Here is a 230,686-nt window from a genome sequence, read left to right on the forward strand (position 1 = left end):
AAGTTGAGGTTAGTAAAGGCGCATTGGCAAGCTGCGATACAGTCACTACTGGATTTAGTCAGGGATCCACAAGCATGCTATTAAATTCGTGGGGATCCCACAGACTCTGACCCGAATTATTACCCGAATTATTACCCGAATTATTCATCATCACAGATTGCGGTAGCTTATTATCGGCTGCCAGGGCGAAACGCTCATCTATTCGCTCTTTGTTGAGCATGATATCCGAGCCCGGGAAGTGGTTGAGTAGCCACTGTCTGAAGCCATCTTTAAGTCACTTCTCGTAGAGAATGACATCTGAGTGTTAGTGGAACTAATATGGAATGTATATTGGGTTTTGCTAATTGACAGGGAATCAACTAAGACCTAGGCTAAAATCTAGCCACAATAATACAAGGATGTATTTATGCTTAGAATAATAGCTCTGTTAACTGCCATTTTGTTTCCTGCCTATGTACTTGCAAACGCCGATTTTCCTTCACATGTTGGAAAATCGCCATTTAGTTTTGACAAAACTAATATTCCTTCAAATACTTTTGTCGTCTCGGATAAAGGCCAAGACAATGATGTTTACCTTAAGCGAGATGACTCAAAAACATTTGATTATCAATTTAGTTTGAAAATAGATCGTTATGTTGGGGATATAACCAAGCTAAAAGAGAATAAGTTGATATCAGAGAAGTTCGTAATATCAATGCCGGTGTTTGATGTTGACAACGAATCAGCTTTGGAAGACTGCGATTATGACGGTGAGCCTGATCAGTTAACTCCCGAAATCGATGAGGTGTACTTTAACGGCGAGAAAATTGGAGTGTTATCGGGTTCTAATGAGTTATGGGTACAAAATAGATTCGAACTGGACATTTCTAAACTAAACCTTCCTACCTCTCAAGGTGAAGTTAGTGAAAACGTAGTCCAGATAAGAATTGATGCAGGCAATGAATTTGTGGAGCTCAGCTCTGGAAAAGTTGGCTGTCAGAAATGGGCGGTTGAAATTGATTATGTGACTCTGGAGTATGAAGTAGTAGACCCGGTTTTATTGATTGTCGGGCTTGGCGGTGATCCTACCGTCATGACAAATGTAAAGAGCGATTATGTAAGGTTAATGAATAATTTAGGTCTCCCATACCAAATTGTCTCTCATAACTCCTCAGCTCAAATTGATAGCTGTATAGCTGGGGGAACTCCATCTATTATTGAACATGGGCGAAACATTCGTAATGTAGCAGTTGAATTTTCAGATACATTAAAAACTAACAAATTTAATTTGATTGCCCACTCTAAAGGGGGACTTGATTCAAGGTGGTTTATCAATAATATTAATGCTGAGCCTTTACCTGTTTCAGCGGGGTTGATGGATAACAGTGTTGTGAAAAATACCTTGGCTGTTAATTCACTCGTTACTCATAGCACTCCTAATTATGGCACTGTGGTTGCGGATGCAATCGATTATAATCAAATATTCCATGAATTTGTAAATATCGCTGTGAAAGCTATTCTTACAGACATTTGTGACTTAAAAACGGATACGGCGACAGAATTTTCTAGACGCCATCAAATACCCAAAGGAATAAAATACCTCGCCATCGGTGCAAATATAGATGCTGATCTGGATGGTCGAGTTGACAGCGTGGAAAATCGGCACAATCAAATTCCTTCAACAATACTGTCGACGAAAACTTTTCTAAAGATTAGAGACGTTAAAGAATACATTGTTGAGGAAAAATATGCCGTTCTCTATTGGCCTCAACAAAATCCTCCCTTAACAATACCTGTCTACATCCCCGTGGCTAACGATGAACCACAACTTAATGACTCTCTAGTAAGCTTAAAAAGTGCTACGCCTGGTGGCGCAAAAAAAGCAATCATAACCGTTGGCAATCATGCTACGGTGCTTTATCCAAACCCTTATGGAGATATATGGACTGGGGCACAAGAGATTGTCAAAAAAGAAGCGTTAACTGGGATGCTGAAATGGAGTGTTGGCAATGAAAATCACTAATTATATATTGTTAGCAATATTGATTTTATTGCCTTTACTATCTGAAGCCGCGACGCCGTTGCAACAGTTGCGTATAAACAAAGACGCGACGGTGCTAAATGGCGAGTTCAGTACCTCATTTGATGTACCTAAAAGCGAAAGCATTACTGTGATCATTCCCAATGTTGAGGGCTTTCAAACCAGCGCTATTAGCCTTATTAGACCTGATAATGAAGTGATCACTGAAAATAATGCCGCTTTATATGGTGTCGATATAATAGAGTTCGCACCGGTAACCAGTGAAGAACATTTTATCGCGTTAACCAACAGTTGGATTGTTGAAATAACAGATGCCAAGGCGGGTCAATATACCATAAAAGGCTTGACCACATCCGCACAACCAAAAATACCGGTAAGCGTTCAGGTTAATGATTCGAATATATTGTTTCATTTAACGATAGGCGAGTCTTCAGTTAATCCAATGGTTAACCGCTTTATGCCGATTTCAGTTTTTTTAGCTGAAAGTGGATTTCCCCATACTCAAGGAAGGGTGACTATTGAGGTCTCGAAGGATGGAGTTATCCTTCAGCAAGTGACAACTCATGATGACGGTACCGCCTCGGACTATTCGGCGAATGATGGTTTGTACTCGACGTTATTTAAACCTTTATCCACGGGTATATATAATTTGTCTGTGCATATTACAGGAATCAATAGAAATGGAGAGAAATTTGAGGCTAGCGTTGCATCTAGGTTCAAAGTAAATATTGAAAATATCTACATCACCGACACATATTCTGAATATGTGTCAGATAAAGATGGTGATGGATATAGTGATGCGTTGATTTTAAACTTTGAAACAGGGGGAGAGTTTCCAGCTACCGGTCGTTTCACTTATAGCGTTACGTTGGGGCTTGGTGATGAAGGTAATTTAGTTCATTACGGCAGTATTGATGCGTCAGAAAAGAAAATTTATGCCAAAATTGATGGAAAAAAAATTCGGAGCTTTAATTACTCTGGAAAGTTTAAAATTAAAAATTTGGCAATCGAATATGGTGACCAGTATATTCAATGGAGTGGCTCGCGAGCTAATACCGCATTTTATGATAATGACTCTTGGGAACGTGATGATTTACTCTATCTAGGCAATGTGACTTTCGACCCCATCGACAGCGCAGATAATCGTTTCATTGATATGATAGACGTGTCCTTTAATGTTGATTCACTGCCGGCTGAAAAATTTGGATACTCTGCAATAGTCACTACGGTGAGCGGTGAACATGTCGGTGCCTACGGAGAACCAAGCATTGATTTAAGCCAAGGGATTAACACTGTAACATTTTCTATCCCAGCATCTGATTTTTCAAAACTACAATCAAATACAGCATTAAAGATAAAAAATTTATTGATGTACCCCCTGATAAAGGGGGGCAATGTCATATCGAAAAAGAATGTGGCCACCAGTTTGTCATATTCATGTTGGGATTTTTCAGGTTGCTCAGCGGCTGACAATGCGATTCCGGTTGCAGTAGACGATGAAGTTACTTCTCTTGGAAAGGCGATGTACATAAATGTTGCTCAAAATGACCTTGATGATGACGGTGATCTGCTCAAGGTCAATTCAGTCACTTCCGCTCAACATGGGGTCGCTGAAGTCGTGGGTAATGCCATTCAATATACACCAACGATAGATTTTGAAGGTGAAGATGTTTTCCAATATGAGCTAATTGACCTTCATCCAAAAAATAATATTTGGAAGGGCGGTTCAGCACTAGGTACGGTACGCGTATTAGTGAAACCCAACCATGAACCCGTCGCGAATGCAGATGCTTATCATGTTCCTGAAGGCATCACGACCTATTTTAAAGTCTTGGACAATGATTTAGACATAGATGGAGACGGATTATATATTTCATCTTACTCTGAGGCTATGCACGGAACCATTACCAATTATGGTAATCAATTGGGGTATACACCAGTTCAGGGCTATGTTGGTGCTGATAGCTTTACATATACAATTATGGACTTTGATGTTGCTACTAATGTGACTAAAGGTGGATCGGCGACTTCGCAGGTATCTATTGAGGTTGGAAATCTTATTAATGATGATCCTATTGCGATGAATGATAGCTATTCATTAACACCAGGCACCCAATCCACACTAGATGTATTGCAGAATGATTCGGATTTGGACAATGATTCTCTGAGAATAAGCGGTTACTCCTTACCCGCTAAAGGGACAATAGATGTTACCGATAAACTCATTACCTATAATGCCAATATTGATGCCAATGGCACTGATTCGTTCGCCTATTCTATTACGGACGGTAAAGGAGGGAGTGCGACTGCTATTGTTACGATTACCTTTGTTCTCGAAAATAATCCTGCTGTAGCCGTTAATGATAATGTTGAGGTACCAAAGAATACTTCACTAGCTATCAATGTTTTTAGTAATGATTACGACGTAGAGGGCGATAGTTACAGCATCGTCCGTTTCACCCAGCCTTTCAACGGTTCAGTCGTCAGAGGTTTAGGAGATGAGCTGATCTACACACCGGAGACTGACTTCATTGGAGATGAGGATTTTAGCTATACTATCCAAGACGTTCAGGGAAACCTTTCGACTGCCCTAGTGCACTTAACCGTTTTAAATGATGAACCACTCGTCATCGCTAATGACGACACAGTGAAATTGTTTATTAACACATCCGTTGAAATTGATGTGTTGAGTAACGATACTATCGAGTCTACGGGGTCGTTAAGCATTGCTAGCTTTTCACAGCCCGAAAATGGATTAGTAAATCTGTCAAATGGTAAGTTCACCTATATTCCTAACACTGATTTTCATGGTACAGATGAGTTTACTTATTCGATTACCGACAATTTGGGAAACTTGGATGTAGCTGCTGTATTTATCTCTGTCGACACAGTTAACTCTTCACCAACAGCCGTTAAGGATGTTGCATTTACACAGCTAAATGTTGGTGTGAGCATCGATGTGTTGTCAAATGACTATGATGTGGATAATGAATTTATTGAATTAATTAGTTTTGAGCAGGGACAATACGGTAGCACAGAGTTGTCTGGGAACAATATCGTCTATCAACCCAAAGATGATTTTGTTGGTGAGGATGCATTTACTTATCTAATTTCCGATCCATCAGGTGCGGAGTCGGAAGGATTTGTGACTGTAAGTGTCCTTGATAATAATGAAGCTCCTTTAGCCCAAGATGATTCTACTGAGGTGTACCAAGGTAGGAGCATTATTGTCGATGTCCTTTTGAATGATGTTGACCCAAATGATGATCTTTTGTTTATCACTTCAATTTCTGAGCCTTCAAATGGTAGTGCCGTAATTGAGAACAATAAAATAAAATATACGGCTCCTTTTTATTTTGAAGAAAATGTTGAGGTTATATATATAGTTTCAGATGGGAAATTGACCTCGTCAGCCAGTCTAATGATTTCGGTGCAGCCTACTGTCAACACTGCACCAAGTGTTGACATTGTGAATCCGGTAGATGAACAACGTTTTACATTTGGTTCTTTAATTCACCTTACCGGTAAAGCATGGGATGAAGAGGATGGCGAGCTAAGCGATAAAATTTCATGGGGTTCGAATATCGATGGAGAGTTAGGCGTAGGCGGGGAAAAAGATGTGTTACTGTCACCTGGCCAACATACAATAACAGCGACCATAATTGACAACCAGCAGAATACATCTTCCACGTCGGTGACTATTTTTATAGAGGAGTTATCCGGACAAACATATTCCAACAATACTGAATACAACATACCAGATAATAGAGGTTATGGTGTGACGTCGAACATTACAGTACCCGTTGATATATATTCAACAACCATCACTGTCACAGCTAGGATATCACATCCAATGTTAGCTGATATTGCGGTTCAATTAATATCACCAACAGGTAAGCATTATAATTTGGTGAACCCGGGCAAGTATATATTTAATGAGAATTGGCATATAGACTTAAGACAAGTTGAAACAGCTAAAGGCGTTTGGGCGCTCAAGATCAGCGATCAAAAAAGAGATAATATTGGCACATTAAAACAATGGAGGATTCAGTTTGATTAAGTTCAGGATATTGGAGGTGCTGTTCTCGCTGTTATTTGGTGCCGCACTGTTTTATTGTGCTGCACCCGCAGATAAAGGTAATTCTTTCTTCCCGATTTTATTAGAACTTAAGCCGCTCTTGATATGTTTTGGTATCTGGTTGGTGTTATCCGGTTTAATTGCATCACATTTTGTGTTGGCTAAATGGTCGTGGATGTTGTTTTTTGGGTTCATCGGTATGTTGATTGTAGTGAGTCTTTTCCCTATCAGAACAAGGTTATACTACCCTCCTCAAAAGGTGGTTACTGCGGCGACAGAATATTTGGACGGCAATAATTATCTATATACCGAGATTGAAGCAATCCGAAGGGAAAGAGAATTATTTGATCCTTTTAGGCCTCATTATTGGCGTTTTGTAGTGCGTGGCGAGAGGTTACCCAGTGAAATAAGGCCTGAGATTTTATTGGATCAAAGAAAGCTTGGGGATTTTTATGTGTATGTTAGAGAATCCTTCTGGGGAACTCTGGATATTAAAAGGGGGAGGCGTACGTGGGAGCCAGAATCTCTTTGGTGAATGAAAAAGCCGCAACTTCCTTAAAGGGAGTTGCGGCTTAGTATCTTTATCAGAGCAGGGCTAAGTACTAATACTGCGAGCTTAGTCAGCCCAGCTTAGTCGGCAATCAACTGATATTCATTGCGCAGAATATCGATGATCTCCTGCTTAGGGTTTTCGCTGATAGTCAGCTTCTCACCAATGATCTTCTCGGCAATGCCCACATAGGTGTTAGAGATATCCATCATGACCGATTGCGGTAGCTTGTTATCCGCTGCCAGGGCGAAACGCTCAGGCATGCGCTCTTTGTTAAGCAGGATATCTGAGTCCGGGAAGTGGTTGAGTAGCCACTGTCTGAAGCCCTCTTTAGACTTCTCGATTATCTGACCGTCGCGGTGAGCCGGACCATCCCAGATACGTGAGCTGTCTGGCGTACCCACTTCATCCATATAGATAAGCTTTTCTTTGCCATCGGCACCATTGACGTAGCCAAATTCAAACTTGGTATCGATGAAGATCTGATCTTGCTCGGCCAGTGCATCACTGATAACGGCGAAACCTTCTTTGAGTAGCTTCTCGTAGAGATCGATGTCTGAGTGGCTGTGGAAGTTAAAGCCTTCCAGATGACGTTCGATATCGGCTCGCGATACGTTAACATCGTCCGCTTCCGGTACGCCTTCGAGACCTGTCAGAACACCTTTAGTCGATGGTGTGATAAGCAGCTCGGGTAGCTTTTGATCTTTTTCTAACCCTTCAGGCAGGGTGATGCCACAAAACTCACGTTCGCCTTTAGTGTAAGCGCGCCACATTGAGCCGGTTATGTACTGTCTTGCAATCGCTTCAACCAAGACAGGTTGCGCTTTTTGTACTATCCAGACAAACGGGTGTGGCACATCGAGGATATGACTGTCGGCTAAGCCTTTCTCTTTAAACAGCTTAAACCAATGATTTGAGATGGCATTTAACGCCGCGCCTTTACCGGGAACACCGTTGAGGCCATCTTCACCTTGCCAGATACAATCGAAGGCAGAGATCCTGTCGCTGATCACCATGATGGCAAGTGGTGTATTAGCCGGGACGTCATAACCTTTGTCTTTAATCAGACGTGCGCTGTCTTGCTCTGTAAGCCAGTAAACGCTGCGAACTTTACCTGAATGAACGGCCTTATCTGTGCGGATAGGAAGATCATCATTAACTGCTAGAACTTTATTTGAGAGATTCATAGGGTACTATTTTTTTATTGGATGATTTCGGCGGGAATTGTAGCAGAACTTATATTTGCCAACACTATGTTAATCGGTGAATTGTCTGTTCTTATATGTGTCTAAACGGAGAGTTGAATGACGGATATTGCTGTCGAGCTTCATCAGAGCCGGTTCGTCATAGCGCTCACGCTTTTCACAGACTATCTTTACTGTGTAGAGCGATATCTGACGAGTCATAATTTGTTGATAATTGGCGGGATAGGGACGAGGGTTAAGCGTGTTCATCAGTTCTTTTTTATTGAGTTTGGTGCCAACACGTTGACAATTGAGTCATGATGACATCTGTTAAGTACCTTTTATTATTCATAACTTTATGTCTGGGAGTTTGCCCGGGCCTAAAGGTGTGGGCGGTCGTTAGTGAGCCTGACAGTTCATCGTCGCTGGTTTTTGTGACCAGCCCCTATGAGCCTTATGTTATCGACGATGAGGGCAGGGCGAGCGGTATATTTCCCGATATTATTCGTGCCGCTTTCAGAGGAAGTTATATTCGCCCCGAATTTGATTTTCTGCCTTGGTTGAGGGGGGAACATGAGGTTCAGGCCGGAAAGGCGTTTGCTACGTTCCCCTATCTGAAGACAAAAGCCCGAGTCGAGACTTTCGGGTTTTCGGGGCCGATTATCTATTTCTTTCCGAAATTTTTCTATAACCGTTCGCGTTTCCCCGATGGATTCGAGTGGCAGACACTGGCAGATTTCAAGGGATATAAAATCGGTGGCGTGCGGGGCTATTGGTATGAACAAGATTTTAAAGATGCCGGTTTAACCACGAGTTACGTCACCTCAGACAGGCAAAATATCGAGATGTTACGCATTAAACGTATCGATTTTACCCTTATTGATGAACTCGTCGGCTGGAACCTGATTAGAAGAACGGCACCGTCCTACCTCGGTACTTATGCAGTGGCTACTAAGGCCGAAAGTAGCGCCGCCTTTCATATTATGATCTCACCCGATTACCCTGAAGGAGATAAGTTCACCGAGCAGTTAAATATGGGGTTCAAGCGAATACAGCAAAACGGAGAATACCAGGAGATATTAGAGCGGTATCACGTTCCCGCCGACTACTCTGTTACTCAAACCTCAACAGGTCATTAATAGCTCACTAATTGTTAGACAATTGCTCTTAGAGAAAGACTGACTCTTCCTATTCACCTATGTATGAACGTATGATCTCATCAATTCTATGGCTCTGTTTCAGTTGTAACACTTGCTGGTCGACCTGCTCGATAAGCTTTTCGGGCACGGCGTCACTGAAAGAGAGGTGTATCGGATAGGGAGCGATAACCTTGGCGAAGTCGACTAAGGTAAAGTCATTGCGATTTAGCTCTGTGTCCCTGATGGTATAGAGGGCGCGGGTCTTCATGGCGACAAAGCCTATACCGCGGCCGGTTTCTACTGCCTTGAGTGCACTTTCGTGGCTGTTGACTTCAACTTTGAATATCAGGCCTGCCTTGATATATCTGTCGAGTCCGGGGTAGGTGAAGCCCTTAAGGGTAATGATGGTTTTGCCAAACAGATCATCAACTCGGTTGACGGTGAATGCCGAATCCTTTTTTGTAACCAGCACATGAGATACATCGAACAGTTTGTTTTTCGACAGACGTCTGTTTTGTGCCTCTTCACCATGAGTCGTTAGCCAGGCAGGTGAGCCATAGCTTATCCATCTGGGCGTATGCTGTGGCGCCATCATCAGGATGAAGCGCTTAAAAGGGTAGGTAAGAGTGGTGACTTCGACGTCGCTCTCTTTAAGTGATGCGTATACGATGTCACTAATGATCCCTTGATGAACCGGAACATTCTGATCCACTTTTTGATTAACTATCTGGAATGGTTCTGCTTGGTGGGATATGACCAGATAGGTTAGCTTATCAGCGCAACCTTGTTTGCTCGGTACTAAGCTTAATATGAGAAGCGTGAGCAGCAAAGGCCAGCTTGTTTTAAGGGACATAATAAGCCAATTCCTTTTATGGTTGTGTTCTTCATTCAGGGTTCAACCAGCGATCTGTCTATGCGATTCGTTCAAATGGATCGATTCTGTTGGCGTTAGATTTTTAATTGTATTACATGGGACTTATCGATTCACGGTTTAATTAGATGGCAGAAATAAAAAGGGCAACTGAGGTGCCCTTATTGCGATTGATATTACTGTCCAGCGTTGAAACATCTGTTCAAACATTCGGGCGTCAGGCTCAGCTCCCGCTCGCCTCGCTATGACGTTTGAGTAAGTTTTTGGTGATATCAGCTAACTCTAAATCCTGATCTTCCAGCAATACCAACAGGTGGTAGATGAGGTCGGAGGCTTCATCTATCAGCTCCGGCTTATCATTTGTCGCCGCGGCCAAGGCCGTTTCCAGCCCCTCTTCACCGACTTTTTGAGCGATACGCTTAGTACCTCTCTCAAACAGGTGGGCGGTGTAACTCGACTCTGGGTCTTGCCCTTTGCGCGAGGCGATTAACTGTGACAGGTTATCGATAAAGGTATGGGCATTACCGTCCGGCCAACAGCTTTCGGTCTGCAGGTGGCAAGTTGGGCCATTTGGGATCACCTGTACAAGCAGGCTATCGTTGTCGCAGTCTTTATCGATGGCGATAAGCTCAAGGGTATTGCCTGAGGTTTCGCCTTTGGTCCATAACCGCTCCTTGCTGCGGCTGAAGAAGGTGACGCTTTTTGTCTCTATGGTTTTGGCCAGAGCGGCCCTGTCCATATAGCCCAGCATAAGGACTTTCCCCGTGAGGTGGTTTTGTACCACTGCAGGGATCAGTCCCGCTTGTTTTTCCCAATCGAGTTGGCTGGATAGTTGTTCTGCAGTCACTGTCATTTCCGGTTTCCTATACTTTTCTCATGGGTGATAATTCACTCATGAGAAAGGTGTGATTTGGGTTAGCGCCTGATGGCGATATTATTTTCAAACAGGTAGCTTTTAAGTTCACCTATGTCGATGATGCCCTTATGAAACACGCTGGCAGCCAGCGCTGCATCGACTTTCGCGATGGCGAACACATCTTTAAAGTGTTCCATGGTGCCCGCACCGCCTGAGGCGATAAGGGGCACATCACAGATCTCGCGGACGATAGAGAGCTGCTTGAGGTCGTAGCCCTGACGCACGCCATCCTGGTTCATCACGTTGAGGACTATCTCACCACAGCCGCGCTTCTGAACCTCCTGGACCCAGTCCTGGGTGTACCATTGGGTATCTTTAGTCGCCGCCTCATCGCCGGTAAACTGCTTGACCTTATAGCTGTCGGTGTCTGAGTCGTAGTAGGAGTCGATACCTATGACAATACACTGGCGACCAAACTCGTCCTGCAGGCGTTCGATAAGGCTGGGGTCGGTCAGAGCCGGAGAGTTAACCGATATCTTATCGGCACCGAAGGCCAGTTTCTCCCGCGCCTGAGCGATGGTTTTTATTCCTCCGGCGACGCAGAAGGGGATATCGATACGCTCTGCAACCCGACTTACCCAAGATCTGTCTATTACCCTGTCATGGGCACTGGCGGTAATATCATAAAACACCAGCTCATCGGCACCCTCTTCGGCATATCTTGCGGCTAACGGCACGATATCACCGACAATTTCATGATTGCGAAATTGTACTCCTTTGACAACTTTGCCCCCTTTAACGTCCAGGCAGGGAACGATGCGTTTAGCTAGCATTGAGCTTCTCCTAACCTTGTCATGTGCGAAAACAGCGGGCATAGCATTATTGTGGATTTGGCCAGCATTGGATCGCCTCCTCGACGGTAAAGTTTTCGATTAACAGCGCTTTACCTATGATAATGCCATCGGCGCCGCTATCTCTGACCGCCGCCACATCATCGAGTGTGGCGATGCCGCCCGAGGCTTGCCAGTTAATCTCCGGGTAGGCCGTGACTATTTCTCGATACAAGTCAGTATTGGCACCTTTCAGGGTACCGTCGCGGCTGATATCAGTCACTAACGCGTGTTTCAGACCGTAGGGTTTAAAGGCGTCGACCAGAGATTCTAAGCTCTTGCCACCACCCGATTGCCAGCCCGATACCGCAACGATTTTTTCGCCCTGTTCGTTAATATTCACATCCAGAGCCAGACAGATTGCATCGGCGCCATACTTTTCAAACCAGCTCTGCACCAGGGCGGTCTCCTTAACGGCCAGAGAGCCGATAACCACACGTTTTACACCAATTTCCAGCAGCTCGGCGACCTGGGCTTCTGTGCGAATGCCGCCCCCCACCTGAATGTTGGCATTAAGACCGGAAACTAAGTCGGCGATTAAGCGGGTCTGACGAGCATTGGGATCTTTAGCACCGGTCAGGTCGACAATATGCAGCCAGTTAGCCCCTTGTGTCTCATAGGATTTGAGTTGAGACAGGGGAGAGAGGTCGAAGGTGGTCTTCTGAGCGTAATCGCCCTGATATAGACGTACCACCTGACCCTCGATGAGATCGATTGCTGGAATAATCATAACTTCGCCTCCTGAGTTGCAGCGTCAAGCTTTGTTTGGTCTAACGCTAAGAAATTGCTTAATATTTTTGAGCCGATAGCCGCGCTTTTTTCCGGGTGAAACTGTACGCCCATAAAGTTATCTTTGGCGATGGCGGCGCTGAACGTCTCTCCATATTCACAGCTTGCGATGGTGTACTCGCTCAGCGGTACCCGGAAGCTATGAACGAAGTAGAGATAGCTGCCAGCGGGGATGCCTACAAATAACGGATGCGTTGTGGGCGTGATCTGATTCCAGCCCATGTGGGGCAGAGGTTGCCCCTGGCTGTCCAGCTCCTCAACATCGGTCGGGATAAGGCCCAGACATTCACAGTCTACCTCTCGTCCGCCATGCTCTTTCGATACTTGGGTCATCATCTGCATGCCTAAGCAGACACCGAGCACAGGTTGGGTTAAGCCCTGAATTAATTCGACGAGTCGCTTGTCTTTCAACGAGGCCATTGCCGCACCGGCGGTGCCCACGCCGGGCAGTACCACACGGGTTGCAGCTTTTATCACTGTATGATCGTCGCTGACGAGGACATCACTGCAAATGCGCTCGAAGGCATAACGCACCGAACTTAAATTGGCACAACCTGTGTCTATGATAACGGTAGAACTGTCTGACTGATCCCTGTCTGCCTGGTTCATAAGACACCTTTACTCGAGGGCAGTAAATCGCCTTCAACCTTAACGGCCTGACGCAGGGTGCGACCTAAGACTTTATAGAGGCTTTCGACCTTGTGGTGATCGTTATCGCCCAGAGTCTTGAGGTGCAATGTGCAGCGCAGGCCGTCGGCGAAGGAGCGGAAGAAGTGGGGCACCATCTCGGTTGCCATCTCACCGACCATCTCACGCTCAAATTCGCCATCAAATTTGATGAAGGGGCGACCGGAGAGATCCAGCAGACATTCGGCGCTTGCTTCATCCATGGGGATGCTGAAGCCAAATCGGGCGATACCGCGCTTATCGCCGAGGGCCTCTCTAAGCGCTTCGCCGATCGCCAGCGCCGTATCTTCGACGCTGTGATGATCGTCTATCTCAAGATCGCCATCGACCTTCACGTCCATCTTGAAGCTACCGTGGGTGGAGATCTGATCCAGCATGTGATCGAAGAAGCCTATGCCTGTCGTTACCTTGCCTTTCTCTTGAGAGTCGAGATCGATAGTGACCCGAATGTCGGTTTCTTTGGTGGTTCTGACCACGGTTGCTGTGCGGTTGCGGTTGAGCAGTGTGTCGGCAATGGCATTCCAGTTGAAGCTCTCAGGATCATATTGCAGTCCCTGAATTCCCATGGCATCGGCGAGTCCCATGTCAGTTTCACGATCGCCAATCACGGCAGATTGAGTGAAGTCGACCTTACCGAGCGTCAGGTAATCTTTGACCAGACCCAGTTTAGGTTTGCGGCAACTGCAGTTTTCATCGTTAAAGTGTGGGCATATAAGTACGTCATCGAAAATAATCCCCTGACTGGTCAGGATCTGCATCATCATATCCTGGGGCGCATCGAAGTCATCTTTTGGAAAAGAGGGGGTACCTAAGCCATCTTGATTGCTCACCATCACCAGACGATAACCGGCATTTTGTAATTTCAGCAGGGCGGGGATCACATTGGGTTCGAAAACCAGTTTAGCCAGGCTGTCCACCTGCTTGTCGGTGACGGGCTCTTCGATGATGGTGCCATCGCGGTCGATAAATAATATTTTCTGCTTCATGAACTCTCTACCTTCAATTTGGTTAAATGCTTTTTGTTCTTGTCATTGAAAAAGTTATTGCCATAGCTATTGCGACAGTTGTTCGATGAGATAGTCGGTCTCTTCCTGGTTGCTAAAGCTGAAACGAATGCTGTTGCTCAGGCGTGGGTCTGCATAGGTTCTGGCTACCACGCCGGCTCGACTAAGCTTAGAGGCCGCGGCTTGGGGAACATTAAACTGGGCCAGTACAAAATTACCGTTTGCCGGTAATACCTTGGCCCCAAAATCACCCAAGGCATCGCTTAAGCGGGCGCCATTGGCCTTTAAATTGGCGACCTGTTCACGCATTAAGGCAACTCCACTATCGCTGAGCGCGGCGCACGCCATTTCTGATACCGGCAGGGGCACCGGATAGGGGGCTATTACGCGCATCACCATCTCACAGATCTGTGGGTTAGCCAGCATAAAGCCACAGCGGGCCCCGGCGAGAGCAAAAGCCTTAGACAGGGTACGAAGTACAACTAAGTTATCATATTTTTCAATAAGATCGGCGACGGAATAATCGGGACAAAATTCGATATAGGCCTCATCGACCACTACTAACCTGTCTGGCATGCTGGCTATTACAGCTTCGATGTCAGACTTCTCTATCACTGTGCCTGTGGGGTTATTAGGGTTACAGATAAACACCAGTTTTGCATCGCTGACCTGAGCCACTATCTCTGTGGGCAGCTGGTAGTTATCTGTCAGGCTTAGCGCATTGACGCCGACATTAAAGGTCTTGGCGCTGATGGCATACATGCCATAAGTGGGGCCAAAGCAGGCGATGGAATCGATGCCGGGAACACAAAAGGTGCGAATGAGCAGCTCTATCGCCTCATCGGCGCCGCGCCCTGCGATGATGCTGTCTGTAGCAACACCCGAGTAACGGCTATAGGCCGAGATAAGCTCAGGTGGCTGGCACTCAGGGTATCGATTGAGCTTGTCGAGTTCACTGTTATTAAAGGGCGATTCGTTGGCATTGATCCAGATATCGCCGCGCCCCCCAATACGTCTTGCAGATTGATAGGGTTGGAGTTCGAGTAGCTCAGGTCTGGCTAACCGCTGTGCCAGATTTAATTCTGTGGGATTTAATTGAGCTGGGTTTAATTGAGTAGGAGTATTCACTGTCATCTCAAACTCCTTTGGCATCGGGTGTTGCTGCAGAGCTCAGGCTGGCAATTCGAACGGCTACGGCATTTTTGTGCGCGTCCAGCTGCTCGGCCGCGGCGAGGGTCATAACGGTTTGGCTGAGTCCTACTAATCCCTCGGCGCTAAGCTCCTGTACGGTGAAACGGCGGCTAAAATCGGCCAGAGATAAACTGGATACCGCGCGGCTATAACCATAGGTTGGCAGCACGTGGTTAGTGCCACTGGCATAATCACCGACAGATTCTGGCGTATAGGCGCCTAAGAAGACAGAGCCGGCGGCGCGGATTTGCTTCAGAACTTCACGGGGATCCCCGGTTTGTATAATAAGGTGCTCGGGTCCATAGAGGTTTGATACCTTTGCGGCCTGGTCCATATTGTCGACAAGCAAGGTGCGACTGGACTCGAGTGCAACCTGAGCAATATCGACTCTCGGCAGTAGCTCCAGTTGGCGAGCTAGTGCCAGATTAACCTCGTCTGCCAGCTCCGCACTGTCCGTGACCAGCATTACCTGCGAGTCCGGACCGTGTTCCGCCTGTGACAGGAGATCGGCAGCAATAAACTCGGCATTGGCCTCATTGTCTGCTATCAATAGCACCTCAGATGGGCCTGCCGGCATATCTATGCTCACCACACAGCGACTGTCCTGAGAGACGATTCGCTTAGCTTCGGTGACGTAGCGGTTACCGGGACCAAAAATCTTATCGACGGCGGGAACGGTTTCGGTACCGAAGGCAAGGGCGGCAATGGCCTGGGCGCCGCCGACCTGAAATATCTCTGTGATACCACAGGCATTGGCTGCATAGACGATGGCGTCGTTGATAGGCGGCGGGCTGACCAGGACTCTTTGCTCACATCCGGCAATCTTGGCTGGCAGGGCCAACATGAGTACCGTTGAGATCAGCGGTGCGCTGCCACCGGGAATGTATAAGCCGACTTTTTCGATAGGCTCTGAGCGAAGTTCACAACGGATCCCTTTTTGAGTATCGACGCTCACAGGCTCAAACTTTTGCGCCTGGTGAAAGGTGTCGATATTGGTTATCGCCTGACTCACGGCGAGTTTAATCTCCTCATCGACTCGGGCACATGCCAGATTGATCTCTGCTTCAGATAGCTTTATCTCTTTGACGGCGGTGCCATCAAATCTTTGGCTGAAATCTTTGAGCGCCGCATCTTTACCTGTCTGTACTTCATTGACGATAGCGATCACATCTTGCTCCAGACTCGCGTCACCAACCAGAGGTGAGCGAGAAAGTGCCGCTTTGCGGTCGGTGTCACTTAATGATGCCCAATTGAGGATCTGCATTGTACTACCCCATCATCTTTTCGATTGGCATAACCAGGATGGAGCTTGCCCCTAACTTAGTCAGCTCTTCCATGGTGTCCCAGAACAGGTCTTCGCTGCTGACGGCGTGGATAGCCACACGGTTGGTATCGTCGTTGAGAGGCAGAACCGTTGGGTTTTCGGCGCCGGGAAGTAGAGCAACAATCTGCTCCAGTGTCTCTGTCGGTGCGTGTAGCAAGATGTACTTGCTCTCTTTAGCGCGCACCACACCATTGATACGGGATAAGATTTTATCGATCAGCGCTTGTTTAGCCGGTATTTGAGTCTCTGATGACTGGATGATGCAGGCGTTGGAGCGGTAGATAACCTCTGTTTCATATAAGCCATTGGCTTCTAATGTCGCACCGGTCGACACTAAGTCACAAATGGCATCGGCAAGACCCGCACGCGGAGCCACCTCTACCGAGCCCTTGAGCATACAGTCGTTGTAGGTGATCCCTTTGTTCTGCATGTAACGGCGAAGCAGGTTAGGGTAAGACGTTGCGATTCTCAGCCCTTCAAGGGAGGCGGCATCTTCATAGTTGAATTCGTTTGGGACGGCAAGAGATAGGCGGCAGGCACCGAAGTCTAGTTCGCGTAGCTTGATACAGCTAGAAGGCTTATCGAGTCTTTCGCGTTCTATCTGCTCCTCTTCGAGTACATTCTCTCCGATGATCCCCATGTCGACCACGCCATCCATGACAAGGCCCGGTATATCATCATCACGTACTCGAAGTAGATCGATAGGCATGTTGTCAGAGTGGGCAATAAGGCGTTGTTCGTTGATGTTAAATTTAACGCCGCAGCTCTTTAGCAGCTTCATAGACTCGATTGAAAGGCGACCCGACTTCTGAATGGCGATTCTTAATCTTTTGGATTCTGGCATCTTCTATTTCCTGTAAGTTGATTCAATATCTGTTTAATTTTTTAAATTGTTTTAGTTGGTACTTATAAATTCTTATAAAACTTCTTTAAAAACTTATTTAAAAACAATTTATTAGCCTAAAACGTAAAAACCCCCGGAATTCCTTCCAGGGGTTTTTGATATTCTTGAATCAACCGCCGGAAGGAAATAGTCCTTCGGCAGTGAGCTTCCGAAGGCTACCGCGTATGATGGTGGTGATGGATAGTGTTCGTAAGCTGTATCATGTTTGTGTCTCTTATCGTAAAAATCTAATATCTGAAAATTAAGCCTGTTGGCTAATATCTAAAAAGTAAGCTTATTCATTAAGCTCTGTATTTAAACTAATCATTTTCTGAATCGATTGCAACCCCTTATTTCGCCCTATGAATATTCTTCATCTATAGGATGTTTGCTCGTTTTTATTACCGTTGCTCATGCGTGTTGTTCACTTGTGCGTACAATCAGGTTTGGTCATATCTTCAGGGGGCTGTTGCTTGTCTGAACCGTGAATAAGATAGCGGTCGGATGTTGAATGGTTTGTTCTCACGGTATTTATAGCGGTTTTCAATTTGTTGGCGTTGATGAAATTCATCAGTCAAGGCTTAAATTTATTATATGTCGAGAATATTTTACTTAGTCTGACAAAACGATTTACGAGGTGTGTTCTTTAGGCGGGACAATTGTTGGGGTCACTTTTTAGCGGTCAGGAATCATTATGTGGCAAGCCGTTTTAGCTTCATTTGTGATGATTGGTGAGAGAAGTGCGAGAAAAAGTAAGGGAGGTGTGGTCACCTGCTTTGGAACATAACAGCCGATTGCGGGGCAAAAGGTGAGCAGGATATCTATAATCAGTTGAGGCAGAGTATTAACCCTTTGGGTTGATTTTTGCCCTTTCGATAGCAGGAGGTGGGGTTAATGATAAGGGGAGCTTTACCCCTATTGGCATTAGTGCTGGGACTAATCGTGATCTCTGATTCAGCAAATGGGGCTGAATCAATTTTTGATCTCTCCTTAGAAGAGCTCGGAGAGGTAAGTGTATCGGTATCTTCAAAAGTCGACTTGCCAATGAGCCTATCCCCTGCATCTGTGAGTGTGTTCGACCATCGACAGCTTTACCAATCAGGAATTCATCAACTTGCTGATCTAGCCGACATCACACCAGCCTACGCCAGCTATAGCATTTTTGGTGAGCGGGTACTTGAAACCCGAGGACAGAAGGCGGGGAGTTTCGAGAACAATAAACATCTGGTGCTACTCGATGGTATTCGGTTAAATCACGCCAGAGCCAATAAGGCGCCTATCGAAAATGAGCTGCCGCTTTGGGCTATGGACAAACTACAAATATTACGCGGCCCTGCCTCGGCTCTGTACGGTCAAAGTGCATTTTATGGTGTAGTGAGCGTAGACTCGATGTTTTCTGAGACCGATGATCTGTCCGGTGAAGTGACCTACAGTCCTCAAAACGAGGGAGCGAGGTTGAATCTGATGGGGAACCTTCATACCGCTCTGGGACATTCATATCTGGTTTATTCTCAATTTGATAAAGAGAGCAATAATGCCTTCGTGGGACCGGAATTCAGTATTTACCAGCAATATTATGACGTTCAAGATGCTAACTTTGTCTATGCAAGACAGTACTTTAACCATGATCACTTAGGCGCATTTAGTCTCGGCTACATTGAGCTGGAGAGGCAAAGTGGTCTCGGGGAGCATTGGGTTGGAGATTTTTCAACGCCCGAAAATAATATCCTCTGGAGCACAGAAGTTATCTATCTTCAGTGGAATAAAAAGTGGAACGCACGATGGAATAGTTCACTGAAGTGGGTCAATAATAATTCAGTCGAACAGGGAACGGCGACTAACTCTAACCGGGAGCAGGCAATCGATGGCGAGCCAATTACATTTAATCAATATCGTGTCGATGTTAGATCTCAGTTAATTGAGGCTGAGTTGAGCTGGCAGATGGGAGAGCGAGAGTCCCTGATTGCGGGGTTATCGGTTGAGCAACGTCAGGACTTAGGTGGCTTTTTTGTCGCTGATCTTAGTGTCGACCAGCTTGCGGGCAATGGCAGCCATCGAGCGGATAGTGAGAGAGCGAAGTCTGATAAAGTATTGTATCAAGGGGCATACCTACAATATTACTCCCTGCTGTCATTCTGGGAGAACTTACACCTCACGGCCGGATTACGCTATGACAAGGGAGAATATCTTGATGATGATTTCTCTCAGTGGTCGCCGCGTATTGCCTTGGTGAAACAGTTCAATCCAAACTGGACCGCGAAGGCCTCATACAGCTCGGCCTTTCGATCGCCCGGACTGAAAGAGTATCTGTTAAATGCCGAGACCAAGGGCTACATTGCAGATCATGCGTTATCTGTAGACATTGCCTTAGGGAAAGTTTCTGAATCGCTAAATGCCGAGACCTTTGAGTCCACAGAGCTCTCATTCGTGTATCAAGATTCGCCTGTGATTGTGAAACTTAATGGGTTTTATAATCAAACTAAAAATGCACTCGATGGCCAAACCATAATGTTTATCGATAAACAAGGAGACCTGGTCAGTAAGAATAGCTTTTCAAATTCGTCGCAGGACTATTCGGTCTATGGCGCCGAAATTGAACTCGAGTGGCGATTATCGCCACTTTGGCACCTTACGGGTTTTATCAGTCAGGCGTTTAGCTACGATGATTCAAAGCTGGCGACCATGGATGTGGCGAAGTTCAAGAGTAACTTGTCACTTACCGGTGATCTGTCTTGGGCTACTCTAAACTTTAATCAAAGGTATCATGGTGATATCGATGGCGATGTAGATAATATCTCTACATTTGACACCACACTATCCGATCAGAGATCCGCATTGAATTGGTATATTAAGGTGGCGAACCTGTTCAATGAACAAAATTACTATCCTGTGAATGGGGCGGTGGGGAACCCAATGCCGGAAAGAACCTTTGAATTTGGTTTAGCCTATAAATTTAAATAGTATTATAGGCTTGATTCAGAGGTTGGCATTAGCGTCTAGTGCTAAAGGCTTGCTGGGAAGCTCATTTTGAATTGTGCGCCGGTTTGGCTGTCGATGCACTGAATATCCCCATTGAGTTTTTGAGTGACTAAGTTATAGCAGATATGCATACCAAGTCCGCTGCCGCCGCCACTTCGGTTGGTGGTAAAAAATGGGTCAAATACCTTCTCCTGTTCCTCCTTTTTGATCCCTTTGCCATTATCTGAATAATCGATGTTGAGTATCTCCTTTTCCTGCATAACCTTAATGCGGATCTTTCCGTTTTCTCGGTCGCCAAATCCATGAATGACAGAGTTGATAATCAGGTTGGTAAAAATTTGCGCCAATGCACCAGGTTCTCCTGTAAAAGTGAGCGACTCATCACACTCAATCTCAACCAGGTGATGCTTTTGCTTTAGTTTATGATGCAGGTTCTGGCAGATCTCCGTCAGGTACTCGTGAAAATTTATGGTGCGTGTCTCCTCGTGACTTTGATCTACAGATACTTGCTTAAAGCTCTGTATCAGGCTGCTGGCCCGTGCCAGGTTTCTGCTGATTAAGTCTCCTCCCAGCTGAATATCGCTTAGCATGTTTTCCAAATCCTCTTCAGAAACATTGCCTTGGTCATATTGCTGCTTGAAATGAGTAACGACTTCGTTGAGGTGACTGGAGGAGGTGATGCACACCCCTATCGGTGTATTAATCTCGTGGGCAATACCTGCAACCAGCCCACCGAGTGCTGCCATTTTTTCTGATTTAACGAGTTGATTTTGTGTACTCACTAACCTGGTATTCGTCTCCTCTAATAGGTTATTTTTTTCGGATAGCTGTAGGTTTATGCGCTTTTTTATCACGAAGCCTCTATAGATTAATACCAGTGAAATAATGACCGACAACATCAGGGCTATCGAGACATATAATGCGGTCATCTGTGTCTTAATTCGGCTGTTCTGCTTCTCTAGGGTATCGGTTTTTTGCTTGAGGGAGAGAGCGTGCTCCTCTATGTTTTTCCGGGATTCAGACAGTTGTGACTGCTGTTCAAGCAATAGTTGTTTGTTACGGTCGATCTGCGTCGATAGACGGGTTATTTCAACCGACTTACCTGCTAAGTCGGCCTGTTTTTCGCTAAGCATCCTATTGTTATTGTTTAACCTTTCTTTACTCTTCGATAAATTTGATTTGAGTAACTCAAAGTCAGTTTCTAACTGTTTGTTAGCCCTGAGTTGTTGTTGAATATGCGATTCCTGCTGGGCGATTAACTGCTTTTGATTTAATTGCTGTTTGGAGAGAGTGTCTAGTTTTTGTTGTTTTTCGATGACGTATGCTTCTAACTCACTGAGTCGTTTACGGTTACTCTCCTGGCTGGCTTCCATCTCCTTGACCATTGAGGCTATTTCTATTTCTGTTCCACCTAGGATGACAATATCTTTGGATGCTGTCAGCTGGTGGTAAATCAGGTTATAGCGGTTAATTTCAAACCCTATAGTCTTACCTTTATTGATGAAGTTAATGCCGAGTAGTTGTTTCTCTATTGCGTTATCGGCGATAACAAGCACCGGTCTGCTCTTGATAAATGAGTTGATCACACTTAATTGAGGTTCAAATTTTTTAGTGACCAGAACGATATCAATATTGCTTAAGTTATTGATGTTTCTTGTCGGTATCACTTCGATAGATAGGCTGCGAATAGACTGTTTCTCAAGTGTTTTAAGTACGTTTAGCAACACCTTGTCGTCACCGTAGTAAGCGAGCTTTAGGGATTGTTTATCTCCTTCATTTGGCCATCTTATATACTTTATGAAATTATAGATGTAAGCAGTTTTGATCTGCTGTGGAGAGAGCTCAGCCGAATGGCCCGGCTGAGGAGCGATAAACAAAAGTGTCAGGCTTATAAGGGCGATATATACATATTTTGAATCTGGCATGATATGAGTCGATGCTGTGCATTCCCGTTTGAGCTATCTATGACTGGGTACCTATCTATTAGGAGTAGCTATCTATGATCTGGTACATAGTTTGTTATAAATGGTTTCGTATCATTCTTTTCTTATAAATAGTTTGTCTCAATGGCTTGTATGAATGTTTTTGGTAAACAAGCTGTCTAAAAGCCGAAGCACAATAAAGTCTATTAGATAAAGAATAGGAGATATCACACTGATTTCCACCCATTCAGCAGGTGGCTGAACTACTGTGTCAAATTAGATGAGTCATCTGCTTCTTTGCCCATGAAAGTTTGCCCATGGGTGTTTGTCGATGAAAGTTTGCTGTCACCCACCTCTACAGTTCTGTGGCTAAGGCTTTGGTTCGATGACGCCTTCGAGCTGACTAAAGTGTTTCCACAGGTAAGAACTGATATCTATAAAGCCTTTCTATTACCAATCGGTATAACTATAAGTGCTATAGGATAGAAAGGCGGTACTTGTGTGAATAACAAATTAGCTCAACATGTGCTGGAAAAGGATCAGGGAGGCAATGCCACTTAACACAACCCAGATTAGGTTAAAGCGCAGACTAACTAAAGTACAGACTATGGCTGCACCTATGGTGGTCGCATAAACCTCATCGGTTAGACCTTAGATAATTAGGTTGCTATGATTCAAATCTATTTGAGCGAAATCGATTCGCAAGTAAATTTGCAAGTAAGGTTGGCTTGGAACAGGTTATGAATCATTAAGTCTTCAGTGGTGGCTAGTGAATGAGGCGCTCTATGTGGCGTGAGTGTTCCGTACTTTTACTTGTGTGGGAATGATTGTTTAGATGTGTACCATTTTGAGGTTGAATCTCTTCTTGCAAAAATTCTTGCGCAATTATTTTTGAGTGGTTAAGCTTGTCTCAAGTTAAATAATCAGGAGTAATCATGAAAAAAATCATTACATCAGACAAAGCCCCCGAAGCCATTGGTCCTTATTCACATGGTAATGCCTACGGAAACCTCATTTTCACTTCTGGCCAGTTACCTATATGTAAGAAAGAAGGTGGTGTTGTCGAAGGGGGAATTTCGGCGCAATCTCGTCAATCTCTGGAAAACCTGAAATCTGTTCTTGAGGCCGGAGGAGGGGATATGGAAACGGTACTGAAGACCACATGTTATCTTTCGGATATTCAAGATTTCGCCGCATTCAATCAGGTGTATCAGGAGTTTTTCGAACATGACTGCCCGGCACGCAGCTGTTTTGCGGTGAAAGACTTGCCTCTTGGTGTCAAAGTTGAAATTGAAGCTATCGCATTTGCTAGATAATGTTCTACATATCAGATAGTTAAAGTAATCTAACAGTGAGGGAGTCCTTTGAAACATCAATGGCAGCAATACCAAGCAATTCTTAATGCCGTCGTTAAGCCCGCATTAGGCTGTACCGAGCCAATTTGTGCGGCCTACGCCTCAGCGGTTGCGGCAGCAATGCTGGCGTCAAAGCCGGAGAGTATCTCTGTTCATGTTTCCGATAATCTGTACAAAAATTCCATGGGCGTTTTTGTTCCGGGCACAGGGAAAATAGGACTCGCTATCGCTGCTGCTGTCGGTGCAATCGGCGGTGACTCTGATGCAGGCCTTGAAGTGCTGGCATCAATTACACCTGACCAGGTGGAGCGGGCGCAATTGATGATAGACGATGGTCACGTTTCGGTGAACAGAACTCAAACAGATGAATTTATTTACTGTTATGTTAAGGCACGCTGTGGTGACGATGTTGTGACAGTCAAGATCTCTGGTGGTCATACGCAAGTGATCGAAAAAACGTTAAATGGTGAGCTTGTGTTTACCAAAGAGGTTAGTGCTTCTGCATCGACGGCGGGGGTTTGCGATGGTGTCGAAATCAGCATTGCCGGAATTTATGATTACGCCACTCAGGTTAACTTTGAAGATATCAAATTTATCCTGGATGCGTCAGAACTTAATACTAAGTTATCTGCCGAAGGACTGGCCAATGAGTATGGTTTACAAGTTGGCAGAACCATAGATAAAAGTATTCAGGATGGCTTTATGTCTTCGGATTTTGCCAATAATATCCTTATGCATACTGCGGCAGCATCTGATGCAAGAATGGGAGGAGCAAGCCTTCCGGCTATGAGTAATTACGGTAGTGGCAATCAAGGGATAGCGGCAACATTACCCGTAGTTATGACGGCAAAACACTATCAAGCCAGTGATGAGTTGCTCGCAAGGGCATTGATCATGAGCCATCTTGGGGCTATCTATATTAAGTCTCATTATCCACCCTTGTCGGCATTTTGTGGTAACACAGTGACAAGTGCTGCGGCGGCAATGGCTATGGTATACCTTGCCGGTGGCAGTTATCAGCAATCATGCTTCGCGATTCAAAATGTCATGAGTGATTGCTCTGGCATGGTGTGTGATGGGGCTAAGTCAACTTGTGCAATGAAGGTCAAGACCTCAACTGGAAGCGCGGTTAATGCATTTATGTTGGCGATTCAAAGTACTGCAGCTCAAGATCAGGGGATCGTCGCTGAAGATGTTGAGCACACAATCCGCAATATTGGTCAGTTGGTTACCTTAGGTATGAGTAACACAGACACCACAATCATTGATATAATGTCAGCTTGAGTATCGATTGAAACGTCATATTACTGAGTGGCGTTTTTTTGAAGGGAGATCGTGAGTGCGACAATTAACGATAGGCGATCATGCCATATTGAAAGCTTGTGAAAACATTATCGATGGCATCGCCGCCATGTATGGTGAGCATACCGAGGTATTGTTACATAGTCTGGATGCAAACAATCCATCTATCACTAAGATTGCCAATGGTCATATCACGGGTCGAACTGTAGGAGCACCTATCACTAACCTTGCGTTGATGAAGCTAAATGAAGGGCAAGATGTTTCTGACTCATATATGACCCGGAGTCCGGATGGTAAAACATTAAGGTCCATCACCATAGTGATCCGTAATGAAGAGCAAGATGCTATCGGTTTACTCTGTATCAACTCAGATCTCGACGCGCCGTTTCAGTCTGTTATGCGAACCTTGTTACCGGGTCTTGCCCCCAAAGTCGATTCAGGCTTTACACCGGAAACCTTCGCCAGAAGCAATGATGAGATGATGCTGAGTTCAATCGAGAGCGTGCGAACTCAGGTGATGGCTGATGATACCCTCTCGCCGTCGAAGAAAAATCGAGAGATAGTTATCCGGCTCAATGATCTGGGCATCTTCGATCTTAAAGACAGTGCTCAGATCGCTGCCAAGGGCTTAGATATCTCTATACACACTATCTATCGCTATCTACGAGAGTTGAAGACCGCATAATTACGTTTTACTGATCCTACGAGTCTATGTTCTTATAGACTCATTGTTTCGATTTCAGTGCAGAAACCTCTCCTCTATGAGCTGGCATATCTATCGATACTAGCTCTGGTGTACCTTTGTTCTTGATAAATCTGATAACGAGACTTGAAGCACTATGATAATCAGGGATAATAGCCGGGCTATTATTTTTTGACTTACCCGCCTGAGAAAACGACGCCTTGACTAACACAACGACAAGCAGATTAACAAAAGAGATCGCACTGGCGTTCGGAAGCGATGGCATGCTTGCCCGCCACATTCAAGGCTATAGCGCACGTGATGTGCAGATTCAGATGGCCGAAGCCGTTTGTGATGCCATCGTTAACAAGAGCGACCTGGTGGTTGAAGCGGGCACGGGGGTAGGTAAAACATTTGCCTATCTTATTCCAGCATTGCTCAGTGGCAAGCAGGTGATTATCAGCACCGGCAGTAAAAACCTCCAGGAACAGCTGTTTTATAAAGATTTGCCCAGTTTACTCTCCATGTTGGAGATATCCCCTAAGGTCGCATTATTGAAAGGACGCAATAACTACTTGTGTCAGGATTTGATGGAGAAGCAGCTTAATGGTTGTGATTCATTAGATCCCAAAGTGTTAGATGACCTGTTACGCATCAATCAATGGGCGGGGCAGACCAGTGACGGCGATCTTGGCGGCTTAACCTCGATTTCTGAAAATGCCGATGTGTTGCCGCTTATTGCCAGCAGTCGAGAAAAGTGTACCGGCAAACGATGCGACCACTACGAGGCGTGCTTCACCCGTAAGGCAAGAAGTCGAGCTATGGATGCCAAGGTTATCGTGGTCAACCATCATCTGTTTTTTGCCGACAGGGTGTTGAAAGAGACGGGGTTTGCCGAGCTGCTACCCGACTCCGATGTGGTGGTATTCGATGAGGCACACTTGCTCAGTGATATTGCAGTGACCTATTTCGGTCAACAAACCTCCACACGAAGTCTGACCGACCTGCTTAATCATATTATTGAGGTATACCGCGGAGAGTTGAGAGACTCGCCGCAGATAGAAGCCCTAACGTCACGCTGCATTACTCAGTTAAACGATTGGCATCAACAGATGTTTGATCGCTATGATTCTGATTGGCGTCACTTGATGGGGGACAGGGAACTGGCTGCCAGTTCATGGGGGCTATTGAAAGAACTTCAGTTGCTCGAGACCCTGTTACAATCGCATGTGGGACGGAGTGAAGAGCTGGATGATGGCCTTGAAAAACTTAACGGGTTCATCAGTAAGTTAACCGTATTTTTTCAATGTGAAAATAATCAGGCCGCATACAGTGTCGAGTACGGCCACAGATATCTGACTTTGCGTATTGCCCCGATCAATGTCGCTCGTGAGTGTGAGAAGCTATTCGATGCCCAGACCAGCTGGGTGTTTACCTCTGCAACCCTGCAGATAAACAGAGATCTGACTCTGTTTACCAAGGGGCTCGGGATCACAAAAGCCAGGCAGCTGATCTTAGAGAGTCCCTTCGATTACCCAAATAATGCGCTTCTGTGTGTGCCAAGGCATCTTTCTAAGGTGAGCAATCAAGGCGCAGCGGTCAAAGAGTTAGTCGATATCGCATCTCAGGCTATCAATGCTGCGCAGGGACGTACCTTCATCCTGTTTACCAGTCATCGTATGATGAATGCCTGTGCGAGCGTACTGCAAAGCCGGGTTGCCTATCCCCTGTTAGTACAGGGGCAGGGGAGCAAACAGAGTCTGCTCAAAAAATTTCGTCAACTCGGTAATGGCGTGCTACTCGGAACCGGCGCTTTCTGGGAGGGGGTCGATGTGCGGGGCAAACTCCTGAGCTGTGTGATCATAGATAAACTGCCCTTTGTATCGCCTGATGACACGCTTTATCAGGCCAGAGCCGATAGTATCTCCCGTGAGGGGAAAGATCCCTTCTCGACTATCTCATTGCCCCAGGCGGTGATATCACTCAATCAGGGAATGGGTCGATTGATACGTGACGAGAAAGACAAAGGGGTATTGATCCTCTGTGATAACCGTATCGTTAACCGTGCATACGGTCAGGCCTTCCTGAACTCGCTGCCGCCCATGGCAAGAACCCGGGATATGGGCAGGGTGGTGAATTTCTTGAAACAGATAAAATAGACACATAAGGAAATAGACCTTGAAGGTTTTAGTGACAGGCAGTGCCGGCAGAGTCGGGCGCGCCATCTATATCCAGTTGATGCAGCAGCATCATGTGGTCGGTATCGATACAACGCCGTGTTCAACGGCCGATTTTGTTGGCGATATCCGTGATGTTGACCTACTCAACAAGGCGTTAGATGGCGTCGATGTTATTGTGCACTGCGCGGCGCTACATGCCCCTCATGTGGGATTACTGACGGATAGCGAATTTGAAGATATCAATGTGAAAGCGACTGAGTTGCTGGCGTTAGAGGGGCTGAAACACGGAATTAAGCAGTTCATCTTTACCAGCACCACGGCCCTCTATGGACACGCCTCAACGCCAACCGGCACTGCCGGGTGGGTTAATGAACAAGTAAAGCCACAGCCTAAAACGGTTTATCACAGATCTAAGATAGAAGCGGAGCTGTTACTGGAGAAGATCTCTCATCTGTTTAACCTACCGCTGACGGTACTGCAGATGTCCCGTTGCTTTCCCGAGAGAGCCGATCTGATGGCCGTTTACCGGTTAAGTCGTGGCATAGACTTTCGTGATGTCGCCAGTGCTCATGCTTGCGCGATAGACAAGCGTCTGCCCGGTTTCAGACGTTATATCATCTCCGGCCGGACGCCATTCGATCCATCCATGTGTGAACGTCTCTATCTCGATGCCGGGACAGTGATAAGAGAGACTGTGCCCACTCTTGCTCAGGAGTTTATGCAACGTGGGTGGCGCTTACCTGATTCTCTCGACAGGGTGTATGATTCGACACTTGCGCAAAAAGAGCTGGATTGGCAGCCCAAATATGGCTTCGAGGCAGTGCTCAATATGCTCGATAGTGAACTGCCTGAGGTGCTGCCTGTACCAGGTGTTCGTTACTAGCAGCAGTGCAATTTATTATTCTGCGGTGTTAAGGCAATCACAGTGATTTAATAGTAATCGTTATTATCATGGTATTGAGCAAGGCCAATCATAGAAATGCTTGGTAGCATCATTAATCTAGTTCAAATTGAGATCATTGGAGGAAGAACATTTTGATTAAAAGTGCTGTATTGTCTGACTGTCGAGATTATAGGTACTCTCTATGGAGAACCTGGGACGAAGATAAGCCATATGCTTTATTCATTGGCCTTAACCCTTCTACTGCTGATGAAGTTGAGGATGACCCAACTATTAGAAGGTGTGTCAATTTTGCTCGTGATTGGGGCTATGGTGGGTTATGTATGGCTAATCTATTTGCCTTTAGAGCAACTGAGCCCAATGTAATGAAATCTGCTCCAGATCCTATTGGTGAAGCTAATGACACATGGCTTGTACAATTAGCTGATGGTGCAGGTGTTGTGATTGCTGCTTGGGGAAATGATGGTACTTTTTTAGGGCGGTCTAGAACAGTACTTGAATTAATCGATGGTGTTAAGTGTTTAAAATTGAACAAGTCTGGTGAACCTGCACACCCACTGTATCAGCCAAAAAACTCAAAGCCGATTGAACTCGTGAGATCATAAGAGGGGGGGGGCATGGATAACTTTAAATCGTCAGTGATGACGGGAGAGATAGCCTCAGCGATGAAGCTATGCTCATACGTGAAATGGTTTAAGGTCATACTGGCTGTAGTCGTTTCCATTGCGTATCTGGTAGGGAGTGCTTGGCTTGCGGAGATCCTGATAGTAGCGGTTGTTACCTCATTAATTTTACCACTAGGTTTCTTTGATGTTTTTATTCAAAAACTGCTGGAATACAACACGCAACTCCTTGAGGAGCGCATACATTTGAATACCAATGAGCCGAATGTTCACTTAAATAGCAAAATTCGCTGACAGAGGTTTTTGAACGCTCTCGATTTCGGCTGAAAGGTGAAGTCTGAGGAAGAGAGCGAAAACTTGACTGCTCTTGTTGTTGCTCAGTCGCCTGATGATATGTAATACAGAATCGAACCCGCGATACATAATAATCCGATAATAATTGCCAAAATCAGGCCGAGATCTATGTGCTCCATGCTATCCCTTAACGATCCTTGTTAATGATGCGGAAAGTATAGCAGTGGCAGTAACTTAATGGTAACGACAATTATCATGGTATTGGCGTAACTCGTTTCTGCCCCTTTCCTTGTTAGAGCGTTTGCTTATTCATATCCTGTTCATTGAAATTTGACATACATTTACTCATGTTACTGGTGATACACCATAGCACCATCACAGGGGGCATTTCCGTTAATGCTTGGTTATAGATGCATGCCTATTTTAAGAGAGGGTTACAATTTTCCGTATCTTTTCCAAAATTAGTTAGCCATATTACAGACCACAGCAACTCAATATTTTATTACTAAAACCCTTAGTAAATATGTCCTAGTTTTAACTCAAACTGTCGCTATTAATACTGATTTTTAAAGCCCATCGACTGCATAATTTCTGTTTCAAGGGATTCCATTTTTTCCGCTTCCTCATCCTCGATATGGTCATAACCTAATAGATGTGGTGAGCCATGTACAACCATATGCGCCCAACGGGCTTTAAGTTCTTTACGCAGTTCCCCGGCCTCCTTTTAACCACTTGCTTGCTAATTATGATGTCACCCAACAAATTTATCTCAATACCTTCCAGTACCTCAAACGGGAAGGACAGGACGTTGGTTGGCTGATCTATGCTGCGGTATTTGTAGTTAAGGTGGTGGATCTCTTCTTCGTCAACCAGACGAATGGTTACTTTAGCGTCTGGCTTAAACAAAGAAACAGTGGATGTAAGCCAGTACTGAAAATCTGCCGTTACTGGCAGATTTTCAGTACTTTCGACAACAATTTGCAGGTCTAATTCAATACTCATCTATTCATCTATTCATCTTCTTTGCGTGTTTTTCCATATTTCACTTGGTGTAGAGACAACAATAAGAGTCATCTCTTTTTCAATACTTGGATAGCTGCTGTCGCAATACATATCAGAATGAGATGCAATTTAAATTTTCAGTTAAAACTCAAGACTAAAGTGCTATCTTGCTTTATTGGTTATTGTGTCATTTAGCTGCTTTGGAGTCTTACCAGTAAAGTCTATCCAAGCATTGGTGCCTAATAGTTCAGCGCCTTTAACACTTGGCTCATCGTAACGCATTACAAAGTTCTTCGGTCCATGAGCATAAGCAACTGATACACCATACCTTGCATCTAAAAACCCACCGTGTGGTACCAAGCCAGGATAACTAATACGCAAGCCGTTACCATTGAGTCCGACTATGCCAATGCTCAGTTTCGCGATAACATTATCCGGCAATACAAAAAACCATGTCCATGGTCCGCCAGACAGCAATGTGGCCACTTCGTCTATACCCATGCCACTGTCATCGCTATTCACATGGAGTTTGCCATATTTCTTGTTGGCGAAAGTCATAATATCCGCCGTCAAAGTGCGCAAATCATAAACTTTCGGATAGGGTTCTCCACCAACTTCTGAGCTTGATACAAAACCGCCACGGTGTGCTTCGGGTTTGCGGCCAGCAAGCTCAATTTGCTCGAGTAACTCCCCTCGGTGCAAAGCAAAAATATCTAACAGCATCGTTTTTTCATCTGCATTTAACGGTCGGCTGTTTGATACTTTCAGGATAGGCAATGCTGTTTCAGGCAAAGGTAAGCGGCTTACTCGTACGCCAATAGATCTAAGTACTTTGTTGACTGCTTTTACGCCATGGGTCGCATTCCTACCATCGCTGTATGAAAGCTTTATTGTTTCCTGGGGGTTATCTTGTTGTGCAAAACTGACCTCAGGAAGCACTATCAACAAAAAAGATAGCAATAATTTGGGCAACATTTTCATTGAAACACTCCAATATGGTGACAAAGCAAAGATATTCAACTTGGCAGCTATGATTTGAATTTTCACGGTTTATATAATTAGTGCCAGAATCACACCTGAAGATAACCATGAGTCAGCCAAGCTGAACGTCTTTATCTGAGAATCGAACTTAATCGAGTAGCTTAGGAGTTTTGCCTGTTAGGTCTATCCATGAATTAGTACCCAATAGCTCGGCACCTTCTACGCTTGGCTCTTCATAACGCATGACAAAGTTTTTCGGTCCATGGGCATAAGCAACAACTAAACCATACTCAGGATCGAGGAAACCACCATGTGGTACTAATCCAGGATAACTGATGCGCCATGCCTGGCCGTCAATACTCACATGACCCAAGGTTAGTTTACCAATAACATTATCCGGTAATAAGAAGAACCAGGTCCATGGCCCACCTGACACAATTGTCATTACCTCATCAATACCCATGCCACTATCATCGCTGTTGACATGAAGCTTGCCAAATTTTTCTTGCAGAAAAGCGATAACTTCGGCCGTCATTGCGTTCATATCGTAGACTTTCGGATAAGGTGCCATTCCGTCCTCACCTGTTGTAAGAAATCCGCCTCGATGAGCTTCAGGCTTACGACCGGCCTTGCTAATTTGGTCTAATAACTGTCCTCGATGTAAAGAAAAATGGGATATTAGTTTTGTGCTTTCCTCTTGAGTAATGGCTCTTGTTTTAGATGCTTCGAGTATTGGGGTTGCTTCTTCCGGCAATGGCAAGGTACTGACTCTAACCCCAACGGTATGCAATACGGCATTAACATTGTCTACGCCTTTCGTAGCCGTTCGGCCGTCACTATATGAAAGTGTTAATTGACCTTCTGTTTCAGCTGGAGTGGCAATTACACTTGTTGCTGATAGTGCTAAAACACCTGATAACAATAATAAACTTAATTCTTTTTTCATGGGTTGGTGCTCCTCATGTGTCTGAATGATGAAATAATTTACAACTTCAGTTTAGTAAGAGTTGCTACTTAGAAAAACCTGATCACAGTGAACTGACTATCTACCAAGAGTAAACAATGAGTTCTTATGTCAGTAGAAAAGGTTGAAAGTGGAAACATTAAATGGTGACTATGGGGGCGTCCAGTGTATTAGCCACGGCTATTAAATCGGCGCCATATTTCGATGGAGTTGTGAAAGCCAGTCTGTCGCTCCCCAGCTTCTTTGATAATTTTGATAGCGAAAAACAGATGCTAAAACATGAAGAGCTAGATGAACAGCTCAGGGATGCAATCAGTCACTTAAATAATTTAAAGTAAAGACAGTTACCAAGGCTAGCCAGTTGAACAAACGCTAACCTTATAGATCGAGTGTAATGCAAATAAGAAAAGTCAGTACGGTTTAGCGGCCTATTTCGAAAAATACGCTACGAGATAATCTATAAAGGAGCGAACTTTTTGTGATTGCTCTTTATGATAAGGATAAATGGCATAAAGAGCGTGTTTTTCGGCTTCCCATGCAGGTAATAACTTGGTGAGCTCTCCTGATTTTATTTCTTTATCTACAAATATCTCTGGCGTAAGCACGATGCCAAGTCCAGCTAAAGTGGCTTGTTTTAAAGCTAAACCATTATTAACCGCATATGATCCAGGCGACAAATCTATTGCTTTGATTTTATCCTGCTGGCGAAACACCCAATGTCTAGGTGATGATGATAAGCTATAGATAAGACAGTTATGTGAAACTAGGTCATCTGGAGTCACTAGCTTATCCGCATGCTGGATATATTCTGGCGATGCGCACAGAACCCGTTTCAACTCTAATAGCTTTCGGGATTTAAGGCTGGAGTTTTTTAGTTCTCCACCACCTCTAATTGCAACATCTAAGCCTTGCTCAACCAGATCCACATATTGATCACTTAGGGTGAGCTCGACAGATATTTCCGGATGTAGGCGCATAAACTCACATATGGCAGGGTTTATTTGTAATATTCCCATCGACATGGGGACGCTAACTTTAATCAATCCTCTAAGGTAATGAGATGACTCTATTATCGATAGGTCTGCATTTGTTAGTTCATCTAAGATATTACTTATATGGTTGTAATATCTTTGCCCACTTTCAGTAATGTGCATTTTTCTGGTGGTGCGGTTAATCAGTGGAGTTTTAAGGTAATCCTCGAGTTCATTGATATTCTTGCTTATCGCAGCTTTTGACAAGCCCAAGTCTTCGGCAGCAGCCTTAAAACTGCCTAACTCGATGACACGTCTGAATACGGTGATAGCGCGTAACTTGTCCATCAATTTCCTTTGAATTTAAAAATAGTTCACCCTCAGTAAATTATCATATCACTAAACCTATGTTTATCCACTAAAACAAGGCGGATATATTTGTCGTCAGTTACAAACACCAGCCTAGTGTAATGAAATTAACACTGGCATACCGTTAAGGAAAAGCTAATGAAAAAGATACTCGCATTCTCAGGTAGTAATCATAGCCAATCGATTCACAATGTGTTGATTCAATCACTGGCGGAAAAGGCCAAAATTGCACAGGTAACAACTCTTGACCTGACAGAGTTTGAGTTACCTATGTACGGCATTGATGTCGAATCTGAAGGTATGCCTGCTATGGCTATTAAGCTGAAAGAAGTCATGAGTGAGCATGATGCATTAATTATTGCCTCCCCTGAACACAACGGTTCGATGCCAGCATTTTTAAAAAATGTCATCGACTGGCTCTCTCGTATTGCAGAACCAGGTCAGTCTTTCTTTGGCAGCAGTAAAAAGCCTGTTCTATTGGTTAGCGCATCTCCGGGCGAAAATGGGGGAGCAACAAACTTGAAAAACATGGCTGAACTGATGCCTTGGTGGGGTGGTGATGTTAAAGGCATCTATAGCCTGGGGAATTATCAAGACCAAGTTCAAAGCGGAGAGTTTAACGCTGAGACACATGAAGAATTAAAAGCGCTAATGACCTCCTTTGAAAAATCGTTACAGGAGAAATCTGATGAAAGTTGATATCGGTATTAACGAGCAAGACCGCATTGAAATCGCTCAAGGGCTAAAACTGCTCCTAGCGGATTCCTACACCTTGTATCTGCAAACACATAATTTTCATTGGAATGTAACTGGGCCACAGTTTCGCGAGTTACACCTGATGTTTGAAGAACATTACACTGAACTGGCTACGGCGGTTGATGAAATAGCCGAACGGATTAGAACTTTGGGGGAAATAGCTCCAGGTACGTACAAGGTGTTTTCTGAACTCAGCTCGATCTCTGAGGTGGAAGGGGTCCCAGCTGCAAAAGAGATGATAGAGATTTTAGTACGTTCTCATGAGCAAGTCGTCAAAACCAGTCGAGAAGTGTTAAAGCTAGCGCAAGAAGCTGAAGATGAGTCAACAGCATCCTTGGTATCTGACCGAATGCGTGAGCATGAAAAGACAGCTTGGATGTTACGTTCTACGCTTTAGGTCCAATCACACGGTTTCAATGTTAGCGGTGCCGCATTTCGACGAAAGCTAATACCGCTAACAAATTTTCCAGATTATAAGGAGCAATTCATGGCCGTTTTAGATAAAGGGGTATGGTATCCGAATAAAGATGTACACGAACTATCGCACGAAGACAGCTTTCATCTTCCAGAAGCGCTTCAAGCAGGACGATATCACTTATATATGTCACTTGCCTGCCCCTTTGCCCATCGCCCTTATCTGGTGATCAGTTACCTAGGTTTGCAACATGCGATTACTGTTTCTTCAGTTGCTGCAAAACGTTATTCCGATGGCTGGGTATTTGACGATGAAAATCCAGATGAAGTCAATCGAATACAGAGTTTGGTTTCGTTATATCAAAAAGCAAACCCCACTTACTCAGGAAGAGTCACAGTGCCAGTTCTTTGGGATAAAGAGCAAAATATAATCGTAGGTGATGACTCATCCTCTATGGCGATGGACTTAGCAACTAAGTGGTTGCCTTTAGCGACAAATCAGGTTGAACTCGCCCCAAAATATCTAAGAGAAGAGATCGCGTTTTTTAATGATTGGCTGCATCAACACGTTAACAGAAAGGTCTACCATGTGGGTTTCGCTCCAGATCAGGCTAGCTATGACACTGCCAGTGAAGTGTTATTTTCTGCTTTAGAGCAACTTAATACTCGCCTAAGTAAGTCTCGCTATTTGCTCGGAGACGAGATCACTTTATCCGACCTATTTTTAATCCCTACGCTAGTTCGTTTCGAAGCCGTTTACGAAGTGCATTTTAAGGCAAATAAGAAGCAGCTTAAATCATTTGAACACCTGTATAAGTACATGCTGGATTTACTTCGCATTTCTAGTATCAGAAAAACGATCGATATCGATTATATGAAGCTCCATTATTATTTTTCTCATAAGCACATTAATCCGACAGGCATAGTCCCCGCAGGCCCTGAAATACCTTGGTAATTTGACGTTTCGTCGTGTGCATTTAAATTGAATTATTTTGAATAGGAAATAGTTATGCAAAAAAAACTTAGAGTGGATTTTTTCCACGATGTGATCTGTGGCTGGTGTTATGTGTTGTCACCTCGCTTGCGCCAACTCGCATCTGAACTGGATTTGGATGTTCATCATCATGCCTTTGCTTTATCCGCATCCAAAGAGGAAATGGTTGCTAAGTTTGGCGGTTCTATGACGCAAGCTAAAAAAATCATTTTAGGTCACTGGGAACAATGTGCACTTGCGGATGATCAAAAGCGTGTCAATGTCGAGGGTATGCGAAAGCAGAGTTTCGAATATCCAACATCCTTACCCGGTTTGCTCGCTTGTAAAGCCGCTAAGATACAGGGAGGTGAACAAAAATATTGGGATTATTTTGATGCCGTACAGCATGCTCACATGAGTGAAAATCGTAACATTGCGGACATGGATGTGCTTGCTGATATTGCTGCTGATTTAGGACTGGATAAAAACACATTTCAACAAGACTATAAGTCTCAAGAAGTGCTGGAAGAGGTCAATCAAGACAGGCAATTGGCTCAACAATTGAGTATACAATCGGTGCCCTCGCTGGTGATAAATGAACAATGGTTAATATCGGGAGCACAACCTTTGGATGAGTTGCGTCAGCAATTAAAACAAATGCAAGAAAGTTATAATTGAAGCTACAATTAACTAAGTCATTAAGGGATTAAAGTCGGTAAGTGTTGTAGGATTATAAATCATAATAGAGAGAAAACTATGAAATGTTATGTGATTACAAATTACAGTGTCGATCAAAACAAATTAGATGAGTATTTAGAGTATACGAAAAAAGCGACAGAGATAACGACTAAGTTTGGGGGACGCTTACTTGTGGCTTCACAAGAAAATCAAGTTGTTGAAGGCCACCCTGAAAATATAATCGCCGTCATTGAGTTTGACTCCAAAGAACAAGCTCAAATGTGGTACACATCAGAGGAGTATACTGCGATTAAGGACTTAAGAACGAAAGTGACTATAGCGGGATGGTTGATTTTTTCTGATGAGTTTAAACTTTAATAAAAAAGCAGGTGACATAGTTAATTTCAGCTCTATTAATAAGTTGAATATCAGATTTTATATTATGCAAACTTATTATCATTTTCTGAGTGTTAAACTACGCCTTTAATTATTTTAAGTTAGTTGGTGTTTGGTTTGTTTGCATGTGTTTTATTTGTCTGATTTGTATTTAAACTCAACGAGTTGATTTCAGTATGTGAGATGAGCAATTTTACATAGTAACATCACGTTAATTACATAAGACATTCTTCGTCACAAGTTTGTAATGAACATGTGTCTGTTTAAACTTGCTGCTTTATTATTTGATTGCTGTAAGTGCAGCTAACAAAATAATAATGGTGTGTAATGATGAATATAAAGAAAATGTCTTTATTAGCGTGGGCAATCGCCGGTTCGCTTAGTCTAAGTGCATGTGGTGGTGACGATGGAACTAATGGAGTTGATGGTGCTGATGGTATTACCGGTCTTCCTGGTACTCCAGGTCTTTCTGCTGGTGATTTTTCTTCTACAGTAGAAAATGCCGCTGATTTAATGATGACTCTTGAACCAGCGGATATTGTCGTAACCGGTTCAGAGCCTTTCAGAGTGAGGTTTTCGGCAAAGGCAAAGAACAGCAAAGGTGAAATGGTTCCCTATCTCGGCTTGGATAAAATCTCGCTTCTTGTGATGAATCAAGCGGAGAATATTACGGATACAGGGGCTCCCTATCTTTGGTACAACCATGCAATGACAAATGACTCTGGTTATTACATGTATTGCACCCTTGACGGTAAAGCGACGGGCTATGGCGGTGCAGAAGTTGAGGCTTGTACGTTAACCGAGGATACAGAAAATCTTGGTACCTATTTCGGCAGTTGGGAACACGACGGCAATGCGCCCATTGTACTTGCCGATGGTGATGCCAATAATCTGCACCGGGTCATTATCCGCTCCTATCATGTGGCCAACGCCCAGGGCGTAGACCTAAGTGCAAGTGGCAATATCATGTCTACGCCATTTGACTTTATTCCTGCAACCGGTGAGTTTGCCACATCTGTTAAGGATACGGTGTCCAATGAAGCCTGTATTCAATGCCACGGTGAATTGGAAGGCTTTACCGAAGATGATTCACGTATAGGCAATATAAAAAGACATCATAATTTTCAAAATGTTGAAAGTTGCGTCGTCTGTCATAATCCTGCACTTGGTGGAGGACAAAATAATCGTGAAAAAGGTTTCAACGCCAACTTCGCGCCCATGGTGCACACCATTCATGCTGGTCATCATATCGAAGGAGACTTAACCGGCCAAGCGAAGGAAAAATTTGGTGAAATAGGCTTCCCAAGCAAGCTTTCTGAGTGTACGACCTGCCACGAAGGAACGACGAGTTGGAATGACAATATCTATGCCGAAGCCTGTGTGGGTTGTCACGTCACCGTAAACTTCGAGACCGGAGAAGGTCACTCTGAGTTTAATCTGGCTCAGGCCGATGATAGCCAGTGTACCTCTTGCCATGGTGTTGACAACTTAAGCCCAATGAAAGCTCATAGCGTAGGTGTTAGCAAGATGGTTTCCCAGTCTGTTGAGGCTGCTTTAAATTCGGTTACTTATACAGAAGGTGTTAGTGATGATTTAACAGTAACGCTGGATGTGAAGTTCAATGGTTTGCCTGTTGTCGATGGATTCGACTTCGGTGACTTTGCCGTATATTCAAGTGTAAATGTCGGTATTGTCGACGCAAATGGCACTGTCACTAAAAAATCCGCTGTTGATTTTGCAGGTGCCAAAGCGGTAGCAGGTAAGATTACGGCAAGCTTGACCGGTGATTTAAATTTTGAAAAACAGAGTATTTACCTGGCTTCTCGTTTATCGCTTTGTGCTGATAAGACTGGTGAGCTGGCTGATTGTGCCAAAGCTGATTTATCTCCTCTTCCCGTTACGATGCAGACTGCTTACTGGAATCTTGCCAAAGCTGATGGTAGCGATGCTAATGTAGCTCGATTCAGTCAAACTAAGCGTATAACGGCAGATGAAGCTAAGTGTAATACCTGTCATGACTCACTGGCCTACGTCGAACATGCCGGTGCCCTTGAGTTTGACCAGTGCATGAATTGCCATAACGAAACTTGGGCAGGCTCTTATCACCCTGATGTAGAACAAAAACAGATCGATGAGGTTGGAAATACTGTAGTCGATACCGACGGTAAGCCAATCTTCGTCGCCGTAGAAGGTCTACATTACTATACTCGTGATCTGTTTGCTGTGGCGCATCGTTTCCATAGCGGTCAATGGGACGACAATAGAGGCTTCCCTCCTGTTCATCGAAATACTGATAACGGGCTCGAAGGCTTCCCAGCTATTGAAACCCAGTGTGCAGCATGCCACAAGGATGGTGTGAAGCTATTTGCCGCCGATGGTGGCCTGACTTCAGGCAAACGTGCACTGGCTGTCACAGACGACAACCCATTCGCTGCCAGAGTCACTGTCGATAAGTTTATCTCGCCTGTGGCGGAGGCCTGTCGTACTTGTCATGCTCACTCGGATGAAGCTGCTTATGCTCACTTCATAAGCAATGGAGCAACCGTGATAGAAGATGGAGCAACTACGGCTAACTTGCCTGTTGAGTCTTGTGCTACCTGTCATGCTGAAGGCAAAACCTATGGCATAGATAAGGTACATGCAGGAGGCGCACACTAAGTGCTAGTAGTAATGAGTTTACCCTGCAAGGACTCATAACTCTTCTGCAATTATTTTGGGGGATCCAAGGTCCCCCTTTTATATTTTTAAATTTATACTCAGAGTCGAAATTGAATGATAACTTTAATTTAATCCGGACGAATAGCAGGTTGGATTACTACGTGAGATTGTTTTTAACGAAGATCAATGAAAGTGAGTACATAATTTACTTAGTCATAAATATTGATTTAACAAAGTGATATCAGAGATTTGATTATTGGCATTGTACTCGCCATATCTATTTCGTAATAAATCAACAGTTCATATTAATGAGAAAAAATGGCAAATTTAAATAAACTGGATTTTTTTGCACTTACTGTTCTGGTTGAACTCTATGAACATAAAAGTGGCCTCGTCGCCGCGAAACGTCTTAATACTAATCAATCAAAAGTTAGTCGAGTATTAGGCTGTTTGCGAAATGAACTTGAGGATGAGCTGTTTATTCGAAATCAATACTGTATGGAGCCGACTAGACGAGCAGAAAAGCTTTACCCGCTTGCCAAAGCTATAGTCACTCAATACCAGCTCCTGCACTCAGAACTAGAGAAGTCCCATAGAGAAAGATATGTTATTCATATTTGCGCTCAGGAACATATGTGCCGATTATTAATGACAAACTTGCAGAGCATTCAGGCTGAACTCGATGTTAATTATGCCTTTAATCTTCAGCCTTGGACACAGAATGCCACTAGGCAGCTGAATCAGTCTCAGTCAGATTACTCGATTTCTGTTAATCCACTATCTACCGACAATACCCTCATCGATGCTATAGGAGATGTACGACACACTTTCATGGTGGCACGTGCAGAACATCCTATCTTCAAAGGCGAACTAAGTTTACAGACACTTACCCAATTTCCCATAGCTGTGTTCAACTACTCTCATGATAATTATAAAGAGCATCCGATAGAGATATTGGCCGAGAAGCATGAGCTGTTACTTAATATAGGGCTTCAGACCTCTTCGGTATCAACCTTATTGGAGCATTTGGAGCATAGCGATAGCATTAGTTTGGTATCTGGATTGCCTATTCTCAGTTGTATAGAAGACCGTGAAGCACTTGAGGTTAGATGTATTGATATTTTTTGGGGAAATCATGTAAACGACTCTAACGATGCTATAGCGTTCAGCTATTACCTTCAGAGTAATAAGGCCGCAGACAGACAACTTACAAAAATACTGCTCTCACATTTGAGCTGTTCCCTTGATGGATTAGAACAAAAATTCAGTTTGTCGAGGCATAGTTAATTTGGCCACTTAACTATTAATCAATTTCATGCTGCTCGTTAAACGATAGGTTAGTGTGGAGCAGTTGCGAGATGAGCGCGTCAGAAAGATTCAAAAGACATGTCATCGACAAGTAAGCAGAGCTTTTATGCGGTATTGGTGAGGGCCTCAAATAAACTGCTTGCCACTATCAACAAGAAGCAGGTCTGCAAAACTTAATTGAGCTCAAGGCAATCGAAGGTTTATTTATAGTAATGCGAACTAGTGGCTATGGAGTGAATACTCTAACTGATTTTTGTCCAGAAATGTGTTGCGATTATGAAATCTAAGCTTTGCCTATAGCTAGTGGGTCTAGCTTTACGCCAACTTAACGGTAACAGTAATTATCATGGTATTGATCTATCTCACTTAAATTTGGTGCCGACATATTTAGCGATGTGGTATTGTCGATGACTTGAGTAGTAGTCAAGTTGTAAAGCAAGGAATGCGAATGAAAGATAAGGAAAAAATTGCTCTTTTTATCGATGCGGATAATGCACCAGCAGCAAAAATAGATGTGATCCTCTCTGAGTTAGCCAAGTATGGTGTCGTGAATATCCGTAGGGCTTACGGTAACTGGAAAAGCCCTAACATCAAACCATGGGAAGATGTTTTGCATGAGTACGCCATACAGCCCATCCAGCAGTTCGATCTCACTAAAGGCAAGAATGCTACAGACATAGCTTTGGTTATCGATGCTATGGATACCCTCTACACTAAAGATGTCGATATCATATGTTTGGTGTCATCTGATTGCGATTTTACTCCCCTAGTAACGAGAGCACTTGCAGATGGAAAATTCTTGATTGGATTTGGTGAGCGTAAGGCACCGACCGCGTTTGTAAATAGCTGTTCACGCTTCTTGTATCTGGATGGATATGAACAGGGTGACGAAGAATTACCTAAGCCTGTTAAAAATATTAAAAGTGATACTAAGCTCATTAACCTTCTAAGGCAGGCTATTGAAGCCGTTGAAGAGGATGATGGCTGGGCGATGCTTGGCCCTATTGGTAAGCATATTTCTAATCAAGCATCTTTTGACCAGCGAAACTACGGCTATAAAAAGCTAAGTGAGCTCTTTGCTGCGATTGATCTGTTTGAGTCTAAAGTGACTCATGGTTCAGTGATTTGGATACGTGACATAAAGAGGGCAAAGCAGCAAGCTAAGAGACTGTCATCATGATAATCATTATGCTCGTTATTGACCACGACATAGTGGCATTAGCCTCAGAGCTCTTGGTTCACCCGATTGAACCAGATTTTATACCTATCGTGTAGTGGTTGTAACTTACGACTAACGATAATAGTTATTAACGTGGTGTTGGTTGTGCTCGTAGTCGCCAATTAATTGTTGATAGCCACAATATTTAGTGGCATTAACATCTAGTTCGGCCATTCTAAGCAATATAAAGGTAACTTGGATAAAAATGGAAGTAAAATACTGGGAAGGCGGGTTAACGCTGCACGAAATCGATGCTATTGAGAAAATGTCTGAGGTTTTTGGTGTTAAGAAGGTTGAACAAAAAAGTGCGGTCGGTAGTAAACCAATAAAGTTTGGTTCATTTGAACAGCTTAAACAGTTAAAGCCAGAAACCAGCTCTCTGTGGCCTTGGAAAGGTTACGCAGGTTTCCGTTTGATTGGCGGCCGTAATAATGAAGGTGAGTTTGATTTAATCATTGTTACCCATTTTAGCGTCATCATTATTGAGCTTAAACATTGGAATGGCGAGTTAACTGCCAATGGTGATCAATGGTATCAAAATGGAGAGCATAGAGGCCGTTCAGCTGTAAGTATTACTCAAGACAAGCAGTACATGCTTCGTGAAAAGTTGAGAAGCTCTGGACGAAAATTCCCTAGCTTTGAGGGGAATAAGTTTAATTCTCCCAGAGTTGATTTTTTTGTTGTACTAACAGGAACTGCCAATGGTAGTAAGCTTCCAGAAAAAGACAGGAAGCATGTACTTAATCTCAATGAATTTTTAGCACTTGCTGATGAAAAAATCTTCGAGGAGATGTTTCTTCCTCCTAATGTACCTAAACGTGCCCTCAACTTACGACTCAATGAAGACTTTGATGTGTTTGATAGCATCTTCAATGATGGGCAAACTAAACCAAAAAGTTTGCTGGTTAATGGTTATGAAGCTGAAGAGAAAATTTATCCTCCAGAAGGTGTTGAATCGGTTTATACAGAATTCCAAGCTAAATCAAAGCAAAGAAAGGATGATAAAGCGCTTTTAAGACGTTGGGATTTTTCTAAATTCAACGACCGTGAGCTGAAAACAACCGAGGGGCGCTATAAGGTTGTTTCTCATGAGAAGGAAGTTCTTACCCATATTCGTCAATATGATGACGAACTCTATAAGTCTTGCCTGACTTCTTTAACTAATATTGATCCTTCTCAAATAACTCAAGAGTTCTATGAGTTATACGAGCTACCTTATGGGCATAGTCGATTCAATGATTATGTGGCTGATCATGCCGACAAATTAAATGATGAACAACGTTTGAGCTTGGTGAAAGTGCTTCTTCATCATTTCTCCTCATTGCATGGGATTAATATCGCGCATCGAGATATTGGCGATCATAGCTTATGGTTGTCGCCCGGCAATAAAGTTGCTCTTTCCAGCTTTATGTCTTCGTACCATCAGCCTGCTGGCACTGTTGGGCCTAGAAGGAAGGCTATTAGTACCGGAGTTATTAGTCCTCCAGAAGACCGGTCAGAAAGTTTAGATCATAGAGCTACTGAGTATCACCGTGATGTGTATGCGCTGGGGGTTCTGTGTTTCCTATTGCTTTCAGGTAAACGTTTATCTATCAAGTCTGTAGAGGCTGCCTTACAGGGTATTGCAGAGAACGCTGAGTGGTACGGAGACGTTCTACGAAAAGCTGTTTCTGATATTCCGTCAGAGCGATTTAATAATGCTGATGCTATGCAGGCGGCTTTGATTGGCGCTCAACCTGCTCAGGAAGCTATTGAGCTGTTTGATGATTCATTATTAGATAAATACCGTAAAAAAATAAATCTTTACAAGGTATATTGTGAAGATGAAGAAATTTCTAGTGATGAGTTGAAAGAGATTTATCGCTCTGATGATCAGTTGGTAAAGATTTGGAATAATGTAAATGCTGGTAATGATCAGGCTGGTGTGTATCAGTGCATGAACTTCTTTGATCAAATAGAGAGGATTGGAGCGGTCTCGCCTGCTTACCTAAGTACTATTAGGGATTATGGCATTACGCATAAGTCTGAACTGTTTCTTGTTCAAGATTATATCGATGGAGAATCTTGGGATGATTGGTCTAAGAAAGATCATCCTATAGATACATGTCTGGCAGCCATTCAGGCCTTAATACGTAATATTGAGCATTTAGAAGGTATTGGCTTGAGCCATGGCGATCTTCATCCGGGTAACTTACTTGTTCAGGAATATGGTGATGACTTACGTGTTGTACTGATCGATATTCCTGACTTCACCGGCTCTAGTGAAACGGCTCGAAATCACAGGTATAGCCCAGAGTATATTGAATCCGCTACGACAAGTGAGCGTGATAATTTTGCAGTTATGCGTATTTCAGCCGAGCTGCTTGCTCTCGACTGGGATAACCTTCAGGCCGAGACTGAATATTCAGTTGTTGCAGAGTCATTGAAGGAAGAGACTAGTGACAGTAATGGCTTCTTGTCTTTGGATCGATTCAAAGCTGCTTTAGTGGAACAGTTTGATCCTGTAGATGATTCGATCAGCAAAGTTAGTGTGAGTTTGAATCGACGTGACTTCGAAGAAGCAGTTACTATTTTGCCTGATAACGGTGAGCTATATGTGTATATAGAAAAATCTCGCCAAAAAGACAACTCTGTTAAAGTTTCATTCTACGGTGTTAATGCTTTTCTGGATGTGTTCTTTAATACAGAAGGCGTGCTGATTGAAAATGCACTAGTTCCTAGGGCGATTGATGGTGTTCCTGGATGGGTCAAGAGTAAAAGTCAGTTGGTACTTAATCTGAGTATAGAAATCCTTACTGGATATAACGACTTATCTGCTTTGGATAATCACTTATTGGAGCAAGATACCTTTTTACCCGATTGTAAAAATATAGCGAATCCAATTGAAGATGATAAGGATATTCACGAAATCAAAAAACTGATGGAGCAAGTCGCTTCACCAGCCCCACAAGATGTAGATGCTAGTACGGATAATTTTATTAGCTCTGGACTTGATTCAATTCCTCGATCAATCGATGAAAAGTTGACCACTAGAAATATCTGGAAGGCTATCATTGAGGCGGAAACTGAAGCATTGCCAAGTATTGAAGTTGGCGATGACCCTCAGCCTGATTTGAAACGAAATGAACTGATTATCCCTTACGATTCTGATTCTGAAATTCTTGATAGCTTTAATCGCGATGACGAGGTCTTTGCCATCAAGAAGGTAGGTGATAGAGAATTCAATCTTGGAAAGATTATTCTTGAAAAATCTACCAGCTCAGAAGTCAGGCTGCCTTTAACCAATAAGAAAGGCCCGGAGCTTGGTGATATTTTGTATCTTAGAACCAAGAAAGATCGGGCATCTTATACTCGTCGTAAAAAAGCGATGGAGAGAGTATTAAATCAGTCTTCTGTAGTGCCTGATATGGTGAGTTATTTTGATCCTCTACAGGACATGAAGCCTGTTCATTTTCATGATGGCCCGACTGATGATCAATTGTCTCGTTATGATAGAGAAGATAAAGATAAAAAAATTAGTTTGAATGAAGCTCAACGCAGTGCATTCCGCATGTTATTCAGTAAGGGGCCTTTATCATTATTACAAGGTCCTCCTGGAACGGGTAAAACAGAATTTATAGCAGCCTTTGTTCACTATTTGTTAGAACAGGACCATGCAAGCCATATTTTATTGGTGAGTCAGTCCCACGAGGCCGTTAATACAGCTGTTGATCGAATTCGATCACATTGTGTTCGCTTTGAAACTCCTATTGATATTGTTAGATTCAGTAATCGTGAATCTTCAGTGTCCGATGGGTTAAAGGATGTATATTCGAGGAATATTATTGAGTCTACTAGGCAATCCTTCATTGCTGAATTGAAAGAACGGATATTACATCTTCAGCCCGCTCTAAGGTTGGATTCAGATTACTTAGAGGCTTTGCTAGGTGTTGAATTTGGCATCAAGAAAAAGATCAAGAACCTGATAAGGCTTCAAAGCGATGCAAAAGACGGAGAGGATGAATCTTATGTCAAGAGTGTTACCCAAACTATTGCATCTCTAGAAAGCCAGTTGAAGAATGAGTTAACAGAGCAATATGATATTTTGAGCTTTGATCTCAGTAATGTGGCGGACAAAGTTGATGAAAAGATCAATCAGCTTTATGGCATTGGTCCTCATGAATATCGCCGAGTGAAAGCTTTGATACAAATCATCGATGATTATAAAGAGCGTTTGGCTACTAACCCTGGAAGTTACGAAGAATTCCTGGCTAGGTCTCGCACGCTTGTTTGTGGCACCTGCGTAGGTATGGGGCTTGGTCATTTGGGCATCAACACAGTGCAGTATGACTGGGTGATTATTGATGAAGCAGCCCGTTCTATATCCTCTGAGCTGGCAATTGCTATGCAGTCTGCCAAGCGAGTTTTACTGGTTGGTGACCACAAGCAGTTACCACCTCTGTACCAAGATGAGCATAAGAATGTGATTCTTCGTAACCTCGGTGTTCCTAAGGTTGAGCCAGCACTGTCTCACGTCTTTATGAGTGATTTTGAAAAGGCTTTTGAGTCTTCTTATGGTCAACATGTTGGCAGTAGTTTATTGACTCAATATCGCATGGCAGAGCCTATTGGTAATTTGGTGTCACATACTTTCTATGATAAGAAGTTGCAAACTGGGGAACGGAATATACCTGATTTTTATCGTAATGGTCCTGAGGCATTAAGATCAACGGTAACGTGGCTGGATACCAGTTCTAGAGGGAAAAAGTCTTATGATAGGCAGGACGGAACAAGTTTAATCAACCCTGAAGAAGTTGATCAAATTATTCATATTCTTAAGGAAGTTGAGCAAGATTTCGACTATTGCCAAAAACTTTCAGATCTAGTCAAAGAAGGTGAGCCCCCTATAGGTGTTATCTGTATGTATGCGGCTCAAAAGCGTGTACTGAGGAAGAAGTTTAATGAAAGTAATTGGAGTGATGGTTTTAAGTCTTTAGTTAAGATTGACACTGTTGATAGCTATCAAGGCAAGGAAAATCGTGTGGTTATTGTTTCTATCACTCGTAATGCCGAAGATAGAAAGCCTCGTTTCTTAAAACAACCGAACCGAATTAACGTGGCAATGTCTCGCTCAATGGACAGGCTTATTGTGGTTGGCTCAATTTCTATGTGGAATAAGGAAAATGCAGAATTGCCTTTAGGCAAAGTGGCATCATTTATACAAGAGCGACAAGGAGAGGATTACAGGATTTTGAAGGCTAGAGATGTTTCTAATAGGAGGGCTGCTAAATGACTAGCCATCACATGAGAACAGTGCAAGAAATCGACATCGCAGTGCCTGTTCAGGCGTTTCGCTTTGAATATATGGTCGTTGGCCGAAGTGAGCTGTCATTCATCAGAGAGTTTGTTCTACGCTTGTTGAAAGTGGGCGAGATGACAGCAGATCAAGTGGCTAAGTTTCTCGGTCTATCAGAAAAAGATATACGGGTAGCAATATCTCAATTGAGCTCTATGAAAGAGGTGGCGATCGGTAATGATGGTCGTTTGAGTTTAACCGCCGAGTCTTTGAAGTACTTTAATGGTGAAGATACAAGGCCTAAAGTACGCTCAACTTTTGAGCGTACTCATACCTTTAAGTTCGACCTATTCAATTTTGATCATATTCATTCTTCTCAAAATACTGGGAACCCGCTTAGGGCCATAAAATTGATACCTGACCCTGCAATTTCCAGTGAGAGTACTTCTCATGCTAAGCAGGCTTTTCTTCGGTCCTATTTGGATGTGTTTGAAAAAGAATTAATAAAGTTTGATGGAATCAATAATTTGCATGATGTTGAGTTGTATAAGCTTAGCGACATCAGAAAGAGTAAAGATCATCATGTCAGAATTACTCTCAGATTCAATCTTGATGTTGAGAGAAATACGATTGAGCGTAGCTGTAAGCATAAGCTCTACGATAGTTTCGCTATTCCTAGTACGGTAAATGAGTATCTTTCTGTGGCTTCCGAGGCTGATAATATTCAAAGTATCGCAAAGGCGATGGATTTATTTGAAGATGGATTCTCTTTAGACTGTTTAATCCCTGATGGTTTTGATGGGACTGGATATGATCTAAAATTGCGTAGTGAGTCTTCTGCGAAGAGCCGGACTGAGCATTTTATTGGCGCATCAACACTCAGTGATAATTGGGAAAAGATATATAAACCTATTAAGTCTTTGGTTGACAAAGCCTCTTCTGGTAAAGGTGATGCACCTCAGGTTATTTGGGTGGCCCCATCTGATAGACATTGGCTTCAATCAGAGACCATGTTTAATCGCATGAGAAGTCTAAATAACTTAGTGAAAGATAAGCATTTTTCACTAATGATTCCTGTCGATGGTACGGATGATCGAGACGGGGTTCGTAATTGGCGTTCTCAATTAGGTGAGCTTAAAGAGCAATCTGAAAAATTCTGCTCAGGGTTTCTTGATGGTGTTGTCGAGCTTATTATTGTGCCGGAACAACTAGCTGTGGTTGTTTACCATCTACAGCGACCAAATGAGGCGATGACTATCCCATTAGGTTTTATAACTGAAGACCGATCCTTGGTTAAAAAAATTAAAGAAAGTTATGAGGCATACTTGGATGGTTATTCTGGGGACTTAGAGAGAAGAATGCTAGGGTGTTTGTAGTTAGAGTTCCCTACCTTAGACACCAACGCAGCTGGGTTGCGTTGGTGTTTTGCCTCTATTTTGGTTGAAAAGCACACAGGGTGATAAGGGTATGCCTGACCTTAACTATAAAAAGCTCTCATTGTAAGAGTCTCGAAAAATTAGTCATCTAATCCATCTAAAAATTTCAATACTTGTGCGCACTTGGAAGATCCCTTACGAGTTCCGTCAGAAACTGCAGATTGGCAAAATCTAACACCTTTAATGAATCCTAACTGCTCACCTTGGGTTAAACCCGCTGCCATACCTTGCTGTTTTCCTTGTTCAAGTCCAACATTATAGCCTGCTGCAAGCCCCTGATTTACTGAGGTTTGAATAAGAGCCTTAATTTCTTCGTTAGTCATGTTCTTAATCCTATTCCTGTGTTTGGAGGCGGCTACCATTTTTTTGTAACCATGATATTAATTTGTCTTGCTCCCACCTAGGACTTCTACCTATTTGTAAGTCAGGTTCTGGGAACGCTAGTGGAGCAAGATTACTAAATATATTAAGCGTATTCGAACTCTCAGTAAGGTTACTCCCTATTCCGGGTTTAACCTTTCTCATTCTTTCTAGAGTGCGTCGACTTATACTCAACATTTCGCAAACATCATCAATGGTTAGATATTTCAATACAACTCCTGCTGCTTTTAGTGTTCTATTTGTGCCCCTAGTCGTATTTAGTCGCACGGAGTCTGGTAAGGTTAGATGAGTAATGAAGTAATTGTCAAGAGAATTATGCACAAAGATGGCTTGTAAAAAAGGATGATGGCTTGGCGATGCTTGGTCTAATCGGGGAACAGATATCTAATCAAGCATCTTTTGACCAGCGAAACTACGGCTATAAAAAGCTAAGCGATCTTTTTACTGCTATCGATCTGTTTAAATCGAAGATGACTCAAGGCTTAGTGATTTGGGTACGCGATATCAAGAGAGCGAAGCAGCAAGCAAAGTGACTATCATCATGAGACTTCATGATAATCATTATGCTCATACTTGACCGTCATATAGTGGCATTAGCCTAATAGCTCTTGGTTCACCCGATTGGGCCTATTTTGCGCCTGTTGTGAAGTGGTTGTAACTTACGGTTAACGTGAAGTTAAGCCAGATTAAGTCGATAAATGTAAAGTTTACCAATGGCTTGCCAACTTAATGATAATAATCATTATAGTTAAGTTGACTCAAAATATATGTGTTTATCCTACGTGAGTGTATATACGGTAAATTTCAACAAGCTTGTTGCTTATGTGCGTGATTTAAGTCTCTTTTTTGCTCGATGTTAAAGAGGGTTGTTGAAGTGTAGGTCGCAATATTGTAACTTCTTGGTGTTGAAGTTACTTTTTCAAGAATGGCCACTAAGATTAGACCAAGGATTTGGTTTGAAAACCAAGCCTCTATCAAGGATTGAATATGAGAGTCAGTGCAGCTGCGCTTTGCGTTATCAGCTTTTTCAGTAGTCAGGCATTCGCCAGTACGGATAAATTCATCTATCAAGATCTCGGTAAGCCCAATATTTGCGGTCAATCATCTGCGACTGTTTGGGATGTTAATGGTGGTGAGCTTATTGTTGATGGGGTACCAGAGGTATATCAAGGCGCATATGTAAAAGAGAAAAATGTCACAAGAGATGTTTCAACTATCGCCATTCTCAACGGTGAAAATCCGGAAGTTGTTAATCAGCTTAGAATGGTGGCTAATCCTGCTTGCGGAACAGAACCTACATTTGAGCGAATTAACCTATTAGCACAATACTATCGCCAGCAGTCAACTAACATTGACCCTTCATTAGTGCCTGCCGAGATATCGCCACCTGATTTACCATTACCGCCAGTGATTGAAAAAGATCAGTTTGAAACCAAAGTACAGTTTCAAGCAAGGGTTAACCTTGCCATGGCAGAAAGAGACAAGTTGATCGCCTCTGCTCAGCAAAAATATCGTTCAGATGTCACCGCTAGAAATAACTTACTTGAAGAATTAACTCGTCGTCAGAGCCATTTAGTCGGCGCCGCAACAGACAATCCTATTTATTTCTATGGCCAGGCTTTCCAAGCGGTTATGGGTAAGCCTGTTTTTACGCCAAAAAGTTATGATGCCGAGCGACAAGTGATGTTTTTCGATTTTAAAGCGGAAACCGCTGATTACAAGCACTCTGTCGCAGTTAATGTACCGCAGCAACAGGCTAAGGCTGTTTTTAATGCTGCCGAGCTTTACGAACCTCAACTTCACTATGAAATGGAAGGGGACTCATTGAAGCTCACTGCTGTATCTTTAAAAGTGGGTGAAGAGACTTTCAAAGGCTCACAGACAGATGAATCTTTTCAAGCTGAGTCGATTTCGGTGGCACTCGTAGATGATAAGAAAATTGACACAGATGGTATTCAATTGAAGCTCCAGAATCCTAATCTAGTCGATAAATTTCAACTTAAAGCCGTAATGCAGCAATCTGAAACAGAGCTAGGTGACGAATTGTTGACTCAATTGAGCTCAGTTGATGCCATTGCGGAAGATAAAACTAAATGGTTGTTCAATATCGCGATTGAAAAATATGACAATACTGACGATGTTATCTATTCAAGACGCAGTGGTGAGGCCGTTAGTTTAGCGGCTAATAAATTACTTGGTGTACCGCAGCGTCATATATATGCCTTGTATGACGAACAAGCCACCAGTGGCGCTATTAAAGATAAATTGAAGCTCATGCTTAGCCATGTAAAGCCTCAAGATACCGTGTACTTTTATTATAATGGGCACGGTATCCCTGCGCTGCCAGATAATGACCCTTATATTTTGCCGCACGATAAAATCCCTGACTTTATAAAAGATGATAGCTATTTCAGACTTAATAACATCTATCAGTTGTTATCAAAATCCAACGCAAAATCTGTGGTGGCCTTCGTCGATAGTTGTTTCAGCGGCGCCACCGATGGGGTATCTGTTATTAAAGGGGTTGCTGCTAGCCGTTTAGTGCCTAAAAAGGTGGGCATAGATGATACGAAAATGGCGGTGTTAACGGCCGGGAGAAATAAAGAGTACTCTAATATGTACGCTGACAAGGGTCATCGCCTATTTAGCTACTACTTGGTACAAGAATGGCTAAATGGTACGCGTCAGTTAACTGAACTTCATAATGTAGTTTCTGGAAAAGTACAAGCTCGTTCATTTGAAATGGGCGATTTAAAACAACAGCATCCAGAAATGTATGGCAATCCAAATATTACACTTTAAATTAAAGGGACTTAACATGAGAATTAAAACTCTATTGGCAACGGCATTATTTTCCACATTCGCAATGGCGGCTAATGTGGACGGCACCAATCTATCGGTGCACATGGAATCGGCGCACTTTTCTGGAGCGGGTAATACTGTCGCGATTTCGCGATTACCTATCACCAACCAAGATACAGGTAAAGTGAGCTATTATGATATTACTGCGCGATTTAGCGTTAATGCCAGCGGCGAGTTAGTATTTGATAAAGTGGCATCTATGTCAGCGGTTTCTTTTGCCAATGCACAAATGTTGATTGCTGGTGATTATATTCAAGAGGGTGGCTGTGAATGGAGTGTCTCTCAACCATCTAAAGATGGTAATGGCTACCTCATTTGGGCTTTAGAGAAAAAGGGTGGTAAAGACTTTAAAGGAAAGACGTGTAACACATATAGTTTTCGTGTCTCAGATGCTCCAGTCGATTTGAATCAAACATTTGGCGGTGCTCAATGGTGTCAATCTGCCGTTAAAGAGCAGAAATTAGATTCAGGTTTAACAGGCGCTCAAGACCAAATTACCTACAGTGGGGGCTTAGCGATGGTGACTCAAAGTGGAGTTTCAATTGGTATAAACCTCGCAAAATGTGATAACAAAACAAATGAAGCTGGTGTTAGATATGGCTCACTTAGAGATTATAGCACTATGAATTTAAGGCCTAAGACCTAAGCAAATGGCACATTTTTTTATTAAAGCTTGTTTAGTAGTAGGCTTAACTTTCATTGTCAATGCTGTTTCAGCAACACCTTTATGGCTTTCAGACCTTCCGTTTGAAGCATGCCAACAAGATGCTTATCTGTGCGGTGTTGGACAGGGTGACACGTTAGCTGAGGCGAAATCTTCAGCTAAGGCTGATATTGCTAAGCAACTGAGCAGTCATGTTGAATCGCAAACTGAAATTAATAGCCATTTACAAGATGGTAAGGTGACTCGAGCCGCGAATACTAAGGTGACTGAATACAGCGAACTTACCTTGACGAGTCCGCTTATTTTATTACAGTCTGAACAGATTGATGGCGTTTGGTCTGTGGCAATTGCTTATGATCGTCGCTCAAGTGAAAGTAAGCTGAATTTGTGGTTAGCGAAGGCGCCTTGTGAGCACGGGAAAAATGTGTTCTTAGCTAAAACTGTATTATTGGCTTCAGGGCTAGAGGCACTGTCATGTCAGCCTAAATTATATTTAACTCAGGCAGGACATCTATGGTCTTTGAGCCATAGTCAGGGCAGTTTTTCGCTAGAACCCAGTGACTATGAGAGCTTATTTTCCAGTATAGATAATCCATTATTAGAGCTATCCGTTAGTGCAAACAGGCTTACTCCCTCTCAGTACTACCATGTCAGTGTTATTAGCGAAGAACAAGGTTATCTTAGTCTTTTTCAGGTGTTGGAATCAGGCCAAGTAAGTGTGTGGTTAGAGAACCAAAAGGTCATCGCCAATAAGAAACTAACCTTCCCAGATTTGAGCCTGTATGAAGGTTTAGCGTCAGAGATCCCAGAAGGAAAGGATCGGACCTTCGATATGAATGTAGCACTTCTATGTAGTAAGCCATTCGATAGCTCTGTGTACGAACAAATATCAGTCCAACATCTTACTGATCAAAGTAGCCGTTTAAATCCGTTACTGAAGATTATGGAGCGGTGTGAATTTGCAACTCAACGTATTAATACAAGGTATTAACTATGAGACTAGCGTTATTGCTATTCGCATCTAGCGTGTTATGTATTGGTTTTTCGGTTCAGGCTGAGAATATTACTCATAAGTGTAATATCAAAGTCAATCAGCAATGCGCAAGTGCGAAAAGTTACTCTGAACAGCATTTTGTTGTAGAGCCTGGTTTTGCCAGCAAAAAGTTTTGCAAACAAGCTTCACAGCGAATTTATACTCTCGAGAAAAATTGTCGATACGACAGTTATGTAACTGCTGCAAATACTGCCATGGCAGACTATAAAGCTAAAGTGTTTGCAGTTTGGGGAGATGAGAAAGTCTCTGATGTGCACTCTTGGGTAAGCTACAGTGACGAGCTAAATCAACGTAGCGAAATAGATTATCAGACTGGCACAATTGAAGTCAGCAGTATTGGTACACATAACCATGCCGATATGCTTAAAATAGCCGAACAAGAGTTAAATCGTGTTTTGACTTTAACAAAGTCAGAAGCTGAAAAAGCAGATCCTTTTGTTAGCGTCATTATAAAAAATACAAGTGAGAAAAGGACTTCGTTAGTTGAAACTCCAGAAAGTAAAGTCAATGAGTTTAAGTTAAACGACTCTATGGCAGCGCCTAAAGGTAGTAATGTTGCTAAGCCTTTGATGGCATCAGTAATGGCTCCAGTAGATATTGATAAGTTAGTTGGTAAAGCTAAAGTTGTACAAGTATCAAAAAGTGAAACGACTAAAAAAGTTGTACCCACTCGAACAGTCATAACCGTTAACTTTCCCAATGACTGGGTCTATAAACGTGCTCAAGAATTGAAACCTTTGTTTGTTTCCACTACGAGAGAGTGGCAAATCGAGCCAGCTTTGGGCTTAGCTATGATGTTCACTGAGAGTAGCTTTAATCCTATGGCTCGTTCGCCAATACCTGCATATGGCCTGATGCAAGTAGTGCCCACCTCGGCTGGCTTAGATGTTAACCACCTTATATTTTCAAAAAAGAAAAGCCCAACTCCAAGGCAACTTTATATAGAGCAAGAAAACCTAAAATTTGGTGGAGGGTATTTAAAGCTTTTAAGAGATCGATACTTTAAGAAGATTCGAGATCCTTTATCGAAAAAGTACTGCATGATAGCAGCTTATAATACAGGACCTGGAAATGTGGCAAAAACATTTACTGGTAGGGTCAGATTACAACCTGCAATTGATGAAATAAACAGGCTGTCACCAGAACAGGTTAAGCAAAGGCTTATTACCAAACTACCCTATGAAGAAACTCGACTATACCTGCAAAAGGTTCTGAAAGAAGAACAACGTTTTTCAAGTATTTAAGGAAAGAATAAATGAAAATTAAAATAATATTGTGTTGTGTTTGTTTCTCACTGCCAGCCCTTGCTGATGGTTACCCTGCTTGGGTAATGAACCCATCAGTGGAAGTAAAAGACGATAAAGTTGCAGCTAGTGCATGTACAGTAACTACAGGCGATCTTTCAATGGATCGAACACTGGCAAGTACAGATGCTCGTGCAGAACTTGTTAAGCAATTTGAGATAGCACTTCAGAATGAATCTGAAATCACTAAAAATAGTGAAGCGGTAGCCTCTAATAAAGCTGGTAAGGTGACCCGTAAGTCTAAAACAACCATTAGCGTTAATGATACAACCGAAGCAATTGCACAAGCGGTGTTAAAGAATAGTAAAATTATTAAAGCTGAGTATCATACAGTCAATGCTCAATCTAACTTTTGTACTTTAGTATCAGTCACTAAATCCTCAATTGGGCAGTAGTTATGATTGAACCTGATGTACATCAGCAACGTTTAGATAAATTTAAAGGTTGGCTACCTTCGTGGTTAGTCACTTTCACACTCTTGTTTATTGCATTAGGGCAGTTTAGTGATTCTATTGAGTTAATTTCTCAAGCTAAAGAAGCAATAGTTAAAAACTTCACCTACGAGCCTTATTATAAGAAAATTAAGGGTGTTCATGTAAATAGTACATACTCACACATTCAAAAGTTACTTGGCGCAGCACCAATTTCAAAACAATTAGATGAAGATATTTCTATAGATTTTTATATTGAAAAAAGTCATGTGATAGGTATCGCTCATGATGAGAAGCGGGTTAAAGGATTCTATGTTCAAGCTTTAGTTGATGACTTTTCACCAACATTTATGATTCCAAGTCAAATTGAACTTCGTTTGGGTGAGAATGATTTTTCAGTGATGGGTGAGCAGATATCGCTGTTCAGTTTAGATTCATCTAGAAATCAAAACTTTTATGTTGAGTCCTTCGACCTCGGTCAATCTGGTCTGTCTTTTTCATTTATTCAGGCTTACTCCGGTAATCAAGCTGAAAATGTAGATATGATAAAAGACCTATATGATAAAGAGTTATTAGGGGAAGATAGTCAGGAAGCACTGAGTTTACTAAGAGGTAAGGTTAAACCTAATATCTATGGTTTTGGAAAGCTAAGCTTATCAAATATAAACTTGGTTTTTCTTACTGAAAGTGAGTTAAAGGTATTTGCGAGTGAATAACTTATGATATAAGCATCGTAAGTTTAATTTGGACAGCCTCGAGTATTATTTTACACCTCACCTGAATTTGAGCAGGTTCACCTAACTTCCTTTGTTAGATGAACCAGTTTTATGTTGTCGACCAGAAACTTTTGTAAAATAACTTAATACCACAAGGTCATGTCATGTCATGTCAAGTGAGTGGGCTAAGGTGTTTTTATTTTATAGTTTTTGTATGTGTCTTATGTATTTGTTTATTTCTTCTGTTTTTTTGTCTTTGTTCGTAAAGTTGAGTGATGCCATAGACTTTATTGCTGCTTGGTAACTTTTTATCGCTAACTTTTTACTTTGTTGAGATGTTTGATTATTGCTAGGTTTGATTTCTTTGGCAATTTTAAACATAGGGTTGGTTTTTGCATTAGTGACTATGTTCTCTCCATAAAGATTAAAGCCTTGGCCAATATATGTAATTGCCCTTAATAAGCTAATAGTAAAAGCAACTCCTTCACTATCACCCTTGTGAAAATTAGCCGATATCGCTTCTTGAATAAAGTTGAAGGATTTGTGCTCAATCGCTAAGGCAAGTGGAGTATAACCTGATTTAGATTTTGCTTGGCTATCAAACCCAAACTTTATTAATGGAATAATAAGGTCATTTCGATCAAAAATTGCTGCAACATGTAACGCAGTATATTCTCCACGATCTAAGTTGTCTCGTGCTTGTTCTGCTTTTAGAAAGCTAATTAACGAAATATTATAGCTATGAGATAGGTCAAACATACCTGAAGGATTGGGGCCAGCGATTTCATTTGGGTATAATTTATGCCTGCCATTTATCCAGTTTTCCATATACAATCGACTGTAGTTTGTTTTTTGATCTGCATCAAACTCAAAGATATTAAGCATGCGAATAAAACGTTGGCTATCTAAACCTACCCCAACTAGACAGGTCGCAACATCCAGATTGTTTGAGATATAAAAAAATCTCAATTGCTTTTTATTGAGATGATCTTGTGGACCTAGTGTTTGACTGATACCCAAACAGTCTGGATAGTTTGATATAGGCATGCCTATATCAAACCCTATATTTTTAAAAAGCCTCATGGCACCTTCGACTTTATCGTTTGGTAACTTAAACATGCTCTCGATGAAGCCTGTTTGACTAAAGTCGCTAACACCATACTCTGAAATAAGCTTTTCATGAGCAGTTCTATTTGTATTCTTAGTGATTGTGTTCAACTTATCATTTTGCTTTTTATCGTTTATAAGTAATAATTCAGTATTGTTTTTAATGCGATTCAAAATGGCATTTAATTCATCATTAGCTATAGTGGTTAGTTGTTTTTTATGTAAGTTGAATTTTGATTTTGGCATTTTGACTTTAGCCCACATTAAACAGTTTTCTTTATCTGAATAATATTTATCAATCTGTGCATTTGACAAGTATAGGCTGCTTTTAGTTTTTATTGTTGCATGCATATCAGACTGGATTTGAATGATGTTATTAGTGTTTATGCTTTTCTTGTTGATAAGAACTTCAGAAGTTACCTGTACAGCAAGGCCATTAGCGAGATCACCCCTGGCATCATCACTAGCCTGTTTACGGGTTTTTGAAAAAGGCATACTGGCACCTTCTGTAACACCATATCCATAATAGTATTGTTCATCTTCTGCGACTGGAGTGTCGACCCAAGTCGGTTTGCTTTTGTCTTTAGGTAGAGGGCAAGTCTGTGCATGAACTACATTAGATATTATCAATAGAAATATCAGGGTAGCAATTTTCATTCTCATTTAACAATCCTTTGTACAGGGTAATTTGCTTATTGTTTTTTACTGTGATTGCCATTCGTTATCAAAGTACGGTTGTCACTAACTTATCAATAATCGTCATAAATATATTACATCTTAAGGAAGCTATAAAGAGAATCCTGTGTTATTTCAATTGGGCTGTATGAATATGTATAGCAACCCCCTGTATTAATGACCGAGTGATTTCTTTGGTACTTTATGCTGAGCTGGTAAACGACCTGCACTCACGTTAGTAGTTACTTACTGCGAGGTTGAGTAAAATGAAGGTCATTAACCGGATAAGTTGTCTTATTGGCCGACTCTTCAAGGCTATCGCTCTATCTAAATACAGCCTCGCTTTTTATACTCCATACTCCACTCTTTAAACTGTTTTACTAGCCTTGCCTGTTTCTTCGCTAAAGCTGTTGGTGAGATAACTTTCTTCTTAGGTTTCGACTTTCTTACTTCAACACCAGACAGTTCACGAGTGAACATCTTGGGTACTACATGACTGTAGTGCTGCTCAATCATCAGAACACTTGTGCCGCATTGTTTGGCTAGTATGTCCATATTTACTTCACCAGACATCAACTGCCAAGTGATATAGGTACGACGTAATGAATAAAGTGTTCTAACACCATGGGCTGATAACTTTAAGCCTATTTCAACTAATGCCTTATCAAGTGTCTTCCCAAGCTCTTTAGTCGTTGAACCATTGGCAGGTCTGAACAGCTTATCTGAGTGTTTTCGTTCAGGAAATCGCTCGCGCAGCGCTTTAATACAAGAGAATATCTCATCACGGCAAACTATCTCCTTCGTGTCTGTGTGTTTGAATTGTGGAACTTAGCAGGTATAGGTATACGTTTGAACTCTTCAATCTGCCATTTATCAAACTCACGGATCCTCTCTTGAGCAATGAAAATGCAGCCGAAGTCGGGGATATGATATTTACGCAATTCTCCAAAGTCATCTTTGTAGAGAACTTTACCATCGCCATGGAGCAATTCACTTTGCCTTCTGGTCGATGGCTTTTGTGCCACATTTTCAAAACATTTATTGTCGATTAAAGTATTGGTTTTGTATGGTATTGCCCCCAAAAAAAGGGTCTACCATTTCCATCAATGCAGCTTCATTCTCGGGCGAACCACGCGCATAACTTTCTCTGCAAACCATAACCCTATGGTCTTCAAGGTTCCGTGTATCGCTTTTTGATGCATGCGATAGAGCGAGATATACACCAGTCTGGCTATTTTCCCCTCTACAAACATGCTGTTCTTGGTCAGGTTGCCCATCAGGCTGCCAACGGTGCTGAACTTAGATAAATTGACCAAAGAGCCATAGTCGACATAGGTATACGCCTCACGGGGTTCGCAATTGAGTTCATGGATAATGTTTTTCTCTACACATTCGGCCATCTGATGCGCCGACTGGGCTCTGGGCGGGACAAAGCTGCCGTCGGCTTGCTTACAGGCGCAGCAATCACCGATGACGTAGATGGCTTCATCTATCGTACTGATTAAACTTGGCTTAACCAGTATCTGGTTTGCCCTGTTCAACTCAAAAAGGTCGATAGCTCTGATGAAATCAGGGGCTTTAACGCCTGCGGCCCATAACATCAGGTTAGCCTGGATTAAGTTGCCATCTGCGGTGACAAAGCCTTCGGATGTGGCTTCGCCGATTCGGGTATTTTCCATCACATTGACGCCTAGCTTACTGAGTTCCCGCCTGGCAGAGGTTGCAATGCGTTCAGGCAGGGCGGGAAGGATGCGAGGACCGGCTTCAATCAGGTGAATATTAAGTTTCTCGGCCGTCATCTTGTTTAAACCGTAGATTTTGAGCATTTCGGTCACATGATACAGCTCGGCAGAAAGCTCAACGCCGGTTGCGCCGCCCCCAACGATGGCAATATTAAGCTTATTGGTAGAGTCTGACTGATGAACCCGGGTAAAGCTGTCCAGTAATGCATTATGGAATCGATTCGCCTGTTGGTGGGAGTCGAGAAAGTAGCAATGATCTTTAACACCGGGGGTATTGAAATCATTACTGACACTTCCGATGGCGATCACTAACTTGTCATAGTCGATATGACGCTCTGGCAGCAAAATGTAACCCCCATCGTCGACAATCGGTGCCATGGTTAATTGCTTAGCATCGGCATCCAGATCGCAAAAGGTACCTAGCTGGAATTGGTAACCATGTTTGGCGGCATGGGCAGAATAAACAACCCCATCCAGATCTGAGTCCAGAGAGCCGGTTGCGACCTCATGAAGCAGAGGTTTCCAAATATGAGTGCGATTCTTGTCGATTAATATGATCCGGGCTTTCTCTTTCTTTCCGAGTTTATGCCCTAATTGAGTGGCAAGCTCCAGGCCACCGGCTCCGCCACCGACAATCACTATGACTGGTTTTGTCGTACTCATAGTTATCTCCTTAAATTAACATCAACTTATATTGGAGTAAGTGCCAAATAAATGCACTAGTCAATACTCCCGTTTTTTTTTCTGATGCACAGTTTATCCCTCTGCCTTATGGTCGGTGGAATTATGCTTGTTAGTGCTAAGGAGTGGCGTGTTTCGCACTGGCGAGTGGGGAGAAGAGGGCTATCTTTAATGAAGTGTATTGAACACAGGGTTAATCAGCTCAAGCTTTAAACTCTGATAAATGACCTACAGCTCTTTGATAAACAGACTATTCTTAATCTATGAAGGATCCAGTCAAAAACTTAATCATATAGCGGCATCGAAACTTGAACTCAGGTAAGACAGATAAGGAAGCTCAATTATGGAAGCGAGACAGGTCAAGAGTATTCGCGATGCGATGGCCATTGTTGAAGACCGCGAATTAACCCATATTAAAGTTGGCCTGTTCGATATCGATGGCGTTATGCGCGGCAAATATATGTCCAAAGCCAAGTTTTTCTCTGCCTTGGAGCGGGGCTTTGCCTTTTGTGATGTTGTACTGGGCTGGGACGTGAAGGATCAGCTCTATGATAATGCCAAATATACCGGTTGGCATACTGGCTACCCCGATGCGCCGGTGCGAATACTGCCCCACACCTGCCGGGATGTCGTGGGTGAAGAGGGGATGCTACTCTTTATCGCTGAATTTGCTAAGGAGGCTGAAGCGCTTTGCCCGAGGGGAATATTACGCAGAGTGATAGAGAAGGCCGAGACTATGGGATTTTCGGCCATGGCGGCGCTTGAATATGAGTTCTTCTTGTTTAATGAAACTCCGCACTCCATTCGAGAAAAAAACTTCCGCAATCTGGAAACTGTCACCCCTGACTGGTTTGGTTATTCCATGATCCGCAATTCGGTACACTCCGGCCTGTATCAAGACATTCTTTCGATGGCCGAAACCATGGACTTTCCCATCGAAGGGATCCATTCAGAAACGGGGCCGGGAGTGATTGAGGCGGCCATCACAGTCGATAACATAGAGGCTGCCGCCGATAAAGGGGCACTGTTTAAAACCTTTATGAAAGTGCTGGCACAAAAGCGCGGCTTGATGGCCACATTTATGGCTAAGTGGTCTGGTGACTATCCGGGTCAGAGTGGTCATATTCACCTGTCGCTGCGAAATAAAGACGGTGCTTCGGTGTTTTATGATCCCAGTCAGGCTCATAACATGAGTCAACTTCAACGGTATTTCCTGGCCGGGCAACAACATTTGATGCCTGAGTTTCTTTGCATGATAGCGCCTACCATCAATAGTTATTCACGTATGATCCCGGGGTTTTGGGCGCCAACAGATGCGACCTGGGGGATTGAGAATCGCACCACGGCTCTGCGTGTTATCCCAGGAACAGCGAAGTCTCAGCGGGTGGAATATCGTTTAGGCGCCGCAGACGCCAACCCCTATCTGGCTCTGGCTGCTGCTTTAGCCAGCGGTTTGTACGGAATTGAACATAAGCTGGAACCCGGTGAACAGGTTAAGGGGAACGCTTATGAGCAAACCCACGATGCATCGATAGCCTTACCGTCCACTTTGTGGGATGCCACTCAAAGCTTTAAACAATCGAGCGCCGCAGAGTGCTTTTTTGGTAAGGCGTTTGTCGAGCATTACGCCATAAGTCGTGAGTGGGAAGAGCGTGAATTCAGAAAACATGTGAGTGATTGGGAGATGGAGCGCTACTTTGAAATTATCTAGTTTCGATTGGCATTCATCGATAAAAATCAGCGACGTTAAGAGGTAGCCCGGCGATGGCAAAATCTCAGCAAGGCAATTTAAAAGCAAAGTCACATGGGAAGTCTCAACAGGAGTCTAAAGGTGATAAACCAACCGCTAATGAGCAGCAGACTGTGTCCCCTATCGACGGCAGTGTTTATGTTAGTCGGCAACACGCCGGTAAAGAGCTGGTTAATGCCAGTGTCGAAAAGGCGGTGCAGGCAAAGTTGAACTGGCAGGCTACAGCGCTCGATACCCGAAAAGTGATCTGCCAAAAGGCGATAGATAGTCTGTTGAGCCATAAAAAGGAGATTGCCCTCGAGCTAAGCTGGATGATGGGACGTCCTATACGCTATAGCGCCGGAGAGTTACATGGGGTTGCCGAGCGCAGCGAATATATGATCAGCGTGAGTGATGAAGCGCTTTCCACCCGAACCCTATTGGAAAAGCCCGGGTTAACCCGATACATCAAACGAGAACCTCTGGGTGTGGTATTGGTTATCGCTCCCTGGAACTACCCTTTCCTGACCGCCGTTAACGCTATCATTCCGGCTTTATTAGCGGGTAATTGCGTCATCTTAAAGCATTCTGCTCAAACGCCACTCTGTGCCGAACGTTTCTATCAGGCTTTTCATGAAGCGGGATTACCCGAAGGCGTGTTTCAATTTTTGCACCTCAGTCACGAGAGCATCACCAAACTCATCGGCAGAGAAGATATTAACTATGTGGCATTTACCGGCTCGGTGGAGGGCGGAGTTGAGATAGAGAAAGCCGCTCAAGGTCGATTTATTGGAGTGGGATTAGAGTTGGGGGGGAAAGATCCCGCCTATGTGCGTCAGGACGCGGATATCGAAAAGGCGGTTGCTAGCATAGTCGATGGTGCTTTTTTCAATTCAGGGCAGTCATGCTGTGGCATAGAACGAGTCTATGTACATTCTGGTGTCTATGACGAGTTTATCGCTCAGGCGGTTGCGTTAACCTTGCATTACCAACTGGGGCGAGCCGATGATCCAGACTCTACGCTGGGGCCTATGGTCAGAACTGGTGCAGCCGATTTTGTGCGCGCGCAAGTGAAGGAGGCGATAGCGCAGGGAGCGGTGCCGCATATCGATGAGGCCTTGTTCGAGATGAGTCAGGCGGGGACAGCTTATCTTGCGCCACAGATATTAACTCAGGTTAACCATCAGATGAGAGTGATGAGAGAGGAGTCGTTTGGTCCTGTGATGGGGATCATGAAGGTCAGTGACGATCGAGAGGCGCTAGATCTGATGAATGACAGTCAGTTTGGCTTAACCGCCAGTATATTTACTAAAGATATTGAAACCGGAGTCGCTTTAGGCGAGCTAATTGAAACCGGCACCTTCTTCCTTAATCGTTGTGATTACCTTGATCCGGCTCTGGCATGGACAGGTATAAAGCAGTCTGGACGAGGGTGCAGTTTATCTCAATTTGGCTTCGACTATTTGACCCGGCCTAAATCGTTTTACATCAAACATAACTAAGCCGTTTTGTCTTAACGGCGCAAACTATACCCAAACGACCTCGATTTGCAGGATTGAGCATTTTGAAGTGGCTTGGGTATATCTAGGAGCGATAGATGGAACTATTTGCAAATTGGCACTACCCGACGGCCATCACAGTTGGTGATACTTGTATCTCACAGATAGGAGAAAAGTGTCTTAATTTATCGATGAGTAAAGTGATGGTGGTGACCGATCCCGGCTTAGCTGAGTTGTCATTGGTGACAGACGTATTGTCTCATTGCAGAGAGGCCGGTTTAATGGCAGAGCTGTTTTGTGACATTCAGGGGAATCCCACCGGCGAAAATATTCGAACTGGGATAGAGGCGTTTAATGCCGGTGAGTTCGACGGTGTTATTGCTTTGGGAGGCGGTTCAAGTCTGGATGCCGGTAAGGCGATAGCTATGATGGCCAAACAAACAATCTCTCTGTGGCAGGCGGAAGATGTCAGTGATAACTGGAAGCGAATCGATGCGGATAATATGCTGCCTGTTGTTGCCGTACCCACGACAGCGGGTACCGGCTCAGAGGTCGGCCGGGCGTCGGTGATCACAGATACCGATGGTGAATATCATGTTAAGCGCATCATTTTTCATCCTAAGATGATCCCCGCCATTGTGTTACTCGATCCCGGCCTAACGGTGAAGTTGTCGCCGCAAATGACAGCAGCGACGGGGCTGGATGCGCTATCACATAATCTTGAGGCATTTTGCGCGCCTTCTTATCATCCTATGGCCGAAGGGATTGCCATCGAGGCCATCAGATTAATTAAAGCCTACTTGCCCGCAGCGTTCGAAGATGGTGAGAATATCGAGGCACGAACCCAGATGCTGGTGGCGTCAAGCATGGGGGCGACCAGTTTTCAGCGAGGGCTCGGCGGCATGCATGCGCTGGCTCATTCATTAGGCGCGCTCTATAACAAGCATCACGGCCTGCTTAACGCAATATTGATGCCTTATGTATTAAAGAAGAATCGAGGAGAGATTGAGGAGAGAATTACCCGATTGGCCAGATACCTTGAGCTCGACTATCCGGGGTTTGACAGTTTTCTTGAATGGGTACTGCTGTTTCGGGCCAGGTTGGATATCCCCCATTCACTCGATGAAATCGGCATCACGCTCGAAGATGTCCGCTTAGTGGGAGAGATGTCAGTAAAAGATGCGGCCGCCGGGGGAAACCCGGTCTGCCTGACGGCCGATGAATACGCCGAACTCTTTACAGATGCTGTTGAGGGGCGTTTGTGATGCCAAGGCTACCTGTTAAATTAATCACTTTCGGGTGATGGAGTTATGAAGAAGGTCTAGGGAGGGGTAGATGAGAGTAGGGTTGCTGCTTTGTGATGATGTAGCCGAGTCTTTGAAAGATAAGCATGGGAGCTACCCGCAGATGTTCGCTGGACTATTTGAGTATGTCGATGAACAGATAGCGATCAACGTGTATCCGGTGATTGATGGCGTTTATCCGGAGTCGATAGACGAATGTGACGGCTACATCTCGACTGGCAGCCGTTACAGTGTCAATGATGATGCGCACTGGATAGCTGAGTTCGAGGCCTTTATTGCCCGACTGTTTAGTTCAAATAAGAAATTTGTCGGGATCTGTTTTGGTCATCAAATGATGGCGAAAGCACTGGGAGGGGAAGTGGTGAGCTCGCCGAAGGGGTGGGGGATCGGAGTCATGACAACGACGATTAAACATAGACCCGCCTGGATGGAGATGGATATACAGCAACTTGCATTAGTAGTGAGTCACAGGGACCAGGTAACAAAAATGCCGGCAGGCGCCGAGCTCATCGCTGGCAGTGAGTTTTGCCCCTGTTATATGATGCAGGTAGGCGAGCATTTTTTAGGTATTCAGGGACACCCGGAGTTCAGTAAAAGTTACGTCCGCGATCTTATGATGATGAGACGTGACGCTATCTCTGTTCAACGGGTAAAAACGGGTATTGCGTCCCTGTCGTTAGCGGCAGACGATGCGTCTGTGAGCCGAATGATTGTCAATTTTTTACGTTAGTGACGACTGTGCCGTTGGTTTTTTAACCGAAAACGGTGTTTTTATGGGCTTTTATAATTTAGACACTTATTGATGTTCTGTTTCTTAGGTATAATCATTCTTTTCTCTGTGTGTAAACACATAGAAGATAACTTTAAAACTAGTGGCTTATTCGCCGCTATTTCGTGATCTTAAGGCTGTGTTGATACAGGCCTATTTGCTTGTGGTATTAGATGACTGATAAACAGAAAAACATTGAAACATTGACCGTGCTAGCGTTAGACACGTGTACAGAATCATGCTCGGCAGCCTTGATTTCAGGCGGGAAGATCTATTCCGAGCAGGCCGATGCGCCTCGTGAGCATAGCCAGCGTATTTTACCTATGGTCGATTCAGTATTATCCCAGGCGAACATTCAACTTCAAAATGTTGATTTAATTGCATATGGTCGCGGTCCGGGGAGCTTTACCGGTATCAGAATTTGTACCAGCATGACTCAAGGCTTAGCCTTAGGCCAAGATCTTCCGGTGATCGGGATATCTTCACTGCAAACCATGGCTCAGGCGGTGTTCGATGAGCAGGGCGGACAGCAGATCATCGCCGCCATCGATGCCAGAATGGGAGAAGTGTACTGGGGACAGTTTATTGTTAAGGATGGTTTGGCTGAGCTCAAAGATGCCGAGCTTGTCTGCTCACCCGATGATGTGCCACTGACCCTGGATGTTAGTCAGCCGATTCTTGTATGTGGTACCGCCTTCGATGCCTACCCTAATCTACTGACCTTGTCTGAGAATATCTCACTGGCTGAAAATGTTAAGTTTCCGGATGCTAAAGCCATGTTAGCGCTGGCCAAAGCAGGTTTTTCACTGGGGCTGAGTACAGCCGTTGATGACCTGGCCCCCGTGTATTTGCGTGATACAGTTACCTGGAAGAAGTTACCCGGACGTGAGTGAGCGGGTAACGGGTAGCCTGACTCTGGTTTAGAAAGACGGGTTTAGAGAGACCAGTTTAGTGAGGCAGGTTTAGAGAGACCGGTTTGAGTGACCGCTAATCGATTAACTTGATGTTAAAGGACGAAGAGTAATGCAGATTCAATCAAATCTTTTTGCACCGTCTACGACGAAAGCCCCGGGGGTATCTTCATCGAATGTGAAGCGCTCACAGGTTGAACCTAGCCATCAGGTTGAGCAGTCTCACAAAAGCCAAGGTCTCGAGGCCAGTCAGCAAGTCACACATGGACAGGCAGATAAAGAAAACTCTCAGCAACATGCCCTGTCTGCACCGCCTCAGAACCCTTCTCCTGAAGAGTTGGAGTCCCGCTTAGTGGCAAAACTGGAGTATGAGCAACAAACACAAGGCACCGAAGGGGCCGTTGCTCATTATCTGGCAAATCAGCATGCGGCTCAAAGAGAAGCGATTCAGCAAATGGTGGGTATCGATACCTATGCCTGACCCGTTAACTCAGGGCATCACCGACAAGAGTGAGAGTAAAGCAGGTGCACCCGGTCGCGGACGTTTCCTGATTGAATTACTGCTCGCTATGGTGATCACGCGCCTGCCTTTTATCAATGTCCCGTTTAAGTGGCTCGAAAGTTATTTTCATGAACTCTCCCATGGTTTAGCGACGCTGTTGACCGGTGGCATCGTCAGTCATATCCAACTGTTTCCTAATGGCGCCGGATTATGCTTCAGCCAAGGGGGCTGGCCTGTTGTTATCGGCTTCAGCGGCTATTTCGGGGCTGCCTTATGGGGTTATCTGATCTTTATTCTGGCCACCTGGCCAAGGGGGATCCGCATGAGCTTTGCTATGCTCGGATCTGCCGTTATTGTTACCGCCTTACTTTGGGGAAGAGATCTGCTGACTATCTCTATTCTCGCTTGTCTCGCCGTCCTGTTCCTGTTGCCGCTCAAACTTAGCCGTAATCGATTTTTGGGTAGTGGTCTGCGGGTGATGGCGCTGATGATTATGCTCAACGCGCTCGCCAGCCCAACGGTCTTGTTAGGGCTGAATGGCAAAGGTGATGCGGCTATGTTAGCTACGCAGACCTGGATCCCAGGTTGGATATGGGTCATGGCTTGGTTGGCAATCAGTGCAGTGATGATTTTTCTTTGTTGGAGACGGGTCGATAGTGCAGCAAAAAATTCGGTAATTAAAAGGTAATACCGATTGGTATATTTACTTTTTGAATCAATCTGAGCTTGGATTTTAATCTGGCAAGCTGTTAGGTTTAGTCTTTACTTTAATACCCTACAGGGAAGCAAAAAATGGATATAAAGACCCTAGCGTTAGGTTGCGTTGTCACGGCAGGTCTTACTTTTAGTGCCATGGCTCATGAACAGATTGATGATACCCAAAGCCTGAAAAATGCGGTTAACAGCGAGTTCAGACAAGCTAAAAATGTTGAGCGAGATGGGTTTCGTCACCCATTAGAAACACTGTCCTTTTTTGATATAAAAGCATCAGATACCGTCGTCGAACTTTGGCCTGGAGGTGGTTGGTATGCTGAGATCTTAGCCCCCTATCTGGCGCATAGCGGCAACTATATTGCAGGTAATTTCGATACTAATCCCAATGATGAGAAACTTCGCAATGGTTACCGGGCTAAGGTGGGGAAAAAATTTGAATCTTGGTTAGGCGATAACAAGGATCACCTGGGAGATGCCACGATGGTGACCTTCGATCCACCTGTTTATTATCACTTAGGTAAAGATAGCAGCGTCGATGTGGTGCTAACGTTCAGGAATCTTCACAATTGGGCCATGAAAGGTCATATGAAGCCCGTGTTCGAATCGGCTTATAAAGTGCTTAAGCCTGGTGGGACCTTTGGGGTGGTTGAGCATAGAGCGAATCCGGGAATGGAAGCTAAAACCGGTTATATGGATCAGGCACAAGTGATTGCACTTGCGGAAACGGTGGGCTTTAAACTGGTTGAAAAATCAGAAATAAATGCCAACCCGAAAGATACCAAGGACTACCCTAAAGGTGTGTGGACACTCCCGCCACGTCTGGCGTTGGACTCGCTTGATAGAGAAAAGTATCTTGCTATCGGTGAGAGTGATCGCATGACACTAAAATTTGTCAAAAAAACTCAATAAACAACTGACAACAGAGGCTATATGTGGCAATCTTGCGCCCCCGAAAATGAGGTAGAATTTCAACTGCCCCATATACGACTTTCAGGTCGCCGTTGGGGGGCGCCCGATAAGCCATTGATACTTGCCCTTCATGGGTGGCTGGATAATGCCAATAGCTTTGAGCCTTTAGCCGAAGAGCTATCAGCTGAATATCAAATCCTGGCGATAGACTGGCCGGGCCATGGCGGATCTGAGCATAGGCCCGGTTCATACCCGCTGCACTGGGTTGATTACCTCTATGATCTTGAGATTCTTGTTGAAAGGTTGTCGCAGCGTCAGGCGCCAAAGGCCATTATTGGTCATTCTTTGGGTGGCATTGTTGCATCAGCTTATACCGCAGCTTTTCCAGAAAGAGTGGATAAATTAGTGTTGATAGAGGCGATTTGTCCACTTTTTGAAGCTGCCTCAAAGAACAATCAACGGCTTCGACATAGCTTTATCAGTCATGGCCATTTCTTGAAGAAACGTGATGATGACCCAGCAGTTTATGATTCTATCGAAGTTGCTGTGAAAGCCAGAATGCGATTGACCGGCCTGGAAGAGAGGTGGTGCCGCTTGCTGGTCGATAGAAATATGCAAAAACATGATATAGGAGTCAGTTGGCGAAGCGATCCAAGGTTAAAATTAGATTCGCCTATCAGGCTGACATTCGAACAGGTTGATGCACTTATGAGTGGTCACAGTTCCAGTACTTTACTTATTACTGCAAACCAGGGGTATTCTGAGCTGAACACGCTTTTACCTAAAGCTAAATTGTGGTTTAAACACCTTTCCTGCGTAGAGCTGGAAGGTGACCACCACTTACATATGGGAAATGCAGTTAAAACGGCTAATACTATTAGTGATTACTTAACTTAAATTATCACTAACACAGATAAAAAAAGAGACTAGGCTTTTTACTCTATTTATGTGATGATGATCATAATTAAAACGCCTGTATGAATCGGGTGAGCTTACAATAAAAATGAAAGACAGTGTTATTGCTTGTTGATTTACAAGCTTTTTACAGACTAGTGTGGTCTGTATCCACTGCATGTGGGATATTAGGAGAGATTTGTGGAACAGCTTTGGATAGATAACTTACCTGATGATGTACCATCGGAGATTGATGTAAACGAGTATGATTCGCTTGTCGATATGTTTGAGAAATCAGTATCGAAGTACGCCGATCAACCTGCATTTGTTAATATGGGCGCGACACTGACTTATCGGAAGTTGGAAGAGCGAAGCCGCGCATTTGCCGCCTATCTTCAAAATGAACTTAAGTTAGTCAAAGGCGACAGAGTCGCCATCATGATGCCCAACTTATTACAATATCCTATCGCGCTATTTGGCATATTACGTGCCGGACTGGTTGTGGTGAATGTTAACCCTCTCTATACCCCAAGAGAATTGAAGCACCAACTGAACGATTCCGGTGCCAAAGCCATTGTCGTCGTCTCTAATTTTGCCCATACACTCGAGAAGGTTGTCGATCAGACACCTGTCGAGAGCGTGATCCTGACCGGGCTTGGTGATCTTCTTAGTGCTCCGAAACGGACATTAGTTAACTTTGTCGTCAAGTACATCAAGAAGATGGTACCAAAATACAATTTGCCCCATGCTATTTCGATGCGAAAGGCGTTATCGAAGGGCAGAGGGATGCAATACGTTAAACCTAAACTGGTTAACGATGATATCTCATTCCTGCAATATACCGGCGGGACTACGGGGGTATCGAAAGGCGCCATGCTCACCCACGGTAATGTGGTGAGTAACCTGTTACAGGCAGATGCAGCGTATTCGCCACTGTTGATCGACGGCAAAGAGTTCGTGGTAACAGCCTTACCTCTGTACCATATCTTCGCATTAACCGTGAATTGCTTGTTGTTTATGCATAAAGGCTCCAACAACCTGCTTATCACTAACCCTAGGGATCTGCCAGCATTCATCAGTGAGCTGAAAAAGCATCCTTATACAGCCATCACCGGTGTTAACACCCTGTTCAATGCCTTAGTTAATACTCCTGAGTTCGCCGAGTTAGATTTCTCCCAGGTCAAGTTGTCCATAGGTGGCGGCATGGCTGTACAGCGCGCCGTAGCCGATAAATGGCAAAGAATCACTAAGAATAAGCTACTCGAAGGCTACGGCCTGACAGAGGCTGCTCCGTTAGTGACTTGTTGTCCATATAACCTTGAAGGTTACAACGGCTCTATCGGCTTCCCGGTTGCCATGACGGATATTCAGGTGCGCGATGATGCTGGTAATGTCCTGCCTCAGGGGGAGAGTGGTGAACTGTTTGCTAAGGGCCCACAAGTGATGAAAGGCTATTGGCAACGCCCGGAGGAGACGGCGAACGTTATCGATGATCAAGGTTATCTGGCAACGGGTGATATCGGTTATATGGATGAAAATGGTTTCTTTTTCATCGTCGACCGTAAGAAAGATATGATCTTAGTTTCGGGTTTTAATGTATTTCCTAACGAAATCGAAGAGGTTGTCGCCATGCATCCTAAGGTGGTTGAAGTGGCTGCCGTTGGAGTCCCTAATGAGCTATCTGGGGAAACAGTGAAAGTGTTCGTGGTTCAAAATGATAAATCTTTAACCGAACAAGATCTCATCACGCATTGTCGTAAGCATTTAACGGGATATAAAGTTCCTAAACTGGTAGAATTCAGAGACGAGCTACCGAAATCTAACGTAGGAAAAATTCTGCGTAGAGAGTTGAGGGATGAAGTTAAGCCTAGTTAACTACCTCAAAAGCACATGATAGGTGTGTTTATCTCGCTTTCTTAGCCGGCTATTAGCCGGCTTTTTATTTTGTAGCATTCCATCTTCCGGGAGAACAACTTGTTAGCGTTTCAATATATAGATGACGATGCGAGCTTAACTGAGCTTGTATCGAAATATCGTCAGAGTCCTTTATTGGTGTTGGATACTGAATTCGTACGAACGCGTACTTATTATGCCCGACTTGGTTTGATACAGGCTTACGATGGTACAACGTTAGCATTGATTGACCCGATTGCCGTTGGCAATCTGTCAGAGTTCTGGAGCCTGCTCACTGAGCCGGAAATTACCACGGTATTGCACTCATGCAGTGAAGATCTTGAGGTGTTCGCTCGCAATGGTCAGTGCCAGCCAATTCGTCTGTTCGATAGCCAAATCGCAGCATCACTGTGTGGTTTCGGTCATGGGCTGGGCTATGCCAAATTGGTCGAGCAGACACTGAATATCGCGCTGGATAAAGGTGAGTCCCGCACCGACTGGATGAAGCGTCCCTTGAGTAAGGCTCAACTTACCTATGCTGCCAACGATGTCTATTACCTCTATGAGCTCTATCCTCAACTCATTCAAAAGTTAGAAGATAAAGCCAGACTGGATTGGGTATTCGAGGAAGGCGAGCGTATGACGCAAGGGCGTTTAACTCCGCCGGATCTTGAATTGGCATACCTGAAAGTTAAAAATGCCTTTCAATTGAGCGCTAAGCAGTTAGCTTACCTTAAGGTTTTGGCTAAATGGCGATTAAATAAGGCGTTATCACGAGATCTTGCCGTTGGATTTGTGGTGAAAGATCATGCCTTGATTGGCTTGGCAAAAAAGCAGCCAAAGAATGTCAGTGAACTCAATAAGATGATCGAACTGACGGAACAGGAGAAACGCATACATGGTCGAGACCTGTTAGCATTGCTCGATACCGCCGATCTCGATAACCTGCCTAAGCCAATCGATGTGTTGGCGTTGAGGAACGGTTATAAGTCATCATTTAAGACCATTAAGAATTGTCTGAGCGCACTTTCTGAAAAGCATGATGTTCCGATTGAACTGCTTGGCTCGAAGCGACATATTCATGAGTATCTGCAATGGTTATGGGATGGAAAGAGCGGCGATACTCCGCTGTTGTTAAGTGGTTGGCGCGCTGATATTGCCGCATCACCACTGACCGAATTGGCTTTGTAATACCGATTGCTATAAAGCCTGTACAGATAAAAATAAACCCGCGTTTATCGATATAAACGCGGGTTTTTTTATTGCTAGCTGAAAGTGAGCTCAGGTTACTTTTCTTCTGGTAAGGTCACATTCAATTCGAGTACAGACAGTTTATCGTCATTTTGATCCAGTTGAACCGATACCTGATCCGAATCGATATGGACGTACTTTTTTATCACCTCTATGATCTCTTGCTTCATCTGAGGGAAATAGTCCGGCGCATCTCGTTCGCCACGTTGATGCGCTACGATGATCTGCAGACGTTCCTTGGCTGTAACGGCCGTATTTGGCTTCTTTTTACTTTTGAAATAATCGAGTAAAGACATAGTTAGCTACCAAATATCCTTTTTAAAAATCCTTTCTTCTCTTCAGTTACAAAACGTAAAGGAAGTTCTTCACCTAGCAAGCGATCAACACTGTCACTATAGGCTTTGCCTGCGTCACTCTCTTGATCCATGATAACGGGTACACCAGAGTTCGATGCCTTCAATACAGCTTGAGACTCAGGGATCACACCGATAAGCGGAATAGCTAAGATCTCTTCTACATCTTCGACACTGAGCATCTCACCGGTCGTGACTCGACTAGGTGAGTAGCGGGTCAGGAGTAAAAATTCTTTAACCGGCTCTAGACTCTGCTCGGCGCGCTTAGATTTACTCTGTAACATTCCAAGAATACGGTCAGAGTCTCTGACTGAGCTGACTTCAGGATTGGTTGTCACTATAGCAATGTCGGCAAAATAGAGTGCCATCATCGCCCCGGTTTCGATGCCGGCAGGAGAGTCGCAGATGATGAACTCAAAGTCTTTAGCCAGATCATCGAGTACCCGGCCCACGCCCTCTTTAGTCAGCGCATCTTTATCACGAGTCTGAGAGGCGGGCAGAACAAATAAATTTGGACAACGTTTATCTTTAATCAAGGCTTGATTTAGGTTGGCTTCGCCATTGATAACATTGACGAAGTCGTAAACGACCCGGCGCTCACAGCCCATAATAAGGTCTAAATTTCGAAGTCCGATATCAAAATCTACAACGACAGTCTTGTGTCCTTTTAATGCCAACCCGGTTGCAATAGCTGCGCTGGATGTTGTTTTACCTACACCGCCTTTACCTGAGGTGACAACAATAATTTGTGTCATGTGTTGTTCTTTCCTTTTCTCTGTCTTAAAGAGGCAGTGACTCTATGGTAAGAGATTCACCTTCGAGACGAATACAGCCACTTTTTGTTGTGCTGTTGGCCTGAATATTGTCTGTTAGCCAGTATTGACCCGCTATAGAAACGAGTTCGGCTTCCATGGTTTTTGCAATGATGACAGCGTGTTTGTCACCCGATGCGCCCGCCATGGCTTTACCACGTAATGTGCCATAAATATGAATGCTGCCATCGGCAATAACCTCGGCGCCGTTACCCACAGTTCCAATGACAACCAGATCTCCATTTTTAGCATAGATCTGTTGTCCGGATCGAACATTCTGTTTCACTAATTTAGTTGTCTTGGGTAACTGTGGTTGGGATTGGGTCTGTTTTCCCGATTTAATTATCGCCAGACCTAAAGTTTTAGCCTGTTCAGTCAAGGTGTTAATTGCCGCGGTTATCCCAACAATCACTAATTGTCGTGAAGTGAGAAGGTCTTTTAGTGCGGCAAGGTTAAAACTCGAGTCTGAAATTGAGCTGAGATTGACGACAAGAGGAGCGCCAATAAAAAACTGAGGGGCGATAGCAAGTTTGCTATCAAGCTCTTTCGCCACCTTTTCCAGATCAATGCTATTGATATGGAGTACAGAAAGCGTAAAAGATGAGCCTTTTAACTCTAGGCTAGGTGTCTGCATTGCGACATTGCTCTTTATAAATAATCAGACTTGGCGCTGATTTGCATTATATTAATGACCGACCATGTTATAGTGTGGTTTCGTTACTGGCAAGTTGAATAGTTTGGAAAATAGATAGTATATGATCTGTGCTGTATATAAGAGTCGACGTAAGGTCGACAGCTACCTTTTCGTTGAAAAGCGCAATGAGTTTGAGCGGGTACCCGAAGCATTGATGGAGATGTTCGGCGCACCAGAATTAGTGATGATGCTCCCTATTATGAAGCGTGACCACTTAGGATTCGCAGACATCAAGAAAGTAAGAAGTGAACTTGCCGAAAAAGGTTATTACTTGCAACTCCCCCCACCGAAAGTTAACTTACTCGAACAGCATAAGCTGGAGATTGGCTACAGCCGAGATTAGAACGAGTTAGGGAATCGTTAGCATAGAAGGGATCAGCTATGGTTTGGAAAAAAATTGGAGCCGCGTTTTTTATCACCCTGCTTAGTGGCTCGGTGCAACTCGCATCTGCACAAGACAGTCAACAATCGCCTAATTTCGTTGAATATTTAGACGCACTAAAACACGAAGCCAAAGAGCAGGGCATTGAAAACGAAACCGTGGATCGTGTTTTTCCAAAAATTAAGCCTTTTAAGCGGGCAGTATTTACCGGAAAAACTCAAGTTGAACCTAAGACTTCTCTGGAAACCTTCCTCCCCGCGACCGTACCTGAATGGAAAGTTGAAAAAGCGAGACAGCTGTTTAAAGAACATAGCGCGGAACTTAAAGCCCTAGGCGATAAGTATGACGTACAGCCTCGATTTATTATCGCCCTATTGGGCATAGTATCGGATTTTGGCGTCGACTCAGGTCATCTTCCCCTGTTGTCTGTTTTAGCTTCCTCTGCCTATGAGGGGAGCAAAGAGGCCTTCTTCAGAGATGAGTTTTTTTCTGCCTTAAAGATCATTGAGCAAAATGATATCGACTTTGACAACTTGAAAGGTTCTTGGACCGGTGTCATGGGACAAACTCATTTTACGCCAAGCCAGTATCTCTTGTTCGCCCAGGATGGTGATGGTGATGGCAAGAGTGATATCTGGAATAACACGCAAGACACCTTCGCCTCTTTGGCCTATTTTCTACAGCAAGCAGGTTGGAAGAGTGACGGTACCTGGGGACGTCAGGTTCTCGTTCCCAAAGAGTTCGATCTCTCGCATTCGTCACTCGATATAAAGAAAACTTTCTCACAGTGGTCTGCCCTCGGCGTGACGCGTTTCGATGGCTCAAAACTGCCTTCGCGGAATGATATGCAAATTTCACTGATCATGCCTGATGGTGCAATAGGGCGTAAATACCTCGTTTATGATAACTATCGAGCCTTGCTGAAATGGAATGAATCTGACTATTTTGCCCTTTCAGTGACCTATCTTTCGGAGCGGATCAAGTATCCGGCGATAAAATAGTGTAAAATAGCCCGCGAGAGTGGGCTTTTTTATAGAATTTAATCATGTCGTTTTGGAAGAATAAAACCTTAGCTGAGATGGACACCCAAGAGTGGGAGTCACTTTGTGATGGTTGTGGTAAATGTTGTTTAAACAAGTTGATCGATGATGAGACCGAAGAACTTTATTATACGAATGCAGCCTGTAAATTATTAGATCCATCAGATGGACATTGTGTCCACTATGTTCAGCGTTTCAATTTTGTCCCATCCTGCACGCAAGTCACCGTGGATAATGTTGCCGAGCTAACCTGGTTACCGGATAGCTGCGCGTATCGTCGTCTTCACTTTGGTCGTGAGCTTCCTTCCTGGCACCCGTTAATCACAGGTTCTAAAGAGGCGATGCATGCTGCCGGCATGTCTATTCAGAATAAAGTGACCTGTGAAACGAAAGTGAAGTATATGGAAGACCATATCGTGCTTTGGCCTTTAAAAGATATCGAATAAACGAATAGACCGCACACTAAATCACCTGTTATCCGTATCGCTATTGGCGCCTTATAAAGGCGCTGAGATTGCTACTGGGCGAAACTAAATCTTATCTAGCTACACAGCGATAATCTTCATTAATATCAATAGGTATATTATCAAGAGAGAAAATGTCTCCATGACCATAGGGCCATGAAGACACCGGAGCGATGAGTTTTTACTGGGTGGTTTTGACTTATCTAGTTTTACTCAGTGCGGGGATCATGAAGATAGCCAGTGCTAACAGATAAGTTGAAAAAGCAACAATCATCCATTGCCCCATTGTCACTCCCATCATCTGCCAAGGGATATCGCTGCACATGCCCGATGGCATAAATACCGAAGGTAACCATTCATGCAGGGGCATCCAACTCGGGAATTCAGGCAGGAAGGAGCAGGTAGAGAACGGAGAAGGGTTCGTCTGCATATCCACTAACTCTAAGGCTAGTTTCAAGCCCCATGCGGCACTAATTCCCCAGCCCAGCACGGCGATAAAGCGCAAAAAACGATTCTTATAACCGACTATGCCGATAAGTGCAGCGCCCAAAATGCCAAAAATGGCCAACCTTTGGTAAATGCACATGACACAGGGATCGAGTTTCATTACATGTTGAAAGAAAAGGGCACAAAGCTCCAGCCCAAGTGCTGTGCCTGCAAGAATTAGCCAGGCCAGGCGAGATTGAGCGAATCGTGTCACAGGGTTCAAGAGGCTGCTCTCCATAATCATAGATATAATAAAAAAAACGCCCGAAAGGGCGTTTTCATAAGACTTTGATGAACTAAGAAAGTTCAGATTAAATCTTAATATTACTCATCAACTTCAGACTTAATGTCCGCTGACCGCGCCGGCAGCGTCTTTGACGCTATGATGCAGTATCATATGTGAGTCATAGAAGTATTGAGTCATCTGCTCCAGGCCACCGAGTTGAATGGTTAAGACGCCGACAATCGACAGCACTATGGTGTAAGGCAATGCCATCCATACCATACGTCCATACGAGAGGCGAATGAGGGGAGCAATTGCTGAAGTTAACAAGAACAGGAATGCGGCTTGCCCGTTTGGTGTGGCAACCGATGGTAGGTTAGTACCTGTGTTGATTGCTACGGCAAGCAGGTCGAACTGATCACGGGTGATCTGGCCCGATAACAGAGCGGCTTTAACTTCGTTGATATAAACCGTACCGACAAAGACGTTATCACTGACCATAGACAGTAGGCCATTGGCGATATAGAAGATAACCAGCTGTGTGTTACCTTCGTAGCTAAGCGCCCACTGAATTACAGGAGCGAACAGCTGCTGGTCGATAATTACAGCTACAATGGCAAAGAATACGGCCAATAGTGCGGTGAAAGGCAGTGCCTCTTCGAAGGCTTTACCTATGGCATGCTCGTTCGTGATTCCGTTAAATGCCGTTGCCATAATGATAACAGACAGACCAATCAAACCAACTGAGGCTAGATGGAAAGCGAGTCCAACGACCAGCCAAACACCAATCAGTGCCTGAATGAGTAGTTTAACCTTGTCATGCTTAGTTCGGTGAGCATCTTCATGAGCAGCAAATTCAGACAAGATGGTATGTACCGCTTCCGGTAACTGTTGACCGTAACCAAACACCTTAAATTTTTCGACTAAGAAACAGGTGGTAATACCGGCAAAGAAGACAGGGACGGTTACAGGTGACATTCGCATCGCAAATTCGACAAACTGCCAATTAGCTTGAGCCGCAATAATCAAGTTTTGCGGTTCGCCCACCATAGTACATACGCCACCGAGTGCTGTACCTACACCGGCGTGCATCAACAGGTTACGAAGGAAACCACGGAATGCGCTTAATTCATCTTGACACAGCTGATGGTGTCCATCGGAAGTATGGTCATGATCGTCGGCGAAGCTCTTACCCGAAGCCACCTTATGGTAGATAGAGTAGAAGCCAACTGCGACAGCAATGATAACGGCAATCACCGTCAGGGCGTCGAGGAAAGCGGACAGGAAGGCTGAAGCAATACAGAACATTAAAGATACTACAATCTTTGAGCGTACCTTAGTGATCATCTTAGTGAAGACAAACAGCAGTAGTTGCTTCATGAAATAGATGCCGGCAACCATGAAGATCAACAGCAACATAACTTCAAGGTTGGCCTCTAACTCATGAAAGACCTGACTTGGGGAGGTCATGCCGATGGCGACGGCTTCGATGGCTAATAAACCACCGGGCTGAAGTGGGTAGCATTTTAGTGCCATAGCCAAGGTGAAGATGAACTCAATAACCAGTAACCAACCCGCGATAAACGGATTCAGGTAAAAAATAATTGGGTTGATAATTAAAAAAGATAAAATTGCGATTTTGAACCACTTAGGAGAATTTCCTAAGAAGTTATCAATAAACGCCTGACTCATAGTCACAGGCATGGCACCCTCTCAAAATTGTTGATAGATATGATTATTAGATTTATGACTTCAATATATTTGAATCGCACAGTTTAGCTTAAAGAGAGTCCTAAATTAATACCCTAGCTTCATGTTCATCTTAAAAAAACCTTAAAATGTCGATTAACATGGCAAAATAGGTTTAAAAGATTGACTGCACGCTGATTCTGAGTTGTTTTGTGATCTTAATCGTTGATCTTGGCCACTATTATCCGAGAAAGGTTTCCATTTCTTCCGGCTCTGGTATGATCAGTGTATTAAATATCACTTTTTAAATTGGGAAAATTAACCTGATGACAATTGTCCAAAAAGCTCCTGTCGTGGCAAAAAACAAAGATATTATTGAAGCCAAAGGACCTGCGAGCTTTGCTGAGAAGTATATTGTCCGATCTATCTGGGAGGAGAAATTCCCACCAGGTTCTATTTTACCAGCAGAGCGTGAATTATCGGAGCTGATCGGAGTAACCCGTACCACGCTCAGGGAAGTCCTGCAACGTTTAGCCAGAGATGGTTGGTTAACTATTCAGCACGGTAAACCTACTCGCGTCAACGATATTTGGGAAACCTCAGGTCTTAATGTATTAGAAACTATCGCCGACCTTAACCCGGCAGGTGAACCTGTATTGTTAGAGCAGTTACTTTCTGCGCGAACTAATATCAGTGCTATCTATTTTAAAGGTGCAATTCGCCATAACCCGGAAAAAGTGATTGAAGTATTAGAAGAGATATCTTCTTTGAACGATGATCCTAAGGCTTATGTAGAATTTGATTATCGGTTACACCATGCCCTGGCTTACAACTGTGGTAACCCTCTTTATGTTCTGATCCTAAACGGCTTCAAAGGTCTGTACAGTCGTGTCGGAGAAGATTATTTTGCGATAGATAAGGCTCGTGAGATCGCGCTGGACTTTTATGAGGCGCTACTTCAACTTGCCCATGAGAAAAATCACAATGCTATCCCTGGCTTAATGCGCAGTTATGGTATCAATAGCGGTAAAGTTTGGCAGAAATACAGAAACAGTCTGCTGGAAACTGCAGAATAAGTTAACTGTCGTTTATATCGAAAAGAGTACGAGTAGAAAATAAAAACCGCTTCATCGTGAAGCGGTTTTTTTGTGGCTAGTCTATGTTGAAGTTGTAGTAGATATCCAGAGACTGTTCGACGCTACCTGATACGGTTTCCAGATAGAGTTGAGATAACAGGTAATATCTGACTGTCATCTCATAGCCAGGATTAAACACGCCGACACCGTATTTTACCATGAGGTTTTCACCGATATAGCCGCTGATAGCGACTCGGCCATCATCGTTGGCATCGAGTTGAACATTAGAGAAGCCCACTTTCTCGATGAGTCCTGTAGCGGATTCGCCGATAAGGTTGACTGCGCCACCGCCGAGTTGATTACTGAGTGTTAACGCCGCTCCCATCATTAAACTACTGTTCTGATCACCATCATTACTGTGAAACCCAGTTCCTTTAATGATATAGGAGAGTATCTCGGCTTGCTCTTTCACCGGTGATGAAAAAAGCGTCACTATAGGTTTGAGTGGAGTACCGGTGATCCTCACTCCGGCAACAACATCTTCATCTTTTATCTCTCTTACGGCCTCAATATTGAGGTTAGGAATTTCAACCGGGCCGATAAATTGTACTTCTCCGGTATTGATTTTGAGGGTTTGTCCCATAAATTTGTAACTACCGTCAAGGACTCTTATATCACCGTATAATAGGGGAGGGCGAAAGGCTTCCTGCCTGAGATCGAGTGTACCCGTTAGCTTGCCTCTTAGGCCCATGCCATCAATTCTCAGTTTATCCGCAACCTTGATTTTAATGTTGGTGGTGATGGCGTAGGGGCTCCGTTCGACTTGTCCGCTGGAGATGCTGTCTTCAAATACCACATCATCAGATACTGCTACACCGCCTTCAGGCAGTTGGCTAATCTTAATATTACCCGAATCGATATCTATAGAGCCTTGAATGTCGGCCCTGTCTTTATCGAATTTGATTTTAAGGGCAGGGGAGGCCGTGATGATGGCGAGCGGTGGTTGGATAATAGCAAGCTTATCACCATCGAACTGAATATCACCGCTGAAGCTATCGCCTCTCCAATCAAACAGACCAGTAACTTTTGCCTCACCCTTTCCCATCTTCCACTGGCCGTCGAGTATGGCCTTTTGGCCAGAGAGTGTAAGGTCGAGTTCGATATCTTCCAGTGGTGTCGGGTTTGCGGCTGCCAGCAGCTGTCCGTTTTCCAACTGCACTTTACCGGAAACATCCGGTTCGGCGAGGGTGCCAGATATCTCTAGCTCACTGGATACTTTTCCGGTCAGAGTTTCGAGTTGTGGCATAAACTCCGATAGGGCATCGAGGTTTATTTTATCGAGTTTGGTATAGCCGGATATCGCTCTGTCGGGTGAGACGCTTACCTCTAGCTGTCCTTCCCAACTGGCGATATCGTGTGAATCAAATTTAACTTGGGTGGCAAGCTTATCTTTATCCAGACTCGCTTGAAAACTGAGCAGCTTGTAGCCGACATCGATAACCCGGTTATTATTATTGAAACTAACCTGACCCGGGGCCAAATTCAGCTCTAAGTAACCTTCGGGTTTAGACTCTTCTTGCCACTTTAAAGTAGAAGTTAAGCTGGCTGGGGCCTGCCAAAGCAAATTCTCCGGCAGTAATGGTGTCAATACACCACCGATATCACCATCGAACAGAATGCTGGTCTCACCGTTTTTGTCGAGTTCTGCCGGATCATCGAGACAAAGTTTACCGTTTGCGTTGAGCCAGCAAAAAGTGTTTACTAAGCCTGATTGCTTGTCATTATTCCAATTGACGTCGATAGGCGCTTCTAAGTCCCATTCACCGAAAATTGAGGTTAAATTGAGTCTTCGAATTTGTGCTTCGAACTGAGTTGTCTCGGGATCGAATGTTGAATAAACTTTGGTATTGAGTTGTAGCTCTCCGAATGTTTGCAGCCCCAGTTTCTGCTTGGTTTCATTGCCTTTAAAACCCAGGGTGATCGAGTCAAGCTTAACACTTGCAAGCTTTAAGTCTTTAGCCTTAACAGAGAGAGCAAACTCCTGCTCATCTTTGGGTCGGTAAAACCCTTTGGCCAGGCCCTGCTCGATTTTATATTGTTGAAATTCCAGCTCAAATATCTCTGCTGAAACGGTAACTTGTGGGTGCTCGCTTTCACCCGAAACATTGATTTTCGCATCGATACTGCCGGACGATTCAGCATGCCAGAGGTTAAGATCCGGGATCTGCAATTTTGCGTTAACGGCCCAAGCCTCTTCGGCACTGCCTGATATGGACAATACACTCTGCAACGCGCTTAGTTTTAAACTGTCGGCTTTGAGGTGTAGTTTATCATCAACATTGATATCTCCGCGGAGGTGAAATGGATAACCCTGGATCTCGCCTTCCAGATCTGAATTGGCAATACCGACCTCCCAGCCCTTGGCGTCAATCAGCCCCTTGGTGTGAAACTGGCCACTGATAATGCTATCGGGCAGAGGTGTTTCAAGGTCAAGTTTAAGCTGCTGCAGTTTGAAGTCGATGGTGTTGATGTCTGCATCCCAGCTGATCCCCTCATGATACTGTGCATTACCTGATAGCTCGGCCTCCCCCAACTCTCCTTTAAGTCGCAGGTGGGCAACATCCAGCTGTTCGCCAGTATGAATAAATTGGGTATCGACAGCCAACACGGGATGAAAAGGGGTCTTGATATTGGCGGTGAGGGTGACATCCTGACTATTAAGGTCCCCATGGGTAGCAAGTTTTATCGCTCTGCCCGAATAGGCTGGCTTGTCCAGTGGCCAGCCAAATCCCTTACTCTCAAATTTAAGCTCATAGGGAAGGTTTCGCTGCGCCAGCCCTATGTCACCTTGCAGATTAAAGTCGATATGACCTTTACCCGTTGCTGTTACGGCTAACTTTTTAAAGCCTTGAGATACATGAAGCGAAAGCTGTTGCTGCTTAAGCCCGGGAAGTTCGGCCACACTGCGCGCATCGACGGTGGCGGAGATATCCATAGGATAGTCATCTTTGAGAGTGATCCCTCCCTTCAAATCTACCTTGCCGTAGGTATGTTCAACATGCAGCTGATTGAGGTTCACCAGGAAGCTATGGTAACTACCGTCGAGGACGATGTTTTCGAAATAGTCATCTCGCTTGCCGAGTTTCAGGTGGCTCTGTTCCAGTATGGCATCGGTAACAAATACAGGTATCGGCATAAAGACGGCAGGCAGTTGCGCCATGGTCCAGGTGTTATCGGCTTGCGTTGTTTGCTCCACTTTCTCATTAGTTTCACTATTTTCATCAATAGATAATGGAATTGATACCAGTAGATCATTACTGTACAGGTAGTTGGCTCTGATGCCGGTCTGTTGCCATTGTGCCTGTGTTTGTAGGCGGGAGGCGTTGAACTGCATGTCGTTGACGCGCACCTTCACGTTGGCTAAATCCGCGCGTTTAAGATCGATGCCGAAAGGTAGCTGTATCTCCCGGTTCTCATTTGGTTGAGGGTCATTGAGCTGACTTTCATTGAACTGGCCATTATCGAGCTGATTGTCTGACAGGTCTTGATCTGCAGTAGTTACTGCGATATCAGCTTCGCTAACAAGGTTAGCTATTTGCTCATCATCGAGGCTTTGATCACCGAGCTTGTTTGTATCTATCGAAACCAATACCTTACTTGCTGCGAGCTCGTTGACACATAACTGCTTGCTCAGCAGGCACATGGGACGCCAATCTAACAGGAGGTCATCGACGTCGACCGCGATTCCTTCCATATTCCAGCGGACATCGGTCATTTTCAGGCGTTTGTTTAGTGTGCCGGAGACGTAGGTGATATCAAGATCGGGCACAAAAATATCGGCAAGGGTCACCGCTAGTCTGCTACCTAACGGCGTGCCTAATAGTATTGCAAGGATGATCAGCATGCCCAGTGGCAGATAGATAATCGTCCGCGAGACGGCCTTAAAGCTTTTCCATAGTGTGCGTGCCAGGCTACTTTGGGGGAGAGCATCAGTACTTTCAGTCTGAGTCTCAGCCTGGTCAATGCCAGTCTCTTTTGTGGGGTTCGTCATAGCTCTGCCCCCATAGTGATATGGATTCGCCAGGGTCTATCGACAGTATCGGTTTCCTTCAGGCCGACACCCAGATCGATTTTTATCGGGCCGATAGGAGATATCCAGTGAACACCTCCTCCCACTGAGACTATGGGTTCAATTTGATTAACATCGAAAGCATTACCCGCATCGATAAAGGTGGCCACACGCCAGGTTGGCGTCAGGTAGTATTGATACTCTACGCTGCCGACCATAAGATAACGCCCGCCGACAACTTGCCTCGCCAGTTGGTCATCGCTGTTGATGTAGTCAAGATGGGGGCCGAGCTCCTGATAACTGTAACCCCTGATACTCTGATCGCCACCGGCAAAGTATCTCAGGGAGGGAGGAATAAGCGCTAAATCATCATCAGCTGCCAGGTTAACCCCAAGATCCAGTCTTGAGACGATTCTATGCTTGTCGAAGAAGGTATCGATCCACTTGTATTTTGTCTGCAGCCGCGCTAACCGTATGGTGGAGCCCAAGGTGGGATCGGCGTACTCCAGGCTGTAGTGCTGAAAAAATCCGGATTTAGGATCTAAGCTATTGTCGCCACGAGTCGTCTTGGAGATGCTGCTGCCGAATAGGATAAATCTGGGGTCATAATCGATATCTGATTGGTTGTAGAACTCTCTCATCCATTCGACCGAATAACTGAACAGCCATTGATTATCTAACCTTTGCTGACGGATCACACCTAATAAACGTTTACTCCCCTCAAGCTCTCCCGTGTTATTGAACTGCTTATTTTCTGGATCATAGACCTGTGTTACACCATATTTATCCCTCAGCATGCCCAGACGGATTTTCAACTGGTCATCCAATGGATGGGTCAAGGGGATTGTATAACTGGTCAGGAACTTAGGTTTATCCGGTGACCACTCGGCAGTGGTTTCCTGAGAGTGGCCATAACGGTTGATTTGTGGGGTACGCCAGGTTACGCGGACTCTCGGCTCCATGCTGTTATCGGTCGTGTTACCTATGTCGGCACCCAAGCCCAGTTCGATTGAGTGGCTGGGTTTGGGGGATAATTCAACCTTGATGGGTACGGCTAACCCTTGGGGTTTATCTATTTGAGGCAATACCTTGATGTTGGAGAAATAACTGGTATCTAACAGTTCCCGGTTCAGACTGCTCAGTTTACCTGTGCTGAACAGAGAGTTTGCTTCGAAAGGGATCAGCTCGTTTAGCAACTCGTCGTTTAATGTGTGCCCTTCGAAGCTGACTGTACCTATGTGATATCGTCTGCCGGAGTCGTAATGCAGGGTGATCTGCGCCGTGTTAAGGTCGCGATTGATGGTGATTGCCGAGCGTTTGTACTTACCGTCGAAATAACCCCGGGCCAATGCAATCGTCACCAGTTGAGATTTTAACTGCTCATAGATACCGTGATTTAATACGTCACCGGGTTTAATCGTTACCGTATCTAACCATTTGAGAATAAATTGGTCTTCGACAATTTCGCCATCGAAATTGATGTCGATCCACTGTAGTCGTGTCGGTTCGCCAGGCGCGATTGAGAGTGAAAGTGTCCAGGGGCCATCTTGTGACTGGGTGACCTCCTCGTTTATCACGCCATGATAGAAACCCAAAGAGTGGAGGGCGGCGGTAGTGTTATCCTCAGCATTAAAGATAAAGGCTCTTCGTTGCACCTTAGACTTAGGCAAAGCGCCTAAGTGCGCCTTGATGTTTCGCTCTAAAACATCGTCGACACCTTCAATTTTCAATGTTAACCAGTCATTGGCATGTGCGGAAAAAATGCACAGAGAGTAGCCTATTAAAATGATGCTCAATGACCATAAACGCAATGAACTGTTTTTCAAAAAATCAGACTCTTTTTAGTGATGAACGAATGCGTCTCTATTGTCGCTAGATTATTGATCTCAGGCAAGTTGATGATTGTAATTATGGATGAAAATGGTTACAAAGAGTGCAAATAAAAATCAAAGGACCCTTTTGTGAAAAATAAATCTACTTTATTAGCATTTATCCTGGCGACTGCGGCGTCTGGTACCACTTCTGTTTGGGCGGATGATAAGCCATTTTCTATTGCTATCCACGGCGGGGCCGGAACAATTACTAAGGCTAAACTGACACCGGAGCAACAACAGTCCTATCGTGATAAGTTGACTGAAGCGGTCAACGCCGGATATAAGGTGCTTGAGAAAGGCGGCGATAGCCTGGTGGCGATTCAGGCGGCGATCAATGTGATGGAAAACAGCCCGCTGTTTAATGCTGGCGTCGGGGCCGTGTATACCTATGATGGAGCCCATGAAATGGATGCCTCAATCATGGATGGCAAGACAATGAATGCCGGCGCCGTATCCGGGGTAAAACATATTAAGAACCCGATTAAACTCGCCGATGCCGTGATGAATAATTCGCCTCACGTGATGCTATCGGGTGCGGGGGCCGAAGAGTTCGCATTAACTCAAGGTTTTACCTTGGTGCCGGCCAACCATTTTGACACAGAGTCCCGTTATAAGCAGCTACAGGACGCCAAAGTTAAATTAAGAAAGGCAGAGTTTGAGCTCAAGGCTAAGTCGCCCGATTATCAGGCATCAAATACAGCTCCTCAGATAGACTATCTGGATTTGGATTATAAGTTCGGTACTGTTGGCGCCGTGGCACTGGATAAGAAAGGCAACCTGGCGGCCGGGACCTCAACCGGCGGCATGACGGCGAAACGATTCGGGCGTATTGGTGACTCACCCGTTATTGGTGCGGGCACCTATGCCGAAAACGGAGTGTGCGCGGTATCTGCGACCGGACATGGCGAGTATTTTATTCGTTACCATGTGGCGGGAGATATCTGTGCACGGGTTAAATACCAGCATAAATCTATAATCCAGGCGGCGGATGAGGTTATCAATCAACGTCTTATCACGGCAGGTGGTACCGGTGGTGTGATAGCCATCGATCAGCGCGGTAATATCGCCACTCCATTTAACACCGAAGGCATGTACCGTGCCACACGAAAGAATGGCGAGCCTGCCGACGTGATGATCTGGCGAGATATGTAAACAATGTAGGAGCGGCTTTAGCCGCGAATCTGGATTTTACCCGAGTGGGCAGGTTTCCTGTACTGAGCTACGAGCAAATAGGGAAGGCAAAGCGAACGGCTTTGCCATTTTAATCCGAAATCAGTTCGTTCAAAAAAAGTGTTCAGAGTGAACGGACAGGTAACCAATACCCGTTATTTATAAGAATATTAACGGACTGGCTTTAGATCATAACAAAGCCAATCTTTTATGCCGGGGACTTAAGTTCTACTCATATTTAGCTAACTAACAAGGGCTCCTGAGACCCCAGTAAGGTCATAAAATCATCCGTAGTTTTAATCTCCAGCTCGATCTTCATAAAATCTGCCATAGCATAAACGCTGCAGTTAACATTTTTTTCGTCTGCAATAGCTTGGCTCATTGACTCGGCAATCAGGCGGAACTGTAACTTATTGTTCGCCAGTGTCTGCAAGGCTGCAGTCTCGAAGGCATCTGTGTTCTCCTTGACCTGGAGGATTCGCATATCAAATATCTCCTTCACCCGCGCGGCCCGCTTCTCGTCCTTGACCGAGAACAAATCCATCTTATCCAGCAGCCAAACCACTATCGTAGAGGCTATACCGGTGAACATCACCATCACTGCATCGGATAGCACATCCCCGAAAGGCAATTTGTTGATAAAGCCAAGCACAGACTCTTCGAAGGCGAAACCTATATAGGTCACCACGGTCGTAGCGAGTAACTTGGTAATCGCATCGGCTTTCTCTGCGGGAGATGAGTCCCCCATCAAAATCTTGATTGACGCTAGGATGGCATTGAAGCCTTCCGTGATGACTTTCAACGCTTTTTTCAATATGCCGACAAACATATTGACGATGGCATTAAGGAGATATTTTACGAAATTCGCAGCCGCATCCTTAAAGCTCCCCAAGCCGATATTGAGCAGGTTTGTGGTAATGTATCTAAGTGCTCGTTTCATCCGAAAACCAAACGCTTCAAGGCTCGATGAACAGTCTGTGCCATGGGTGATGCCGTTTTGAAGCATATCTTTAAGCTCGAAGCTGACAGTTTTGACCACCAGAATAATCAGTTCACCCACCCCTGAGTCGACCAGCTCATCCTTGGCTCTCTTACCTGCATCTGTAGCCGCGCCTTTCATCAGTTTGCTGTCAGCAAGTAACTTGTCAGCCACCTTCATGTTCAGGTGAGCCTCTACCGCGGTGCGGGCCTCAGCTTCGCGCGCCAAGGCTTTATTCCAAGTCGCGTCATTTACATGGGCTTCCAAGCTGGCCAGGGTTTGTTTCTCAGCCGAGGTAAGCTTAGGCTTGGTCTTGAGTGTGTCTCGCTTAAGCTTTAGATCGGTCCAGCTGGAATCCAGTTTAATCTTGTTCAATTTCTGGCTGATGATATCGAAATTGTCTGCGCTGCCGGCCGCGTCTCTTAGATCGCCAACAGACAATGCTTTAGAACTTTTATATTCATCGAAGAGGTGTTTCAGCGGCAGGTTATGATCAGCATTATAGGTGCGTTCGACTGCATTTAATCCTTTTGCCTCGAGTTCGGTATTATATTCCCTCGAATTTCTTCTGAGCTGCTTGCGCTCGCCCTTGTCATTGACTTCTAGCTCACTGTAAACCCTGAGTTTCTCTTGCTTTTCCTGCTGACTGGCAAAATACGCCTTAGTATAAGTCGTTTTCTTGCCTACATCCTCCATATAGCTATCCGGCGTACCGGGAGCAGCTTCCTTCTTATCTCGGATATAGTTTCCCTTGTCGTCGTTATGGGCTGCGGTGTCGGCATCGAGACGTTGCTTTTCGAGCCACTGGTCTTTATCTGTCTCAGTGGCACTGAAGTAATCGAAGCTGTCTATTTCGTTAACCAGCCGGGTGGCGGTTATGCCACGATTCTTCAGCCCCAGCTTCTTTATGCTGAGCAGGCCATCACACATGTTCAGCAGCAGGGGCTTGACCAACTCATCGGTGACGTTACCACCTTGGTCAAACTCATCATAGATCTGGGCCATCACATCGAGAGAGTCGCGCCTGTCATGCAGTTCCATATTGATCAGCTGTTTGCTGACTTGCAGCGGCGAGCAGTCCTGCAGCTCGTTCAATACCTGCTCGGTGCTAAGCACCGGCTGGACATATTCATCTTTTGTAGCCATTGGCCAGATTCCTTATGCGGCGATAGCCTGAATAGAGGCCACTTTTTCAAACAGTGCCTTGGCCTGACTGCTGTCTTTGGGGTTCAGTTTGCCGCTCTCGGACAGGTATCCCAGATTCGCCATCTGCTTGAGCACGATGGAGAGGTTAAATAGGGCCTGAAACTCTTCGATATGGGCGACGGGGATCAGTCTGAAGTCCAGTTTATGGGCAAAAATTTCGTCAGATTGGACCATCTGTTTATGACGTTGGCTCTGTATGCCGTACTCGAAGCGATCCAACAACTTGCTGTAGTTATTGATCAAGACATCGAAGTACTCCACCACGCCGTCGATGGATTTTGCCACCACTTTGAGCTGGCGCTGATGCGACTTCATCTTGGTAATCTCTTCATCGATACGCACCTCTTCTTCCTGCACCTTCAGCAGTGTCTGTTTGGCTTTCTTGCGCGAATAAAACCCCAGAGTCAGCACATAAGAGGCTACTCGCACTAAATCGAACTTGTTAAAATCAATCAGGAATAAATTACCCCGGTGCTCAACCGAAGCCGTAGTTTTGGCTTCCAGAATAGCATCGTCAAACAGCTCCTCAAACGGCTGTCCTTTGACGGTCACATTGTGCAGGCGATTGGCCAAGGAGACGAATCGCTTAAATTGCACCTGGTAGATATCCTGCTTAAAGCTGTTGATGGAGCTGACCTGAGTATCTATATCGGCAATAAGCTGCCCGCTGGCCTGGTCATAATCGCGCTTATTCTTGTCGTATCTGTCGGTGATCTGTTGATACAGTTGTTCGGCCTTATCAAAGGTCGTTTTTCCAGTAAAACCGTTCCAGCATTTAGACCCTTTTTCGATCACCTTGTTGGTGATTTTCTTTGCAACTTCAACTACCTTGTCGACCACGCGACTTATCGCGCTAGAAGCCCAGTTTCCCAATCGTCCAAACATAGGTTAATCCTTCATAATCAGGCCAAAGCCTTCGTGTACCAGATCATTCATTGCCTCGACCCAGCGTTGCAGGCGCTTGAGTTCAAACTCTTCGATTCCAAATGCCGCAGCTAACTTGAGCATAAACTCGGTTTCAACAGCACAAAACTCATTGTCGGCCAGTACTATGCCGAACAGTTCTACTAGTAGAATACGACGGTTTTTCACCTCGCTCCGAGTTAATAACCTAATCACATCATCGATTTGTTCCTGCTTCTTCAACTGATATGACGGCATGCCGCATTCATGAGTGAATGATTCGAAGATGGCTTTTTCCTGCTCCTTATAACTACCGTTGAGCCCCATGGCAAAATAGGCAATTTCCAAGAAGTTTTTACGTTCTGCTACAGATAATTCACTTAAATACATGATGTCACCTTGCTCTAATAAACTTTTTTAATCGGGTCTGTCTGTTTGCCATTGGCATCATAGACGTATTCAAGGCGCTGGCTGATCTCTCCCGCATCGTCGTAGAGGTATTCAAAACTCACCTGCTGATCATCGCCATACTCGATGCCCTTGACCAGTTTCCCTTCGAGGTCATAGAACATCTGATACTTGAGTTGCTCACCTTGCAGGGTATCGCTGCTGTGCTTTATGCCATTTTCATAATAAACCTGAGTCATCTGGCCCGTGTGTTTGTCTTCAATCTTAACCACCTTGCATTCACCCAGGTGTTTGACAAAGTCTGAAGTATCGACTTTCAACTCGGTATGCTGGGCCAGCTCGTTGGTCAGCTCCACCAGGTTTTGCACGCGTAGATTTTGGATTAGACTCGAGAGGGTTTCCAAGTTGGACAACTGTTGTTGCTTATGGGTAAACAAGAGGTTGTTAGCTTCTTTTCCAAGTTCTGTTTGGCTACGCTTAATAGCAATGTCTAGATGGCTGGCTGTATGCTGTAAATCTGCAGTCAGGTTCGCATTTGTTTGTTTATGAAGTCCGGTAGACTGGGTCGATAAATGCTCCTGCAGCTGCTGCAATCGGTTCTGTAAAGCTATTGCCACTTGAGATAGCTCCTGCTGCAACTGACTGTGCATCTTGGTATTATCAGTTTGTGCAGCCTGAATATTGGCTGTAACAAGCTGATTGACAGCCTTGAGTGATTGCTGGTTTTTATTCTGATGGTTCTGCTGGGTCGACGTGATTTCTTCGACGCCGCTATGGATCAGATCTTGAACCATACTTGGTATGCCTTCGATGGTTTTAGCAAGTTGCTGCGACGTCTGAGCCTGTATCTGCTTTAACTTATTAAATATTACGACTTGGATTATGATGACCAGTATACCCATTCCTATTGCGGCTAAGAGTATATGCGTTAAACCGATTTCCATAGTTTTCCCATTTAGTTACAAGTAAAAAATTGAACATTAGGCTGAATGCGATATTTGGTCTGTGAATAAGTTGCAGCGAAGGAGTAGAATTTAACTCTGCAACAATAGAGCAAAGATCCGACAGCATTTGGCCAACGTGTATATACAAGTCATTACTCTACATTATTGATACGCATAATAGTGTCTGGCTGTGAGAATAATTTTTAAAAAGTGATATAACTCAAGGAATAAGTGAGAATAAATTGGGGCAGGGAGAACTTTAAGTCAAAGATGTCTCGTGGAAGGGATACCTATTGTTTAAATTGTTTCTGGATTATAAGTTAGCTGCCGTCGGCGTCATGGCTTTAGATAAAAAACACAATGTAGCCACACCATTTAATACCGAAGACATGTACCGCGCAACGCGTAAGAATGGCGAGCCTGCAGATGTGATGATTTGGCGGGATATGTAAAAATTGTAAGAGCGGCTTTAGCCGCGAAGATGATTATTTTAAGAAAACAGCCTTCTAATCAATAGTCTCTACATCATTTTTCAACACTAAGGCCGCCAGATAAACCAAGGCAAGTGGAGGGATGAATGATAGAATAATCCCAATTATTGTGGCCAGAATTGGGGTTTGGGTTTTTCTTTTGCCGAGATAAAAGCTCAATATTCCGACCACAACCGCGGTGAATAAGATGACTTGGCCCAGAATTGTGGCATTTATATTCATTATCAAAACTCCTTTTTGATCTACTTATACCAAACACTAATAACTATTGTCGAAGGTTGAAATGAGCCACCACTTTGTGATTGAGTAATATCTTGAATTTCGATATTCGGCTGAGAGGCTAACCAAAGGTTAATTTCTGCCTCTAATCCATGATCTGTTGCGGTATCAGACTTAGGCAGAAAGCCCACTTTAGGACGTAAAACTTTGGTAAATATTTTAACTTCCATGATTATTTACAACTCCATAATTAGACTAATCGGCTAGCAAGATAATGCACTAAATGGGGACGAGCAACTTGATGCGAGCCAAAAGGGTGCCTGCATACTAAGCTGACCGGAAACGATAGACAAGTGGGAAGCTATCGTCTCTAGAAGTATTGTCGGATATCAGATACACAAATAGATCATTTATCGAATCATCATTAGAAGCTAGCTCGATTATTGGCCATGACCCGTAGGGAGAGGGCTATCAATATTCCCCGGCTAATTCGCAAGTGCAAAGTAGCCGGGGCAGTAATGAATAAGCCGATTTTATCTGATAGAACCTGAAGTCGGTTCATTAAGTGCATTAGATAATACGGATGCATTATTCAGTGCTTATATGCTTACCTTAACTTCTGTCTGTTTTTCCTATTCTTAATAGTGAGCTTATTTGATTATTAAGGCCCCCGACTTTAGCTATGTGGTAAATATTAATTATGATGCATATGCAATTCATCAGTACGACGGGGTATGCGCTAATTAACAGGGCGTAGGTTACCATTATTGCGCAACCAATCGAGTTAAGGTACCTGAGTAGGGTCACATTAGCGACCAATAAGGATATTGCAATAACGGCCGAACCTAAATAACCGATAAGTTCATAGTTCATTATATTTACCTTTTATATAACTAATAGTTAAACTATGGGGGGTGGTGCTTTTTATGACAGTATTATATAGCGTAAGCATCACATTAGAGTTAAACTTTAAAATAGATTTTTGCCATGATGGAAGCGGTAAATAGCCTCCAGTGCAACTTCAGTCTCCTTCTCGATTCCTTGTTCGAGTAACACATTTCGCTTACCCCAAAAGTTTTCGCCTCGCTTATGGTTAGCGGCAACAGCACAGATGGTGGCACCTTTTAAACCGCGACGGTGACAGACTGTAAATAGTGCAGATGCTTCCATCTCAATATTTTTCAAGTTCAGATCGATAAGCTTCTGGATCCATTCAGGGGTTTCACCGTAAAATGAGTCATCGGTTGAGCTTATGCCCCAGTGAACCTGATAGTCTTCACCGTTAGACATCTCTTTTGCGACGCGGATCAACTCGGATGTGACCTCAAGATCGGCGACAGCCGGTAAGTTGTCGGGTACATAGAATTTTGATGTCCCTTCATTTTTCATCGCGGCGGTGGTGATAACCAGATCGCCGATATTGATATCATCTTGCAGAGCTGCACAGCTTCCTAAGCGGATGAATACCTTAGCGCCGATATTAGCCAGTTCCTCTGCAGCGATAGCAGTAGATGGGCAGCCCATACCGGTTGATGTAACTGATATTCTGACTCCCTTGTAATAACCGGTATAGGTCTTATGTTCACGCTTATGGGCGACTAACTCTACGTCATCCATATATTGAGCGATTATATCTGTTCTGAATGGGTCACCCGGAAGAAGCACATATTCGGCCACATCTCCCTCGACCATACCGATATGATACTGTTTAATTCCACTGGTTCTTTCACTTTTATTAACGACTGACATAATCTACCTCTGTAAATATAATCGAAAGTTGTGTTCTAATTGACTCTGTTGTTGTATCAATTAAATGTTTCACATCTTTTATTAAGACATTTAATAACTTTAAAAGTTAATTCTCTAAAAGTTATGTTTTCGTCGATATACAGATGGTAATTAAATTGTATTTTTCTATCTACCCGCTATCACTTGAAACAGTTTTTCCACCTGAGAAGAGCTGAGCAGTGGTTATTTAATCAAGGGTTCACTGAGCAGTAAAAAAGCTGTTTGCGCGAGGCGTAGAAAAGCTTTTTAAAGTCGTACAGAGTAGTTTGTGAAAGGATAACGGGAGTGAAACGGTGGCAAGTGAGTCGATTATCTGTCACCACCAAATGTACTGACTTGCTTGATGGTTAACGCTTAAGCCATTTAGATAAGTTTTTGTCCCAATATGGGGGCTGACCTATGACCTGTTTGACAAAATCTATGATGGTTTTCAGTCGAAACGGGAGGTTTTGGTATTTCGGGTAAACGGCATAGACCGGCATTTTTTGGGTAGGCTTCCAGTCTGGCATCAGCGGAATGAGTTTTCCACTCGCCAGTTCATCGGTTAACAGATAACTGGCGATATAGCCTATGCCTCTGCCCGCCAGAACGGCATCACGAATGGCTTCAGCCTTATCCACCCGATAATTTCCAGAAACTTGTACATCGAGATCCTCACCCTCTTTGGCAAATAGCCAGTGGGTGTAGCTGCGATTCTTACTATGGTAGGTGACGCAGTTATGTGTTTTTAACTCAGTAGGGTGTGTCGGCGCGCCATGTTGCTGTATGTAGTCGGGCGATGCTAATAGTATAAAATGAGTATCGACGATTCTTTGGGCCACATAACCGGCATTTATCTCTTCGAATGTGGTGAACCAGAGGTCGATCTCCTCCTCCAGCATATCGACTTTGTAGTCAAACAGGCTTACTTCGGTGGTGAGTGCGGGATATTTTCTCTGAAGCTCGTCCAGTGCCGGTAAAACGTGCAGAGTGCCAAACGAGCAGGAGAGTGCCAGACGAACATTTCCCGAGACTTCATCTCTGGAGTCTGTCATCAGGGTGTTGGCGCCATGGATCAAAGCTACGATTTGTTCACAATAATCGGCGAAGTCTTTACCTTCAGGAGTCAATGCAAGGCTTCTGGTGCTGCGATTGATGAGCTGGACGTTAAGCTTCTCTTCCAGAATATGAAGTTGTTTACTGACGTGGGATACAGAGACTTCGAGCTTCTCCGCAGCCTTAGTAAGGCTCCCTGTGGTCGCCAAGGCATTAAAGATGACCATTTGGTAGGCTTCATGTTGCAGACCGTCCTTCATCTTTTAACCTCATATTATGGAAAACAGGGGGATATTAAATCATCCAGCGAACGATACAAAATAAAACGGCTGAATATTTCATAAGAGTCAGCCATTTTATCTAGCTGACTTACAGCCCTTTTCTATACTGGGTGTCGGTAACATGACCGATTAACTGGTGAAGCTCTGTTTCAGCATCAAGTTGACCGTCGAGCAGATCTTTAAAAAGTTGCACTAGTTTTGACTTATCCCGTCCGGAGCGGGTATTGGTTCTGATACCTCTAAGATCGACAAAAAAACTGCTGAACATATCTGGTATATCGCTCACTATCTCGGTATTGAGGAAGTGCTGACTGCCATACATGTTGTTGTGTTCGCCCATCTGCTTATCGATGACAAAAGCGGTCTCTTTTAAATTGACGATAGAGACAGATTTTTTGCATTCATTCAGGCAGTCTGCATCCATCGATTCTTTATGGCAACCGGTCGTCTGATGAAATAAACACTGCCTGCTGGTTAATAACAAGATAGGGTGATAGATGCTGTAATACAGCTTCATGTCATCAGTGCCTGCTATGTGTTTTATCTGCTTTTTATTAATTTCGTTAGATATAAATGAGCCGTAACAGTTAAATTCCTCCTTCATCGCTAACAGGCTATAGGAGTTAGTGATGTTGAGATAGGGTCCGGCAATCCAGTTTATTCTATTCTCAAAGGCGGCGTGAGCAATACCGGTGTTGTTGGTTACGATCAACTTTGGCTTAATCGCTTTTAGCAATTTCACACCAGCCCGATAGTTTTCACCGATAAGAATCGCCGGGAACCAGGGGATTAGACGCTCATTGGCAGAAAATAGTTCGATAAGTTGGCTGTATTGGCTCTCGATACAGTCCGGAAGCTGGTAATAGATCTCTGCATCACTGGTATCGCAGAGGTTTAAATCTTTAGTCGATGAGATAAGCACCGACAGCTTAGCCTTAGCGACTTGTCTGCGTTTAGTTAACTTATCTAATGTTATCGGTTTGATCGACGCTTGCTCACCGTTTAAGTGATACTCGATCCGATTTTTTAAGGCGGTTAGCTCTTTAAACGCGAGAAATAGATCTGAATCGAGTCCCTCGGTATTAAATGCCGTTATCTGATATTTTGCGTTGTTCAGACTCTTGAATCTTTGTTTTATATCGGCGTCATCCAGGGTGTATTTCCCGCCTTGGAACAGATTTGTGTCTGAGTGAACAGTAAACTTCTTTTCCTGTGTCTGTACCGACACGGTTAAGGGCGTGTCTAATTCACCGGAAAAACTGATTATCAGAGGCGTTTTGCCAATATTTAAGTCTTTTATCTTCTCTTTGACAGATTGAATGAGCACTGTTTTTTCGTCATAGAGGGATTGCTTAACCGACTGAACTTCTGCTTCAGTGTTATAGCCTTTGATGGCGGTAAAATGCTGGACCGAGTTGCCTCTGGGGTTATCAATAAACATATGTTTATTAATGTCTCCCTTAAGGTAGGCGTTGGTAAAGTCACGATTGAAAACCTTGTACAGATCTTCATTTTCGCTCTTTATGCTCTTATGCTGGCTATAGCTCTGTATCTGCTCTCTCCAGCTGCTGACCACGGTATAGACGTAGTCAAATTTCTTAATACGGCCCTCGATCTTCAATGAGTCAACACCAGCTTCACCGAGTGCGGCTATATCTGAAAAAGCGGAGTTGTCCTTAAGGTTCAGGGGAAAGTCTTTACCTGCACGGGTCGTTTGGTACTGATCCCGGCATGGCTGACTGCAGCGTCCCCGGTTGCCTGAGTTACCGCCATGGGCCGAGCTGATATAACACAGGCCGGAGAAGCCGATACAGTTAGAGCCGTGAACGAACACCTCGGTCATCATATCGTTCTGATGCGAGACATTTGTCAGCTGCTTAATCTCGTCGATGTTTAATTCCCGGGAAAGGTTTGTTCTGCCTGCACCGAGCTTATTCAAAAATAGTATCTGCCCCTCATTGTGGGTAGTCACCTGGGTCGATGCATGCACATCGAGAGTTTTGTAGTATCTGGAGAGTATATAAAACAGGCCTAAGTCCTGAACTATGACTCCGTCGATCCCCGTATTAACTAGCTCATTGAGTAGGCGGATTAACGCCGGGAGCTCACTCTCCAAGATAATGATATTCAGCGTCAGAAATATTTGGCAGTTGTTCTTGTGAGCTAGTCGTAAAATTCCGTTTAAGTCATCGAAAGAGATATTTGCCGCTCGTGTTCTCGCATTGAAATGATCTAAACCACAATAGATAGCATCGGCACCCGCAACTATGGCGGCTTTTATCGAATCTATATCGCCACCGGGTGCCAGTAATTCAAATTGGTTTTTCATAGCGAAACAGTCCACTCATCAGATCATTTATCGGGCGCGTATTCTACCCGCTAGCCATCTGGTGTGTCTATCGAATAGGGCTGAGTAAGGCTAAAGCCGAGATTTTGGTAGCGAATGGTGAGGCGGGGGCCCGTTAATGGTTAACGGGCTGCGCTGTTGGGTTTTATCTATGCCTAGGTTATTTTTTAGCGGTCAGTGTGGCTTGTTGTTTCATCACGCTATGCCAGAAGCTTGCGCCCAATTCGCCTATAACACGGGATTCACCGTTGAGTAGCATGGCCATACCGATCTTCAAGCGTGGAGAGTAGGCGACTTCTGCCACATAACCTGCCACCCAGCCGGCGTGATAAACAAGCTCCTCACCCTCAAAGTCATATACCCGCCAGCCCTTACCGTAGTGGGCGTTATTGAGATAGTTCTTCCAGGCACGACGCCTCAGCTCTTTGCTGGTGCGAACTCCGGGGGTTTTTATCTCTGCCAATAGCCTTGGGCTGAGTACGTCAGGGTTATTGCCTAAGTTTGCGATTAACCATTTCGATATATCGAGAATACTGGCGTTAACCCCCGCAGCGGGCTCGACTTGATAATAGTTAGGTTTCACTTTCACCTTTTTAAACCCGGAGCGGGTCTTAATATGCGGCTTCGCGCGGTTATCGGTGGCGAGAAACTTGTCCATACCAACAGAGGCTGAGGTCATCTTAAGCGGAGTAAATATCCGTTTAGTCACTAAATCGGCGTAGTCACTGCCGGTTTGTTGTTCGATGACTGGCTGGATAAATGAGAAGGCGATGTTCTGATAGCTGTAACATTTTCCAGGAGAACACATGGGTTCTAACTTAGAGAATTTGGGAATGATTTTTTCGAGTTTACGATTAGCATTGAGAATATTGTCATAGCTGTTTGGCATCAGCCCGGTACTTTGACCTATCAGGTGGCCTAAGTTGATCTGTCTCGAGGCGACGGGATCGGCAAGGCTGAAGTCAGGCATATAGTCGGTCAGTGGGTCATCCCAGTGAAATCGATTTTCATGTACCAGCATAGTAGCCAGCGAACCGGCAAAAGTTTTAGATACCGAGGCGAGTCTAAAGACGGTGTTGGAATTTACATTGAGTTTGCCACCTTTCTCTCTTTTGCCATAGGTACTTAATTTTAAAATGGCGTCATCTTCGATAATGACGAAGGCGCCACCGGGTACCTTATTTTTTTTCAACTTAGAATGAAACAGGGTCTTAAAGTCATCACTTATCCCCTGATACTGGGATTTTGCCTCACCGGATATGGAAAATAACAGGCTAAAGAGGGTGAGAGTGATGAGGGGAACAGGCGAACGAAACATGGATAGCGTGGCTCCAATATGGCGAAACTGCCTTTGAGATGCAGATTGCCTTTAAATTAGATCATAATTATAACAATAAATGGTGAGGATAAAATACAGCTTAATGTCCGATGGTGTTTGGGTGACGAATTTTTATCCATAGGCTGAATACCCGTTAGGAGTGTATGCTTCGAACAGTAGCACATACCAGCAGTTGTAATTGCAGCTCGTTAGATCTCCGGTTAGTCTGTATAAATATGTTTTAATGGATGAAATCAGATGAAGCTGGCCCTAGTGAGTGACGCAAATAGCGATAATGGAATGGCGGCGATTGACTGCGTGCTTAAAGCATGCGGTGTAGATATGCCCCGTGTGGCTTATATCGCGTCGGAGCCGGATCCCGAGCGTTGTTATTACCGGGCCACTCAGGCTATCTATCGTCAAATAGGTGCAGATCTGTCCCTGTATGTCGAACTGGAATCCGGTTTCGATGAAAGTGCCGTCACCTTTATGTTTAATTTCGATGCGATTCACCTGTCCGGTGGCGATACCTTCAGGTTTCTAAAATGGCTACAAAAGAGAAACTTACTCACTGCACTGCAAACTTATCTGGGTGATGGTGGTGCACTTATTGGAGTCAGTGCCGGCGCTATGATAATGACGCCCTCTATCGAGAGTGCCTGGCTATGTGGTGATAATAATGATGTAAAACTGCAAGATCTCTCGGCCATGTCTCTGGTGCCCTTTCAGTTTGTCCCCCATGTGGACAGCGATATTAAAGACGGTGGAACATTGATCGATGCCTTGTCTGACAGGTATCGGGCTGTTGAGAGCTCATTCGTTATAAGAGAGCAGATCGATGAGATCTACCTCTGTCCTGATGATGCGGGTATTGCTGTGGTTGATGACTAGTTAATCGAATTTGGCAGGCCCGTGTTCTATCGGGCAAACAGGTGATCACCGGGAAGTGACATCTGTTTAATAAAAAACCGCCTCAGAGGCGGTTTTTGATTAACACTCATGGGTTATCTGTTACGAGCCGCATTGAAACGCTCGAAACCTGCTTCCAGATCGGCAATGAGGTCGTCGGGGTTTTCCAGCCCGATATGTAATCGTATCAGAGGTTTACTGCTATCCCATTTCGTTGCCGTTCTTAACTTATCTATGCCAAATACTCCTAAGATAAGACTCTCAAATCCACCCCAGGAGAAGCCCATCTTAAAGTGGTGCATGTCTTCGACCAAGGCAGTGACTGAGTTCAGGTCGCCCTCTTTGAGTACAAAGGAGAACAGGCCATTTGAGGCACTGAAATCGCGTTTAAAAAACTCATGCCCGGGACAGGTATCGAATGCCGGGTGTCTTAAATGATCAACTTCGGGACGAGTGGCTAAGTAGTTGGCCACTTTTAGTGCATTTTGCTCATGTTGCTGCATACGCACCCCTAACGTCCTTAACCCGCGGTTGGCCAGATAGACATCATCGGGAGAGGTGCATTGTCCCATCAGATAGCTGTTTTCTCTCAGTTGATCCCAGTGGGCTTCATTGGATGTAGCGGTACCCATCATGACATCGGAGTGACCGACAATATATTTAGTGGCGGCCTGAATCGAGATATCGACGCCCATATCGAATGGACGAGAATTGATGGGAGAAGCCCAGGTGTTATCCAGCATGACGACGATATCGTGCCTGTGTGCAATTTCACTTAACGTGGGCACATCCTGCACTTCCATGGTGATCGAACCCGGAGACTCGAGAAACAGCACCTTAGTGTTGGGCCTGATGAGCTCGCTAATTCCGGCACCAATCATAGGATCGTAATAGGTGGTTTCTATGCCGAAGCCTGCAAGTAACTTGTTACACAGGTCCCGGGTAGGTTCATAGGCGCTATCGACCATCAACAGGTGATCGCCGGCTTTTAAAAATGAGAGCAGGGCACCACTGATAGCGGCTGAGCCCGAAGGATAGAGTGCGGTCCCTACGCCACCCTCAAGTTCGGCGATAGCGGCCTGGAAAGCAAAGTGGGTCGGTCCACCACGTCTGCCATAGAACATCTCTCCATTCGCTCGGTTTTTGATGGCGAAACGCATCTCTTCCATAGTGTCAAAAACCATGGTCGATGCACGAAATACAGGGGGATTAATTACGCCTTTGGTCCACTTTTTATCACGACCGACACTGACTATCTGTGTTTCTTTTTTCATAGGGTACTGTCCACAACCAAAAGAATGAATTTGTTATTTAGCCATCTTAACATCTAAACGGCCAAATGGAAGTTCCAGTTGACCTCTCTTCTATCCGGATATTGAATAAGCTTATTCTTTGTAAAGTGGTAGTGTGACACAGATGGTGACACCGCAATGGGTAGGGTCACCAGGCAGACTGCTTTTTGTCGACTCATTACTGGTCGATATATTTGTGGCAATAATACTTCCCTTATGGAACTCAGTGATGAGCCTGGCAATATACAGACCCAATCCCAGGTGGGGCTTATCTTGTGCCTTCTGTGCTCGTACTGAGACCATAGATTCGAAGATCTGCTCGCTCATTTTATCGGGTAACTCGGGGCCTAAATTACTGATGCAGAGCTCCGCCTTCTTCTGCTTAACTTCCAGTGAAACACTGATAGCTGTGCCAGGCAGACTAAATTCCAGTGCGTTGGCAATAAGCTTATCCATGAGCTGGGCGATATACTCGGGTACGCCACTCATGTTTAATGGCTCGTTTGGTATAGAAATGGAAAAATCCTGGCCGGGATAGGTCAGCTGATATCCTTGCATGCAGCCGCTGATCACTTTCGATAGTGGGAATATGTCCATTTCTGCTTTGGAAAGACTCTCCTCTAACCTTGTCGCCTCACTCATGTTATTGAGGATCATGCTTAACCGGCTGACTCCCTCCTGAGCACGGTCAACATATTTGCGGCTATCCTTGTCCAGTGGTTGCAAGTCTAGATGTTCAAGTGATGAACGAACCACCGCGACCGGCGTTCTTAACTCATGGGATAATCTTGACGACATATTCTCAAGGTAATGGGTATATAGGCCAAGGCGGCTGACGATACTGGCGAAACTTCTGGATAGATCGCCTATTTCATCGCGTACTTTCGAGCCTTGGATATGATTTCTGATCCGACCCTGGCTGTCGATGGCTTGCTCGGCTTCATCTCTGAGTTTACGAATACGGCTCGAGATACTGGAGGCGAAGAAGAACAGGGCTAAGGTTCCCATGCTCATGACCGTTAATATGACGTTGAACAGTTTCTCTAACGCCTTGTTTCTGAGCGTTCGAATGCCGTGGGTGGTCTCTTCGGATATCACCACTCCCATAACCTTATCATCTATCCAGATCGGGCTGGCAGCGGCAAGGATTACGGCCTTGTTGTCCGGGGTTAATCGCCAGGTCGAGCCTTGTTTACCCGCTAGCGCCCTTTGGATATGACTTCCCTCCAGTACGGTTGAATCCTGAAGCGAGTCGATAAAGTCCTTCGGAGGCGTCGTCAGTATCTTGTAATAGAACGGGGTCAGGACATTGCGTTTGAATTGCCCCCAAAATGAGGGATCCGGCGCCTCTGTCACGGTTCGGGTCCAGACACTGCTACCATTGCGAATATCACCGGATTTAGCTAATACCCGCCCGTGTTTATCGACCACCCAGATCCGGGAGCTGTTATGACTCATTCCCTTGATGATGCTTTCAATTTCAGGAGAGGGAACCAGCACTGTGCCGAGTTTGTCGACATCATCGATGGCCGACGTGCCGACAACAGCATCGAGTCTGCGGGTCTTGAGATTATTCACATCGTGTATCGCAAACCCCAGTTTGCTGCCAACCATATCCAGGGGCATACGCAGTTCAATATTATAGCCCTGTTTGGTCTTTTTCCATTTGCCCTGAATTTGGATCTCAGGTTTAACCGGCGTGCTGAGGGAGGGGTCTTCGGGTAGCTCGAAGGCACTGATCCAACCGTCTTTAATGGTCGAAATGATGTAACGTTTAAATACACCGTCCGGGGCGAGTGTGGCTATGGTTAAATGATCGTTGAGGTCGATTCTTAAGGTGTTTTTACCTCGGTAGACGACATTGGGATCGGTGACCTCGAAGAAGCTATAGAGGTACCCCGAATACTTACCCACCATATGGGTGAAACTGACAGTTAAGGGCGTATTGGGGTCGGCTTTAAATATCTGGTGGTTTTCACCATACTCGATACTTTTATGACGATAGGGAGCCCAATCTGACAACTTACCATCGAGCTGGATCGGGCCTTCCAAAGGATAGGCGTAGAGATCCCGCCCCTGTTGGACCTGGGTTAAAAAGCTCGCCTGACTGTCAAAAAGCTTAGGCCTTTCATGCAGTGCAGTGGCAAGCGCCTGAGTCGTGCCTTCGAGGGTCTTCTCCTGTCCATGTCTCAGGTACTTCTCCATCTCCCATACATATTGGTAGCCCAGCCAGGGAAGGCAGAGCAGAAACAGGGAGAGAACCGCAACCTTGGTGCGAAGGCCTACAGGGAGGTTAAACATGTTTGATTAGCTCAATCGAAAGAGATGGGAATAAGCCCACAGACGCGGTGGTTGATGTAGATGAGTCAGCCATGGATCACCTCTGGGGATCCCAGCGGTAACCCATACCGTAAACGGTATCTATACAATCAAATTTCTCGTCTTGAGCCACAAACTTCTTACGGATCCGTTTCACATGGGAGGTGATGGTGCTGTCATCGACGAATATTTTGGCTTCCTGCATCAACTCCTGACGGTTTTTAACATGTCCGGGTCGCTTCGCGAGGGCATGAACCATCCAAAATTCGGTGACGGTAAGTTCGATTGGTACGTTATTCCAGTAAACCTGCATGCGGTTCGCGTCTATGGTCAATGCATCTCGTTCTAGTAAGTTTTCATTTGACTGTGCTTTATCCTGAAGATCTGAGCGTCTGAAGAGCGCCGCAAGTCTGGCAATAAGGTGCGGAAAACTCACATCCTTACTCAGGTAGTCATCGGCGCCGAGACGAAGGCCACATACGGTATCGAAGTCACTGTCTCTGGCCGTCAAGAAGATGATGGGTAGATTACTCGATAGTGCGCGCAGTGACTGACACAGGGTAAAGCCGCCGTCAATTTCATCTTCAAGCCCGATATCGATAATTGCCAGATCCGGTAGTCGGGTACTAAATGCCTGCATGGCCGTGGGGCGATTGGGATAGGCTTGTACACTGTAACCTTGCTGTTGCAGCACCTCTTTATAATTTTCCCGGATAGCCGCTTCATCTTCTACGATTGCAATACGTTTGATCGACATTAAAAAATAACCTTGAAGTTGTAATAGGTCATTAACGCGCTGGAAAGACCGTTTTACCTTCTGCGATTGCTCTAGGTTTCAACGGTAGCACGCCTCTATACCTTTGTTGCCTGTGACTATACAGGAAAAACGGACCGATAAAAGATAGCTAAAGCAATTGCCATTTTCTTGCCACAATTCATATGCGTAATGCCATTTTTCATCCCTTCCTTCGACATTTACATCCTGTTTAATACTCATATCGAAACGGCGTCGAGATTAGATATACCCATGTCGACGACTCATTAATATCAATAACAAGATTAGGAAAATAAAATGAAAAAGCAGATTATCGCAGCAATGGTTGTCAGCAGTTTAACCCTTTCAAATGTAAGCTATGCATCGGACTCGAGTGAAGAACGTCAGCATCATGAAGAGCTGATAGGGCTCAGTTCAGGGATTGTGCTCGGCGCGGTGGTTGGCGGACCCGTTGGCGCCATCATAGGGGCATTTACCGGTACCATCATAGGTAAATCCGTTGGCGACGAGTCGGAGATCGACGCACAACAAACACAGCTGGCAATGCAGGAGTCAAAGATGAATCAACTCAGCGATGAGAACTTGTCTTTGATGGCAATATCCAATCAGTATGATTCGGCGCAACATGAGTTAGCCCAATTGAAAACTGCCGAGCAGCAAAAGCTTGCCGAACTCTCCCTGGGTTTGAATGTGCAGTTTAAAACAGGATCTTCTGAACTTGTGCCTCATTTCAAATTGCAGCTCGATGATGTGGCGTATGCCATGTCACTCTCTCCCGAGTTACGACTCGATTTGACCGGTTATGCCGACAGGAGAGGAGACAGTACCTATAACCAGGCCTTATCTGAGCAGCGGGTTGCCGAGGTTAAAACCTATCTGGTCAATCAGGGGGTCGATGAGAGTCGTCTGGACTTCAGAGCCTATGGTGCCAGTGCGCCGATGACGGAAGAGCAGAGTTTTGAGAATGACTTTTTTGATCGAAGAGTGACCGTCAAGCTGTTATCGACAGAGTCTGAACTGACTGCCAACAATTAGATTGATTTTCATTATAAAGGAATATGTGTATGAAAATTGATGTGGTGTCAGCGACCAGCCAAGGAGCCCCCAACCGGGGGGCTCTCGGTTTCTTCCTTATTATTAGCGCCTTGCTGTTGCCATCGGGGAGTGTGGATGCCTCCAATGATGCCGAGATCAGTCCGGGCAGTTTTGTCTATCAAGTCGCTGGTGAGAACGGTGGGTCGGAAGTATCTGTTTCGCTCCCTTTGGAAACAGACGTTCAGATGGCGGTGTCGGGGTGGGTGAATCGGGTCAAGGTGAAGCAGACATTTAAAAATATCAGCGGTGAATGGCTCAATGGCAGCTATCTTTTCCCTCTTCCTAATGAAGCTGCGGTCGATGGCATGAAGTTACTTATCGGCTCCCGGGTCGTAGAGGGGCGGATTAAGGAGCGACTGGAGGCAAAGAAGGTATTTGAGCAGGCAAAGAGCGAGGGTAAGCGAGCGAGCCTTGTCGAGTCGAATCGTCCCAATATATTTAAAACCTCGGTGGCCAACCTTGGGCCGGGTGAACTTTTAGTGGTGGAGATAAGCTATCAGGAGCTGGTGGATTATAACGACGGCGAGTTTAGCCTCAGGTTTCCTATGGTCGTTAACCCCAGATACTATCCTGAAAGTGGCAGTGAACAGACTGAGGACTTTCAATACCAGACTCTTGCCGGATATGGAAACTGGCCGAAGGAGTTTTCTGCTATGGGCTCATCGATTGGTGAAGAGGCTGGAAGAGATCACAATGCGCCTACTGTAAACATTCGAGTCGACCTCGATGCCGGGGTTGCTCTCAGTGAGATCACGAGTCCCTATCATACCATCGACAAGTCACCGCTTGATAACACGCGTTATCAGATCAATTTAACGAACCAGGTTGCTGCCGACAGAGATTTTGTATTGCACTGGAAACCCGTTGCCGGAAGTGAGCCGAGAGCCGGTGTGTTTGTCCAAAAGGGGCTGACTTATGCCTCCTCACCAAGTCAGAAGTACACCTCTAAGCAGACTGTAAAAACCGGTCCGGAGCGAAATGTAATATCCGACAGTGACTATGCGCTGGTTATGCTGTTGCCTCCGTCACTGAAGAAGAGCCGAAATAGGGTTTCGAGAGAGTTGATTCTGGTGATTGATACCTCTGGTTCCATGTCTGGCAGTGCAATAGAGCAGGCAAAAAAGTCGATGAAGTTTGCATTGGCGGGCTTAGGAACTGATGACACTTTTAACGTTATCGAGTTTAATTCAAGGGTGAGTTCACTCTCTGAAGGGCCGATACAAGCCAATGCGAAAAATATTGCGATGGCGAATCGATTCGTTCAATCGTTAACTGCCGACGGTGGTACCGAGATGGCGCTGGCGCTGGACTATGCTTTGGGGCAAAAGACGAGTACTTCATCGATGGACACGACTTCGATGCCAGGCAGTGTTGAGGAGTCGGTGGGTCGTTTGCGGCAGGTCTTGTTTATGACCGATGGCGCCGTAGGCAATGAGGCCGAGCTATTTAATCTGATCAAATATCAAATTGGCAAGAGTCGCCTTTTCACCCTTGGCATAGGCTCTGCGCCAAACTCTCATTTTATGCAGAGGGCGGCCGAGTTTGGCAGAGGAACCTTCACCTATATTGGTGACTTAGATGAAGTACAAGAGAAGATCCAGAGTTTACTCTATAAAATTGAGCGTCCGCAGGTTACCGATATAGAGCTTCATTATCCTGATGGAACCATTCCGGATTTCTGGCCTGCAACCATACCCGATCTCTACGCCGAGGAGCCTTTGCTGGTGGCCATTAAAATGCCGTCAGATAAGTACGCCAACTCGCCAGATAAGTTGGTGATCTCCGGTGCAATAGCCGGTCGTTATTGGCAAGATACAGTCTCGCTCAATAATAAGAAGCTTGCCGCTGGCCTGGATCTTATCTGGGCCAATAAACAGATTGCAGCCCTGGAGTTAAGTAAAGATGGCGTTAATAGCAGCAGAGTGAAGCAACAGATCACCGCATTGGCGCTGAAATATCACCTGGTGAGTAAACACACCAGCTTAGTGGCTGTGGATATCACACCTGTGAAGCATTCATCAATAATATCAAATAATGCTGCCGTTTTACCCTTGACGCCATTTGGCTGGAAACCGCCGGCAGGGAGCTTGCCTCAAACTGGCACCGATAGTCGTTTGTTACTCGCGACAGGGCTGCTGTTACTATGTTTATTGTGTCTCTATATCATGAGTTTTCGTTTGAAATTTCGTATGGAAATTGTAGAGCGATTGACCGCAAAAGAGGTAGGAGGACGTGATGCCTTATGAGAGTCCCGCACGTTTTACACTTGACTGCCATCGTCACCCTGCTAGTCGCCAGTTTATGTTTGATTGGCAAGGGGGCTTATATGCAAGCTAAGGCACATTTCGCTCAGTATCTGATCATGCAGGCATGGGAGCAGACGCTCAAAGACAGGCAAGCTCATAAACCCTGGAGCTGGGCCGATACCTACCCCGTCTCTAAGTTAACCTTCTTACCGGCTGCTAATGATTCAGCAGTAGATGCAAGTTCGGATGACTCACTCTATGTACTCGCCGGTGCGTCGGGTCGAAACCTGGCATTTGGACCTGCAGAACTGAACGTAAACTCCCGTGAGCTTACTGGTAACCTCAGTGGCAACACAAGAGGTAATAGAGTTATCGCCGGGCATAACGATACTCATTTTGCTATTTTAAATGGAGTGAAAAAGGGGCGGTTAATTCAACTGCAGGATGTCAATGGCAAGGAGGTGAACTACCGGGTAACAGAAACTGCTGTCGTCCATGAGTCTGATACCCGGGTGCTTGCGCCATCTGATGACAGGCAACTCACCCTAATAACCTGTTACCCGTTTAATTCAGTTGAGGTGGGTGGTGAATTGCGTCTGGTTGTGAAAGCGGAAGCGATAGCCGGATAACGGAGTGAGTGTATGGGAGTTAACGGTTAGGTCAGAGTGAAAGCCACAGCCGTTGGTGAGTACAGATAATAAGTTAATCGGGGACGGCGGGAAAAACCGCTGCCCTCATACCTGTTAATTCTCGGTTAGGACGCCGAGCCAAGGTTATCGAGTCAGAGTTATGGAACCGGAGTTAATTCGAGATGGGCATGACTCGATTTCGACCTAAACGTTTGGCTTCATAGAGCAGTTTATCTGCTTGTTCAATGAGCTGTGAGTTCGTCATCGAGGGTTGCCATTGAGCCACGCCAAAGGAGGCGGTGATATTATTGATGGTACTTTCCTTACGTCTGTCTTTAAGTGACACTTTTTCCAGACTTCGTCGCATTGCCTCTGCCAGGTGTCTGGCGGTTCTTAGCTGCTTATTTGGCAGTAAGATAGCAAATTCTTCGCCGCCGTAACGATAGATCTTCACGCCATCACGACATGCCTCTGAGAGTCGCTTGGCCACGGCTTTGAGAACTTGATCTCCCAGTTGATGTCCGTAATTGTCGTTAAATGCTTTGAAATGGTCGATATCTACCAGAATTAAGCATGTGCCGTCAGGGCTCTGATTAAGAATTCCTTTGAAGTCATCATCGAATGCCCGACGATTGAGAATGCCGGTCAAGGCATCAAATAGTACATCTTTCTCGGATTGTTTAAGTTGTAACTTTAATGCTTCAATTTCTTGTTGTGCCTTGCTCAGTTGACCAGTAAAAAACTCGGTGCTGGAACGAATGTCATCAGATTCCTTAACCAGATTACGAACCAATCCAAGGACCTTCTCCAGGCTCACACCTTCCTCTTCGATTCGGTTCAGTTTATCGAAGTTGCTGTCTATTCGGGTCTGAAATTGCGTGGCATCGAGGTTGGTATCTTTCAATGATTGCGACAGTTCAGTTGCCATTGCCTCCAGGTTTTGGCGCATGTCGATGACGTCGAGCTCAACCGGATCGGAAACAAACTCCCGATAAAGCAGTTCTGAGCTTACAGGTGGGCAGGTTTTATATTGTTCAACTATCGTATCGAGTTGCTTGTTTAATGCAGGAGTCTGTTCACCAACATAGGCGTACCAGAGGGCGTAGTTTGTCGGAGTCGTAGGTATTTGATGTTTTAGCATCAAAGGAACGGCTTTCTTAAGATTCCGGGCCGCCTGCTGCATTAATTCTTTAGTCATATCGATACCTGAATTGAAAAAGCTAACCTTTTAACGGAACTTATCTGTTGGATCTATTTTAGAGCATATACTCGCTGAGGGCACATTCCTAAGACAGAGCCTAAACCAGAACCGACGATTCTGGTTTAGGTGTGAAGCACAGCCGGTTAATCAAGGGGCTGTCTGAATAGGAGCCCAGGTCAGCCACGTTGGGTTAAGTTTGTTATGCAAGGTAAATACAGCGTCCGCCGGGACTTGATTGTCGGGGCTGGTTTGAGCCTGTGTGGCTACGCCAATCCCGCCAGCCATGATGGTCTCAAGAGAGCTTGTTTCTATCTGCGCACCTGAAAACCATCCTATATCGACCTTCACGCCGGAAAGGTCCCAGAATTGACTGGTTTGATTTACCAAGTGGCGATACTGTTTATCGATATGAGCGTTGAGCCGCACGCTATTGCCGGTGTCCGCCAGCTGATAGCTGTCCACTTCACCAATTTTTATACCGCGGAAGATGATAGGAGTTCCGGCCTTGACTGAGCCCAGGTTGACATCTTCCAGGGTGAATTGAAGCCAATCTTGCTTAACTATCACAGGCGCTGTCAGCTCACCAATAAACGCTTGACTGATTAGAGCACTCACGCCAGGCTTAACGCCTACATAAGGCCCTGTAAGCATGGTTTCCGGTGCTTTTATTCCGGATAGAGATATCTGCGCATCGACCAGATAATAAAGGGCATCTTCCTGGGTAAAATGTTTAGCGTAATCGCCATAAAGGTAGGCACTGGCTGTAACACTGGTGAGGTCTTTATTAAGTGAAACACGCTCAATCTCGCCGACTTGATGACCCTGGTAGCGAATAGGCGCCTTAGCAGATAATTTTACATCGGCCGGGAAGGTGAGAGTGATGGACTTTGCCTGAGCTAAAGCCAATTTTTTGGACCCATAGAGATGGGTTTTATTCCCCTTTGCATCGGTGTCGAGCAAGCCTAAACTGATACTGCCTTTCAGTGCCCCCTGGAGGGGAGCAACATCAATTTCTACCCCGGAAAGCGCAGCATTAACCGACATGGCACTATTGCGCCAGAAAACGCTGTTTGGCTTAATCAAGGTTTTAAATTGCTTCTGAATACTGAGCCTGATTGAAAATTGTTCAGAAGCAGAAAGCCAATCAATACTGTCGACCTGCCCGATCTGCATCTTCTTATAATAAACCGGTGAGCCAGGGCTAAGGTCAGCGCCATCGGGGCTTAGCAGGTTCAATTTAGTGAGGTTACGGTTGGCAAAGAATGCTGTCGCGTCTTGGTTCGTGCCAAACAGGGGCAGACTGGCATCGCTTTTAACTGGTTTCTTGCTGTTTCCCTGGACCAGGCTTATCGCGCCCTTGGTCAGGGTTGATAAATCCCGGGTTTGTACGTTCACCCCATCGAGGGATGCATCAATGGCCAGGGCTGACTCTGAGACAAAGTAACTGCTTGCCATGATCAGTTGCGAAAATTCCGGCCAAACCTCAATCTGATATTCAACGCCCGTAAGTGCTTTATTCAGTTTGACGGCGTTAACTTTTCCGATAGGGATCTGCTTGTAACGTACCTCGGCATCAGCACCTATTCCCGGGTTAGTGTCTGCATTTAATGTTAAGGTCAGTTTGGAGAGTGCATCTTGTTCGGGAGCATTATCGAGTAGTGTGTACTGCCCGATGGCATCTCCCGTACCCAGTGAAAACTTGATCACACTACCGGTGATGAGCCGCTCTGGGTGTTTGATACCCGATAGCGAAAGATCCGCTCCCTCTAACCAGAACTGGGATGTTGCTGACAGAAGTTGTGCGTAATCTTCATCAACCTTTGCCTTAAACCTTACACCTGTGTCGCTCAGTTCCGATAGGGTGATGCGTCCGATCTCTATACCTCTGAAGACAATCTTAGTGCCTACACTCGCCGCTTCTGAATTATCTGCCGTGAGTGTCAGTTCGACGCCTCCGAGTGCCAACTCCTGATTTTCATAGATTTGGAAACTTTGGCCATTTGGCGCTTGTTGAGATTCATCAGATGAACTGAAACTGAGTCCTCCGGCAAGAATTGCAGATAAACTTTCAGATTTTACCTCAATACCAGAAAGAGAGGCGTCTATGCTAATTCCAGATACATTCCAAAATTGAGAATCGGTTTTAACTAAATGTGCATACTGTTTTTTGACAAACGCGGTCATTAAAATGCGCTTAGAGCCTTCTAAACGGTAACTGGTGATCTGACCGACTGGAATTTGGCGGTAAAAGAGCTGTGAACCCACATCCAGCGAGCCTAAGTTTTCGCTGCTTAACTCTATGACCAATCCGTCGGTGCCCGGTTGGACTGCCGGGGCATTGATTTCAGCTTCGAAGAAGGACTGTGATTCTCCCTCTCCGGGTTGGATAGCGATATAGTTTCCGGAAAATAGAGCATCCAGGCCTTCAACACCGGTTATAGAGGCTTTAGGTGCAACTAACCAGAATTTCGTGCCATCGTTCAGAAATGGCCCTGCTCGATAGTCCATCTTAAGGTCGACATTCACGCCCTTTAGATCATCATCAATACTGATATCGACCACTTTACCGACTGTGAGGCCTTGATAACGAACCAAGGTTTTTCCTATATCGATCCCCGTTGCACTCGGGAAGTGAATTTGAACCTCAATTCCGGCTTCTTTTATGCTCTTAATTCCAAGCCAGCCGCCTAGGGCCAAGGCAACCAGAGGTAAGAGCCAAATTGGCGAGAACAGCTTCTTTTTTACGACTATTGGTGTTTCAATTTGCGTCATCTTTCGATTCCAATCGATCCCAGAGTAAACGAGTATCCAGCACTTTTGCAGCTAACTGTGTCAGTAATATGACCAAGGCAAAAGCAGTGGCTGCCGGTGCGGGTTTAGCATCTAATAACTGGCCCATATTAACCAGTGCGGCGGTTATTGATATAACGAATAGGTCCAACATCGACCATCGTCCTATCCATTCAATGATGTGAAATCCAACCATCAATTTTTGTTTAGATATCGGCAGTCGGAAACTGATCGCTAGCAGATAAGCGGTTAACCCGACTATTTTCAGCAAGGGAACCAAAATGCTGGCAGTAAACAGAATGATAGCAATAGGGAACATATCCGACTCAACCAAGTGGACGATGCCGGTGAAAATAGTATCGTGGCGGATCTGTCCTCTGTTGACCAACATAGTAATGGGGTAGAGGTTGGCCGGAAATAATAATATGGCTGCTGTGATCAACAAAGCCCAACTTTTTTGGAGACTCGAATAGTCTCTCATCACTAATGCTTTACCACATCGATTACAGTGGATATCTGAATGAACAGATAATTTACCGCAAGATGGACAGGGGGTTAGTCCAATCGTTATACCTTGGGTCTTGTTATTTAGATCACTCATCTAAAACACCCCACATATGTTCCAGATTGTACTCACGCTGAAGAAACAGGGTAACCAGAAACAGCATAGCGAAGCAAAATGTGCCCATTCCCAAGAAAATATCTGCAAAATCTGAGAGTTGAAATACCGAGACGAGAATGCTGATCATAAATATTTCGAGCATACTCAATTGTGCCAACAGGCCTTGATAACTGAGCAGGCGTTTAAGTATGTCACGAAAAAAGGGGGAGTTCAGGCGATATTTGATGATCAAAATTTGAAAGAGAACCGACAGAATGAGCAGGGCCGGAGCGATCACTGCTGAGACTAAAACGGCGATACCCACAATCCAGTAACCCTGATTCGATACCGCCATAGCGCCTTCGATAATCGTCGTGGTTCTGACACTGCCTAAAAAATGGAGCTCAAGTACAGGCAGGACGTTGGCCGGAAGTAAGAAGAGTAAAGCTGTTAAACACAGGGCTAGCATACCGTTTATTGAACAGTATGGCGTGTCGTATAGGGTTGTGTGACAACGAGGACATAATGCACGAACACCGGAAGGTAGTGCTCGTTTACTGATAACTAAGTCACAAGAGCGGCATAACACCACACTATTGTCAGCACATTCTTGTTCCATCGCCGATTTCAATCCGTTTGTTACACCCGTTATTGATATGTCTTTTGCAGAACACTCACAATTATTGATTAAGCTTAACACGCCTTAATCACATTCTATGGAAAATATCTGTGTCGATAATCGATTAGATACTATCAGATTTTCCAGAGTACTTGCATAAGAACTTGTATTTATGAGACTCTGTAACTGTATATAAAAACAGTATGAGGGCAGTCATGGCAGTTATTACTAAATTTGTTGTGGTCAGAGAAGGGGTTGAGAAGATGACATTTACATCTAAAAAGGAGGCAGATGCCTACGATAAGATGCTGGATATCGCGGACCAACTCACTCCATTCCTGACTGAGTCCGAGCTTGAGCTAGACGAAAATACCTGTGAAAAGTTAAGTTTCTATCTGGCACAACATAAAGAGCAGTTAATGAGTTTATTGAAAGGTGTTGCGCCAAAAAAAGAAACTCCACCTAAAAAAGCAGCTAATAAAGCCGAATCAAAAAAATAAATTGTTAGGAAGTTTGTATGATAACGGAATTTTACGCGTCACTGGATAGACAAGCCCAGGCACTGCTCGATGGTGAAGATGACTTGATTGCCGCAATGGCAAACTTTTCGGCATTGGTAAATGATGCCTTGGAAGATCTGAATTGGGTGGGATTTTATCTTTTAAAAAATAAACAGTTAGTATTGGGTCCATTTCAGGGTAAAGTGGCATGCACACGGATCCCGTTAGGAAAAGGTGTGTGCGGAACGGCCGCCTCAGAAGGCACGACTCAGAGAGTTGCCGATGTACATCAATTTGACGGGCATATTGCCTGTGATGCGGCCAGTAATTCAGAGATTGTGATCCCTATCTTGCGTGATAAGAAGGTGGTAGCAGTGCTCGATATTGATAGCCCAAGTCTGGCAAGATTCGGTGAAACTGACCAAGCGGGACTGGAAAAACTGGTAAATAGCTTTGAAAATGCGTTATTTGCTCAAACTACAACCAATTTATCATAAATGATGGTCGCAATCGTCAAAGTCCCGTTTATAATAGGCGGTTCGAATGATAAGGGCGTCGAGATATTTCCATTCGTAGAATGAAAGCTTGGCGTTTGTTAATTGTAATTGCTAAGGTATGTTTGCTGTATCAGTTCTTCATATCGAGTTTCAGTATTACTATTGAGGCTTGTGGCGGAACTAAGATAGACCAAATATAAACGACTCTTGATGGCGTATCTTTTAGGTATGTTCAACTAGTGTCCCTTTTTTAACTGTGGAAGTAATGATGGAATCAACAGAGAAGTTGACCGACACCAACGCAATTCTTGCGTATTTATATGAAACATTTCCTTTGTGCTTTATCGCCGAAGGTGAAACGAAGCCATTAAAGATTGGATTGTTTCAGGATTTGGCTGAAAGGTTAGCTGATGATTCTAAAGTCAGTAAAACTCAATTGAGAATTGCCTTAAGACGCTATACTAGTAGTTGGCGTTACCTAAAGGGCGTTAAAGCCGGTGCACAACGAATCGACTTAGACGGAACGCCTTGCGGTGAGTTAGAGCAAGAGCACATTGACCATGCTCAGTCTACTCTTAAAGAGAGTCAAGAGAAGGCAAAAGCTAAGCGTGTAGCAAAAGCTGCCGCCGCTAAGAGTGAAGGGCAGGCTGCTAAGGCGAATAAAAAGCCAGCAAAGAAACCAGCTGTTAAGCGTGCGAAACCAGCACCTAAGCCGGTTAAAGAGCAAGCTCCGGAAGTTAATTTAACACCTGCTGTGTTAAATGAGCTGAAACAAAATCAGCGTGTTAATGTCAAACTAGGTAAGACACCAGTTGCTGGCGTTATCTTAGACATTAAGAAAGAAGATGTTCAAGTACAGTTAGACTCAGGTTTAACCGTTAAAGTACGTGTTGAACACATAATGCTGTAACTATCTCATAGTAAAGGAGTAACTTGTTGATGCGAAAAATTACCCTGGCTGCCTCAATCGCCAGTATTTTTGTAGGATTCTCGGCGTGGGCGTTAACCCCATCAATTCCATTCAGCGAGTTACCCGCACTATCGCAGGAACCGCAGCATAAAGTTGCCAGTAAGCGTGTTACTGGCCTCTTTACTCGTTCTCACTATCATAGATTTGATCTTGATGATGCGTTTTCCGAGCAGGTATTCAAGCGTTACCTCAAGCAATTAGATTACCGTCGTAATGTATTGCTGCAAACAGATCTCGATACGTTTTCTGTCTACTCCAAACAGTTTGATGACATGCTTAAAAGTGGTGATTTAACACCTGCTTATAAGATGTTCGAACTTGTTCAAAAGCGTCGTTATGACCGTTTCTCGTATGCTTTATCCCTGTTAGACAAAGAGATCGATTTTACTGTTGCTAATGATAAGTATCAGTTTGATCGTGAAGATGCCACCTGGCCGAAAGATGAGGCTGAACTCGACGAGTTATGGCGTCAACGGGTCAAGTATGATGCGCTAAACCTTAAATTAACCGGTAAAGAGTGGGATGAGATTGTTCCCGTTCTCGAGAAGCGTTATAACAATGCAATCAAGCGCCTGAGTCAGACTAAGAGTGAAGATGTCTTCCAGGGCGTGATGAATGCTTTCTCTCGCACTGTCGAACCTCACACCAGTTATCTATCCCCCAGAAATGCTGAGCGTTTCCAGATGGAGATGAACTTGAGTCTTGAGGGGATCGGTGCCGTACTGCAGATGGATGATGATTATACTGTTATCAAAAGTCTGGTTGCCGGCGGACCCGCGGCAACGAGTGAAAAACTATCACCCGAAGATAAGATTGTCGGTGTTGGCCAGGATGACAAAGAAGTTGTCGATGTCATTGGCTGGCGTCTCGATGATGTTGTCGAACTGATTAAAGGCCCTAAAGGCAGTAAAGTTGTCTTACAGATTCTACCTAAAAAAGGTGGTTCTTCGGCTAAAACATTCGAAGTGACCATAGTCAGAGATAAGATCAGGCTCGAAGATCGAGCTGCAACCTCTGAGGTGATAGAGCCAGATGAAGGCCTCTACGCTAATCGTAAGGTTGGTGTTATCCAGATCCCTGGTTTTTATATGGATCTGTCAAAGGATGTGTCTAAAGAGCTTATCAAGTTGAAAAAAGCGCAGGTCGAGGGTGTGATCATCGACCTACGTGGCAACGGTGGTGGTGCATTAACCGAGGCAACGCTGTTAACTGGCCTGTTTATTGAGCAGGGTCCGGTTGTACAGATCAGAGATGCCAATGGTAAGGTCTCGCAGAATCGTGATAATGACGGACGTACAACTTATAGTGGACCATTAACTGTGATGGTCGATCGTTATAGTGCATCTGCTTCTGAAATTTTTGCTGCAGCACTTCAGGATTATGATCGTGCACTGATCGTCGGCGAGTCAACTTTTGGTAAAGGTACAGTTCAGCAGCATAAGAGCCTCGGCCGTATCTATGATATGTATGAGAAGCCAATTGGGCACGTTCAGTACACCATAGCTAAGTTTTACCGCATCAATGGCGGCAGTACTCAACTTAAAGGTGTTACACCTGATATCTCTTTCCCGAGTGCATTGGAGCCGGGTGAGTATGGTGAAGCTGAAGAAGAAAATGCATTACCTTGGGATAAAGTGCCGGTTGCACAATACGGCACCCTGGGTGATGTTAACCCTAACCTGATCGGTAACCTTGTTGTTAAACACGAATCTCGTATTAAGCAAGATGTTGAGTTTAGCTATATCTACCAAGATATCGCCGAATTTAAGAAACATCATGATGAAAAAACGGTTTCTCTTGTTGAGAGCGAGCGTATTGCTGAACGCGAAGCTAATGACAAGAAGCAGCTCGTTCGTCTTAATGAACGCCGTGTGAACCAAGGCCTAGAGGTTGTTAAGTCACTCGATTCAGAAGATACAGAAACTGAGTCAGACACAGACGAAGATGAACTGGTTACACCAGATGCCTTCCGTGATGAAACGGTTTATATCACTCTCGATATGGTCGATATTGAAAGAGTGGCTAAAAACGAATCAAAGTAAAATGAGTTAAATAATTAAAAACGCGCCAATGGCGCGTTTTTTCATATCTGTTACATCAAAATTCAGATGTATAAGTTAGTTAAAGGATCTAAGGCCTGTATATGACAACAATGAATGCGAAGTACCTGAAGGATTACCTGGCTCCCGCTTTTACCATCACCCATATCGATCTTAATTTTCACTTAGATGGTGCAGAGACTTTAGTTACGGCGAAAAGTCAGGTTGTACGAAAAGATAATCAGGCGACAACCTTAGTATTAGACGGCGAAGGTATTGAGATTATTTCACTTAAAGTGGCAGGTGTTGATGCCAGCTATAGCCAGAAAGAGGCAAAACTCAGCATAGAGACACAGCTTGAAGAGTTTGAGTTAGAGATAGTAACAAAACTCGATCCTGAAGCGAACTCAAGCCTCGAAGGCCTCTACATGTCTGACGGGGCTTACTGCACCCAGTGCGAAGCTGAAGGGTTCAGACGTATCACCTATTTCCTGGACAGACCCGACGTACTTGCCGTGTACAGTGTGAGAGTAGAAGCCGATTCCAGGGCTTTTCCATATCTCTTGAGTAATGGCAATTTGCTGGAGCAGGGTGAGGTTTCACCGGGGCGTCATTTCGTTAAGTGGCATGACCCATTTCCAAAGCCTGCCTATCTGTTTGCCCTGGTTGCAGGTGATTTCGATCTGCTGGAAGATAATTTTGTTACATCGAGTCAGCGTACAGTAAAGTTACAGGTCTTTGTCGATAAAGGTAACCTTCATAAAGCGCACCATGCCATGGCATCACTAAAGAAATCGATGGCTTGGGATGAGTCCAGATTCGATCTTGAGTATGATCTGGACATATACATGATTGTGGCGGTCGACTTCTTCAATATGGGAGCGATGGAGAACAAAGGACTCAATGTTTTCAATACCAAGTATGTGTTGGCAGATACGAGCTCGGCGACAGATGAAGATTATCATGGGATCGAGTCGGTGGTAGGGCATGAGTATTTCCACAACTGGACCGGAAACAGAGTGACCTGCAGAGACTGGTTTCAATTGAGTCTTAAGGAAGGGTTAACCGTGTTCAGAGATCAAGAGTTCAGCTCAGATCTCGGCTCTCGTGCCGTTAACCGTATCCATGCGATTAAAGTGATAAAAAATCAGCAGTTCGCCGAAGATTCTGGACCTATGGCGCACCCTATACGCCCTGAGTCTGTGATCGAGATGAATAACTTCTATACGGTTACCGTCTATAACAAAGGCGCCGAAGTGATCCGTATGATGCATACCTTGCTTGGCGAAAAATCCTTTCAAGCCGGTATGAAACTGTATTTCGAGCGTCATGATGGCCAAGCTGTCACCTGTGATGACTTCGCCGCAGCTATGACAGACGCCAGCGGCATCGATCTCTCATTATTTAAACGTTGGTATAGTCAATCCGGTACACCAATTGTGACGGTCAAAGAGAGCTATGATGCTGAAAAGGGATGTTATTCTCTCATTATCGAACAGGTCACTCAGCCAACGGCGGATCAAAACGATAAGCTACCACTGCATATTCCATTTGATTTAGAACTTCTGTCACCGGATGGTACTTCGATGTTGAGTCAGGTATTGAATGTTAAGGAGTCACGTCAGGAGTTTATCTTTAATGATATTTCCGAGCAGCCGATACCTTCACTATTACAAAATTTTTCGGCGCCGGTTAAGCTCGATTTTTCTTATTCGGTCGAACAGTTGGTGCATCTCATGCGCTATGCCAGCAGTGAAGTGGCGCGTTGGGAAGCCTCTGTTGCGCTAATAAGTCAATCTATTTGGGATAATGTGGCTAACTTAGGCCAGCAGCAAGCGATGCACATCGATCCAAGAGTGACCGATGCATACCGAGGTGTGCTTCTCAGTGAAGAGTTAGATCATGCACTGGTTGCCGAAATTTTCACACTGCCTTCAGTCTCGGCCTTAATTGAACAAGCTGATTCTGTCGATCTCGATGCCTTAGCGACTGCCAGAGCTTTTGTGGTGGAAGAGTTGGCTGCGGCTTGTGAAGATGAACTGCTTAGCCGTTATCGTGAACAGGCGAGTATCGATAATGCCGGATCGAGGGCGCTTAAGAATATTTGCTTGCTTCTACTACAAAAAGTGTCTGAAGAGCATCAGGTATTTGCCAAAGCTCAGTATGAACAGGCTGAGAATATGACCGATAGTCTCGGTGCATTATTGGCGCTTAATGGTGAAGACTCAGCCTTGAGAACGTCATTGATGACAGATTATGAAACTAACTGGAGTGACACGCCTTTAGTGATGGATAAGTGGCTTTCTCTTCAGGCCACGTGCGCATCGGATACCTGTTTACAGCAACTGGAAAAATTAACTAAGCATCAATCTTTTAGTTTTTCTAACCCAAACAGAGTACGCTCGTTAATTGGCGCATTTGCCGCTGCTAATACGGTACAGTTCCATAAACTCGATGGCAGTGGTTATGAATTTGTAACCGATACTATCATTATGCTCAATAAGTTGAACCCGCAAGTTGCAGCCCGGATAATTACCCCTCTTATCCAGTTTAAAAAGTTTGACCAAGCCAGACAGTTACTGATGAAAGCGTCGCTTAAACGTATATTAGGACTCGAAGACTTATCAAAAGATCTGTATGAGAAAGTCTCAAAAGCACTCGATAGTAAGTAGAGAGCGGTGAGCCAGGTTTATGACTCTCCTGTATGAAAGGGGAGTCATAAACTTATCTGCCCTTTCATTGCCTTATTATATTTTTTCCTGTTGTTTTAGTTTGAAAATATGACCTTTTATTTTTCTTTAAATGTAAGTTTTCACGAATTTCAGCGCTACTATCAAGGGCATGTCGATAAAGTCGAAGTGCACGACAGTCATGGAAGGAAACTTTGGATTAACGGCCGTCATTTTCGCCGGTTTTTAACTCGCTCCGGTGTTCACGGTAATTTTAAATTGGAGCTGACTGAAAAGGGGGAGCTGGTTTCTCTGCAAAAAATTTAGCATCAAACTTTAGAGTAATTACTTCAAACGACTGATTGGCTTTTCTTCATAAAAGCATCGTCCTCTGCTTTATGTAATCCTTTGTTATTTCACAATATCCTTCTTACTTTTCGCTTATAACACCATCTTCTTATCTAATTTTTAAATCAAGCGTTTAAATTATTGTTTTATTTCTAGCTAAACTACTTAAATCTTTAGAAGAATTTCTCAAATTCCGTCTTGCTCATCAGATGTAAATGCTGTAACAATGGTGTTACCTGTAGGCTAACAAGATGTTGGTTGTCATTCCTATAACAAGAATCCAGCAGGTTATGGAGAGAAGCTAAAATGAAAAAGGTTATAAACGGCTTTAATAAGTCGACGCTTGCTTTGGGGATCGTTGCGGCACTGAGTATGGGAGTTACTTCCGGTGTCAACGCTGTATCATTTGATTGGGGAGAAGTTCAAGGAACGTTCGATTCAACCTGGTCCGCCGGCGCGAGTTGGCGGGTCGAGGGGAGAGATTGGGATAACCATATTGGTAAGGTTAACCATCCCAGGTTTGATTGGTCCAATTACTCTGCGTTCAATAATACTAAATATACCTCCGCCGAGATTTGGGCTCAACCTGGGTCATACTCCAGTAATGGAGACTTGAGTAATCTACTCTACTCCCAAGGCGATACAACAGCAGTTGTGTTCAAGGGATTGCATGAGCTCTCACTTCAGTACAAAAACTTTGGTGTCTTCGCCCGTGGTATGTATTTTTATGATCAGAAAGCGAATAACGGCGACTATGGATTTAGCGACCCGTTAACGGGTAAAGAGTACGACCCTTGTATGGACTCGGAAGCATCGAAAGTGCAATGTAAAGATGTACGCTTGCTCGATGCCTTTGTTTACGGCAACTTCGATTTCAATGACGGGGCTAACCCGCTTACTATTCGTGTCGGTAATCAGGTGGTCTCCTGGGGTGAAAGTACCCTGATCCCCCATGGTATCGGCGTGATTAACCCTGTCGATCTTAATATCCTCAATGCGCCGGGCGCAGAGCTCAAAGAAGCATTCAGACCTCAGGGTATGGTGTGGGCATCATTTGGCATGACTGATGAGCTATCTGTTGAGGCCTTCTATCAATATGACTGGGAACCTGTATGGGTTCCAACGCCGGGCTCATATTTCTCGACCAATGATTTTGCCGGTTATGGTGGTTATGGTCAGAATGCTCAGTTAGGTTTTCAGGCAAACCCGGATATGAATCTGGAGTTCCTCGAAGCCGAGTACAATAAACTTGCCCAGATGGTGATCTCTGGTAATTATGACTCTGCGACCCTTGGTGCGTTGGCTTTAGCCTACCCGACCAAGGCTACTCTGGTACAAGACCAAGCCAGTGCCAGCGATTCGGGTCAGTATGGTGTAAAACTGGGTTATTACTCGCCAGCTCTGTGGGAGACCGAGTTTGGTCTCTACTACATGAACTACCATAGTCGCAGACCTCTTATTAGCGGAACGACGGCTGATTTTGGTCAACAGGCTATCGCCAACGACCTTGCTAAACTAGGTGCCCTGGCTGCAACCGGTGGCACTGTCGACCGTGATGTGATGCTTGGTTTAGAGACCTTCTCTAAGGCGCAGATCGAATACCCTGAAGATATCCAGCTCTATGGTTTCAGCTTCAACACCTTGATTGGTGACACTTCGGTTGCTGGTGAAATTGCTCACCGTCAGGATGAACCTCTGCAGATTGACGATGTTGAACTGCTTTTCGCCGCTATGCCTCAACAGTTAGCTAATGCAGGCTTACGCCCGGACTTCGATGGTATTTCACAATACACCTCTTATGTTGATGACGTGGGACCGGGTGAGTATGCAGAGGGCTTTATACGCCTTGATACCACTCAAGCTCAAGCGACCTTTACTCACCTGTTCGGTCCTACTTTAGGCACGAGTAATCTGGTTATGTTAGCCGAGATTGGCGGCGTGTGGATCCATGATATGCCTGGTTTCGATGAGTTAAGACTCAATGGACCGGGTACTGCGCGTTCGGGTGGAAATCCGGATATGCCAGGCATCATCGAAGGTGTGCACAATGGTCCTGAGACCAACCCGTTCCCGACTGATTTTGCCTGGGGTTATCGTTTAGTCGCTAAGGCTGACTATAACAACTTGTTCTCTGGCATCAATATGTCTCCCCGTGTGATCTTCTCACACGATGTTGAGGGCATTACGCCGGATCCTATGTTCCTGTTCACCGAAGGAAAGAAATCAGTTTCTGTCGGCGTAAACTTCGATTATCAGAGTCGTTGGGGCGCAGATTTCTCCTACAATAGCTTCTTCGGTGGCGTAGGAACGACTAACCAGATGTCAGACCGCGATTACGTGTCGTTTAACATCAAGTACTCAATCTAAATCACAAGGACAATAACAATGAATAAACTTGGGATATTGTCGGCGTCTGTGATGCTAGCACTCAGTGCGCCTGCCGCATTGGCTAAAGTTACAGATGCTGAAGCTGCAAAGCTTGGAACCGAATTAACGCCACTCGGTGGTGTTAAAGCCGGTAATGCCGATGGTTCGATTCCTGCCTGGGATGGCGGGATCACTTCTGCTATTGCCGGTTATGAGAAGGGTATGCATCATCCGGATCCTTTCTCTGATGACAAGGTCGAATTTACGATAACGAATGCCAACAAAGATAAGTACAAGGCTCATTTGACTGATGGTCAGAGAAAGTTATTCGAACTTTACCCTGACACCTACAAAATGAATGTCTATAAGACCAGACGTACAGCTTCTGTACCTCAGTTTGTCTATGATGCGACTAAAGCCAATGCGACCCGTGCAGAACTAGTATCTGATGGTAATGGTGTTAAAGGTGCATCGATCGGTGTGCCATTCCCTATGCCTAAAAACGGTTTAGAGGTTATCTGGAACCATGTACTGCGTTTCCGTGGTGTGGATGTTGAAACTGCCCGTAGCCAAGCCGCACCGACGGCAAGTGGTAGCTATACCTTAGTTGAAACTACCGAAGAGATACGTTTTCAGTATTCTCGTCCGGAGATCACTTTAGATAAACTAAATGCTTCAAATACCTTGTTCTATTTCAAGCAGGTAGTGACACAACCGGCGCGTCTTGCCGGTACTGCATTACTGGTTAAAGAGACCATGGATCAAGAAGCACTACCTCGCCAGGCGTGGACCTATAACACAGGTCAACGTCGTGTTCGTAAGGCGCCTAATGTGGCTTTTGATACACCTGGCTCAGTATCTGATGGTCTGAGGACAACGGATGACTTTGACATGTTTAACGGTTCCCCTGTTCGCTATAACTGGGAGTTGATCGGTAAGCAGGAAGTCTATATCCCGTACAATGACTACAAGATACATTCGGATAAGCTAAAGTATGACCAGATCATTCATCCCGGTCACGTGAATCCTGAGTTTGTGCGTTGGGAAAAGCATCGTGTTTGGGTTGTTAAAGCTCAGCTAAAAGAGGGAATGCGTCATATCTATAAGACGCGTACTTTCTACATAGATGAGGACTCATGGCAGGTATCGTTAGCCGATATGTATGATAATCGTGATGAGCTATACCGTGTCGCTGTCGCACATGCTATTAACTATTACGAAGTACCAACACATTGGAGTACGCTCGAGGTCTTCCATGATCTTCAATCCCGTCGTTATATCGCAATGGGACTCGATAATGAAGGCCGTATGTATAATTTTGATGCCAAGCTGAGTGAAGCTAACTTCACCCCTGCTGCGTTAAGACGTGCCGGTATTCGTTAATTCTTCGATACAAAAGGGGCATCGATAGGGTGCCCCTCTATCTCTTAAGGAAGTCTGTATGTTGTTTAGCATGCTTCGATTTGTTTCCGTTTGTTTAATCGCTGCTCTTTTTCTGTCATCTGTTGCCCATGCGAGCGATGCAAACAGTACAAGTAGTCAAATTCAGCCATTAGCCATCGAGTCAATCATCCTCGATATAGCGACCCAGGGCAGCACTACGGTTGCCGTTGGCGAGCGTGGACATGTTTTCATTTTTGATAGTGAAAAAGAGGGGGGGTGGACGCAAGTTGCAACACCGACAAATGCCCATCTCACTAAAGCCTTTTTTATCACCCCAAAACTCGGCTGGGCGGTTGGTCATGATGCAACCATTATCCATACCAGAGATGCCGGCCTGACCTGGCAGTTGCAGATGGGTTCACCTGAGATAGAAAAGCCTTTGATGGATGTTTTCTTTTTTGATGAATCAAATGGTGTAGCTGTAGGTGCTTACGGCTTGTTCTATAGAACATCTGATGGTGGTACAACATGGTTAAGCGAGTACCATGAAGAGTTATTGTTTGAGGAAGATATTAGCTACCTTGCCGAATTAAAAGCAGAAGATGAGGCGCTCTACCTAAGTGAACGCAGTGCTTTGCTGCCGCACTTTAACCGCATAAATGTACTCTCCAGCGGTCAGCTAATCATGGTCGGTGAACTTGGATTGGTTGCCGTTTCCGATAATCAAGGTAAGCAATGGACCAAAGTTGATTTCATCTATGAAGGTTCCCTGTTCAATACGATTCAACTCAATCAAACTATTTTTGTAATGGGACTTCGAGGTCACATTTTCCAGGCTGATCTTGATTTGGGCAGCTGGAAAGAGGTGATATTACCTGTCAAGTCTACGATTAACGGTGCTTTGCCGAACAATGATGGCGGGTTAATTTTAGTCGGTAATGCCGGTGTGATAATTGATGTACCCGTTGAGGGAAAGAGTAAGGTTATTCAACAGCGACAGGGAGAGAATCTCGTTGCGATTAATCAAGATCCACAGGGACATATTTGGGTGGCTGGAACAAAAGGCCTCTTCGAATTAAAATAATAATAGGATCGTTAAGATGTTAGATAAATTGGTTAATGGACTTGAATCCTATCTATTCAGGCATAGAGCATTTGTTATTCTTGTTTTTTTAGTCACGACAGTGTTCTTAGGCTTACAGGCAAGTAATCTAAAAATGGATGCTGCCTTTATTAAGAACATTCCGCTCAACCATACCTATATGCAGACTTACCTTAAGCACCAAAAACAGTTTGGTGGGGCTAATAGCATTATGGTTGCGGTTGAAGATACGAGTGGCGATATCTTTAACGAACGTTTCTTCGATGCGCTAAAGAATGTTCACGACCAGCTGTTTTTCATTCCAGGTGTCGACAGGGCTCAGGTTAAGTCTCTGTTTTCGCCATCGACGCGCTTTACTGAAGTTGTCGAAGATGGGTTTGCGGGAGGCCCGGTTATCCCGGCAGACTTCTCAACAACAGCTGCCGGACTCACCGTTGTAAGAAATAATATTGAAAAAGCGGGGATTGTAGGAAGACTCATTGCTGAAGATTATTCGGCGGCCATGGTGACGGCTCAATTGATGGATTTTGACCCTCAAACGGGTGAGCCATTGGACACTCTCGCATTCGCATCTCAGCTTGAAGAGGAGTTGCGTACTCAATATGAAAATGACGATATAAAAATTCATATTATTGGTTTTGCCAAGATGGCGGGTGATGTTGCCGATGGGGCTAAAGGGGTCGTACTGTTTTTCCTGATAGCGATCTTAGTAACCGCTGTCATGGTGTATCTATTTTCAAAATCTCTGGTACTGACATTTTTGCCTCTGGCTTGTAGCTTAATCGCCGTGATCTGGCAATTAGGGTTACTAACCGTGGTAGGGTTTGGTTTAGACCCTATGTCGATTTTGATCCCCTTCCTTGTCTTTGCTATCGGTGTGAGTCATAGCGTACAGATGATCAACGCAGTCAGACGTAGAGTGGCCGATGGCAAGTCTACTAAATCGGCTGCAGCCTCAGCGTTCAGGAGTTTGTTGATACCCGGTGGAATCGCGCTCTTGTCCGACACTGTTGGTTTCCTTACCTTGTTAGCTATCGATATTGGAATTATTCGGGAGTTGGCGATATCGGCTTCTTTAGGTGTCGGTGTCATCATTCTTACCAACTTGATTCTACTGCCTCTGGTTATCTCATATACCCAGGTTACGCCACCGAAAAGGTCTCACGACCCTTCTAATGATGGAATAAACCACATCTGGAAGAAGCTGTCGGCATTTGCAACGACTAAATATGCTATTTGGGTGTTGGTTATCACCACAGGCCTCTACGCGCTGGGTGCTCAACAAGCTAGCCTGATGAAAGTGGGCGATCTGCAAGGTGGCGCGCCTGCACTCCATTTTGACTCACGCTATAATCAGGATACTTTTTATATCACTGATAACTTCTCAATTACTACCGATGTTATGACAGTGATTGTAGAAGCCTTTCCTGAAGCTTGTACCTATCATTCAGTCTTAACGGAAATTGATGAATTTGAATGGCTGGTAGGTAATACACCAGGTGTTGAAGCGACCGCAAGCTTAGCGTCTGTTGCGAAACGCGTTAATGCCGGTTTCAATGAGGGTAATCCTAAGTGGCAGGTGCTGCCGCGCACGACGGCGAGTCTGGTGCAGGCGGTTGGCCGAGTTCCGACCACATCGGGTCTGCTCAATGGTGATTGTTCTGTCATGCCTGTTTATCTGTTCTTACAAGATCACAAGGCAGAAACCATTGAATTGGTCATCGATAAAGTTAAAACTCTGTCAGCTGAAATGGACTCGGAAAAACTCAAGTTTAAGCTGGCTTCAGGCCCTGTCGGTGTCATGGCGGCAACTAATGAGGCTGTGGCAGAAGCACAGCTACCTATGATGCTGTATGTGTATGGTGCGGTCTTTATCCTCTGTTTACTCAGCTTTAGATCACTACGGGCTACCGTATCTGTGGTACTGCCGCTTTATGTTGTGTCAACGTTAGCTCAGGCACTGATGACACTGCTTGATATCGGTTTGGCTGTAAGTACTCTGCCTGTTATCGCCTTAGGGGTTGGTATCGGTGTCGATTACGGCATCTATATTCTTTCTACTATGGCTGTGAGGCTCAGAGATGGCATGCCGGTACAGGAAGCGTATTATGAAGCGTTGGTTGAAAGGGGAAGCGCGGTTATATTCACAGGCCTTACATTAGCGATTGGCGTGAGCACCTGGTTCTTCTCGGCACTTAAGTTTCAAATGGATATGGGGATCCTGCTGACATTTATGTTTTTAGTGAATATGTTAGGAGCCATAATTATTTTACCTGCGATAGGGGCATTTTTCTGGCGAAAACCCAAAGCGTTATAGGGATAGAGGGAGCTTCGGCTCCCTTTTTTATTGCCGATATTTTGCATAGTTACGCTTGATTGCCGATTGTTTTTTCATCTTTAGTACAAAAATAGCGCTATTACTGGTTTCGCAGAGGATCTACCACTAAAATAACACTCGAAAAATGGCAAGTTTAGTAATAGACTTCCCGCATGACCTAGGTCACATTATCCGGACCGGTCATTTGTACAAGCATCCCAAAAATTATAAAAGCGCTGCCATAGACCCTTAAGGAAACAGCAACATGGCCTTGAAAGATGCAATGCCTTCAGTACTACTCGAAAATGTAGTTAATCTAATTCACTCTAAAGTTCCTCATACACAATCAAAACAAGTAGAGCAGCTTGCGGCTTGCCTTTATGCTCACATGTCCAAAGACGATCTCAATGCACGTAATGACAGTGATCTTTATGGTGCGGTTTTAAGTTTATGGAATTCGGCAAACGTCACCCCAAAGGGGGAGTCTCATATTCGGGTATTTAACCCTAGCCAGTCAAAGCATGGTTGGCAGTCGACTCACTCGATCATTGAAGTTATTCAGCCCGATATGCCTTTCTTAGTTGACTCTGTCGGTATGGCACTCAACCGAATTGGTATCACTGCCCACGCAATCTTGCATACTCCTCTCTCAATTAAAAGAACGAAAGGGATGATCACGCAGGTTCACTACGGCGATGAAGGTGGCGATAAACTTGAAAAGGTTGCCGTGTTCCTGATTGAAATTGATCGACAGAGCAGTGACAAAGATATCAAGCAGTTAGAGAAAGAAATTGAATCCGTATTGGGTGATGTTGCAGCGTCTGTAGGCGACTGGGACATGATGTCTGCCAAATTAGCAGAGACCATTAAAGAGCTTGATACTCGCCCGTATCCGGGTCATAAGAGTGAGCTTGAAGAAGCGACTAATTTCCTGAAGTATCTTAATGATCACCATTTTACCCTATTAGGTTACCGCAGATATGATCTACATAAGGTTGAAGGAGATTTAGAGCTTATTCCAGATTCTTCAACGAGTCTGGGACTGATGAATATTCCGGGTAAGCCAAAGCCTGAGACCGGATTACTCATCTCAAAGTTATCGGAAAGTGCGCGGAAAGAAGCGTTAGATAACAGCTTGCTGGTATTGACCAAAAGTAGTGAAAAGAGTCGTGTTCACCGTCCGGCCTATGTCGATTACGTTGGCGTTAAGCGTTTTGATGAAAAAGGCAACGTTATTGGTGAAGATAGATTCTTAGGCCTCTACGCTTCTCACCTCTATAATCGTAGCCCGCGTGAAATTCCGCTGTTAGCCGAAAAAATTCAGCGAGTGCTTGACCGCTCAGGTTTGACGCCGAGCTCTCATGACTATAAAGCCTTGATGCATATCCTGGAGACATTACCCCGTGATGAACTTATTCAGGGAAATGTTGAACAGCTCGCCCATGTCGCTCATGGTGTGCTGGAGATGCAAGATAGAGATAAGCTGAAATTGTTTGTACGCAAAGATGGTTTCGGTCGCTTCCTCTCTTGTTTGGTCTATGTCTCTAAAGACAGATATAACACTAAACTTCGTGAAGATACTCAGCGAATTCTGGGTCAGCACTTCAATAGTGACTCTGAAGTTGAATTTACAACATACTTTTCAGAATCAACGCTCGCGCGAACTCATTACATAGTGAAAGTCGATAATAATAATATGGATGTGGATGTGGCTGCCATCGAAAACAATTTAATTGAAGCTGCTCGCTCTTGGGAAGATAAACTCAATGATGCATTGAGTAGTGCACAGGGTGAAGAGTTAGGTAAGAGTCTTAGTAAGCGTTATATCAATGCCTTTCCTCGCAGTTATAAAGAGGATGTACTGCCAAGCTCTGCAGTTGTTGATATTCAGCATCTTGAATCTCTGGATGATGATTTGCAACTTGGGATGCTGTTCTATCAGCCACAAGAAACTGCACTTAACAACAGTAAAGTTCGTCTAAAGCTGTTCCATAAAGATGAGCCCATTCATCTGTCTGATGTGTTACCTATGCTGGAAAACTTCGGTCTAAGGGTGATCAATGAACGTCCTTATGAACTGAAGACGGCAGATGGCGCAACCTATTGGATCCTCGATTTCTTGATGACAGTGCAGGGCACCTCAACGCAGAATATCGCCGATAGTCAACTTAGGTTCCAAACTGCTCTATCTGAAGTGTGGAGAAAGAAACTTGAAGATGACGGCTTTAACCGATTAGTGTTGGCTACAGGCCTTGGTGGTAGAGAAGTCTCGGTTTTACGTGCCTATGCGAAGTATATGCGCCAGATCGATGCAACCTTCAGCCAAGCTTATATCGAGGAGACATTTACTCGCTACCCTCAGATAGCAGACTTTCTGGTTAAGATGTTTATTCGCAAGTTTAACCCGAAACTTAAGACACGCACGCTGAGTAAGTTTGTTGAACAGATCGATCTGCGTTTGGAAGATGTATCCAGTCTCGATGATGACAGAATCATTCGTCGCTATTTAGATCTTATCAATGCCACGCTGAGAACGAACTTCTATCAGGTTAGCGAAACGGGTGTAGAGAAAGCGTATCTTTCATTCAAATTTGCACCGGAAGAGATCCCTGAGATGCCTCGTCCTCTGCCTAAATTTGAGATTTTTGTCTATTCACCAAGAGTCGAGGGTGTACACCTACGTGGTGGTAAAGTCGCGCGTGGTGGACTTCGTTGGTCTGACCGTCGTGAAGATTTCCGTACTGAAGTATTGGGTCTTGTTAAAGCACAGCAAGTTAAAAATACCGTGATTGTACCGGTTGGTGCTAAAGGTGGTTTTGTTTGTAAGCAATTGCCGACAGAGGGAGGGCGTGAAGCCTTCTTTACCGAAGGTCAAGAGTGCTACCGCCTGTTTATTCGCGGTTTATTAGATATCTCAGACAATATTATCAATGGGGAAGTGGTGCCGCCTGCGAACGTTGTTCGTCATGACGAAGATGACCCTTACTTAGTTGTCGCGGCCGATAAAGGCACCGCAACCTTCTCTGATATCGCTAATAGTATCTCCGAGGAGTATAACTTCTGGTTGGGTGATGCCTTTGCTTCTGGTGGTAGTAATGGCTATGACCACAAGAAGATGGGGATCACGGCTCGAGGTGCCTGGGAGTCTGTTAAACGTCATTTCCGTGAGATAGGTATCGATTGCCAGACAACTGATTTTACCTGTTTGGCAGTGGGTGATATGGCCGGAGATGTATTCGGCAACGGTATGTTGTTATCTGAACATACTCGTTTGATCACAGCCTTTAACCATATGCATATCTTTATTGACCCTAATCCTGATGCTGCATCAAGTTATAAAGAGCGGGCGCGATTATTTGAACTCCCTCGTTCAAGTTGGGAGGACTACAACAAGGAGCTTATTTCTAAAGGCGGGGGTATATTCCTGCGCTCGGCTAAGAAGATCTCTTTGACACCAGAAATGAAGAAGATGCTGGAAACTAAGAAAGCATCGATGACACCAACTGAGTTGTTGAAAGAGCTTCTTAAGATGAAGGTCGATCTTATCTGGAATGGTGGTATCGGCACTTATGTTAAGGCGTCGGACGAAACTCATGCTGAAGTTGGAGACCGCGCCAATGATGCACTTCGTGTCAATGGTAATGAAGTTCAGGCGAGAATTATCGGTGAAGGCGGTAACTTAGGCTGTACTCAGCTTGGTCGTATCGAGTATGCCGGCAACGGCGGACGCATGAACACGGATTTCGTCGACAATGTTGGTGGCGTTGACTGTTCTGATAATGAGGTCAACATTAAAATCTTACTGAATGCATTAGTTGCTGACGGTGAGATGACGCTGAAACAGCGTAATCGCCTCTTAATTGAGATGACTGATGAAGTGGGACGCATTGTCCTACAAGACTGTAAGGATCAAACCAGAACCATTTCAGTAACTCAGGTTCGGGGTGCAGAACAACTAAAAGAGCAGATCCGTTTTATTCATTATCTTGAAAAAGACGGTAAGTTGGACAGAGGCCTGGAGTTCATACCGTCAGATGATGAACTTGCGGAGCGACTCGCTAATGGTAAAGCATTAACTCGTCCGGAGCTTTCTGTACTGGTTGCCTATTCGAAAATGGTGTTAAAAGAGCAATTGATAACGCCGGAAATTACCGATGACCCTTTCCTGAGTCAGCTGCTGATCGCCTATTTCCCACAACAGTTACAAGAGAAGTACAGCGACCGTATGGTAGCTCATCCCCTGCGTGCGGAAATTATTGCCACATCACTCGCTAATGAGCTTGTGAATGATTTGGGCCTTAATTTTGTTCAACGTATGCAAGATGAGACCGGTGCCTCAGTAGCTGAAGCTGCTATTTGTTATACTATGGCACGTGAAGTGTTTGGTTTATATGATTTAACCAAAGAGATCACTGCATTAAATGGAGTTATTCCTGCGGTTGTTCAGGGGGAGATGTTACATCAGATCCGCCGTAATATTCGTCGTGCTTGTCGTTGGTTCCTACGCCACCGCAATCGCAGCCAGACTATTGAACAAACTGTAGCGTTTTATGCTCCTGTATTCGCTGACTTAAAGGCGAATGTGCACAATTATATGGTCGAAGATGAGGTGAATGCTATACGTTCAGAAATTGCCGCTTTAGTTAAAGAGGGCGTTACTGAAGACGTTGCGACTCATGTTGTTAATATGAGTACCTTATTCTCTGCACTGGATATATCACAAATTGCTGAACTTGAAGACAAGTCAGTTGCCTTGGTTGCTGAGACGTACTTCAAGTTAGGTGCAAGAGTTGAGTTACACTGGTTCTTAGATCAGATTAGTGCTCAGCCGGTAGCGAATCATTGGCAAGCGCTCGCAAGAGCGGCCTTTAGAGAAGAGTTAGACTGGCAGCAACGTTCATTGAGTTCAGTCGTACTTCGTGCCTGTACAGATACCTGTGATGCAGAAGCCATTATCACGCAGTGGATCGACTCCAATGAGGGCTTGTTGGAGAGATGGTTCCACATGCTTGCAGACTTTAAGACTTCGCAGATCCATGAGTTTGCAAAGTTCTCGGTCGCATTACGTGAACTAAACCTTTTGATACTTCATTGTGAAGGTCAAAAGTAAACAATAATAATTAAATAGCCCTGGCAAATGCCGGGGCTTTTTTCGGTCTAGGAGAAAACATGTTTTACAAAATCGCTCAAAAAGTCATGTTTCAGATGGATCCTGAGAAGGCGCATCATTTTGCTATAGCAAGTCTTAAGGCAACAGCGAATACACCTTTAGATTGTTTTTATGCGCAAAAGTTTACTCAAGCCCCTGTTGAGTTTATGGGAGTGACTTTTCCTAACCCTGTTGGTTTGGCTGCGGGGATGGATAAAGATGGCGAGTGCATAGATGGCTTTCATGCGATGGGATTTGGTCATATTGAAGTAGGAACTGTCACCCCCAGACCACAACCGGGTAATGACCTGCCACGTTTGTTTCGATTAAAGCCCGCAAAAGCGATTATCAATAGAATGGGTTTTAACAACAAGGGTGTTGATAATCTGGTTGCTAATTTGAAAGCTGCGAAGTCTGGTGCCTTGGTTGGCGTTAATATTGGTAAGAACAAAGACACGCCAGTAGAGCAGGGTAAAGAGGATTATCTTATCTGTATGGAGAAGGTTTATGAATATTCGGCATATATTGCTGTCAATATCTCATCTCCTAATACTCCGGGACTCCGTAGTTTACAATATGGTGATCTGCTCGATGATCTATTGGGATCATTAAAAGCTAAACAGAAAGATCTTGCTGAGAAACATGGTAAGTATGTTCCGATCGCTCTTAAAATAGCGCCTGATCTGTCATCAGAAGAGATTGAGAAAATCGCTGATTCACTGATCAGAAATCAATTTGACGGTGCTATAGCAACGAACACTACTCTCAGTCGCGATGGTGTCAGCGGTTTAATGAACTCCAATGAAGCGGGTGGATTAAGTGGTAAGCCATTAAATTCATTATCTACAGCGGTGATTAAACAGTTAGCTGATTGCTTAAAAGGTGAGATACCGATCATTGGTGTAGGTGGAATTAATACCGCTTCAGATGCTTTAGATAAACTGGATGCCGGTGCACAAATGGTGCAAATATATTCAGGATTTATCTATCAGGGACCTAAATTAATCCAAGATATTGTTGAGGCTTATAGGGCTAGATAAAAAATAGATCCTTTCAGGATCTATTTTTGATCGCGCGATCGTAATTAGATCGCGCATGATCAATATAACATATTGTTATTCAACTCATATTTTGAAAATATATTTTGATATTGGATAAAATATCATCTATTATCGAGCTGTACTTTATATTATGGGTAAACGTTATGTTATTAATGCCAAAAAGGGATTGGCAATGGATATATAACGATACGTATGGTTTTTTAAGCGTTTCGTTAGGTTCAGATATGGAGTTTCTGACCCCTTATAAATCTAAAGCTTTAATACCCGATGCCCAATCGGAATTAGAGTTCAGTGTCGAACACGCTAAATTTTATATTGAGTTTGTTGAAAGACTCTCTAAGTCAATAAGTGTATCTGATGCAACCAAGGTGCAATTAGCACTTAATGCTACTGCGGCACACTTCTTATTGAAGCCTCAGATGCCTAAATCTTGGTTCTTCGATACGAGTAACATGTGTGTCTATAGCGAATTAGCTAAAGTTTTTCAGCTAAGATGTCAGGGTGTGAACGCACAGGTTCTGGTGGTTGAAACGAATATTCAAGCATCACTCGTTATGCTCTTATCAAATGAACTTTCCCTAAATGGTACTAAGTCATTAATGCAATTTGAGTGCATCAAAGTCATGAATGACAGACTGCACCCATTAAATACCAAGCGACATATTGTTGCTGCTTAATTGAACAATGCCTGTGTCGCATGCTCTTTCTCTGGCTATCTTAGTGATAGCCTGGGTCTGATTTAACGCTTCCTTTCTCCCCGATGTATTTATCCTTATAAACCAGCCATAGAAAGTCCCGAGTGGATCTTAAACTTATTTAGCAGCTAAATTCTACGTTCAAAAAAAGATAAATTATAAGTGGGAATAAATAGTCACAAGTCTGCTGAACTATATGGTATTTGTTGGATTGTGAATAAGTACGGATGGGTTACAAATAAAGAAGGTAAGTAACTGGACAAGTTTTAAAAAACAAAGCTAAGGACTCTGGTCTTAGATTGAAATTTAGTTACGGGAGCTGGAAGACTTGTTATAAAAACAGGGCAACGACCTTCGTCACTCCTCTTCGAAAGAGGTATAAAGTGTTGAGTCGAGTCGTTTTTAATCTGCCTTATCCCAAATCCGCTATCACTTTTAAGACTCTTGCTTGATTCGATAATCTCAAAGCTGTGGTCCTCAAAGCAGGGCGAGCTGAAGTGGCAAGGTTTACCCATTGCAAGTCACATTTGCGATATCTTGATTGAACGGTTATTAATGAAGCGAAACGCATCGTCAATGTACAAACCTGCATGATCTGAGTGGATTTTTGACCCACTTTGCCAATAACTTTTTATCATTTATCTCATCTTCGGGGTATAATGTCTGATTAATTTTTAAAGTGTACCCATTTATCGATGTTAAATTTCTTTGCTGCGGCTCCCAGGGGCTATGAATATGCGTTATCACTTGAGCTTGCAGACCTCGGTGCTTCTGAAATAAAAGAGAGTGTTGCAGGTGTTTATTTTTCGGCCTCGCTGGAATTAGGATACCGGATAACGCTATGGTCACGGTTAGCGAGTCGTATTATTGTCGTTATCCATAAAGGTCCGTGTGAATCCCCTGAGCAACTATATAATGCGGCTTACGGTATCGATTGGCAGATGGAGTTCAACCATCGCAGCACATTCAGCATCGATTTTCATGGAATGGGTGGCTTTATCAATAACACCATGTTTGGTGCACTTAAGATTAAAGATGCCATCGTTGACCGTTTTCGTGACGATGATTGCCCGAGACCTGATGTGGCCCGTGTCGATGCAGATTTTCGAATCGATGCTCACTACCGTCGTGGACAGATCACTATCGGTTTGAATTTCTCTGGCCCTGCGCTCCATAAACGTGGCTACCGTTCAACAACGGGTGAGGCACCATTAAAAGAGAACTTGGCTGCGAACATGTTGGTTCGTAGTGGTTGGCAAAAGAACCCGGTTACCCTGATGGATCCCTTCTGCGGTAGCGGTACGATATTGATTGAAGCCGCAATGATAGCTTGTGATATGGCTCCCGGACTTCATCGTGAGCGCTTTGGTTTTGAACATTGGCACAGACATAATGACAAAGTATGGCAAGGTTTGTTAGATGAAGCCAAAGCAAGGGCGTCAATAGGCAAAACACGTTGTACGACTAAATTTTATGGCTCTGATATAGACTCACGTCTCGTTGCTCTGGCAAAACGTAATGCCGAAAATGCCGGCGTATTGGATCTGATTGAGTTTGACGTTTCAAATGCACTGAATGTTAAAGTGCCCGCCGAATCAGGTTATCTCATCAGTAACCCACCTTATGGTGAACGCTTAGGTAACGTCACATCCCTGTTACAGCTCTATTATCAGTTAGGTGATAAGTTAAAGGCTGAATTTGGTGGCTGGAACCTGGCGTTTTTAAACAGTGATGCTGAACTCTTATCTGCATTGAAGTTGAAAGCTGACAAGCAGATGAAGATGAATAACGGTGCTCTTGAATGTGCATTTAATCTTTACACCGTTCATGCAGAAAATACCCGCCGCGTAGACCCTGGAAAAATCAATAGAGATGGTGATGTCAGTGACATTGCCGTGCCTTTTGCTAACCGGGTTAAAAAGAATTATAAGCAATTACAAAAGTGGGCCAGAAAAGAAGGTGTCGATAGCTACCGTATTTATGATGCCGATCTACCTGACTATAAAGTAGCCATCGATAAATATCTGGATTACGTTGTGATCCAAGAATATACCGCCCCGGTAGATATTCCTGAGTCTGTAACTAAACGTCGTCTTACAGATGTGTTGATAACCCTACCTAGTGCTATTGGTATCGATCCCGACCATATTATTTTAAAAACCCGTGAGCGTCAGAAGGGCACTAATCAATATGAGAAGATCCAAGCAAACAAACTTGAGCTGATCACCACTGAATACGGCGCTAAATTTAAGCTCAATCTCAAAGAATATCTAGATACGGGACTTTTCCTCGATCATCGCCTTACGCGTAAGCTCGTTGGGCAAAAATCTAAAGATCGAGATGTACTGAATTTATTTGCTTATACCGGAACTGCATCTGTACATGCGGCATTGGGTGGGGCGAAATCGGTTAAAACTGTTGATATGTCAAATACCTACACCAATTGGGCCAAAGAAAACTTTGCCTTAAATGGGTTGAATGATGATAAATATCAGTTCGTTCAAGCTAATTGCATGCAGTGGATCAAAACCACTCATGATAAATTTGACCTTATTTTTATCGACCCTCCAACGTTTTCGAATTCAAAGCGTATGGAAGATTCTTTTGATGTTCTACGTGACCATGTTGCATTGTTATCGAGTTTAATTAAGCTGTTGAATCCTAATGGCGAGATTATTTTCTCTAACAATAAACGTAAGTTTAAAATGGAGATCGAAGCGTTAGAGGCATTGAACTTTACCGTAAAAAATATCGATAATCAGACATTACCTTTGGATTTCAAACGAAACCCACAAATCCATAATACCTGGTTGTTGACCCATGCCGGGTAAGCCATTTCAGTATATCTTGTTTCATACAGATGCCTGTCATCTGTGTGAACTTGCTGCACAGTTACTCGATCTCACTTCCCTTGAGTATGAGAAGCATGATATTTGCGATGACGATGTCCTTGCCGAACAATATGGGATCCGTATACCTGTATTAAAACGCACAGATACTGATAAAGAGCTAAATTGGCCATTTGATATGGACAAGTTACAAGAATTTTTAGGAGCGTAAGTTGAGTCTAGTTCGTATTAATAGTGGTTCACTAGCCTATGGCTACACACCATTATTGCAAAAAGCCGATTTTACCATCGAACCCGGCGAGCGAGTGTGTATCGTTGGTCGTAACGGTGCGGGCAAGTCGAGTCTGATGAAAGTTCTCAGTGGTGATGTGCATCTTGACGAAGGCGAATTTAATATCGCAACCGATGTTAAAGTGAGTCGCCTGCAGCAAGACCCCCCTAAAGCCGAGAAGGGCTCAGTGTATTCATACATTTCAGCCGGACTTCAGGAAGTCGGGGAGAAGCTGGAACGTTACCATCAATTAGCCCATGATGTCGGGAGCGCTGAACCAGATCAGATGGAGCGCATGCTTAAGCAGATGGAGCGTTTGCAAGGGGATATCGATCACCTCAATGGTTGGCAGCTGGATAATCGTATTAATCAAAACTGTGAGTTGTTAGGTTTAGATCCTGATGGTGCCTTGTGTGAACTTTCCGGCGGATGGCAGCGTAAAGTGGCATTAGCGCGTGCATTGGTCAGCGATCCCGATTTATTGCTGCTCGATGAGCCTACCAACCATCTGGATATCGATACGATCGAGTGGCTTGAACAATTCCTGCTCAGTTATAAGGGCGCTATCGTGTTTGTGAGTCATGACCGTGGCTTTATTCAACGTATGGCGACACGAATTGTCGATTTAGACCGTGGCGTGGTGACCTCTTGGCCTGGAAATTATCAGACGTACCTGGATGGTAAGGCCGAGTGGTTAAGAGTCGAGGCCGAGCAGAATGCCCATTTCGATAAGAAGTTGGCCGAAGAAGAGACCTGGATAAGACAAGGCGTTAAAGCTCGTCGAACGCGAAATGAAGGGCGGGTACGTGCACTCAAAGCATTACGAGTCGAGCGTATGGCACGACTTAACCGCCAAGGCGGCGCTAAGATGGCCGTCGCCGATACCGATCGCTCTGGTAAGTTAGTATTCGATATTGAGAATCTGAATTACAATCTTCCCGAAAAGAACCTGGTCAAGAATTTCACTACCGCAGTCATGCGCGGTGACCGTATTGCGCTGATTGGGCCTAATGGTTGTGGTAAGTCTACATTAGTAAAGCTTCTCATTGGCCAGTTAGAAGCTCAGTCTGGTAGTGTTAAAGTTGGTACAAAACTCGAAATTGCCTATTTCGACCAGTATCGCGAAGCTCTCGATCCTGAGAAGACAGTGGAAGAAAATGTCGGGGAAGGGAAGAAGACGATAACCATTAATGGTCAAGACCGTCACATTCTGAGTTATCTGCAGGATTTCTTGTTTTCACCAATGAGAGCAAGAACACCGGTGAAAGCACTCTCTGGTGGTGAAAAGAACAGGCTACTGTTAGCGCGTCTACTGCTAAAACCTGCCAATCTAATTATTCTCGATGAGCCTACGAACGACCTTGATATCGAGACCTTAGAGTTGTTAGAGTCACTACTTACCGAATATCCTGGCACCTTACTTATCGTCAGTCACGATAGAGCCTTTATCGATAATACTGTGACCAGTAGTTGGTGGTTCACGGGGAACGGTGGTTGGGCTGAATATGTTGGTGGTTACCAAGATGCCGTGTCTCAGGGAGCAAAGTTTTATTCTGAGGAACCTCAAGAGACAAAGAGTGTCCAACCTGTCGAGGTTGAGGTAAAAGAGGTTAAAACCCCGGTAAAAGCTAAAGTTGAAAAGAAGCTGTCGTATAAATTACAGCGTGAGCTCGAAGCGTTGCCAGCCACTATGGAGCAGTTGGAGCAAGAAGTTGAAGCTTTACAGGAAAAGATTAGTGCGCCAGAGTTTTATGCTCAGGATCAAGAGAAAATTAGCCTTCAACTCGAGTTGCTAGCCAATAAAGAGCAAGAGTTGGAAGTTTGCTTTGAGCGATGGGAAGAACTTGAGTCGCTCAAGTAAGACTAAAATAATAATGGGAATAGCGTTAATGAAGTTTAAACTGGATAAAGCCCTTTCATTAGTTGCCGTAGGCGTAATTGGTGTTCTTCAGGGCGCTCATGCTGCGCCAGTCTATGAAATTAAGAATATTGAAGATTTCGATCTCAATGGCACGCTGGAAAGTACTCGTAACGGATACGGTATGGCAGTCAATGCCGATAACAAGTCTGTTGGTGTTTCAAAGGGTAAGAAGAAGCTCGATACGTCAGAAGATGATGACGGCGTTATTGATATCGAAGATGGTATCGCCGATGCTGAGAAGATCACCTATTCGATCGATGAACCGATTAAAGCGAACAACTTCACTTTTACCTCTGATGAGAATGGCGCATCAGGCGCCTGGATCCCCACGTTTGATAGCGTGAATGGTACTACGCCGCCAAAAGATACCGATCCTGATGTTCCTGAATCAATTAATTCTGTCGATGTTAATTACTTCGACATGAATGACGCCGGAGTAAAAATTGGTTCCATGACATCTCCTGAGCAGAAAGTTGAATATACAGGTGATACAGAGGGACAGGATTACTGGTATTACCGTGAATTTGAAGAGCGTGGTTTTGCTAAAACTGCCAGCGGTAGCGAAATTGAACTTCTACCGCCATTAACTGAATATGTAAAAGACAGTGATACGGTCAATGTCGGTGGGTATTCCGTGGCCACGGCCATTAATGCTACAAGTCTAATCACTGGTTATGCTGGTACAGAACTCTCAAAAACAACCAAAGATAAGTTAGACGCCTGTATTTCCAGTGATAAATACCCGATAGATGTGTGTGTTCAGGATGAGCAATACCCTGATACCAACGGTTTCACTTACTTCCAGTACCAAGTACGTGCCTATCTATGGCAATTGGGCGCCGATGATGCAGTGACTGAGAGTATTGAGCTACCTTTAGGGTTGGAATCAACTTCCGATACTGTGTTTTCAGCACAGGGACTGGGTGTGAATGCACAAGGCGTGGTTGCTGGTCGTTCGCACGTCTACCGCAGAGACGATAAAGACAAACTCGCGTATGATTCTGCCTACTGGACTAAGAACGGTGACGGTAACTATGAGTACCACTGGATCCCAATGATTGATGATAGATTCAGTTCTATCGCCTATGACATCAATGACAGTGGCATACTGGTTGGTAGTTATCAGCAGTATCTGGAAGGTTATATCAGAGATAAGTTTTTCTATTTCGATACCAATAATCCTGATAGTGAAATTGTTACCCCAAATGATTTTTATAACACGACTTCAGATCTGAGCAGTAAAGCTAAAGACATCAACAATAAAGGTCAGGTTGTTGGTTATATCGAGACTACTCATGATAAAGAGAAGCCGCGTCCGAAAGAGGGTTTCCTGTTTGACAAGGCGACAAGCGAGTTTAGTAATTTAAATAAATTGCTAACCTGTGAGTCTAAAGGTTTTGTTAAAAACTCCGATGGTAACTGGGTACGAAACAAGATAGAGGTTCAGGACGGCACCGGAGTGACACTGGCCTATAGCAGTGACATTAAGGTGATGGAAGCTAACAGTATCAATGAAGATGGAACGATTGTCGGCACGGCCTTCATACGTAAACCACTATATAAGTTCGACGAAGATGGAAACCTGGTTATCGGTGAGAATGGTTTACCGGTATTCGAAGTTAATGGTTATGGCGATCCTTTAACCTCTTACCTGCCGCGTATGGTTGTGCTACAGCCTGATGGAGCCGAAGCTGATGAAGCTTGGCTTGCAGCCAATAACTGTGTAGATGACAATGGTGACCCTGAAGATTATGAGCGTAAAGGCGCTGCGAGTTTTGCATGGTTATTCGCTTTACCACTACTTTGGTTTCGCCGCAGGTTCAAGTAGAACATAATCCTTAAAAAGTCGAGGCATAAGCCTCGATTTTTTTTGTCCAAAAAACTCAATAGCTTAAATAATAACCGCAAAATTTGATGAAATTTTGATTGATCTTGAACTCAAAAACCTCTATTCATATTAAGTGAAGCTATTGCTTCTTTGTATGTAAAACAGAGGATGCTTGCATGAAGAGACAAAAAAGAGATCGTTTAGATAGAGCTTTTTCGAAAGGATTTCAGGCTGGAGTTGGCGGCCGCTCAAAGGAGAACTGTCCTTATTCGACACTTGACTCTAAGTCACAATGGTTGGGGGGTTGGCGTGAAGGAGTAGATGGCCGGCTTACTGGCTTATTTAATAAATAACGCAGCATTTTTGCCCTCCGGTCTCATCATACATAGTTAAATGAGTTAAGAGGGCATTTTTATGGACGAAAGAAAGTCCTTAGAATGAGGATGTGTCGGTGAATATACCCACCTTTAGATCTTTTGCACTGTAGATCTCACGCCCGTCAACTTCCATCGTTGCATCAGCAATACCCATTACCAACTTTCGGTATACTTTACGCTTAATGGTCAGCTTATAGGTTACTTTTTTCGCGTCAGGTAGTACCTGGCCTGTAAACTTAACTTCACCTACGCCTAATGCCCGTCCTTTGCCTTCAGCACCTTCCCAGCCCAAAAAGAAACCAACCAGTTGCCATAACGCATCTAAACCCAGACAACCAGGCATTACAGGATCACCTGAAAAGTGGCAGCCGAAAAACCATAGGTCAGGGTTAATATCAAGCTCTGCTACAATTTCGCCCTTACCGAATTCACCGCCATCAGCATTAATTTTGGTGATCCTATCCATCATCAACATGTTGTCTATAGGCAAACGTGGAGAGTTTTTACCGAATAACTCACCATGGCCGCAGGCTATTAGGTCTTTTTTATTGAAACTGTTAGCTTTACTCATCGATATACTTCACTTTAGCAATTTTTAGAGTTCAAGATTAGCGAACACGTGTAAGCTAAACAACTCCGATCAGCTGGAAAAGCTTAATTTTTCGACTAGCTTCGCAAAAAAACTTTTCTCTTCGTCCTGATAACCTGCTAATCCGGCTAGACGGCCCTGAACTAATCCATACAGCGAATCTTCCGGGAAGTTATTATCTTTATCTGCAATACCCGCGTCGATATTCATTAATCGTTCGACTGCTTGATCGATATGTTCAATTTCATACAGGTGAAACTCACCCGCAGTAACGGCTTCAATCAGTTGTAGGCTAAGGTTAAGTTGTTGAGTATTCGATTTAGGGATTATGACACCTTGGCTACCGGTTAAGCCACGACGTGAACATAGATTGAAGAAGCCTTCAATTTTCTCGTTAACCCCACCGATGGCTTGCACGTTTCCAAATTGGTCGAGTGCTCCGGTTACCGCGATGCCTTGATCGATAGGCTTTTCTGTAATGGCAGAGATCAGGCTGCAATACTCAGCAAGCGAAGCACTGTCGCCATCAATCTCTTGATAGGATTGCTCAAAGACGATGTTTGAATTCAAATGCAGAGGAGCATCTTTACCGAAGATCCTGTAGAGGCAAGAAGAGAGGATCATCATCCCTTTCGCATGAATATTGCCACCGAGTTCAGACTTTCTTTCGATGTCGGCAACCTCACCATCACCATAATGGACTGAAGCTGTGATCCTTGCCGGTTCACCATAGCTATACTCGACAGTATCGAGCACAGTAAGCCCGTTTATTTGACCAACTATAAACTTATCCGTGGGTAAGTTTATAAACTTATCATCGAAATTTTGAGCCGATAACATTTCAGAAGCATTATGCCTGCTCTGATGCTTTTTTAATGCATGAATAATGGAGTCATCAGTGAGCTCCTCTTGGCCGGAATAAGCTTTAGCCTGAGCTAACAGGTGTCCAATTTGCGATGATAACAGAGACAGTCTCTGCTGATGGTCAGCTAAGCGGGCACTGTATGAGAATAGCGGCACAAGGGCCGATTGAGACAGTGTAACACCTACACCCGTAGCAACGGCTAATAACCACGACGCATAATCGTCTTCACTATGGGTGCCTAAATCAAACTCGTTGACCATCTCTCCGAGTAACGGGAAATGTAATGGAAACTGTGGTTCTTCAACCCAGCAGACACTGAATTGTGTACTTGAGCCGACTAGCACCACTTTACAATTGAGAGGAAGGGCAGGGAGGCTGGAATGAACATGGTACTGCCTATGGGTCAGTATTTCTAAAAGAAGATCCCATAACCCCTCACGTTTCCAGAGTGATTCGGCGCAAATAAACAGATAATGACATTGCGCGAGCGCACCTGGAATATATTGAGTCTTACTATTGCCTGTTTCTTTATTGGTATGAGTGAGTCTGCCGACTAGATCTGTGCGCTTAATGCTACCGGAAAGGTACTGATAGGATTGACTCTTGGTTGAGAAAATATCCCCAAGTGCGGCTGAGTCATCTTTCTTCCATTGAAAGGTTAGCTGTTTATTATCTATCGCTTTATGCAAATATTGGTCTGCTTGAACACCCAAGTTAAGCGCCAGTGATTTGATGAACTCACACCTGTCTATTCCCGGCAAGTCGGCAAGGTACATATGCTGATTTGGTGTTTTTGTCAGTAGCTCAAATGCATCGATGACCCTTTCCTGACCTAATAATAAACCTTGTTTATTCAGTTCAATTTCAGAGAGTGTTGGAATTTTATGATGGGGTGACAATGCAGAAACTGGGATGACATGTGGATTCATATAGCAAGTGCTACTTAATAATAAACAGATTAACAATAAGCTGATATTAGCACATCTTGATCATAGCCCACATCCTATTTGGTCTATTAGTGATTTTCCGCGCAGATGTTTCTCGTCTCTTACATCAAGAATTAAACAATTTGGATAGAAGCTGGTCGCTTGAAGCCTTAAACAGAAATAATGGTTTACATCAAACTTGGATACTTATAATATCCATCTCGTTCGGAGAGATGGCAGAGTGGTCGAATGCACCGGTCTTGAAAACCGGCATGGGTTTGTAGCCCATCTAGGGTTCAAATCCCTATCTCTCCGCCACATTCAGATTAAGGGCTACTCTAAAGAGTAGCCCTTTTTCGTTTAAGCGGAGCTGGGAATTGAACCCAGGGTTCCTATTGTTTAAAGCTCGCTATCTCTGCATCATATTTAAGACGAAAGGCTCATCAGAAATGATGAGCCTTTTTTCGTATTAAAAGGAGTTGAACCCTAGGGTTCCTATTGTTTAAAGGCCGCTATCTCGCAGCCATATTCAGATTAAGGGCCACTCGGAAGAGTGGCCCTTTTTCGTATCTGAGATTCTTTAATTGAACCCTGGGTTCCTAATGTTTAAAGAATGCTATCTCTGCGCCCCTATCTGTTATCAAGAGCCAGACGAAAGGCTCATCAGAAATGCTGGTGCTTTTTCGTATCTGAGATTCTTTAATTGAACCCTGAGTAGATTAAGTGAGGCTGAACTCATGGTGAAGCGAATTTTTCTATGCCATTGAAAGCTTTCTTTCGCAGACTGCCATATAGCAAATGGTGTGGTTATAGGAAGGGAGAGCTGCGTTAACTAATTAAGCGCATTACTAGAACAACGAAAATGATTAAGTAACCAGTAAAGACCATGCTTGCAGCTAGCTACTTCATAATAAATCCTTATTGCCTCTAGTCTATTTATTTCATTGTGGCGCTATATTGGAAACAAATTAGGGAAATTCAATGCCGTGGCCTATCGTTCAATATTGAATTTCTCTAATTCATCGCTCGATCCATCTCATGAGTGAATAATGACTTCAGTTAAGCCACAACGGCATAGAGAAGCCACAACTGGAGTTACAATGAAAACAAAACTACGCACTATTGTTCCGGCATTGCTTTTAGGTCTGTCTAGCTCGGCGGTATTCGCCAACATCACACTGGAAGAGCGAACGATACCTTCTCCAACGGGAGTCTCTTCAGAGTTCGCCGCATTGCTAGAAGATAGAAGTATTCCACCGCTACTTCCAGTACCGTCAACGAATGATGAGTGGATTGCTCTACAGGCTCAATTTGATATTCCGGGAATTGAAATTTCGAAACAGGCAGCGCAAAGACTGGAAGTAGAATACGAATCACAGAATTTTGCAGGCGTAGACACCTTCTTTGTGACCCCCAAAAGGGTTGCAGCAGAGTATGCGGATAAGTGGTTAGTGCATATTCATGGCGGTGCATTTGTGTTCGGTGGTGGGGAGTCAGCACTGCGAGAAGCAATCTGGGTTGCCAATGGTCTTGGAGCTAAGGTGATTTCAATTGACTACCGTCAGCCACCATTGCATCCGTTCCCAGCCGCGATTGATGATGCCGTTGCTGTTTGGAAAGAGTTAACTAAGACACAATCACCGGAATCGACCGCGATATTTGGTACCTCTGCTGGTGGCAATCTAACCCTTGCTACAACGCTGAAGTTACAAGAGATGGGCTTACCAACACCTGGTGCTCTGTTTGTTGGGACGCCTGCTGTCGATCTTAAAGAAACGTCAGATTCATGGCATACACTTAAAGGGCTCGATCCCTTGGGGCAACGTGAAGGGTTAATCCAAGGTGCATTTAACTTGTATGCGAATGGAAAGCCGCTTGACAACCCACTTGTCTCCCCTATCTATGCTGAGATTGAATCCTTTCCACCAACGGTTTTCATTTCTGGCACAAGAGATCTGTTGTTGAGTGACACAGTACGTATGCACCGGTTACTTCGAAGTGCTGACGTAGAGTCTGAACTTCATATCTATGATGGCCAGTCTCATGGCGATTATACAAATGGACTCATTATCGATATGCCTGAATCAAAGGATGCTTTAAAGGAGTTAGGGGCATTTTTTGATAAACACATTAACTAACCTGTGAGCACATGGATGTGACTTCATTCTTTGAAGGGGACGATGAAAACTATCGAGTCACAATTTCCATGTTTTCGACGTTACTGGAAGTAAATGTTCATGATTTTGGCCACTAAACATTCTCTGAACATGTATTTTTAAGCATTCACCATAAAGCTGAATATATCGAAACATCAAGGGTATAGTCTAGAGTGACTACTTCCAAATGCATTGAAAATATGTCATTCCCGAATAGATCAAGGTGCACATAAGCATGTTAACTCGTTTAATCTACTCATTTCTTATTTTGATACTTGTTGTTTTTAGTGGGCTAGGGCGTGCGAATGATTCGCTCATCTTGGCCGACACATCAAGCCCTGCTCGAACGTTATCGAGCTTTATGTCCGCATCTGATGTGTTGATAAGTCATTGGCAAGACGAAAACCTGCATCAATTGCAGGCACAAAACGCTTATTCGCAAGCAATAAGAACTATGGATTTATCACTTGTACCAAATAGAAGCCGTAAGGTTGTGGTGATGGAAAGGATTATACTTTTGCGGGAAATCTTAGACAGAATTGATCTAGATGTGCTGATGAGAGCGCCCGATATTGAGGAGATTCAAGAAAGAGAGCTGCGCCATTGGCGATTTGCCAACACAGACATAGCCCTCGCTCTACAATCATACGGTGATAAAACAGACCAGTTCCTTTTTTCTTCGACGACTATTCAAATGCTTCCAAGGTGGTACCGCACAATGGAGCCATTTAAGTATTCAGGAGAAGCGCGTGTCGACTACTATCAAGAGTTTTTGACGAGCCCTGGTCCGTTGTTTTCCAAGCAATTTATTCAGTCATTACCAGAGAGATTTAACCAGCTTCATGGTCCATTACCCTTATGGCAATGGATTGCATTGGCTATGGTGATTTCCGTATGTAAAATTCTGATCTCTTTGAGCTTTAAACTTGGTAAACGCTGGAATGAGCGTTGGGAAAACCGAGGGTTGAAATGGCGGATAGGGCAGTTACTCGCCTTAATCGGTGTTGTGTTCTTGCTGTTAATTGCCAGACGCCTGATTGATGATGGGATCTGGGTTACTGGTAGTGTGTACCAATTCTTGTCTACTTCATTCCTTTTGGCACAGTTCTTCTTTGTCTCTTGGTTTATATTGGCAATCTTCAATTATTTTGCTGAAATCTACGTATTTAAAAAGCATAAAGGCAAACATGTTGAATCGTCGCTGATTACCGTCCTATCTAGAATCTTTGGCGGTCTAACCATCGCTATTCTAGGGATCTATGTCATCGAATTTATGGGGTTTTCAATATCTCCGATATTGGCCGGTCTTGGTGTGGGTGGCTTGGCCGTTGCGCTCGCCATTCGTCCTGTGTTGGAAAATGTGATTAATGGACTCACTTTATATGCAGACGGTGGTATCAAAATCGGGGAGTTATGTCGATATGGCTCAAAGCTTGGAACAATTGAAAGTATAGGGTTGCGTTCTACACGTATTAGAACGCTGGAACGCTCGCTTATCACGATTCCTAATTCTGAGTTTGCCAATATGGAAATCGATAATTTGGAGCGGCGTGACAAACGGAGAATGGAACACATCCTTCGATTACGGCCTGAGGTGACCTTAGATCAATTGAGAGTGTTGATCGTCAATATTCGTCGCCTATTGATACAGCACCCGATGTTCGAAGAGGATCCTGTTCGTGTCAGGCTCGTGGGGATGGGGGATTACTCGATTAATCTGAGCATGATGGGTTATATAAGCTGTCGTGATAACGAAGAGTTTATGGCTGTTCAAGAGGATGTTTTATTCTCGGCACTTGCTCAAGTGGAGAGTGTTGGTGCAAAAACGGCCTACTCAACTGAGTACCAGTTTGTTGATCGGCATACAAACGAAAATCTGGAACAGAAATTGAGAGCTGCTCAAGCCGTTGCTCAGTGGCATGAAAAGCAAGCTTTCCCTTTCCCCGATTTTAGCTACGAATACAAATATGAAATGAAAGATACCATTATGTATCCAGCAAAAACGTCAGCAGTTCGTCAGAGGTAATATACTTAAAACCTAAAAGAAGTAGCCTACTTAGTAGGTTACTTCTCTTCAGGCTGGATAACACTATCAAAAAAACTCTGCATTGTTTGGTGTAATAACTGATTAAGGGGGAAGCCTCGTTTGGATTGTAGATAACCCCCGTCCACTCCAATTTGACGCATCTCTTTAGGCAAAGTAGGAAGTGGATAACAACTTAATTCCGGCTCATGCTCAGTCATAAAACTACCGCCAAATGTGAAAGCGTCAGAGCTTTTGAGCTTACTGGTTAATACCGTCAAGCTGTGCGTCGAAAGCACAACATTGGCCTTGTATCCCTTTGCTATATATACCTCCTCTACAGGAGCACGTTTGGTATTGATACCATCAATGAGTATCCGGGTTATAGGTAGGTGGTGTATCTCTTCCCAGTTACTATTATTCATTAATACTGGGTGATCCTTACGCGCAACCAGGCATAGTTTTATCTCACTCAGCTTATGTTGGTAGATATCTTGCGGTAGTGGGAAGCCTGAGAGCTGCAACATATAATCTATCTGTCCATTAAGCATCTCGGCTAGGCTTTTATCTTGCCAGTAGACCATCTTGAAGTTGGCATGAGGTAACTCTCTTTTCAACGCATGGAATACTCCATCTCCAAATAATTCGAGAAGGAATATATTCATTGCGATCGTGATCTCCCCTTTAAAGGTTTGCGGATCAAAATCTTGGTAAGACTGTATCACCTTGGCTATTGGCGTATACATTTCATCAGCAGCTTCAGCTAGCTTTTCAGCCAACTCTGAAGGCTCTACTCCGTGCGCTTTGCGAATAAATAGCTGGTCGCCAAACGTTTCTCTTAACTTAGCCATACCTCTACTCACACTGGTTTGTGAGATACCTAGTTTGTCTGCAGCAGCATGTGTGTTGCGAGTTTCAACAACAGCTTTTAATAGCTTGAGTAGATTTAAGTCTAGGTCTTGCAGTTCTTTCATCGGCTACCTCTACTAGTACTTTGTATAAGCTTTACTTAAGAATAAGGGAATCTCACGTATGTTCAATAGTATCAGAACGATATACACATAATAAACTTAAAGGGATGTCAGGGGCTCACCAAGATGAGTATAGGGGTTAGGAGTATTTCGTTGTCTAGTGAAATCTAAGTAATACTCAGGTGGTGCCGGAAAATCTATTGCTCCTTTGGCAAAGGCTAAAGGAGTGAAAATTAACGACGCAAATAGAAGAGATGACTTGGTAATTGCCACAAATAAAATCCCATACATGTTGATTGAGTATGGGATTATTCTGTTTGTTGCTTTTTAAATAGACCATGAATTACAAAGATCCATATTTTATTGAGTTTAATAAAAATGCAAATATAGATTATTGTTGAGGTTGTTAAATTTAGATTCAATTGGAGAATTGAAATCGGGCTCACCTACCTAAGTAGGTGAGCCCTAAATGACGACAAATTACAATGTTCACTGGGTTTTGTTACAAAAGCTGGTGAATTTCTAGCACAATTTCTTCAATACCGAGAGTGAAGAACTGCACCCCCATACAGATGAGCAGGAAGCCCATGATACGTGTAAACGCATTGATACCATTTTGACCGAGCGCTTTCAGTAGTGGGTAAGCCATAGTTAAAGTAAAATTCGCGATAAGGGTAACCAGTCCGAGTCCAACAACGACACCACCATAAACGCTAAACATGCTGACATGATCTTCATTGGTTGCTATTTGAGCCGCTAAGCTGATGATCATCGCCATAGAACCTGGCCCACAAAGTGAAGGGATGGTAAGGGGCACCAAGGCGATAGAGTCTTGGCCAAGGCTAGTCGAGCTGCTCTCTTGACGTGGAAACAGCATATTGAAGCCAATCGCGACAATGATTATGCCACCACCCAGGCGTAAACTTGGGATAGAGATACTAAAGAGCTCCAGTATCGAGGCTCCGATAAAAAAGGTGAGGCAAAGTGCGATAAAGAGATAGATGCCAGTTGTTTTAGCTTGAGAGACGATGTAGTTTTTTTCGCGACCTTTACTTAAGCCGAGCAAAACGGTTGCCGCGGCTGGTGGGTTCATTATCGGAAGCAGACCGATGATCGTGAGCGATATGTAGGTTAATAGTGTTTCTAAATGCATAGTGATTCCAAAGTGTTTGAGTTACAGCAAAAAAGATTGCGCTATATAAAGAACGCTTAAGAATGAAATGCCATCCGTTAACGTTGTGAGTACAGGGCTTGAAAGCATAGCCAGATCTAATCTGAGTGATTTTTAAATTGTGGAAAGCCTTATTAATTAATAGTAAACCGTCGTCGGGTAGCGCAATAAATGCGAAACCAGAGCGCGATAAAAATATCTTGCATGGAAAACTCCAAAACTTAGTTAGGTTCTGGCAAGTGAGAGCCAGAACCTATATCGCGGCTTAGTCAAACATTAAGATGATGTAAGCAAAGAATAGGATCAGGTGAGTGACACCATTGAGCGAGTTGGTTCTGCCACTACTAAAGCTTACGCTGGTCATTAACAGTGTCGCTCCAAGTAACACCATCTCAGCAGGCGCTAGGCCTAACTGAATAGGCTCATTCATCATTCCCGAAATCAAAAGTACTGCCGGAACCGTTAATGCTATCGTTGCGAGGACGGAACCAAAGAAAAGGTTCATTGCTCGTTGCAACTGATTAGTGATGGCTGCCTTGACGGCTCCTACGGCCTCCGGGGCAAGTATAATCAAAGCAACAACTAAACCACCGAGTGCTGCAGGGGCCCCCATTTCCGTGATCCCATCGTTAATAGGAATGGCAAGACTTTTCGCCAGTAAGATAACCACCACCAAGTAGCAGATCAGCATAAGCGTATGGTAGGTATTGCTATGCAACGGGCCGTGATGTTCGTGGTGGTCTTCGTTATCGGCGTCAATAAAGTAACTGGTGTGGCTACGCGTTTGTACAAAAAGAAACACAGCGTATAACGTGATAGAGGCAAGAACTAATGTCCAAGTCAAACTTAGTGACATGTTGCCTAGCGCATCTGTGCTGGTGAAGTTTGGTAGTACTAAACACAGTAGAGCGAGAGGAATGATGGCGACTAAGTAAGCTTTTATACCGTCGAGGTTATAAGTTTGGGTACGGTACTTTATGCCTCCTATCAGTAAAGTTATACCCACAAAGCCGTTCAGCACCGCCATAACTACTGCAAACATGGTGTCTCGAGCTAAAAACGGGTTCGACTCTCCCGTTAACATGATAGAAGAAACCATAATAACTTCGAGTAGTACAACCGAGAGTGTCAGAATAAGAGTTCCATACGGGTCACCAAGCTTTATCGCCAATGCATCAGAGTGATGCACAACGGCAAATATTGAACTCATAACCACATAAAAAAGGATGCCAGTAGTAATAATATAAGAGAGTGGCGTTAATCCTCCACTCAGTAAGCTGTCACCTACTAGCTTAAAAAAGAGAACGGCGAGAATGCCTAGCGGTAGTTTGTATTCTTGTTTAATTATGTCCAACATGTTGAGCCTTATTTAAGTGACCGAAGGCTCGCTATTGTCCTTTAACGAGAGTGAATCGGATTGATACCGCTGATCCCTAAGCAGTACAACAATAGGTGTACGATACGGTTAATGAGTAATTCAGACCATGAATTAGAGAAATTCTTTATTGGTGTTTAGCAGTCATAGGCGTCATTGAAAACAATAAAGTAAAAGAGGAGGGGGAATGCAATAATTAATTACTTTTGTTTCCAATTACTGCATTGGGTTAGATTTATCTTTTGCGTGAAATATCCCTAGACGTATTCCTTAATTTATTGCTGATTCTCCATATTTGAATTTCTCTAATTCCTAGCTAATAAGTTGTGGTTGCTCGATGATAGTGGCCAGCTAATTGTTGGATGAGGTTGATTCTTATGGGTTTTACAATGTTCTTGAATGATAGGAAGTATAGGGGTTGTGATATGGGGGAAGGGCGTTGCACTATTATTATTACTTTTGCGAAAGATATAGGAAAGTTATGTGAATGCTATAGGGAAACATACTTCAAACTAGAAAGAGTAATTATATTAGATACATCAGAACACTGGAGTAAATCAGTTGCAAACTTAACGAATTCAGAATGCAATTTACTTGTTAGTGATGTGAGGTTATTAGCGGATATATATTGGCTGGAAAGCTACGATATAAAAATTGAACAGCGTAACCCCTATTTAGAAAGTGAATTAGCAACTTGATTCGGCACTTGAATACTCCTCAGGCCGCTTGGTAAGTCAGGTATTAATTACATTAATTAAACTGTCACATATAACTTTTGACATATATTTAAATAGAGAGACGTTTACTATGATAAACACTAAGAAAACTCTAACCGCTACCCTTATGGGTCTTAGCTTCACGGCAATTGCCACAACCAGTGAACCTACTAGTCAATATGGCATGTCTCTGCATGATGAGCTGGTAACAACCGCAAATGGAGCTGTTACCACTTTTCCTCAAGCAAATGTTAATAAGAACTGGGAAGTAGAAACAAAACAGGTCACAGAAATAACCGACGATGTCTACCGCATAGCAGGTTGGGGAATTGGTAACATCATAGCCGTAAAAGGTTCTGAAGGATGGGTCATTATAGATACTGGCGATAATAAAAAATACGCCAAGGAGCAAAGGCTAGCTCTTGAAGAAAAAGTAGGACAACCGATCAATGTCGCTGCTGTGCTCTACACTCACACGCATTATGCCCATGGAACAGAGGCATGGTTAGATGAAGCAACGAAGATATATGGACATGAGCATTTGGTAGCAAATCTACAAGCGGATTCTGGTGTAAGTGTTTTAAGTGGAAACTTCAACACCCGTGCCGCAATTCAATTTGGTATGCTGCACCCAACTCATGGAGAAGACGCGTTTCCGAGCCTGTTGGGGTTTAGTGCCGAAAAGCTCACTGGAACTTCTGGGTTTGTAGCCCCCACGGTTACCTTTGCAGATGGTGTCGTTGAAACACATTCAATTGCAGGCATTACTGTTGAAGTTCTACCAAGCCCCACTGATGTATTAGACTCTGTCGCCTTCTATTTTCCGGAGACAAAATTACTTGTTTCCAATGCCATGAATAATGGAAGTATGTTTAATCTGTATACATTGCGTGGTGATGTATACCGTGATCCGATCCGTTTAGTTAAAGCGGCTGACTTAGCACTAAGCCGTGATATTAAATATCATGTTGATATTCACGGAGCGGCCAATATTGGCGAAAAAAATGCTCGTGAGGCACTAGAGTCTTTCCGTGACAGTATGCAATTGATTCACGACCAAACCTATCGTGGTATTGCCATGGGCAAAGATGCGCAAGAGATTGCTGAGTGGATATATATGCCAGAGGAACAGCGCGTAGGCAAAGAGACTTATGGTCAGGTAGAGAGTTACGCTAAGCAAGTTTACAGTGCACGTATTGGCTGGATGGGTTGGGATGTTTATGAGATCAACCCCTTACCAAAGCAGACACAAGCGAGTAGAACGGTTGAGGCGATGGGGGGGGGAGAAGCGGTACTATCGATGATAGATAAAGAGAGACCGATTGATAACGTTCAAAGTGCACAGTGGGTGTTACATCTAACGAGTCAACTCACAAATATGAATGATCTACCTGATGCGGCCAAACAAGCAAGAATAGAGGCAGCCAGAATGTTAGGTCAACATACAACATCAGCAAATGCACGAGGTTTTTATGTATCAGAAGCCTTGCTGCTAGAGGGTAAGCTAAGCCTTGGTGAATTTACTATAAATGACTATCAAGAGCTGAGCCGAGTTCTTGGCGCTATGACAGCAGAAAAGCTTTATCAATCCCCAGTCAATGATAATGTCCAATATTTACGTTATTTAGTTGACTCGAGAAAAGCGGAGGGCAAGTTTGTTGAATTCAATGTGAAGTTTACTGAATACAATGAATTGTATTCTATTGTGCTTAGAAATGGTGTGATTGCGATTACTCACCAGCCGAATTCAGGTAAGACTTTCGAGCTGGATAAACGTGAATGGAACCAACTGGTATTGGGAGAGAAACGGTTTTCGGAGCTGGATGATGAGTTGGCGATTATAGAGCAAGTGATAGTTCGCTAACATATATAGTTCTAAGTAAGCTAAGAATGAATAAGGGGATAGAACTATGAAAGCCATCATGTGTATTAATTCTGGCTTAGTGTGACACTAAAACACCTCATATCCCCTGGCCGTATTTATCAAGGGCTACTCGAAAGAGTAGCCCTTTTTCGTTTCAGAGATTGATCTAAATGGATTTCTCCCTCGGGCTCCTAATATTTAAAGACTGCTATCTCTGCACCCCTATCTTTCATCGAGAGTCAAGACGAAAGGTCCATCAGAAATAATGAGCCTTTTGGTATTGGAAGGGGGGGGAATTGAACCCCCAGCAGAAATGCCGGGCCTTTTGTTCAGGAAGCTGTGGTGGACGATTAACTCCGAGCTGCATCCATAACGGGCTTACCTAGTAGCCCGCTGGATTTGGCCATTTCGATAAACAAACGCATACGCTGATTTTCATAGGGAGTCCTGGGGTAGATTGCCCATAGGGGGCCCGGTGTTGCGTACTTGCCGTCAAACATCCTTACAAGTTTCTGTTCTTTTAGATGTTCCTCACAGACAAAATCCGGTAACCAACAGATGCCGTGTCCAAGCAGGGTCATCTGCAACGCAGCCTCGGCTTCATCGAGCTTCAAGTGGCTCTGAACCGTTAGCGACTGAATGGTATCGTTATCCTGCCATAACCAATGGCCATTTTCGAGATCTGTGTAGTTGAGGATAACCAGTTCAAGTTCTCGCAGTTCTATGGGACTCTCAGGGCTCTTTATTTTTGCCAGATAGTCGGGACTGGCGTAGAAGTCTCTGTTAGTGATGGTCAATACTTCGCTTATAAAGCTCTTGTCATCCAGAGGTTTAGTATTGAACATCAGATCGAAATCAAACTTAGAGGCATCCGGTGCTGACCAGGTCGAGGTTAGCTCAAGATCGATCTTGGGATATAGACGCACAAATTGGGAAAGAATTGGGCCTGCAATGGTTCGATTGAATAGTCCAAGAGCACTGACTCTGAGTTTGCCGCAGGGTTCACTGCTGGTGGATTTCATCCGTTCGGTGGCCTGCTGCCACTCCATTTCGATGGTCTGACAGTGTTGCAGGAACACCTCACCTTCGGATGTCAGAGAGAGTTGACGGGTGGATCGCTGAAACAGGGTGACGCCAAGATAGCTTTCAAGTTGTTTGATTCTTCGGGTTACGCTGGGACGGGGGAGATCATTCGCGTCAGCAGCTCGTGCAAAGCTACCGACTTTAGCTATCAGGTTGACCAAACGGATGTCGTCGAGTGATATTTGGTGCATACATGGCCTGTGTTTGCGGAGTTTGATGAGTATTGATATAGATGATAGTAGCAACGAATTCCCTGAGTACAAAATAGAGAAAAGCTGAGGCTAGCCTTGTATCCGGTATAACTCGTGCTTATCTGCCAGAGTAGCAGCCATCGATGGCCTATACTCTGACGGATAAGGGGAGATGTATAAAGTGTTTAGAATGTCTTGTTAATACCCAGACTGACAATATGTACGTGTGCCTCACTCTCACCAACCACACGCTGGCTGAAAGGTGTGCCAGCTATAGGATCGAAACCTTCTATGGATTGGTTGACCTCAATGTCACCAAAATCAAGGTATTGATAGCCGATGTTGAATTCGGTGCTGTCATTCAGTGCCCAGTCAACACCTGCAGAGTAGGCGATTGTTCGGTCTAAAGGAGGATCTATCTTATGGTTGCTTTTAGAGACGGCCGAATCGTCGTAGTTGACTCCAACCTTAAGGCTTAAAGATGGTGAAACCTTGTATGCCAGGCCAATAGCACCACCCCAGGCGTCTTTCCAGTCCCGTGGAACTAAGACTGTAGGACCGTCCTCATGGACGATTCGACTCTCTTTCATCTCAGACCAATTTGCCCATTCAATATCGGCTAGCAGGGTTAGGTTTTGGGTTAGTTGCTGATCCAGACTCAGGGTGACCAGATCAGCGAGGTTGAACTCTTGTGAAGCCTGATACTCAGTGTTTCCCATCGGAGTTTCTATGATAGCGGGACCGGTCACCTCATGATCGACCCCGGCTACATAACGCAGGCCGATCCTTGTATCTGTCCCAGGTCGATACATAACACCTAAAGCCCAAGCGAGCTTAGTGTCATCCAGATCCAGATTTTCAGAAGCTTGAGGGAAGGGGGAAAGATCCAGCTCCCAACTCATATAACTGACTCCGGCACTACCACCCACCGACCATTGCGGGCTGATTTCGTAACCTATAGCTATTTGAGCGACCGCTATCAATACTTCGATCGACTCTATGAAATTTGAGCCTACCCAGTTTTTACCTGCATCGGTGGCCCCTCCTGCCGGAGAGGTCAATGCAAAGCCTATCCCCCAGTCTTCAGTTAGTGGTTGACCGTAAAAGAATGATCCTCCGCCGGTGAGACCGACCCCATAGTCGGTATTTTTGCGACGGTGGTCGAAGTCATCATTGGTTCCGCTGGAACCTTGATCGTAAAAATTAAAAGAATCCTCAATTAATAACAAATTACCTTGTATCTCAGGCTGAGAAAGATAAGCCAGACCTGCGGGGTTGTTGAAGGCGGCAGAAGCACCAATATCTGCTGTCTGACCGGCTCCTGCGGTTGCAAGATAGGCTGTAGTGGTTTGTTCTCGCAGGATGCCACTGGCTGATGCGGTGGTAGCAATCCCCGCCGCAGCCAGTGCAAGCAGAGGTAGATAGTTGTTACGGTTTTTCATAGTTTCAATCCTTGTAAATAATTTCGAAATACTGTTTTAATTTTATTTTTTTTGGAATGTTTGTCAGTGAAACGCCGGCAAATATATACTTATTTGTTTAAGTTTGTGATTTGTTTTGTTTGCTTGTTGTGACTCGTGACTAATAAATATTTTTCTTTTGAACTGAACGTTTGGTTATGTGAAATAATGAATTTCAATATTGATAATTAACATGAGTAAAATGCAGGAGATGGTCGTTTATCATTCTTATCTGACGTTTATAATAATATTGTTATCATTCTATTTGGTTTAAACCCGTTTGTATTTGTGTGAGATCTGGTTGAGATAGAGGTAAGGGTGCTTAAGAGCACGTATTGGTGGAAACTGTTACCTGGATTGCAAAGACGGAAAGTGCTGTGGCTTTATCTCGGAGTGAAAACTGGCAGGAAACCCTGCTGTATCAGTTGTTGAAACGATTTTGACTTCCTAATTATCAGAAATGAAATTGTCAGTTGTTATTTATTATCTATTTGAGTTTTTCTGGTTGGTATATTATTAATGCCGAGTTTTGATGTATTCGGTAATAACATCTAATTATATTCAATGGTTAGCTGTTTTTGAAAGTGTCTGTTTATATTTTGGTGTTTAGGACGTAACAATAATTAATATTGTCTTGAGTGCTTTGATTGTGAGGTAAGAATTTATGACGAGCAGTAAAAAAGTGGATATTGATAATACCAATGTGCATTCACAAGGGCTACTGGATAATCCTGAGAGACGAAAACTTTTTAAACGCGCAGCCATAGGTGGCGGTGTGGTACTTGCTTCAGGCCTAGGTGCATTCGGTGTCGGTAGGGCTTCTATCGAGGGAAAGGTTGATAAAAACTGGCCGGATCTCGCCGATGATTTCAAGCCATTTCCTCAACGAGACACTATGTGGTCCTATGCCGGTAGTCCACACTTGATGATGCGCCATCCAGAGCGAAATGAGCAGTTTGGTCGGCTGGTTAAAAACGACTCGCGCTACAACTTTCAGCTTCAGGTACCCAGATATGAACACAAGGGCTGGGATAACTCCCGCCCCGGTTTCACCCAACTGGATACTGCGCTGCAGCATGCCGGATGGTGTCCGCCTCACAAGTGGGATCTTCGCCTGGGTGCCATGGGAATACCGGATACTCAGTGGTTCTCATGGGACCAGTCCGGCGTCGAGCACGAGCAGTACCAGTTTGAAACTAAGCTGGAGGCGTCAAACGCAATACGCAGTGCTGCTCGCCTGTTTGGCGCGGTGCGCTGTGGCATAGCCAAGCGTGATAAACGTTGGGACTACGACCCGATCTACAATGCCGGCGCCACCGTTGAGATGATGGAAGGTGCGGAGCAGATGGGCGTCAGCAAAATCACCGATCCTCAGGAGATGGCCAAGGCGATGCAGGGGATGATGGAGCATTTCAAGTCAGAGGATCGTGAACTCAGCTGGGAGAAGGACTTTCCCTTCGAGCCTAAGTCTGTGATCGTGATGGCGGTTCCTATGGATTACGACAACATGGCTACAGCACCGTCGCGCACCTGCGCAGGAACCGTCGGTGATGGCTACACCAAGATGGCCACTCTGGCATCCCAGATGGCTCAATTCATTCAAGGTCTCGGCTACCATGCCGTTGCCAGTGGCAACGATTTGGGTAATTCAGTGGCCTATGGTATCGCAGCTGGCCTCGGAGAGGGAGCCCGAAATGCGCAATTGATCGTCCCCGGATACGGCCCTCGCATTCGTCTGTGTAAGGTCTATACCGATTTTGATTTTGTTGATCACGACAAGGCACGTAGTTGGGGCATCACAGAGTTCTGTAAGACCTGTAAGAAGTGTGCCGATGCCTGTCCGAGTAAGGCTTTGGATACTCGTGAGGATACCAGTTACACCTTCGGTGGTGAACATGCCGAGGAGCCTGGTTATTCCTGGAATAACCATGAGGGGATCAAGAAGTTCCACAGTGATTCGAAAAGGTGCTTCGATTACTGGCTTGAGAGTGATACCGACTGCGGCGCCTGCATCGCATCTTGTACCTTCAATGAGCCCGATTATTGGCATCATTGGATGATTGTCGCCGCTAACCCATTCGTGCCCAGTGCTTTGCATGGTGCCATGTCAGAGATGCACCCCGCCTTTGGTTATGGTTCAACCGAAAACCCGGCTAAGGTTGCTAAGTTCTGGAATACCGGTGAGGGGATGCGTGTTAATCCAACCAACCGTAATGTGTTTGGCGCCGTAGGCCGTTCTTAAGGAGTAGAAAATGGAATTACTGGAATTTTTCATCATGGGTATTGTATTTACCCTCGGAGTGCAGGCCTTTGCTTATGTCTCTATCAAGGTCAAGATGCCCTGGTTCGCCTGGGCGGGACTTATTACCGGTGGCCTGACTTTTCTGTTTGGCATTGGCTGGGCCGGAAGTTCATTTATCGAAAACGTGCCTCAGTCAGGTTCTCTCGGTTTGACCGTATTTTGCATGCCAGGCTTGTTGCTGATGGCATTCGTGTTACGTAAGTACCTACCAAAGGGGACCCGTCTGTAAACACCTAACGACTGAATCTCTGGTTTGTATCGACATCACTGTCGGCACGGGTCGGGGCTGCAGTTGTCAATGGTGTTTGCAGGGGGAGAGAGTCGATGAATCAATTAAGTGCTGGAGTTTTTTGACCATGAGATATGGAACAGAGAGTTACAAAGAGTGTAACCATTGTGGTGGTAGCCTCACTTTCCGACCATTATTGGAAGTGAATGCACGATGCGCCACATTGTGGAGTGACGGTTATTTCGATAGCCCTATGGTGCCGGAGCAGCCATTGCTCGTTAAGTGCGGACACTGCAAAGCTGAAGTCTGGTTGCCTGAGTTGAAAACATCAGTGCTTGATTGTGCTGACACCGCACTAGATCACTTAACTTTGGATGAAGATGGACTGTGGGTTCTGCTTGGTGAGTATGGGAAGCAGCCCTCTGAGCATCAGTTGTATATTCGGTTGAAATTATGGCAGTTGGCAAATCATAAATATCGCCGTGAAAAGACCTTTACAGTCGAATGGAACTCGCGTGAGCGAAGTAATATGAAAGACCTGATATCGATACTGGATATGAATTCTGTGCAGGAAAGATTACTGGCTGCGGAGTTGTTAAGGCAGCTTGGTGATTTCGATGGTGCAGAGAAACCGCTACAGGCACCACTGGAGGGGAGTGCTTTTGAGGTATCAAAGCAGATTTTACAACGCATTAAACATAAGCAGCAACAGGTGTTCAAATGCAATTTGCATACATCGAGTAAAGAGTTAAAAACCGATGACTTCGACTAAGCATGTAATATCTGTGGGCTGCGCAGCAAGAGATATAGCGACAAACTAGCGAGGATATAACTCATGACACAGGTTCCGTTATCCGCTGCGATGAGAGCCTTATTGCAGCAAGGATGTAAAGCGCTTCAGGTCGATGAGATCTGTTATTGCTATGATGTTCAGACCCCCTCAGATTGGGGACAAAAGATGGGCAGTGATATGCATCATATCCGCAAGTTCACTAAGCGCCGCAGGTTATACGCCAGCTCTGTGAAAGGTCTGAATTTATGGCGACAGAAGGTGCAATTCTTAAAGAATATGGAGGAGGTTGTTGGCAACCTTACCAGTGATTCTGTGTTTGTCTGGCCACAGAGTCGCTTGCCTTTGGGAATGAAACGTTACCTTGAAAGTCAAGATATAGAGGACATAGTCACAGTTTCGGTATCATGCCCCGTTTCCCCTCAGTTGGCGGGGCGCTTTAACCTGATACTGTCACGCTCTGAAGAGGTTGACGAACTGCTGGAGAGGATAGGCGAGGTAGAGGGCTATCTGGTTCGTCTTCAAACCCAAATAGCACTTCATCATGGCGCCGAGATCAATCCGTTGGTGGATTATAATATTGTCAGCCCAATTTCCGCTTATATCCTGGGCCATCTTGCCAATGGGTTAGATAGGGAAGAGATCTCATCACAGCTGAGCCTGACCCTGCGGGGAGTAGACTATCACCTCTCAGTACTCAAACAGACACTAAATGCACGAAACATGGCACAACTGGTTCATGAGGCTGGCAAGCTCAGATTGTTATAATTCTTTGCCGGAAATTACCGGATGATTGTCGTAGTGAGTTTCTTCAAATTGAGCGCCCTTAGACTACACTTCAAAGCACTTATCAATAATCTTACGCTATATATAGGATGACATTATGAGTGCAAAACCAAGTTTTCAAGGTAGCTGTTTTTGTGGAGCCGTTCAATTTACAGTTACGGGTACCCCAAATGGGATGGGCTATTGTCACTGTGAATCTTGCCGTAAGTGGTCGGCAGGACCTGTAAATGCATTTACCTTGTGGGATCCAGAGGCCATTAACATCACTGCCGGGGCCGATAAAATTTCCAGCTTTAATAAGACTCCCGGTAGTACCCGCAAATGGTGTCGTGAATGTGGCGGACACATTTTGACTGAACATCCGACAATGAATTTGGTTGATGTATTTGCCGCAAGCATTCCATCACTTAAGTTTGAGCCGGGTATTCATGTTCATTATCAAGAAAGTGTTTTACCCATTAAAGATGGGTTACCGAAAATGAAAGATATGCCGAGTGAAGCCGGTGGTTCCGGTGAAACAATGCCTGAATAGATCGCCAATCTAGTGTTGGATTTGTGCATCTCTGTAATGAGCCCGTTTTGACGATGTAATAGCGTATTATCTAAGCCAGTATTGGTTTTTATTGAGTCACTTTGGATGAGAGTGAATCAATTTGACGATCAAATGAGCATTCGATTGGCTGGTGGCAAGATAGGTGTTTACACATAGGGGGCAGGGCGCTATTATATCGCTCGTTCGGAGAGATGGCAGAGTGGTCGAATGCACCGGTCTTGAAAACCGGCATGGGTTTGTAGCCCATCTAGGGTTCAAATCCCTATCTCTCCGCCATATTAAAGACGAAAGGCTCATCAGAAATGATGAGCCTTTTTTCGTATTAAAAGGAGTTGAACCCTAGGGTTCCTATTGTTTAAAGGCCGCTATCTCTCCGCCCCGGTCTGTTATAAAGAGTCAGATGAAGGGTTAATCGGAAGAGTGGCCCTTTTTCGTATCTGAGGTTCTTTAATTGAACCCAGGGTTCCTATTGTTTAAAGATCACTATCTCTACAGCATATTTAAGACGAAAGGCCACTCGGAAAAGGGGCCCTTTTTAGTATCTGAGATTCTTTAATTGAACCCTGGGTTCCTAATGTTTAAAGCTCGCTATCTCTCCGCCACTATTTGTTATAGATAATCAGATGAAGGACAACTCGAAAGAGTAGCCCTTTTTCGAATCGAAAGTGTCCCGTCCTGAGAAGTGCTTACACTAACGCCCTGGCACTTAATACTTTGAGCTAGTCAATTAGTCTAGGTCTTGATGGGCATGATTGAGCCTTGAACCATACTTTACTCTTGTGAATACGGCTTAATATCGGTAGATGGAAAATCATACACTCCAACAAGATAGGAACTAAATGTGCAAGAATTTGTTCTTTGGCGGTTAGCTGTCAATAGTTTTTTGCAATAGTTTACTTAAAATTCATTATGTTACATTATTATAAATAGCGCTTTCCTATTGGTCTCTAATGGGCTAAATTACCAGTAAATAAGATTGTGAATCGAATTGATTCATCGCTCTACTTTTAAGGTAAATATCAGTTGATTTCAGTATATTTGGTCGATGATCATGAGTTAGTTCGAACGGGGATCCGTCGTATCCTTGAAGATGAACGTGGTTTAAAAGTGGTAGGTGAAGCTGGAGATGGTGAAACAGCTGTTCAGTGGAGCCGTGGTAACGAAGCCGATGTTATCTTGATGGATATGAATATGCCAGGTATCGGCGGTCTGGAAGCAACTCGAAAAATATTGCGTTATCAACCTCACGCTAAAATTATTGTGTTGACTATCCATACCGAAGATCCGTTTCCTACAAAAGTAATGCAAGCCGGAGCATCTGGCTATCTGACAAAGGGGGCCACACCTCCGGAAGTGCTTCAAGCTATCCGCCAGGTCGCTCATGGACAAAGATATCTTTCACCTGAAATAGCACAACAGATGGCGCTAAGTCAGTTTAATCAATCGGAAGAAAATCCTTTTAAGGCCCTTTCGGAGCGTGAGTTGCAGATCATGATGATGATCACCAGTGGCGAGAAGGTTAATGAGATCTCCGAGCAGTTAAACTTAAGCCCAAAAACGGTAAATAGTTATCGATATCGATTGTTTGCAAAACTTGGTATCAGTGGAGATGTAGAACTGACTCGGCTGGCCATTCGTTATAAAATGTTGGATACAGGTCAGTTTTAATCGACACCATATTTGAACATCATACTTAAATACTTTATTTAAACACTTTACTTGAACATTATGCCCTCTACGTTTGATTCAAAGTTGTTTCTGAAAACAGTTTCCTCATCGCCGGGCGTGTACCGGATGTATGATGACGAGGGGACTGTTATCTATGTCGGTAAGGCTAAAGATTTAAAGAAACGACTGACTTCCTATTTTCGTGCCAATTTACCGAATGTAAAAACTCAGGCGCTAGTTTCTCATATCGCCAATATTGATGTCACCGTTACCCACAGCGAAACCGATGCCCTTATTCTTGAAAATGACTATATCAAGCAGTATATGCCGAGGTATAACGTTCTGCTTCGAGATGATAAATCATACCCATATATATTATTAAGCGATCATAAGCATCCTAGGCTGTCGTATCATCGCGGCCCTAAAAGGGATAAAGGCACTTATTTTGGTCCTTACCCAAACGGTGGTGCGGTGAGGGAGAGCCTTCACTTATTGCAAAAAATCTTCCCCATTCGTCAGTGTGATGACCTCTATTATAAATCTCGGTCGCGTCCCTGTTTGCAATATCAAATAGGTCGATGTAGTGCTCCCTGTGTTAATAAAGTCAGTGATGATGAGTATGCTGTTCAAGTTAAGCTGGCGAGTCTGTTCCTCAAAGGAAAAGATCTGCAAGTTATGACCGAACTGGTTTCGAAGATGGAGGCATCTGCACTGGCCCTGGAATATGAGCAGGCGGCGAGTTACAGGGACCAAATAGCTGCCTTAAGAAGGGTGGCAGAACAGCAAGAGGTGTCAAACACCTCCGGCGATATGGATGTGATTGGTGCTTACTATGCCTCCGGTGTCGCTTGTTTTCATCTATTGTTCATTCGGGATGGTAAAATATTTGGTAGCAGAAGTTATTACCCAAGCGTCCCTGCCAAAACTGAACTAGATGAAGTGCTGAGTGCATTTATGATTCAGTTTTATCTCAACTCAGATAGTCAGCGGACCGTCCCAAAAGAAATATTATTAAGCCACAGTTTTGATGATTTGCCTGAGTTGGAGAGGGCAATACAGACAGCACTCGAGAAGAAAGTAGAGATTAAAACCAGTGTCCGCAGTGAAAGAGCCAACTTTCTACGGCTAGCGGTGACTAATGCAACAAATGCGGTGAATACCCGTTTATCCCATAAGAATACGGTAGAACAACGTTTCTTGTTACTTGAAGAGGCGTTGGAAGTGTCAACATTGATCCAACGGATGGAATGTTTCGACATCAGCCATACCATGGGCGAGAGTACCGTTGCCTCCTGTGTCGTATTTAATCGAGAGGGGCCCAGCAAAGCGGATTATCGGCGCTACAATATCAATGGGATCACGCCGGGTGATGACTACGCCGCAATGAAACAGGCGATAACGAGACGATTTGATAAAATTGATAAGAGTGGCAAAATTCCGGATGTGCTATTCATCGATGGTGGTACGGGCCAATTACGTATCGCACAAAAAATTGTCGATGAAAAATTTGTCGATATAGACAAGACACCAATGCTGATTGGTGTTGCGAAAGGTGAAGGAAGAAAACCTGGATTAGAGACACTGACACATGGTGAAAATGAGCAATCTTTCACCATCTCGGCCGACTCAGGAGCATTACACCTTATTCAGCATATTCGCGATGAGTCACATCGTTTTGCCATTACCGGCCACAGAAATAAGCGTCAGAAAACAAGAAATACATCCACCTTAGAGTCAATTGCCGGAGTCGGGCCTAAACGTCGTAAAGCGCTTTTGCAATATTTAGGTGGTATACAGGAAGTTAAGGGGGCAAGTGTGGCAGAACTGGCAAAAGTGCCCGGTATTAGTTTAGAAATGGCACAAACGATACATGATTCATTGCGAGGCTAGTAAAATTAAGGCAAGATTGTCGCTGCTTTTAAACTATTGGTTTTCTCATGCCGTTTAATATACCTATAGCGTTAACTCTTTTCAGGTTGTTTTTACTGCCTGTTTTCGTGGTTATTTTTTATTTACCATACTCATGGGCTCCTTTTGTTGCAGCTTTCGTCTTCTGGCTCGCCGCAGTTACCGATGCTCTCGATGGTTATGCAGCACGGAAGCTAAAGCAATCGACACGCTTTGGTGCCTTCTTAGATCCGGTTGCTGATAAGATTATGGTAACAACAGCCCTCGTATTACTCGTGGCTGACTATAATAATGTTTGGCTAACACTACCTGCACTCTTTATGATTGGTAGAGAAATTGTCATTTCGGCATTGAGAGAATGGATGGCTGAAATTGGTAAGCGGGGCGCAGTTGCCGTTTCCTGGATTGGAAAGTATAAGACCGCAGCCCAGATGATTGCGATCATTGGTTTGATTTGGAAACCGAATGACTTTTTAACTTACGCCGCTTTTGGGTTGTTTTACGTGGCTACAGTACTGACTTTCTGGTCCATGATGAGTTACATTCTTGCCGCTTGGGGCGATCTTACTGCTGAATCGGATAATTAAAATGCAATGAGACTATTTAGTGTGCAAGCAGTCATTTATCATCAAATATGCGATTGACTCTTGTGCCTAAATCGGTAGAATGCCATTTCGCAGTCAGGGGAAAGCAGCAATGCAAATCACTTACTGCAAATAGTTTGATAAGCGACATTAGCTCAGTTGGTAGAGCGATACCTTGCCAAGGTATAGGTCATCGGTTCGAACCCGATATGTCGCTCCAAATTCTCTTTTGAGAATCGCGACATTAGCTCAGTTGACTCTTTATTTAAATCAACTGCGCGATACCTAGTTATAGGATATCGGTGATTTGTTTCGAACCCGATATGTCGCTCCAAATTCTCTTTTGACTAACTTACTTAGTAAGTGAAGTTGATTTAATCTTCTTTTGAAGATAATAAATATGGCGCGATGGCAGAATGGCTATGCTGCGGATTGCAAATCCGTCGATCTCGGTTCGACTCCGGGTCGCGCCTCCATATTCGATTATGATGAGTTTGTTTCTTTAATCAGGGCAAACAGTATTAACTACCGATAATACGTATCATCAAAGTCAACGAGTTTGCCCGAGTGGTGGAATCGGTAGACACAAGGGATTTAAAATCCCTCGCTGAATAAGCGTGCCGGTTCAAGTCCGGCCTCGGGTACCATTACAATGAAGCCTCGACATTAGTCGGGGCTTTTTTGTATCTGATGAATAATGAATTTGGCGGTATAGATTTAAAATCCCTCGCGCCGTTGAAATACACGTGCCAGTTCAAGTCCGGCCTCGGGTACCATCATTCAAGCCCTGACTTACGTCAGGGCTTTTTTGTATCCCCAAAATGCTGAATAAAAGATTAACATCCCTCGCACTCTTAATAATGCACGGCCAATTCAAATGCGGCCTCGGGTACCATCAATTCTCATTAGAGATTGAGCAATAGGCCCTGACTTACGTTAGGGCTTTTTTGTATCTGAATTTCGGCAAATAAGGGTAGAGGATAAAATCCCTCTCGAAATGATATACACATACCGGTTCATTCTTGATGACCATCAGGGCTGGAACTTTGGGCCAGAAGTGACAGCCCCAAATGTAGCACTTGTCTTGGGGTTGTTTCTTTTGTTGGTTGTTAATGTTGATTAACGTCTCTTCTTTAGGGTTTAGCGGATGTCAAGTGATACTGTATGGGGTATTCATCTGTTTTTCGTGACGATAAAAGAATCATGAGTATATAATGCATATCTAGTTGGTTATGAACGTGATTAAAGGTAGTAGCGGTAATTAAGTACACCATTTCTAAGGGCTTTACTCTGATAGAGCTAGTTGTCGTGATTATCATTTTAGGGATCTTATCTGTTGTGGCGCTGCCTAAGTTTATGAATTTGGGGCAAGATGCACATGACTCGGCGGCTAAAGGTGCATTTGGCGCATTCAGTTCCGGCGTGAGTCTGTATCACAGCTGTTGGGCCGCATCGGGAGCCACTGCTCGGGTTGAAGACTTGGCTTGTTATGGCGACGGAACCGTAGATTCCAGTAAAACGGGTTAACCCTTTAGCACGAAAAACGGTGGCGATGGCACTGTATTAAACGGAGATAATTGCAGGCAGATTTGGACAGGTCTAATGGAAGGCGATGAGTACGTGCTAAGAAATCTGGGGGCGACTTTGGCCCGGAAACAGATATCGTCTATTGGTATGCTGGTGGTCAGTTATATAAAGGTGATGGTACGCCGAATGAGTCTACCTATTGCTTTTATGATTACATCTCCGACAATCGCTCTAAAGTAGAGCATTGGCAGTTTAGATACGTGCCAAGTACTGGTAATACCTTGATCACCAGGGCGACTCAAAGTAAAAAAGCACCTTGATTTTTCTTTTGAACATTCGTAGTCGATGAACATATGTACTGCAGTTTTGCTCTTCATCGGCTTTCAAATTTATATAATCGACTTATTCCGTTTCAAATCTCTTCAGTGTATTAGCCTCGCATGCATAAATATTTGCCATACTTGTAAGTACTACATGGAAATTGGTGAATGACTTTTCCTTGTGATTGAGAACATGGAGGAGAGTTATGCCGCTAAGAAATCTTGTTTACTTGATATGTACCGGCTTTTTATTGGCCTTGTATTATGGTCCTGCCGCCGCGATGGACAGGGCTGATGCCGGATTAAACTCATTACGTTACCAACTACAACTAGTCAACTTAGTTAGGCCAAGTGAACACTCTGAAGATGCTTACCATCTATTACATAGCGGGACTCTACAGGAGAAACTCGGTAGCGCCGAAGGTATTCAAGCAGATTTAAAACATTTTTGGCAAACTAAAAATATTCCTAATAATATCAATAGGGTCAAAGCTACAGACGACCTTTACCTACGTGCCACTGCTTTAGAACCTACTTCGAGCGATTATCTTCCTGTTAGCAATAGGCTACGTTACCTGTTATGGCTAAGTGAGCATTATCCCTGGAAGCCACTTGTTATTGGCGGATGGCTGAAAGAGGGCGATTATCATAAATCAATACCTGAGATCAGTTTTCGGCTCAATATGCTTGGCGATTTAGATAGCTACGACAGTAACAACAAGCAACTCAACCGAACACTTGTAACGAGTTTGCTGAGTTTCCAGCGACGACATGGTTTAAAACAAGATGCAGTAATAGGGCCGGAAACCCTAAGATGGTTAAACACGTCGCCAAAGAATCGAGCGCGTTTATTAGCAAATAATTTCTTAAAAAAATCCAGTTACTTAGCCTCATTGGATAAACGTTTTTTACTGATTAATATTCCTGCATTTGAGATGGTACTCGTTGACCGTGATGAGATACAGCTTAAATCCAGAGTCATCGTTGGTAAACCTTATCGCCAGACCCCCATGTTAAGCAGTCAAATATCAAATGTTGTACTCAACCCTAGTTGGCGGGTCCCCAGGCGTCTGTTGTGGCGAGACCTATTACCTAAGGTCAGAGAGGATGGTAGCTATATAACTCAACGTAATTTCGATGTGTTCAATTCTGAAGGGGTAATAATTGAGAAAAGCCCTGAAGAGTGGCAAGAGTTAGCACGAGGTCGCTTCCCGTATCGTTTGGTACAGAGGCCGGGTGAAGGGAATACATTAGGCCGTTACAAATTTTTCTTTGCCAATGAATATAATGTTTATCTGCATGACACCGAGGATAAGTCTCTGTTTGAGGAATCAAACCGGGCACTGTCATCGGGGTGTATTCGAATCGAAAATGTAGAGAGCCTGGCTAATTGGATGGCATCGAATTTAGTCAGGGATAAGCAAACTTGGGTGGATATGCAAGTTGAGAGGCAGAAGACACAATGGTTCGCTCTCGATAACTCTTTGGCCGTTCATTTAGTGTACTGGACCGCATGGATCGACAGTGAAGGGAACTCACAATTTAGAAATGATATTTATAACCAAAATTCAACGGGTAACCTTGCATTAATCGAAAAACGATAATTCATAGCACATTAAATAGTCGTTACAGTCTCTCTCGTTCACTTGATTTCACTGGCAATAACGTTTAGTTTATTGGCATTCGTGATTAAAAAGTATACAGCGGTGGTAGTGTGTCAATAGTATGTCCAGCCCGTAGGCAGTTGTTGTTAGGCCTTGGTGGCGTTGCAATGTTTTCAATGATCCCCACAAAAGTACAGGCAAGTCGATCGACTACAGGAGTGCGAAGCTTAGGTTTTCGTAACTTACATACCGGGGAACGTGGGCAAGGAAGCTATTGGATAGATGGAAGTTACCAAAGTGGTATCTTATCGGATTTCAGTCATATTTTAAGAGACCATAGGCGCAATGAGTCAGCCCCTATGGACAAACGATTATATGACCTCCTGTTTAAGTTAAAAGAGTCGTTAAATGTGGAACAAGACTTCAATGTTATCTCCGGATATCGTTCGCCTAAAACCAATGCTATGTTAGCCTCAAAAAGTAATGGTGTTGCGAAAAAGAGTTACCACATGAAGGGAATGGCAATGGATATAGCGATCCCTGACGTAAATTTGAGCCATCTACGTGAAGCTGCCATTGAGCTAAAGTTAGGTGGAGTAGGGTATTACCCTCAATCAGGTTTTATTCATGTAGATACCGGTCCTGTTCGTACCTGGTAGATTGTGGCGGGCGTCTCTTATCTTAGTAATAAGTTCTTTGTTAGCTGGTGCGTCCTGTGTTAGAATGTGCCCGCTTTAAAAAGAGTCTTCGTTGGTCGAAAACGGGGACAATCTGAAATTTATTATATTTAAGTGAGAAAACTATGTCTTACACTATCGCTGCTGAAATCCGCACTGAAATCGGGAAAGGTTCGAGCCGCCGCCTACGTCATGCGAATAAAGTTCCTGCTGTTATCTATGGTGCTGGTAAAGAGCCTATCTCTATCAAGTTTGACCATAAAGATATCATCAACCTACAAGAAAATGCTGACTTCTACTCAAGCGACCTAACTATCACTGTTGATGGTAAAGACGTTAAAGTTCGCGTGCAGGCAATGCAGCGTCACGCATTCAAGCCTCTTATTGAGCACATCGATTTCAAATTCGCATAACTTGCGACATTGAAATTTAAAAGCGCCTATTGGCGCTTTTTTTATATCTATAACTAATATCAGATCCAGAAAGTCAGGATTTATACCAATCGGTATTACTCCTCTGTTTGTTTATCCGGGCAAGAGGCAATGATACTTTGCACTCCCTCTTCGTTAGACTCTTCGAGCCTTACATCAAAGCCCCAGAGTCTATGTAGATGCTTGACGACTTCATGACAACTCTTGGCAAGCGGGATTCTGTGAGTCGGTACATATCTTAATGTTAAAGATCGGTCTCCGGTGATATCCACCTTTTGAACTTGAATGTTAGGCTCAATATTCGAAAGGTTATATTGCTGCGACAACATCTGACGGATATCTTTATACCCTTGTTCATCATGAATGGCCGAGACTGACAGGTAATTTTTCTTGTCGTCGTCAAGAATGCCAAATAGCTTGAACTGCCTGATGATGGTAGGCGAAAGGTATTGGCTGATGAAGCTCTCGTCTTTAAAGTTTTGCATTGCAAAGTGTAATGTTTCTAACCAATCACTGCCGGCAATATCAGGGAACCAGAGTTTGTCTTCTTCGGTAGGAGACTCACAAATTCTCCTTATATCCACGAACATATTAAAACCTAAGGCGTAAGGGTTTATTCCACTGTAGTAGGGGCTGTTGTAGCTAGGTTGTGCAATGACATTGGTATGATTTTGAAGAAACTCCATCATAAACCTGTCGGTGACGATGCCATCGTCATAGAGGTGGTTGAGAATAGTATAATGCCAGAAGGTAGCCCACCCCTCATTCATTACCTGAGTTTGCTTCTGAGGGTAAAAGTACTGACCCATTTTTCTTACTATCCGAACAATCTCTCTCTGCCAGGGCTCTAACAAAGGTGCATTCTTCTCAATAAAATAGAGAATGTTCTCCTGAGGTTCTTCCGGAAAGCTGAATGCTTCCTTTTCGATATCATCTTGAGGCGTTAAGGGAATGGTGCGCCATAGGTCGTTAACTTGGCTCTGTAGATATTCTTCCCTCTCTTTTTGTCTTAGTTGCTCCTCTTTGAATGATATTTCGCTTGGACGCTTATAGCGGTCGACGCCATAGTTCATTAATGCATGGCAGGAGTCGATGATAAGCTCGACTTGGTTAGTTCCATGAGTTTCCTCGCATTGACTGATGTAGTTTTTCGCAAAAACCAGATAGTCAATTATCGAGCTGGCGTCAGTCCAGGTTTTGAAGAGGTAATTATTTTTGAAGAAGCTATTGTGGCCGAAACTCGCATGGGCCATCACAAGGGCTTGCATTGTGATGGTATTCTCCTCCATAAGGTAAGCTATGCAGGGATCTGAGTTAATCACGATCTCATAGGCAAGGCCCATCTGACCTCGCTTATAGCTTTGTTCGGTTTCAATGAACTTTTTACCGAAGGACCAGTGGGTATAACCTATTGGCATACCAATGCCGGCATAAGCATCCATCATCTGCTCGGCTGTAATGACCTCTATCTGGTTTGGATAAGATTCAAGCTTATAGTGTGCAGCCACTCTTTCAATTTCAGTTAAATAGGACTGAAGTAGCTCGAAGTTCCAATCAGGCCCATCATCAAGTGGAGTTCTCTTTTTTTTAGCATCCATAGCGCCCCCTTAAACAGCTTGCTTCTTAAATAGTTCTCTAAATACCGGGTAAATATCTTCCGCTTGTTTAATATGCTGGACGGCGATGTTATCAAACGACTTTTGGAGGTTTTCATACTCCCGCCAGAGTGTTTGATGGGCGCGGTTAGTGATCTCTATGTAGCTAAAGTATCTCACTACCGGAAGCAGGTTCTTTTCAAGTATCTGTTTACATCCGGGAGAGTCATCAGCCCAATTGTCACCATCAGAAGCTTGTGCTGCATAGATATTCCATTCGCTTTCCGGGTAGCGCTCTTTCTGTATCTTATGCATGAGTTTTAATGCGCTGGAAACGATAGTGCCACCCGTTTCCTGAGAATAGAAAAACTCGTGCTCATCAACCTCCTTAGCTTGGGTGTGGTGGCGTATATAGACCACGTCGAGATTCTTATAGGTTCGGGTTAGGAAGAGGTAGAGAAGAATATAGAAACGTTTGGCCATATCCTTTGTCGCCTGGTCCATCGAGCCGGATACATCCATCAGACAGAACATGACAGCCTGACTAGAAGGGATTTCTCGTTTGGCGAAGTTGTTGTATCTGAGATCAAACGTATCGATAAAGGGAACTTTTTTTATCTTCTGCTTGAGTTCTTCTATCTGCTCCCTGAGAAGTAGAATTCTTTCCGCCTCTGCTCCGGGCGTATTTTCCAGCTCCTCAAGTTCTTTCTCCAGCAGACTAAGCTGGCCCTTTTTGGTGGAGGTCATTGCAATTCTGCGTGCTAATGATGAGCTCAGCGAGCGAACAATATTGATATTCGCCGGCACTCCATCATTGGTAAAGCCTGCACGATAAGTTTGGTATTCGACTAATTTGTTTAGGCGATTATTTTGTAAGTTGGGTAACTCCAGATCTTCAAATAACAGTTCAAGGTACTCATCTTTAGATATCTGGAAGACAAAATCATCTTGTCCTTCACCTGAGTCTGAAGCATCTCCCTGACCGGAACCCTGACCTCCGCCAGAAGGTGGCCGCTCGATTTTATCTCCTCGGGTAAATTGATCATTGCCAGGGTGGATCCGCTCCTTTACTCCTCCTTGTCCTTGATGAAAGGAAGGTTCACTAATGTCTTTCGTCGGGATCCCGATTTTTTCACCCTTATCAACATCAGTAACACTGCGTCGAGTGACAGCGTCACTCACAGCTTTTTTTATCTGCTGCTTGTATCTGTTGATAAATCGTTGACGATTAACCGTGCTTTTTCCCTTAGCATTGAGTCGTCTATCTATGAAATTCGCCATGCGCACCTCCCAAGTCATTGTAGGGAGCAGTTTATGCTCCCTGAATGTCTATTTTAAGAAGACTTTCTTACTCTCAGGTACCATTCTGAAAGTAATCTGACTTGCTTTTTGGTGTAGCCTTTTTCCATCATTCGATTCACAAAGTCATCATGTTTTCGCTGATCATCGGTTGATGTTTTGGCATTAAATGAGATGACCGGCAGAAGATCTTCTGTATTGGAAAACATCTTCTTCTCAATAACCGTACGCAGCTTTTCATAGCTCGTCCATAATGGATTTGAACCTTCATTGTTGGCGCGAGCTCTGAGTACAAAGTTAACAATCTCATTTCTGAAGTCTTTAGGGTTACTGATCCCGGCAGGCTTTTCAATTTTCTCGAGTTCTGCATTAAGGGCCGAACGGTCGAACAGTTGCCCCGTTTCCGGATCACGATACTCTTGATCCTGAATCCAGAAGTCGGCGTAGGTGACATAGCGGTCAAAAATATTTTGCCCGTATTCTGAATATGACTCCAAATAGGCCGTCTGTATCTCTTTACCTATAAACTCAACATATTTTGGTATTAAGTAGCCTTTCAGAGACTCTAAGTAGCGTTCGGCAAGTTCAGTCGGGAACTGCTCCTGCTCAATTTGTCGCTCCAGTACATAGAAAAGGTGTACCGGATTCGCTGCAATTTCACTATGATCGAAGTTAAACACCTTAGATAAGATCTTAAAGGCGAATCGGGTCGATAGGCCATGCATTCCCTCATCAACTCCGGCGTAATCACGGTATTCCTGGTATGATTTTGCTTTAGGATCTGTGTCTTTTAGACTCTCACCATCATAGACGCGCATTTTTGAAAAGATTGAGGAGTTCTCCGGTGCTATCACGCGTGACAGTACACTAAACTGAGCGAGAGTTTCTAGCGTGCCGGGAGCACAAGGTGCTTGTGATAGTTCTGAATTGGCTAACAATTTATTATAGATCTGGATCTCTTCGGAAACCCTTAAGCAGTATGGAACCTTTACGATATATACCCTGTCCAGAAATGCTTCATTGGTTTTGTTATTTCTAAAGGTCGTCCACTCAGACTCATTCGAGTGCGCGAGAATAATGCCGTTATAGGGGAGGGCTGACAGGCCTTCGGTGCCGTTATAATTCCCTTCCTGAGTCGCTGTTAATAGTGGGTGCAGTACTTTGATAGGTGCTTTAAACATCTCCACGAACTCCATCAAGCCCTGATTTGCGCGACATAATGCGCCGGAGTAGGAGTAAGCATCTGCATCATTTTGAGCAAAATGTTCTAGTTGTCTGATATCAACCTTACCAACCAAGGCTGAGATGTCCTGATTGTTTTCATCTCCCGGCTCTGTTTTAGCGATGGCCATCTGATCCAAAATAGAGGGGTATACTTTTACAACTTTAAATTTAGATATGTCCCCGCCGTATTCGTGTAAACGCTTCACCGCCCATGGAGACATGATTGATTTAAGGTAGCGGGACGGAATGTTATATTCACTCTCTAATAGTCCACTGTCCTCCTCAGGGTTGAATAGGCAAAATGGATGATCATTTACCGGGCTTCTATCCCCATTGGCACTTAACACATAGACAGGAACTTTTTGCATCAAGGCTTTTAATTTCTCTGCGAGCGATGATTTACCGCCACCGACAGGACCCAATAAATAGAGGATCTGCTTCGATTCTTCAAGACCCTGGGCCGAATGTTTGAGGTAGGCGACTATCTGTTCGATAGACTCTTCCATACCATAAAAATCTTTAAATTCCGGGAACCGGGAAATTAACCGATTAGAGAAAATTCGACTGAGTATTGGATCTTTCGATGTATCAACGACTTCAGGTTCACCGATTGCAATCAGTAACCTTTCGGCAGCCGATGCATAGGCTGATCGATCCTTCTTACAGATCTCCAAAAATTCCTGTAATGAATATTCCTCATCGAGCTTTTTTTCGTAGCGCTGTTGGTAATGCTCAAATATGCCCATTTTCCACCCCCTGAAACGCCTAAATTAGATGAAAGCGATAACTGAAAACCAGTCTCCTAGTATTAATCTTAGACCTAATAACTGAAATTAGTATTAAAAAAATCAAATGAAAACAATGAGAAACAGTTGCAAATGCAACAGTTGCAACTGTGAGCTAGGGTGGTTTTATATAGAGTATTACCAAAGGAGTATAAAAAAGGAGCTTGAAAAGCTCCTTCGTTTTATGGTTTAAAAACCGGCTGGAAATAATTTTTTAGCTAAAATTTTGATTCACAAAGTCCCAGTTAACCAGCTCCCAATAATGTGCGAGGTAATCGGGGCGAACATTGCGATAATCGATATAATACGCATGCTCCCAAACATCCACAGTCATAATTGGTGTCACGCTGTCATCGGTTAACGGCGTTGCTGCGTTGCTCGTATTAACGATTGCCACAGAGCCGTCAGCATTCTTAACTAACCAGGTCCATGCACTACCAAAATTATTGACTGCAGCATCGGTGAATTTAGCTTTAAACGCCTCAAAAGAACCAAATGCTTCATCTATAGCTTTTGCTACTGCGCCTGTTGCGGCTCCACCGCCATTTGGAGACAAACAGTTCCAATAGAAGGTGTGATTCCAGATTTGAGCTGCGTTGTTAAAAATGCCTCCGGTAGATGACTTAATGATCTCTTCAAGACTCTTTTCGGCCAGCTCAGTGCCTTCTACAAGGCCATTTAGTTTTACAACGTAGGTATTGTGATGCTTACCATAATGGTATTCGATGGTTTCCTGAGAAATATGAGGTTCAAGTGCGTTTTTTGGATACGGTAATGCGGGTAATTCAAAAGCCATTGCGATTCTCCACTCATCAATAGTTGTAATATTTTGCTTCTAGCGTTGATTCTATTTGAAAATGCCATTAAGAGTATGATTAATTTTACGATTATAGCAATCTATAAAAACGGTTAACTGTATAATGGACGCATTCAATCTCCCCAATTGCCATTTTTCCAGGGTTTTATTGAGGAGCCCTGCTGAATTTGATGCTGCAATTAAGTGTTCTTTTCAAGTTTTGCATGCTAGTTGACACCTTATTAAGAGGAATCGTTAAAACCCTACTAAAAGTAGGTTTTTGTTCTGGTTATACCTGAAGTACAATAGGGGAGTTTATTAATCATTGTATGCGTAAGTTAGGAATTAAAAATGGAAACAAACGAAACCGTAGCGAAAATCAAACAGCAGATCGCAGAGAATCCAATCATTGTTTACATGAAAGGTTCTCCTAAGTTACCTAGCTGTGGCTTCTCATCTCAAGTCGCTCAAATTATGATTAACTGTAATGCTCAATTTGCGTTTGTTGATATTTTACAACATCCCGATATCCGCTCAGAGCTACCTAAATATGCTAACTGGCCTACATTCCCACAACTTTGGGTTGAAGGTGAGTTGATCGGTGGCTGTGATATTCTAACTGAGATGTATCAAAAAGGTGAGCTTCAAACATTGATCACCGAAACTGCTGCAAAATATCCGTCAGAAGAGCAAGCGTAACCGCCTGATAAACAGTAACTTGTAGTCCCGTTGTATCGATGGCGGGCGATTATTGACTTATCTCAGAACGTGACAGATTTGACATAAAAAAAGCCTTTCTCCTGAAAGGCTTTTTTATTGCTTATCTGTTGGTGAATCACATCACGGCTTATGCCGTGACTTCCTCTTTAGGCATAGGCAGTAGTAAGTTCATTGTGATCGCCACGATACCGCAAAGGCTGATCCCCGTCAGACTGAATGAGCCAATGCCGAAGGCCATTCCGCCAATACCGAAGACCAAGGTCACACCCACAATACAGAGGTTTCTGGGTTCATTCAGGTCGACATTATTCTTAATCAGCGAATTTAAACCAACTGCGGCAATAGAACCAAACAGCAGGCACATGATACCGCCCATAACAGGGACTGGGATAGTTTGCATCAGTGCACCAAGTTTCCCGATAAAAGCCAGAACAATCGCAGTAATTGCAGTCCATGTCATGATCACAGGGTTAAACGCTTTAGTTAAGGTTACCGCCCCTGTCACCTCTGAATAAGTGGTATTTGGTGGTCCACCGAAGGCTGAAGCGGCGATCGTGGCTACGCCATCGCCGGCGAGTGTGCGATGAAGCCCGGGTTTTTTCAGAAAGTCTTTGCCGGTTACATTGGAGATGGCAAGAATATCACCAATATGCTCGACAGCGGGTGCGATGGCCACAGGTATCATGAATGCGATGGCATGCCAGTTAAATTCCGGGGCAACAAATTTTGGCATAGAAATCCAACTTGCCGTCGCTACGGGACTGAAATCGATAATCCCGAAACTCAAACTCAGTCCATAGCCTACAATTATCCCAGCGAGAATGGGCATTAATTTGACAATGCCTTTAGCAAAAATGGCAATACTCACCGTTGTTAATAGCGCCGATAGTGAGATTATTAGGGCGGTATTTTGCTCTACAAGTACCAGACTGCCATCGCCACTTTTTCCGAGTGCCATATTTACGGCAACTGGTGCCAGTCCTAGTCCGATAACGATAATTACCGGTCCGACAACGACAGGAGGCAGTAATCGTTTAATAAAATTATCACCTCTTAGTTTTATTAAACTGGCTAGGGCTATATACACTGCACCCGCAGCCATCAGCCCGCCCATGGTGGAGGGGATCCCCCAGGTTTGAACTCCATACATTATAGGGGCAATAAAGGCGAAAGATGAAGCCAGGAATATCGGTATTTGGCGTTTTGTTATTAACTGAAATAACAGGGTTCCTATACCTGCGGTGAATAAAGCGACATTGGTATCCAGGCCTGTGAGTAGAGGCATTAAGACCAATGCACCAAAAGCAACAAACAGCATTTGCGCCCCTTGTAGGGCAAGTGCAATATTTTTCATTATTATTCTCTTATAGGGTAAACCTGCTAATGTTACCAGTATGATGAATGTTTGGTAGCGGCAGACGTCACTGTTTGCCGATTATGTATGCAATTTATCAATGTTTTACGCTTTTCCATCATGATTAAGTGAATTCAGATGATAGAGAAGTTGTGGTACAATTTTGATAATTCGTTTTTTTTAGAACAGTAGAACATGCTGAAAACCTTATTAAACTCTTCTCTCCTATTTGCCAGTTGTTTGTTATTACAAGTAAACATGGCTAATGCTGCCGAGGTTTCTAAACTTGATGAAAGTCTAGTGCCCGTCGACTCTCGTTCTGCTGCAGAGCGGAAACAAGCCATCTCAGTGGGTCTGAAGAGCGTCATATTAAAAAATTCAGGCTCGAACTCGACGCTGGCACATCCAAGTATTGCAGCTATGGTGAAACAACCGACGGCACTAATCAGCCAGTTTGGATATCAAGAGCTTGATGGAGAGCTCTACCTTCAAGTCAGTTTTGACCATAAACGCGTCATCCGCCTATTGAGAGAAGCAAAGCAGCCTGTATGGGGTAAGCAAAGGCCACTGACATTAGTCTGGGTTGTGGAAGAACTTCCTGGCGAGAGAGTTATTGTTAATGATGGCTCTTTATTAGAGAGCCGTAGTTTATTTCAAGTAGAATCAGAAGCTAAGGGAGTGCCGCTGTTATTTCCGTTAATGGATCTCGATGATAATATGAAAGTCTCGGCGAATGATATTCGCGGGATGTTTGCCGAGCAAGTTGACGGCGCGTCTCAGCGTTATCAAGCAGATTATTTTGTGATGGCTTCGATCGATACGACCGCTTCACCCTTGAAATACAATTTGGCTCTATATCCGGTAGGGAAGGGGGAGCCTATGCATACTCCCTTGGTGAGTAAGCGTGATGTGGTTGGTGATATCAATGCGGCAGTGACAGAGATAATATCCACTGTGAGTGAATATTATGTTGGCCGTTATGCTATTGCCGATACCGGAGCCGAAATAGACAGTTATGTTGATTTTATCGACATCACAGATATGAAGCAGTTAGTCTCAATTGAGAAGTATTTAAAACAGTTGAGTGCCGTAAAGTCTGTACAGCTTACCCAGTTAAATGGGTCTAGGGCGCGATATACCCTAGAACTTTTTGGAACCGAAGAGGATCTTCATCGTTTGATGAATTTAGAACCGAGAGTTCATCCACAAGAGCGCTTAGATATCGATCCCTTTAATAGAGTACAGGGCTCAGATCCTTTTACTTCCGAAGAGAGCGTCGGCATAGAATATCGCTGGCAAGGATAGGTCATTCAAATTCATGGATACTCATGTTAAAATGGGTATCTAAGTTACATCGCGTTAAATTAGAGAAGTAGAGATATATCTGAGTGAAATCAAACTCACCTTTACAACTATCATTACCGGTACACCTGCCTGATGATGAAACATTTAATAGTTATTATCCAGCAGCGGGTAATGACGAACTAATTCAAAGCCTGCAAGCCTGTGCCGAAGGACGGGCAGATAGAAGCGTTTTCTTATGGGGACCGGTCAAGTCGGGTAGAACACACCTTATGCATGCAGCCTGTGCTCATGCAAATGATCTGGAGCGAAGTAGCTTTTATCTACCATTAGGAATTCATGCGAGCATATCGCCTGTGCTTCTGGAAGGTCTGGAGCAGCTCGATCTTATCTGTATTGACGATGTCGATGCCATTGCGGGTCACCCTCTCTGGGAAGAGGCTATTTTTGATCTTTATAATCGCGTTTTAGAGCACGATAATTGTTCCCTGATTGTTAGTGCGAGCGTTTCCCCAACTGACTCAGGTTTTGCTCTGCCCGATCTAGTATCTCGTATGCAGTGGGGCTTGAATTATCAATTGCAGCCCATGGCCGATGATGAGAAGTTAGCCGCATTACAACGACGGGCTGCAATGCGTGGATTACAGTTACCCGAAGATGTAGGGCGTTTTCTCTTGAACCGTCTGGCAAGAGACTTAAGAACCTTGTTTGATGTGTTAGACAGGCTGGACAAAGACTCACTCGTTCATCAGCGAAAGTTAACTATCCCCTTCGTAAAAGAGATGCTCAGGCTGTAGCGCTTGCAAGTCATGCCTTCGTAGCTGAGCCTAGGCAGTTAGCGTAACTAGTTTTAAAGCGCGACTCACATTGAGTTGCGCTTTTGAGACTTTCAGTTGAGCTTCGTTTTAGCCATTATCTCTCGTTATCAGTTGTCTTATGTCTGTCGCCGCTAACTCTGAGTTCCGGTATCACTCTCAGCGGTTGATTATCGTTCGGTGCCTGTCTTGAGTGTCGCTCAGACTCTGATGACAGTGATAGAACCGGTGAAATTGTTAAGTTATCTAGCCATGACAAACCTTGGGTCATCTCGATAGGATCAGGAAGCGCCTCAACTAAAGGATCACCATCGAGTTCAGGTAATATTTCATCAATCACAAATGCTGCTCTGGCTTGGATCGTATCCTCAGCTATTCGACCTCTCTGCCCCCAATCAACAAGAATGTTACTTGCGGTAGGGCTATTCGGTCTATCCGTTATCCCGACATCACGTAAGATCCCATACCTATGACTCATCATCGCCTCTTCAAACAGCATCGCCGTATCTTCACGCTTAGTTGAATAAGCGTAATAATCTGTCGCCCTGTCTGTTGAGAAGAATTGTGTAATATCCGCAGGCATGTAGGCTTTCTGAATCGCCGTAGCCGAATGACCACGAAAGCTGACATTAGCCAGAGATGTGAGCTCATCACTGTACAGTGGATATTGAGCTGTGACCCGATCCGACACTAATTCACCTGCTTGGGATCTTCTATTGTAATGTTCGAGTAAGGTGCCGCCTTCGATGGTATCGTGTACAGAACGCGGAAAGAAATCATTTGCATGGCCGAGTTCATGATAAAGGAGTGATGAAAGCTCCGGGGCCAATTCTGCCATGGTCCGATCGGCACGGTTTTCTCGTGGCACACTGTAAGAGACATATTGGTTATTCTTGACATAGCGCCAAGGCATAATAAATTTTAACTCATTACCGAATAGGGTTCGGTAGTCAGCGGCCTCATTGATGACGTCACGTTCCTGGGCAAGTAACCAAAGATCATTTGGATCCAGATAGATAGCCCCGGTTAAGGCCCAATAGAAAGAGGGGCGAATATCGTAACTAATCACGACTGCCGTTACCGATTGCAATAGTCTGGAAAAGTCACTATCAGGATCCATTTCATTCAGAAAAGCCTCAAAATTTTCCCCCATCCATTGATGAGAAACCAGTAATCGGTCTAAGATTTTATCTCTCTCAGATAGTGCTTGTATCTGTCCAATCAATGGTAACTGCTCGATGCTACAAGGTGCGGTTAGCTGGTTAGAGTAAACACATGCTTTAAGGCTTTCGGCATACGGGCTGCCGCCTTTGTAGGGATGGGTTCTGGCTATCGGTTTATCAAAATACTCAGAGGTGATAACTTTTTCATGGGTAATCAGCGCGGTGACATCTGAAGATGTTTGAATTCCTGCAATAGTGGCGGTCGCTCTAAGCCGGCTTATAGTATCAGTGTTTACCTCTGGCGCAATGAATTGCGGGCTTTCGATGTTACTGGTATCGAGATCAAGATCCGGGCCCGCGGCGATACACCAGCTTAAGTCAGATGGGATCTGATCATTGACTCTATCGACTCTGAAGCTAACGTTATTTCCCTCTACGACCTGATGATCCGAGCGAACATTTAACCTATTTACCCGCCCATCCGAAATAGTTAATTCAATATCTTGCTCTAATGAAATCTCAATGCCGCTAACGGTCACAGAGAAAGTATAACTCCCCGGCTTTGTTGCCTGAAACGCTAAAACAGGGCTCTTTATCGATTTTAAAATAAGAGCCGGGCCTGTTAACTGTTGCCAGTTAAAGTTTAAGCCGTCGCTATCCTGGTTGTTTATTCTTGCGATGATGGCTGCCGACTGATTAATCTGATATTCCTGCTCAACTAAAAACTCTAAATCTGATTCAGTTTCTACACTTGTGAACTGTGATGGCTGTTCACAACGGGGAAGGGCAGGTATGGAGTCCTTGCTATCAGAGCCACCACAGGCTGATAAGGATAATATACTGACTAATATGATTGTTTTTACAGTATTCATTTCAGATATATCCTTCGAATTATTATTGTGTTACACCGATTGGTATTGGCTCATCAAAATATAGCACCTAGTTTGGAGTTCTTAAAGTGAAGATATTGTATCCATTAAAAGGGCGGGCGGAGTATGAATTTCTTAATGAAAAAAAGCGCCCTGAGGCGCTTTTTTGTTTGGTACTATTTTTTCTACTTCTTTCTCTTTTTTAATCCCAGGCCTAATTCACGACCTCGAATACGAGCGTAAAAAGGGAATCCAATCAGTAGTGCACCCAGTAGCATGACTTCAGTGAGGGCAAAAATCAGATGTTTGTCAGTCACATAGAGTAAAGTTAACCCATGTAGCATATATAAACAGATGATGAAACTTCCCCAAGCATAGGTATAAGGTTTGCCGGTTAATACGCCTTTTAGCGGAAGCAGCAGTGGAATGATCCACAGCGCAGTGAACACGGGAGAGTATTCGCCCGTTACCCCTTTATTGATGAACCAGGCACTTAATAGAATGACCAGAGTCATATAACCTGCCCGGCATAATTGAAACAAGGTGTTAGAGCTCATTAGCTTACCTTAACTTATAATATTGAAAGCACGTTTTCAGGTGGTCGGCCAATGGCGGCTTTGTCATTGGCGAGCACTATTGGACGCTCCAGCAATTTTGGTGTCTGGATTATAGCCTGGATAAGTTGTGCTTCTGTGAGATCAATATCTGCTAATCCTTGCTCTTTATATTCGGTTTCTTTGGTGCGCATCAATTCGCGGGCACTGATATTAAGCTTTGCCAATAAGCCTTCGATTTCACTTCTGACTAATGGCGATTTCAGGTACTCCACAACTTGAATTTGACAGCCTTGCTCTTGTAGTAACGCCAGAGTCTGACGGCTTTTTGAACAGCGTGGATTGTGGATGATAGTAACTTGAGTCATTGGGTATACATCTTCATGTGAAATTTGTCGCTATCATACTTCAAAAGGTGAGCAAAGTCACAAAAACCTCCCTAGGGAAATCACTGATAGTTGTATTTTTATTGTGTCTTTCTAGAGGGTTATCACAACTTGTCTTGAATGTAGAACGTTTTAAAAAATTCAGCTGGATAGCAGCTTAACTGACGAGCAGGAAAAAGTAGTTGGTATAGTCCAGCCTGGTTATTTAAGTTCTTATGCTAAGGTGGTTAGCAACCAACTGCCCGAACCGACGAAAACATCAGTTCGGGTAGCTGGTGGAGTATGATTATTTTAACTCTTCTAAGGCTCTGTTTGACTGCTTGAATTGACGGATTCTGGCTTCAATTCTTGCGAGCTGAAGTGGATTGTCGGCAGATAATTTATAAGCAAAGTTTAACTGGTCGATGGCCCCTTTATAGTCTGCACCCAAGGCCATGGATTCAGCATTAACAAAATGTTCCATCGCCTTATTTCCCGTCTTTTTATAGGCATCTCTGAGTAAAAATAGCGGGAGTTGATTTTGTTTATCAAGAAAAATCATATCCTCTAACAGAGGTATGGCTTTAGTTGGTTGATCCGACTCAATATAAACATTTGCCAAATTGGTATTGACCACTTGCGAGGTGGGCTTTAGTTTTCTCTGGGTTTCCAGCAATGCAATAGCATCATCATTGGCTTGTCTTTGTACCAGCAGATCTGTCTTAGTATCTATGTAGAATAAATTATTTTTATCTTCTTTAATCAGCTTATCTATGATGCTTTCAGCTTCATCGAAACGCTCGGCTCTAAATAGCGCTAAGGCTTTCCCATATAGCGCGGCATTTTTAAATGCGTAGCTGCGCTTTTTTAGTTGGGTGTCAAACAATGCTAATGCGGCTTCTTCGCTGTAACTTGAAAATCTAACCTGAATACGGGCCTTCGCCAGTTGAAAGTCGATATTATCGGGGATGTATCTGTGAGGATATTGAGTCGCTCGGTTTCTTGCCTCAGTGATACGGGACTCCGGAAGCGGGTGAGTCAACAGCATTTGCGGAGGCTTAGTCGTAAAGCGGTAACGGGTGGCCAGCTTAGCAAAAAAGTCAGCAGCACCATTTGGGTCAAAACCTGCATCGACTAAAATTTGCATCCCGATCCTGTCGGCTTCTTTCTCGTGCAGGCGGGTGTAGTTTATCTTGGCTTGTGTCGCCAATGCCTGTGTCGTTGCTAACGCCGCCATGCCAGCCTGAGGTGATGCTATAGTCAATAAAATCGCACCTAACATGCTTACCATGGTTGCGGTTGAACTTTTCTCTTGTGCTTCTAATGAGCGTGCTAAATGTCGTTGAGTTACGTGAGTTATTTCATGGCCTAATACTGATGCTATCTGACTTTCGTTGTCGGCATTGAGAAATAAACCTGTGTGAACGCCCACGTGGCCGCCGAAGAAAGCGAACGCGTTGATCTCATCGTTTCTTAACAGAAAGAAGTAGAAGGGGGTTTTCACACCAGTAGCATGAGCGACGAGCTTATTGCCTAACTCAGTAAGGTATTGATTCAGGACCGGGTCATTGAGTACAGGAGCCGATGAACGGATAACCCGCATATAGGCGTCACCATATACCGTCTCTTTCTCGAGACTAAAGGTATTAACGGCGGCGGTTCCAAGATCAGGGAGGTCGTTATTAGCTAGACTCAAAGGCGCGGTTGCACATAAAATAAGTGACAATGCACCTGCGAGAAGAGATTTTGGCGAAGTAATTTTACTCAAACTGATCCTTAAATTAGGGCTATGTTGTCCTAAGAAGACAAGCTAAAAATGTTCTGCAGCATTTTGATTTTACCCGCAGAGTAAGTCTTAATCCATATTTGTTTTAGTATGAGGTACACAGTGAAACAAATGTAAACCTGCGCTCGCTAACTCACTATATCAAGCACTAAGCTATAGTTGAAAGCCTGTTTTAATTAACACTTTTTTATGAAACAGTTTAAAACACGGTTTTGTTTCATCCATATCTCTTACTATCTTATGGCATAACTTGTGGTTTGCCGTGCAACTCAGGATAATGACGTAGGTTTATTCATAGTATGAATATTATGGTCTCTATCGATTTAACGGCAATACGTTGTCCATTAGCTTTAGTTAAAGTAAAACTCGCATTAAAACAACTTGAAGATGGAGAGGTACTCAGTGTCTCTTTATCTGACATTGGGTCCAGGCAGGATGTTCCCCGTTTTTTAAAAAAAGTCGGATATCGGTATTCTGAGGTGTGTAATGATGAGAATATGCTAACAATAAAAATATCTAATCTTCGTTAGAACTAGAATGCAAAACTTCAGGAATCTTGAATGTTAAATTTATTAACTACTTGGTATAAAGAGCGATTTAGCGATCCTCAGGCGGTAACCTTAGTTTTTATATTGATGGGGATTGCCCTGGCAATTTACTTTGCTGGTGGCTTGTTGGCACCATTATTGGTGGCATTAGTGTTGGCCTTTTTACTCGAGTGGCCGGTTGCACAGATGATAAAGGTTGGAATGAACCGGACTACTGCAGCCTCGGCGGTACTGGTCTTGTTTATTGGCACTATGTTGCTGATCACCTTCGGTCTGGTTCCCAGTATTTGGAAGCAGGGTGTTGCATTAATCACCGATCTGCCAACTATGCTGGATAAGGGACTTCATACGGCCCAGAGTTATGTGAATCAGTATCCCCAGTTTGTTAACCCTGATCAGCTAGATAGTATGGTGAGTGAGCTCAAGAAGATGCTTGATACTCAGCATCTGCTCGACATCGGTAAGCAGATAATTGGCTATTCGGCTTCTTTACTCGTATTGATGGTGTACGCAATTTTGGTTCCTTTACTGGTATTTTTCTTTCTAAAAGATAAAGATGAGCTTATAAAGGGCAGTAAGCGGTTTATTCCGACTAACCGGGAACTTGCTCGTAAAGTTTGGTATGAGATGCATCAGCAGATCTTTAACTATATTCGGGGGAAGGTGATAGAGATCGTTATTATTGGTGGCGTGAGTTATATTTTCTTTGCCATCATGGATCTCAGATATGCCGCACTGCTTGGCGTGCTGACTGGATTTTCAGTGCTGATCCCTTATGTAGGCGCGACGTTAGTGACTCTACCCATAGCGCTGGTGGCATTTTTCCAGTGGGGGATAAGTCCTGAATTTGGTTATCTGATGTTAGGGTACGGTATTATTCAAGCCTTGGATGGTAACTTACTGGTTCCACTTCTCTTTTCTGATGCGGTCGATCTTCACCCGGTGTTTATTATCGCTGCAGTACTTATCTTCGGTGGTTTATGGGGTGTATGGGGAGTCTTCTTCGCGATACCCTTGGCGTCACTGGTGAAGGCGGTGTTAAATGCCTGGCCGACGCCAAACTCTCAAACTAATGGCGTCGAAGTGAAAACCGAGTAGGTTGAACCTATGTGTGGTAAAAAAGGGGCTTAGCCCCTTTTTTGTTGACTCTAAATTCTTACTTTATACCGATTGGTATTACAGAGGTTATGTCGCTCTCTCAGCTATAAATTCTGTATATTCCTTACACTGTCATCAACAGAGGGACTGTTTCGCAGTTACCGCCAATGAACGATAGACTATGGTCGTTTGTTTGGCCTTAATATTCCAGTGTTGCCAATAGAGAGGCACACGCTTCCTTTTCCCCGGGGTTAACTCGACAAGCACGCCTTTTTCAAGTAAAGGTTCTGCTTGAAGGTGCCCGACCAATCCATACCCTAACCCCTGAATGATGGCATCGAGAAAGCTCTCAGATGAAGGGATTTTGTGTTCGCGCCAACTCCCCGGGGACATCTTAAAATATTTACTCAGGTATTTTTCATGCAACTTATCTTTGGTTGAAAAGACAACCGCAGGGGCCTTTTCGAGTGATGTTTGTGAAATATTGATTGGGAAGTACGCTTGGATAAATTCAGGCGTTGCAACGCACAGGTACTCCATTTCACCCAGGTATTCGCTGCTGCATCCCGCCAGAGGGGCTTGGGTGGTAGTGACGCAGCCTACAGCTTCTCCATTTTTCAACAGATTATGGGTATATGATTCATCATCGACAATCAATTCCAATAACCACTGATGGCGCTTAAATACTTCACAAAGCGCCGGAAGGAACCAGGTGGCCAGACTGTCGGCATTAACGGCAATTTTCACTATTGTAGGAAGTTTGGGGTTATCGGCGTCCATTTCTACACTTAACTCACTTTCCAGCAGCTGAACTTGTGAGTAGTGCCGCAGGAGCCTTTTACCCGTTGGCGTCGCCTCCACAGGGTTTGAGCGTATCACTAAGGCTTGTCCAACTCTCTCTTCGAGCTGTTTTATGCGCTGGGAAACGGCAGATTGAGTGATGCAAAGTACCTTAGCTGCACGATCAAACCCTCCTTCAGATATGACGATTGAAAGGGCGCGTAGATGTGTGTAATCGAGCAAATTAGCTTCTCCGAAAATAAATTACCCAGTATAAGTTTTACTTATACACCATAAAAAACATTAGTTATATTTATTTTTGTCGATTAGGTAAGCTTGCGATCAATTAGTAGTATGACGTTGGAACGAAACAGATGCAGGCATTTATTCAGGGTGTAGGAATTGGCGGAAGCCTTATTATGGCGGTGGGCGCACAAAATGCGTTTGTATTAAAGCAGGGGCTGAAGCGTTCGCACTCTTTACCCATTGCCGGACTGTGTTCATTGATCGATGCCTTAATGATAACGGCTGGTGTGGCAGGCCTGGGTCATTTGATTTTGGCCTTTCCATTGATTAAGGATATTGCCAGTATTGGTGGGGCGATCTTCTTGCTGGTTTATGGTGCAAAGGCTTTAAGGTCTTCGTTTAATGAGCAAACCATATCTCAAGGTGCGACGAAAGGGACTGAAACCCTTAAAGCTGCGGTGTTGACAACTTTGGGTATTAGTTTGCTCAACCCGCATCTGTATCTGGACACGGTTGTCTTGCTTGGTAGCATCAGTGCTCAGTTTGAAGGTGTTGACCGTCCTCTGTTTGGCGCAGGTGCCGTACTGGCATCGTTTGTGTGGTTTTTTAGTTTAAGTTTTGGTGCGAGATACTTAAGTCCATTATTTCAAAACCCTAAAGCCTGGAGCTATTTAGACAGGTTTATCTGCATGACTATGTGGACCATTGCGGCGGTCTTGTTATGGCCTTACTTGTAAGTTCTGTGGTCATTGATGGGAGCCTTTTTATAAGGGGCTGCTTATAGTCATATTATAGAAAGCCTTATCATAGAATGTCTTCATACAAAAATGCCCGCTATCGCGGGCATTTTTATGACTATTAAAATCTGTTTAAGCATCTTTCAGATGATTAAGAACTACGTCGTGATGTTCTTTCGTTTTAAATTTATTGAACACATGGCTGACTTTACCGTCTTGGCCGATCAAGAAGCTTAACCTATGGATACCGTCATAGATTTTTCCCATAAACTTCTTCTCTCCCCATACTCCGAATGCATCGGCAATGGCATGGTCTTCATCGCTTAGAATGGAAAAGTTCAGTTCCTGTTTCTCGGCAAAACGGCTGAGTTTTGGCACAGGATCAGGGCTAATGCCCAATACCGTCACATTCAACGTATTGAGCTCTTCTTTACTGTCCCTTAATCCACAGGCCTGGACTGTACACCCAGGAGTCGACGCTTTAGGGTAAAAATAAACGAGGACCGGTCCCTGCTCGAGGCATTGCGACAATGAGATAAGCTGGTCGTCTTGGTTTTTCAGCTCGAAAAGAGGGGCTGAGTCGCCCTTTATCAATGTGTTCATTATTATTCCTGTACGGTCTAGATTACTTTGATGTTATGCCTTGCATGCGTTTGATGGTGCAGTCTAACGCGACCTCATCGGCGAGTTCATTAATGCTGGTTTCTAATTTTTCCAGATCAACTTTCTCTGGTACGTTAATGGTGAGGAATACGTTTTGGGACGGGTCGCCTTGATCGTCTTCATCGGCATGAGATCTCACAGCTGCCAGATCAAGAGAGCGGTCGGCTAGGAATTGAGTGATCTTTTTCATGGTGCCGCGTTGGTTACTGCCGCTGAATGTGACTTCGAGTCTGGATATGTAATTTTGTGCAGTATGCTTCGAGGTTCGCTTCATCACTGTCATTAATTCGAGTTCGACACTGAGACTCGGAAGATTTGTTTCCATCTTAGTGATTGAAGCCCAAGAGCCGGATAGCATCATGATTAATGTGAATTCGTTACCAAATAAGGCCATTCGACTATCGACGATGTCGCAGTCACATTCACTTGCAAGTCTTGCAAATTTACTGACAATTCCCGGGTGATCGGTACCCAGCGCAGTAACAACAAGATGGTTGGACATGAATTCTCCTTATCAATTCGAATTATTAGAAAAAACGTAATAGGTAACACCACGTTTAATAACAGCCGCTAATGTTACCATAAGTTACGCAAGATGAGATCCCCATCTTATCCCTTGGTGTCTTCAAAATGTTAGGCTCTGTGGTCTGCATATTGAATCGGATTGGCTATGTCTGTCATTGAGAGTGTTGAATACTTTTCATAATGAAAAAGTCTTAACGCTAACCAAACGCTGAAATGCTTGTTTTTAGCGGTTAGCATCAGTACCATAGCGAATCCTGAATTCTTGGGGAAGTCACATGATAAACGGAAGCATCGTAGCCTTAATCACACCAATGAATAGTGATGGCTCAGTAGATTATAAAAGTCTTGAAAATTTAGTTGAGTACCATATTGCTGAAGGTACAGATGCCATCGTTGCCGTAGGCACCACAGGTGAGTCTGCTACTTTACCCATTCCTGAGCATATCGAAGTCGTATCTCAGACTGTGAAATTTGCCGCGGGTAGATTACCTGTAATTGGCGGAAATGGCGGAAATGCAACGGCCGAAGCTATAGAGTTAACCAAAGCCCAGTCAAAATTGGGGGTCGCCGCTATGTTGGGTGTGACTCCTTATTACAACAAACCTAGCCCTAAAGGGATCATCGCGCATTATAAAGCCGTTGCCGCGAGCACAGACATTCCTCAGATACTCTATAACGTACCGGGTCGTACTGCTGTCGATATGTTACCCGAGACGGTGGCTGAATTGGCTGAGGTGCCGAATATTATCGGTGTCAAAGAAGCGACCGGTGATGTGAGTCGTGTTAAACGCTTGCGTGAGCTGTGTGGAGATGATTTTCTTCTCTATAGCGGTGATGATGCCACAGCCAGAGAGTTTCTGACTCTTGGCGGCGATGGTGTTATATCCGTTGCGAATAATATAGTACCGAAACAGTTTAAAATGATGTGTGACGCTGCGTTAGCGGGTGATGTTCAGGCTGCGATGGCGGCCGAAGATTCAATTAAGGGGTTATTTAGTGCCCTGTTTTGCGAAGCGAACCCAATACCCGTGAAGTGGGCTGTTCATCGAATGGGGCTTATAAGTCAGGGCGCAATCCGTTTACCTTTAACGGAACTTTCTACTGAGTTTCATGGTCTGTTGTTAGATGCAATGAAAAATGCTCGAATTGAGGTTAAATAATAGATGTTAAAGCAAGTGACCCCTTTAGTTCTCATCGCTGCCGTAACGGCCTGTAGTTCACCGGTGGAACGCAGACAAGCGAACGGTGGGGACGAGTATACCAATGTGAAAGTGCAACCCGCTTTGATCATTCCGGAAGGATTAAATACTCCTACTTATAGTAAAGAGTATGATATTCCAAAGCTTAATCCGAAGGTCGATGATAAGTTTGTTGGTAAACTTTTGGATATCAGACCGCCATTGCAAGTGTTACCTATGGCGGAAGGGACTCATGTCGAAGAGAGCGGGGACAACATCAAGATCGTTGTCGAGTCCATCGATAATGATGTTGATCTGAAGCAAGAGCTTTACACCGTGCTGAAGAACTATTTGACGAGTCAGTCGATTTCCGTTCTCAGCGAAGATTATGACAAAGGATTAATTGAAACGGATTGGATTGAAAGCGAAGAAGTCATCGACTCTAGTCTTTGGGGCAGTGATGATATCTATCTACTTCGCCAACGCTATCAGTTTGAAGTGGATGTTCGTCCCCATGGACGCAGTGGTAACATAGTCATTAACTTGCTTGACCATGAAGAAAGTTTTGATGGTAAGCAGCAAGACATCATCTTGAGTGGCGAAGATAAACGCCGCTACACCATTGATATGTTGAACAATGCTGTTGCCTATATGAGTGTAAAACGGGCTCAGGCTATCAAGGCTAAACGTCTCAGAGAGAGCTTGGGTATCGACGTTAATGTCGTAAAAGGTGCGCTAGCAAGTGTTGAAGGTGAAGCGGCTGAACAGTCTTATTGGTTAGCCGATGCGCCGTTCCAACGTACCTGGGATCGCTTACGTATCGTATTACCGGAAATGGGCTTCGAAATTGTTGATATGGACAGCAATAAAGGCCTTTATTACATCGAGGTTAGCGATGATTCAGGTTTCTGGAGTTCACTATGGAGTGAAAAGCAACTCCCTGTTGAGGAAGGTTCTTATCGAATGTTGCTAAAAGAGGGAGACAGCGAAGATAAGACGCGGATCTACCTTCATGACTCAGAAGATAAGCCTCTAGATAACATTGTGGTCGAAGCCGTGTATGAAGGCTTCTCAGAGCTTATGCAGGAAGATCGAAAAGTTCGATAGTTGTTGCGCGCAATACAATCTTAAAGGAGGCTTATGCCTCCTTTTTTATATCTGTCTCATTAGCTCTCCTCAAATACTTCCCACGCTAACTGTAATTTTGCGCTGCTAACTGTTAAGTTGATCACATATATTCTTGCATTCAATTCGTTGCAACCACCGAGGTAAGAATGAAAGAAGAGTTAGCACTTGAAGATATCGAAGCAAAATATTTAGCTATTGTAAGCGAGTTTGCAATCGAGATGCTTTCTATCAATAAGGTTGAGAGTATTTTGTGGCATCTGGCTCATAATGTTGTATCTGAGCTGGGTTTTGAAGATGTCGTCGTTTATTTACTGGATGAAGAGAGACAGGTACTCTGTCAAAAAGCCTCATTTGGTAACAAGAATCCCCATCGTTACCAAATTCTGCACCCTATCGAGATCAAAGTTGGTGAGGGTGTAGTAGGTAAAGCGGCTGAAACTAGGACCCCTGTATTAATTGCAGATACCCGTCAGTACGCCGAATACATCATCGATGATGAATACCGATTATCAGAGTTAGCCGTTCCTATGATAGTCGATGGGAAAGTCATTGGCGTTATAGACTCGGAGCATCATCAGCAAGGCTTCTTTAACCACCAACATGAAAAAACACTCTTTGCTATTGCCTCGATTGCTGCAATCAAAATTGGTAAAAACCAAACCTTAAATAAGCTGCAGCATACAATCGAAGAGTTAGAGTACAGCAGTAAAATTCAAGATACTCTATTTGAGATTGCGGAATTGATCTTTGAAACGGACTCACTTAAGGAGTTCTATAAAAGATTGCATGGATGTATTGCCAGATTAACCTTCGCTAAGAATTTCTACATTGCCTTGATGACCGACGAAGGGACAACACTGACTCTGCCTTATTGTGTTGATGAGCAAGATGATGTTGAAGAGGATGAAGTTATTCCTCTCGATGCCGACAGGCCGAGTATCACCGGCTATGTGTTAAACAGTAATAAACCTTTGTTGATCTTCGAAGAGGAGATGGCTGAAAAAATCGCAGACAAACAGATGTATATTCGAGGATCATTACCCAAAGCATGGTTAGGCGTCCCTTTTGGAGATAATGATTTCAAAGGGATCGTTGTCGTTCAAAGTTATTCGGAAAGTTTTGTGTTTCAGGAAAAAGACAAACAACTGCTTACTTTTGTCGCTAAACATATTCGAAATGCCATTGAGCGAATGAATGCTAAATCTGAACTGGAGTTTTTGGCATTACACGATCCCTTGACCTTGTTACCCAATCGTATCTTGTTTGCCGACAGAGTAGAGCATGCATTGGATAATGTTAAAAGGGTGCCTGAAACGGGCTTAGCAATTTTATTTCTGGACTTGGATAGGTTTAAACAAGTGAACGATTGTTTTGGTCACCATATCGGGGATCAACTACTGCAACAAATTGCCCTGTTAATCGAAGCATGTTTAAAGCCCTGCGACACACTTTGTCGATTAGGTGGTGATGAGTTTGCCATTTTAATAGAAACAGGCAGTGGTAGTGAAGAGGTCGTGAAGGTTGCTGAGAAGATCATTGAACAAGTACGTAAGCCATTAACTATCGATGGTTCTCAAATCAGGACGTCAACCAGTATCGGTTGCTCCTTCTATCATGGTGAAGATATTTCAGCGAAAACATTGCTGATCCAGGCTGATGAAGCCATGTACCAAGCTAAGTTACTCGGTAGGGATCAGGTTTTTTACTATGAACCGGCAGAATCAGACACCTCCACATCAACATACAAGATTGAGAGAGAGTTCCTATCTGCTATAGAAAACCATGAGTTTTATCTTGAATTTCAGCCTATTATTCAATTGAGTTCCGGGGCTATCACGGCGGCTGAAGGTCTGGTTCGATGGGGGCATCCGGAGCAAGGTAAAATTGCGCCGAATACTTTTATTCCTGAACTTATCAAATCTGGTTACATGCATAAGCTAGATATTTATGTCGCACAGAAGGCTTTGGATTTTATCTTCATGTGGCGAAATCTGCTAGCTAAACCCTTCAGGTTAAACATTAATATCTCAGGTGCTGGTTTTAATTCACCGAATTTGATGGATGTTTTTAATAAGCAATTTGAGAAAGATCCATTAATACTACAACACTTGTGTTTGGAGATCACAGAGCAAACAATTGTGAGCAATGTTAATGATACTAAGCTAACAATAGATTCATTAAGGAAAATGGGGATACAGATTGCCTTAGATGACTTTGGTACAGGTTACTCATCGCTTAGCTATTTGCATCAATTTACTTTCGATAGTTTAAAGATAGACAGAGCGTTTATCAGTGATCTGGATGATGAAAAAGATAACCGTATCATCTTAGATACCATCATCAATTTAGCCAGGTCTCTCGATATAAAAACAGTGGCAGAGGGGATCGAAACATTAGAACAATACCAATATTTAAAGACGATGGACTGCGCCTGTGGTCAAGGGTTCTATATGTCCCGACCCATTGGCATGGAAAATTTAATTACATTACTAGAGGAGGGCATTCAGTTTTAAATGGTGTTTCTAACGCTCAAAGCCATCATAGAGAGCTTCCATATTTTAAAACACCAGACTCGTTATCCTTAGAGGAAACGACTCGATAAAGCCTGTATCCCAGTCATTATATATATTTCTTTCATCTCTGTTCGAGTATACAGATTCCTTATTTCGGTGTGATGAATGTGTTTAATTGTAAGTAAAGGTAAAACAACTTGATGCTGTGTTGCGCATGGGTAAACTGTCATATATCAAAAGAAGTAGTGCCTTGGAAAGTTAATGAAAAAAATAATAATAATGATCATTTTGGCCTCCGTGGCCTGGTTTGCTTATCAGGAATTTTATCCCAATTCCCCCTCCCAAATAAAAAAGGCCAGGCCTATTGCTAATGTTGTTGTCGCTAAAGCTTCTATGGAGCCAGTCAGGGATGAGGTGGAAGCGCTCGGCACCAGTAAAGCCTATGAGTCAATAACTGTGACCCCTAAAGTTACCGAGGTGGTGACACAAATTAATTTCGAAGATGGTGACAGTGTTGAGAAAGGGCGTCTGCTCGTCCAGTTACAAGATAGAGAGCAAGTTGCCAGAGTCACGGTAGCAAAGGTACGCGTGAGTGATCATAAGCGAGAATTAGAACGGATCCGTTCGCTTGTTACCAGCCAGACGATTGCTGAACTGGAAAGAGACAGACTGCAAACATTAATTGATACCGCGAAAGCGGAACTTGTCCAGGCGCAGTCGGCATTAAAGGATCGCACCATTACAGCCCCCTTCAAGGGCCGGTTAGGGCTTCGACAAATCAGCGTAGGAAGCCTGGTTTCTCCGGGAACGGCTATCACTACGTTGGATGATATTTCGATAATTAAGTTGGATTTTTCTGTCCCTGAGCGTTTTTTACAGTCTTTGGCGATAGGTAAAAATGTGGAAGCCACCGCGGTAGCATTCCCCGATGAGCTATTTACCGGTCAAGTGGTCTCAATTGATAGCCGCGTTAACCCAACGACTCGAGCCGTGACGGTACGCGCCGAGATCGCTAATGCCAAACATCGACTCCTACCCGGGATGCTGATGAAGGTTAAGTTAATCAAGGAGAGCAGAGAAGCCCTAATCTTACCCGAGTCAGCCATTATCCCAATTCAAAACAGACATTATGTCTATCTCGTGAATGAAGAAGATGTCGTGACTAAGAAAGAGGTGGAACTTGGACTGAGAAAACGTGGCTGGGTCGAGGTACTTAACGGGGTCGAACTGGGTCAGCAGGTGGTGATCCGAGGCATCCTCAAGGTAAGACCCGGTGACAAGGTTAAAGTCCAATTTAGTGAGAAGTTTAGTTTTTTAAAAGAAGCTAAGGTAGGGCCTACCGCATGATTTTAACTGATCTGTCGGTAAAGCGGCCTGTCTTTGCGTCTGTGATAAGTATTCTGCTTATCGCTTTTGGTCTTGTCTCCTTCGATAAGCTCCCGTTAAGAGAATATCCCAATATTGATCCACCTGTGGTATCGATTCAAACAAACTACCGTGGTGCCAGTGCATCTGTGGTCGAAAGTCGTATCACTCAGCTGGTGGAAGACAGGATCAGTGGCGTTGAAGGTATTCGCCATATTAACTCATCGAGTCGTGACGGGCGATCCACAGTTACCTTAGAGTTTGATGTCGGCAGAGACATAGAAGCCGCCGCTAACGATGTTCGTGACCGTGTCTCCGGTTTGCTCAATAATTTACCCGAGGAGGCTGAGCCACCTGAGGTACGAAAAGCAAATGGTGGTGATGAAGTCATCATGTGGTTAAATCTGGTGTCTGATCAAATGACGACATTACAGTTGACCGACTATGCACGCCGTTACCTGACTGACAGGTTATCTGTCATCGATGGTGTTGCTAATATTCGTATCGGTGGTGGTAAGGTCTATGCGATGCGGGTTTGGATTGACAGGCAGGCACTCGCGGCGCGGGATCTAACCGTTGCCGATATAGAAAAAGTGCTTCGTTCTGAAAATGTTGAGCTTCCGGCTGGCTCTGTTGAATCAAAGGAGAGACATTTCACCGTTCGTGTCGAACGTAGTTTTCGAACCGCTGAAGATTTTGCCAGTCTGGTACTCACCGAAGGGGATGATGGTTACCTGGTAACATTAGGCGATGTCGCAAGAGTTGAGATTGGCTCGGAAGAGGAGCGCATCACCTTCAGGGGGAATCGCGAAGCGATGATAGGTTTGGGTATTTCCAAACAATCCACTGCCAATACGCTGGATGTCGCCAGGGCAGCGAATGCGCTAGTCGATAAGATAAACCCGACATTACCTGCCGGTATGGAGATTAAACGTTCATACGACAGTTCAGTCTTCATCGAAGCCTCGGTCAAGGAGGTGTATCAAACCCTCTTTATTGCCATGTTCCTGGTGATTGTGGTTATCTATCTTTTCTTAGGTAGCGTACGCGCCATGCTGATCCCCGCATTAACAGTGCCTGTCTCGTTAACGGCAACTTTTATCGTGTTATACGCTCTGGGTTACACGATTAACTTGCTGACTCTGCTGGCCATGATCTTGGCCATCGGTATGGTGGTCGATGATGCCATCGTGGTATTGGAGAACATTCATCGCCGTATCGAAGAGGGAGATTCACCACTTAAGGCGGCTTATCTGGGGGCGAGGGAAGTCGCGTTCGCCGTTGTGGCTACAACGCTGGTGCTTGTTGCGGTATTTATGCCCATCACCTTCTTAGAGGGCGATCTGGGGAAGCTGTTTAAAGAGTTTGCCGTCGCTATGAGCGCGGCCGTGATCTTCTCGAGTATCGTCGCGCTGACTTTGAGTCCAATGATGTGTTCGAAACTACTTAAACCTGCGGGAGATGATCCCTGGCTTGTCAGGAAAGTAGATGCTGGGATGAACTATGTATCTGAACAGTATCAAGCCTTGGTTACTAAGCTGATGTGTTATCCGCTGGTCGTTAGCTCTCTGGTATTGATTGCCCTGGCTTGTAGTGCTTTCTTAGTCAAAGAGGTTCCTCAAGAGTTTGCCCCAAGAGAGGACCGGGGCTCAATGTTCCTCATCGTTAACGGCCCTCAAGGAGCGAGTTATGAATATATTGAGTCCTATATGGATGAAATTGAAAATCGACTGATGCCTTTAGTCGAGTCCGGTGAGGTTAAGCGTCTGCTTATCCGCGCGCCGAGAAGTTTCGGTCGTAGTGCCAACTTTTCAAACGGAATGGCCATCATAGTACTCGAAGATTGGGCTCAAAGAAGGAGTGCATTTGAGATCACCGGTGATATTCGTCGTCGGCTATCCGATCTCGCCGGAGTCAGGGCCTTTCCTGTGATGAGACAAGCCTTTGGTCGTGGTGTCGGTAAACCGGTGCAATTTGTGCTGGGAGGCCCGAGCTATGAAGAGATTGCAAGGTGGCGGGATATTATCCTTGAGAAGGCTAAAGATAACCCTAAGCTTGTGGGGTTAGATCATGACTATAAAGAGACTAAGCCACAACTCAGGGTCATTATCGATAAAGACAGGGCTGCCGATCTTGGTGTGTCCATATCCCACATAGGACGAACATTAGAGTCTATGTTAGGCTCTCGTCTGGTGACAACCTTTATGCGGGATGGTGAAGAGTATGATGTCATCATCGAAGGGAATCGGGATAATCAAAATACCGCATCTGATCTCGAGAATATCTATGTTCGTTCTGATCGGAATCAGGCGTTGATCCCTCTGTCTAACTTAGTCAGTGTCGAAGAGTTTGCCGATGCGAGTCAGCTGAACAGATACAATCGTATGCGCTCTATTACATTGGAAGCAAACTTAGCCGACGGTTACAGTTTGGGAGAAGCGCTGGATTACCTCAACGAGCTGTCGGCTACTTATCTGCCTGCCGAGGCGGTGATAAGCTATAAGGGACAATCACTCGATTACCAGGAATCTGGCAGCTCGATGTATTTTGTCTTTATTCTTGCACTCGGCATCGTCTTCTTGGTGCTGGCGGCGCAATTTGAGAGCTTTATACACCCTATGGTTATCATGTTAACCGTGCCCTTAGCCACACTCGGTGCCTTGGTCGGCTTATGGTTAACCGGACAAAGCCTGAACATTTACAGCCAGATTGGTATCATCATGTTGGTGGGGCTGGCGGCTAAAAATGGTATCTTGATCGTAGAGTTTGCCAACCAGCTCAGGGATAAAGGGCTCGAGTTCGAAAAGGCAATCGTACAGGCGTCGGCGCAAAGGCTACGTCCTATTTTAATGACCGGGATCACGACTGCTGCCGGTGCCGTACCTCTGGTATTGGCGCAAGGAGCAGGTGCTGAAACCCGATTTGTCATCGGGGTTGTGGTGTTATCGGGGATAGTGCTGGCAACAATGTTTACCCTACTTGTGATCCCAGTGGCCTATTCGCTATTTGCACGACATTCAAGCTCACCCGAAGCCGTGGCCCGCGAACTGGCCAAAGAGTTAGATATTAAGTAAGTCTTTAGGCTTTAAGCGTGCCGATAGCAAAAGGCCTGTCATTGAAACTGACAGGCCTTTTTAAATAAATAAAAGGTAACTCGTTAGCCTAACTGAATATCCTGGAAGCTATAAGCCTTCTAATTCTCAGGATAATAGACAGTTTTGGCACGCCTGATTTTGAGCATCTTATATTTTCTATGCTCCACCATAATTGATATTACCTCTTCAATATCATCAGTCAGTGTTAGTAATTCCAGATCTTCCGGTGAGATGAGTCCGTGTTTAAGCGGTTGAGCCGACATCCAGTCTAATAGTCCTTGCCAAAAATCTTTTCCAAATAAAACGATAGGTATGGGATAGATTTTATTGGTCTGCAATAAGGTCAGTGCTTCAAAGAACTCATCGAAGGTACCAAAACCTCCGGGCATACAGATATATCCCATGGAATGTTTGACAAACATGACTTTTCTGGCAAAAAAATAACGATAATTCAAGGAGATATTTTGATATGGATTAGGTGATTGCTCCATTGGGAGATCAATATTCAGTCCAACGGATTTAGCCATACACTCTTTGGCTCCTTTATTACCCGCCTCCATAATTCCCGGACCGCCACCTGTGATGGTGGCAAAGCCTTCTTGGGCCAGACGTCTCGAGAGTAGTTCCGCTTTCTCATAGTAGGTGTTGTCCGGAGTGACTCGGGCAGAGCCAAAAATAGATATGGCAAAGCCAAGATCTGAGAGGGCATCGATGCCTTCGGTGAATTCTGCGATAATCCTGAATAGACGCCATGACTCATCGCCTTTGAAATCATCAATCATAATTTATACTCGATAGCTCATTGTGATAGCACATTGGATAGAACAGCATCATGATGAATAGAGTGTCGACATAATCTAAGTCTAGGTCAGAGTGATAAAATTAGCAGGATTAACAATCTATTATTTATTTGTCACGGTAAAAGATTTATACCAATTGCACTAAATATCTGACCATTCAGCGGGATTTGAACAGAAAGTTTGGAAGGAATTGTTAGCCAGGAAGGGGATAAAAAAAAAGCTTACAGCCTGATTCTATAATAAGAATAAGCGATAAGCCTCTTTCCGTTCTTCTACAGTTGGAGGTTACTTGTCACTATTGATGTTTACCTGACGAGTTAAGCTCTGTATCTTTGTCAGACTTACTGTCGCTGAGTTTTTCAGCAGTACCGGCCTCATCTTTAGACTCTTGTTTAGGTTTAGATTTTGGCTTAACTTTATGGTCCTTGCCAAATTGAGGCATCTTATATTTGGCACTGTATTTCAAGACTGCAAGGTTACTTGCAATCACACCAATCACTAAGATGATGATGAGCCAGGTTTCAAGATCTGACATCGACACTCCTCAATATGCAAACAATCAATATATGAACGCGTTTAATCCACCGCTAAACGGGACTCACAGACTCGAATATCTTCAGGAGTATCGACTTCCGGAGAGTCAAAGGCACTGATAGCAACCTTGATTCTGTGGCCATGCTCGAGCGCTCTGAGTTGCTCGAGTTTTTCTAAATCTTCTAAACGTCCGAGCGGCATTTTAGCAAATGTGGAGACAAAGCTTCTGGTGTAAGCGTAGACACCTAAGTGTTTGTAAACAGGATAGTCGTTGGTATCTCTGCCGAACGGGATACGTGCACGAGAAAAATAGAGTGCATTAAAATCGTTATCGAATACCATTTTGACGTGCTTAGGATCGTCGAGTTCACATTTTTCTGTGATCTCAAAGCCTAAGGTTGCCATTCCAAATTCTCCCGGATGACGTTCAAACAGGCTGATGATCTGTTCGATCGAGATGGGGTCGATTAATGGCTGATCGCCTTGGAGGTTAACCACGAGATCATCATCTTTCAAGCCTAACTGCGTAATGGCATCTTCGATACGATCTGTACCTGATGCGGCGTCAGGATTCGTCATGACCACTTTCCCACCGAATCCTTCGACAGCATCTTTAATGCGGTCATCATCGGTCGCAACGTAGATAGCGGTTAAGCCTTTTGCCAAAGATGCACGTTCATAGACATGCTGGATCATTGGCTTACCGTTAATCGGCGCCAAAGGCTTGCCAGGGAAACGGCTTGAGCCATAGCGAGCTGGGATTAACAGAGTTACGTTCATTCGTTATACCTTTGGTTTACTTTTCAACAAGGGTTCTCTAATCGAAAAGAGTTTACTGATCGACAAGGATATATTTATAGAAAAGGGCTCGATTGGAGCCCTTATCACTTTGGAGACTAGATGCGACGGAACAGCTTAGTTAGCATCTCGTCGGTCACTTTATCTTCCCAACCTTCGCCATAAACGTTATCCCAAAGTGGTCCCATACTCTTGGTGACAGCAACCATTTTAGCGATAGTTTCATCCGGCAGATCTTTACAGATATTCTTAGGAAGCACGATATTGTGCTTGTCCATCATCTTACGGAACTCGGCAACCCCTTCCGGGTAGAACTCTTCGAGTACATCGAAGGCTAGACAGTTACCTATACCGTGATGGTAGCCTAAGACATAGCCCAGACCATAAGAAACTGCGTGACAGGCACCTACTTGGCTATACGCGATGCTCATGCCGCCCATATAGGAGGCCATCATTAACTTATCGGCTTTTTCTTCATGATCGTCGATGTAGACTTCACGACATAGATCCATAGATTTTTCAGCGAAAGCCTTGGCAAACTCGTTGAGGAAAGTCCCTTCCAGTGACTCAACACAGTGAATATAGCAATCCATACCTGTGTAGAACCATTGATCGGTTGGCACACCAGCAATGAGCTCTGAATCCATGATGATCTGATCAAATACTGTGTAGTCTGAGTTTAGACCCAACTTACGGACAGGACCACAAAGTACAGCAGTACGAGACGCTTCTGCACCTGTACCGGAAACGGTAGGTATACCGATATGGTGAATAGCCGGGTTCTTAATCAGGTCCCAGCCTTGGTACATCGCTGAACCGCCAGGGTTAGTGAGCATCAAAGAAACGGCTTTTGCTAAATCCAGTGTCGAACCGCCACCCAGTCCTACAACACTGACAGGTTGATTTTTGCTGAAAGCTTGAACTTGTTCAGTTAAGGCATCGACTTGCTTAGTCGTTGGCTCGTCGTCAACGTTTACATAGATAAGCAGATCATGGGCTTTAGCCGGGACACGACCACCAAGTGGCTTGTCTTGATGCACATCATCTACAAGAAATACGACGAAATCTTCTTCTACGGTACGCTCTACGCCTAAAACTTTATCAAGGTCGGCAAATGAACCACGGCCAAAAATCATTTTGGGTACGCATTTGAAATTTTTAAAACTCATTACAACATTCTCCGCTGAAATGTGATCACGCCTTAGACAAGCTAAGGCGTGGTACAAGTATGGGTTAATTAAGCAAAGGCTTTCTTAATATTCTCGATACGCTGTGCGATCTCTTCTTCAGTCCAGGACAGCTTGATCAACATAGAGATAGTACGGCTCATGATTGCATCAGATTTTGGTACCGACACGTTAGTATAGTCTGGACGGTCTTCAATTAATGTGATTGGCAGGGCAGAGCATGACTTGAGCTCTTGAATGTGCTTCCAGTTACTTAGGTAATGCCAGTTGTTTACATACCAGTAGAAGCAACCATCGACACCATTTTCAGCCAGTTTCTTGTTAATCTCTATGGTGCGTTCTTCAGTCGGCATCATAAAGGTCAGGAAACCAGCTGAATCACCTTCTTGATCCGGTAGTTCGCGGAAAGAGATGTCTTTGATACCGGCGATTGCGCTCTTGATGGTGTTCTTGTTTTTACGCTGAATGTCGATAATGGTATCGAGTTTACGTAACTGAGCCAGACCCATGGCCGAGTTCATCTCAGAGATACGGAAGTTCAAGCCCATGATAGGGTGATCTTCGGCGCCACGGTCGTTGCCAACATGGTCATGACCATGGTCGGAGAACATGTGAGAATTTTTGTAGATGGTTTCGCTGTTGGTGATCACTGCGCCGCCTTCACCACAGGTGATGGTTTTAACAGAATCGAATGAGTAGCAGCCTACGTCGCCGATCGTTCCAAGAGCCTGACCTTTATATGTGCCGCCAATTGCCTGACAAGCATCTTCCAAAAGAACAAGGTCATGCTTTTCACATACAGCCTTAATCTTGTCCAGCTTGCCCATAGAACCGCACATATGAACTAAGTTAACCGCCTTAGTACGTGGGGTGATGGCAGCTTCAATACCTTCAGGAGATAGGCAGAGAGTCTCATCTATCTCAGCAAAAACGGGAACCGCACCGGCCATAAATACTGCTTCTACAGAGGCAACAAAAGTGAAAGGAGGAACGATAACTTCGTCACCAGCACCAATACCTGCTGCGGCTAATGCCGTTTGAAGAGCTGCGGTACCGCTTGATAGAAGGTGCGCGTGCTTAACGTTCATCTTTTCACACAACAACTGCTCCATTTCACGCGTCTTCCAACGATCATTACGCATATGATCGAAGTTATAACGGAAAGTGAAACCGTTCTCCATAACATCTGCAACTTCCTGCTTCTCTTCAGGACCAAATAATTCAAAACCAGGCATGGAAATTTCCTTAGAATTCGCTGCGCTTATTTGCGCGAGAAATAAAACATAACTAGAGGATTATAACTGGGATGGGCGGAAAACTGCGATGTTTATTAAGGATTATTTAGCTTATTTCGACATTTTTTTCTTTGATAGTATAAAGCGTGTACTAAAGGCCCTTAAATTTGGGGGAGTTTAAGGGCATTTCATTTTTGATGTTAAAGTGCCGGCTGTTGAAAATGTTGAGCCTGGGGCGGTATAGGTAATACACGCCCCTATTGGCAATAAGCAAACAACATTAAGTTTTTAAGCTTGTGGTTTAAATTTATCGTTATCGACAGTCACATCGAGATCGGATAGTAGCCCGTTTTCAATACTGTAGATCCAGCCATGAATGGAGACGTTTTCCCCTCTGGCCCAGGCATCTTGAACTATATTGGTGCTACTGACGTTGCCAACCTGTTCGATGACATTTAGCTCGCAGAGACGATCAAACTTCTCTTCACCATCAAGTTTGTCCAGCTCATTACTGTGAAGACGGTGAATATCTCTGATATGGCCAAGCCAGTTGTCTATGAGTCCGAGTCTCTCAGTGCCCATAGAAGCCTTAACGCCACCACAGCCATAGTGTCCAACCACCATAATGTGTTTAACTTTCAGAACTTCTACGGCATATTGCAGGACAGATAGGCAGTTCAAGTCTGTGTGGATCACCATGTTGGCTATATTTCTATGAACGAACACTTCACCAGGCATTAAGTCGATGATCTGGTTGGAGGGAACGCGGCTGTCGGAACAACCGATCCATAGGTATTCGGGGTTTTGTTGAGTCGCGAGCTGTTCAAAAAAATCAGGTTTCTCTTTAACGATACGTTCAGCCCAGCGGCGATTATTCTCAAAAAGGGGAGTTAGTATTTTCATTTTTCTCAACAATTCAGTAATTAAGAGTATTCCATATTGCAGATGGATAATAGCATTGAAATACACCTTGGGTGGTCTATTCAGTAAAATACCCAATTAATATTAATTAAGTATTAATCTCTTTACTCAGTTGTTAAATAGGTTCTCGCCAGGTTAAGCGTTTAGAGGGGGCGGATCACTGTCACCGACAGCCCATTAGCTGGCTGAGTCGCAACACATCGTTTTTATAGAATCATTTTTCCGTGTAAATAGATAGCCGATAGAGTGAGTCATCAGTTATGACTCACTCGGATGTTAGCCGTAAGGTTTGGCTAAGGCTTGAGATGTTTATTAAGAAAGTTTGAAAGCTGCTCGTTAATAAAATCCGGTTGTTCCAGGCTAGAGATATGTCCTGCATTAGGAATATGAATATATTCACTTCCATCGATGGCGTCATGCATCAAGTATCCCTCGAGCACCGGACGGACACTGTCTTCGACACCAGTCATAATCAGACAGGGAAGGGTGAGTTTTTCTACCTCTTCCATGGTATCTCGTCTGCCGAAGATGATCTTGCCTAATCTAAATAGTGTTTCGACAAGCTCGGGATTTAACTCCGCAAGAGATTGTTTAAAGTGAGCAAACAACTCGGGTGTATTTTGAGCTGCATCTTTAGCAAAAAACAACGGGGCGATCTGTTCGATCAAAGGTGCTGGAACACCTTGACTGGCTTTAATGATATCGAGCATATTGTAGTACTTGGTGCGCGATACTTCGGGCTCAAAGCCAATAAAGCAGCCCATCATTACGAGTGTGCTTACGCGTGTCGGTGCTTTTAATGCCAGCTCCGCGCCCCACATACCTCCTACGGATAAGCCAATGACCGAGAACGCCTCTATCTTTAAGTTATCCATGAGGGTGAGCATCTGATCGGCAATATGCTGTAGAGAGTGTGTGCTGTCAGGGATCGGGTCTGAATCACCATGACCCCATAGGTCGGGAACAATGCAGCGATAGTGTTTTGAAAGGTGGGCGAGTTGAGGTGCCCACATCTGTGAATCCCAAAGATAACTATGACCAAATAAAAGTACCGGCCCCTCGCCAATATCTAAATAGCTAAGACGTTTGTTATCTACTGTTATCTGATTTCGATAGGAAGAAAAGTTCATATTTCCTGCTGTGATAAAGTTTTGATTAATAATAAATTATATTTAATTATAGCTGATTGGGGGGAGGAGCAATAGTATAGACATATTCTTCGACAAGAGAATCAATTCTCGCCATGACCTCGGTCTTAAGTTCCAGATCAGCTTCATTCAGAATCTGCTTTAATACATCAACATCGAATACCCTGAGAATGTCAGATGAGACCGGGTAATAACTCAGATGCCAAGGTTCGGCGCTCACTCCACTTAATCCTTCCTGGAAGGGGAAATAGAAACCAAAATCGCCCGCGTGTTTAATCAGCCATTGATGCAGGTTCCCGCAGGGGCCTGATGAGAGATATTCTGATGACACCAGCTGTAATTGATTAAGTTGGATGCTATTTGCATCATAAACATCGATATCTGTGCCCCAATGATGCCTGGATGTCCCCGGTAGTGCAGACCAGAGCATGATGAGCTCAAGGATCTCTTTGTCACTCTTGTGCTTTAACTCGACGGGTTGTGAGTCTTGGTCGAGGACAGTTCGTTTACCCTGTGCTTTATCATTCCAGATTTTCAATTGCCTTGAAAAGTCCCGGTAGCCTGAGCAAACCTCGATTTTTATGCCACCCCGGCTCGCCGCCAACGCCATCTGCCCGAGGGCTTTAGCGGTTTCTCTCTCTAAAAGATGGCCTTGATAATCAACGAAATCGGCATGTACAAGGCCATAGGGTGATGTCGTCGTTGTTAGCAAAGTAGTTTTTCCAAAATGACTTCATAACAAAGGGCGAGCTGTTCGAGATCGGCGACTTTTACACATTCATTTACTTTGTGAATGGTCGCATTAACAGGACCAAGTTCAATGACATGAGCACCTGTCGGTGCGATAAAACGTCCATCTGATGTGCCGCCGGTGGTTTGCGGATCGGTATCAGTGCCCGTCACTTGCTTTATTGCATCACGTGTAGCATCGAGTAATGGGCCCTCACCGGTGAGGAAAGGTAGGCCATTAAAGATCCAACTAATATCATAATCCAGTCCATGGGCATCGAGTATGTTGAGCACTCGCTTAATCAACTCTTCAGCGGTTACTTCAGTGGAGTAGCGGAAGTTAAACATCACCTCCAGTGACCCCGGAATAACATTTGATGCGCCGGTACCACCATTAATATTGGCAATCTGGAAACTGGTTGGCGGGAAAAATTCGTTGCCATTATCCCACTTCATACGGGATAACTCATCGAGGGCTGGCGCTGCGTTATGAATCGGGTTATCGGCCAGGTGAGGGTAGGCCACATGCCCTTGGATGCCATTAACCGTTAAGTTTCCTGTTAAGCTACCTCTGCGGCCGTTTTTAACGATATCACCCAGTTTATGGGTAGAAGATGGCTCACCGACTAACGCCCAGGTTATTTTCTCGTTACGGGCTTCAAGGGTATCTATGACCCGAGTTGTGCCATTGATAAATGGCCCCTCTTCATCACTGGTGATTAAAAAGGCGATTGAGCCGTTATGGTCCGGGTGCTTATCTACAAAACGTTCGGTGGCAACCAACATTGCAGCGAGTGAGCCTTTCATATCCGCGGCGCCGCGGCCGTGGAGGTACCCATCGATAACGACGGGATCGAAAGGGGGAGTATGCCAGCGGTTCAGATCGCCAACGGGAACCACATCGGTGTGACCCGCAAAACAGAAAACGGGCCCGCTATTACCACGTCTCGCCCACATGTTAGTTGTATCATCAAATACCATGGATTCGATGTCGAAGCCTTTTGCATTCAACCTGTCGGCCATCAGTTTTTGGCAGCCTTCATCCAAGGGTGTGACAGATTCACGTGAGATTAGATCTTGGGCAAGGGTTAATACTTCCTGACTCATAGGTTAAACCACGCTTTATATTCGGCTTCTTTAAAGCCAACCATCACTTTATGATTCGTGACCAAGACCGGCCTCTTGATCAGTGTCGGATGTGTCAGCATCAGCTCGATAGCCTTAGTTTCGTCAATATTAGATTTATCTTCATCGCTGAGGTTTCTATAGCTGGTGCTACGTTTGTTGAATAGTTTTTCCCAACCTAAATAGGCCGCCCAGGCTGCCACTTGATCTTTAGTCAGGCCATCAACACGAAAATCATGGAAAGGAATATTAAGATCGTTGGCTTCAATCCATTTGCGGGCCTTCTTGACCGTATCACAATTTTTAATGCCGAAAAGCGTCAAGGTGTTTTCTCCGATTATGGCATATTGAGTACGCCAGGTAGGTGATTGTCGTTAGTCTTATTCATGCATTGTGTCATTGCCTCATTGATGTCTCAAGTTCTGTTAGCGTGAATAGCTGAACTTTTTTCATGAAGAGATGAAGCGAAGAGTATTTTGTCGGCGGATAAGCCGCCAGCGATGTAATGAGTAGAAAGTGGAGAATGAAAGCGGTTTATCTGGTTAATAGGAATAAACCGCCACAAGTGTCAGAGTTCTACAGAAAAAATGACATCTTTGCCCGCATCTATGGAGCCCTGGCGTTTATCGAGTGAGCGTATATCTTCCATATTTGCGAGTACCACTGGGGTGAGCAGGCTCTCTACCTGCTCTTTTAGGTATGCGAGGTCGAACTCAAGAATAGGCTCACCCACTTTTACGACTTGCCCCTCTTCGGCGAGACGTTTAAATCCATTACCTCGTAACTCTACCGTGCCTACACCGAAATGGACAAATAGTTCCAGTCCTTGAGGTGACTCTATGCTAAAGGCATGATTAGTTTCGAATATTTTTCCTATGGTTCCATCGATGGGAGCGACGATCTGACTGCCTTTTGGATTGATGGCTAAGCCATCGCCGACAATTTTTTCGGCAAAAACGACATCGGGAACCTTCTCAATGGCGACAATTTCGCCTGAAACGGGAGCAAAAACATCAATTCCGCCAACCAGGTTGGTTTGCCCCGACACTAAACGTCTTATACGGCTTAAAAATCCCATTTTTATCCCCTAGTACAAATACTGCTATTCGTTTTAATTTTTATTCTTACTAGCATACTGAATAATCTTCTCTAGTAACAGTGCGATACATAATGATTTAGTTCATCTATGCGTTGTATCAATAATGCTTCTTCACTGCATTTGATATAAGCCGCAAGTTCGTTATTACAAATTGTCGATTTAAGTTCCAGTAATGAGTTTAAATTAACACTTAATTCATCGATTCCCATGCCAATAAGGATAGGGGCGACGAGTGGGTTACTCGCCAGTTCGCCACAAAGCGAGACAGGAATATTCGCCTCTTTAGCGGTATCTATAGTCATCTTAATCAGCTTTAAAATTGAGGGGGATAAAGATGGGTAGATTTTGGTTAAATCGGGGTTAGTTCGATCTGCGGCCATAGCATATTGAGTAAGATCATTGGTCCCGATACTGATGAAATCCAGAAGTGGTAACATGGAAGCCAGATTTAACACTGCCGAGGGGGTTTCAACCACTATTCCATAACTTAGCTCGCCGAATCCACGCTCTTCATCAATCAGCTCAGTTTTACACTCCTCAATCATTTTAAAGAGCAGATCTAACTCCTCAACTTGATTTATCATCGGAAACATCAACCTGATAGGACCATGGTTAGCGGCGCGGAGTATCGCCTTTAATTGGCTCTTAAGTAGGTCGGTATGAACGAGGGAGTACCTTGCACCGCGAAAACCCAATGCCGGGTTTACTTCTTGAGGCAGAGAAAGGCAGGGTAGTTCCTTATCTGCGCCGATATCAAATGTTCTGATGGTGAAAGTTTTGCCATCGAGCAGTTGTACCGCATCGCAATAAAGACCGTATTGCACATCTTCGCTGGGCATCTGGCTCGCGTTCATTAGCATGAACTCAGTCCTGAATAATCCGATACCATCGGCACCCACATCAGAAAGGTGGCTTATTTCACTTAAAGATCCAACATTGGCCAAAAGTGAAACCTGATGTTTGTCGCGTGTTTCAGTCGGGAGGTCTTTAAATTTTTGTAATCTGCTTTTTCTTAACTTATCTTCCGACCCTATCCGTTCTAAACGGTTAATCACCTCTTGGTCTGGGTTGATATGCAGGTAGCCGGATAATGCATCGAGTGCGATTTGTTGATTATTTGTCAGTGCTTCGTCGAAATCGCAACTGAGCAGTGCCGGGATCCCGGCGCTTCTGGCCAAGATAGCAGTGTGGCTCGTGAGACCACCGGTTTTCAGTACTATCCCATTGATCTTATCTAATGGCAGTGTTGCAAATTCGGCGGGGGTCAGGTCTGTGGCGAGTAATATTGTGGGGTAAGTTAGGTTTTCAAGATCATGTTCTATGCTGCCGTTAATTGCGGCGATTAACCTACTCCCGAGGCAGAGGACATCTTCAGCTCTGTTAGCCAGATAAGGGTCCTCCATGGCTAACATCTGGTTGGCCTGTTGAGCAAAAACTCGCTTGACAGCGACACTGGCGGTAAATTGTTGCTCGCCTATGCTGGTTAGCAGTTGATGAGTTAACTCTTCATCTTCGAGTAGTAAAATATCGGCTTCAATCAGTTGGTAATTGTCACAATCCGCTTCGAGTCGGTGTAATCCGGACTGTAATAACTGCAACACTTGCTCGATAGCATGAGATAATTTTATTTGTTCCGCTTTTACTTTGGATAAAGGAAGGAGTTGGTAGTCTAATTCAGTACTGTGTTGATGCAGTATTCTCGATTGGCCAAATGCGATTCCGGATGAAACTACAATTCCCGAAGTGGACATACTCTTTTCCTGTATCAGACAAGTTACAGTGTAATATACGCAAACTCCTTCAAAGTGCAAGATTCACTCTGTTTGGGGAGTGTGCGTATATGTTGTAGAGCCGAGAGTTTGAGAGTCAGGCAAGCATGTTTTTTTGGTTTTCGAAGTAAAGTTTTTAGATGGAGGAGAGAGTCTGTTAGCTGAGCGTTATTAATAGTTCAGATACTTTCTCAACAGCTTGCTCCGCTTGAGGACCATCAGCCAGTACTTTTACTGTCATGCCATGGTAGAGGCCTAAGGTTTGTAACTTAAATAAGCTTTTAGCACTTGCCTGTTTACCATTACATTCAACCAGCACATCGCAGTCATAGGTTCTGGCTTCTTTGACAAGCAGCGCCGCCGGACGAGTATGAATACCATGTTTGGCTGTAATTGTGACCGATTTTTCATACATAGAAGTAACACTCATAAATTAGGATGAAGGGGGTAAACTAATATTCAGTGATCTGATAGTTTTTCTTTTTTAAGGCTGTGATAGCTTTAGATAATTTATCTTTTTTAACTAAGATATAATCGGTATCGAACGTCGAAATAGCAAAGATACTAATGTCTGCATCGGCTAAAGTTCCCGATACGCTGGCAAGAATACCCGTCATAGAGAAGCCTAACGGGCCTATCACTTCGATACAACGCCAGTTACTCTCTTCCTCGAGACTATCGAGGTTAAGCTCTGCAGGAACGACCACGGATAACTCATCTTTGGTTTTTCCGACAAAAAACATATCTTGCTGGAATATCTCAGTAGCAATCGAAGCGTCAGGGCTGAAGCTATGAATGCTATAGAGTTGAGAATGAACGGCTAGTGTCATTCGCGCCATGGCTATCAGTTACCTAAATTGAGGATGGGGTGATATACCATCAGCTTACCACACTTTATGAGGCAGGTTGGGGGCGAATCGCCCCCATCTTAATAAACAAAATCTAAAACTTAAGCAAATACTATAACTTAAACTCTAAATTGGCTAAGCGTCTGTGCGGTGTCCTGACTGATATCCTGCAGGGAAACGGCTGCACAACGATTGCTCTCGTTTGCCTGTACCGAAACCTCAGTGAGCTCGGTAATGCTGCAGATATTTCGGTTAATCTCTTCGGTAACCAGAGATTGCTCTTCGGTGGCGCTGGCAAGCTGGGTATTCATATCACTGATATGGGCGATAAGCTCTAAAATTTCCCCTAACGCATCTCCGGCTTCTCTGGCTTGTGACTGCAGCTGAACTGAGGTTTGTTGTGTGTCAGCGTTACTCGTCATTACCGAAGATACGCCAGTCTGTATCTCGGTTATAATTTTTTGAATTTCATTGGTAGATTCTTGAGTACGTGTAGCCAAAGCCCTGACTTCATCGGCTACAACCGCAAAGCCTCTGCCATGTGCTCCGGCTCGGGCGGCTTCAATGGCTGCATTGAGTGCTAGAAGATTGGTCTGTTCGGCGATGCCTCTGATCACGTCCAGAATACTGCCGATCTGCTGTGAAGATATGCCTAAGTTATGAGTAATTGACTCTGCAGTTTGCAGCGCATTGACCAAGTCTTCCGAGTTTGACACCGTCAGGTCCATCATAGATTTACTTTGCTGAGCCTGGTTTTTTACGCTGTTAGCGGAATCTGCAGCCTGTTGAGTATTACTGGCCATCTCTTGGGTTGTAGAGAGCATCTGATTGATAGCTGTAGCAACGCTGCTCGTTTCTTGATGAAGATTATCGACGCTCACATTTGTCTCCTCGACGGATGCGAGTAAACGATCTGCATCTTGATTCAAACTTGAGCCGAGTGGCTTTAGAGCTCCGACAGTGTTGCCAATCTTTTCAACGAAAAGATTAAAGGCGATAGCGAGCTCGACCACCTCATCATTGCCTTTTGTCGGCAGACGTTTCGTAAGATCGCCTTCGCCTTTGGCAATATCTTCCATAGCTGCAATGGCTTCTTTTAATGGCGTGCTGATGGAGTGGTTGAGCACGAGGAAAAAGGCAAATATTGGTGCGGCAATCAAGGTCATGATGACCAGATAACCGGGAAGCAGTGAGAAAGTGGCGTCGTTAATGTCGCTCATGTAAGCACCCGTTACCAACGTCCATTGCCAAGCAGGGTAATATCTGGCTTCAAGCATCTTCTCTTCTACGGCACCTGATACCGGGTTTTTAAAGGAAAATGTCTGTTTAGAAATAGAGTCTCTCTGAGCTTCATTTGTCATATCTGACAGCGTGATATGACCGTCTTGAGCCCTGATAACGTCAGCAGTTTGACCAATAAGTTTTGGAGATACGCCATGGGAGATAATGTTATTGTCAGAGTTAATAAGGATAAAAAACCCGTCTTGACCAAAGTTTATTTTATTAACTAAATTTGCCGCTTCCTGTTTGGCTTCATCTAAGGTGATTTTACCTTCGAGTGCCTGTTGTCGATGGGCCTCTATAACACTGAGTACAGTACTGAGCTGTGCATCGTTTTGAACCCATTTCTGTTCAATCAGGTTATTTCTTTGTTCAATGATGGAGAAACTGGCGAACACAAATGTGCCGATAGCTGCAAGCGCTAACATCAAGATTAAACGGTGGAGTATAGTGAAACGTCTGAGTATGGCTATCATAGATATCCTTTCTAATAATGGGCGTATCAACAGGAGAAATATACCTTGGAAGAGAGTGTAATTGAATGATTTACTGGTGATTTCGGACTCTTTTATCAAATATTAGAGCTTGTTCACTTTATCGGAAAAATTATATATTTATTCATTAAAGTTCTATGACTTTGTCTGTTTTACTGAGTTAAGTTGCACGTTGGTGCATGAATGGTGTAAGGTCAAGCTTTACCCTTAAATTACAGGTGCTTAGCTTTTGTTTGTGATTTGCTTGTTTAGGGATTGTTTAATATGTTGTTTTAGCTTTGATTTTTTGTGCGTTTGAGCGCAAAATTAAACATTGTCTTTTTTTGGTTTAGCCCATGAATAAATCACCTCAAATTGTAAGCTCTGACGATATCTTATTGAAATTGTGCCACTCAGTATCTCACGTACTATCGAGTACAACCGCGAGCCAAATTTCTCATGCCGCGATGGTTCAAAGCATCACACGTACCTGCTTGAAACCTGATCTAGGTTGCTTTTCTATTTTCGATGGTGGTTTTTCCGGTCTGGTTGTTATTAATTTCTCGGCACCAGCTGCGATTGAGATCTACCGCTCATACATGCAGCAGATGGGAATGCCTGAAGCTGAGTTAGCCTTCTCTCACACATCGGACGAAGTCGGTGATGTGATGGGGGAGTTGATGAATCAAATTTTGGGTGATTTCATCAGCAAAGTGAATAAACAGCTTCAAACATCTATTCACCAGAGTCAGCCAAAGATGTTGACGATCAATAAAGAGCTTACTATCTCGATTGACACTAACTTAGATGAAGCCGTGGCGAGAAGAGTGTCGTTTAAAACTCAAAACAATCATATTTTTTATCTTGAATTTGCTATGGATAAAACAGAGTTTATCAAGTTAGATGAGTTTGATGCCGAAGATGAGTTCGATCCGGATGATCTTTTGGCTGAACACGGTAACAAGCATGAGAGTAAGCCTGAAGCATCTCCGTGGACACAGGCTGCGAGTAAAGAGGTGGCAGGTGATGATGCGGATGATCTACTTAACGAGTTGGGGATCTAGCCCTGTGGAGTAGGCCACATCTTGACAACCATGACGGCACTTTTACTTAGCACTTATATTCACTTAGCACTTATATTAGTGCAGGTGTATTAGTGCGGGTGCCGTCACATTCATTTTTATCTCATCGCGTACGTCGATTAGCTTGAATTAACCCCGGCAAGTTGTTGTTAAGAATGTGCGTACTGCAGATTTTGACTTCTTAGACAGTTGCTGCATTAAGCGAAAGCTTGGTGATGCTATCTGATAGTCATCTTGCATATCCTCAAGCATTTTAAGCCAGAGTTTAGCCGTGACCTCCGAATCAGCGAGTGCCCGGTGAAAAACGCCATCATTTTCAATTTGCTTATATTCGACTAACCCGCCTAACTTATGATTCGGGGCCTCTTGATATAGGCGCCTGGCTATCAGCATAGAGCAGGCAAATTCACCGCTATATGATCTATCAATGACATCCAGCTCGGCATCGAGAAATCGCTTATCGAATGACGCATTGTGAGCGACTAAGTTGTCGTTGCCGATGAAATCTGCAAATTGAACCATGACTTCACTGCAGCTTGGTGCTGAATTCAGCATGGCATTCGTTATGCCCGTATAGCCTTCGATAAAACCACTGATTCTGAAGCCCGGATTCATTAACTCTTGAAATGTATCGACGACAATCCCGTCTTGTAATTTTACCGCCCCAATTTCAATGGCACGGTCACCTTGGTTAGGGGAGAGACCGGTGGTTTCGAAATCGAGAACGATGACTGAGCTAGCTGAGCGACTTGTCATTGGAGGATAACCTTACTTTTACATTAACTATAAAAATACAGAAATAAAAAACCCGCGATTAACTCGCGGGTTTTTAAAGGTTTAGCTTAAAAAGTAGCTAAATCTAAGTAATCAAATAACTTAGATTACTTCTTAGCTTCACGCTCTTTAACTTCAGCGATAACTTTTTCAGCAACACTGTTTGGACATGGTGCGTAGTGTGCGAATTCCATAGAGAATTGGCCACGACCAGATGTCATAGTACGTAGTGAACCGATGTAACCGAACATTTCTGATAACGGTACGTCAGCCTTGATACGAACACCAGTAACACCAGCCATCTGATCTTTGATCATGCCGCGACGACGGTTAAGGTCACCAATAACATCACCAACGTTGTCATCTGGGCTGAATACGTCAACGTTCATGATAGGCTCAAGAAGTTGTGCACCGGCTTTAGGCATTGATTGACGGAAAGCGCCTTTTGCAGCGATTTCGAAAGCAATTGCAGATGAATCCACGGCGTGGAAAGCACCATCAGTTAGCTCTAGTTCAACGTCTAGTACAGGGAAGCCAGCAACAGTACCGGTATCCATCATAGATGCGAAACCTTTCTCAACTGCAGGCCAGAATTCCTTAGGTACGTTACCACCAACAACTTTAGAGCTGAAAGTGAAACCAGTGTTTTGCTCACCAGGACGGATAACGTAATCGATCTTACCGAACTGACCAGAACCACCAGATTGCTTCTTATGTGTGTAGCTATCTTCAATTTCTTTAGTGATAGTTTCACGGTAAGCAACTTGAGGCTCACCAACAATTAGGTCAACGCCGTAAGTACGCTTAAGGATATCTACCTTAATGTCCAGGTGAAGCTCACCCATACCTTTAAGAATAGTTTCACCTGAATCTTCGTCTGTCTCTACGCGGAATGATGGATCTTCTGCAATCATCTTACCGATAGCGATACCCATCTTCTCTGAACCACCTTTATCTTTAGGTGCAACAGCGATAGAGATAACTGGCTCTGGGAATACCATAGCTTCAAGAGTACAAGGATTCTTAATATCACACAGAGTGTGACCAGTTTGCACGTTCTTCATACCAACGATAGCGATGATGTCACCGGCTTGTGCGTAATCAAGTTCGTTACGCTCATCGGCTTGCATCTCAACCATACGGCCAACACGTTCAGTCTTACCAGTGAACGAGTTAAGGATGGTGTCACCTTTGTTGATCTTACCTGAGTAGATACGTACGAAGGTTAGGGCGCCAAAACGGTCATCCATGATTTTGAATGCAAGCGCTTTAAATGGCTCATCGATAGCAACAATTGCGTGCTCGCCAGTCTCGTTACCTTCTTCATCAGTAAGAGGCTGTGGATCAACTTCAACTGGGTTAGGTAGGTAATCAACAACAGCATCAAGAAGAAGCTGCATACCTTTGTTCTTAAATGCAGAACCACAGTATGTTGGGAAGAAAGCCATAGTACGTGTACCAGTACGGATACAACGCTTGATATCTTCCATAGATGGCTCTTCACCTTCCATGTAAGATTCCATCAGATCATCGTCCTGCTCAACAGCAGTTTCGATTAGCATCTCACGGTACTCTTCTACAAGCTCAACCATGTCAGCTGGAACGTCTTCAATCTTGTAGTTCTCAGCTTCGCCAGACTCATCCCATACCCATGCTTTACGAGTAAGTAGATCAACAACACCGCTGAACTCATCTTCGATACCGATAGGAAGAACCATAACTAGTGGGTTAGCCGCTAGTACGTCTTTAGTTTGCTTAACAACACGTAGGAAGTCAGCACCCATACGGTCTAACTTGTTTACGAAGATGATACGAGCAACTTCTGATTCGTTCGCATAACGCCAGTTAGTCTCTGACTGAGGCTCAACACCACCAGAACCACAGAATACACCAACACCACCATCAAGGACTTTAAGAGAACGATAAACTTCAACTGTGAAGTCAACGTGGCCAGGGGTGTCAATAACGTTAAAACGGTGATCGTTCCAAAAACAACTTACAGCAGCAGACTGAATGGTAATACCACGCTCAGCTTCCTGTTCCATGAAGTCAGTTGTAGATTCACCATCATGAACTTCACCGATCTTATGGATCTTACCGGTAAGCTTAAGAATACGCTCTGTTGTGGTGGTCTTGCCCGCGTCAACGTGAGCGAAGATACCAATGTTTCTGTACTTTGATAAATCAGTCATTTTTCTACTCTATTGGAGTTACGTTCTAAAATTCGGGGGGAAGTATATCAACACTTTTAGAATTGTTTTATAGATTTTTATCAAAATCGTTCAATTTTGGCTAAATAACCTAAATTAATACTAATCTCGAACGATTCAAAACTTTCTGAAACCCATGATGGATGAGGCTTGTGGCCATGTGGGTGGTCAAATATTTGGGGCCATTTCTACTTATATCATTTTTCCCAAATGTGACCTTTGTTCAGTACAAATTCTTCTGTAATTACATTTTCGTGTATTACTGCTTGCTGTTTTATGATCTTATCGAGTGTTTCAACATGGATTAATTGTTAGCATCGGCCAAATTTTTTATGGCAAATCGACTATGCAACTTGAGTTAGGTGCACTGACACCGGAAATCTTTATCAGAGACTATTGGCAGAAGAAACCTTTGGTTATCAGACAAGGGTTCAACAACTTCAAAGACTTGCTTACACCTGAAGAGATGGCTGGCCTGGCTTGTGATGAACTTGTTGAATCACGCAGGGTGTACAAGAATGACGGAGAGTGGCAGGCCGAGTTTGGCCCTTTTGAGAGTTATGAACATTTAGGTGAGTCTGATTGGACCTTAGTGGTTCAGGCGCTCAATAACTGGTTGCCTGATGCTGAGAAACTTATTCAGTGTTTTGACTTTATCCCCAGATGGCGCTTCGATGATGTCATGGTGAGTTACGCCACTCCAGGGGGAGGGGTCGGGCCTCATATCGATCTCTATGACGTATTTATTTGCCAGGGATCGGGTCGCCGCCGCTGGCGTGTTGGTGACCGGGGGCCGCACAAGGAATTCGCGGCTCATCCGGCATTACTGCATACAGAAGCCTTTGAACCCATTATTGATGTCGAGTTATTACCCGGCGATATATTGTATCTTCCGCCAGGCTACCCTCACGAGGGGGTCACATTAGAAGCCTCGATGAGTTTTTCTGTTGGCTATCGTACCGCTTCGGCAAAAGATATGGTTAGTGCCTTAGCCGATCACCTTATCGATAATGAATTAGCTTCTGAACAGATAGAAGATCCTGACAGAGAGCTAAGCCATCAAAGCGGGCGGGTTAACGCTACAGATTTAGCGCGGATCAAAGCGCAGTTACTGGCAACCTTGGATGATAAGTTGATCAGTGAGTTTTCGGGACGTTACCTGACAAACTCAAAATGTGAATTGGACCTGCCTGAAGAAAACCTGGGTTTTCAATGTGACGATGTGATTGAGATGCTTAAAAAGCATGAGTTAACCAGATTAGGTGGACTGAGAGTGCTTTATTTCGACACTTCTGCATCGCAGGGCATATTCTACATCAATGGGGAGGAGGTGACTTTACCTCTTGATCTTGCCCACGTGATACCTGTGTTATGTGACAATCAGGTGTTGAGCGCCACCAGTTTAGCCCGTTGGTTAGCTAATCAGACATTTGTTGAGCAGTTAACAGATTGGATTAATAGTGGGTATTGGTACTTCGAAGAGGAATAAATACTTAATAATATCCGATATTATGGAGCCCTGTGGCTCCATTTTTGTTACTGTCTATTCAAAGGTTTGCTCAAATAGAGCCCCCCACACATTAGGAGCGTCACATTGGCAATTGAACACAGCGAATTGATGGCTGAGTTAAGTTCACTCAACTGCAGAACTAATTTCACCATTAAGAAAATCACCGAATATATGCTGCCGGAGCTCAAAGAGCCTATCTACCTTCATGGCGCCGATAAAGATTGCCAACTGGTTATCAGGCCTGCTTATGAAGTGTTTTTGGCCGATCTTTCTGAGCTCGAAGGAGTCAAACACAAAGAGGGTTACTTCCACAATAATGAGATGACTCGATTCCCTAAACGTGTGCAGAAGAGCCTCAATGGTATTCATTATGGTTTAGCATTTAAGTTTTCTGATAAAGAGGCGGTTAAACGCTTTATCAGCAGACTTCTCGGCATTATTAATGGCTGTTAAACTTGAGGTGCAGAGTAAACTAAATTGATGAGGTTTAGCAGGCAGTGAAAATAACCAATGTGTTATTAGTCATGACTCAGTTGGCTATCACTGCCGAGATGTTGAGCCTTTCCACTACAATAAATATCTGAATCCAAGATGAATAAATTAATATTACTCACCGAAATACTTAAACTACTCGACGCCATCAAGCTGTCCGCTGTTAAGGCGGCCAATCAAGCTCATGAAACAGCCACTCATAGTGAAACTGTCGCCAGGAGTAAGTACGAAACATTTGGACTGGAAGCATCGTATCTTGCACATGGACAAGCTCAGCGTGTGGCTGAGTGCACGATGGATCTCAAAGCGTTCACAGAACTGAATCTCTGTGCATTTAATGATGGTAAGTCTATTGGGCTTGGGGCTCTGGTTGTCATCATGGATGAAAAAGATGATGAACAATTTCTATTTATCGGTCCCGGTGCCGGTGGGCTGAAGTTTTCTGTGACGGTGGATATTCAGGCCTCACCAGAACAAGTTGAGGTTATGATCATCACGCCATCCTCTCCTCTTGGCTGTGCGTTAATGGGTCGAGGGCTGGATGATATTGTGGCTATCAATATCGGGGATAATCGAAAAGAGTATGAGATCGTCGCTGTTTACTGATGATTTCCTGTTTTAATAACGTTTTAACAATCGATCTCTATATCTGGATACTTTGTCACTCTAGGATCAATTCATGAAAAGATTTAGCGCTCTTATTGTGATTGCGCTCTTAATGAGCGTCAGCTCAATGCTTCAGGCTCAAGAACTCATCGAATCCTCGAAGACGCGCGAGGAAGTTGTTTTATGGGGATCAGCTATGGAGGCGTACTCAGGACTTGAGAAGTTTAATGGCCTGTGGCGAGGAGCCGGAGAAGGAAAGTGGGGCGCCTCAGATGCCGAAAAACAGTTCGCCTCTATCTTAGGCGGAAAAGTAGTTTGCAGAGGTGGGCGGTCAGTGTATCCGCAGCAGAAACGCAATCCTGAGGGGGAAACCCACCTGTCTCATTCTCTATTTTCTCTTACCGATAACGGTAAGACGCTTTCGCTGAGTGAATATGATAATGAAGGGTTTATTGCCCACTATGCGCTCGATTTAAATGCATCAAAAGCCAATCTCTCCTGGATTTTTGAACTGGTGAGGGGCGAGAATCTTCCTCCGAATTTTTCAGCGCGCCTCAGCTTAGTGTTAACGGGGAAAGACCAATATACAGAAACATTTGAACTGGATTTTAGTGGTAAAGGTTATGTGACCTACCTGACGAATCGGCTTTGGAAGATCTCAGATAAGCTCGAAGGCGGTTGTGGCAACTATTGAGCGCGCCACTGAATATTATTAACTCCCCATCTAATCATAAGGCAAAATATGAAACAGTCAGACACCTATTCCATCGGCATACTGGGCAGTAAATGGGGTGAAGAGGAGAAAAAACGATGGCTCCTGCGACAAGAGGTTAGACGTTCCTATAAGAAAGAGGTGCTTTCAAAACTGGAGCCTCTGAAGGAAGGTTTCGATGTCGAGCAATACGGTGAACTCTCCTATGATGCTGGCAAGTACCCGCTGTTTGTCGTAAAAAATCGTAAATGGGATAGTAATAAGGCGACCATTTTGGTCACCGGAGGCGTTCATGGTTATGAAACCAGTGGTGTTCAAGGAGCCATTCGATTTCTTGAAACCAAAGCTGAGCTTTATGGCAAACAGTTCAACATTATTGTTGCGCCATGCCTGAGCCCCTGGGGATATGAAACCATTAACCGCTGGAATCCAAATGCGGTCGACCCCAACCGCTCCTTTTATGAAGATAGTCCATCGGAAGAAGCTGCTACATTGATGCGATATATCGCTGCACTCGAACTTAAGCTCACTGCGCATATCGATCTGCATGAAACCACTGACACTGACAATAGTGAATTCAGACCTGCGTTAGCAGCCAGGGATGGCAGCGTGCATAACAACTGGAACATTCCAGATGGCTTCTACCTTGTGGGGGACACTGAAAACCCGGTAGATGAATTTCAAAAAGCAGTTATTGAGGTGGTCGCTCAGGTGACACATATCGCGCCGCCCGATGAGGAGGGTAAACTCATCGGTGTTGAGCTTTCTCAGGAGGGGGTGGTCAATTACGCGACTAAGGCTCTGGGGCTGTGTATTGGATTTAGTGGTGCGGCCTTTACTACGACAACAGAGGTTTATCCTGACAGCCCTCTGGTCGACGATGAAAACTGTATCCTTGCTCAAGTCGCAGCAATAACTGGCGGATTAGACTTTATCTTAGAGACGGTATAACGGGCGTTTTTGTTGGGCTTACTTGAAGAGAGCGACAATCTACCTGCAACGGGTAACAAAGAGTTCATCTCTAGTTGCCCATAAACTTGAATTTGACAAAACTGGTTACATACTGATTAATAGTTAGTTATCTACAGCCTAGTCGCTGTATTATCACTTTTTTGTGTAAAAAGATGTTAAATGCTTTGGAGGCTACTGCTTGAATTTTCGTAATTTTGCAAAAAAATTAACGCTATTAGTTGTCGCATCGATATTTTTATTAACCGGGTGTAACTTAGCCAACCACGGCTCATTTGTTACGCAAACTTTCTCGAGTACCGATTGGGCAGAGGAACAAACCTTGACACGTCTGGGCCCGGTAGAAGGTAAAAGCTGTCAAACCGCAGCGCTTTACTTCATCCCACAAGGTGATTCAACATCGACGAACGCAGCGATAGCAGATGCTAAGGGACAAAGGGCAGGGACTCTATTATTAGCTGACGTCTCAATAGATGATAAGTTGTGGCTGGAGTTTGGTTATTCGGTGCAGTGTATACTTGTCAGCGCCACGGCTTATGGCGTCGCGCCATAATATGGTCTCAGATTTGTTACTGAATAACTCTTTACTTAATAACTTTGCTAAAAACTGAAATAGCCAGTTGTCTAACAACTGGCTTAAACAGATTAACCTATAGGTTGAGCGCTAAACACTTAATCCCCACATATCGAAGGTTTCTCTACAGAGCTGTTCTCTGAAATCAGGGTGGGCTATGTCTATCAAGGCTCTGGCTCTTTCACGCAGCGAACGACCGCGTAGGTTGGCACTGCCGTATTCGGTAACGATATAGTGAACATGAGCTCGCGTCGTCACAACGCCGGCGCCAGGAGAAAGAACTGTCGCTATCCTCGAGACCTTGCCACCCGCTGCGGTGCTGGGAAGTGCGATAACCGAACGGCCCCCTTCTGATAACCCCGCACCGCGAATAAAGTCCATTTGACCGCCGACACCGGAATAGATACGCGTACCCAAAGAGTCTGCACAGATCTGACCCGAAATATCGACCTGAAGAGCGGAGTTAATCGCCATCACATTAGGGTTTTTTCTTATGATAGAGGTGTCATTTACCTGCTCTATATCCATAAAAATGACCGAAGGGTTATCGTCCACATAGTCATAGAGCCGTTGACTGCCCAAGGCAAAGCCTGTTACCAACTTACCCGGATGAACTTTCTTCTTACTGTTGTTGATCACACCACTTTCGACCAGGTTAAGCACACCATCGGAAAATAGTTCTGTGTGGATCCCCAGATCTTTATGGCCATTAAGGCAACTGAGTACCGCATCAGGAATGGCGCCAATCCCCATCTGAAGACAGTCGCCGTTTCTGACCAGTTCAGCCACGTTGTTACCAATCGCCAGGCTGGTTTCATCGCTGGCAGCGAGTGGGTGTTGGGGGAGAGGAGAACTGGCTTCATAGACTGCTGCAAACTTGTCGAAATGGATAAAACCATCACCATGTGTACGGGGCATCTGTGGGTTGATATGCGCAATGATCTTTCCAGCCACCTGACACGCGGCCAGTGTCGCTTCCACAGAAATACCTAATGAACACATGCCGTGCTTGTCGGGTGGTGAAACCTGAACGATGGCCGTGTCTATCTTCTGTTCGCCGGAGCGAAACAGCTTAGGGACTTCCGAGAGAAAGATTGGGACATAGTCGGCATCACCTTGCTGTAGCAATAGACGTGTCGGTAAGCCACCGAAGAAGCAACGGTGGCGTAGGTGCCCCTTGAGTTTCTCATCGCTAAGTGACTCGGCGCATTCGGTATGAAGTTGTAGCAGGGTTAGATCTTTTTTACTCAGAGCGTGCTGAGCCAAGGCATTAAGCAGTAATCTGGGAGTCGCTCCCATGGAGTGGGTCCAGAGGGTCTCGCCGTCCTGGATCAGGGAAACTGCTTCTAGTGCACTCTTACAAATGATTGGAGCCATTAAAGATATCCGTTGATTAAGTTATTGTTTAAGTTCTTATTTAAGTTCTTATTTAAATATTTGTTCAACTTGTCGTTTAGATATGAGTGGTGTTGAGAAAATGTCCAGTTTAATGAGCGTTAAGACCTCAAAATATATTGAGTCGCTCAATTTGAGATATACCATACGGAGAAGTTAAAAGAGAGTCATTGATTAAGATCAGACTTGCCGATTAATGTCGGCAGCGTTAACCCTTGTTGTAACCTCTGATTTCGAACTGTAATTAGCTCTGATTGAGTCTGCGGGGCATAAGTTCTTGGGTAGCCCCAGCCATGAGAATGTTATAAGCACAGCTTTAATACGATTCGAAGTGATATATACCTACACTTTTGTTGGCCATGGATGTTCGTGTTTGTTCAAACCTTATGCATTAAGGAATACACTTAACTTGTGGGCAAAGTGAATAGGGTGTGGTGCTTGTCACGCTTTGGAGTTGACGCCAGGGTGTGGCGGTGCTCTTGTTAATTTAACATTTGCGACGCGAGTAGCCTTTTACAAATCGAAGATGAATACTTGTGTACCTTTTGCTTAGAGTCCAGTAACTTGTATTTATTAGAGAAGCTTTGTTATTTGTAGCTAGCTTGACTCATGGATATAGCACTTAATGTGTCTATAATGATTATGGTAAATGGATTTAATACCAAGGATGAGCATACTTTTGAGATTTAATCTTACTCTGTGTGTCGCTGTTAGTCTTCTTTCATTATTTACTCAGCCCTCCTATGGCGCAGAGAGAACGCTGACAATCCTTAATTGGAGCGAGTACCTGGATCCGGATCTCGTTCACCGTTTCGAGCAAAAATATCAGGTTAAAGTTTCCGAACTATATTACGGCTCCGATGAGCAGCGCTCAGATCTTCTGCTACAAAATAACGCCTACGGTTACGATCTTATCCTCTCATCCGGTGTCGATCTGCAAAATTATATCAATCGTGGTTGGCTCGCCGCGCTCGAAGAGGACAAGCTCTCTTTTCTTAATCAGTTGAACCCTAAATGGAGAGGGGCATTTCCCGGTGCTGTTCAATATGCAATTCCCTATTTTTGGGGAACCGTAGGCATAGTTTATCGCCATGATTTAATCCAAGAACCTATTACTCACTGGAAACAGCTATACCAGCCTGCTGCCGAGTTACAAGGTAAAGTCGGCATGATTGATGAGCCAAGAGATCTGATTGGTATGTGCCTAAAGTCATTGGGCTATTCCGCTAATAGTGAATTGAGCAGCCAGCTCAATGAAGTTGAAAGTGTGCTGCAATCCCAAAAAGCGATGGTTAACTCCTACATCTATATGACCCTCGATGAACACTCTCCCATAGTGAGCGGTGAAATTGTTGCGTCTATGATTTACAACGGAGATGCGCTAATGGTAAAGGAACACAGCGAAAACCTGACCTTTGTGTTGCCCGAAGAGGGGGGGGCAATTTGGGTCGATTACCTCACCATAGGTGCCAAGGCGAAGGAGCCGGAACTTGCCTATGCTTTTCTTAACTTTATCAATCAAGCTGAGCATGCGGCTCAGCTAGCTCAATATGTCTATTACGCGACACCTAATCTGGCGGCGGAAAAATTATTGCCGGAAGAATTTTTGAATGACAAGGTGATCTATCCCAATGCAGATAAGCTTAAAAACTCGGAGTTTTACAGGCCATTATCGGCCCGGATCCAGCGTAGACGTAACGTTATCAGCATCAATATATTGCCTTAGACGCCTATGAAACTTAAGACTAAGTTACCGTTATTATTTATATCTTTGGTTTGCATCCCGCTCATATTGCTGGGGGCCATGGCTTTTGTCGAGCTAAAAAGTGCGGCAGAGAAAAGCAGTGCTACTCAGGTGACTAAGTTTCTCGAACAGGTTGTCGCTCAAACAGACCGCTTAATAAAAACGGCACAAGCCAATGTTGAGCTGATCGCAGATGATTCCCTGTTACACAGCTACATGCTGACTGAGGATGAGGATGAGCGCTATACACTGATGCAACGTCCCTTGCTCCGGAAATTAAAAAGCATCATGAAGGTGTTTCCTCAATACTATGAAATGAGGGTGATACTCCCCGACGGCTATGAAGACCTCAGGTTAACGTCATATTTTATCGCTAATTTGAAAGATGAGGAGGAGGCGAGTGAGCTGTTTATTTCGATGGGGCATGATGAAAGAAATGAAAAAGTACAGTTCATTACGAATCCGGATAATGACAAATTCAGCTTATATGTGTCAAAGCGTGTAGAGATAATCAATAAGGCGGTGGAATCATTTAACGCCGCTCCAAAAATGCGAGGCTATTTTGTCATTACGGTGAGTCTGGATGCCTTAAATGACGTTCTGCTCGATTCCCCCTGGAGTGGAGCGCGATTTATTATCACAGACCAATCGGGAAGTGCTGTCTTACCCTATTCAGCTAAATCTGAGTCAGATATAGCCTCTGTGTATAAGGCCTTAAAAGAAGAGCAGGAAAGCCCCTCAAGTTTCAGCGTTCATGAACTCGATGGCGAAAGCTATTATCACACCAGTCTCTCTTTGAAGTCAGGGTTATGGTTGCATGCCTTACTCCCTGAGGACATTTTGCTCCAATACAGTAGAGATATGAGTTGGCTGGTGGCAATGATCACCCTTTTTTCTGTCGCATTTTCTATTCCCTTGTTGCTCTTTCTGAGCCATTTTCAAATTGTACGGCCGTTAAATAAACTGCATCACGCTTTTCTACGTTTAGGTAAAAATGTCGAATTGATTCAGGTGAAAACATCGGGCGATGATGAGCTTGATGAATTAGGTAAAGAGTTTAACCGGATGAGCCTCAAGCTTTTCAAATCAAACGAGAAAATCCGGGAGTTGGCTTTTAACGATCCACTTACCGGATTACCCAATCGGTTTATGTTCACCAAACACCTTAACCTTTCTTTGGAGTCTGCCAAGTGTGATAGCGGACAACTTGCTGTCATGTTTATTGACTTGGATAATTTTAAGCATATTAATGACAACCTTGGCCACCAATCGGGCGATCAACTTTTACATGAAATTGGTGACCGCTTGCAACGTAACCTGCGTAGTAAAGATTTCTGTGAACACTTCAGCGATAGCGACATGGTCGCCAGACTTGGAGGGGATGAATTTACAGTCTTTCTCGGTGAGTTACCTTCCATTAAAACCGCCGAGAAAGTCGCAAAGCGGATCCTGGACATCATATCACTTCCCATTGTGCTGGGTGGTAAGAACTATTATATCAGTGCCAGTATTGGTATTGCCTGTTATCCACAAAATGGAGTGACGACTCAAGAGTTGATAAAAAATGCAGATATCGCCATGTATCATGCAAAAAAGACGGGGAAAGGTAGTTACCAGCATTTTTCTGATAGCCTGAGTCGTCAAAATGAGGAGTTTTCGGTCATAGAGCAAAAAATGCATGAAGCGGTAGAAAATGAGCGATTTGAGTTGTACTTCCAACCCATTGTAGATAGCAGTACTCACCGTATTGTCTCACTGGAAGCCCTTATCCGTTGGTATGACGATGAATTTGGGTTTATTCCCCCGGATAAGTTTATTCCCTTAGCCGAGAAAAATGGCTTAATTATGGTAATAGGGGACTGGGTCATTCGTGAAGCCTGCCGTCAACTCAAAATTTGGCAAGATAGAGGAATTTTAGATATTCAGTTGGCAATCAACGTATCGGCAATACAGCTGAACAACCCCAAGTTTGCTCAACAGCTATATCAGTGCATAACAGAGAGTGGGATCATCCCCGGAACTCTCTATATCGAACTAACAGAGACAACCATTATCAATGGTGAACAAGAGATCTTTGTGACGTTAGAATGGCTTCGCAGTAAAGGGATCAGAATAGCCTTGGATGATTTCGGTACCGGTTACTCCTCATTGAGTTATTTGAGAAACCTGCCTATCGATATCTTAAAAATTGACCAGAGCTTTATTCGTGATATTAACAATAAAAACAACAATGTGATCCTATCAGCAGTAATAGTAATGGCACATGCACTTGGCTTTAAAGTCGTAGCCGAAGGAGTCGAAGAGCGAGGCCATCTTGCATTTTTGGTCAAGGAAGGATGCGATCTACTTCAGGGTTACATGTTCAGTCGGCCACAAGCTGCGGACGATATTACCAGAATACTGCTTAAGGAAACCAAAGAGGAGGCGAGCAAAACGGGCTAGTTAGCATAGGAAACTTAATTGTTGCTTGTGAATGACAGACGAGCTAAATAACACCTCTGGTTGCCGATATTTGTTGGCAGTAAAGGTGTCCCTGATGAAGCCTTATACAATCGATGTTAATATTTCGCCCATTGCTCATTGCCTATAAAGGTTACTCTTTGTACAAGAATATTGCGGGAGTCTTACTCTGCTTATTAATGCTGAATGCTTGTGTTGCCTATCCGACGACCAGAACCTACTTTAAGCCTGATCTTAATGATGGCCAACTCACACCATCTATGGGGTGTGGCTACCATACAACAAAAGGTGATGCGATTATCAAAACCCTCGGGGATGCGACTCTCACTGTGATGCCAGAATATGTTTCCGGAGAAAAGCTGAAAATTACCCTGCTGGTAAGAAGCAAATCCAAAGCTGATGTCAATGCTCTGTTACCCGATGGCATCTTTGTCAGCTTATCGAATACTTTATCTGAAATCTATCCGGCTAAATTATCCGTCACCGAACAGGAATCGGCAGCGGGGGAGCATTTCAGTCAATGGCATGTTTTGGTATTCCCATTGTCTGTTGATGAGATAGAAACGTTTAAGTTGACGATACCCTGGAGTAACTCAAGCGACCCATCGTCTGAGGATGGTCTGTTAAACTTTAATTTTGAAAAAGTCGAAGTTGCAGACTTTTATTACAACTCAATAAACTGTTAGTCCTGTTTAACTCGCTAACTTCAAATATTGTGTACAGCAGCTGTTGATATAGCGCTTTTATTCGACCGAAGAGAACCGCTTAGCTTGTACCCAGGCAGGTGAGAGCGGTCGGTGATAACTTGCCGGCGGTTATTCTGTTATAATCAACTTTAAATTTTTGTATAGGCCTTTGATTGCTGTCATTGGCCTGAACAGATACTTATCAATTATCACTCTGAGATTTTACATGTCATTTTCTACACTCGGATTAAGCGCTCCTATCTTAAGTGCTATTAGCGAACAGGGCTATGTCACGCCTACGCCTATTCAAGCGGAGGCCATTCCGCTGGCGCTTAAAGGCAAGAACCTAATTGCTGCAGCGCAAACAGGTAGTGGCAAGACTGCCACATTTGTGTTGCCAATCCTTGAGTTATTGGCCAGTGGTGAAACCCAACGTAAAAAACGCGCTCGAGCGCTTATTTTAACGCCTACACGTGAGTTGGCTGTGCAGGTTTGCCAGAGTATTGAGGCATACGGTAAGCATCTTAATCTGAAGTCTATGGCGATATATGGTGGTGTAGATTATGCGCCGCAAAAGCAGGCGTTAATTGATGGTGTCGACATTGTCGTGGCGACACCGGGCCGTTTGAGAGACCTGTACACACAAAGAGCGATTCATTTCGATGAAATAGAGTTACTAGTCCTCGACGAAGCTGACAGAATGCTCGATATGGGTTTTATCGAAGACATTAATAAGATCATAGATACTTTGCCTGAAGAGAGGCAAAACCTGTTATTTTCGGCAACGCTGTCAAGGCAAGTGAGAGAACTGGCCAAGGACACAATACCCAACGCCATTCAGCTATCCGTCACTAAAAAAAGTGAAGGGAAGCCTAATATTGATCAGTGGCTGGTGACAGTAGATAAAGATAAGAAGTCTGCGTTGCTGAGTCATCTTATCCAAGAAAACAGTTGGCCACAGGCACTGATCTTTATCGAGACTAAACACGGCGCTGCTAAGCTTGTGAGCCAGCTTGAGAAGCGTGGCATCGAAGCCGAGGCGATTCACAGTGGCCGTACACAGGCAATTCGCGAGCAGATCTTAGCTGACTTCAAAGTGGGTAAGGTTAAATATCTAATCTCTACCGGGATCTCTGCTCGCGGTATCGATATCGATGAACTGCCGTTAGTCATTAATTATGACTTACCGTTTCCGGCCGATGAATATGTACATCGTATCGGTCGTACGGGCCGAGCGGGTGCTGCGGGTGAAGCCATCTCCTTGGTGTCAAAAGATGATTTTAAAAATCTGTGTATGATTGAAAAGCGTTTAGATCATCTTATTGAGAGAAGGGTAGTTGAAGGGTTTGAACCGCGTAAAGTCGTGCCGGTTTCAATTTTGAACTTCGTGCCAAAAAATAAGCCGGTCAGAGATACTCTATCTAAAGATGAGCGAGGAAGCGTTAAATCAACAAAACCTGACTATTCTAAGCATGACTCTTCCAAAGATAAGTTTTCAAAAGATAAGTCTTCAAGAAACAGCGCTTCAAAAAATCGGTCTTCGAGTAATAAGCGATCTGATAACAGAGAAAGTTCAGCAGATAACAAGTTGCCGCTTAATCCCTGGAATCGTTAACTGGCTTGATTTCAAATAGGCCACTCATTTTTGGGCGGACTCAATGATAAAAAAGCGACCTAAGTGTCGCTTTTTCATTTTATCGTCGTATTCATGTGGTTGAGGCGAGAGTTTACTTGCGTATTGCTTGCTTAACTCCTATGATCCACACGTTTTTATTTCATGCATCTACAACAGGCAACTTCATGCTTAACTCTCCGCTTTCACCTAGCTCGACAGAATTGGTTATCAGTGTATTAGAAATGGTCTTATCTGAAGGTAAACCTTTAGACAGAGCCTATTCGGTACACTTTTCAGGCCTACAACTTGCGCCATCAGAACAGGCCCGTATCACCAAGGTTGCCGGAGATATCTTACGTAGATTGAACTTGTACTGTTTCCTGTCCGATGTAAAACCCGAAGAGATGTCTCGTTTGGGAACGCGTCTGATAAATGCATGGCATCTGTTTCATGAGCTTGAATTACCTAAGCT

General features: G+C 44.2%; 185 protein-coding genes, 5 tRNA genes and 6 pseudogenes (1 of these 196 cut by a window edge). 113 read left to right on the forward strand and 83 right to left on the reverse strand.

Features of this window, described 5'->3' with window-relative positions; genetic code table 11:
- Positions 1-121: 121 nt before the first annotated feature.
- Positions 122-271: pseudogene (locus EKG39_RS05300) on the reverse strand (phosphoribosylaminoimidazolesuccinocarboxamide synthase); the annotation flags it as partial.
- A gap of 135 nt (positions 272-406) precedes the next feature.
- Between EKG39_RS05300 and EKG39_RS05305 the strand changes: the two are divergent.
- Genes EKG39_RS05305 through EKG39_RS05315 form a run of 3 tightly spaced genes read left to right on the forward strand, consistent with a single transcriptional unit; the run spans position 407 to position 6,633 of the window.
- Positions 407-2,002 carry a lipase family protein gene (locus tag EKG39_RS05305; RefSeq protein WP_126504724.1) on the forward strand — a complete coding sequence of 532 codons (1,596 nt, stop codon included), beginning with the start codon at positions 407-409 and terminating at the stop codon, positions 2,000-2,002.
- A complete protein-coding gene (locus tag EKG39_RS05310) occupies positions 1,989-6,080 on the forward strand; it encodes an Ig-like domain-containing protein (protein ID WP_126504725.1) in 4,092 nt (1,363 codons plus the stop codon). The genes EKG39_RS05305 and EKG39_RS05310 overlap by 14 nt, the downstream gene beginning before the upstream one ends.
- Entirely contained in the window at positions 6,073-6,633 is a 561-nt protein-coding gene (locus EKG39_RS05315; protein WP_126504726.1) for a hypothetical protein, read from the forward strand. Before EKG39_RS05310 ends, EKG39_RS05315 begins: the two co-directional genes overlap by 8 nt.
- A gap of 95 nt (positions 6,634-6,728) precedes the next feature.
- Here EKG39_RS05315 and EKG39_RS05320 read toward each other — a convergent pair whose 3' ends face one another.
- Together EKG39_RS05320 and EKG39_RS05325 are read right to left on the reverse strand one after the other, a co-directional pair.
- On the reverse strand, positions 6,729-7,835 hold the full coding sequence (locus EKG39_RS05320) for a phosphoribosylaminoimidazolesuccinocarboxamide synthase (protein WP_126504727.1): 1,107 nt from the start codon (positions 7,833-7,835) through the stop codon (positions 6,729-6,731).
- A gap of 69 nt (positions 7,836-7,904) precedes the next feature.
- The gene (locus tag EKG39_RS05325) at positions 7,905-8,102 is read right to left on the reverse strand and encodes a hypothetical protein (protein ID WP_126504728.1); all 198 of its coding nucleotides are present in this window, start codon (positions 8,100-8,102) and stop codon (positions 7,905-7,907) included.
- Positions 8,103-8,218: 116 nt separating this feature from the next.
- Here EKG39_RS05325 and EKG39_RS05330 point away from each other — a divergent pair, with 116 nt between their 5' ends.
- The gene (locus tag EKG39_RS05330) at positions 8,219-8,971 is read left to right on the forward strand and encodes a substrate-binding periplasmic protein (RefSeq protein WP_246028418.1); all 753 of its coding nucleotides are present in this window, start codon (positions 8,219-8,221) and stop codon (positions 8,969-8,971) included.
- 49 nt (positions 8,972-9,020) lie between these two features.
- On the opposite strand, the gene EKG39_RS05335 is transcribed toward EKG39_RS05330, so the two are convergent.
- From EKG39_RS05335 to hisG, 9 genes are all read right to left on the reverse strand, one after another.
- Complete coding sequence (locus EKG39_RS05335) at positions 9,021-9,824, reverse strand: substrate-binding periplasmic protein (RefSeq protein WP_126504730.1); 804 nt, start codon at positions 9,822-9,824, stop codon at positions 9,021-9,023.
- A gap of 241 nt (positions 9,825-10,065) precedes the next feature.
- On the reverse strand, positions 10,066-10,695 hold the full coding sequence (gene hisIE / locus EKG39_RS05340) for a bifunctional phosphoribosyl-AMP cyclohydrolase/phosphoribosyl-ATP diphosphatase HisIE (RefSeq protein ID WP_126504731.1): 630 nt from the start codon (positions 10,693-10,695) through the stop codon (positions 10,066-10,068).
- 62 nt (positions 10,696-10,757) lie between these two features.
- Positions 10,758-11,531, reverse strand: coding sequence for an imidazole glycerol phosphate synthase subunit HisF (gene hisF / locus EKG39_RS05345; RefSeq protein WP_126504732.1), 774 nt, complete (start codon positions 11,529-11,531; stop codon positions 10,758-10,760).
- A 46-nt stretch (positions 11,532-11,577) separates the two neighbouring features.
- The gene (gene hisA, locus EKG39_RS05350; protein ID WP_126504733.1) at positions 11,578-12,318 is read right to left on the reverse strand and encodes a 1-(5-phosphoribosyl)-5-[(5-phosphoribosylamino)methylideneamino]imidazole-4-carboxamide isomerase; all 741 of its coding nucleotides are present in this window, start codon (positions 12,316-12,318) and stop codon (positions 11,578-11,580) included.
- Positions 12,315-12,986, reverse strand: coding sequence for an imidazole glycerol phosphate synthase subunit HisH (gene hisH / locus EKG39_RS05355; protein ID WP_126504734.1), 672 nt, complete (start codon positions 12,984-12,986; stop codon positions 12,315-12,317). Before hisH ends, hisA begins: the two co-directional genes overlap by 4 nt.
- Positions 12,983-14,050: a bifunctional histidinol-phosphatase/imidazoleglycerol-phosphate dehydratase HisB gene (hisB, locus tag EKG39_RS05360; protein WP_126504735.1), complete on the reverse strand. Its 1,068-nt coding sequence runs from the start codon at positions 14,048-14,050 to the stop codon at positions 12,983-12,985. Before hisB ends, hisH begins: the two co-directional genes overlap by 4 nt.
- 66 nt (positions 14,051-14,116) lie before the next feature.
- A complete protein-coding gene (gene hisC / locus EKG39_RS05365; RefSeq protein WP_126504736.1) occupies positions 14,117-15,202 on the reverse strand; it encodes a histidinol-phosphate transaminase in 1,086 nt (361 codons plus the stop codon).
- Between the two features lies 1 nt (position 15,203).
- Positions 15,204-16,523, reverse strand: coding sequence for a histidinol dehydrogenase (gene hisD / locus EKG39_RS05370; RefSeq protein WP_126504737.1), 1,320 nt, complete (start codon positions 16,521-16,523; stop codon positions 15,204-15,206).
- Between the two features lie 4 nt (positions 16,524-16,527).
- Complete coding sequence (gene hisG, locus EKG39_RS05375) at positions 16,528-17,427, reverse strand: ATP phosphoribosyltransferase (protein WP_126504738.1); 900 nt, start codon at positions 17,425-17,427, stop codon at positions 16,528-16,530.
- Between the two features lie 933 nt (positions 17,428-18,360).
- Here hisG and EKG39_RS05380 point away from each other — a divergent pair.
- Positions 18,361-20,427 carry a TonB-dependent receptor plug domain-containing protein gene (locus EKG39_RS05380; RefSeq protein WP_126504739.1) on the forward strand — a complete coding sequence of 689 codons (2,067 nt, stop codon included), beginning with the start codon at positions 18,361-18,363 and terminating at the stop codon, positions 20,425-20,427.
- A 41-nt stretch (positions 20,428-20,468) separates the two neighbouring features.
- Here the strand turns inward: EKG39_RS05380 and EKG39_RS05385 are convergent, their stop codons facing one another.
- Positions 20,469-22,370, reverse strand: coding sequence for a YfiR/HmsC family protein (locus EKG39_RS05385; RefSeq protein WP_126504740.1), 1,902 nt, complete (start codon positions 22,368-22,370; stop codon positions 20,469-20,471).
- A gap of 932 nt (positions 22,371-23,302) precedes the next feature.
- Here EKG39_RS05385 and EKG39_RS05395 point away from each other — a divergent pair.
- Genes EKG39_RS05395 through EKG39_RS05405 form a run of 3 tightly spaced genes read left to right on the forward strand, consistent with a single transcriptional unit; the run spans position 23,303 to position 25,709 of the window.
- Positions 23,303-23,683 (forward strand): RidA family protein, encoded by a 381-nt coding sequence (locus tag EKG39_RS05395; protein ID WP_126504741.1) that lies wholly within the window; start codon positions 23,303-23,305, stop codon positions 23,681-23,683.
- 48 nt (positions 23,684-23,731) lie between these two features.
- Positions 23,732-25,006, forward strand: coding sequence for an L-cysteine desulfidase family protein (locus EKG39_RS05400; RefSeq protein ID WP_126504742.1), 1,275 nt, complete (start codon positions 23,732-23,734; stop codon positions 25,004-25,006).
- Between the two features lie 55 nt (positions 25,007-25,061).
- A complete protein-coding gene (locus EKG39_RS05405) occupies positions 25,062-25,709 on the forward strand; it encodes a helix-turn-helix transcriptional regulator (protein ID WP_126504743.1) in 648 nt (215 codons plus the stop codon).
- Positions 25,710-25,749: 40 nt separating this feature from the next.
- On the opposite strand, the gene EKG39_RS05410 is transcribed toward EKG39_RS05405, so the two are convergent.
- Positions 25,750-25,992, reverse strand: coding sequence for a hypothetical protein (locus EKG39_RS05410; RefSeq protein WP_126504744.1), 243 nt, complete (start codon positions 25,990-25,992; stop codon positions 25,750-25,752).
- Here EKG39_RS05410 and yoaA point away from each other — a divergent pair.
- The 4 genes from yoaA (at position 25,991) to EKG39_RS05430 (ending at position 29,704) form a co-directional block, all read left to right on the forward strand.
- The gene (gene yoaA, locus EKG39_RS05415) at positions 25,991-27,865 is read left to right on the forward strand and encodes a DNA repair helicase YoaA (RefSeq protein ID WP_126504745.1); all 1,875 of its coding nucleotides are present in this window, start codon (positions 25,991-25,993) and stop codon (positions 27,863-27,865) included. The two genes, EKG39_RS05410 and yoaA, sit on opposite strands and share 2 nt — an antisense overlap.
- Before the next feature lie 19 nt (positions 27,866-27,884).
- The gene (locus EKG39_RS05420) at positions 27,885-28,769 is read left to right on the forward strand and encodes an NAD-dependent epimerase/dehydratase family protein (RefSeq protein ID WP_126504746.1); all 885 of its coding nucleotides are present in this window, start codon (positions 27,885-27,887) and stop codon (positions 28,767-28,769) included.
- 152 nt (positions 28,770-28,921) lie between these two features.
- Complete coding sequence (locus EKG39_RS05425; protein WP_185817528.1) at positions 28,922-29,392, forward strand: DUF1643 domain-containing protein; 471 nt, start codon at positions 28,922-28,924, stop codon at positions 29,390-29,392.
- A gap of 12 nt (positions 29,393-29,404) precedes the next feature.
- Positions 29,405-29,704, forward strand: a complete 300-nt coding sequence (locus tag EKG39_RS05430; RefSeq protein ID WP_126504748.1) for a hypothetical protein — start codon at positions 29,405-29,407, stop codon at positions 29,702-29,704.
- Positions 29,705-30,257: 553 nt separating this feature from the next.
- Here EKG39_RS05430 and ybeY read toward each other — a convergent pair.
- The 3 genes and pseudogenes from ybeY to EKG39_RS05445 all read right to left on the reverse strand — a co-directional run bounded on the left by ybeY (position 30,258) and on the right by EKG39_RS05445 (position 32,633).
- Positions 30,258-30,706 (reverse strand): annotated as a pseudogene (ybeY, locus tag EKG39_RS05435) (rRNA maturation RNase YbeY).
- A gap of 162 nt (positions 30,707-30,868) precedes the next feature.
- Positions 30,869-31,687, reverse strand: a complete 819-nt coding sequence (locus EKG39_RS05440) for a hypothetical protein (protein WP_126504749.1) — start codon at positions 31,685-31,687, stop codon at positions 30,869-30,871.
- Between the two features lie 148 nt (positions 31,688-31,835).
- The gene (locus EKG39_RS05445) at positions 31,836-32,633 is read right to left on the reverse strand and encodes a hypothetical protein (protein WP_126504750.1); all 798 of its coding nucleotides are present in this window, start codon (positions 32,631-32,633) and stop codon (positions 31,836-31,838) included.
- Between the two features lie 173 nt (positions 32,634-32,806).
- Here EKG39_RS05445 and EKG39_RS05450 point away from each other — a divergent pair.
- A pseudogene (locus EKG39_RS05450) lies at positions 32,807-32,989 on the forward strand (NADPH-dependent FMN reductase); the annotation flags it as partial.
- Between the two features lie 90 nt (positions 32,990-33,079).
- Here the strand turns inward: EKG39_RS05450 and EKG39_RS05455 are convergent.
- Positions 33,080-33,970, reverse strand: coding sequence for a LysR family transcriptional regulator (locus tag EKG39_RS05455; protein ID WP_126504751.1), 891 nt, complete (start codon positions 33,968-33,970; stop codon positions 33,080-33,082).
- Between the two features lie 159 nt (positions 33,971-34,129).
- On the opposite strand from EKG39_RS05455, the gene EKG39_RS05460 reads away from it, so the two are divergent.
- From EKG39_RS05460 to EKG39_RS05505, 10 genes are all read left to right on the forward strand, one after another.
- The gene (locus EKG39_RS05460) at positions 34,130-34,690 is read left to right on the forward strand and encodes an NADPH-dependent FMN reductase (RefSeq protein WP_126504752.1); all 561 of its coding nucleotides are present in this window, start codon (positions 34,130-34,132) and stop codon (positions 34,688-34,690) included.
- Complete coding sequence (locus EKG39_RS05465; RefSeq protein WP_126505323.1) at positions 34,677-35,144, forward strand: Dps family protein; 468 nt, start codon at positions 34,677-34,679, stop codon at positions 35,142-35,144. The genes EKG39_RS05460 and EKG39_RS05465 overlap by 14 nt, the downstream gene beginning before the upstream one ends.
- Before the next feature lie 90 nt (positions 35,145-35,234).
- The gene (locus EKG39_RS05470; protein WP_126504753.1) at positions 35,235-36,116 is read left to right on the forward strand and encodes a glutathione S-transferase C-terminal domain-containing protein; all 882 of its coding nucleotides are present in this window, start codon (positions 35,235-35,237) and stop codon (positions 36,114-36,116) included.
- Between the two features lie 54 nt (positions 36,117-36,170).
- Positions 36,171-36,812 carry a DsbA family oxidoreductase gene (locus tag EKG39_RS05475; RefSeq protein ID WP_126504754.1) on the forward strand — a complete coding sequence of 214 codons (642 nt, stop codon included), beginning with the start codon at positions 36,171-36,173 and terminating at the stop codon, positions 36,810-36,812.
- Between the two features lie 78 nt (positions 36,813-36,890).
- Positions 36,891-37,190, forward strand: a complete 300-nt coding sequence (locus EKG39_RS05480; RefSeq protein ID WP_126504755.1) for a DUF1330 domain-containing protein — start codon at positions 36,891-36,893, stop codon at positions 37,188-37,190.
- A gap of 348 nt (positions 37,191-37,538) precedes the next feature.
- The gene (locus tag EKG39_RS05485; protein ID WP_126504756.1) at positions 37,539-39,866 is read left to right on the forward strand and encodes an OmcA/MtrC family decaheme c-type cytochrome; all 2,328 of its coding nucleotides are present in this window, start codon (positions 37,539-37,541) and stop codon (positions 39,864-39,866) included.
- A gap of 318 nt (positions 39,867-40,184) precedes the next feature.
- Entirely contained in the window at positions 40,185-41,153 is a 969-nt protein-coding gene (locus EKG39_RS05490; protein ID WP_126504757.1) for a LysR family transcriptional regulator, read from the forward strand.
- A gap of 469 nt (positions 41,154-41,622) precedes the next feature.
- Positions 41,623-42,354 (forward strand): NYN domain-containing protein, encoded by a 732-nt coding sequence (locus EKG39_RS05495; protein WP_126504758.1) that lies wholly within the window; start codon positions 41,623-41,625, stop codon positions 42,352-42,354.
- Between the two features lie 244 nt (positions 42,355-42,598).
- Positions 42,599-47,665 (forward strand): AAA domain-containing protein, encoded by a 5,067-nt coding sequence (locus EKG39_RS05500; RefSeq protein ID WP_126504759.1) that lies wholly within the window; start codon positions 42,599-42,601, stop codon positions 47,663-47,665.
- Entirely contained in the window at positions 47,662-49,044 is a 1,383-nt protein-coding gene (locus EKG39_RS05505; RefSeq protein ID WP_148103051.1) for a hypothetical protein, read from the forward strand. Before EKG39_RS05500 ends, EKG39_RS05505 begins: the two co-directional genes overlap by 4 nt.
- Positions 49,045-49,184: 140 nt before the next feature.
- Here the strand turns inward: EKG39_RS05505 and EKG39_RS05510 are convergent, their stop codons facing one another.
- Positions 49,185-49,427, reverse strand: a complete 243-nt coding sequence (locus EKG39_RS05510; RefSeq protein ID WP_126504761.1) for a hypothetical protein — start codon at positions 49,425-49,427, stop codon at positions 49,185-49,187.
- 390 nt (positions 49,428-49,817) lie between these two features.
- Here EKG39_RS05510 and EKG39_RS05515 point away from each other — a divergent pair.
- The 7 genes and pseudogenes from EKG39_RS05515 to EKG39_RS05545 all read left to right on the forward strand — a co-directional run.
- Positions 49,818-50,018, forward strand: a pseudogene (locus tag EKG39_RS05515) (OST-HTH/LOTUS domain-containing protein); the annotation flags it as partial.
- Positions 50,019-50,472: 454 nt separating this feature from the next.
- On the forward strand, positions 50,473-52,287 hold the full coding sequence (locus tag EKG39_RS05520; RefSeq protein WP_126504763.1) for a caspase family protein: 1,815 nt from the start codon (positions 50,473-50,475) through the stop codon (positions 52,285-52,287).
- Between the two features lie 16 nt (positions 52,288-52,303).
- Complete coding sequence (locus EKG39_RS05525) at positions 52,304-52,993, forward strand: hypothetical protein (RefSeq protein ID WP_126504764.1); 690 nt, start codon at positions 52,304-52,306, stop codon at positions 52,991-52,993.
- Positions 52,994-52,997: 4 nt separating this feature from the next.
- The gene (locus tag EKG39_RS05530) at positions 52,998-54,002 is read left to right on the forward strand and encodes an LPP20 family lipoprotein (RefSeq protein WP_126504765.1); all 1,005 of its coding nucleotides are present in this window, start codon (positions 52,998-53,000) and stop codon (positions 54,000-54,002) included.
- A 2-nt stretch (positions 54,003-54,004) separates the two neighbouring features.
- A complete protein-coding gene (locus EKG39_RS05535) occupies positions 54,005-55,309 on the forward strand; it encodes a murein transglycosylase domain-containing protein (protein WP_126504766.1) in 1,305 nt (434 codons plus the stop codon).
- An 11-nt stretch (positions 55,310-55,320) separates the two neighbouring features.
- Complete coding sequence (locus EKG39_RS05540) at positions 55,321-55,764, forward strand: hypothetical protein (RefSeq protein ID WP_126504767.1); 444 nt, start codon at positions 55,321-55,323, stop codon at positions 55,762-55,764.
- A 2-nt stretch (positions 55,765-55,766) separates the two neighbouring features.
- On the forward strand, positions 55,767-56,516 hold the full coding sequence (locus EKG39_RS05545) for an ETEC_3214 domain-containing protein (protein ID WP_126504768.1): 750 nt from the start codon (positions 55,767-55,769) through the stop codon (positions 56,514-56,516).
- A gap of 201 nt (positions 56,517-56,717) precedes the next feature.
- Here EKG39_RS05545 and EKG39_RS05550 read toward each other — a convergent pair whose 3' ends face one another.
- The 3 genes from EKG39_RS05550 to EKG39_RS05560 form a co-directional block, all read right to left on the reverse strand.
- Positions 56,718-58,286 carry an ankyrin repeat domain-containing protein gene (locus EKG39_RS05550; protein WP_126504769.1) on the reverse strand — a complete coding sequence of 523 codons (1,569 nt, stop codon included), beginning with the start codon at positions 58,284-58,286 and terminating at the stop codon, positions 56,718-56,720.
- Between the two features lie 339 nt (positions 58,287-58,625).
- Positions 58,626-58,853: a hypothetical protein gene (locus EKG39_RS05555; RefSeq protein ID WP_148103052.1), complete on the reverse strand. Its 228-nt coding sequence runs from the start codon at positions 58,851-58,853 to the stop codon at positions 58,626-58,628.
- A gap of 548 nt (positions 58,854-59,401) precedes the next feature.
- Positions 59,402-60,703 (reverse strand): NAD(P)/FAD-dependent oxidoreductase, encoded by a 1,302-nt coding sequence (locus EKG39_RS05560; protein ID WP_126504771.1) that lies wholly within the window; start codon positions 60,701-60,703, stop codon positions 59,402-59,404.
- Positions 60,704-61,064: 361 nt separating this feature from the next.
- Between EKG39_RS05560 and EKG39_RS05565 the strand changes: the two genes are divergently transcribed.
- From EKG39_RS05565 to rnd, 11 genes are all read left to right on the forward strand, one after another.
- Positions 61,065-62,432 carry a glutamine synthetase family protein gene (locus EKG39_RS05565; RefSeq protein WP_126504772.1) on the forward strand — a complete coding sequence of 456 codons (1,368 nt, stop codon included), beginning with the start codon at positions 61,065-61,067 and terminating at the stop codon, positions 62,430-62,432.
- A 53-nt stretch (positions 62,433-62,485) separates the two neighbouring features.
- Entirely contained in the window at positions 62,486-63,952 is a 1,467-nt protein-coding gene (locus EKG39_RS05570) for an aldehyde dehydrogenase family protein (protein ID WP_126504773.1), read from the forward strand.
- 95 nt (positions 63,953-64,047) lie between these two features.
- Complete coding sequence (locus EKG39_RS05575; protein ID WP_126504774.1) at positions 64,048-65,214, forward strand: iron-containing alcohol dehydrogenase; 1,167 nt, start codon at positions 64,048-64,050, stop codon at positions 65,212-65,214.
- Positions 65,215-65,284: 70 nt separating this feature from the next.
- Positions 65,285-65,983, forward strand: a complete 699-nt coding sequence (locus EKG39_RS05580; protein ID WP_126504775.1) for a type 1 glutamine amidotransferase — start codon at positions 65,285-65,287, stop codon at positions 65,981-65,983.
- A gap of 212 nt (positions 65,984-66,195) precedes the next feature.
- A complete protein-coding gene (gene tsaB / locus EKG39_RS05585) occupies positions 66,196-66,915 on the forward strand; it encodes a tRNA (adenosine(37)-N6)-threonylcarbamoyltransferase complex dimerization subunit type 1 TsaB (protein WP_126504776.1) in 720 nt (239 codons plus the stop codon).
- 130 nt (positions 66,916-67,045) lie between these two features.
- Positions 67,046-67,414: a hypothetical protein gene (locus EKG39_RS05590; protein ID WP_126504777.1), complete on the forward strand. Its 369-nt coding sequence runs from the start codon at positions 67,046-67,048 to the stop codon at positions 67,412-67,414.
- Positions 67,407-68,123, forward strand: a complete 717-nt coding sequence (locus EKG39_RS05595; RefSeq protein ID WP_126505324.1) for a M50 family metallopeptidase — start codon at positions 67,407-67,409, stop codon at positions 68,121-68,123. The genes EKG39_RS05590 and EKG39_RS05595 overlap by 8 nt, the downstream gene beginning before the upstream one ends.
- Positions 68,124-68,227: 104 nt before the next feature.
- Positions 68,228-69,058: a class I SAM-dependent methyltransferase gene (locus EKG39_RS05600; RefSeq protein ID WP_126504778.1), complete on the forward strand. Its 831-nt coding sequence runs from the start codon at positions 68,228-68,230 to the stop codon at positions 69,056-69,058.
- 21 nt (positions 69,059-69,079) lie between these two features.
- Positions 69,080-69,955, forward strand: coding sequence for an alpha/beta hydrolase (locus EKG39_RS05605; RefSeq protein WP_126504779.1), 876 nt, complete (start codon positions 69,080-69,082; stop codon positions 69,953-69,955).
- 198 nt (positions 69,956-70,153) lie between these two features.
- Positions 70,154-71,827 carry a long-chain-fatty-acid--CoA ligase FadD gene (gene fadD / locus EKG39_RS05610; protein WP_126504780.1) on the forward strand — a complete coding sequence of 558 codons (1,674 nt, stop codon included), beginning with the start codon at positions 70,154-70,156 and terminating at the stop codon, positions 71,825-71,827.
- A gap of 99 nt (positions 71,828-71,926) precedes the next feature.
- Positions 71,927-73,036 carry a ribonuclease D gene (gene rnd / locus EKG39_RS05615; RefSeq protein WP_126504781.1) on the forward strand — a complete coding sequence of 370 codons (1,110 nt, stop codon included), beginning with the start codon at positions 71,927-71,929 and terminating at the stop codon, positions 73,034-73,036.
- 95 nt (positions 73,037-73,131) lie between these two features.
- On the opposite strand, the gene minE is transcribed toward rnd, so the two are convergent.
- The 3 genes from minE to minC are packed head-to-tail and all read right to left on the reverse strand — an operon-like array spanning position 73,132 to position 74,895.
- Positions 73,132-73,392 (reverse strand): cell division topological specificity factor MinE, encoded by a 261-nt coding sequence (minE, locus tag EKG39_RS05620; protein ID WP_126504782.1) that lies wholly within the window; start codon positions 73,390-73,392, stop codon positions 73,132-73,134.
- Positions 73,393-73,394: 2 nt separating this feature from the next.
- Positions 73,395-74,204: a septum site-determining protein MinD gene (minD, locus tag EKG39_RS05625; RefSeq protein ID WP_126504783.1), complete on the reverse strand. Its 810-nt coding sequence runs from the start codon at positions 74,202-74,204 to the stop codon at positions 73,395-73,397.
- 25 nt (positions 74,205-74,229) lie between these two features.
- Positions 74,230-74,895 (reverse strand): septum site-determining protein MinC, encoded by a 666-nt coding sequence (gene minC, locus EKG39_RS05630; protein WP_126504784.1) that lies wholly within the window; start codon positions 74,893-74,895, stop codon positions 74,230-74,232.
- A 121-nt stretch (positions 74,896-75,016) separates the two neighbouring features.
- Between minC and EKG39_RS05635 the strand changes: the two genes are divergently transcribed.
- From EKG39_RS05635 to EKG39_RS05645, 3 genes are read left to right on the forward strand one after another with little or no spacing between them, the layout of a single operon-like run.
- Complete coding sequence (locus tag EKG39_RS05635) at positions 75,017-75,298, forward strand: YcgL domain-containing protein (protein ID WP_126504785.1); 282 nt, start codon at positions 75,017-75,019, stop codon at positions 75,296-75,298.
- Between the two features lie 38 nt (positions 75,299-75,336).
- The gene (locus EKG39_RS05640) at positions 75,337-76,338 is read left to right on the forward strand and encodes a lytic murein transglycosylase (protein ID WP_126504786.1); all 1,002 of its coding nucleotides are present in this window, start codon (positions 75,337-75,339) and stop codon (positions 76,336-76,338) included.
- A 44-nt stretch (positions 76,339-76,382) separates the two neighbouring features.
- Positions 76,383-76,823 carry a YcgN family cysteine cluster protein gene (locus EKG39_RS05645; RefSeq protein WP_126504787.1) on the forward strand — a complete coding sequence of 147 codons (441 nt, stop codon included), beginning with the start codon at positions 76,383-76,385 and terminating at the stop codon, positions 76,821-76,823.
- 217 nt (positions 76,824-77,040) lie between these two features.
- Here the strand turns inward: EKG39_RS05645 and dsbB are convergent, their stop codons facing one another.
- Together dsbB and nhaB are read right to left on the reverse strand one after the other, a co-directional pair.
- Complete coding sequence (gene dsbB, locus EKG39_RS05650) at positions 77,041-77,550, reverse strand: disulfide bond formation protein DsbB (protein WP_126504788.1); 510 nt, start codon at positions 77,548-77,550, stop codon at positions 77,041-77,043.
- Between the two features lie 120 nt (positions 77,551-77,670).
- Complete coding sequence (gene nhaB, locus EKG39_RS05655; RefSeq protein WP_126504789.1) at positions 77,671-79,254, reverse strand: sodium/proton antiporter NhaB; 1,584 nt, start codon at positions 79,252-79,254, stop codon at positions 77,671-77,673.
- Positions 79,255-79,565: 311 nt separating this feature from the next.
- On the opposite strand from nhaB, the gene fadR reads away from it, so the two are divergent.
- Entirely contained in the window at positions 79,566-80,315 is a 750-nt protein-coding gene (fadR, locus tag EKG39_RS05660; protein WP_126504790.1) for a fatty acid metabolism transcriptional regulator FadR, read from the forward strand.
- A 76-nt stretch (positions 80,316-80,391) separates the two neighbouring features.
- Here fadR and EKG39_RS05665 read toward each other — a convergent pair whose 3' ends face one another.
- Positions 80,392-84,366 (reverse strand): translocation/assembly module TamB domain-containing protein, encoded by a 3,975-nt coding sequence (locus tag EKG39_RS05665; RefSeq protein WP_126504791.1) that lies wholly within the window; start codon positions 84,364-84,366, stop codon positions 80,392-80,394.
- Positions 84,363-86,210: an autotransporter assembly complex protein TamA gene (locus tag EKG39_RS05670; protein WP_126504792.1), complete on the reverse strand. Its 1,848-nt coding sequence runs from the start codon at positions 86,208-86,210 to the stop codon at positions 84,363-84,365. Before EKG39_RS05670 ends, EKG39_RS05665 begins: the two co-directional genes overlap by 4 nt.
- Positions 86,211-86,375: 165 nt before the next feature.
- Between EKG39_RS05670 and EKG39_RS05675 the strand changes: the two genes are divergently transcribed.
- The gene (locus tag EKG39_RS05675) at positions 86,376-87,410 is read left to right on the forward strand and encodes an isoaspartyl peptidase/L-asparaginase family protein (protein WP_246028457.1); all 1,035 of its coding nucleotides are present in this window, start codon (positions 86,376-86,378) and stop codon (positions 87,408-87,410) included.
- Between the two features lie 256 nt (positions 87,411-87,666).
- Here the strand turns inward: EKG39_RS05675 and EKG39_RS05680 are convergent, their stop codons facing one another.
- Genes EKG39_RS05680 through EKG39_RS05695 form a run of 4 tightly spaced genes read right to left on the reverse strand, consistent with a single transcriptional unit; the run spans position 87,667 to position 91,868 of the window.
- Positions 87,667-89,553, reverse strand: a complete 1,887-nt coding sequence (locus EKG39_RS05680; RefSeq protein ID WP_126504794.1) for a DNA repair protein — start codon at positions 89,551-89,553, stop codon at positions 87,667-87,669.
- A gap of 12 nt (positions 89,554-89,565) precedes the next feature.
- A complete protein-coding gene (locus EKG39_RS05685; protein ID WP_126504795.1) occupies positions 89,566-90,498 on the reverse strand; it encodes a DNA repair protein in 933 nt (310 codons plus the stop codon).
- A gap of 3 nt (positions 90,499-90,501) precedes the next feature.
- Positions 90,502-90,906 (reverse strand): TerB family tellurite resistance protein, encoded by a 405-nt coding sequence (locus EKG39_RS05690; protein WP_126504796.1) that lies wholly within the window; start codon positions 90,904-90,906, stop codon positions 90,502-90,504.
- 14 nt (positions 90,907-90,920) lie between these two features.
- A complete protein-coding gene (locus tag EKG39_RS05695) occupies positions 90,921-91,868 on the reverse strand; it encodes a hypothetical protein (protein ID WP_126504797.1) in 948 nt (315 codons plus the stop codon).
- 332 nt (positions 91,869-92,200) lie between these two features.
- Between EKG39_RS05695 and EKG39_RS05700 the strand changes: the two are divergent.
- Positions 92,201-92,320: pseudogene (locus EKG39_RS05700) on the forward strand (beta-aspartyl-peptidase); the annotation flags it as partial.
- A 54-nt stretch (positions 92,321-92,374) separates the two neighbouring features.
- Here the strand turns inward: EKG39_RS05700 and EKG39_RS05705 are convergent.
- From EKG39_RS05705 to EKG39_RS05735, 6 genes are all read right to left on the reverse strand, one after another.
- Complete coding sequence (locus EKG39_RS05705; RefSeq protein WP_185817530.1) at positions 92,375-92,581, reverse strand: hypothetical protein; 207 nt, start codon at positions 92,579-92,581, stop codon at positions 92,375-92,377.
- 20 nt (positions 92,582-92,601) lie between these two features.
- Positions 92,602-92,808 (reverse strand): hypothetical protein, encoded by a 207-nt coding sequence (locus EKG39_RS05710; RefSeq protein ID WP_126504799.1) that lies wholly within the window; start codon positions 92,806-92,808, stop codon positions 92,602-92,604.
- Between the two features lie 739 nt (positions 92,809-93,547).
- On the reverse strand, positions 93,548-94,327 hold the full coding sequence (locus tag EKG39_RS05720) for a nucleoside phosphorylase (RefSeq protein WP_126504801.1): 780 nt from the start codon (positions 94,325-94,327) through the stop codon (positions 93,548-93,550).
- A 386-nt stretch (positions 94,328-94,713) separates the two neighbouring features.
- Positions 94,714-95,661 (reverse strand): LysR family transcriptional regulator, encoded by a 948-nt coding sequence (locus EKG39_RS05725; RefSeq protein ID WP_126504802.1) that lies wholly within the window; start codon positions 95,659-95,661, stop codon positions 94,714-94,716.
- Between the two features lie 109 nt (positions 95,662-95,770).
- Positions 95,771-98,011, reverse strand: coding sequence for a peptidase U32 family protein (locus EKG39_RS05730; protein ID WP_126504803.1), 2,241 nt, complete (start codon positions 98,009-98,011; stop codon positions 95,771-95,773).
- 178 nt (positions 98,012-98,189) lie between these two features.
- Positions 98,190-99,347 (reverse strand): serine hydrolase domain-containing protein, encoded by a 1,158-nt coding sequence (locus EKG39_RS05735; RefSeq protein ID WP_126504804.1) that lies wholly within the window; start codon positions 99,345-99,347, stop codon positions 98,190-98,192.
- Positions 99,348-99,605: 258 nt separating this feature from the next.
- On the opposite strand from EKG39_RS05735, the gene EKG39_RS05740 reads away from it, so the two are divergent.
- Positions 99,606-100,238 carry a Type 1 glutamine amidotransferase-like domain-containing protein gene (locus tag EKG39_RS05740; RefSeq protein ID WP_126504805.1) on the forward strand — a complete coding sequence of 211 codons (633 nt, stop codon included), beginning with the start codon at positions 99,606-99,608 and terminating at the stop codon, positions 100,236-100,238.
- A gap of 113 nt (positions 100,239-100,351) precedes the next feature.
- Here the strand turns inward: EKG39_RS05740 and EKG39_RS05745 are convergent, their stop codons facing one another.
- From EKG39_RS05745 to pdsR, 3 genes are all read right to left on the reverse strand, one after another.
- Entirely contained in the window at positions 100,352-101,530 is a 1,179-nt protein-coding gene (locus EKG39_RS05745; RefSeq protein ID WP_126504806.1) for a cystathionine beta-lyase, read from the reverse strand.
- Positions 101,531-101,641: 111 nt separating this feature from the next.
- A complete protein-coding gene (pdsS, locus tag EKG39_RS05750; protein ID WP_126504807.1) occupies positions 101,642-103,849 on the reverse strand; it encodes a proteobacterial dedicated sortase system histidine kinase in 2,208 nt (735 codons plus the stop codon).
- A gap of 76 nt (positions 103,850-103,925) precedes the next feature.
- Positions 103,926-104,618, reverse strand: a complete 693-nt coding sequence (gene pdsR / locus EKG39_RS05755) for a proteobacterial dedicated sortase system response regulator (protein WP_126505325.1) — start codon at positions 104,616-104,618, stop codon at positions 103,926-103,928.
- Between the two features lie 321 nt (positions 104,619-104,939).
- Here pdsR and pdsO point away from each other — a divergent pair, with 321 nt between their 5' ends.
- Genes pdsO through EKG39_RS05770 form a run of 3 tightly spaced genes read left to right on the forward strand, consistent with a single transcriptional unit; the run spans position 104,940 to position 108,612 of the window.
- On the forward strand, positions 104,940-105,677 hold the full coding sequence (gene pdsO / locus EKG39_RS05760) for a sortase-associated OmpA-like protein PdsO (RefSeq protein WP_126504808.1): 738 nt from the start codon (positions 104,940-104,942) through the stop codon (positions 105,675-105,677).
- Positions 105,678-105,706: 29 nt separating this feature from the next.
- On the forward strand, positions 105,707-107,983 hold the full coding sequence (locus EKG39_RS05765; RefSeq protein WP_126504809.1) for a marine proteobacterial sortase target protein: 2,277 nt from the start codon (positions 105,707-105,709) through the stop codon (positions 107,981-107,983).
- Positions 107,980-108,612 (forward strand): class GN sortase, encoded by a 633-nt coding sequence (locus EKG39_RS05770; RefSeq protein ID WP_126504810.1) that lies wholly within the window; start codon positions 107,980-107,982, stop codon positions 108,610-108,612. The genes EKG39_RS05765 and EKG39_RS05770 overlap by 4 nt, the downstream gene beginning before the upstream one ends.
- A gap of 172 nt (positions 108,613-108,784) precedes the next feature.
- Here EKG39_RS05770 and EKG39_RS05775 read toward each other — a convergent pair whose 3' ends face one another.
- The 4 genes from EKG39_RS05775 to EKG39_RS05790 all read right to left on the reverse strand — a co-directional run bounded on the left by EKG39_RS05775 (position 108,785) and on the right by EKG39_RS05790 (position 113,823).
- Complete coding sequence (locus EKG39_RS05775; RefSeq protein ID WP_126504811.1) at positions 108,785-109,810, reverse strand: GGDEF domain-containing protein; 1,026 nt, start codon at positions 109,808-109,810, stop codon at positions 108,785-108,787.
- 150 nt (positions 109,811-109,960) lie between these two features.
- Positions 109,961-112,585: an MlaD family protein gene (locus EKG39_RS05780; RefSeq protein ID WP_126504812.1), complete on the reverse strand. Its 2,625-nt coding sequence runs from the start codon at positions 112,583-112,585 to the stop codon at positions 109,961-109,963.
- Positions 112,572-113,204, reverse strand: a complete 633-nt coding sequence (locus EKG39_RS05785) for a paraquat-inducible protein A (RefSeq protein ID WP_126504813.1) — start codon at positions 113,202-113,204, stop codon at positions 112,572-112,574. The genes EKG39_RS05780 and EKG39_RS05785 overlap by 14 nt, the downstream gene beginning before the upstream one ends.
- Positions 113,197-113,823 (reverse strand): paraquat-inducible protein A, encoded by a 627-nt coding sequence (locus tag EKG39_RS05790; RefSeq protein WP_126504814.1) that lies wholly within the window; start codon positions 113,821-113,823, stop codon positions 113,197-113,199. The genes EKG39_RS05785 and EKG39_RS05790 overlap by 8 nt, the downstream gene beginning before the upstream one ends.
- 215 nt (positions 113,824-114,038) lie before the next feature.
- On the opposite strand from EKG39_RS05790, the gene EKG39_RS05795 reads away from it, so the two are divergent.
- The 18 genes from EKG39_RS05795 (at position 114,039) to rmf (ending at position 142,142) form a co-directional block, all read left to right on the forward strand.
- Complete coding sequence (locus tag EKG39_RS05795; protein WP_126504815.1) at positions 114,039-114,323, forward strand: YebG family protein; 285 nt, start codon at positions 114,039-114,041, stop codon at positions 114,321-114,323.
- A gap of 17 nt (positions 114,324-114,340) precedes the next feature.
- A complete protein-coding gene (locus tag EKG39_RS05800; protein ID WP_126504816.1) occupies positions 114,341-114,820 on the forward strand; it encodes a GAF domain-containing protein in 480 nt (159 codons plus the stop codon).
- Between the two features lie 268 nt (positions 114,821-115,088).
- Positions 115,089-115,730: an RNA chaperone ProQ gene (gene proQ, locus EKG39_RS05805; protein ID WP_126504817.1), complete on the forward strand. Its 642-nt coding sequence runs from the start codon at positions 115,089-115,091 to the stop codon at positions 115,728-115,730.
- A 29-nt stretch (positions 115,731-115,759) separates the two neighbouring features.
- Positions 115,760-117,832, forward strand: a complete 2,073-nt coding sequence (gene prc, locus EKG39_RS05810) for a carboxy terminal-processing peptidase (RefSeq protein WP_126504818.1) — start codon at positions 115,760-115,762, stop codon at positions 117,830-117,832.
- A gap of 101 nt (positions 117,833-117,933) precedes the next feature.
- Complete coding sequence (pepN, locus tag EKG39_RS05815; protein WP_126504819.1) at positions 117,934-120,501, forward strand: aminopeptidase N; 2,568 nt, start codon at positions 117,934-117,936, stop codon at positions 120,499-120,501.
- A gap of 108 nt (positions 120,502-120,609) precedes the next feature.
- Positions 120,610-120,825 carry a DUF2835 domain-containing protein gene (locus EKG39_RS05820; RefSeq protein WP_126504820.1) on the forward strand — a complete coding sequence of 72 codons (216 nt, stop codon included), beginning with the start codon at positions 120,610-120,612 and terminating at the stop codon, positions 120,823-120,825.
- A gap of 327 nt (positions 120,826-121,152) precedes the next feature.
- Entirely contained in the window at positions 121,153-123,213 is a 2,061-nt protein-coding gene (locus tag EKG39_RS05825) for a DUF1302 domain-containing protein (protein WP_126504821.1), read from the forward strand.
- 18 nt (positions 123,214-123,231) lie between these two features.
- Positions 123,232-124,596, forward strand: coding sequence for a DUF1329 domain-containing protein (locus EKG39_RS05830; RefSeq protein ID WP_126504822.1), 1,365 nt, complete (start codon positions 123,232-123,234; stop codon positions 124,594-124,596).
- 58 nt (positions 124,597-124,654) lie between these two features.
- A complete protein-coding gene (locus EKG39_RS05835; RefSeq protein ID WP_126504823.1) occupies positions 124,655-125,680 on the forward strand; it encodes a beta propeller repeat protein in 1,026 nt (341 codons plus the stop codon).
- A 16-nt stretch (positions 125,681-125,696) separates the two neighbouring features.
- Positions 125,697-128,015: an efflux RND transporter permease subunit gene (locus tag EKG39_RS05840; protein ID WP_126504824.1), complete on the forward strand. Its 2,319-nt coding sequence runs from the start codon at positions 125,697-125,699 to the stop codon at positions 128,013-128,015.
- A gap of 265 nt (positions 128,016-128,280) precedes the next feature.
- Positions 128,281-133,125 (forward strand): NAD-glutamate dehydrogenase, encoded by a 4,845-nt coding sequence (locus EKG39_RS05845; protein WP_126504825.1) that lies wholly within the window; start codon positions 128,281-128,283, stop codon positions 133,123-133,125.
- A gap of 59 nt (positions 133,126-133,184) precedes the next feature.
- Positions 133,185-134,204 (forward strand): quinone-dependent dihydroorotate dehydrogenase, encoded by a 1,020-nt coding sequence (gene pyrD / locus EKG39_RS05850; RefSeq protein ID WP_126504826.1) that lies wholly within the window; start codon positions 133,185-133,187, stop codon positions 134,202-134,204.
- A gap of 164 nt (positions 134,205-134,368) precedes the next feature.
- A complete protein-coding gene (locus tag EKG39_RS05855) occupies positions 134,369-134,902 on the forward strand; it encodes a cell division protein ZapC (protein ID WP_126504827.1) in 534 nt (177 codons plus the stop codon).
- Positions 134,903-135,615: 713 nt separating this feature from the next.
- The gene (rlmKL, locus tag EKG39_RS05860) at positions 135,616-137,751 is read left to right on the forward strand and encodes a bifunctional 23S rRNA (guanine(2069)-N(7))-methyltransferase RlmK/23S rRNA (guanine(2445)-N(2))-methyltransferase RlmL (protein WP_126504828.1); all 2,136 of its coding nucleotides are present in this window, start codon (positions 135,616-135,618) and stop codon (positions 137,749-137,751) included.
- Positions 137,741-137,980, forward strand: a complete 240-nt coding sequence (locus tag EKG39_RS05865) for a glutaredoxin family protein (RefSeq protein ID WP_126504829.1) — start codon at positions 137,741-137,743, stop codon at positions 137,978-137,980. Before rlmKL ends, EKG39_RS05865 begins: the two co-directional genes overlap by 11 nt.
- 1 nt (position 137,981) lies before the next feature.
- Positions 137,982-139,901: an ABC transporter ATP-binding protein gene (locus tag EKG39_RS05870; RefSeq protein WP_126504830.1), complete on the forward strand. Its 1,920-nt coding sequence runs from the start codon at positions 137,982-137,984 to the stop codon at positions 139,899-139,901.
- A gap of 28 nt (positions 139,902-139,929) precedes the next feature.
- On the forward strand, positions 139,930-141,789 hold the full coding sequence (locus EKG39_RS05875; protein ID WP_126504831.1) for a DUF3466 family protein: 1,860 nt from the start codon (positions 139,930-139,932) through the stop codon (positions 141,787-141,789).
- Between the two features lie 176 nt (positions 141,790-141,965).
- Entirely contained in the window at positions 141,966-142,142 is a 177-nt protein-coding gene (gene rmf / locus EKG39_RS05880; RefSeq protein WP_012142811.1) for a ribosome modulation factor, read from the forward strand.
- A gap of 79 nt (positions 142,143-142,221) precedes the next feature.
- Here the strand turns inward: rmf and fabA are convergent, their stop codons facing one another.
- Both fabA and EKG39_RS05890 read right to left on the reverse strand, forming a co-directional pair.
- Positions 142,222-142,737, reverse strand: a complete 516-nt coding sequence (fabA, locus tag EKG39_RS05885; protein WP_126504832.1) for a bifunctional 3-hydroxydecanoyl-ACP dehydratase/trans-2-decenoyl-ACP isomerase — start codon at positions 142,735-142,737, stop codon at positions 142,222-142,224.
- A gap of 69 nt (positions 142,738-142,806) precedes the next feature.
- Positions 142,807-144,549, reverse strand: coding sequence for a S16 family serine protease (locus EKG39_RS05890; RefSeq protein WP_126504833.1), 1,743 nt, complete (start codon positions 144,547-144,549; stop codon positions 142,807-142,809).
- Positions 144,550-144,773: 224 nt separating this feature from the next.
- Between EKG39_RS05890 and EKG39_RS05895 the strand changes: the two genes are divergently transcribed.
- From EKG39_RS05895 to EKG39_RS05905, 3 genes are all read left to right on the forward strand, one after another.
- Positions 144,774-144,864: transfer RNA gene (locus tag EKG39_RS05895), tRNA-Ser, on the forward strand.
- Positions 144,865-145,646: 782 nt separating this feature from the next.
- Positions 145,647-146,684, forward strand: a complete 1,038-nt coding sequence (locus EKG39_RS05900) for an alpha/beta hydrolase fold domain-containing protein (RefSeq protein ID WP_126504834.1) — start codon at positions 145,647-145,649, stop codon at positions 146,682-146,684.
- 253 nt (positions 146,685-146,937) lie between these two features.
- Complete coding sequence (locus tag EKG39_RS05905) at positions 146,938-148,728, forward strand: mechanosensitive ion channel family protein (RefSeq protein WP_126504835.1); 1,791 nt, start codon at positions 146,938-146,940, stop codon at positions 148,726-148,728.
- Between the two features lie 38 nt (positions 148,729-148,766).
- On the opposite strand, the gene EKG39_RS05910 is transcribed toward EKG39_RS05905, so the two are convergent.
- From EKG39_RS05910 to EKG39_RS05920, 3 genes are all read right to left on the reverse strand, one after another.
- On the reverse strand, positions 148,767-149,699 hold the full coding sequence (locus EKG39_RS05910) for a LysR family transcriptional regulator (protein WP_126504836.1): 933 nt from the start codon (positions 149,697-149,699) through the stop codon (positions 148,767-148,769).
- Between the two features lie 499 nt (positions 149,700-150,198).
- Positions 150,199-150,849, reverse strand: a complete 651-nt coding sequence (locus EKG39_RS05915) for a MarC family NAAT transporter (RefSeq protein WP_126504837.1) — start codon at positions 150,847-150,849, stop codon at positions 150,199-150,201.
- Between the two features lie 283 nt (positions 150,850-151,132).
- Entirely contained in the window at positions 151,133-152,224 is a 1,092-nt protein-coding gene (locus tag EKG39_RS05920; RefSeq protein ID WP_126504838.1) for a calcium:cation antiporter, read from the reverse strand.
- A gap of 395 nt (positions 152,225-152,619) precedes the next feature.
- Here EKG39_RS05920 and EKG39_RS05925 point away from each other — a divergent pair, with 395 nt between their 5' ends.
- Both EKG39_RS05925 and EKG39_RS05930 read left to right on the forward strand, forming a co-directional pair.
- On the forward strand, positions 152,620-152,940 hold the full coding sequence (locus tag EKG39_RS05925; RefSeq protein WP_126504839.1) for a hypothetical protein: 321 nt from the start codon (positions 152,620-152,622) through the stop codon (positions 152,938-152,940).
- 109 nt (positions 152,941-153,049) lie between these two features.
- Positions 153,050-154,822: an alkyl sulfatase dimerization domain-containing protein gene (locus EKG39_RS05930; protein WP_126504840.1), complete on the forward strand. Its 1,773-nt coding sequence runs from the start codon at positions 153,050-153,052 to the stop codon at positions 154,820-154,822.
- Positions 154,823-155,172: 350 nt separating this feature from the next.
- On the opposite strand, the gene EKG39_RS05935 is transcribed toward EKG39_RS05930, so the two are convergent.
- Complete coding sequence (locus EKG39_RS05935) at positions 155,173-156,096, reverse strand: LysR family transcriptional regulator (RefSeq protein WP_126504841.1); 924 nt, start codon at positions 156,094-156,096, stop codon at positions 155,173-155,175.
- Positions 156,097-156,281: 185 nt separating this feature from the next.
- Complete coding sequence (locus EKG39_RS05940; protein ID WP_126504842.1) at positions 156,282-157,538, reverse strand: OmpP1/FadL family transporter; 1,257 nt, start codon at positions 157,536-157,538, stop codon at positions 156,282-156,284.
- Between the two features lie 682 nt (positions 157,539-158,220).
- Here EKG39_RS05940 and EKG39_RS05945 point away from each other — a divergent pair.
- The 16 genes and pseudogenes from EKG39_RS05945 to rplY all read left to right on the forward strand — a co-directional run bounded on the left by EKG39_RS05945 (position 158,221) and on the right by rplY (position 170,917).
- Positions 158,221-159,798 carry a reductive dehalogenase gene (locus tag EKG39_RS05945; RefSeq protein WP_246028419.1) on the forward strand — a complete coding sequence of 526 codons (1,578 nt, stop codon included), beginning with the start codon at positions 158,221-158,223 and terminating at the stop codon, positions 159,796-159,798.
- Between the two features lie 10 nt (positions 159,799-159,808).
- Positions 159,809-160,087, forward strand: a complete 279-nt coding sequence (locus tag EKG39_RS05950) for a hypothetical protein (RefSeq protein ID WP_126504843.1) — start codon at positions 159,809-159,811, stop codon at positions 160,085-160,087.
- A 127-nt stretch (positions 160,088-160,214) separates the two neighbouring features.
- Positions 160,215-160,859 carry a hypothetical protein gene (locus EKG39_RS05955; RefSeq protein ID WP_126504844.1) on the forward strand — a complete coding sequence of 215 codons (645 nt, stop codon included), beginning with the start codon at positions 160,215-160,217 and terminating at the stop codon, positions 160,857-160,859.
- Positions 160,860-160,922: 63 nt separating this feature from the next.
- The gene (locus EKG39_RS05960) at positions 160,923-161,645 is read left to right on the forward strand and encodes a helix-turn-helix transcriptional regulator (protein WP_126504845.1); all 723 of its coding nucleotides are present in this window, start codon (positions 160,923-160,925) and stop codon (positions 161,643-161,645) included.
- A 115-nt stretch (positions 161,646-161,760) separates the two neighbouring features.
- Complete coding sequence (locus tag EKG39_RS05965) at positions 161,761-162,195, forward strand: GFA family protein (protein ID WP_126504846.1); 435 nt, start codon at positions 161,761-161,763, stop codon at positions 162,193-162,195.
- A gap of 206 nt (positions 162,196-162,401) precedes the next feature.
- Positions 162,402-162,492, forward strand: a tRNA-Ser gene (locus EKG39_RS05970).
- 747 nt (positions 162,493-163,239) lie between these two features.
- Positions 163,240-163,884, forward strand: coding sequence for a UvrY/SirA/GacA family response regulator transcription factor (uvrY, locus tag EKG39_RS05975; protein ID WP_126504847.1), 645 nt, complete (start codon positions 163,240-163,242; stop codon positions 163,882-163,884).
- A 60-nt stretch (positions 163,885-163,944) separates the two neighbouring features.
- Positions 163,945-165,774, forward strand: coding sequence for an excinuclease ABC subunit UvrC (uvrC, locus tag EKG39_RS05980; protein ID WP_126504848.1), 1,830 nt, complete (start codon positions 163,945-163,947; stop codon positions 165,772-165,774).
- A 47-nt stretch (positions 165,775-165,821) separates the two neighbouring features.
- Positions 165,822-166,379 (forward strand): CDP-diacylglycerol--glycerol-3-phosphate 3-phosphatidyltransferase, encoded by a 558-nt coding sequence (gene pgsA, locus EKG39_RS05985; RefSeq protein WP_126504849.1) that lies wholly within the window; start codon positions 165,822-165,824, stop codon positions 166,377-166,379.
- 141 nt (positions 166,380-166,520) lie between these two features.
- Positions 166,521-166,596: transfer RNA gene (locus EKG39_RS05990), tRNA-Gly, on the forward strand.
- Between the two features lie 182 nt (positions 166,597-166,778).
- Positions 166,779-166,852, forward strand: a tRNA-Cys gene (locus EKG39_RS05995).
- A gap of 85 nt (positions 166,853-166,937) precedes the next feature.
- A tRNA-Leu gene (locus EKG39_RS06000) sits at positions 166,938-167,023 on the forward strand.
- Between the two features lie 613 nt (positions 167,024-167,636).
- Positions 167,637-168,223, forward strand: a pseudogene (locus tag EKG39_RS23735) (type II secretion system protein).
- 206 nt (positions 168,224-168,429) lie between these two features.
- On the forward strand, positions 168,430-169,827 hold the full coding sequence (locus tag EKG39_RS06010; RefSeq protein WP_126504850.1) for a L,D-transpeptidase family protein: 1,398 nt from the start codon (positions 168,430-168,432) through the stop codon (positions 169,825-169,827).
- Positions 169,828-169,937: 110 nt separating this feature from the next.
- Positions 169,938-170,486 carry a peptidoglycan L,D-endopeptidase MepK gene (gene mepK, locus EKG39_RS06015; protein ID WP_126504851.1) on the forward strand — a complete coding sequence of 183 codons (549 nt, stop codon included), beginning with the start codon at positions 169,938-169,940 and terminating at the stop codon, positions 170,484-170,486.
- A gap of 143 nt (positions 170,487-170,629) precedes the next feature.
- Positions 170,630-170,917 (forward strand): 50S ribosomal protein L25, encoded by a 288-nt coding sequence (gene rplY, locus EKG39_RS06020; RefSeq protein WP_126504852.1) that lies wholly within the window; start codon positions 170,630-170,632, stop codon positions 170,915-170,917.
- A gap of 95 nt (positions 170,918-171,012) precedes the next feature.
- Here rplY and EKG39_RS06025 read toward each other — a convergent pair whose 3' ends face one another.
- From EKG39_RS06025 to sodB, 4 genes are all read right to left on the reverse strand, one after another.
- Positions 171,013-172,533, reverse strand: coding sequence for a SpoVR family protein (locus EKG39_RS06025; protein WP_126504853.1), 1,521 nt, complete (start codon positions 172,531-172,533; stop codon positions 171,013-171,015).
- Between the two features lie 9 nt (positions 172,534-172,542).
- The gene (locus EKG39_RS06030; RefSeq protein ID WP_126504854.1) at positions 172,543-173,811 is read right to left on the reverse strand and encodes a YeaH/YhbH family protein; all 1,269 of its coding nucleotides are present in this window, start codon (positions 173,809-173,811) and stop codon (positions 172,543-172,545) included.
- 53 nt (positions 173,812-173,864) lie between these two features.
- A complete protein-coding gene (locus EKG39_RS06035) occupies positions 173,865-175,799 on the reverse strand; it encodes a PrkA family serine protein kinase (RefSeq protein ID WP_126504855.1) in 1,935 nt (644 codons plus the stop codon).
- Positions 175,800-176,052: 253 nt separating this feature from the next.
- Positions 176,053-176,634, reverse strand: coding sequence for a superoxide dismutase [Fe] (gene sodB / locus EKG39_RS06040; RefSeq protein ID WP_126504856.1), 582 nt, complete (start codon positions 176,632-176,634; stop codon positions 176,053-176,055).
- A 351-nt stretch (positions 176,635-176,985) separates the two neighbouring features.
- Between sodB and grxD the strand changes: the two genes are divergently transcribed.
- Positions 176,986-177,333 carry a Grx4 family monothiol glutaredoxin gene (gene grxD, locus EKG39_RS06045; RefSeq protein WP_126504857.1) on the forward strand — a complete coding sequence of 116 codons (348 nt, stop codon included), beginning with the start codon at positions 176,986-176,988 and terminating at the stop codon, positions 177,331-177,333.
- A 148-nt stretch (positions 177,334-177,481) separates the two neighbouring features.
- Here the strand turns inward: grxD and EKG39_RS06050 are convergent, their stop codons facing one another.
- Positions 177,482-178,708: a uracil-xanthine permease family protein gene (locus tag EKG39_RS06050; protein ID WP_126504858.1), complete on the reverse strand. Its 1,227-nt coding sequence runs from the start codon at positions 178,706-178,708 to the stop codon at positions 177,482-177,484.
- 258 nt (positions 178,709-178,966) lie between these two features.
- Between EKG39_RS06050 and EKG39_RS06055 the strand changes: the two genes are divergently transcribed.
- Both EKG39_RS06055 and hda read left to right on the forward strand, forming a co-directional pair.
- Positions 178,967-180,013 (forward strand): DUF2066 domain-containing protein, encoded by a 1,047-nt coding sequence (locus tag EKG39_RS06055; RefSeq protein WP_246028420.1) that lies wholly within the window; start codon positions 178,967-178,969, stop codon positions 180,011-180,013.
- 83 nt (positions 180,014-180,096) lie between these two features.
- Complete coding sequence (hda, locus tag EKG39_RS06060; RefSeq protein WP_126504860.1) at positions 180,097-180,807, forward strand: DnaA inactivator Hda; 711 nt, start codon at positions 180,097-180,099, stop codon at positions 180,805-180,807.
- A gap of 115 nt (positions 180,808-180,922) precedes the next feature.
- On the opposite strand, the gene EKG39_RS06065 is transcribed toward hda, so the two are convergent.
- The 4 genes from EKG39_RS06065 to bepA form a co-directional block, all read right to left on the reverse strand.
- Positions 180,923-182,860, reverse strand: coding sequence for a hypothetical protein (locus EKG39_RS06065; RefSeq protein ID WP_126504861.1), 1,938 nt, complete (start codon positions 182,858-182,860; stop codon positions 180,923-180,925).
- Positions 182,861-183,042: 182 nt separating this feature from the next.
- Positions 183,043-183,414 carry a DUF2069 domain-containing protein gene (locus EKG39_RS06070; RefSeq protein ID WP_126504862.1) on the reverse strand — a complete coding sequence of 124 codons (372 nt, stop codon included), beginning with the start codon at positions 183,412-183,414 and terminating at the stop codon, positions 183,043-183,045.
- Between the two features lie 14 nt (positions 183,415-183,428).
- The gene (gene arsC, locus EKG39_RS06075; RefSeq protein ID WP_126504863.1) at positions 183,429-183,779 is read right to left on the reverse strand and encodes an arsenate reductase (glutaredoxin); all 351 of its coding nucleotides are present in this window, start codon (positions 183,777-183,779) and stop codon (positions 183,429-183,431) included.
- A gap of 304 nt (positions 183,780-184,083) precedes the next feature.
- The gene (gene bepA / locus EKG39_RS06080; protein WP_126504864.1) at positions 184,084-185,544 is read right to left on the reverse strand and encodes a beta-barrel assembly-enhancing protease; all 1,461 of its coding nucleotides are present in this window, start codon (positions 185,542-185,544) and stop codon (positions 184,084-184,086) included.
- A 326-nt stretch (positions 185,545-185,870) separates the two neighbouring features.
- On the opposite strand from bepA, the gene EKG39_RS06085 reads away from it, so the two are divergent.
- Together EKG39_RS06085 and EKG39_RS06090 are read left to right on the forward strand one after the other, a co-directional pair.
- Positions 185,871-186,092 carry a sulfurtransferase TusA family protein gene (locus EKG39_RS06085; RefSeq protein WP_126504865.1) on the forward strand — a complete coding sequence of 74 codons (222 nt, stop codon included), beginning with the start codon at positions 185,871-185,873 and terminating at the stop codon, positions 186,090-186,092.
- 30 nt (positions 186,093-186,122) lie between these two features.
- Positions 186,123-187,208, forward strand: a complete 1,086-nt coding sequence (locus EKG39_RS06090; RefSeq protein ID WP_126504866.1) for an AI-2E family transporter — start codon at positions 186,123-186,125, stop codon at positions 187,206-187,208.
- A 135-nt stretch (positions 187,209-187,343) separates the two neighbouring features.
- On the opposite strand, the gene EKG39_RS06095 is transcribed toward EKG39_RS06090, so the two are convergent.
- On the reverse strand, positions 187,344-188,231 hold the full coding sequence (locus EKG39_RS06095; RefSeq protein ID WP_126504867.1) for a LysR family transcriptional regulator ArgP: 888 nt from the start codon (positions 188,229-188,231) through the stop codon (positions 187,344-187,346).
- 131 nt (positions 188,232-188,362) lie between these two features.
- Between EKG39_RS06095 and EKG39_RS06100 the strand changes: the two genes are divergently transcribed.
- Positions 188,363-188,971 (forward strand): LysE/ArgO family amino acid transporter, encoded by a 609-nt coding sequence (locus tag EKG39_RS06100; RefSeq protein WP_126504868.1) that lies wholly within the window; start codon positions 188,363-188,365, stop codon positions 188,969-188,971.
- 132 nt (positions 188,972-189,103) lie between these two features.
- On the opposite strand, the gene bcp is transcribed toward EKG39_RS06100, so the two are convergent.
- Positions 189,104-189,574: a thioredoxin-dependent thiol peroxidase gene (bcp, locus tag EKG39_RS06105; protein WP_126504869.1), complete on the reverse strand. Its 471-nt coding sequence runs from the start codon at positions 189,572-189,574 to the stop codon at positions 189,104-189,106.
- A gap of 22 nt (positions 189,575-189,596) precedes the next feature.
- The gene (locus EKG39_RS06110) at positions 189,597-190,136 is read right to left on the reverse strand and encodes a glycine cleavage system transcriptional repressor (RefSeq protein WP_126504870.1); all 540 of its coding nucleotides are present in this window, start codon (positions 190,134-190,136) and stop codon (positions 189,597-189,599) included.
- Between the two features lie 298 nt (positions 190,137-190,434).
- Here EKG39_RS06110 and dapA point away from each other — a divergent pair, with 298 nt between their 5' ends.
- The 5 genes from dapA (at position 190,435) to EKG39_RS06135 (ending at position 199,417) form a co-directional block, all read left to right on the forward strand.
- Positions 190,435-191,319 carry a 4-hydroxy-tetrahydrodipicolinate synthase gene (gene dapA / locus EKG39_RS06115; protein WP_126504871.1) on the forward strand — a complete coding sequence of 295 codons (885 nt, stop codon included), beginning with the start codon at positions 190,435-190,437 and terminating at the stop codon, positions 191,317-191,319.
- Positions 191,320-191,322: 3 nt separating this feature from the next.
- Positions 191,323-192,444 (forward strand): outer membrane protein assembly factor BamC, encoded by a 1,122-nt coding sequence (gene bamC, locus EKG39_RS06120; protein WP_126504872.1) that lies wholly within the window; start codon positions 191,323-191,325, stop codon positions 192,442-192,444.
- Between the two features lie 167 nt (positions 192,445-192,611).
- Positions 192,612-194,978, forward strand: a complete 2,367-nt coding sequence (locus EKG39_RS06125; RefSeq protein ID WP_126504873.1) for an EAL domain-containing protein — start codon at positions 192,612-192,614, stop codon at positions 194,976-194,978.
- 261 nt (positions 194,979-195,239) lie between these two features.
- Positions 195,240-196,325 (forward strand): efflux RND transporter periplasmic adaptor subunit, encoded by a 1,086-nt coding sequence (locus EKG39_RS06130; RefSeq protein ID WP_126504874.1) that lies wholly within the window; start codon positions 195,240-195,242, stop codon positions 196,323-196,325.
- Positions 196,322-199,417: an efflux RND transporter permease subunit gene (locus EKG39_RS06135; RefSeq protein ID WP_126504875.1), complete on the forward strand. Its 3,096-nt coding sequence runs from the start codon at positions 196,322-196,324 to the stop codon at positions 199,415-199,417. The genes EKG39_RS06130 and EKG39_RS06135 overlap by 4 nt, the downstream gene beginning before the upstream one ends.
- Before the next feature lie 119 nt (positions 199,418-199,536).
- Here EKG39_RS06135 and EKG39_RS06140 read toward each other — a convergent pair whose 3' ends face one another.
- The 15 genes from EKG39_RS06140 to EKG39_RS06210 all read right to left on the reverse strand — a co-directional run bounded on the left by EKG39_RS06140 (position 199,537) and on the right by EKG39_RS06210 (position 213,388).
- Positions 199,537-200,220 carry an LOG family protein gene (locus EKG39_RS06140; protein WP_126504876.1) on the reverse strand — a complete coding sequence of 228 codons (684 nt, stop codon included), beginning with the start codon at positions 200,218-200,220 and terminating at the stop codon, positions 199,537-199,539.
- Positions 200,221-200,533: 313 nt separating this feature from the next.
- Positions 200,534-200,773, reverse strand: a complete 240-nt coding sequence (locus tag EKG39_RS06145; RefSeq protein WP_126504877.1) for a DUF2897 family protein — start codon at positions 200,771-200,773, stop codon at positions 200,534-200,536.
- 41 nt (positions 200,774-200,814) lie between these two features.
- Positions 200,815-201,552, reverse strand: coding sequence for an 8-amino-3,8-dideoxy-manno-octulosonate cytidylyltransferase KdsB (kdsB, locus tag EKG39_RS06150; protein ID WP_126504878.1), 738 nt, complete (start codon positions 201,550-201,552; stop codon positions 200,815-200,817).
- A 116-nt stretch (positions 201,553-201,668) separates the two neighbouring features.
- A complete protein-coding gene (gene kdnB / locus EKG39_RS06155) occupies positions 201,669-202,739 on the reverse strand; it encodes a 3-deoxy-alpha-D-manno-octulosonate 8-oxidase KdnB (RefSeq protein WP_126504879.1) in 1,071 nt (356 codons plus the stop codon).
- Positions 202,740-202,807: 68 nt separating this feature from the next.
- Positions 202,808-203,992, reverse strand: coding sequence for an 8-amino-3,8-dideoxy-alpha-D-manno-octulosonate transaminase KdnA (gene kdnA / locus EKG39_RS06160; RefSeq protein ID WP_126504880.1), 1,185 nt, complete (start codon positions 203,990-203,992; stop codon positions 202,808-202,810).
- Positions 203,993-204,280: 288 nt separating this feature from the next.
- Complete coding sequence (can, locus tag EKG39_RS06165) at positions 204,281-204,895, reverse strand: carbonate dehydratase (protein WP_126504881.1); 615 nt, start codon at positions 204,893-204,895, stop codon at positions 204,281-204,283.
- 311 nt (positions 204,896-205,206) lie between these two features.
- A complete protein-coding gene (locus EKG39_RS06170; protein WP_126504882.1) occupies positions 205,207-206,043 on the reverse strand; it encodes an alpha/beta fold hydrolase in 837 nt (278 codons plus the stop codon).
- A gap of 46 nt (positions 206,044-206,089) precedes the next feature.
- Complete coding sequence (locus EKG39_RS06175; protein WP_126504883.1) at positions 206,090-206,773, reverse strand: M15 family metallopeptidase; 684 nt, start codon at positions 206,771-206,773, stop codon at positions 206,090-206,092.
- Positions 206,767-207,897, reverse strand: a complete 1,131-nt coding sequence (gene dapE, locus EKG39_RS06180; RefSeq protein ID WP_126504884.1) for a succinyl-diaminopimelate desuccinylase — start codon at positions 207,895-207,897, stop codon at positions 206,767-206,769. Before dapE ends, EKG39_RS06175 begins: the two co-directional genes overlap by 7 nt.
- Positions 207,894-208,238: an ArsC family reductase gene (locus EKG39_RS06185; protein WP_126504885.1), complete on the reverse strand. Its 345-nt coding sequence runs from the start codon at positions 208,236-208,238 to the stop codon at positions 207,894-207,896. The genes dapE and EKG39_RS06185 overlap by 4 nt, the downstream gene beginning before the upstream one ends.
- A gap of 245 nt (positions 208,239-208,483) precedes the next feature.
- A complete protein-coding gene (crr, locus tag EKG39_RS06190) occupies positions 208,484-208,993 on the reverse strand; it encodes a PTS glucose transporter subunit IIA (RefSeq protein WP_126504886.1) in 510 nt (169 codons plus the stop codon).
- Positions 208,994-209,064: 71 nt separating this feature from the next.
- Positions 209,065-210,765, reverse strand: coding sequence for a phosphoenolpyruvate--protein phosphotransferase (gene ptsP / locus EKG39_RS06195; RefSeq protein WP_126504887.1), 1,701 nt, complete (start codon positions 210,763-210,765; stop codon positions 209,065-209,067).
- Between the two features lie 175 nt (positions 210,766-210,940).
- On the reverse strand, positions 210,941-211,198 hold the full coding sequence (locus EKG39_RS06200) for an HPr family phosphocarrier protein (protein ID WP_012142758.1): 258 nt from the start codon (positions 211,196-211,198) through the stop codon (positions 210,941-210,943).
- Positions 211,199-211,235: 37 nt separating this feature from the next.
- Positions 211,236-211,622, reverse strand: a complete 387-nt coding sequence (locus EKG39_RS06205; RefSeq protein WP_126504888.1) for an ACT domain-containing protein — start codon at positions 211,620-211,622, stop codon at positions 211,236-211,238.
- Between the two features lie 128 nt (positions 211,623-211,750).
- Positions 211,751-213,388 (reverse strand): methyl-accepting chemotaxis protein, encoded by a 1,638-nt coding sequence (locus EKG39_RS06210; RefSeq protein ID WP_126504889.1) that lies wholly within the window; start codon positions 213,386-213,388, stop codon positions 211,751-211,753.
- 353 nt (positions 213,389-213,741) lie between these two features.
- Here EKG39_RS06210 and EKG39_RS06215 point away from each other — a divergent pair, with 353 nt between their 5' ends.
- Entirely contained in the window at positions 213,742-214,449 is a 708-nt protein-coding gene (locus EKG39_RS06215; protein WP_126504890.1) for a DUF3334 family protein, read from the forward strand.
- Positions 214,450-214,596: 147 nt separating this feature from the next.
- Here EKG39_RS06215 and EKG39_RS06220 read toward each other — a convergent pair whose 3' ends face one another.
- Together EKG39_RS06220 and fusA are read right to left on the reverse strand one after the other, a co-directional pair.
- Positions 214,597-215,223, reverse strand: coding sequence for a 3'-5' exonuclease (locus tag EKG39_RS06220; protein WP_126504891.1), 627 nt, complete (start codon positions 215,221-215,223; stop codon positions 214,597-214,599).
- A 125-nt stretch (positions 215,224-215,348) separates the two neighbouring features.
- Positions 215,349-217,433 (reverse strand): elongation factor G, encoded by a 2,085-nt coding sequence (gene fusA, locus EKG39_RS06225; RefSeq protein WP_126504892.1) that lies wholly within the window; start codon positions 217,431-217,433, stop codon positions 215,349-215,351.
- Between the two features lie 364 nt (positions 217,434-217,797).
- Here fusA and EKG39_RS06230 point away from each other — a divergent pair, with 364 nt between their 5' ends.
- The 6 genes from EKG39_RS06230 (at position 217,798) to EKG39_RS06255 (ending at position 222,293) form a co-directional block, all read left to right on the forward strand.
- Positions 217,798-218,940 (forward strand): ribosomal protein uL16 3-hydroxylase, encoded by a 1,143-nt coding sequence (locus EKG39_RS06230; RefSeq protein ID WP_126504893.1) that lies wholly within the window; start codon positions 217,798-217,800, stop codon positions 218,938-218,940.
- A gap of 105 nt (positions 218,941-219,045) precedes the next feature.
- On the forward strand, positions 219,046-219,414 hold the full coding sequence (locus EKG39_RS06235) for a hypothetical protein (protein ID WP_126504894.1): 369 nt from the start codon (positions 219,046-219,048) through the stop codon (positions 219,412-219,414).
- A gap of 138 nt (positions 219,415-219,552) precedes the next feature.
- Positions 219,553-220,059: a GreA/GreB family elongation factor gene (locus tag EKG39_RS06240; RefSeq protein WP_126504895.1), complete on the forward strand. Its 507-nt coding sequence runs from the start codon at positions 219,553-219,555 to the stop codon at positions 220,057-220,059.
- A gap of 73 nt (positions 220,060-220,132) precedes the next feature.
- On the forward strand, positions 220,133-220,753 hold the full coding sequence (locus EKG39_RS06245) for a hypothetical protein (protein ID WP_126504896.1): 621 nt from the start codon (positions 220,133-220,135) through the stop codon (positions 220,751-220,753).
- Between the two features lie 48 nt (positions 220,754-220,801).
- Positions 220,802-221,722, forward strand: coding sequence for a M14 family metallopeptidase (locus EKG39_RS06250; RefSeq protein WP_126504897.1), 921 nt, complete (start codon positions 220,802-220,804; stop codon positions 221,720-221,722).
- Positions 221,723-221,921: 199 nt separating this feature from the next.
- Complete coding sequence (locus EKG39_RS06255) at positions 221,922-222,293, forward strand: hypothetical protein (protein ID WP_126504898.1); 372 nt, start codon at positions 221,922-221,924, stop codon at positions 222,291-222,293.
- A 111-nt stretch (positions 222,294-222,404) separates the two neighbouring features.
- Here EKG39_RS06255 and EKG39_RS06260 read toward each other — a convergent pair whose 3' ends face one another.
- Positions 222,405-223,691, reverse strand: coding sequence for an acetyl-CoA hydrolase/transferase family protein (locus EKG39_RS06260; RefSeq protein ID WP_126504899.1), 1,287 nt, complete (start codon positions 223,689-223,691; stop codon positions 222,405-222,407).
- Positions 223,692-224,388: 697 nt separating this feature from the next.
- On the opposite strand from EKG39_RS06260, the gene EKG39_RS06265 reads away from it, so the two are divergent.
- The 5 genes from EKG39_RS06265 to EKG39_RS06285 all read left to right on the forward strand — a co-directional run.
- The gene (locus EKG39_RS06265) at positions 224,389-225,435 is read left to right on the forward strand and encodes a polyamine ABC transporter substrate-binding protein (RefSeq protein WP_185817531.1); all 1,047 of its coding nucleotides are present in this window, start codon (positions 224,389-224,391) and stop codon (positions 225,433-225,435) included.
- A gap of 6 nt (positions 225,436-225,441) precedes the next feature.
- Positions 225,442-227,895 carry an EAL domain-containing protein gene (locus EKG39_RS06270; RefSeq protein WP_126504901.1) on the forward strand — a complete coding sequence of 818 codons (2,454 nt, stop codon included), beginning with the start codon at positions 225,442-225,444 and terminating at the stop codon, positions 227,893-227,895.
- A 158-nt stretch (positions 227,896-228,053) separates the two neighbouring features.
- Positions 228,054-228,599 (forward strand): hypothetical protein, encoded by a 546-nt coding sequence (locus tag EKG39_RS06275; RefSeq protein WP_148103053.1) that lies wholly within the window; start codon positions 228,054-228,056, stop codon positions 228,597-228,599.
- Positions 228,600-228,825: 226 nt separating this feature from the next.
- Positions 228,826-230,214, forward strand: a complete 1,389-nt coding sequence (locus EKG39_RS06280; RefSeq protein WP_126504903.1) for a DEAD/DEAH box helicase — start codon at positions 228,826-228,828, stop codon at positions 230,212-230,214.
- 185 nt (positions 230,215-230,399) lie between these two features.
- A protein-coding gene (locus EKG39_RS06285; protein ID WP_126504904.1) for an RsmB/NOP family class I SAM-dependent RNA methyltransferase crosses the window boundary here: on the forward strand, positions 230,400-230,686 show its beginning. It continues 928 nt past the right edge of the window; 287 of the gene's 1,215 nt are visible here — the first part of the coding sequence; it begins with the start codon at positions 230,400-230,402; its stop codon lies beyond the right edge, outside the window.

The sequence above is a fragment of the Shewanella atlantica genome, from assembly GCF_003966265.1.
Lineage (GTDB): Bacteria > Pseudomonadota > Gammaproteobacteria > Enterobacterales > Shewanellaceae > Shewanella > Shewanella atlantica.

Coding starts and splice junctions, on each gene's coding strand:
- nhaB (WP_126504789.1), bottom strand. CDS start 79,254: ATGCCTGTGACTATGAGTCAGGCGTTTATTGATAACTTCTTAGGAAAT.
- EKG39_RS05820 (WP_126504820.1), top strand. CDS start 120,610: ATGACCTTTTATTTTTCTTTAAATGTAAGTTTTCACGAATTTCAGCGC.
- EKG39_RS05645 (WP_126504787.1), top strand. CDS start 76,383: ATGTCGTTTTGGAAGAATAAAACCTTAGCTGAGATGGACACCCAAGAG.
- EKG39_RS05920 (WP_126504838.1), bottom strand. CDS start 152,224: ATGTTGGACATAATTAAACAAGAATACAAACTACCGCTAGGCATTCTC.
- EKG39_RS05530 (WP_126504765.1), top strand. CDS start 52,998: ATGGCACATTTTTTTATTAAAGCTTGTTTAGTAGTAGGCTTAACTTTC.
- EKG39_RS05445 (WP_126504750.1), bottom strand. CDS start 32,633: ATGAAAAAAGAATTAAGTTTATTATTGTTATCAGGTGTTTTAGCACTA.
- EKG39_RS05325 (WP_126504728.1), bottom strand. CDS start 8,102: ATGAACACGCTTAACCCTCGTCCCTATCCCGCCAATTATCAACAAATT.
- EKG39_RS05495 (WP_126504758.1), top strand. CDS start 41,623: ATGAAAGATAAGGAAAAAATTGCTCTTTTTATCGATGCGGATAATGCA.
- EKG39_RS05680 (WP_126504794.1), bottom strand. CDS start 89,553: ATGGCTACAAAAGATGAATATGTCCAGCCGGTGCTTAGCACCGAGCAG.
- EKG39_RS05540 (WP_126504767.1), top strand. CDS start 55,321: ATGAAAATTAAAATAATATTGTGTTGTGTTTGTTTCTCACTGCCAGCC.
- EKG39_RS06245 (WP_126504896.1), top strand. CDS start 220,133: ATGAAAAGATTTAGCGCTCTTATTGTGATTGCGCTCTTAATGAGCGTC.
- EKG39_RS06240 (WP_126504895.1), top strand. CDS start 219,553: ATGAATAAATTAATATTACTCACCGAAATACTTAAACTACTCGACGCC.
- EKG39_RS05665 (WP_126504791.1), bottom strand. CDS start 84,366: ATGACGAACCCCACAAAAGAGACTGGCATTGACCAGGCTGAGACTCAG.
- EKG39_RS05305 (WP_126504724.1), top strand. CDS start 407: ATGCTTAGAATAATAGCTCTGTTAACTGCCATTTTGTTTCCTGCCTAT.
- EKG39_RS05410 (WP_126504744.1), bottom strand. CDS start 25,992: ATGCCATCGCTTCCGAACGCCAGTGCGATCTCTTTTGTTAATCTGCTT.
- crr (WP_126504886.1), bottom strand. CDS start 208,993: ATGGGATTTTTAAGCCGTATAAGACGTTTAGTGTCGGGGCAAACCAAC.
- EKG39_RS05855 (WP_126504827.1), top strand. CDS start 134,369: ATGTTATTAATGCCAAAAAGGGATTGGCAATGGATATATAACGATACG.
- EKG39_RS06110 (WP_126504870.1), bottom strand. CDS start 190,136: ATGTCCAACCATCTTGTTGTTACTGCGCTGGGTACCGATCACCCGGGA.
- EKG39_RS06140 (WP_126504876.1), bottom strand. CDS start 200,220: ATGATTGATGATTTCAAAGGCGATGAGTCATGGCGTCTATTCAGGATT.
- EKG39_RS05640 (WP_126504786.1), top strand. CDS start 75,337: ATGGTTTGGAAAAAAATTGGAGCCGCGTTTTTTATCACCCTGCTTAGT.
- pgsA (WP_126504849.1), top strand. CDS start 165,822: ATGCCGTTTAATATACCTATAGCGTTAACTCTTTTCAGGTTGTTTTTA.
- EKG39_RS05950 (WP_126504843.1), top strand. CDS start 159,809: ATGGAATTACTGGAATTTTTCATCATGGGTATTGTATTTACCCTCGGA.
- EKG39_RS05730 (WP_126504803.1), bottom strand. CDS start 98,011: ATGAAAAACCAATTTGAATTACTGGCACCCGGTGGCGATATAGATTCG.
- rplY (WP_126504852.1), top strand. CDS start 170,630: ATGTCTTACACTATCGCTGCTGAAATCCGCACTGAAATCGGGAAAGGT.
- minD (WP_126504783.1), bottom strand. CDS start 74,204: ATGACACAAATTATTGTTGTCACCTCAGGTAAAGGCGGTGTAGGTAAA.
- EKG39_RS05440 (WP_126504749.1), bottom strand. CDS start 31,687: ATGAAAATGTTGCCCAAATTATTGCTATCTTTTTTGTTGATAGTGCTT.
- EKG39_RS05835 (WP_126504823.1), top strand. CDS start 124,655: ATGTTGTTTAGCATGCTTCGATTTGTTTCCGTTTGTTTAATCGCTGCT.
- EKG39_RS05580 (WP_126504775.1), top strand. CDS start 65,285: ATGAGAGTAGGGTTGCTGCTTTGTGATGATGTAGCCGAGTCTTTGAAA.
- EKG39_RS05910 (WP_126504836.1), bottom strand. CDS start 149,699: ATGAAAGAACTGCAAGACCTAGACTTAAATCTACTCAAGCTATTAAAA.
- EKG39_RS06220 (WP_126504891.1), bottom strand. CDS start 215,223: ATGACAAGTCGCTCAGCTAGCTCAGTCATCGTTCTCGATTTCGAAACC.
- rmf (WP_012142811.1), top strand. CDS start 141,966: ATGAAGAGACAAAAAAGAGATCGTTTAGATAGAGCTTTTTCGAAAGGA.
- EKG39_RS06070 (WP_126504862.1), bottom strand. CDS start 183,414: ATGAGCTCTAACACCTTGTTTCAATTATGCCGGGCAGGTTATATGACT.
- EKG39_RS06035 (WP_126504855.1), bottom strand. CDS start 175,799: ATGGGCATATTTGAGCATTACCAACAGCGCTACGAAAAAAAGCTCGAT.
- EKG39_RS06260 (WP_126504899.1), bottom strand. CDS start 223,691: ATGGCTCCAATCATTTGTAAGAGTGCACTAGAAGCAGTTTCCCTGATC.
- EKG39_RS06205 (WP_126504888.1), bottom strand. CDS start 211,622: ATGGCGCGAATGACACTAGCCGTTCATTCTCAACTCTATAGCATTCAT.
- fusA (WP_126504892.1), bottom strand. CDS start 217,433: ATGACTGATTTATCAAAGTACAGAAACATTGGTATCTTCGCTCACGTT.
- EKG39_RS06210 (WP_126504889.1), bottom strand. CDS start 213,388: ATGATAGCCATACTCAGACGTTTCACTATACTCCACCGTTTAATCTTG.
- EKG39_RS05560 (WP_126504771.1), bottom strand. CDS start 60,703: ATGAGTACGACAAAACCAGTCATAGTGATTGTCGGTGGCGGAGCCGGT.
- EKG39_RS05590 (WP_126504777.1), top strand. CDS start 67,046: ATGCAGATTCAATCAAATCTTTTTGCACCGTCTACGACGAAAGCCCCG.
- EKG39_RS05720 (WP_126504801.1), bottom strand. CDS start 94,327: ATGTCAGTCGTTAATAAAAGTGAAAGAACCAGTGGAATTAAACAGTAT.
- EKG39_RS05685 (WP_126504795.1), bottom strand. CDS start 90,498: ATGTTTGGACGATTGGGAAACTGGGCTTCTAGCGCGATAAGTCGCGTG.
- EKG39_RS05430 (WP_126504748.1), top strand. CDS start 29,405: ATGGATAACTTTAAATCGTCAGTGATGACGGGAGAGATAGCCTCAGCG.
- EKG39_RS05925 (WP_126504839.1), top strand. CDS start 152,620: ATGGGTTTTACAATGTTCTTGAATGATAGGAAGTATAGGGGTTGTGAT.
- EKG39_RS06250 (WP_126504897.1), top strand. CDS start 220,802: ATGAAACAGTCAGACACCTATTCCATCGGCATACTGGGCAGTAAATGG.
- sodB (WP_126504856.1), bottom strand. CDS start 176,634: ATGGCTTTTGAATTACCCGCATTACCGTATCCAAAAAACGCACTTGAA.
- kdsB (WP_126504878.1), bottom strand. CDS start 201,552: ATGAACGTAACTCTGTTAATCCCAGCTCGCTATGGCTCAAGCCGTTTC.
- EKG39_RS06100 (WP_126504868.1), top strand. CDS start 188,363: ATGCAGGCATTTATTCAGGGTGTAGGAATTGGCGGAAGCCTTATTATG.
- fabA (WP_126504832.1), bottom strand. CDS start 142,737: ATGAGTAAAGCTAACAGTTTCAATAAAAAAGACCTAATAGCCTGCGGC.
- EKG39_RS06270 (WP_126504901.1), top strand. CDS start 225,442: ATGAAACTTAAGACTAAGTTACCGTTATTATTTATATCTTTGGTTTGC.
- EKG39_RS05705 (WP_185817530.1), bottom strand. CDS start 92,581: ATGAATATAAATGCCACAATTCTGGGCCAAGTCATCTTATTCACCGCG.
- EKG39_RS05595 (WP_126505324.1), top strand. CDS start 67,407: ATGCCTGACCCGTTAACTCAGGGCATCACCGACAAGAGTGAGAGTAAA.
- EKG39_RS05900 (WP_126504834.1), top strand. CDS start 145,647: ATGAAAACAAAACTACGCACTATTGTTCCGGCATTGCTTTTAGGTCTG.
- EKG39_RS05830 (WP_126504822.1), top strand. CDS start 123,232: ATGAATAAACTTGGGATATTGTCGGCGTCTGTGATGCTAGCACTCAGT.
- EKG39_RS06280 (WP_126504903.1), top strand. CDS start 228,826: ATGTCATTTTCTACACTCGGATTAAGCGCTCCTATCTTAAGTGCTATT.
- EKG39_RS05545 (WP_126504768.1), top strand. CDS start 55,767: ATGATTGAACCTGATGTACATCAGCAACGTTTAGATAAATTTAAAGGT.
- EKG39_RS05490 (WP_126504757.1), top strand. CDS start 40,185: ATGGCAAATTTAAATAAACTGGATTTTTTTGCACTTACTGTTCTGGTT.
- arsC (WP_126504863.1), bottom strand. CDS start 183,779: ATGACTCAAGTTACTATCATCCACAATCCACGCTGTTCAAAAAGCCGT.
- EKG39_RS05930 (WP_126504840.1), top strand. CDS start 153,050: ATGATAAACACTAAGAAAACTCTAACCGCTACCCTTATGGGTCTTAGC.
- EKG39_RS05840 (WP_126504824.1), top strand. CDS start 125,697: ATGTTAGATAAATTGGTTAATGGACTTGAATCCTATCTATTCAGGCAT.
- hisF (WP_126504732.1), bottom strand. CDS start 11,531: ATGCTAGCTAAACGCATCGTTCCCTGCCTGGACGTTAAAGGGGGCAAA.
- prc (WP_126504818.1), top strand. CDS start 115,760: ATGCGAAAAATTACCCTGGCTGCCTCAATCGCCAGTATTTTTGTAGGA.
- EKG39_RS05915 (WP_126504837.1), bottom strand. CDS start 150,849: ATGCATTTAGAAACACTATTAACCTACATATCGCTCACGATCATCGGT.
- hisC (WP_126504736.1), bottom strand. CDS start 15,202: ATGACAGTGAATACTCCTACTCAATTAAACCCAGCTCAATTAAATCCC.
- can (WP_126504881.1), bottom strand. CDS start 204,895: ATGAAAATACTAACTCCCCTTTTTGAGAATAATCGCCGCTGGGCTGAA.
- EKG39_RS05565 (WP_126504772.1), top strand. CDS start 61,065: ATGGAAGCGAGACAGGTCAAGAGTATTCGCGATGCGATGGCCATTGTT.
- uvrC (WP_126504848.1), top strand. CDS start 163,945: ATGCCCTCTACGTTTGATTCAAAGTTGTTTCTGAAAACAGTTTCCTCA.
- hisG (WP_126504738.1), bottom strand. CDS start 17,427: ATGCCAGAATCCAAAAGATTAAGAATCGCCATTCAGAAGTCGGGTCGC.
- EKG39_RS05865 (WP_126504829.1), top strand. CDS start 137,741: ATGCCGGGTAAGCCATTTCAGTATATCTTGTTTCATACAGATGCCTGT.
- proQ (WP_126504817.1), top strand. CDS start 115,089: ATGGAATCAACAGAGAAGTTGACCGACACCAACGCAATTCTTGCGTAT.
- EKG39_RS05455 (WP_126504751.1), bottom strand. CDS start 33,970: ATGGACAAGTTACGCGCTATCACCGTATTCAGACGTGTCATCGAGTTA.
- EKG39_RS05320 (WP_126504727.1), bottom strand. CDS start 7,835: ATGAATCTCTCAAATAAAGTTCTAGCAGTTAATGATGATCTTCCTATC.
- EKG39_RS06125 (WP_126504873.1), top strand. CDS start 192,612: ATGAAAGAAGAGTTAGCACTTGAAGATATCGAAGCAAAATATTTAGCT.
- EKG39_RS05550 (WP_126504769.1), bottom strand. CDS start 58,286: ATGAGAATGAAAATTGCTACCCTGATATTTCTATTGATAATATCTAAT.
- EKG39_RS05725 (WP_126504802.1), bottom strand. CDS start 95,661: ATGAAGGACGGTCTGCAACATGAAGCCTACCAAATGGTCATCTTTAAT.
- EKG39_RS06050 (WP_126504858.1), bottom strand. CDS start 178,708: ATGAAAAATATTGCACTTGCCCTACAAGGGGCGCAAATGCTGTTTGTT.
- EKG39_RS06085 (WP_126504865.1), top strand. CDS start 185,871: ATGGTCTCTATCGATTTAACGGCAATACGTTGTCCATTAGCTTTAGTT.
- EKG39_RS06230 (WP_126504893.1), top strand. CDS start 217,798: ATGCAACTTGAGTTAGGTGCACTGACACCGGAAATCTTTATCAGAGAC.
- EKG39_RS05845 (WP_126504825.1), top strand. CDS start 128,281: ATGGCCTTGAAAGATGCAATGCCTTCAGTACTACTCGAAAATGTAGTT.
- bcp (WP_126504869.1), bottom strand. CDS start 189,574: ATGAACACATTGATAAAGGGCGACTCAGCCCCTCTTTTCGAGCTGAAA.
- EKG39_RS05535 (WP_126504766.1), top strand. CDS start 54,005: ATGAGACTAGCGTTATTGCTATTCGCATCTAGCGTGTTATGTATTGGT.
- EKG39_RS05570 (WP_126504773.1), top strand. CDS start 62,486: ATGGCAAAATCTCAGCAAGGCAATTTAAAAGCAAAGTCACATGGGAAG.
- EKG39_RS05555 (WP_148103052.1), bottom strand. CDS start 58,853: ATGGACATACTAGCCAAACAATGCGGCACAAGTGTTCTGATGATTGAG.
- EKG39_RS05800 (WP_126504816.1), top strand. CDS start 114,341: ATGATAACGGAATTTTACGCGTCACTGGATAGACAAGCCCAGGCACTG.
- EKG39_RS05460 (WP_126504752.1), top strand. CDS start 34,130: ATGAAAAAGATACTCGCATTCTCAGGTAGTAATCATAGCCAATCGATT.
- EKG39_RS05520 (WP_126504763.1), top strand. CDS start 50,473: ATGAGAGTCAGTGCAGCTGCGCTTTGCGTTATCAGCTTTTTCAGTAGT.
- EKG39_RS05775 (WP_126504811.1), bottom strand. CDS start 109,810: ATGACTAAAGAATTAATGCAGCAGGCGGCCCGGAATCTTAAGAAAGCC.
- fadR (WP_126504790.1), top strand. CDS start 79,566: ATGACAATTGTCCAAAAAGCTCCTGTCGTGGCAAAAAACAAAGATATT.
- EKG39_RS05310 (WP_126504725.1), top strand. CDS start 1,989: ATGAAAATCACTAATTATATATTGTTAGCAATATTGATTTTATTGCCT.
- kdnB (WP_126504879.1), bottom strand. CDS start 202,739: ATGAGTTTTAAAAATTTCAAATGCGTACCCAAAATGATTTTTGGCCGT.
- EKG39_RS05875 (WP_126504831.1), top strand. CDS start 139,930: ATGAAGTTTAAACTGGATAAAGCCCTTTCATTAGTTGCCGTAGGCGTA.
- EKG39_RS05485 (WP_126504756.1), top strand. CDS start 37,539: ATGAATATAAAGAAAATGTCTTTATTAGCGTGGGCAATCGCCGGTTCG.
- hisH (WP_126504734.1), bottom strand. CDS start 12,986: ATGAACCAGGCAGACAGGGATCAGTCAGACAGTTCTACCGTTATCATA.
- EKG39_RS05960 (WP_126504845.1), top strand. CDS start 160,923: ATGACACAGGTTCCGTTATCCGCTGCGATGAGAGCCTTATTGCAGCAA.
- EKG39_RS05940 (WP_126504842.1), bottom strand. CDS start 157,538: ATGAAAAACCGTAACAACTATCTACCTCTGCTTGCACTGGCTGCGGCG.
- pepN (WP_126504819.1), top strand. CDS start 117,934: ATGACAACAATGAATGCGAAGTACCTGAAGGATTACCTGGCTCCCGCT.
- dapE (WP_126504884.1), bottom strand. CDS start 207,897: ATGAGTCAGGAAGTATTAACCCTTGCCCAAGATCTAATCTCACGTGAA.
- EKG39_RS05500 (WP_126504759.1), top strand. CDS start 42,599: ATGGAAGTAAAATACTGGGAAGGCGGGTTAACGCTGCACGAAATCGAT.
- EKG39_RS05770 (WP_126504810.1), top strand. CDS start 107,980: ATGAGAGTCCCGCACGTTTTACACTTGACTGCCATCGTCACCCTGCTA.
- EKG39_RS05780 (WP_126504812.1), bottom strand. CDS start 112,585: ATGACGCAAATTGAAACACCAATAGTCGTAAAAAAGAAGCTGTTCTCG.
- EKG39_RS05380 (WP_126504739.1), top strand. CDS start 18,361: ATGATAAGGGGAGCTTTACCCCTATTGGCATTAGTGCTGGGACTAATC.
- EKG39_RS05955 (WP_126504844.1), top strand. CDS start 160,215: ATGAGATATGGAACAGAGAGTTACAAAGAGTGTAACCATTGTGGTGGT.
- EKG39_RS06170 (WP_126504882.1), bottom strand. CDS start 206,043: ATGAACTTTTCTTCCTATCGAAATCAGATAACAGTAGATAACAAACGT.
- EKG39_RS05695 (WP_126504797.1), bottom strand. CDS start 91,868: ATGGAAATCGGTTTAACGCATATACTCTTAGCCGCAATAGGAATGGGT.
- hisB (WP_126504735.1), bottom strand. CDS start 14,050: ATGAAGCAGAAAATATTATTTATCGACCGCGATGGCACCATCATCGAA.
- EKG39_RS05740 (WP_126504805.1), top strand. CDS start 99,606: ATGAAGCTGGCCCTAGTGAGTGACGCAAATAGCGATAATGGAATGGCG.
- EKG39_RS05335 (WP_126504730.1), bottom strand. CDS start 9,824: ATGTCCCTTAAAACAAGCTGGCCTTTGCTGCTCACGCTTCTCATATTA.
- EKG39_RS05600 (WP_126504778.1), top strand. CDS start 68,228: ATGGATATAAAGACCCTAGCGTTAGGTTGCGTTGTCACGGCAGGTCTT.
- EKG39_RS05635 (WP_126504785.1), top strand. CDS start 75,017: ATGATCTGTGCTGTATATAAGAGTCGACGTAAGGTCGACAGCTACCTT.
- rlmKL (WP_126504828.1), top strand. CDS start 135,616: ATGTTAAATTTCTTTGCTGCGGCTCCCAGGGGCTATGAATATGCGTTA.
- EKG39_RS05785 (WP_126504813.1), bottom strand. CDS start 113,204: ATGAGTGATCTAAATAACAAGACCCAAGGTATAACGATTGGACTAACC.
- EKG39_RS06145 (WP_126504877.1), bottom strand. CDS start 200,773: ATGTCAGATCTTGAAACCTGGCTCATCATCATCTTAGTGATTGGTGTG.
- EKG39_RS06065 (WP_126504861.1), bottom strand. CDS start 182,860: ATGAATACTGTAAAAACAATCATATTAGTCAGTATATTATCCTTATCA.
- hisIE (WP_126504731.1), bottom strand. CDS start 10,695: ATGACAGTGACTGCAGAACAACTATCCAGCCAACTCGATTGGGAAAAA.
- EKG39_RS05385 (WP_126504740.1), bottom strand. CDS start 22,370: ATGCCAGATTCAAAATATGTATATATCGCCCTTATAAGCCTGACACTT.
- EKG39_RS06010 (WP_126504850.1), top strand. CDS start 168,430: ATGCCGCTAAGAAATCTTGTTTACTTGATATGTACCGGCTTTTTATTG.
- tsaB (WP_126504776.1), top strand. CDS start 66,196: ATGACTGATAAACAGAAAAACATTGAAACATTGACCGTGCTAGCGTTA.
- EKG39_RS05505 (WP_148103051.1), top strand. CDS start 47,662: ATGACTAGCCATCACATGAGAACAGTGCAAGAAATCGACATCGCAGTG.
- EKG39_RS05795 (WP_126504815.1), top strand. CDS start 114,039: ATGGCAGTTATTACTAAATTTGTTGTGGTCAGAGAAGGGGTTGAGAAG.
- EKG39_RS06090 (WP_126504866.1), top strand. CDS start 186,123: ATGTTAAATTTATTAACTACTTGGTATAAAGAGCGATTTAGCGATCCT.
- EKG39_RS05395 (WP_126504741.1), top strand. CDS start 23,303: ATGAAAAAAATCATTACATCAGACAAAGCCCCCGAAGCCATTGGTCCT.
- EKG39_RS05575 (WP_126504774.1), top strand. CDS start 64,048: ATGGAACTATTTGCAAATTGGCACTACCCGACGGCCATCACAGTTGGT.
- EKG39_RS05765 (WP_126504809.1), top strand. CDS start 105,707: ATGAAAATTGATGTGGTGTCAGCGACCAGCCAAGGAGCCCCCAACCGG.
- EKG39_RS05935 (WP_126504841.1), bottom strand. CDS start 156,096: ATGCACCAAATATCACTCGACGACATCCGTTTGGTCAACCTGATAGCT.
- EKG39_RS06215 (WP_126504890.1), top strand. CDS start 213,742: ATGAATAAATCACCTCAAATTGTAAGCTCTGACGATATCTTATTGAAA.
- minC (WP_126504784.1), bottom strand. CDS start 74,895: ATGCAGACACCTAGCCTAGAGTTAAAAGGCTCATCTTTTACGCTTTCT.
- kdnA (WP_126504880.1), bottom strand. CDS start 203,992: ATGCCTGGTTTTGAATTATTTGGTCCTGAAGAGAAGCAGGAAGTTGCA.
- bamC (WP_126504872.1), top strand. CDS start 191,323: ATGTTAAAGCAAGTGACCCCTTTAGTTCTCATCGCTGCCGTAACGGCC.
- EKG39_RS05965 (WP_126504846.1), top strand. CDS start 161,761: ATGAGTGCAAAACCAAGTTTTCAAGGTAGCTGTTTTTGTGGAGCCGTT.
- ptsP (WP_126504887.1), bottom strand. CDS start 210,765: ATGTCCACTTCGGGAATTGTAGTTTCATCCGGAATCGCATTTGGCCAA.
- EKG39_RS05945 (WP_246028419.1), top strand. CDS start 158,221: ATGACGAGCAGTAAAAAAGTGGATATTGATAATACCAATGTGCATTCA.
- EKG39_RS05480 (WP_126504755.1), top strand. CDS start 36,891: ATGAAATGTTATGTGATTACAAATTACAGTGTCGATCAAAACAAATTA.
- pdsS (WP_126504807.1), bottom strand. CDS start 103,849: ATGTTTAACCTCCCTGTAGGCCTTCGCACCAAGGTTGCGGTTCTCTCC.
- dapA (WP_126504871.1), top strand. CDS start 190,435: ATGATAAACGGAAGCATCGTAGCCTTAATCACACCAATGAATAGTGAT.
- pdsO (WP_126504808.1), top strand. CDS start 104,940: ATGAAAAAGCAGATTATCGCAGCAATGGTTGTCAGCAGTTTAACCCTT.
- yoaA (WP_126504745.1), top strand. CDS start 25,991: ATGCTTGCCCGCCACATTCAAGGCTATAGCGCACGTGATGTGCAGATT.
- EKG39_RS05690 (WP_126504796.1), bottom strand. CDS start 90,906: ATGTATTTAAGTGAATTATCTGTAGCAGAACGTAAAAACTTCTTGGAA.
- hisA (WP_126504733.1), bottom strand. CDS start 12,318: ATGATTATTCCAGCAATCGATCTCATCGAGGGTCAGGTGGTACGTCTA.
- EKG39_RS05475 (WP_126504754.1), top strand. CDS start 36,171: ATGCAAAAAAAACTTAGAGTGGATTTTTTCCACGATGTGATCTGTGGC.
- pyrD (WP_126504826.1), top strand. CDS start 133,185: ATGTTTTACAAAATCGCTCAAAAAGTCATGTTTCAGATGGATCCTGAG.
- grxD (WP_126504857.1), top strand. CDS start 176,986: ATGGAAACAAACGAAACCGTAGCGAAAATCAAACAGCAGATCGCAGAG.
- EKG39_RS05525 (WP_126504764.1), top strand. CDS start 52,304: ATGAGAATTAAAACTCTATTGGCAACGGCATTATTTTCCACATTCGCA.
- EKG39_RS05790 (WP_126504814.1), bottom strand. CDS start 113,823: ATGGAACAAGAATGTGCTGACAATAGTGTGGTGTTATGCCGCTCTTGT.
- EKG39_RS05825 (WP_126504821.1), top strand. CDS start 121,153: ATGAAAAAGGTTATAAACGGCTTTAATAAGTCGACGCTTGCTTTGGGG.
- EKG39_RS05745 (WP_126504806.1), bottom strand. CDS start 101,530: ATGAAAAAAGAAACACAGATAGTCAGTGTCGGTCGTGATAAAAAGTGG.
- EKG39_RS05710 (WP_126504799.1), bottom strand. CDS start 92,808: ATGGAAGTTAAAATATTTACCAAAGTTTTACGTCCTAAAGTGGGCTTT.
- EKG39_RS05510 (WP_126504761.1), bottom strand. CDS start 49,427: ATGACTAACGAAGAAATTAAGGCTCTTATTCAAACCTCAGTAAATCAG.
- EKG39_RS06135 (WP_126504875.1), top strand. CDS start 196,322: ATGATTTTAACTGATCTGTCGGTAAAGCGGCCTGTCTTTGCGTCTGTG.
- hisD (WP_126504737.1), bottom strand. CDS start 16,523: ATGCAGATCCTCAATTGGGCATCATTAAGTGACACCGACCGCAAAGCG.
- minE (WP_126504782.1), bottom strand. CDS start 73,392: ATGTCTTTACTCGATTATTTCAAAAGTAAAAAGAAGCCAAATACGGCC.
- EKG39_RS05605 (WP_126504779.1), top strand. CDS start 69,080: ATGTGGCAATCTTGCGCCCCCGAAAATGAGGTAGAATTTCAACTGCCC.
- EKG39_RS05470 (WP_126504753.1), top strand. CDS start 35,235: ATGGCCGTTTTAGATAAAGGGGTATGGTATCCGAATAAAGATGTACAC.
- EKG39_RS06200 (WP_012142758.1), bottom strand. CDS start 211,198: ATGTATGAAAAATCGGTCACAATTACAGCCAAACATGGTATTCATACT.
- EKG39_RS06025 (WP_126504853.1), bottom strand. CDS start 172,533: ATGGATGCTAAAAAAAAGAGAACTCCACTTGATGATGGGCCTGATTGG.
- EKG39_RS05890 (WP_126504833.1), bottom strand. CDS start 144,549: ATGAATCCACATGTCATCCCAGTTTCTGCATTGTCACCCCATCATAAA.
- EKG39_RS06130 (WP_126504874.1), top strand. CDS start 195,240: ATGAAAAAAATAATAATAATGATCATTTTGGCCTCCGTGGCCTGGTTT.
- EKG39_RS06055 (WP_246028420.1), top strand. CDS start 178,967: ATGGCTAATGCTGCCGAGGTTTCTAAACTTGATGAAAGTCTAGTGCCC.
- EKG39_RS05905 (WP_126504835.1), top strand. CDS start 146,938: ATGTTAACTCGTTTAATCTACTCATTTCTTATTTTGATACTTGTTGTT.
- EKG39_RS06030 (WP_126504854.1), bottom strand. CDS start 173,811: ATGGCGAATTTCATAGATAGACGACTCAATGCTAAGGGAAAAAGCACG.
- EKG39_RS05735 (WP_126504804.1), bottom strand. CDS start 99,347: ATGTTTCGTTCGCCTGTTCCCCTCATCACTCTCACCCTCTTTAGCCTG.